Source organism: Marinomonas sp. 63XJN7_9_ISO-PGPR-S23-217 (assembly GCF_056173515.1).
Genome location: NZ_CM149678.1, coordinates 2466757 through 2697442, shown reverse-complemented (window position 1 = coordinate 2697442; position 230686 = coordinate 2466757). Strand labels below are relative to the sequence as shown.

The following is a 230686-nucleotide window of genomic DNA, read 5'->3' as shown; positions in this document are numbered from 1 at the left end:
CGTCATAGTGTTAATAACCCCCGCTATTAGGACAGATCTTCAACCTACCAAGGATTTTATTGGTTAACCTTGGAGGCTACTTAAACGAACCCGCGAAATTTATAGCAATAATGCGACAAAAACCAGTCAACATAAGAAAAACGATGTCTTACTTTTGCAATGAAGGCATCGTTTTTCCATTTATCTAAGTAGGTATTTGTTATTTTTGGAGACACTACCTATGCTTTCGATCACCAAAAATATCACTGAGTTCGTTTCCAAATAGACTTGTTTTTTCAAGTCTGCTGTTCGCTTTTTGTGGACATTACGTCTCGTTGTTCAAGACACCATAAAAAGCATAAAAATTCTTGCTAGCAAGCCATGTAATGAGTGACATTTTTCTCTCAAACACGGCCGCTGATCCGAGAAACCGTCTTAGCGATAAAACGATTTCGAGGCTCTGATTTTCTATAAACACTGCAAAATCAACCGTTAGGTTAACACTGAATGCCAAAATAGCCTAGAGTGTAGCGAGCATATCGGCATCGGATACCCCATAAAAATGCATAATTCAACAAACCTAAATCAATACTTACGTGTAAAAAAACAAGCTCAGACCTTTAAAATCAACATATTTATCGTTAACATTCACGCAAGACATCATAGCCATAAATTTTATGAATCTCGGGGCTAATTGCTTATTTTTTATACTTAAATCCCCCTTTCAATGGAGATTTAAACAGTGTAGAGATGGAGGTATGGTCATCTTCATGAACTAAACTGCGTGTTAAACAGACTGTTGCAAGCTTTAAACAATTGCTTATAAGGCGTTTTAATAAGCCTTAGTTTTAATAAGCCTTAGAAGGCCCCTTAGATGGGAGACAATGCTATATACTCCTTACTTATAAATTATTCAACAATAAATACCAACTATAACGGCACATAAGACCTGTATAATTACCATCATGACGTGCCTTTATGATGGCGCTACAATGACAAGTTTTCATCAAAGTTTTTATTTAAGGAAACAATATGACACCCTTTACAGCGGATTTGAAAGAGCACATTCAATCCAGCGTTGCTTTCTCTCTAAAAGAAGATATAGGGTCAGGTGACATCACCGCCCAGCTCATTCCTGATGATCAGGAAATTACTGCTTCCGTTATTTCAAGAGACCCCGCTGTTTTGTGTGGACAAGCTTGGGTTGAAGAAGTATTTCGTCAGCTAGGAAAACATGTATCATTAACCTGGCACAATAATGAAGGGGATTTTTTAGAACCTAATCAGCCCTTTCTGACATTAAAGGGACATGCTAGAAGCATCCTAACAGGTGAACGTGTTGCCTTGAATTATCTGCAAACCTTATCCTACACAGCCACAATTTCTCGACAATATTCACAAGATGTTTCTGCAACCAACTTAACCATTTTAGACACACGTAAAACCTTACCTGGTCTTCGTTTAGCGCAAAAACATGCCGTAAGAGTTGGTGGTAGTAGCAATCATCGTATCGGTTTATACGACGCTTTTTTAATCAAAGAAAATCACATCATGGCTGCTGGTTCGATTGCAAACGCCGTTGCAATGGCAAAAAAAATTGCTCCTGGTAAAACCATTGAAGTTGAAACAGAAAATTTAGATGAAGTCGCAATGGCAGTAGAGTCAGGTGCAGACATAATCATGCTAGATAACTTCTCTTATGAAGATATGGCAACTGCTGTCGAGCAGCACAAAGGCAAAGTCAAATTTGAAGCATCCGGCAATATGGATCAAGAGAAATTGATTATGGTCGCCAAAACGGGAGTTGACTATGTCTCCATTGGTGCCATCACCAAGCATGTACAAGCAATCGACCTTTCTTTACGAGTACACCAGGAGTAACAATGGCAGACAGCATCTTAGTAATTAATTGTGGCAGCTCTTCACTCAAGTTTGCCATTTTGTCAAATGCTGGACAAACATTAATAGTAGAAGGCATTGCCGAACGGTTAGGATCAGATAATAGTTCTATTAGCTTTAAATTTGAGGGGGAAAAAACGGTCATAGCGCTACAAGACAGCAGCCATAAACAAGCCGTCACCCAGATCAAACATTGGCTAGAAGAACACCCACACATCCAAAAAAACTTAGTGGGCATTGGGCATCGTGTGGTACATGGTGGTGAAACCTTTACCCACTCTGTTCTGATTGACCAAAACGTTATTCAGGGTATTGCTGATTGCTCGCAATTTGCACCGCTTCACACCGCCGCACATGTCATTGGTATTGAAGTTGCTATGCAAATTTTTCCTGGACTACCTCAAGTCGCGGTATTTGACACAGCATTCCATCAAACGCTTGAACCGGTGCAATACCTTTACCCTATTCCAATGGCAATGTATCGAGATCACCATTTCCGAAAATACGGTTTTCATGGAACAAGTTATCGATATATCAGTCAGCGTCTCGCAGAGCTGGATCCCAAAAGTCATCAGCAAGGTGTTCTTGCTGCCCATTTGGGTAATGGCGCCAGTACCTGCGCAATCAATAAAGGAAAGTCATCGGATACCAGCATGGGGATTACCCCTCTAGAAGGTCTCATGATGGGAACACGCTGTGGAAGCTTAGACCCAAGTTTAATTTCGTTTATTAGCAAGGCAGAGCACATATCATCCGATGAGGCGCTTGATATTTTAAATAAGAAAAGTGGCTTGTTAGGCATTTCGGAACTTTCTAATGATTGCCGAACTCTGGAAGAAGCCATGGTTTCTGGTGACAATCGAGCAAAGCTTGCCTTGGATATGTTTGCAGCACGTACCGCAAAGTATTTAGCAAGCGTTGCAACGACGTTAGAAAGTATTGATCACCTAGTTTTTACAGGAGGTATCGGTGAAAACTCATCCTATTTACGGCACGTTATTTGTCAGAACCTAAAAGCATTCAATATTTCCATTAACGAAGATAAAAACAATAATGCGCCTCGCGGTATGGCCAGTGAAATACATACAAGACATAGCAATACAAAGGTGTGGATCATCCCGACTAACGAAGAATTAGTGATCGCGCTTGATACCTTTAGTCTAATTAACAACTAACAATTAGTGCGTCTTACGCAGATACAGGAAGTGAAATTATGTCAACCAATGTCTTGATGACAGTACCAACGGGGCCGGGTGTTGGTTTAACATCCGTCTCTGTTGGACTCGTCAGAGCCTTAGAACAACAAGGCTTGAAAGCCAGTTTTTTTAAACCGATTGCCCAGCCTCATCCGGGTGACAGTGGGCCCGATAAATCCACTGCCATGGTCGCTCAAGGCTCCACTCTTAGTCCAGCCGAGCCTATCCCTCTTCATGAAGCTGAACGCTATTTGTACAATGATAATATCGAAGAGTTAATGGAAGAAGTGGTTGGCCGCTTCCAAGCCAGTGTAGAACCCGACTCCACGGTCATAGTAGAAGGTCTTGCTCAAATTCCTGGCCACCCTTATGCCACTCGCTTAAACAAAGCTATTGCACGGACCTTGGATGCTGGACTTGTTCTAGTAACAGCGCCAAATAATATGCGCGTTAATGAATTGGAGCACCATGTGGAAATCGCCGCTGGTTCTTACGGTGGTATTAAAGCGCCCGATGTGATTGGTTGTATTCTTAATAAGACGATTCCAGGCTCTTTGGGAGTAAAATCCTACGGTGACTTGTTTGCTCAACGGGCTATTTTTAAGCGCAACTTTAGTTTACTTGGTCAAATCCCTGTTTCAGATGAACTAACCTACCCTCGAGTAAAAGACGTTGCAGACTTTTTACAAGCCAAAATAGTCAATGCTGGAGATTTAGAAACGCGACGTGTTCAATCCTATACCTTATGTGCTCGTGGTGTTGAGAACATGTTAGAAGCGTTAAAGCCTGGCGTGTTGGTTTTCACCCCAGGTGATCGTACGGATATCATCATGGCAACAGCGATTGCCGCACTGAACGATACAAAAATTGCTGCCCTCGTGCTAACAGGTGGTTATCAGCCAAGTGAAGCCTTAATGACATTATGTGGTAAAGCCATGGCGAAAGGTTTGCCTGTTTTGTCCGTTGACTCCAACAGTTGGGAAACAGCCATCACTATGCAATCGTTCAATCAAGAGATACCGCTTGATGACAAGGAGCGTATTCTTACTGTAAAAGAGCACATTGCACGCTGCATTGACCATGATTGGATTAATTCGTTTGCCATGAATCAAGACGAACGCAAACTGTCCCCTCCAGCGTTCCGTTACCGTTTAATTGAACAAGCGCGCTCACTGAATAAACGTATCATCCTGCCTGAAGGCGAAGAAATTCGCACCATTCAAGCCGCTTCTATTTGTGCGGAACGGGGAATTGCCCGCTGTACTCTGCTTGGCAACGAAGCTGAAATTATACGCATTGCACAGAATAACGGTGTAGAACTTAGCCACGGCGTTGAAATTCTCGATCCGGCAAGTATCCGTGAACGCTATGTTGCTCCGATGGTTGAGCTTAGAAAACACCGGGGCTTAACAGATATTGTTGCCCGTGAGCAGTTAGAAGACAACGTTGTACTCGGCACTATGATGCTGCAAGCTAACGATGTAGATGGGTTGGTTTCTGGAGCGGTTCACACCACCGCCAATACAATTCGCCCTGCTCTCCAGCTGGTGAAAACCTCCCCCAATGCATCACTCGTTTCTTCTGTCTTTTTTATGTGTCTACCAGATCAAGTATTGGTCTATGGCGATTGCGCGATCAACCCTGATCCAACCGCAGAGCAATTAGCTGAAATTGCCATTCAAAGTGCTGACTCTGCCACAGCTTTTGGTATTGCTCCGAAAGTCGCGATGATCAGCTACAGTACAGGCGGATCAGGTAGTGGTAACGATGTAGACAAAGTACGTGAAGCTACAGCCATTGCCCAGAAGCGCCGCCCTGATCTATTGATTGACGGCCCTCTGCAATATGATGCAGCGATTATGGAAAAAGTCGCCAAACAAAAAGCGCCAGATAGCAAAGTCGCTGGCAAGGCAACCGTATTCATCTTCCCTGACCTAAATACGGGTAATACCACATACAAAGCCGTTCAACGAAGCGCTGACGTTGTTAGTATTGGTCCAATGCTTCAAGGTATTCGTAAGCCAGTTAACGACTTGTCTCGTGGCGCTTTGGTTGATGATATTGTTTATACAATTGCGATTACCGCGATTCAAGCTGGACAAGCTTCGGCCTTAGCCGCTAAAGCGGACAAACCGTAAGCTATACATAGTATCGGCAAACAATAAAAAGCAAGGCCATGATGCCTTGCTTTTTATTGGACATTTTTTGATCTATCTCGTATTCTAAAGACGTAATAAACTGGTACTTTTATAGGTCAACTCTCATGTCTGGCAGCCTTCCTCATGCCATTTCAAGTCATACCATGATGAACAATCCGTCATCAGGCTATTCTGCGTTTGACCAACGCCACGATGATACCAACGATCAAACTTCCCTCAATGCAGTAAATGCTAAAGCTTCCAGTGATTTTGTGATTCGCTTGTCCGAACAGGGCCAGGCTTTGTCTCAAAACAACAAAGAGCCTGCTCGTGTTAACGAAAAAACAAATGATGATAAAGAACAGCAAAAGCAACAAAAAGAAGGCTCTACCAAAAATGGGTTAAATCAGAGCAATGATTTAACCCCAGAGGAAGAAAAACAATTAGAGAGTCTCAAACGTCGAGACCAAGAAGTAAGAATTCACGAGCAAGCTCATGCTTCTGTTGGCGGAGCCAAAACGGGCTCCCCTTCCTATACTTACACCCAAGGCCCTGATGGTCAGCGCTACATTACAGATGGCGAAGTCTCCATCATTGTTAGTCCAACTTCACAAGATCCTGAAAAAACCATTGCTGATATGGAGCAGGTGTATCGTGCAGCTTTGGCTCCTGCCGAACCTTCAGGTGCCGATAGAAAAGCCGCAGCCGAAGCACAGGCTATCATCCAGCAAGCAAGACAAAAGCTGGCTAAGCAACAGCAAGAAAAACTTGCGACTCAAAATAGCCGTCTAACGGATTCAAATGTCAACGACACTCGCAACCAGTCAGACACCTCAGAGGTCTCAGCCCCCAACGTCACTTCACCTCAAACTGATATCACCTCCGGCATGCAAAATAGCAGATTCAACGTATATAAAGACGACACCAGCCGAAGGGGTGATTTTTTAAATCAGATCGTTTAAGGTATTTGGCCATCAAAAAAAGGTTAGCAGGATGCTAACTTCTGATTTACCAAAGACTTCAAGGAGCGAAGCATGGCCACGTCCCCAACTAAACAACAGGGTTTTACCCTACTAGAGCTAATGGTGGTTATTGCCATCATTTCGATTTTAGCGGCATTCAGCGCCCCCACTTTTGTTCGTCAAATCACCAAGGCAAAATTGGTTGAAGCCCAAAACCTAGCCACACAAAATCAGTCTTTAGTGGAAGAATACATTCTTCTAAACGGTAAATTTCCAGCAGAACAAGCCTTTAAAAAACTTGTCCAGCCCCTACCTGATGATTCAATTGCCAAAAGCATTGCAGTGACAGATCCAAGCGAAGCAACGGGAAATATCGTCATCACACTCAATGAAAATACGGGGATAAAGGCGGGGCAAACTATTACTTATACCCGTGATGAAAATCGTCAATGGCATTGTGAATCCGATTTAAATGCATCGGTACTACCCCCTAAGTGTACCAGCATTGCAACAACTTCGGAGGGCAATTAAATGACCCTTGAAGAGATTCTTCTTAATGCCATTCAATCTAATGCGACAGACATACATATTGAACAAACCAAAGAACATATTCAGGTTTCTCTGCGCCACCTAGGACAAGTATCGCCGCTGACCAAGCTAGATGCGTCCAACACACTTATCAACCGAGTAAAAATGCGTTCTAACTTAGACTTATCTGAAACACGACGCACGCAAGAAGGCCAATTTACCTTCTCTCATCAGCAGCTCGATACCTTCGTTCGAGTGAGCATCATTGCTACCGTAAAAGGCGAAAAAGTGGCACTGAGGCTGTTACCTGAAAAACGTCGCTTTGATCTTGGTAAAATTGGCATGCAGCCCTCATTACTTAAGAGCTTAAAGCACTCTCTCGATATGGGAAATGGCTTAATTTTAGCCTGTGGCGCAACTGGTGCAGGGAAAAGCACAACACTTTATTCTTGCCTAAACTACCTTAGTAAAAGGGGAAATAAAACGCTCTTTACTATAGAAGACCCCGTAGAGCACGAGATCCCGAATGTCTACCAATGCGAACCGAACCCAAACATTGGTCAATATCCAACGACTTTACTCAAATCGTTGTTACGACAAGATCCAGATGTCATTATGGTCGGCGAAATAAGAGATGCCGAAACGGCAAACCTTGCTTTAACAGCCGCTTTAACAGGTCACTTGGTCTTAGCAACATTGCATACCAACTCGGCGTTAGATGCGGTTTATAGATGTCATAACTGGAATGTAGATTTTTTCTCATTTGTTAGTTCTGTTCGTTTGATCATCCATCAAAACATGAGTTATCAAAAAGACAGTCAACACGCATTATTCACCGCCATTGCTCCAACATGGCGAGACACCTTGCCCCCAGATTATCAAACTTTAGTGTCCTCACCTAAATTCTGGTGTGTCTACAATAAATCCAATATACATAGTGATGGCGATGCCTTGGTATAAAATTCAGTATCAAAAAGAAGAAAAACAGTACCATTTTTTTGACTCAGAAAAAGACTTACAACTTTTTCTTATTAACCGTGGTACTTTGCGAGTTAAGTGGAGCGTTTGGCAGCCCCAAAAATTTAACTACAAGCGCTTATTAGCGTTCTATCAGGAGCTGCAAAGTGCACTGCAGTCAGGGTTTCAACTTAATCAAGCAATAGACAATCTATCGCAGATAACCAGTGACTCTCACCTATCCGAAAACTGTCAAGCCATTCTAGAGGAAATGAAAAAGGGCACCGACTTTAATCGAATCATTTCGAGTCTTAGTACTGCTCACGCCCAAGCTTATTGCAAACTGATCCGTCCTGACGGCTCTAGAGATGACTTGGAACAAGGGTTATCCGTGTCGATTTTGCAACTAGAAACGCTGTTAAACTGGTCAAATCGGCTACTGAAAAGCATTGCCTATCCTTTTTGTATTATTCAAATTTCTCTCATCATGAAAATACTCCACACGCTCTTCTTGAGCAAAGCGACAGATCATCATCTACTTGATATTACGTTGGCGGGCAGTATATATGCTCTCACCAGTCTGATACAGGCTGGTGTTGCCATTAGCCTAGGCAATGGCAATGCTTGCAACCTATTTGAAAGACTGAATCCACATTTTCGTCTTGCGAAATTATTTGCCCTTTTAGAGACCACGCGTAAAACAGGTTATCCTCTACAGCAAGCACTTTATTCAATGCCCCGTTACTTTGAACACAACGGTATAAAGCGTGATATTTTAATGGTCTATTACAAGTTAAAACTTGGACAAGACTACCAACAAAGCTTCCCAATGGGTTGGTTTCCCAATGAAGCAAATGTTGCATTGCAATCTACTTCACAAGGGGGCAGCATAGAGCGAGCGTTAAAGCTGGCAACACTCCAACACACCAAAAAATGGTCGAAAGCCGTATCTTTATATGAAAAAGTCATTCCTGCTTTATGTCTGATCATTGCAGGTGGCTTTGTTACCTCTTCTTTGTTATCACTTTATAGACCGTTATTAGAGATTCCCTAAATGCCTTTCACCCCAAGCCAAGTTGTTTCATTTGTTCTTATTATTCTTTGTATTGGCAGCTTTGCAGCTTTATTTACCATTCGCTGGCCACGCCTAAGTGAGTATTTGTGGCAAAAAGAAGCGCATGATACGTTAGGCATTCCTTTTGAATCCACAATGCCAAAAGGCATATCGGATGGACGTTCTCGGTGTGAGAGCTGCTATTCCCCTCTTCCTTGGAAAGACTTAATCCCCATTCTGAGCTATTGCTTGTTACAAGGACGCTGTCGTCATTGCCACATGAAGATTTCGCCACTCTATGTTTTGATAGAAAGTGCTTGTTTGTGCATTTGTTTGCCACTTTTATTAACATGCCATGATCTAATGACATTGGCACTTAATAGTCTCTTGATATGTTCCCTATTTACGGCAGCCATTATCGACTATCAGCATCAACTCATTCCTGATGAATGCTGCTTAATTGCTCTCTCTGCTGCCTTATTCCTAGGCATTCACTCTGATGCATTGGAAAATACAGTTCTTGGTATGATTGTGGGGTATAGTGCTCTTTACCTACTACGTTGGGGGTACTTAAAGCTTAGAAATATTGAAGCCATTGGGCTGGGAGATGTGAAACTTCTGGCGACGCTTGGAGCTTGGCTAGGAGTATTACATTTAACTACGCTGTTACTCTATGCTAGTTTAATGGGGATATTGTATATTTCACTATACCGCGAAAAAAACAAAGAACCGATTCCCTTTGGACCGTTTTTGTTTCTTTCAGGGATCATCCACTACTATTATTTGAATTTATGACTGTAGAAAAAAAAACACCTATTGTTGGCCTTGCTGGTGGCATAGGGTCTGGTAAATCCACTATTGCGGTTTTTTTTAACCGACTTGGAATACAAAGTGTTGATGCCGATGACGTTGCCCGTGATGTTGTCACTGTGGGATCCTATTGTCTCAATGAAATCCAGAAGCATTTTGGCAAAAAAATATTACAACAAGATGGCAGTTTGGATCGCAAAGCCCTTCGCGACATTATTTTCAAACAGCCTAAAGAGAAGCTTTGGCTTGAATCTTTAACCCACCCAATTATTCGCGATAGCCTTACAACGAAATTGGCTCATGCAACTTCGGCCTATGTATTATTGGTTCATCCACTTTTATTTGAGACGAAACAAAATACTATCTGCCAGTTGACGATTGCTGTAGACACTTCCGCGCAAACACAAAAGGAAAGAGTGTTAGCAAGGGATAGCGTATCCTCAGGACAGATAGATAGCATCCTAGCAAGCCAGTTGACTAACGAAGAGCGTTTAAAAAAAGCGGATCTCATCATTAATAATGATAGCAATGACATCAATGATTTGAGTAAAAAAGTCGAACAATTACATAATCGAATTTTAGAGCTATTATAAGAGAACGAGTATTAAAAATGACTATGATCGCATGCCCTACTTGCCGAAAAAAAATGGAATGGAGCACAGATAATGTTGATCGCCCATTTTGCAGTGCGAAGTGTAAATTAATTGATCTAGGAGAATGGGCCAGTGAGTCTTATGCTATCCCACAACAGACATCAGATGAAGAGGAGATATTTTCTGATACGCTAGAAGTAGACCCAAATAAATCATTTCTTTAACTCTTTAGACAAAACGGATCCTAGTATGGATAGTAGCGATTTTGCAAGTAAAAAAGCTTTGCTTATAGAAGATATGGCAGAAGCGCGCATCATGCAAAAGAAAATGCTAAGCGATTTTGGCTTTCGTCACATTGAAATAGCGATGAAAGCAGAAACCGCTATGGAGCTACTAAAAACACAATCTTTTGATGTTATTTTATCGGATTACAATCTTGGTAACGGTAAAGATGGTCAGCAGCTGTTAGAAGAAGTCCGACATTCCAACCTCATTCCTAATACCGCAACCTATCTTATGGTAACGGCGGAAACCTCTATCGAAATGGTAATGGGAGCCATTGAATTTCAACCTGATGGCTACATCACCAAGCCATTTTCGCAAGCGGTTTTGCAACGCCGCTTAAGCAAACTGTTAGAAATGAAAAACCGCCTCTATAAAGTCAATAGAGCCTTGGATCAGAAAGACTACGATAAAGCGATGGAAGAGGCTAAACAGGTTATGGAACAACACCCTTCTTTAGAGGGAAAATGTCAGCGAGTTATCGGTGATTGCCTGATAGAAAAAGAGCAGTACGAGCAAGCTCTAGCCTTGTTTAGTAACATCTTGAAGGACAGAAAAATGCCATGGGCTCTCTTTGGCGAAGCCAAGGCTTGCTTCTATATGGGGATGCTCGATAAATCCGAAAACAAATTTCGACAATTGATGCTTGATAATCGTTTTTTTGTTAGTGCTTATGATTGGTTAGCGAAAATAAAAACCGCACAAAAAAAATATCATGAGGCTCAATCCATTCTAATAGAGGCCCTGCAACGATCGCCAAAAAATTTATTGAGACAAATCCACCTTGGCGAGCTAAGCTTTACCATCGGTGATTATTTAACGGCTGAATCGGCTTTTCGACGCGCTGTGTTTCTAGCCAGGCACTCTTGCTACAATACATCGGATGTTTATCTTCGCCACATTGAATCTATCGTCAAGCTAGCAGAATCCACACCGTTACAAAGCAGACAAAAAGAGCAATTTAATATTACACTTAAGAAAATACACCGTTATTTTTTTGAAGAGTCAGATACCAGGGCAAAAACCTATTCTTATCAGCTAGAATTAGCGCTACTAGAGAAAGACTTTATAACAGCAAAGGGCTTTTTGAAACTTTGGCAACAGGAAGCAGAGTCTGGTGAGGCAACAGCACCAACCGATCAACAACTTACTCATTATCACGCCGCTTTTGGGGAAAAAAATGAAGAAAATGGACATTAGCACTATCTTAGCAAGCGCCATTCACGAGAGTAAAAATCAGGTTGGCACGCTTCTGTATCAGCTTCAAGGGCTCAAAGAGTCCATTCCTGAAAGTGATAGCAAAAATAAAAAAATTACGATAATCGAGGAATCTTTAAAAAAACTCAACGATGAGTGGGTGGAATACCTTTACTTATATAAACTGGCCTCGGATGGATATCAGCTTCATGTAGATACCTTTTCTATTGATGAATTTTTAGACGATCAAGTCTTTGCGTTACTCAGCTCTGCAAATGCGAAGAATCTCAAGCTAACATACGCATGCCCCGAAAACCTAATGGGTGTATTCGATGAAAGGTTGATGACTGCCGTCGTGGGAACCGCCGTCTATAATGCTCTGCGGTTTGCTCGCAGTACAATAGAAATCAATGCTAGCATAGAAGATGGCTACCTTATTATTGGCATTGATGACGACGGACATGGGTTTGATAACAGTGAAGAGGAAGATTTAGTCGAATCCAACACGGGACTTGGCCTCTATTTTGCGCAGCTCTCAGCCAATGCCCACATCAGTAAAGGTAAATCTGGCTTCTTGAAAAAAGAACGCTCACCAACCCTAAAAGGCGCCCGTTTGGCCATTTATCTACCTCAATAAACTGGGCCTCTAGCCACATAAGTAAAAACTTAGTGGCACGTGTGCTTAAGTCGTTAAAGGTCAAAGTAGGAAGGACTACCCATTAAAAAGCCACCTCAGGGAATAAAAATCTGGAAACGGCTTCCACCTAACTGACCATCATTATCCAACTTCACCCAGCCTTTTACTTTTTTGCTATGGTGCATATGCGCGATACTATGACAAAAATACCAAGCCAACATTTGATTCGTTAAATTGGCCAATTCTTTTTCGTTTATCACATTCGAAAAATCTTCTAAAACAAAATCAGGATACCCTTGACCATTATCTTCCACCGTAATAATGGCACCATTTTCAACAGGAGAAACCTTGATATAAATACGATTATTGGTATATCGAGCCGCGTTAACCAGGGCAATATCTAACACCTGAGAAAGCATTGCTGGATCACTATAAACGTATATTTGTTCATCGATGTCAAAGTCAACTTGTACGTTAAATCGTGATAAGAGTGCGGCATGAGAAATCATTCTTTCTTCAATCAACTCAAGTATATACACTTCCTTCAGCTGCAAACTCAATTTGTCATTTTCAAGCAAGTAAAGACTATAAAGCTGCTCGGTGCTATTTTGTAACCGAGTGACTTCGTAGTGCAATGTCTTTGCCTCTACCTCATCTAATGAAATCCCTTTATCGGCCGTTGGCATTTTTTCAAGCGTATGCTGTAGCAAATTTAGAGAGTTTTTCATATCTTGGATAGACGCATCCATCACATGATAAAACTCGTTTTTTCTTTCTACGTCGTTCATGCCCATAATCACTCACTTTTTGAAATTAGCTTTTTCAACTTAATATAACGAGAATACTGCTTATGAGTCGATGTGATATGACCCGCTCTCGTTAAGGCTTGTTTACATTCTGCTAATAAAAATCCATCCGTCGTTTTTTTTCCCATCTTTTTTAGAGCAGCTTGGATATAATTCATATTAAGCCCTGGATGATGGGGGGAAATTTTTATTGCCTCTTCAAATAGTTCAATGGCTTGATCAAAATCATTTTGCGCATAAGCGGCCAAGCCGCTGCCATTAATCGCTTTCGCCTTACCTCTTGCCCCTATTGGAATGGGCTCATCTAAGAAATCTGACATGGCTTTAGATTGATCGCTTGTTAGCGTATTATTGGCCGCTAATTCTTTCCATTCTTGTTTAGCTTCTTCTTCTCTTCCTGCTAAATAAAGCGATTTACCTAATTGAATGCGAACATCGATTGTATTTGCCTCGGGTGATTGTTCGATTAGTTTTTTTGCAGAAGCCAATGTGTCATCACGTAGTTTTGTTTGCCCTTGTCGAGCATAGATACGACTTTCAGACAGTGCCTTTTTGATACGAATTTCATGATCATTCGTATATTTTTTAGAAACCTTAGTGAGGGCCGCCAAGGCTTCTGCTGCCATTCTTTTTTTATCCGATCCGGTTAACTCTGTTGCCGCTTCTGATAAAATTTCAGCCAATTGAAAATACTGTTCAGGGGATTCATTAATAGTGTTTGTGACAAGCTTAAGCGTTTGTTGACTCGCTTTGACGGCACTTTGTGAGTCACCATTCTCCAAACTGATATCAACCATTTTTTGCTGACGTTCATGACGAAGCGGAGAGATTTTTAAGGCAGACTCTAACACCTCTTGTGCCTGAGTATGCATCCCTTTTTTTTCAAAGCTTAGTGCGAGTAGGTCATAAGCTTGAATGCACTGTGGAAACTTTTGAACCAAGGTCTGGGCTGATTTAATCGCTTTACTCCAATCTTCCTTGGCAACATGCATACGAACCAACCCCAGCAAAGCCCAGTCTATATCCCGCACAGCTAATGTTTCTTCACATAACTCTGTCAGCTTTTCCCATGACTTTAATTCTAAAAAGGCATCAATGAGGGTACGTTTGCACCAAGGAGAATAACGACCTTCGTGTTGAATATGCGCACTACAAAGCGTCACAACTGTTTCATACTGCTTATTCGAAATCGCCTTTTTTATGTCTTCTAACTCAACATTTTGGGCAAATAGGCGCTCTATTCGCTTACTTAGCACCCCCTCTGTAAAAGGCTTTCCAAGGTAATCATCTGGTGAAGACTCCAAAATGCCAAACACAATATCACGACTTGTTTCAGCAGAAATGATGACAAAAAAAGCGGATGGTTTGATCAAATCTAATTGTCGCAGCTCATCTAGAACTTGCAGACCGTTTTTACCTGTGCCCAAGCGAAAGTCACATAAAATCAGATCGTATTTTTTGGCTCGGCACGCATCAATCACACCTTTACCCGTTGCGGTTTGATCGATCTGACCGATACCGATCGTCGTTAACATTTGCTTAACCGATTTTCGAGAGTTTTCAAACTCATCAGCAACCAACGCTGAATAATTCGCGTAAGATGTAAAAGCTTGGGCGCTTGTCTTTTTAATAGCGTCTTTATTCACTTCATACCTATCAATCTATTGACTTTAAGAACCTTGTCAATTCCTCACCGGCTTCTTCAATGTGCTGTTTTAACAAAGAGAGCGCGGCAGACTTCTTTTTTAACCGAATCAATTCCAGTAGCTCATAATGATCTTGTTGGCTTTGACTTTTATACCCCATCGGCCCATATTGAAAGCCAATATAACGTGTCACTTGTTGATTAATGCTGGACACTGTCTTATGTATGCTTTGCTTATCGGCAGGCAGATATAAAATTTCATGAAAAAGCCAATTTAAATTTCCCTTCTCAATTAAGGTTAGCTCATCTTGTTCAAGGGCCGCTAAAATCTTATGTGCTTTTGTTACATCTTTTTGCCTAATAAAATCAAACGCAAATGACAAAAGAAGAACCTCTAATTGTGATCGCATTAAATACAGTTCTTCTGCTTCTTTCCAATGTAAATTAGGCACCATCAGGCCGGCTTTACCATGCGGAACAAGCCAGCCCTCTGCTTTTAATGCGAGTAACGAGTCTCGTATTGGTATTCTACTCACACCATAGCGTTTTGATAACTCAACCTGCCTCAGAGGCACTCCCTTAGGCAGTACATTGTTAAGAATATCGTCTTTTATTTTCTCTGAAAGCACAATCACACTCGCCTTGACTTATCATTTTTTGAAAACCTTAAATGCCAACAGAAAGACGGCTCCTAGAACAATCCCCCAAAAGGCTGAAGCGATCCCAAAGAAAGAGACACCAGATGCCGTGACCAAAAAGGTAACTAACGCTGGTTCTCTACATGTATCATCAGACATAGCACTCTTTAGATTCATCGCAATCGTTCCGAGTAATGCAATACCGGCTAATGCGGCAACCATTGTTTGAGGGAAAGCAGCAAAAAGAGCAACCACTGAGGTTCCAGCTAATCCAGCCGCTATATAAAAAACTCCAGCGGATAAACCAGCAATATAACGACGCTTAGGGTCTTTATGGCACTCATCCCCCGAACAAATGGCAGCAGTAATGGCTGCTAAGTTAAAGGCAAATCCTCCTAATGGAGCTAAGAGAATCGAAGTGAATCCTGTCCAACTAATCAGGGGAGAAACAGGTGTATCATAACGGTTGATTCTCATGACGGTCACACCAGGAATGTTTTGTGATGTCATAGTGACAATAAATAGTGGCACACCAACGCCGATTAAAGCACTAAGATTCCATTGCGGCCAAACCCAAACGAACTGCCCTATACCAAGAGGAACATTTGCCAATAAAGTGCCATGGGTTCTCACTAAAGCATAGACGGTACCGACGATTAACACCGCTAGCACAACATATCTAGGCAAAATCAATTTAACAAGCAAATAAGTGGCTATCATGATGGCAACCAAATAAGGATCGCTTTTAAGAGAGGTAAAGATGCCTAAACCAAACTCAAACAGCACACCAGCAAGCATCGCCGAAGCAATGGGGACAGGCACTAGCCGCATAAACTTTTCAAATACCCCGGAAACGCCTGTCAATAGAGTCAGTACGCCTGCAAAAACAAAAACACCAATAACATCCGCATAGCTGATACTTCCTAAACTGGTTGCTAATAAAGCCGCTCCAGGAGTTGACCAAGCAGTAATAACAGGCGCTTTATACCATAAAGAAAGCATAAAACAGGTAAAACCCATACCTAAACCTAGCGCCATAATCCAAGACACGATGACATGAGAGTCTGCACCTGCTGCTTTTGCTGCCTGAAAAACAATTGCAACAGAACTAGCAAAACCGATCAGAACCGCGACAAGTCCCGCTGTCACTGCACTAAAGCTAAAGTCTTTGAGTATAGACTGCATACCGATATCCCCAAACCGCATGATAGAAAAAGACAACCATATCTGAAAGAAGATAATTTTTGTATACATTTTTTATTTCAACCATAAAAAAAATCAAATTCAAATCGCCCATGTATCATTGGGTGACCCAAATTTGATTGATTTATTCGTCTGATAAGACTTGAATCAAGCTGATAAAAATATAATAAGTCTCAAATAGTTATTAAAAATTATTGACCTAAATAGGCATTCAAGAAGGCTTTTGTTCTCTCATGTTTAGGAGCGGTAAAAATTTCCTCAGGCTTGCCCTCTTCCACTATGGTGCCTTTATCAAAAAAACACACCCGATCACTAATCTCACGGGCAAAGTACATTTCATGCGTCACCAGTAGCATTGTAAAGCTGTCTTCTTTAACTAGATTACGAATCACATCAAGCACTTCATCTACCAACTCGGGATCAAGAGCAGAAGTGATTTCATCTAGCAACAAAATGGAAGGTTTCATTGCTAAGGCCCTAGCAATGCCAACCCGTTGTTTTTGTCCCCCAGATAAATCGTTGGGGTAGCTATCGGCTTTATCAGCTAATCCAACGAGATTAAGCAGCTTTTCTGCAGACTCTTCAGCTTCCTCACGTGACATTCCCTTAACACGCATAGGAGCCTCTGTAATATTTCTCTTCACACTCATATGGGGAAACAAATTAAAATGCTGAAACACCATTCCTAAGTGATTGCGCATTTTATGTAGATGTTTGCTGTTTGCTGGAACATACTGACCTTGCCAGTACATATGCCATAAAGACTCCCCTGCAACATTAATGTAACCACCATCAATTCCCTCAAGCGTCATTAAAATTCTCAGAAGTGTACTTTTGCCTGAACCGCTGGGTCCAATAATAGAGACAATTTCATTCTCTTCTACTGTAAAGTTAAAATCACTAAAAATGGTTGTGTCGCCAAAGCGTTTTTTTACGTTTTTAAATTCAATAATAGGCGTACTCATTTTAGGGTAAATCCTTCTTTTGGAAAGCGTTTTTCTATTTGATGAATACCGTAAGCCGCGACGATACTAAACACTAGGTATAAAATTCCAACTAAGGTGAATGGTTCCAAATAGCGGAAATTTTCAGAGCCAATAATTTTCGCGACCTGCAACATTTCTAATAATGTAATAGCCGATAACTGAGGCGTTTCTTTAAACATTGCAATAATGTAATTGCCTGTTGCGGGGATCATTGGACGAATAGCCTGAGGTAAAACGATATCTTTGTAAGTATCTATTGTTGTTAAATTCAACGCCCGAGCGGCTTCCCACTGACCTTTTTCAATTCCATCAATCCCGCTTCGAAATACTTCTGATAAATAGGTGCCATAGTGTAGGCCAAGGGCAAATACCCCTGTCATTAAAGGAGACATACTGATGCCAAACTCGGGCATCACATAATATAGAAAAAAGATTTGCACCAACAAAGGCGTACTTCGAATAAATTCCACTAACCAATATATACTATTGCGGAGAATTCGACTTGGGCTACGGCGTAACAGAGCAAACACAAGTCCCATGAAAATGGCAAAAATACTACCAAGCAAGGTTGCTAACAACGTCACTTTAGCGGCTGACAAAATCATAGGAAGCACTTCCCACGCAAATGCCCAATCCCAACTAAAACCATTCATCAATTAATACCTCCGCGCCCCAAACCTTTACTTAAGCGTTTTTCTAACAATTTAAATAGAAGTGCTAGTGCTTGAGACATGATGAAATATAAGAATAAAACAACACCGAAAATTTCCCCTACTTGCAACGTTGTGTCCGCGAGGGATTTCGCTTTAAAGGTTAAATCACCAATTGTGATTAAAGAAACCAATGATGTTGCTTTAACAAGTTCGATGGCTAAGTTCCCAAAAGGTGGAATCATATTAACAAAGGCTTGAGGTAAAATTATTCGCCAAACTCTTTGCCTTGCCGTAAAGTTTAATGCGATAGACGCTTCATATTGCCCCTTCGGTACGGATTGCACTGCGCCTCGCACGACTTCCGTTCCATAGGCGCCAATATTCAGCCCTAACGCCACCACCGCTGCTGTCATAGCATCAATCGTAATACCGAAAAATGGCAGTACAAAATAGATCCAATAAAGCTGAATTAACGCTGATGTTCCACGAAAAAACTCAATGTAGAAAATAGCAATCTGCTTAAATGGTGCGGGTGAATAGAGCCGTATCAAACCAAAAATAAAGGCCATTACTGCTGCGAGAGGCAATGCCATTGCCACGATTTTTATTGTGACAACAGCGCCCTGGAGTAAGACGGAGACTATTTCTCCAAATTCCATGAGTCTGATTCCTCTATATTATTGACATAGTTTTGCCGCCGTCATATTGCCAGGTAAGGTGTACTTACCAAAACCATATGGTTCAATCATAGCAAGGTGTGCTTTTGATCCAATAAAGCCCTTTAACTCTTTGTTAAAAGCATTACGTAGCGATTTATCTGATGGACGGAAACCAAAACCACCATAACCTTTAATCGATTTACCTTTGATCTTCAATGGCGTGAAAGGCTGTGCTAACTCAACATGGTTGTCCTTCTTGGCCAACGACGCCATAGTTAGGCTGGTACCTGCAAGCGCATCAATTCGGCCAGATTTAAGAGCAGCAACACCAGATGGGTAATCCGGTAGAACGACAATTTTGCTCAAACCTATGCCGAAGTCGCGAGCATAACCGTATTCGACAGAACCGGACATCACCCCTAACTTAACATCATCCTTTTTGACATCGCCGTATCCATGAAGATTGGCAGGGTTACCATTTTTAACCAGAAAACCTTCACCAATACTGTAGGTTGGGTTAGAAAACAGAATTTGTTTGCAACGTTTTGGTGTGATGTACATGCCTGCGGCAATCACATCAAAACGCCCTGCACGAAGCCCAGGAATGAGAGAACCAAATTCTGTTACCACCACTTTAACGTGCTTAACACCCAACTCATGCAAAACATGCACTGCAATCGTTGGCGCCTCACCTGCGGGCTTCCCTTCCGGTGTTGTGTAACCATAAGGAACCTCGTTTGCCACACCAATGGTTGCCGTTCCGCTTTGTTTGATTTTTGATAAGGTATCCGCAGAGGCTGATACAGCAAAAAAAGCCACCGCAAAAGTCATTAGAGATATAATATATTTTCTCGATATTCTTTTCATCTTACCCTCTTCCGTTTGTGATTTATCGCTGGAATTTCCAGTAAATTACTCTATAACACTAAATAAATTATAGAGAATGATCAAGAATTAATTAGTTCTGTAATGTTTTTAACTGATAGATTTTGACATTATGTCATGTATTTTAACGAGTTAAGATGTGGCTAAGAATGGCTGCCAAGGCGAAAGAAAGGACCAATAACGAGAATGGCTAACAAGAAATAATGTCATGCCCAAAAAACACAACTTTTTATGATATAGCCTTAGATGAACAGCATTGTGGGAAAGCACGACTTATTCGTACCTTCCCTGTTCAAGAAGCGGTATAATACGATACTACAAGATAGAAATACGGTATGACGCTTTTCAATAAGAAGCCCACTGTGTAGATCAAAAACTAACGACGTTAAGCCATCAGTTCAGGTTCCCCCAATGACACCAAATGAATTAGACAACATCATAAAATCGCTTTCTAACCCAGCCAGAAGAGATATCCTAAGCTGGTTAAAAACGCCTCATTTGGAGTTTCAAGGTCAATCCAGTTACCAGTTCGGTGTCTGTGTCGGTAAAATTTTTGAAAAATCTGGCTTGTCACAATCGACCGTGTCATCTCATTTAGCCAATCTTCAACGTGCCGGGCTCGTCTCATCAACCCGTCAAGGTCAATGGGTCTATTACCAGAGAAATGAAGCGGTTATTGAGGAGTTTGCCGAACTTCTGAAAAAAACACTATAAATTATGCATTTATGGCGCTAAATTCACTGAATACACCAAGGAGAAAATCTATATTTTGTCAATGTTGACAACAGCAAAGCGGTAGTTTTCATGTCACATTATGGCCTGTGGCATATCGTTAGATGATCGTAAGAGTAAAACTAAAAAGGCCATCACCTTTTAGATGATGGCCTTTAAAAGCACTATCAATAAAGCGAACAAATAGCTGTTATTTAATTTCTAGTGCTTGTTCTTCAATGCGAGCTTTCCACTCAGCTGGCCCTGTTACATGCACAGATGTGCCTTTAGAATCAACGGCAACAGTAACAGGCATATCGACCACGTCAAACTCGTAAATCGCTTCCATTCCCAATTCTGGGAAAGCAACTACATCCGCTTTTTTAATGGCTTTTGATACCAGATAAGCAGCGCCACCCACGGCCATTAAGTAGACAGCACCAAATTCTTTAATCGCTTCAATGGCAATTGGACCACGCTCTGCTTTACCAATCATACCAAGCAGACCTGTTTTCTCTAGGACAGTACGAGTGAACTTATCCATACGAGTAGAGGTAGTCGGACCAGCGGGACCAACTGCTTCATCACGAACTGGATCAACAGGACCCACGTAGTAAATAAAACGTCCTTTCAAGTCAACAGGCAGCTCTTCCACATTGGCCATCATTTCGACCATTTTCTTATGAGCCGCATCACGACCAGTTAGCATCTTACCGTTTAATAATATGGTTTCGCCCGGTTTCCAGCTTTGAACTTCTTCTGGCGTCACTTCGTTCAAGTTAACGCGACGTACACTTTCTCCGACTTCCCAAGTAATTTCCGGCCAATCATCCAAAGAAGGTGGCACTAAATCAGCAGGACCGGATCCATCCAATACAAAGTGTGCATGGCGAGTCGCCGCACAGTTTGGAATCATTGCCACAGGTAAAGAAGCGGCGTGGGTTGGATAATCCATGATTTTCACATCAAGAACCGTTGTTAAACCACCAAGACCTTGCGCTCCAATACCCAAGTTGTTGACTGCATCAAAGATGGCAAGACGAAGTTCTTCCACACGGTTTTGAGGGCCACGCTCTTTAAGCTCGTGAATATCAACAGGCTCCATCAGAGATTCTTTTGCCATGACCATGGCCTTCTCTGCGGTACCACCAATCCCAATCCCCAACATGCCTGGAGGACACCAGCCAGCCCCCATGGTAGGAACCGTCTTCTTGACCCATTCAACAATATCGTCAGAAGGGTTCAGCATTGCCAGTTTGGATTTGTTTTCTGAACCACCTCCTTTTGCGGCAACATGAACTTCTACCGTGTCACCGGGCACCACTTCCATATGTATTACCGCAGGGGTGTTGTCTTTCGTGTTTTTGCGCGCTCCAGCAGGGTCTGCCAAAATAGAGGCTCGCAGAACATTTTCAGGAAGTGTATACGCACGACGCACCCCTTCATTGATCATGTCGGAGACGCTCTTCGTTCCTTCCCATTGAACGTTCATACCAATTTTTATAAAAACAGTTACGATACCAGTGTCTTGGCAAATCGGACGCTTCCCTTCGGCGCACATACGAGAATTGATAAGAATTTGCGCCATTGCATCTTTCGCCGCAGTACTCTCTTCTCTTTCATAGGCTTCATGAACAGCTTTAACGAAATCTAACGGATGGTAATAGGAAATAAATTGCAGCGCGTCTGCTACGCTATCAATCAAATCACTCTCTTTGATAATGCTCATGCATCTCTCCTGCTGAGGATTACGAATCAATCGAAGGCAAAATGGTAAAAGATGCGCGAGCGCAAAGAAAGACCTAGAGTCTATTTAGACAAGATATACACTGCATTCATAAAATAAATATAGTGATAATACAGGATACCCTCGCGACATTGAGCAAAAAACAACCAGTCATTCTTCTAAACAGAAACGATAACCAACCCCTGCTTCGGTTTTTAAATATTTTGGATTAACAGGGTCATCCCCTAATTTCTGACGAAGATGACTGACAACAATACGCAGGTAATGCGTATCTTCAATATGGCTCGGCCCCCAAATCTCTTTGAGTAGTTGTGTTTGCGTAATAACACAATTAGGCGAACTCGCTAGAATCGCCAATACGCCATACTCTTTAGGGGTGAGAACAATTTGAGCATCATTAAGACGAACCTCGCGCCTTGATAAATCGATGTATAACTTACCATCATCGATAACAGCCAGTTGATCAGGCTTAATATTATCTCTTAAACACACCCGTATTCGAGCAAGCAACTCGATGACGCTAAAGGGTTTCGTGATGTAGTCCTGAGCACCGGAATCCAATGCTGCAACTTTTTCCTTATCATGATTTCGCACTGATAATACAATGGTCGGCACCGAACTCCATGAGCGCATTTCACGTAATACCTGATGCCCATCCATATCTGGCAAACCAAGATCAAGAATGACCACGTTAGGTTGATGACGAACAATGGCCATCAGCCCTGCTTCGCCATTCTCAGCTTCAATCACTTCATAACCTTCGCTCCCAAGAGCAACTCGTAACATGCGACGAATCTGAGACTCATCGTCAATCACTACTATTTTAATGTCCACAAACTACCGCTTTATTTGTTAAGAATTTGGTTCGCCATACTCTAAAGGCAATTCGACTATAAAACGAGTCCCCTTGCCTCCAGCCCCGTTACGGGCACAGACTGTTCCACCATGCGCACCAATCATGCCACGACAAATAGCCAAGCCCATACCTGTACTTTTACTTTTTTTGTCGCCATCTGAAACAATATAAAACATGTTAAAAATGTGCTCCTGCTCATCCTTTGGAATTCCTGGTCCTTTATCTTCTATGGTTATTCGACAGGTTTTAGCGTCCACAATAAGCTTCACAGTAATCGCTTCTTTTTCCGGAGAATAACGAACAGCATTTTCCAAAATATTAAACAAAGCCTGCTCAATCAGTGCTGCATGTACATACAACACTGGAGCGTCGTCCGTTACAGCCCAATTGACTTTTGCATGAGAAAAATAACGTTTTAATCGATTCAAAGCACTGCCAATAATATCATCAACCGAAACCCAATCTCGTTGGATTTTCAAGCCACCATAACCGAGTCGAGTCATATCTAGAAGATTCTGAATGTAACTGTCTAAGCGATGGCTTTCTTGTAAAATCGTATCGACCAATTCTTCCTTGTCACTAACACTCAATTGCTTATCCAACATTTTCAAACTTTCAGCCGCTCCCATCATAGCGGACAAGGGGGATTTAAGGTCATGGGAAACAGACGATAGCAAGGATGAGCGAATTTGTTCCACTTCTGTCTTAACACGAGCTGATTCTAAATCAGACACCAACCGCACTCGGCGCCAAGTACTGGCACCTTGCTGAAGCATAGATTCGACCAAATCCCTTTCAAAAGGAAGAAAATGTTCTTGCTCCGCGGACCAACGAATCAATAACCCACCAATCACTATATTTTCTTGTTTAACTGGCAAAACCGTAATACGGGACGCATTTAATGTTTGTGTGAATCGACCTGCTTGCTCGCCGTGTGTTAAAGACCAAGCTATTGCGGATTCTTCCACTTGAGATAAAGAAAAATTTACCTGTTTAACATGCGATTCATTGTCACTACCTTCGGGGTAGGCAAAAAAACATTTCGCACCAAGCAGAGAGGATGCTTTTTCACACAGTGAATCCCAAAGAGTCACTTCACTTTCAACAACGGACAGTCGTTGAGCCATGTCTTTTAACGCTTCGGTATAACGGTTTGACTCTTTCAGTAAAATAAATTGATTTCGAATGCGTGATGCCGCTGGACCACTCAACAAGCCTAATACCACTAAAAACACTAAGGTAGCAATATCGTCTTGTTGGTTAACCTTAAACGTATAAATCGGCTCTGTTAGAAAGAAATTGAAGCTTAAAAAAGCCCAAATCGCCGTCGCCAATGCAGGTCTGGTGCCATATTTAAGCCCCACCAACACAATCGAAATAACATACAATAAAACCAAGTTACCACTGCTTAAAAATTGCTGAAGAGGCCAAGCAATGAGTGTCGCGAGCGCCACACCTATAACACCATAAATATGCCCACGATAATCCCCAAACAAAGTATCACGACGCTGCCAGTTCGTCTTTTGCGATACGATATCAGGGGATCGGTACACACACACTTCAAGTGGTAAGTTGGATTCTATCAACTGTTGGTAAAGTCGTTTTTTCCAAAACCCCCAGCGATGTTTGGCTCCACTGCCTACCAACACGGTATTCACTCTTTGCTCTTCTAGATAAGGTAGGATGGCAGCATAGCAATTCTCACCTCTTAACGTATCTACTTGCGCTCCCAGATCTTTCGCAAGATTCATCACATTATTTAAGTGCTTCCGTTGTATGGCATTTTGGGTAATGCCTCTATCCACCCATACGACACACCAGGCTATCTGGCGTCTTTCAGCAATTTGTCGTCCAAGACGAACCAAATAACAATGATCGCTGCTGGCGCTGACCAAGACAATTAACTTATCTCTAATAGCGTATTTTTGAGCGCTGCTTCCTTGCATTAAGGCCGTCTCTAAATAGCTATCTACTTGATGCATGGCTCGTTTCATTGCAAGCTCACGTAACGCAGATAAATTGGAGAGAGAAAAAAAAGTATCTAACGCCACTCGCGCGTATTCAGGAAGGTAAACTTTTCCTTGCTTAAGCCGATCAATCAACGCAATGGGGGGCAAATCAATAAAGCGAATGTCATAGGCATCATCGATGACGTTATCCGGTACGCTCTCGTGAACTGTCACCCCTGTAATTTGAGCAACCACATCACGTAAACTCAAAATATGCTGAACATTCACCGTGGTATAGACATTGATTCCAGCCGCTAATAATTCAGCAATATCTTGATACCGCTTAGTATGGCGACTTCCAGGGACATTGGTGTGAGCAAGCTCATCCACTAAAATCAATTCTGGTTTTTGCTCAAGCGCTGCATCCAAGTCAAACTCAGTTAAAACAGTATCATGATAATGGACTTCCTTACGCGGTAAGACATTCAACCCCGCCATTATGTCTTGTGTCTCTTTACGCCCATGAGTTTCCAACAAGCCAACGAGCACCTCGACACCTTGCTGAACGCTTTCCTTTGCCGCGCTAATCATTGCGTAGGTCTTCCCCACACCAGGAGCTGCACCAATAAAAATAGTCAACTTACCCTGCGAAGATTGCTGTAACGCATTTAAAATGGCGTCTGCTTTTTGATCACGATGCTCTTCAATCATTTTCGCGCCCTATGTGGTAAGTGTCTCAACTAATCTTATCTAGTCATTATTTGGACTGAGTGTTATTAGTATCGGAGAGTGTATCTAGCGCTAAATTCAGCATCAAAACATTTACCCTTGCCTGACCAAAAATAGCCCATTGTGGGTGTTCAATGTGTTGATCAACTAATTTTTTTACCGCATTAACAGACAAATGCCGTTGCGCGGCCACCCTATCCACCTGCAACAAAGCTGCCGCTGGAGAAATATCTGGATCCACACCTGAACCGGATGCTGCCAATAAATCCACTGGAATTTGACTCGCAGTAACATGATCCGATGTCTGAATCGCCAAACTACGTTGCTCCACTTCTGCGCGCAATGTAGGGTTACTCGGCGCAAGGTTGCTACCGCCGGTAGACTTTGGGTCATAACCTACTGCACTAGGGCGCCCATGAAAATAATCTGCACTTTGAAATAATTGACCAATCAATTTCGAACCAACAGGTTTGCCATTATGGTCAATCACACTGCCCGTTGACTGAAAAGGAAACAGTGTTTGCGCTACCATAGTGACACTACCTGTATAAATAATACCGCAAAGCACCAGCATCACTAGTGACATTCTGACAGCCAAAGCGATTTGTTTGGATAAACCACCTTGATGCCATTGAATAACACCCTCATGTAAATCGTCTGTTACTTGTGCATTCATGATCGTGGCTCCTAAAAAAATGAACTGATAATAACATCAAGTATCTTTATGCTAATAAAAGGCAACAACACACCACCAAGCCCATAGGCCAGCATATTGTTTCTTAACAACTTCTCAGCCGTAATCGCTCTGACTTTAACCCCTTTCAATGCAAGCGGAATTAAAGCAGGAATAATCAAAGCATTAAAAATCAATGCCGCAATAACGGCCGATTGTGGGCTATGGAGATGCATCACATTGAGTGTTCCAATGGTTGGGATCGCGGTGACAAAAATCGCCGGCAAGATAACAAAATACTTTGCCACATCGTTTGCAAGAGAAAAGGTCGTTAAAGCGCCGCGTGTAATCAATAACTGCTTACCGATTTCAACAACGGACAGTAATTTCGCAGGGTCGGAATCCAAATCCACCATATTGCCAGCTTCTTTCGCCGCTTGTGTGCCTGAGTTCATGGCAAGCCCAATGTCTGCTTGTGCTAAAGCTGGCGCATCGTTTGTTCCATCCCCTACCATGGCAACTAAGCGCCCTTTGGCTTGTTCTTCTCGAATCAAAGCAAGCTTATCTTCTGGTTTGGCTTCGGCGATAAAATCATCCACGCCGGCTTGCGCCGCTATCACCCCAGCCGTCACGGGATTATCGCCAGTTACCATGACAGTGCGAACACCTAAGGCCCTTAGTTGGGCAAAACGCTCTGCAACGCCTGGTTTCACCACATCGGATAAGGCAATAACCCCCAAAACGGCTGTATTTGAAGCAACGACCAGAGGTGTGCCTCCCTGTTTAGCCACTTTGCGGACCAGACCATCCATATCATCAGGCCAGGATAATTGGTGATCTCGCGCCCACGTCTTCATGGAATCACTCGCTCCCTTCATCATCAAAGAACCGTCAACGAGCTGAGCACCAGAAATACGAGTTTTCGGCGAGAAGGGAATAAATTCCGCATCCGCAGGCGCTTCAGGTTTATCAATGCCCTTGTTTTCCGCGAGCAAAACCACAGATTTCCCTTCAGGGGTTGGATCATCAAGGGACGACCACACCGCCGCTTTAATCATCTCGATGCTATCCGCATCTTTGGAGACCAGAAACTCCGTAGCTTGTCGATCACCAAAAGTAATCGTGCCTGTTTTATCCAGTAGTAAGGTGTCAATATCACCAGCGACCTCAACCGCTTTCCCCGACTTTGCCACCACATTGGCTTTTAGCGCACGGTTCATGCCCGCAATACCAATGGCGGGTAACAAACCACCGATGGTCGTCGGAATAAGGCAAACCAGCAAAGCTATCAGCATGGTGTCATCCAAGCGGGCTCCCATAAAGTGCGCCATCGCAGGTAGAGTCATGACAATCAATAAAAACACAGCACTTAGCGAAGAAAGCAAAACAGTCAGCGCTGTTTCATTCGGTGTTTTTTGTCGCTGAGCACCCTCAACTAAACCAATCATACGATCCAAAAAACTGTTACCAGGGTCATTCGCTACTTCCAAAACTACTTCACCACTGAGCAATTTTGTGCCACCGATGACACTAGAGTGATCTGTGCCAGATTCTCTCAATACCGCTGCCGATTCGCCAGTCACCGCAGACTCATTCACTGTTGCCACTCCGACAATAATGTCACCATCAGCCGGAATATATTCTCCGGCCCTGACTTTGACTCGGTCGCCTTTTATCAGATCAGCAGCAGCCACCCAGCTTTCACTTTCACCTTTGATACGACACGCCTTGAGAGATTGTTTTGCAGAACGAAGACTAGAGGCTTGACCTCGGCTTTTTGCCTCAGCTACTGACTCGGCCAAGTTCGAAAACCAAACCGTTAAAAACAAAATGATGGTCGTAATCAGCGCCATAGCATAAGGCTTATCTTGCACGGCTTGATATAGCGTCATGGTTGCACTTAACAAGGTGCCCACCCAAACGATAAACATCACAGGGCTGGACGCCATTTTTAGTAAAGACAGTTTTTTTAATGAGTCCACGCTGGCTTGGCGCAACTCAGACATTGTCATGGTTTGAACTGTTTGATTTTTCATTGATTAATTCCCCACATGAACAGCAGACAATTGCAATGCTTCGCCGATAGGTCCAATGACTGCGGCAGGAAGAAAAGACAACACATTAATAACCAGGATGACGGCAATCAGCGTGACACAGAACGTTGGTGTTTCTAATGTCAAACCACCAGAACTGGCTGGAGTCACACGTTTTTTCGCCATGAGTCCAGCGATCATTAAGGGAATAACAAGAGGCAGGTATCGTCCTAACAGAATCACAAAAGCCGCACTGAGATTCCACCATGGCGTGTCATTTTTCAATCCTGCCATGCCAGAACCATTATTCGCAAACGCTGAGGCATACTCATAAAAAACCTGTGAGATTCCATGAAATCCTGGATTACTGTTCCCCGTAATACTTGGGAAAGACACGGCAATGGCAGTAAATCCCAGAATACACAAGGCAGGCAACACGATTAAGCTAGATAGCAGAGTCACTTCTTTAGTTTCAACTTTGCGTCCGAAAATTTCTGGCGTACGACCTATCATCAAACCAGATAAAAAGACCGGCAACCATACATAGACAATGAAGTTAACAAAGCCACACCCAACACCACCCCATATCGCATTAACCAGCATTCCTGAGCGCGCCATCAAACCACCGAGTGGATTGAAAGAATCCATCGAGGCATTCACTGAACCATTCGAAGTTTGTGTGGTTAATGCTCCCCATAAGGCGGAAAGTTCGGGGCCGAATCTCACCTCCTTGCCTTCCATGTTGGAACCCATTGCACTGGCTCCAACAAATGCGGCATTGGCTTGATTTTCACTGTAAATTGTCGCTGCTGTAAAAGACACACTGAGAATAGCCATAGCAGCAAAGGACATCCACGCAAATTTTTTGCGTCTTATCAGCCCCCCTGCCATAAAAACAACAGCAATAGGAATCAGGACAATGGCAATGGTCTCAATCACATCGCTCAAAGGCGTTGGATTTTCTAACGGGTCGGCACTATTTGATCCATACCAGCCCCCACCATTGGTTCCTAGTTGTTTAATCGCTACCATGGCAGAAACAGGGCCAACAGGAATCGTTTGCGATGACATGGATGACTGTGTATCCAGCGTCTGGACATGCTGCGCACCGGAAAAAGTACTCGGCACACCTTGCCAAGCAAGCAAGAGCGCAACAATAAGAGATAAAGGCAGAAAGACACGCACTACGCCACGAACCACATCAACATAATAATTACCAAGGTCCCGCTCTTCTCCTTCTTTGGCTGTCTTATTATTCTTACCACCTATCATGCCACGTAATACAGCCACGCAAATCGCCAACCCCATCGCCGGCGAAACAAATTGTAGCGTCACAATAAGAAAACCTTGGGAAAGATAAGAAAGCTGAGCTTGACCAGCATAATGCTGCTGATTGGTATTGGTAATAAATGATATAGCGGTATGCAATGCCACATCCCAGGAAAGGGGCCCAATATAATCTGGATTAAACGGCAGTACTTGCTGGAATTTAAGAAGCAAAAACGCCACGACACCTAAAATCAGATTGCTCATCAAAAATGCCATGCCGTAGGTACGCCACGTCATGGACTCATTTGGATTCACTCTCATCAGGCGATATAGAACTGATTCAATAGGAGAGAAAAAACCATCGGTTATGTGTTTTTCCCCAGAAAACACTCCTGTCATATACGATCCTAGTGGAATGGCCAACGCCACGGCAATTAGGCAGATCAGCACAATTTCAAACATAATCTTGCCCCCCTAAAACTTTTCTGGTGCAAACATTGCCACCATCAGATAAATAAAAAGCACAATGGATAGAACCAGCAGTAACCACGCCATCTTCTGTCTCCTCATGGATGTAGTAGATAAGGAGACAATAGAGATGAGCGGCGTAAAATATCTAGATAGATATATTGAGAAGGCGTAAAAAATCCATAAAGACTGACATAGCATCAAGCTTTATTGGCGCTGCATAGAGCGTTTATTGAAGAGGCTTATAGAACAAAATAGAAAACAAAAAAGCGCTTCTTAGGACAAGACCAACAAAAAGCGCTTTCACTGCAGTAAATATCGTAGAGAGCATCACGAACACCTTAATAGGTTTTCTTATTTTTGCTCTTATCAGACGATTTAGCTGGAGCTGGTGCCTGAACTGAATGTTGAACGTATTCTTCTAAAATACCAGCGGTAAAGGCTTCGCGCTCAGAAAGAGACGAAATACTCTCCGCCTCCCAGTTAATCAGACGGATGAATACCGAATACTTTTTGATGTATTCATAACCTATGTCTCGAACACTGATACCGTGGCTACCCATCAAATGTATCACTTGTTCTAGATTTTTTTGGGTTTCAAATTGCCCCCCTTCGTTTGCAGCAATCAACAACCGCTGAATGTGTTGAATGGGGTTTTCAGAAGCTTTAGATTCCTTTTTTACCGCGCTGGCGGTCAAAAATTTATCCAGCATTTCTTCGGTGTATAACTCTCGCTGATGAATGTCTTCGATTTGTGCTGTTTCTCGCTCCAGAAGACGAATAAACAGGCTTTTGTTTTTAATGTCGGAAAACTCTAAATCTTTTAAGGACAAGCCGTTGTCTTGCATAATATCGAGAACAGTCGCGTAGGATTCAGACGACTCAGGACTTGAAGAAACGGCTAACGCAAGATGCCGACGCAGCTCGTGCATTATTTTCGCCGCACGGTAATCTTCCTTACGCTGCAAATGCTGTTTAAAAGCCTCAACATGCTGATTAAGCGACTGCGTCAGCGACTCAAAACCATGCAATGCTTCTTGCTCATCCCGCAGGCTGGACAAGCGAATACGCGCTCGTTCTTGCTCCCATGCTTCATGCGCTTTGGCACGAGCTTGAAACGCTCGCTCCATAGCCTCTTCAAAACTTCGCTCAATGCGTGCGCGCTCAGCTCGTTCCAGTAACTCTTCTTGTTCTTGCTCTAACCGATAGCTCTTTTTGACCTGCAAATTCTCTTCTGCCAATTGCAGCTGCTGTTTAAGAGCGTCCATCTGAGACTGTACCTTGGCTTCATCAAAATCCGCCAAGCGCTCATAAATCTTAGACCAATACTTGTCATCGGAAAAAGGGATGGCTGGATCACTGGTTGAATATTGGGTTCTCAGGGTATCAGCGAATTCCTGTGCGTTAGGACGAAACGCTTGTGCAGCATTAATGACATTGTCAGATGACATGGTTCCAGACGTCACATTGACGCTTGATATAATCGATTCATTCGAATTAGACATAGGTTGTTCAGTATCCAGGTGAAGATTGTCCATCGGTTCCGCTACTTTTTCATTAGAGACTGTACTTTTATCATCAGTTTCATACTGCTGTACTGATTCATTTCGCTCAACTGCTTGGCTTTGTTCTACTGACTGAGCTTGGTTTGATTCTGTACTTGCAACAGGCGCCTCTTCATATGTCTCTTCACTGTTAGTCTCAGTATCAGCATTTGACACTTCGGGTTTAGAATCGTCTTCATCCAGACCCTTTTCCACTCCAGCTTGATTGCCATATGAGTGTTTAACGGCTTCAGAAAAAGGATCCTCAATCGATGAGTGAGCTTGCTCAACCAACCCTTCTTCGATGTCATCTAAAATTGTCCTGACCGATGCATAAGCTTTACTCGGATCCACCGTCTTTTCACTGAAACGACGTTGATAGACAGACTCCTGAAACACAGGTTTAGCTGGCACTTCTTTTGCGTGTCTTGGCGCCGCCCCTCCCCAACTAACACGGTACAACATACTGGTATCACACAATTGCAGAATAGGTAATTCACGCTGCAGTATAGAATATTGTCGAATTAAAGATTCCGCATGACGAAGCGCAACAACGGATTCACTAGAGTTTGTAGAAGTCGCTAAATTAAGCAACTTAACAACCTTACTAATGGCCTTCTTTCTTCTGCGTATATTCATACAAATTGCCTTTCCTATGTCTGCCAGTGTCGTCCGTTCGTTAATAATACAGTTCGGCATCGCCATCGGGTAGTTTCAAATCATCTGACAATAGCGATCTAACCTTTTGCAAAATACTCAACAACTCTTCTTGAGAATACGCAATGGCAGGCAGTTTCCCCCAAACTGGCTCCGGCCAACAGGCATCATTTTCAAATCTCACAATGTGGTGATAGTGAAGCTGTGTCACTTTGTTACCAATCGCTGCAATATTAAGTTTGTCTGCGGAAAAAGCATCGTGCAACGTTTCGCTTAACAGGCAGCTTTCTGCCATTAACATGCTGCGATCCTCTTCAACCAATTGATATATTTCACTAATACCATTGCGTTGCGGCACCAGTATAAACCAAGGATACTGACGATCATTGATAAGTCGCACCTGGCAAAGTGGCAAATAACCGATCAAGATAGAATCGCGTTCTAGAGTGGGATTTAACTCAAACATCTTATACATTCCTATTTACATCAAAGCCTTTCATAAGCACTATAGCACTCCTACATTAAAATCACCCAAAGACTTGGAGTCAGCATGACTGATATGCAATGTGTTTTGGACGTACAAGCCAAATTAGCAGAATGCCCACGTTGGGATGAACACACCCAAACGCTTTATTTTGTTGATATTGATGCTTTCAAATTACACGCATTTAACATTAATGCAAACACCTTAGAAACCCGTCAATTCGATGAAGAGATTGGTTGCTTCTCTCTTACTGAAAATGGGGGCTTCATTGCCGCCTTTCGATCTGGTGTATACCAATTTGATGATTTCAATGGGCCATTGAATACCTATTGGCTGGCGACCTATGATCAGAATACAACACGTTTTAATGATGGTCGATGTGATGCAAAAGGACGCTTTCTTGCCGGCACCATGTATAGCCCAAAAGATGCATTTAAGGGAGCATTGCATCAATTTACCAACGGCAAACAAACTGTTATTGATCAGGCTGCTTGGACATCTAATGGCCTAGCCTTCTCACCTGATAACAAAATCATGTATTATTCCGACACGCCGAATCATATCGTCTATCAATTTGATTATGACCTTGAGACTGGGCAAGCCACCAATAAACGAACCTTTATTGAGTTCCCCCGTGGCAATGGACGCCCTGATGGGGCTGCTGTCGATAGCGAAGGCAATTATTGGTCAGCCCTGTATCAAGGTCAACGAGTGGTAAAAATCAGCCCTGAAGGGAAGATTTTAAAAGAATATCCTGTTCCAGCCATTTATCCGACCATGGTCGCCTTTGGTGGCCCCGATATGAAAACGCTGTTTGTGAGCACCTGCCGAAGCGCACAGACCGACGAAGAGTTACAACAATTTCCACAGGCTGGCGGTATTTTTGCCATTGATGTGGACATTGCAGGCTTAACTGAGCCACGCTTTGCTGGCTAAGACATTAACTTTTATAAGACATAGACTCTATTATCATGCGCGCAAGCAACTATTTATTTTCTACATTACGTGACACTCCAACCGACGCTGTTGTTACCAGCCACCAATTGATGGTTCGTGCTGGCATGATCCGCCAAGTTTCTAAAGGTTTATATACTTGGCTACCAACTGGCGTGAAAGTTTTCCGCAAAGTGGAAAGCATCGTACGCGACGAAATGCAAAAAGCCGGTGCGCTTGAAGTAATTATGCCGGGAGTTCAACCCGCAGAGCTTTGGCAAGAATCTGGCCGTTGGCAAAAATATGGTCCTGAGTTACTTCGTCTTGTAGACCGCCATGGTCGTGATTACTGTTTGGGACCTACTCACGAAGAAGTCATTACGGAACTTGCTCGCAATGAACTCACCAGTTACAAACAATTGCCTGTTAACTTCTTCCAAATTCAAACCAAATTCCGTGATGAAGTCCGCCCTCGTTTTGGTGTTATGCGTTCACGCGAGTTCAGCATGAAAGACGCGTATTCATTCCATATCAGCCCAGAGTCGTTGCAAGAGACATACGATGTCATGCATAAAGCGTACTGCAACGTCTTTGATCGTATTGGTTTGGATTACCGCCCTGTTCGCGCAGACACTGGCAGTATTGGTGGTGCATACTCCCACGAATTCCACGTTTTAGCGGATTCCGGTGAAGACGACATAGCTTTCAGTGATGAGTCCGATTTTGCTGCGAATGTTGAACTTGCAGAAGCGGTAACACTAAAAGAAAAAGCCGATCCAGCCACCCAGGATATGACAGAAGTCTTTACGCCTGACTGCAAAACCATTCAGAAAGTGGCTGAGTTTCTAAAGCTGGATGTCACTCAAACAGTAAAAACCATGCTGGTTAAAGGCATCGACGAAAACGAAGTAAGTACCATCGTGGCCTTGGTTCTTCGTGGTGACCACAATATTAATGAACTGAAAGTTGAGAAACTAAAGGGCATTGTTGCTCCATTCGAATTTGCCAGCGAAGAAGACATTCTCAACAAAATTGGCTGTGCCCCCGGCTCTATCGGCCCACAAGGTTTAAAAGAGAAAGGGATTCGCATTATTGTCGACCGCTCAGCCGCCGTGATGTCCGATTTCTGTGCTGGTGCCAACAAAGACGACTACCACGTCACTGGCTTAAACTGGGAAAGAGATTGCTCTGATTTTGAAGTGGCTGACCTACGCAATGTCGTGGAAGGCGACCCTTCTCCTGATGGCAAAGGAAAAGTCGTTATTAAACGCGGCATTGAAGTGGGTCATATTTTCCAACTGGGTCAACAGTACGCTGAAGCCTTAAAAGCCACCGTGTTAGATGAAAATGGTAAAGCCCAAATCATGCACATGGGTTGTTATGGCATTGGTGTGTCTCGTATCGTGGCGGCAGCCATCGAACAAAACTTTGATGACAAAGGCATCCTTTGGCCAGAAAGCATCGCACCATTCAGTGTTGCCATTGTTGCAATGAACTATGATAAATCCGAAGCCGTACGTGAAGAGTGCGAGCGCTTATACACCGAACTGACGGCAAAAGGGATTGATGTCCTTCTGGATGACCGCAAAGAACGCCCTGGTGTTAAATTTGCCGACTGTGAGTTGCTCGGTATTCCACATCGCCTAGTAGTGGGCGACAAAGGCCTTGCAAATGGCACGCTAGAATACAAACATCGCTCTAAAGGCGATAACCAAGACATCGCGCAAGCTGATGCAGTGGACTTTATTGTTAAGCAACAAGCTTAACCCTTATAAGCCGCCTAGTGACAAGTTAGGCGGCTTATCTCTCCTAATATAGCACGACAAATAAAGGAAGCAGCATGACGACCATTTACCATAACCCTCGTTGTTCCAAATCCCGACAAACACTTGCTTTACTCGAAGAAAATGGCATTCAACCCGAAGTGCGATTATACCTACAAGATGTACCGAGCGTTGCCGAGATCAAAGAATTGATTAAACAGCTTGCTCTTTCCCCTATCGAGTTGATGCGTACAAAAGAAGCCTTGTACAAAGAACTTGGTTTATCCAAAGAATCGACGGACGAAGAGCGTATCCAAGCCATGCACAACAATCCAAGCCTAATCGAACGCCCTATCGTCATCCACAACGGCAAAGCAAAGATTGGACGCCCACCCGAGCAAGTGCTGGAATTATTCTAATGGGCACCCCCTATGTTTTAATTTTGTTTTACAGTAAGCATGGTTCAATTGCCGAAATGGCCAAACACATTGCCAGAGGCGTTAATAGTGTTGGTGGTATTGAAGCCAAAGTCCGTCAGGTTCCCAATGTGTCTGAGACCTGCGAAGCCACCGCACCCGAAATACCAGAAGAAGGCTCTCCCTATATTACATTAGACGAGTTGGCAGAGTGCTCTGGTCTCGCAATTGGCTCGCCTTCTTATTTTGGTGCCATCGCTGCGCCACTTAAACACTTTATCGATCAAACCTCCATGCTTTGGCTGACAGGCCGTTTGATCGATAAACCCGCCTGTGGGTTTACTAGTGCGAGCAGCATGCATGGTGGTCATGAGCAGTGCCTTCATTCCATGATGACCCCCCTTTTGCATCATGGCATGGTTTGGGCCGGTTTGCCTTACAGCAACAAAGCACTCCTTAGTACCACTGCAGGAGGAACGCCTTATGGTGCAAGCCACCTTGCTAGCAAGACGAACGAACATCAGCTGACAAATGATGAAAAGTCTTTATGTGAAGCACAAGGTAAACGCATTGCTGAGCTGGCTATAAAACTGGGCAAATAGTCCCTTTTATTCCTCATCTCAAAATCGCTCAATAAAAAGGCGAAGTGACATTGACTATCACTCCGCCTTTTTCCTTTTACTTGTCCCATCATTGCCTAGATATATTAGATGCTTAAAGCCTTGGCAACTCTATATGTTTAAAAAGTTGCTCAGCATCTTGTCGATTCGCGGCTTCCATTGCCGCAACAACGATATCTTTGGTTAAATGAGGCGCAAATGACTCAATAAATTTATACATATAGCCACGAATAAAGGTATTGCTACGAATGCCAATTTTTGTACAGCTGTCTTCAAAAAGATGTGAAGCGTCAAGGGCTACCAAATCAGAATCCTGCTCAGGATCAAAGGCCATAGACGCGACAATTCCGACTCCCAACCCTAAACGTACATAGGTCTTTATCACGTCCGAATCGGCCGCTGTAAAGACGACATTTGGATCTAAACCTGCCTCTTGGAACGCTTGGTCCAATTGAGAGCGTCCGGTAAAACCAAAAACATAAGTCACAATGGGATGCGCTGCTAATGCCTCTAAAGTCAATTTGCTCGATTGGGCCAGCGGATGCCCTTTGGGTACAACAACGCAACGATTCCACATATAACAAGGCAGCATGACTAGATTGCCGAACAATTCTAGCGCCTCGGTCGCGATAGCAAAATCCACTACACCATCATTTGCCATCTCGGCAATTTGCATGGGTGTCCCTTGATGCATGTGCAGCGTCACATCCGGATAACTGTCAATGTATTCATGAATCACTTTTGGCAAAGCATAGCGCGCTTGAGTATGCGTTGTAGCAATATCCATGGCGCCTTTGCGTTCATCGCTAAACTCATTGGCTACACGTTTAATGTTTTGCGTTTGATTCAAGATCTCACCCGCTAAGGCAATAATCTTTTCGCCCGCTGGGGTAATGTGTGTTAAATGCTTGCCGCTTCTTGCAAAGACCTCAATACCTAACTCATCTTCGAGCAAACGGATCTGCTTACTTACGCCTGGTTGTGAAGTATAAAGGCTTTGCGCGGTGGCCGAGACGTTCAAATCATGACGCGCTACTTCCCATATATATCTTAGCTGCTGTAACTTCATCGGACACCTTATTCTAAAAAGAGTTAAAAACATAATAAAATATTACTTTATAGAATAGTAAAAAACCTCTAGTGTTTCCAGCTCGAATCGCCATAAAGACAGAGTACGATGGATTTTATTTGGTATATTTTAGCAGGCTCCGTTGTGGGGCTTGCCATTGGCATCACGGGAGTGGGCGGTGGATCACTTATGACGCCACTTTTACTACTCTTTGGTTTTCCTCCCCATATTGCCATTGGCACGGATCTTATGTATGCAGGGATTGCCAAAAGCACCGGCGTCTACTTACATGCCAAAAAGGGCAATGTGAATTGGCGTATTGTTGGCGCTATGGCAGCAGGCAGTTTACCAGCCTCACTTGTCACTATATGGTTACTGTCCCAGTTTGACAAGCCAGATAACTATCAACACATCTTAACCACAACCTTAGGGTTAATGCTGTTAATAACAGCTCTTGTCATTATTTTTCGCAGTAAGTTACTAAGCCGCTTTGATTTGCGCTTACCGGAAAGAACCAGCTTGAAACTGATTTTTGTTTGCGGCATTGCACTAGGGGTATTAGTAACGCTGACTTCGGTTGGAGCTGGCGCACTAGGGACAGCGATTATGATGATTCTCTTTCCCGTCATGCGAGCCAAGAACATCGTTGGTACCGATCTCGCTCACGCTGTGCCACTTACATTGATTGGGGGAATTGGGCACCTACTGCTTGGCAATGTGGACTATACCCTACTGGTCGGCCTTTTAATTGGCTCCATCCCAGCCATTTACCTTGGCACCTATGCTTCCAGCTATCTTCCCAACAAAGTATTACAACCCCTTTTAGCCACAGCATTAATGGCATTTGGCCTAAAATACCTCTTCTTTTAAAAAAAGATCCTAAAAATGGGGGGTAATAAGGTTCATAAAAGATGTAAAACACGATAATGTTCCAACACGTAAAAAAATAGTAACTAGGAATCCCTTGTAATGAGTAATCGACATCTTGAGGACTTAAATATTGCCTCATTCTCTCCTTTAGTCACTCCAACAGAACTAAAGGCTGAACTACCTATTAGCGAGTCCGTAAGCAAAGCGATTGCGCGATCTCGTGAAACAATAAAAAACATCATGGATGGTAAAGACCACCGCCTTGCCATTGTTATAGGTCCCTGCTCTATTCATGATCCAGAAGCCGCCCTTGACTATGCAAGACGCTTGAAAGCATTGGCTGAAAAAGTAGATGACTCGATTTATATCATCATGCGCGCCTATTTTGAAAAACCAAGAACCACGGTAGGCTGGAAAGGCCTTATTAACGATCCCAACCTTGATGGTACCTTTGATATTAATAAAGGCTTGCGTATCGGCCGTAAGTTATTAATTGATCTTGCGGAACTTGGTTTGCCATTGGCCACCGAAGCCCTTGACCCCATTTCCCCCCAGTATATCCAAGACTTGATCAGCTGGTCTGCCATCGGGGCTCGTACAACCGAATCACAAACGCATCGAGAAATGGCGTCTGGCCTATCTGGCCCTGTAGGCTTTAAAAATGGTACAGATGGCTCAATGACAGTAGCAATAAATGCGATGCAATCTGTTTCACATCCGCACTCTTTTTTGGGAATTAATGAAGCAGGCCAAGTCACGGTTGTTAACACCAAGGGCAATGACTATGGGCATGTTGTCTTGCGCGGTGGTGGGGGTAAACCCAACTACGAAGCGCAATTTGTCATTGAAGCAGAAGAAGCGCTTGCCAAAGCCAACCTGAAAGCGAACATCATGGTGGACACATCCCATGAAAACTCCAGTAAAAAACCAGAACGCCAGGTCATTGTCGCCGAAGACGTTACTCAACAAATTCTCGATGGCAACCAATCCATTATGGGATTAATGATCGAAAGCAACATTGGATGGGGCAACCAAAAAGTCCCTGCAGATAAAAAAGACCTCACCTATGGTGTATCCATTACGGATGCCTGTATTGACTGGCAAACATCGGAGAAGACAATCACTGATATGGCCAATGCGTTAAAATCTGTTTTGCCCAAACGCAAGCGCTAATAATTCATACATTCTTCTTCAAGAAACGTAGTTAAAATGCAAAAAGGGACGATAGAAATATCGTCCCTTTTTGCATTTGACTGTCCTGCGCACTCATCCACAAACACTGACAGGATGAATTCAGTACAATAACAATGGTTACATAAAGGCATTGTCCGTGACAGTATGGTCAGTTGCATCTTTCACGGCGGTCAAACCAGCCACTTTTTCAATCAAGGTTTTTTCAACACCTTCTTTCAAAGTTAAGTCGACTGCACTACACCCCTGACAACCGCCACCAAAGCGAAGTACAGCAACTTGCCCATCAATCACTTCTACTAAGGTTACTTCCCCGCCATGGGCGGCAAGGCCTGGGTTAATATCTGAGTAAAGAATATAATTAATTTGATCTTCGATTGGACTATCCGCTGAAACTTTCGGCATTTTAGCGTTGGGCGCTTTAATGGTTAGCTGCCCTCCCATCTTTTCCGTCGCATAGTCTATATAAGCTTCATCCAAAAAGTTCACTGAATTTTTCTCAATGTAGACTTTCAGTTTAGGAAGATTCAAAATTTCGTCTGTCTCATTCACTTCATCAGGACGGCAGTAAGCAAGACAAGTCTCCGCATAAGGCGTACCTGGTTGTTGGATAAAAATACGCACAGCAATCCCCTCTACACCCTGTTTTTCCAGCAGTGAAGCAAGGTAGTCTTGAGCGCCATCAGTAATAGTAATATTCATAACAACCCTTCTAAATCAGTCATACATCTAATGAGTACATAGTAACTCAGATTGACAATAAAGCCAAAGACCAACTAAAAAAGTAGGGTATTTTTCCACTATTCATTTTTGCTTGAACCGTTGATTAGAGGAGTTAATTAATTGAATAAGGCTTATTAGAAAAACCGCTAAAGATATAGATAAATATTCATTTTTAGAATAAAGGAAATTTGCTAGAGTTACGCCATTAAAATTTATTAACCACGGCTTATTTCTCTATGTACCAATACGACGCAATTGACCAACAGCTTGTTAATGAGCGTGTAGCACAGTTTCGCGACCAGACACGCCGCTACTTAAATCAAGAACTAAGTGAACAAGAATTCTTACCACTGCGCCTACAAAATGGCCTCTATGTTCAGCGTTATGCGCCAATGTTGCGTATTGCCATTCCTTACGGCATGCTATCCAGTGATCAACTAAGAACTTTGGCAGGCATTACCCGCCGCTATGACAAAGGCTATGGACACTTCAGTACTCGTCAAAACCTACAACTGAATTGGCCAAAGCTTGAAGATGTGCCTGATATTTTGGCTGAGCTTGCTCAAGTACAAATGCACGCCACACAAACCAGTGGTAACTGTATTCGTAATACAACGACAGACCAATACGCTGGCGTTATTGCGGACGAAGTTGTTGACCCACGCCCTTACTGTGAACTGATTCGTCAATGGTCTACCTTCCACCCAGAATTCGCCTTCTTACCGCGTAAGTTTAAAATTGCGGTGAACGCCACAGAATCGTCTGATCGGGCTGCGGTTCAGGTGCATGACATTGGTCTACAAATTAAAAAAAATGACGCTGGCGAAATCGGCTTTAAAGTCATCGTTGGTGGCGGTTTAGGTCGCACTCCGATGGTTGGTTTAACCATCAATGAATTTGTGCCACGGGAAGATTTGCTAACCTATTTAGACGCCATCATTCGCGTCTACAACCAAAAAGGCCGTCGCGACAACAAATACAAAGCGCGTATTAAAATCCTAGTTAAAGCCATGGGAATTGATGAATTCCGCAAACTGGTCGATGCTGAATGGCGACATATACGCGGAAAAGAAAGCACCGTCCCAATGAGTGAGTTCACACGCCTGCAAAGCTTTTTTACCGAGCCGAACTATGAAGCGCTAACAGACAACCCTGAAACACTCACTGCTAAGTTAGCAGACAGTACAGGCTTTGCCCGCTGGTTTGAGCGCAACACCTTTGCCCACAAAAAGCCTGGCTATCGCATTGTCACTTTATCATTGAAAAAACCAGGTCAAGCTCCTGGTGATGCCACAGCAGAGCAAATGGAAAAAGGCGCAGACTTCGCTGATCAGTATAGCTTTGGCGAGTTACGAGTTAGCCATGAGCAAAACCTTGTGCTAGCAGATGTACGCCAAGACCAGTTAGTTGAATTATGGGAAGCCGCTAAAGAGGCTGGGTTCGCAACCCCTACTTTGGGTCTATTAACCGATATGATCTGCTGTCCAGGTGGTGATTTCTGTGCGTTGGCTAACGCAAAATCCATCCCTATCGCACAGCAAATCCAAGAAACCTTCAACGACTTGGATTATTTATACGATTTAGGAGACATCGACCTAAACATTTCCGGCTGTATGAATGCCTGTGGCCACCATCACGTTGGCAACATAGGCATTTTAGGTGTTGATAAAAAAGGCGAAGAGTTTTATCAAATTTCCATGGGGGGCTCCTCTGGCCATGATGCCAGTATTGGCAAAATTCTCGGCCCTTCATTTGCGCAAGAAGAAATCAGCAGCGTGATCCAAAAGCTGATGGATGTCTATGTGAGTCATCGTACAGATGAAGAACGTTTTATCGATACCTTCCGTCGTATTGGAATGGCACCATTTAAAGAGGCTGCATATGCTAAAGTTAATTAAAAATGGCAAGATTATCGACAATGAACAAATCTGGATTCAGGATAATGACACGCCAATAACCAGCAATGCTATCGTGCCTTTAGCAAGATGGCACGCTGAGCAAGAAGCCATTGGTAAGGTCGCTGGTATTTGGATAGACGCAGGAGAAGGCACAGAACAACTTGAAGGTGTAGACCTAACTCAATTCGCTGTCATCGGTATCAATTTCCCTGCCTTTACTGATGGCAGAGGTTTCAGCTACGCACGACTATTACGAGAGCGCTTTAACTATCAAGGCGAGATCCGAGCCTTAGGTTATTTCATTCCAGATCAGCAAGGTTATCTTTTACGTGTTGGTTTTAACGCTTTCCAATTCAATGCTGACGTTGACCTAGAAAAAGCATTACTACTGCACAAAAGCTTTTCTGTTGCCTATCAAGGGGATGCAAATGACCCTAGACCGATGTTTTTGCGTCGTTAAACATTAAATCTTTTGTCAACACTCCAATAAAAGGTCCATTCATGGGCCTTTTTCTATTGCGTATTTAGGTCTCGCTGATTATCGTAGGAAACGAGTCAAAGTGATTGATTGTTAAAGGGTCTTAACGTGTCTAAAAAAAATATAACTTGCCTTCTTGTAGGGTTATTACTATCAGCCGTTGCGCAAGCAACTACTGTCTACGTGTCTGACGTTCAATTTGTCGCGATTCGTCAAGGACAAGACAATAATTCGCCCGCCGTTGAGCGCGGTATAAAAAGCGGTACACCTTTACAAGTCTTGGAGAAAAGTAATGGCTACACCAAAGTAAAAACCCCTAGTGGGAATGTAGGCTGGGTGGCGGACTACTTCTTAAGCGACGATCAAGTCACACGAGAGCAAGTGATTCAGCTTCAAGAGCAGCTCACTAAACTATCGCAAAGCAAAGTCGACTTAAACAAGCAATATGACGAAAGCCAGCAAAATGTTGCTGCCCTTACAACACAAGTATCAAACCTTGAAAAGGACAAAGCCCAACTGACGCAGCAACTTGCCTCAATGAAGGCCCTGACCGACAAAGCAAAGACAATTGTTGAGAAAAACGACAATGTCGCTTATCAAATTGATACACTAAAACAACAGTTGGCTGCTGCTAAAGCCCAAGCCAAGGACAAAGGCGATAGCAATCAACAGAAATGGTTTGCCATTGGAGCAGGAACGCTTATTGGTGGCGTACTCATTGGTATTCTCATTCCGTTGACACGTCGCAAAAAAACCAGCTCGGGAACGTGGGTATAACACAAAGTATTATTATCTAAGGGAACCAAATGGAAGCATCCATCGTACACTCCTTCTTTTTGATTTTTGCAGGAGCGGCTGTTGTTGCTTCCATTGCTTTATATACAAGGCAACCCATGATTATTGCCTATATTGCTTTAGGGGCTTTGTTTGGTCGTTATGGGTTTTCTTTAATCACTGAACCAAAACTCATGGACCAAATGAGTCATATAGGGATTATTTTTCTACTCTTTCTTCTTGGCTTGGATATGCAACCTAGCCACCTTATCAACATGCTTAAAAAAGCCGCCTGGATAGCCCTATTAAGCTCCATTGTCTTTGCAGCCGTTGGCTACATGGTGGCCATTGCTTTTGGCTACACGAAAACAGAAAGCCTGATCATTGGCATTGCGATGATGTTCTCAAGTACCATTGTTTGTATCAAACTGCTGCCAACAACGGTGTTACACCACAAGCATACAGGGGAACTGGTTGTCGGATTATTACTCCTGCAAGATATGATTGCCATTGGCGTTTTACTGGAACTAAACAGTTTTGCCGCTGGTGCGGATAACTCAGCGGTGCAGTTTTTAAGACCTCTCATTGCCCTCCCCTTGCTTGTAGGCGGTGCTTTTCTATTCGTAAAGTATATTTTGATAAAATTAATCACTAAATTTGATCGATTCCACGAATATATCTTTTTAGTGTCCATTGGTTGGTGCCTCTCCATGGCCGTATTGGCTGAATCTTTAGGCTTGTCAGCTGAGATGGGGGCCTTCATCGCTGGCGTTGCCCTTGCAACCAGCCCCATATCCCAATACATTGCAACCCATTTAAAACCACTAAGAGACTTTTTCTTAATCCTATTTTTCTTTACCATAGGCGCCAGTTTTGATTTCAGCTTATTAGGAGTAGTGATTGTGCCAGCCTTAATACTGGCCATTAGCTCAATGCTGATCAAACCTGTTGTTTTTCGATTCTTATTGAAAGGCATCAAAGAAGACGCGAGTACGTCTTGGGAAGTGGGCTTTCGCCTAGGCCAAGTCAGTGAGTTTTCGCTGCTTATCGCCTACCTTGCGGCCAATATTGGTTTAATAGGCACAGCGGCCTCAAACGTGATTCAAGCAACGGCAATACTGAGCTTTGCTCTGTCTACTTATGTCGTGATATTGAATTACCCAAATCCCATCGCAATTTCAGATAAATTGCGTCGAGATTAGGCCAGATTTCCATGTCGATTGAAGATTTTCTACAATGCCAAACGCTTTTATTGAAAGGTTTGAAGCTTAGTCTTTCTTTAGTCACATAAAATATAATAGAATAGCGCGAAATACCTGACTGCTAACAAAAAAGTCTTGTATAATATCGCGCAAATTTCGTCCTCAATTATTTAGAGTAATGTAATGGCTGACTTATCAAAATACAGAAACATCGGTATTTTTGCTCACGTTGACGCGGGCAAAACTACTACTACTGAACGTATTCTTAAACTTACCGGTAAAATTCATAAAATCGGTGAAGTTCACGAGGGTGAATCTACTACTGACTTCATGGAACAAGAAGCTGAGCGCGGTATTACCATCCAATCTGCAGCTGTCACTTGTGAGTGGAAAGGTCACCGCCTAAACGTTATCGACACACCTGGACACGTTGACTTTACCGTTGAAGTATACCGTTCCCTTAAAGTACTCGATGGCGGTATCGGTGTGTTCTGCGGTTCTGGCGGTGTTGAGCCTCAATCAGAAACCAACTGGCGCTATGCGAACGAATCCGAAGTATCTCGTTTGATCTTCGTTAACAAACTAGACCGTCTAGGCGCTAGCTTCTACCGCGTTGTAGAACAAGTGAAAAAAGTACTTGGTGCTACTCCTTTGATCATGGTACTTCCAATCGGAACAGAAGATGAATTTTCTGGCGTTGTAGATCTTCTAACTCGTAAAGCTTACGTTTGGGATGAAACTGGACAACCAGAAAACTACGAAATCAAAGATGTTCCAGAAGACATGCTTGATCAAGTGGAAGAATATCGTGAAAAGTTAATCGAAACAGCGGTTGAGCAAGACGACGATCTAATGATGGCGTATATGGAAGGCGAAGAGCCTTCTGTTGAAGACCTTAAGCGCTGCATCCGTAAGGGTACTCGCGACCTTGCTTTCTTCCCAACTTTCTGTGGTTCTGCCTTCAAAAACAAAGGCATGCAACTTCTTCTTGACGCAGTTGTTGATTACCTACCAAGCCCAACTGAAGTTGATCCTCAGGATCTTACTGATGAAGAAGGTAACCCAACGGGTGCGAAAGCAATCGTTGATGCGCAAGAGCCTCTTAAAGCGCTTGCCTTCAAGATCATGGATGACCGTTTTGGTGCCCTAACGTTCGTACGTATCTACTCTGGTATGATCAATAAAGGCGACACTATTCTTAACAGCTTCACTGGTAAGACTGAGCGTGTTGGCCGTATGGTTGAAATGCAAGCAAACGACCGTAACGAGATATCTTCTGCACAAGCAGGTGACATCATTGCGATTGTTGGTATGAAAAACGTACAAACTGGTCACACGCTATGTGATCCTAAACACCCTTGTACTCTTGAAGCAATGGTATTCCCAGAGCCAGTAATCTCTATCTCTGTTACACCAAAAGATAAAGGTGGTAACGAGAAAATGGGTATCGCAATCGGTAAAATGGTTGCAGAAGACCCAACGTTCCGAGTTGAGACTGACCAAGATTCTGGTGAAACTATCCTTAAAGGAATGGGTGAGCTTCACCTAGATATCAAAGTAGATATCTTGAAACGTACTTACGGCGTGGATCTAATTGTTGGTCAACCTCAAGTTGCTTACCGTGAAACGATCACGAAAGAAGTTGAAGATACTTACACTCACAAGAAACAATCAGGTGGTTCTGGTCAGTTCGGTAAAATCGACTACCGCATCAAACCTGGTGAAGTGGGTTCTGGCTTCAAATTCTCTTCTTCTGTTGTGGGCGGTAACGTACCGAAGGAATTCTTCCCAGCAGTTGAGAAAGGCTTTAAGTCTATGATGGATGAAGGCGTCCTAGCAGGCTTCCCAGTTCTAGACGTTGAAGTTGAATTGTTCGACGGTGGCTACCACGCAGTTGACTCTTCTGCAATTGCCTTCGAAATCGCTGCAAAAGGCGCTTTCCGTCAGTCTATGCCTAAAGCTGGCCCACAACTGATCGAGCCTATCATGAAGGTCGACGTGTTCACTCCAGATGATAACGTTGGTGATGTCATTGGTGACTTGAACCGTCGTCGCGGCATGATCAAAGACCAAGAGAAAGGTTTGACTGGCGTTCGCATCAAAGCAGACGTTCCTCTAGCAGAAATGTTTGGTTACATCAGTACTCTACGTACGATGACATCTGGTCGTGGTCAGTTCTCTATGGAGTTCTCACACTACCTACCATGTCCTAACAACGTAGCTGAAACCGTTATCGCTGCTCAAAAAGAAAAGAAAGCTAAAAAAGACTAATCTTTAGCTTTTTGCTGAATTTAAAAAGCCGATGCACTTGCATCGGCTTTTTTATTGACGGCTATTTTTATATAGCATTGGAATTGCAATTACTAAAACACAAAAAAAAAGCCGATACGCTTCGGCATATCGGCTTTACTGATTCTCATATAAAGTAACTCAATCTCAGTATTTAGGCAGATGCTTAACTACTAGAAAGACTCTTGACTAGAAAGGCACTGGATACTCTTTTAGAACAGCCATAATGTCACTCAAGGCTTCTTCAGACAACACCATATCAAACGCCGCCATATCTTCTTTTAATTGCGCTAAAGACGTAGCACCAATGATAGTGGAAGTAACTCCGTCAACCTGATCACACCAAGCCAAAGCCAACTGAGCTGGGGTCATATTATGTTTTGCCGCCACTTCTAAGTATTGAGTAACCGCTTTTTCAACGAATGGTGTATCACGGAAAAGACCATTGCGTTGAGCATAGGTCCAACGACTTCCTTCAGGGCGAGCACCATTTAAATACTTGCCAGTCAATGCACCAGCCGCCAAAGGAGACCATGGTAAATACGCAACATCTTCATGCACACAATTTTCAACTAAATATGGCCAATCTTTTGTATGCAATAGGCTAAACTCATTCTGAATGGAAGCAACACGTGGCAAACTGTGCTTATCACTTAGTCGGATAAACTCATTAATCCCCCATGTGGTATCGTCAGATAAGCCAAAATGACGGATCTTACCAGCTTTAATGCAAGCCTCAAGACCCTGAAGAATGTCGAGCATTTGTATGGACTGCTCATCGCGATCTACATTGGTAAAAGAAATATCCCCTGGGAAATGTTTGGCAAAATGAGGTGTTGTACGATTTGGCCAATGCAGTTGATATAAATCGATATAATCTGTCTGTAAACGCTTTAGAGATGCGTCAACGGCTTCAATCACGGTTTTGCCAGAGATATTGCTCCCACCACGCACATAAGACATACCAGGCCCCGCTATTTTCGTCGCAAGAATAAAGTCTTGACGACGAGACGGGTGACGAGAAAGCCAATTACCGATGATGGTTTCAGTTTTCCCATAAGACTCTTTCGTTGGTGGCACAGAATACATTTCCGCCGTATCCATGAAGTTCACAGCATTATCTAGAGCGTACTCAATTTGCTCATCGGCATCCGCTTGAGTATTTTGCGTGCCCCATGTCATGGTTCCCAAACACACTCTTGACACTTCAAGCCCTGTACGACCAAGCGGTACATATTTCATTGCTTTCTTCCTTATATTTGGTTATACGCATGCAGAACATGCTGGATAAAAATCTCGTTAGCCAATGTAATAAAATTGATTGCTATGCGCCAGTTTCATAAATGAAAACAATAAGGAGCGCTCTACCTTATTACATAAATAAAACGCTCTCATGCAAAATCATCTATCCGCTAATTTTGCTCCGGCAACGTCACATTCAACTCTAACACCGAACAATCATCTGTGTTTTCGAGCTGAATTTGCACGTCTTCATTACCGATCTCAACATACTTACGAATGACATCAATAATTTCCTGCTGCATCTGAGGGAGATAATCAGGTTGATGACGCTTACTGCGTTCATGAGCCACAATGATCTGCAAACGATCCTTTGCAACCGAGGCGGAACTGGGTGTTTTCTTTGCTTTAAAATAATCAAAAATGCCCACATTAGCCCCCTAACAGCCGTTTAAAGAATCCTTTTTTCTGGACATCCAAGAAGCGCAAAGGACGCTCCTCTCCCATTAACCTATCAACCGCATCCGTATAAGCCAGTCCCGCTTCGGATTCTTGATCCAAAATAACAGGCGTACCTTGGTTAGAGGCCTTCAAAACCGCTTCAGACTCAGGGATAACGCCCAACAAAGGAATGGCAAGAATATCTTCCACATCGGTCACACTCAACATTTCCCCAATAGCAACGCGCTCTGGATGGTAACGAGTAAGCAATAAATGCTCTTCAATTGGCTCTTTGCCCTCTTCCGCGCGGCGAGACTTACTCTGTAAAATCCCCAGAATACGATCCGAGTCCCGTACAGAGGAGACTTCAGGGTTCGTTACAACAATCGCTGCATCAGCAAAATACAGGGCCATTTGCGCTCCTTTTTCGATACCTGCAGGCGAATCACAAATAATGTATTCAAACTCTTCAGACAGCTCATCTAATACAGCTTGAACACCTTCTATCGTCAAAGCATCTTTATCTCTAGTTTGAGAAGCAGGTAAAATAAATAAATCTTTAGTGCGTTTGTCTTTTATCAGCGCCTGAGAGAGGGTTGCTTCTTTATTGATCACATTCACAAAGTCATACACGACTCTGCGTTCGCACCCCATGATCAGATCTAGGTTACGTAAACCCACGTCAAAATCGATAATAACCGTTTTATGTCCTTTTAATGCAATGCCAGTCCCTATTGCTGCGCTGGAGGTGGTTTTACCCACTCCCCCCTTGCCTGAGGTGACCACGATGATCTTTGCCAATGCTGTATCCCCCGATCACTCACTCGTGAGTAGATCTAAATATAAATGAAAAATAGTTACTAAAGTGGTGTTATATCTAAGCTATCGTCGATTAATACAACTTGTGCAGGTTCTTTCCAAATAATTTTTCTCAATGCATCACTTAGCATGAAATTACCCGCAATAGAAACCAACTCTGCTTCTAAACTCTTACAAAAAATCCTAGCTTGAGTATCACCTTTTACCCCAGCCAATGCCCTGCCGCGCAGCGCACCATAAACATGAATATTGCCATCCGCTAATACTTCGGCGCCAGCGCTTACTTGGGTGAGAATAATTAAGTCCCCCTCCGCATACACTTGCTGACCAGAGCGAATTGGCTTGGTTATCACCTTGGTTGCTTGAGGCACGAGGCGTTCCTCAACAACGGTTTTAACGACCACATCAGGGCCCGTTTCTTTGGGCGTCGCTTCTGGTACCAAAATGGGACGCGCCTTACTTGCGGGCAACATAGGTATTTTAGCCTGAGAAAACCAGACTGGCTTATTTTCTTGATCACAACGCCAACCAATGACTCCCAGCCCCAGATCTGCTAACGAAATAATCAATGTATCAAAAGCATCAAGGGGTAAATCTTGCTTCAACTTGGAGAGATCAATAATAATAGGTGCCTGATGAAAAAAGTGTGGCACTTGTTCAATCTTTTCTCTTAATTGAGCCACAATACTTTCTAACGACAAGGTTTGAATTTCAAGTAAAATGGTCGTTACAACACTTCCTTTTAATTGGAAGCCTAAGTCTGTCATGCAAACTGTCCTTTTTTTGTGCCCTATAAACGCTCAACAAGATAAGTTTTGTGCTTAGAGACTAGATGAGTTTTTAAAACCCTTATTCTATCAAGCCTGTCGATTAAAGAAAGACATCAAAGATAAGTCTTTGATGTCCGTTAATCTTTATTACACGCTCTATAATAGTGCCTGATTACTCATGCTTTGTACAATAATGAATAGCCCAACAACCCATTGATTTTACTAAAAATTTAAAGCTTATTTACAAGGTTGTTCTAGTACATCTGGGGAAAACTTTTGCATCATAAAAACCCCTGTATCGATAACACTTATCCAGATAAGCAAAGTGATACAAACGCTAGCTCTGCGTATCCTGTATGGCAAATTCCGGCGCTAATCGACTGACCCCCAAACCACTTTGCTTGGTTAGGCGGATTTGCACAGGAATCCGCTCTTTGAGTGCAGAAATATGGCTAATAATGCCAATGGTTTTACCAGAAGACTGCAAGTTATCCAATGCATCCAAAGCAGACTCCAAGGTTTCATTGTCCAATGTGCCAAACCCTTCATCTAAAAACAATGAATCAATACTGGTTTTATGGGAAACCAAGTCAGACAGGGCTAACGCTAAAGCCAAACTCACCAAAAACGATTCACCACCAGATAGGGTTTTGGTATCTCGCGAGGCATTGGCCTGCCAAGTATCCACCACAGCAAGTGCTAACGCCTCTTCAGCTTTGCGCTCTAGCTGATAACGACGATGCAATATAGTAAGGTGCTGATTCGCCAAGTATACAAGGTGGTCCAGCGTTAAACCTTGGGCAAAGCGTCTAAACTTAGCCCCATCGGCCGAGCCGATTAAATAATTCAGCTTATCAAGATAAAGCATACCATCACGGCGCTCTTGCAACTCTTTCTCCGCCTCTTTGGCATCCTCCCGGCGCTGTAACTCCTCCTTGATCTGTTGCGAAACAACGCCCCATTGACGATATAGACGTTGCCGCTCTTGCTCTAACTCAGACACCTGATCAGCAAGTGTGGTTAAATCCACATCAGCTTTTTTCGCCTCTTCTGGCTGAGTGGCTTGCAGTTCTGTTAACTGTTTTTCAGCTCGATTCACCAACACGTCAGCTTTAGAGAGTGTCTCTTTAAGAGTTTGGTAAGTGGCTTTTAATGACGCTATTTCATCTTGCGTCAAACACGCTTCATGCCAAACCGCTTCAGTTTCAAATTCAGCTTGTCGTAAGGTAGCAGACCAATGCGTTTGAGCCGTATCAACCTCGGCTTTTAATATATCAAACGCTTTTGTCAGCGCTTCGACCCTTGCCCTATTCGACGTCAAGACTTGCTGCGCTGTTTGGCATTTCGCTACCAGTGTTTCATGCTGCTGCTTCGCCTCTTCAAACTGAGCCTGAACACTGGTTTTCCACTCATTCAGCTCTTTGCCATCTAGAATTTCCGCAATGTCTTGTTTTATGGATGTGAGTTGCTGATCCAGCACCATGAACTCCTGCTCAACGCTTGCTAACTGTTGAGCCAATTCAGCTTTGCCGTCATTGAGCGTTTTAATCTCAAAGCTTAGCTGTTCCAGTTGCTGATGCTGTTGGTCGTAATGACTTTTCGCAGAGCGCCAATCCTGCATGGCGTGCTGCAGGGCTTCGATACGCTCAGAAACTGGCATTGCCATGAAGGCTTCTGGCAAGTCAACTGCGCGCATCGATTGCTGCAACGCCATATCTCCTTGCTGAAGCGATTCACTCAGCTTAGCAATGTTGTCATTTAACCCTTTAATAGACTGTGCCAATAATAGCCTTTGTGACTCATGCTTAGAGACTTGTTCACGCTCTGCTTGCAACTGCTGATTCAACGTTTGCCATTGAGATTCCAATTGCGTTTTTTCTTGCAACAAAGGTTGTAGCTCAGCAGCAATTTGCTGTTTCGCTTGCCAATCCGCTTGTAACGACGATACAAAAGCACTCACTGCATCATGACTAAATACATCCAAAGCCGCATTCGACGATAACGTCTGACCAAGGGCAATTAACTCGCTTTCTTGCTGGGCTAATTGCTCTGCCAGTTGCGATTGCTGGGCAGTCAGCATATCCAACTCACGCTTAGCGACCTCGTTATCCGTCTTACATTGCTGGCCTTCCTTGGTAAGCATATCGATCTCTTTACGAAGTGCCTCTAATTCTTCCTGGCTCCCTGAGTCCGTCTGATAATGCGCATTTTCAAGCTGATGATGAACTGAACCGCATAAAGGACAAGGATCGTGCTCACCCAATTCGTCACGCAAACGTGTCAAGGCCGTAATCTGACGTTCGGCTTCAACCAGTTTTTCTAGGCTCTTTTGATGACGCATTTTGTCTTTGTAAAAGACTCGCTGCTGCTCCAATTGCTGATGTTGTTCGATTAGATTGCTATTTAACATTGCAAGCTTGCGCTTGAGCTCTTCTTGGGAATAGCGATTGTTCGCAACGGTTTTATGAAGCTGTAAAAAGTAGATAGAATCTTGCTGGCGTAATTGTGCTTGCTGATATGCCTCTTGCCACTGAGCGAGCTCAGTTTGCTCAGTTAACCCCATTATCTGAGCCTGCAACTGCTCTAATCGCTGAGTGATTTGCGTATACTGAGTTTTCTTCTGCTCAAAACTTTGATTGGCTTCAGCAAAAGCCTGCTGCGCCACTTGATGTTTGTTAGTTTTCTCTGCCAGCTCATTTTGCAATTGCACCAACTGCTCTTGAGTATTAGAAAGCGACTGGAGTTGATGGTGCCAGCCAGTCAATTCTGCCTCAATTTTTTCCCCATTGGGCCACTGGTTCAGCTTAGCTAACGCCTCTTCACTGGCTCTGGTTAACGTTTCGAACGCCGTCTGTTTTTGTTGGCTGAGCGTTTCTTGCTGGCGAAGCTTATCTTTATGCTGTTGTACACGCGTTTGTACCGTTTTGTGCTGCTCTGTAAGGCTTTCTTCTTTGGAAAGCAACGGCTGAATTTGGTTAGCAATAATCTCTTTCAACGATTCCCATTGGACGGATTTTTCTTCAAAAACGACTTTGGATTCGCTCTGCTGCTGTTCAAGCGTTTGAAACTGACTTTCGCTCTGGGTTAGCGCCTCTTTTGCTTCTTGCCACTCAACTTCTTGGCTTGTTAAACGCGAGACTAACGCTTGTTTTTTTTCAAATTCAGCCGTTAAGGCATTGGCCTTTTCTGCTAGTTCGAGCTTGTCTAATTCTGGCTGAAAGGCGTCTAATGCTTGTTTGGCTTCAGCATGCCTGTCTTGATAACTTTTAAGTTCCGATGCCGTTTGTTGGAACTTTTGATACCAATCCAGCAGCATTTTTTTCTGCTTATAGAGCGTTTCAGATTGTTGGTCTCTGGCTTTAAAGCCATGTTCCTGATCTTTTAGCGCTGTAAAGGCTTCATCACTTAATAGCTTTCTTTGCGCATTGGCCGACTCCAGCGCTGCAATGGCTTGTTTTTCCTGTTTATGTTTTTCAAACACCCATTTGGAAATATCGCCGTAAATTTCCGTGCCAGTCAGTTCCTCAAGCAATTCTGCTCTGTCGTTGGCTGTAGCATTTAAGAAAGCAGAAAAACCGCCTTGAGCAAGGAGCATGGACTTGGTAAATCGCCCAAAATCTAACCCTGTCAGCTCAGCCACCTTGGCAATTTTTTCATTGATTTTGCTGGTAATAATGGTGCCATCGCGCTCACTTAATTCACAAACAATAGGTTGTAAATTACCATCGCTTAAACCACGGGAACGACGTTGGCTCCAAAAGGCACGATAGCCTTTGCCCTTGATTTCAAATTCCACTTCTGCCAAGCATTCCGCTGTATGACGCGTCATTAACTCATTTTGTGTAGGCGAGACTTTTAAGCGCGGCGTTTCATGATAAAGCGCTAAGCAAATGGCATCCAGCAAGGTCGATTTACCGGATCCGGTGGGACCGACAATGGCAAACACGCCGGCGTCATCGAACGGCGCTTTGGTAAAATCAATCTCCCATTCGCCTTTTAGAGAGTTTAGGTTTTTAAGACGGAGTTTACAAATCTTCATACATCGCTCTCTTTACTTTCTTCCATCTCAACCAAACAGGATTCAAATAATGAGGTAAGCTGCTTCGTCTCTTCCTCATCTAGTGTCATGGCACTGGTTAGGCTTTGTTGAAACACATCCGCCACCGTCAATTCTGACAAGGTTTGGCGCTGTTCAAATGTCGATGAAGCTGACACATCGCTCCGCTTACGCATCACTCTTAACAGTTCGATTGGCCTCTCTTCGATCGCTTCCATCAAACGCTTTTGTACATCACTTAAGTAATCATCTGCCACCACAGTGACTTCCAGCCAAAGGGTTTTGTCTGCTTGAACCTCGATTTCAGAAACCGACTTCAGCACCTCATCCAAACTGCCTTTTAGACTCAACATAGGCTGAAAATTGGGAATGGTCACCAAACGAACAGGGTCCACTGGCTCAGCAAAAAGATCGTCGACAAAACCGTCTTCAGATAATAACTCGCTGTCGATGATGACAAGCGATTTATCTCGACCTAACTCATCAAAGCTCAAAGGAATAGGTGATCCGCTATATCGATAACGACCACTGCTATTGATGGCTTGAGCACGATGAATGTGTCCCAGCGCCAAATAGTCAAAGGCAGGAAACACAGAGGTGGGTAGCGCTTCTAACGTACCCACATATAAATCACGAACCGACTCACTTACTTGCCCGCCCATGGTTGTTAAATGGCCTGTACCAATAATCGGAACAGGCTGCCCCAAGGCTTGATTCTTTTTCTCCGCAAGAGCAAACACATCTTGGTAAAAGTCTGCAATCTGCTGCATCAAACTTTGCTTTTTCTCTTGTTCAGATTGCCCTTGAATACTGGTCATAACATCTCTTGGGCGTAAATACGGCACGGCACATATCCAAGTAGCGATTTCACCCTGTTCATCGAATAAAGGTACAACATGGGAATCAAGAGCATCTGGCGAGGCACTTGCCAAGACGTGAGTGCCAAGATAGGACAGCAAGCTTTTCGATTCATTAAGCATGCTCACTGAATCATGATTCCCCCCCACAATCACCAACTGGCAATTCAATGCTTTTAAATCAAGTACTAGCTGATGGTACATTTCTCGCGCATAGCTCGGTGGTGCACCGGTATCAAATACATCCCCCGCGATAATCATTGCGCCTATGGACTCTTGCTTTATCAAGGCAAGTAGCCACTTAATAAAAGCCTCATGTTCATCTCGACGAGACTTACCCATAAAATGCTGGCCTAAGTGCCAGTCGGACGTGTGTAGTATTTTCATTTAAAAATGGTCCATGATCTTATTCAGTGTGGCAAACGCACGATATGGATTTGATTAGGCCGGATATAAAAGGCACTCAGCAACCGATTCCATTCTTCTTGGGTCAAACCAGCGGCTTGTATAATGATCTCGATACTTGAGGTATTAATGGCATTGAACGCTATAGCCAACTCTTCTTGAAAAAGCGGACTGTTTTCTGACAGAGAATTGTTGGCTGTGAACACAGATCGCCCTAAAAAATTCGCTCCCACTGAGCCCAAAGCCGTTTCCCAATAGGGTGAAAAGCGCTCCGTGGCAGAGTCACAAATCAACCAAACAGATCGGTCAACCAAATCAAGCTCGGTTAATAAACGCCCTTTTCGCTCACCGAGCCGCGTTCTAACAACAAAAGAGTTGGTTTCAGAATTCGTAATAAGTGCCCATTGTGAGGCGTTCACATCGCGCTTTGAGAGTAATAACACCAGTGGTTCGCCAGCAGAGTTTAACGCCATGCATTCTATGGTAGTTTTATTCGCATCTGAAAGTTGCAACTCAACAAAATCCCCAAATGTATCATCGCTGGGCCCAAGCAGTACCAACTCCACCGATGTCTCGTCAAGGAAACGACGCTCTAATACTCGAAATGAATCCTCTTTACTAGGTAAGCGTTTTCTTAATATCAGCGGCTCTGAAACGCTAGACTGACAGGATAAAATCGTCCTATTCGACGTTTCATCATAAAGTGCGCAAGCCCCGCAAACACCCGCCCTACAGCTAAAATTCATATCAACATGATGAGATAAACAGGAGGTTAATAGGTTATCACCCACCTCAGCTTGAAAAGATTGATCATCCACCTGAATGGTGACCGAAGAAGCATCCATAGACATTACCCAACAATGGTTTCAATCTATTATGCCACAGCCAGACAAGCCTGTGATGTCCATAGAGCGAGAAAGGAAAACACCCAATCAAAAAAATGGCCACCTTAAAAGATGACCATTTCTCTAAAAATTCGATAAATCTAGCGATACTAGGTTACCTGTAATGCTCAAACGCCCAACTTACGACAATACGTGTTTAACTTAATCAACCCAGACTCAAGCTCAAATTTTTGAACATTGGGGCTTTTAAACTTGAATGCATTGGATATATGCGCCTTAATCATCGCCGCCATACCTTCAAAACCTTCTGGCACCGATGCCATCATACCGTCCATCATAGAAACAAGAGACTCTTGCTTTTCTTCGATTAGCGACGGATCTTCGTGCACGTCCCGAAGCAACTGAACAAACGTTGAGAAATTGACCTCTTCCATAACTTGCTATCCTTAAGCCTACATAAAACCACATACCCTATGAGTTTTCAGACTTATCAGCAAGCTTAATCTATTTAAGAAATTACTTGTAGAAGTTTTGAGGGATACCTTTAAAACTCAAGAGTCTAAAAATCAAAGCTCAACCACTTCGGTTCCATCAAAAAAACCATCAGGAGCATCTTCTAACTTAACAATTGGCATACTAGAAACATACTTAAAAGAGTTCGTCTTATATGAGATCAACATATTATCATGAGAATTTTCTAATAATATTGCTATTTCATTGCAATCAATAAATTTTTCCATACCTTCTTTCGTTTTTCTAGTAAATACTTTTATCGATTTAATACTCTCACCGATCATACCCATCCATTTATTTTTTTCAGAATACACTGGATGATCATATCCTAATTCTTCACTACCTCTAGCTAAATATATATTTTCTTTAACACCATTATACATATCAAACCAAGTAACAATAGATTCTTTTACATCATCGATAACAAAGCCAATAATATTTTTATTTTCAAGATGGAGGAAAACTTTTCTCCCTGTATAAGAGAACAAATCCTCATTTCTCACATCCTGTCTCTTTTGATATCTAAACATCCCAAATTCATTATATGGCTTAGTAATATTAACAATTCGATTATTTTTTAAATTTTCAACTATCAACTCATTTAAAGTTATTCCAGTCAAAAAGCTTTCCATAATTACCACCTAACTATCAATAATACCTTTAATGTTTTGAAATTCATCAGCTATGATATCCAAACTATCATTAACATCAGGATTTATATTTCCATCAGAACTTTTTAAATTTATTGAAACATTCTGTGGATCTGAAATTTTTGGAAGACCATCTTTACCATACATAAATTGAAGATATTTAATTGATATTCCTTTTTCCTCAAAGGCATCATAGATCTTTTCTAATTCATCTAAGGTGTTTTGGGAGACAATATTTTTCACTTCCTCAGTCTTGATATTTCTTCCTATATCACGTCCATTAAATAACATCCTTTCTTGTATGCCACCTTGAATAATTTCTCCTTCAGGGGTCGAGACTTAACCAAATTCAGTAATCGGGACAACGGGCAAGCCTAGCTCTTTAACTTTGTCTAAGTCACTTGCCTCTTTCTTAATATCTGCAAAGGTCGCAGGATTCATGCTAGTAGAATCACGTTTTGGGATTAAGAAGACCTGTTTGTCATCTATTGCTAATGCTTCTTTATAACCACCTGCTCCCAATTTATTATCTAAAACACTGGATGGAAGCTGTCTAAACTGAATGGGCTCAACCTCAGTTGCGGCTGCAGTACCAAGTAGTTTCTCTTCAAGCTCACTGCTAACCCCTGTATTATTGCTTAAAGAGGCACTATTACTCTCTTTACATAACCCCATCGGATCGACCCAATTCACTGGATTGGGGGCGTACTGGTAGTGGTTGATGCGTAAGCGTTCATTCTACGCCGTTATTTCATCCCATCTTTTTGCACTCTAAACTGGACTCCGTTTTCATCTCATCACCGATAACGGAGTCCAACCCATGACCAAACCCTATACCCGTCGTTCTTCTTCTGAATGGCAACAAATCATTGACGATCAAGCCGAGTCTGGCTTATCCGCCCCTCAATACTGCGAACAGCATCAGGTGAGTTACGCCAGTTTTAGTAAATGGCGTCAGCATTTTTCGGGAACTAAAGCCTCGCCAGATTCTAGTCACTCAGACTTTATCGATCTCAGTCAGGTGCCCACTCTCTCAGGTACTGGACGTTGGAACATTACCTTGTGTTTAGGTGATGGTGTTGAGCTTCGATTGAGTCGTGACTGATGTTCCTGCCCGATCCCAATGCTAAAATTTGGTTGCATACCCAACCCACAGATATGCGTAAATCCTATCGTGGCTTATTAGGGCTGATCAAACAACACCTCAAAGAAAACCCACTCATCGGGTATTTTGTCTTCATTAACCGGCGCAAAACCCAGATGAAAATCCTCTATTTTGACACCTCTGGTTATTGCATTTGGTGTAAACGACTGTCGCAGGGGCAGTTCAATTATGCGTCATCAGAAAACGCTAAACACGCCCTAAGTGTGATTGAATTGCAGCACCTCTTAGCGGGCATAAAAGTCGAAAAATATCGTCAATTTAAACGCTACAAGCGAGCATCATGACAAGTTGGATGGTATAATCCAACCCCATGAATGACGCCACTTACCGACCTATTTTACCCTTCAAAAACATCGACTTGCTTCACACGAATGAGGTCGAAAAACTGCGTGCTGAAAACGAAGCTATGTCTTCAAGAATCCGCCAATACGAAGCGGAAGTGCACATGCTAAAGCGTGAGTTATTTGGGCCGAAAAGCGAACGTCGTACCTTACTCACACCAGATCAACAAGCCCTCGCTGATATCGTGGGTCCGATGTCAGCCGAACCAACCCGCGTAGAAGAAGAGTCTATCGTTGAGAAGGACAAACCTGAGTCTGCCAATGTTCGTGGCAAAGCGCCCAAGTTTCGTAAAGGCAATGAAATTAACATCACCGGATTGCGTTTTGATGAGTCTATACCGGTTCGTGAAAAGGTTATCTTAGCGGACGAATTACAAGGCCCCAATGCGCACGAATACGAAGAAGTCGGCTTCAAAGACGTCAGCCGCATCGTACAAAAAACCAGTGCCTATGAAGTCGTCATCACCAAACGTCAGGTGGTGAAGCACAAAACCAGTAAACAGCTCATTACCGCGCCACAGCCGGATCTGATTTTTGACAGTTCCCTCGCGGATGTGAGTTTTATCGTTGGCTTACTGGTTAATAAGTTCTTGTATCACTTACCCCTTTATCGTCAACACCAACAGCTTAGCGCTTCCGGCATCACCCTCAGTCGTGCAACGCTCACAAACCTCACCAAACGCGGGATCGAACTGTTACGACCCATTGTGGTAGAGCAACTGATTAGTGTGCTGGACAGCAAGGTACTGGCCATGGATGAGACACCGATAAAAGCCACCCGCCAGCCTGGGGTAGGCAACCAACCCGGCAAAATGAAGCAAGCGTATTTTTGGCCCATCTATGGCGAGCAGGACGAAGTGGTGTTTACCTTCTCCCAAAGCCGTGGCATGAAACACATCCAAGACTTACTGGATCATGTTTGGCAGGGTACCTTACTGACCGATGGTTATGCCGCTTACAGTCGTTACGAAGCCACCTCACCGGAGGTCACTCATGCTCAGTGTTGGGTGCACATGCGTCGTCAGCTACTGAAAGCCGAAATGGAAGAAACCGAGGCCGTCACCCACGCGCTGAACCTGATTGCCGCCTTGTACCAGTACGAAAGCCATATCAAACAGAAAGGTTGGTCAGATGAGAAAAAACAAGATTACCGAGTGCAACACAGTAAGCCCTTAGTGGATCAATTTTTTGCCTTCTGCGAAGAACAAACCCAACGGGCTGACCTATTACCAGACGATACCTGGATGAAAGCGTTGAACTACACCTTAAAGCGCAAACGCCAACTGATGGTCTTTTTGGAAAATCCAAACGTTGCCATGGACACCAACCACCTAGAGCGAGAGATAAGACCCATCCCAATGGGTAAGAAGAATTGGCTCTTCTGTTGGACAGAACTGGGCGCCGAACATGTCGGCATCATCCAAAGCTTGATCAGCACCTGCAAGCTGCACGACATCGACCCGAACGTCTACCTAACGGATGTCTTGCAACGAGTCACAAAAGACGTGGCCGACTTAACTCCAAGGCGCTGGAAGCACCTGTTCGCAGACAAGCCGTTGAAATCGCCATTGCTCTGAGTCAGTGGCTGTCAATGACTCCCTAGAATGAACGCTTACGTTGGGCGCCTTGTGTTTGTTGGCTGCTGTGCAGTCGGTTGCCCCGATCAAAGGTTTGTTTTAAGGTGACCTCAGGGTTATGCGCACGAACAAGGTTGCCATTCACGTCGTATTGATAGCGGTTGGTATTGTTGACGATCTGTTGATGAGATTCGCCACAATGCTTTGTCTATGCTTAAGCGCTCTATTAGATGCACTGTATAGATGCACTGTGGTCGTGATCCCAAGCACCACCTTAGCCACAAAAGCGTTAGCTAACCAAGCGAGTTCATGAGGAGGACGACCTGTCCGATACGAAAAGGTTGAACCAATTCTTCGATACGAGACCATGCCAAGATATGAATCAGTTTTTCAAGTTTTGGGTTCAATAAGCCTATTTCTTGGTGTAAGACAGGAATCAATTGGCCTTAAATGATTTGCCCGCGTTGCATTATTTATTGGGGCGTCGTAGCATTCATAAAGTGGGTAAGGTGATGTTGTGTGAGAACTCTATCATCGCCAGAAACATTAGACCACGTCTCTTCTTTTTTTTTCGTTTTCTATGAATAATTTTTACTTATATCGACAGTTTTGCAATTACCTCCATTAGCTCGACTTTATCGTCTACCCCTAATATTCCGCTACTTTTAAACAATATTCACCTGCTTCGTTTTCATCAGCATATAAATTATCATCATATTTGAAAGTTGATGGTTCTGTATCTACCAATCTATGCTCACGCCAGTAAACATGGTTGGCATCTTTTGAAAAACGATCTGAAATGATTGTAAAGCTCTCTGGATCTGCTCCATTCATAGCCGTGCCGTGGTAAAAGACTTGATTAGATATACGGACAAATGCACTCTCACTTCGATCGAGCACAATAACATCTTCAGGCTTAACATTTTCTAGCTTTTTGTTTCTCCCATAAACTTCGTTGTTATAAACATAAAAATCATTAGTGATTTTTTCAATATCATCGCTTGGGACCAGTATTACCGTTGTAGCATCTAGATGAAGTGAATCCCATTTCCACATCTTTTCTAGTTCATCAGCGTCAGAACGACTTACTTCAGATGGTTTTTTATTTTCAACGACATTCCCTCTGTAGTAGAGGTTTCTTTGATCCTTTGAAATAGTATCATTTAATACTTTAAAGGTGTTTGGATCACTTTTAAGAATAGGTGTATTAAAGTAGTAAGCTTGATTTTTATCTTTTCTGTAGTATGGGGATATAATAGTAAAACCATCAGGGACCATCTCTTCAACAATCTCACCATAGGAATAAATATGGAATGTGTCTGTTGAATATTCATCACTGATAATTTTAAAACTGTTGGCTTCGTTACTAATGACTTGACCTTGATAAATCACCTGCTCCTTATGTCTAATATAGTGCTCGTTGGCATTTGAAATTGCTGCAGGGGTCGATTTAAGGGGAATTTTTATATCAATATAATAATATAAATAATCTTTATCCATGGAGTATAAACCATGAAGGTAAACGAAAGTGGTTGGTTCAGCCCCTTCAATAACATCACCATAACAGAACACTTTATCGTTACTAATGAGGTAACCAGAGTTAGCACTGTTTGCGTTAAGTTCTGATTTAACAAATTTTACTGAGCTAGGACTGGCTCCTACAACCGACTTACCATTGAAATAGACATTATTGATGTCTTTAGCATAGGACTGATCTATCACTTCAAAGGTATCTGAATCCGCTCCTTCGATTTCTTTCCCTCCGATTTGAAAGAAATTGCCATTCCTGACAAAAACAACTTTACCATCCTGCCTGTAATATTGATTACTCACTCTACGATTATAAGCGGTAGCATTATACATACTTGGACTACTAACGTAAAATGAAAAAGCAGCGGCAACTATTACACAAATAATAAAGATGAATAATAATACAATACCAATCCACATTAAAATCCCCATTCAACTACTCCCTAATTTAGGAATTATATTCTCGTATAAAACAACACACTTATAAAAAGAATAGCATTGCCATGGCTTTAGTGCTTTTTTACTGTTTAAAATTATATGCAAATAACCTTGTACAATTCCTGATACTAGGGAATATGCAAAAAATCTATCTCATAAGATAATCGCTTTTTAAGGCTTTGAGCCTCAAGCAGGCCACCCATTAAATTGTATTAATACGGAGAAATGGCATTTTTCAAGGTAGTTGTCGCCTAAAATAAAAAAATCACTTATAAAGATGACAACTCTAATATAAAAACAATGCAAGCTGAACAGTTTGAGTAAAAATCAACCCCCCAACTTACGACAATACGTGTTTAACTTAATCAACCCAGACTCAAGCTCAAATTTTTGAACATTGGGGCTTTTAAACTTGAATGCATTGGATATATGCGTCTTAATCATCGCCGCCATGCCCTCAAAACCTTCTGGCACCGATGCCATCATACCGTCCATCATAGAAACAAGAGACTCTTGCTTTTCTTCCATTAGCGACGGATCTTCGTACACATCCCGAAGCAACTGAACAAAAACAGAAAAATTGACCTCTTCCATAACTTGCTATCCTTAAACCTACCTAAAACCACATACCCTATGAGTTTTCAGACTTATCAGCAAGCTTAATCTATTTAAGAAATTACTTGTAGAAGTTTTGAGGGATACCTTTAAAACTCAAGAGTCTAAAAATTAAAGCTCAATCACTTCAGTGCCATCAAAAAATCTATCAGGAACATCTTCCAACTTCACAATTGGCATAGAAGAAGGATATTTAAAGGCATTACTACCATACGAAATTAGCATATTATCTTTAGAATTCTCTAATAAAATTGCTATTTCGTTACTATCAATAAAGTTTTTCACACCCTCTTCTGTTTTTCTAGTAAATACTTTTATCGATTTAATGCTCTCATTAATCATACCTTGCCAGTGACTTTTGTTTGCATATATCGGATGATCATAGCCTAACTCATCTCCATTTCTAGCTAAATATACATTCCCCTTGACCCCATTATATACATCAAACCATGTAACAATAGACTCTTTTACATCATTAGCAGCAAAACCAATCACATTTCCGTTTTCAAGATGAAAAAAAATCACCTTTCCAGAATAAGAGAACAAGTCTAAATTTTTTACACCTCTTCTTTTTTGATATCTGAACATCCCAAATTCATTGTATGGTTTAGTAATATTAATAATTCGATTTTTTTTCAAATTATCAACTATCAAATCGTTTAAAGTTATTCCTGTCAGGAAACTATCCATCTTCACACCTAACTGTTAATAATATCTCTAATTTTTTTATATTCGTCAGCTATTTCATCTAAACTTTCGTCAGCTTCTTTATCAATCAAATTTACTCTGACACTTTGAGGGTCTGCAATTTTTGGAAGACCATCTTTACCATACATAAATTGAAGGTCTTTAATTGCTATTCCTTTTTCCTCAAAGGTATCATAGATCTTTTCTAATTCATCTAAGGTGTTTTGGGAGACAATATTTTTCACTTCCTCAGTCTTGATATTTCTTCCTATATCACGTCCATTAAATAACATCCTTTCTTGTATGCCACCTTGAATAATTTCTCCTTCAGGGGTCGCGACTTCACCAAATTCAGTAATCGGGACAACGGGCAAGCCTAGCTCTTTAACTTTGTCTAAGTCACTTGCCTCTTTTTTAATGTCTGCAAAGGTAGCAGGATTCATGCTAGTAGAATCACGTTTTGGGATTAAGAAGACCTGTTTATCATCAATTGCTAATGCTTCTTTATAACCACCTGCTCCCAATTTATTATCTAAAACACTGGATGGAAGCTGTCTAAACTGAATGGGATCAACCTCAGTTGCGGTTGCAGTACCGAGTAGCTTCTCTTCAAGCTCACTGCTAACCCCTGTATTATTGCTTAAAGAGGCAGTATTACTCTCTTTACATAACCCCATCGGATCGACCCAATTCACTGGATTGGGAGCGTATTGGTAGTGGTTGATGCCACCCACTATACCAATTGGGTCTTGGTGGATAAAGCGTTGTTGTTTTGGGCAGTAGTAGCGGTAACGGTTGTAGTGGAAGCCGCTTTCTTGATCGAAGTACTGTCCTTGGAAACGTATCGGCTGATAGAAGTCTTTGCTTTTGCCTTCTCGTTCAGCATGTTGCTCGCTATCTTCGTAACCATAGGCGTTGGCGGTGTTTTCCCACACCACTTCTGCTACTTGGTTGGTGACAAAGCGCGGTGTATTAAGTTGGTCAAGGTGGTAGTAATACACCTCATCTTGTTTGATCAAGGCAACCGGATGGAATTCATTGGGGCGGTTGATGTACCAGGTGTACTGGCCGTTTAGGTATTCCCCTAGCAGTTGGTTACCATCCCAGATAAAGTCAATTTTGCCTTGCTCAGTATGTTTGGCAATACGACGGCCCAGTGGGTCGTAGTCGTATTGGGTGAGGACTCCGTCTTTTGCAAAGCTGGTGAGTTGGTTAAAGGCGTTAAACGAACGCTGCGTTTTAACACCCACACCCAGTTCGCTGATTTGGTTACCGCAATCATCATAGTCGAAGTCGATGTCGGCAAATTTGAGTAACCGATCCCCTTCGGTGACCGCTTGGATAGATGGATCAATCTCTGCAAATGCGACAACGCTTTCTTCGCTCTCTGCTATGCTTAGGTCGCCTTTGCTCTCTTCTTTCTCATTAGGATGACTTTTTGCTTTATCGTTCTCAATCACGGTGCGTTGGGCAATGGGGTTGCCCACACTGTCCCACTCAAATTCGGTGTGTTTGCGCTGTGAACTGTGTGATTGACGGCCTTGCGAATAAGAAGCCACGCTTTCTTTAATCAGTTGCCCAAGAGCATTGTATTCAAAGGCTTCTTGCTTCGCTTGTGCGAAGCCACCCTCTTCTTGCTGCGATGTTTGCGTTTGGCTTTGTCGGCCGATCAGTTGATCGATACCATCGTATTGGTAAGCACACTGATCGTAAAGTCGTTGCTCTGGATGCGTGAGCGTTTGCTGTGTTAAACGATGGAACACATCAAAAGTTTGCTCTAACGCAATGTGGTTACCAAAGGTTTGTTGGATAAGACGGTTTTGTTTGTCGTATTGGAAGACGGCTAACGTTTGCGAAGTATCTCCTTCGCTTAATTCAATGGCCGTCAGTTGGCTATGTTGGTTGTAACGATAGTGAAGCGTTTTACCATCGGGTAATGCTAAACGTTTTCGACGGCCAAATTCATCGTATTGATAATGGAGCGTATGTTGTTGGGCGCCTTGTGTTTGTTGACTGCTGAGCAGTCTATTACCACGGTCGAAGGTCTGTTTTAAGGTGACCTCGGGATTATGCGCACGAACAAGGTTTCCATTCACGTCGTATTGATAGCGGTTGGTATTGTTGACGATCTGTTGATGAGATTCGCTACGACCTTGTTGGACACTGGCTTGTTGTGCGATGACACGGCCCATGACATCTCGCTGGATGTGGACAACACGCTTGTCGCTTTCTTTGAGCGAGATTAACCGATTGTTGCCGTCGTATTGGTAGTGCTGCTGTTTGCCATCGAAACCGGTGATCTGGATGGGGTTTTCGTTGGCATCGTAGGCAATTCTGTAGTGAGCGTCGTCGTCCCGACGAATGCCCGTTAGGTTACGCTCTTGGTCGTAGGTCAGGTGTAAGGCGCTGCCATCAGGCTGGATGATGGTGCTCGGTTGGCTCAAACCTTCAAAGGTTTGTCGGGTGATCTCGCCTTTGTTGTTTTTACTGGCGATAAGACGACCAGCCTCATCGTATTCAAAGTAGGTGTGTTGTTTGTCGTCAGGCGCGTTTTCATCAAAGGCGACGGTTTCAATCAGTTGCCCTCGTTCATTACGTTTGTACTGAACCAGTAATCCACTGTCCGATAAGGTGGCGTTAATACGCCCTAAGCTGTCGTAACTGTAGCGGGTTAAACGGTCGTTTTCTTGTTTTGCTAGCAGTTCGCCCTGTTCGTTCCAACGGTATTTGGTGACTTGACCGTCAAAGCTGATGTGCTGAGCCAAGTGGCCTTGGGGGTCGTAGCTATATAACGCAACACGTCCATCGGGATGGGTTTCACTGAGCAGTAAACCAGACACATTGTACTGGCGAGCAATGGTGGTTTTATCTGGTAGGACAGTGAGAATGCGCTGACCCAGCTGATTGTAAGCAAAGGTGGTTTTATTGCCATCGGGGGTGGTGACAGATTCCAGCTGACCATATGGTGTATAGGTCAGGTCAGTTGTGTTGCCCTGAGGATCGATTTCGCGGATTTTTTGTCCATTTTGGTTATATACATAACGACGTATATTGCCATTGGGGTCCGTGTGTTCGGTGAGTTTGCCTTGCTCGTTGTGAACAAAGTGCTCCCGATTGCCGCGTGAGTCAATACTGGTGGTTGTGCCTTTTTCAGGACCGTATTCGAATTGGTAGCAGTAGGTGTCATTATCGCCCCATTGTTTGATGCATTTTGCATCATGGGCATAGCTATCCCATTCGAAATAATGGCTAAAGCCACTGGCGCGAGTTCGTTTGGTAATGAGGTTGGCGGCGTTATAGGCGTACTGTTCTTTTTCCCCCGCTTGATTCACTGCCGCAATGAGATTGCCCGTTTCATCATAGTCATAGTGGGCTAATGGTGTTTTAGAAGTGACAAACTGCTCTTTCTCATTGACATGATACGCTTTGACATCGACCAGCCATCCTCTCGCATTATAATTGAGTAAACAGCCACGGGCTTTGTTGACTTCAATGCGAGCTAAACGCTCCTTGGCATCGTAATAAAAACGTGTGCTTTGGCCTGTTTCGTTGATGATTTTTTCAAGCAACCAGGCGGATTCGCCTGCTTTAAAGGTCAAGTGTTCATCATTAGGGGTTACTAAGACTTGCTTACCATTGGTTTGGTAATGCAAGGCTAACTTGCTACTTAGCTGATAACTGGATTGACCAGGCTTGACCTTTTCGAAACGATGGGAAGCACCGTGTTCATCATGGTATTCGAGCCAATAGGTGCCCTTTTGCTTTGGACCCACTTTCGGAGGGGGGAGATAGTGCTCCGTCAAGCGCACCATAAAATCATGTCGCCAGCCATTGCCCAAGGCCGTTTGCTGGTTTGAGTGAGAAGAACGATACAAACGACGCCATACTAAGGGGCGGCTAGCAGTCAAAGTAAAGTCAATGAGAGGGAGAATTTCTTCTCCTGTCAGCATTGAGAACAGGGTCTGAGCGGCATTCTTGGTCGGTAATCGGCGTTTCACTAGGATCATTGTTCGCAATGGCACCAGTGCTGTTGACACTGGCTTCCGTGGCTTTTTTACCGACGACTTTTTCCGATCCCTTTTTCTTTTTACTCTGAGTACTACTATCGCCACTAGCGGATAAGGTGTGTTGCACATTTTGATGATAGCAGGCAATCAAGCCCTTCATGAAAGCCGACTTCAACGCTCTTGCTGTTGCCGCTCCTGTCGCGTCACTTGGACAATCTATACCCACGGCTTGCAAGAGCTGAATGACATTAAGGCGCTCGGAAGGGTCGGAAACCAATGTTGGCCCAATTTCTGCTATTTGATTGTTAGCTGCATCAGGGGTGTCCGTGGCCACCTGATGGTATCCAGAAGGTACACGACCATCTTCACCGATCAGGCAAATGGGGTAGCGACTTCCCTTTAGTACAACTGAATAACGATCCATTAACTGTGTGCTTCCTCATTTGTCCATACATATGATCCAACAGCTTGATGAACAGATTGCTCTTGAGAAATCATTAATGCATGCTGTGAATCACGGTAACAAGGGTTATTTATGAGTGAATAAAGGTTAATAACCCCACTCATTGCTCCAATTTTTCCCAACAAGTAGGCAGGAAAAACATAATCAATATTCTCACTTAAATGTGGAGAGAGCAGCTGCAAGCTATGCAACCAAGTATCTCCATCCTGAGTAACCCCATTTCCTGGTGAAAAAATTATATCAATTGGTACAATTAAGCCTTCTGACATGTCCTGAAATAATGCCTTAAACGCATCGTGCTGTACAAAATCAACGGTGGTTTCGTAATGAAAAAAGCGTTGTGACCAGCCCTCTTTTACCCTTTCAAATTTAGCAATCAAACCACCTACACCGTAATAACAATACTTCGCGCTTGAATTTGGTAAGTAGACACCATCAATTGCAATAATATTTGCCGCATCGATACTTTGATCAATCATCATTTGTATCGCCGCATCCATACCGCTAGAACCAAGACAAAATACCAGTTCAGGCGTTGTTGAGAAAAGTTGGTTGAAACTTTCAACCACAATCTCCTTTTGCTGATACTGAAACGCCCAAGCAGGCAACAACCAAATGGTAGGCAAACTGGCATTTTGCAATAACGGATATAAAGTTTTTGCCTTTATGATACAGTCGTAAGTAAAGGCCTGCCATGTTGCCTCTCCAGGCAAAGCGTCGCACTCTAAAAGATTCCCTGTCAGAACATCATCGACAGATAAAGCATGAGGCAACGAAATATCCGCAATTGATACTGAAAAAGCCGTCATATTTATGCCGCTCCAAGCGCTTCCTCAGCAGGCTGCAGGGATTGATATGCCGTCAACAAATCGATCAATAAGAGATTTGAAACACTAACAGCACACCTACTTCCTTCATTAAATGTAGAAGACAAAGGATAGCCACTTATCATTCTCTGACTAGCAAATTCATCTTCATACTTAGGCCAGCTCAATGCAAACTCCTGCTGAAAACGTTTGATAGCACTTTGCTCTCCTTGCCAAGCAGCCAACTGAGTATCAAACTCAACCAAGCTATCAAGAGAACTGCCTAATAAATCACGCAACGCTTGGAGTAGTTTGGATGATGCGTCAGAGTGAGCAAGAACAGAGTTAATGAGAGGTGCATGTTTCACCATACCACCTCGCCCTAGTAAACACAGAGCCTCATCCGCTGATAAAACATTGCTCGCAACATTGCCAATAACATTTAGTTGACCTGGACTTAACACAAGCAAGAACAATGACATGACCTTCGTATTCAGTAAGCCCTCTTCCACTAGATCTGTAAACATACGCAAAACGGCATCACTAGAGAGCGGCTCTGATGTATTTAACCAAGGAAAGCAGTCATAAAGCTCATGTATTGCTTCTTCATTATTTGTCATGCCCATCAGCTTACTAAGCAACAATTCTTTATCTGACACAGCGTCACTTAATAGATGATATGAATCCGTGATATCAACAATGCCCTTGAATAAGCCCTGCAGTTTTTCAGAAAAATACAGGGCATTGATGTATTCTGCTTTTTGTTCATCGCCCATTTCGTCTATAAAAAAAGCAACAGCATCTGTCAGAATGCTCTCATCCAATTCAGACGACAACAACTCAGATACCTCAGCAAAATCCAAAGCATTCGCGCTATCTGCCCCGTTATGTCGATTAAACAACCAATATTCTTTTGTGAGTTGTTTTTTACACTGAGCATAATAGCCATATGAAGAAAAAGGGCTTATTCTTGCCCCATTCAATGCTTGTAATTGATGATAAAAGCGATCAACAAAAATAGATAACAAATCAGCCACCTATCAAAACAGTAGGGTTTCCTACTACTATTTTTCCACCATGGGAAGTCGCATCCCCAAGCCTAGCTGCTGGCTTACCATTAATGGTCACAGAACCTGAACCGGCATTAATGCTATCCGGTGGTCCGACACAGACTGCCATGTCCCCTTTCCTTGCTGCTGGCATGCCGCCGATGAGCACGTTAGGAGATCCTACAGCGACCGGACCACCAACATGCGGAACCGTCCCCGTTGTTTTAGGGCATACATGCATACTACCAATTGTTGCTGCAGGTTTTCCCATATTGACGCTCCTTATCCTGTGATAACTTTTATCTATTGTTCATAGAGAGGAATAACCAAGAGCTTTCCTGAAGCAACGAAATAAGCAAGCTCATCGATTAGCCCTTCCAACGTTAAATCTGAAACAGAGGCATTAGAAGCCGTCACATGCAGATATAGAGTTGAAATAATATTGGTACGATTCAATCTCGGGTGTAAGGTAGAAAAAAATTGCACAGCGAAATACCCATTGCTCACTTTTAAGTGAGTCAAAGCCGGACTTAGAAGAGGATCATCAGGTCGATTGATCGGCAAACAAACCAAATGAGGAAGACCATATCGACAATAAACGATAAAACCAGCATTGAGATCAGACTTCATCGCCAATTGAGTAGAGCTGTCTATAATTTCCATATTACATACTTCAATTTAGTTAAGTTTAATCGTTCCAGCCGATAGACTAATAGCGCTTCCGTTAACTTTTACATTGCTTCCCTTAATATTTATATTGCTGCCTTCGATGGTAATATCACCACTACTAGACATTTTTATTTGAGCAGAGCCTGTTTTAATAACAATCTCTTTTCCTGCTTCAATATTTAAAACCTTACCAACCTTTAAGGTGTCATTCTCCCCAATATCGGAAGAACGATTCATTTTAACCTTAAGGGTTTCGTTATTCCCTATCTCGGTCTTAACATCATTATCAACTTTATCATTACGATTATTTTTCACATAAAGTTGCTGGTCTTTCTCAGCCTGCAAATAGACAAGCTCGCTGCCTTTTTTATCTTCAAAACGCAACTCATTAAAATTATCTGCACCACCCTCTTTCGTTGAACGAGTTTTAATGCCGCTCTGCGTTTTTTGTGCAGGTAGATCATATGGTGGCATAAGATCGGCGTTATAAACAGCACCGCTAATAATAGGCTGATCTGGGTCGCCATTTATGAAATCGACCAATACCTCTTGGCCAACACGAGGAAAAAAGAAAGCACCCCATTTTTTTCCGGCCCAGTTCTGCGCAACACGAATCCAGCAAGAACTCTGCGAATCTTTTTTCCCTTCTCTATCCCAATCAAACTGAACTTTGACACGGCCATATTTATCAACCATGATTTCATCCGCACTATCCCCTGTGACAATGGCGGTTTGAATGCCTTGAATGGTTGGTTTTCTTTTTACAGCCTGAGGGCGATATGGTACGTCTTTAGGGACACACTCAAAATGATTGCTGTACACTTCATTAATAGACGAAGTGGATGCGCCAGACTGGTTTGGTACAGAAACGGTAGTAAGCATTGAGGTAATGACAAAACTCTTACCTTCTAAGCGGGGGTCTTCATGCTTTTTAAAACTAAATAATTTACCGACACTAAAGCTACGGCAATCACTTTTACCGCTACACAGTTTCATATCACGCTGCAGTGACTCTAGCTGAATCGATGCTAAATTTGCGGCACGAGCATTGCTTTCGTCTTCCCCTGTGTACTCAAAGACTTCAGCAGAAGATTGCGTGGGTAATGTTGATTTCTTTTGCTCACCATCTGGATAACGGGCAGGCTGCTTAAAATCATAACCAATGCGTTTGAAAGATCCTGGGGCGAGGCTTAATCCGCCCTGCCAACTTGATACGTGAGGATCACTCAAGTGCCCTGTTGAATAAGCAACTTTAGATTCATCACACTCTTTATAGGCGGTTACATCATCGGATAAGATAAGAGTATGATTACTTTTAGTATGTTCGAAAAAGTAGAAAATACCTTCTTCTTGTAATAAACGCTGAATAAAGTCAAAGTCCGTTTCTTGGTACTGAACACAATATTCATACTTAGGGTAGGTTTTAGTTGTCTGATCTTTAAAAGTGACATTATGCTGACCAAACAAATCTGAAAAAATCTCTTTGATCGTCTTCTTCTGGTAAATGCGGCTATTCTTACGATTGCGCATTGAAGAGGCATAAGGAACAATGATGACCTGATAGTCAATAAAGTTCTTCTGCTCATTTGTATCGGCGACTCTAGACCCTTTTGAAATCAGATCGCTTACAATTCCGTGGAAATAACGCTCACCATCATTTTTTGAATTTTTAACCAATATACTAACGGGTTTACCCAATAGGTCTTCGTGAGCGATTTGACGACCTAAAGCATAAACAGAAGCTGAAATGACAAATAAATCCGACATTGCTTCTTGAGCAACAATTCTAGATAAATACAACGCATCTTTACCTAGAGGGGTGTTGATCTGTATGACGTTATTTTTTTGCGTTTCGTTTTGCATTCCTTGCCTTACCCATCAAAAAAAACAAAAAAGCTCTGAGCTAATACCCAGAGCCCCTTTAGAAGACAACAAATTACATTTGTTGGCCTTTGCTACCGCTGTAACCATAAACAAGAGGTGCAGAAATAGCATTCTTGTCATCTGTTGGGGTAACAGTCATCATCATTTCAGTATAACTGATAGTGATGGTTTCATAAGGACGATCATTTTGAACAGATACTGAGTAGCTAGAAATCATAGCGTCAGTCAATTCGATTTTCATGATCTCTTCCACTTTATCACCTTGCTTAGTGATGTGGAAAACAGCAGGCTGACCTTTACCGATAGTCGCTTCTTTAAACAGATCTGGAGAAGCTTTATCTTGAAGTTTAGTGATTGTCACATCACCAAGACGAGTTGCACTTGACTCACGATCCATTGATGTACCAGTATGGGAAGTGATCTCACGGCTTACGTTCCAATCCATAGAAAGCACTGTAATCATATCCTTGAAAGATTCAGCCGTCGCTTCGCCTTTGATTGAACCGTATTTTAGATAAGTATTAGCTTGCATTTGATAACGCTCCTTTATTTAATTTTCGCATCCTAAAACTGGATACTCATAACTTTGGTTTCCCAAATTCCCTTGAAATCATTATCTTTTATATTGCAATGAAAGGAGTACTCTTAATCCCCTTCCCTGGTTAAGACAATGTCTCAAAATGTCCTTCTTATGAATTAAGACATGGGAATTATAAGGTCGAGCTTAGGAAGAAACAACCCTATATTCCTGTCTTTTTTATATCCACATTATTTGCAAAATTCAACTATTCGCTTACAAAAACTGAAAAGTCATTGTCAACCAGTGACAAGCAGACTTTATCAATTTTTTTGTTTTCAACCATGCTACTTAATAATACTTCAGACAACAAAGGTAGTACTTTGTTTTGTAATATTGCATGAATATTACGGGCACCTGAACCAGTATTTTGGCAATTATCAACAATATGACCCAATATTTCATCATCATAATCAAAGGCACAATCATAGTTTGATTGAATTCTGTTTTTAATTTTTACCAACTGGAAATTAGCAATTTCTGAAATAATATCATTACTTAACGGTATATATGGAATAACATTGATTCTACCTAGAAAAGCGGGTTTAAAAACAGCTAATAAATCGTCTTGCAAAGCATTTTGTAGACCTTTAATACTAGGCAAAGCTTCCTCATCTTCAAAAAGCCCCATGGTAGTATCTGTCCCCACATTAGACGTCATAATAATAATTGTGTTTTTAAAGTCTATATCGCGACCTTCACCATCTTTTATCATCCCCTTGTCGAAGACTTGATAAAAAATATCATGAACACCTGGGTGAGCTTTTTCCATCTCATCCAATAGAATGACGCTGTATGGTTTTCTTCTAACAGCCTCTGTTAAAATACCACCTTCACCATACCCGACATAACCCGGAGGAGAACCCAATAACAAAGACACTTTATGCTCTTCTTTAAACTCCGACATATTGATAATGGTAATATTGTCTTCGCTACCATACACTTCTTGGGCAAGAGTAAGCGCCGTTTCTGTCTTACCAACACCACTTGGCCCAGTCAGCATAAAGATGCCATTTGGTCTATTTTCATCGGCCAATTGAGCTCTTGAAGTTTGCACAACCTTAGCGATAAGATCGAGAGCATGATCTTGACCAACCACGCGCTGCTTCATCGTTTCTGCCAAGTTCAGAACACCAAGAATTTCATCCTGCTGCATTTTACCCACGGGAATACCCGTCCAGTCTGAAATTACTTGCGCGATCACTTCTTCATCGACCTGCCAATGAACCATATTACTGGCAAAGGCAGAGAGCTCCAGCTTGCCATTTTTGAGTGATTCTAAAACGTCTGCATCAGGGGTATCATCATGACTTATCTTATGAAAGGCATCTGATAATTTGGAAACAACCGCCTTCTCTTTTTCTAGCTGCTCTTGTAAAGGCAACAGTGACGTTTGCAAATTTGCTGACTCTTCATTCAATGCTGCAATTTTAGTGCTATGATCTAGACCAGACTTTTCTTCTCTCAACAACATGTCAATTTGCGAATCAATATCCGCGATTTTATTTTCAAGCTGCTCAATGACATTAGGAACAGAGGCCTGACTCATTGCGACTCGCGCACAGGCCGTATCAAGCAAACCTACCGCTTTATCGGGTAATTGTCTGCCAGTGATATACCGATGAGATAAGTTGACCGCACTCTCAAGTGCCTGCTCCGAAATAAAGACTCCATGATGTTTTTCCATCACAGGAACCAAACCTCGGAGCATCGAAATCGCTTTTGCTGGCTCGGGCTCTTCAACCTTAACCACTTGAAAACGACGAGAAAGAGCGGCATCTTTTTCAAAGTATTTTTTATACTCAGCCCATGTGGTTGCCGCAATGGTTCTTAGCTCTCCTCTGGCTAACGCAGGTTTAAGCAAGTTTGCCGCATCATTTTGCCCTGCCTGACCACCACTCCCTATCATGGTATGGGCTTCATCAATAAAAATGACAATGGGGTTAACTGAGTTTTTAACCTCTGTTATTAAGGTTTTTAGACGATTTTCAAACTCACCTTTCATGCCCGCTCCTGCCTGTAGCAAAGCAAGATCCAGACTGTGGATTCGAACATTTTTCAACACATCAGGAACAGATTGCTGCGCGATTCTGAGCGCCAGGCCTTCAACTACCGCCGTTTTTCCTACACCTGCCTCACCGGTTAATATCGGGTTATTTTGCCTACGCCGAGTTAAAATATCGATCATCTGCCTGATTTCAAAATCTCGACCTAAAATAGGGTCGATCTTTCCATTTTCAGCCTGCGCAGTTAAATCAATCGTAAACTGATCCAAACTGGGCGTCTTACTCATGGATCCCGTTGGTTTTTCTGCCGTGTCTGAAACGAAATTCGACTCTTGAGATTGAGAAACAATTTCCGGCCAAGCGTGCAACAATTGACCTGGATCGATTTTATTAAAATGCTTACTGCATCGAGTAAGTATGCTCGACAAAGTATCATCTTTTATTAACGTGTAAATAACATAAGCACTTCTGATTTGCGTATCGGTAAATTCAATACTTGTACTCAACCACGATTGTCGCAATAAAGTAGTCACATGGAGTGATAAACTAGGTGAAGAATCGCTCCCTGTCTTAAATGACTCTAAAGAGCGATTTAGATCATTTTTGACCGCATCAGCATCCACATCAAATGCACTTAAGATCAATCTAACATCGTCAAGCTGATGCTCTAGCATAGCAAACAACCAATGCTCTAACTCCACAACAAAATGGCTACGGCTATTACAAATAGCAACCGCCTTCTCCAAGCTCTGTTTGCATTCCGGGCTAAGTTTTTCAACCAGTTTATTCAATGTCATAGAAGACATATATTCTTCCTTATTAAAGTGAATTATCCTTTACGAGAAAGACGCAAGTGTTTTTTAGCATTCAATCGACTAAAAGCTAAAATACTATTTCCCCCTAGGGCCACATCTTTCTTATTCAATCTAGCAATATCAGAGTTATCAAAATCAGACTCAACAAGAATCCGGAACTGAACACTATTTCCGACATAATCTCTAATGATTTTGCAGGCAAATTTATACGATTCTCCATTGGGAAATAAATTTTTAAGCTGGTGTGAATTGTGTGGAAAAATATGAATATTGATAAGTGTTGAAATATCCCACATACGACTACCGATGAAAGCGTTCACACCAAGCCTAGCATACTGTCCCTCGAATAAAGTTTGGCTCGCCAACCTTGTCTGTTCAGAGGGTTTTAAATGCTGCCACTTCCCAACTAACTGTTCAATTCTAACCTCACACCCCAAGTAAGAGGTTAAAATATTTTTTAGATCAGAGACATTTTTTATTTTTCTAAAAAACAATCCGGAAAAAAATAAATTATGGTTAGAGTTACCACCACTCAATAATGATAGAATCTTAGTGTGAGCATCTTGATGACTAACATTATTGGATAAATTGAGCGAGTGTTTATACTTTTTCCAAGAACGATAATACAGAGATATTAAACGGTGATTGAACATGTCATAAAAATCACGCATCGCGGTATCTTTGTACTTCATCCTTAATAGAACCAGTTCACTATAAAATTGTGGCATTACACCAGAGGAACCAGTTAATCCCATAAAAGAAATATCAACGTTCACTCTTTCAAACCCATTGGGATCACCCACTGGTTCGATTCGACTAATAGATGTTCCAGGAAAACCAAATTTCTGAGTGGAAGAAAACCGCACAAGCTCGTTTTTGGGGTCACAATCATAACCCACTTTTCGATAAGCCATTTGTCCTTTATCTAACTGTTTTTCTATCAGATAAATCGCTTTATAAAAATCCAGCTGTGATGCATTCGCCGACAATTGCTTCATCATAATAACACCTGCCCACCCACTCGAGCTGGCCACTGATGATAGACTTGTTCTTGCTCCTTCAGTTTCAAGCACACTCTGGTAAAACTGTTAATAGCCGCAAATTGCGCGAAAAAATGTTCAAGAACAGAAGCAAAAAAGAATACACCACTGCCCGAAAAATCATCATTGGCAAAAGTGATTTCAATATCACTGCCACTTGCGAAACACACCCGTCCGCGCTGAACCACACGAGCAGTTGATGGCTCTATAACCACTTTATAAATATTATTAATTAATGCCTTACTCTGTGGTGATACCTTAAAGTCATATAATCTCAATACTTCTTTTAATCGCTCACTAGCATCTGGTCCTGTAAAGTAGTCAAGATTTAAATGATTAATGAGCTGCCACCGTGTGGCGTCACCAAGTACCGGCCTAACGGCGTGAGTCGGTGGAACCAAGCAGCGTATTTTTTTAATAATATCGCCTTTTTCTGGCATCATTAGACCAAGCTCATCATCTCCAAAGGGTAAGCTGGCAGGCAGATTTCGGTTGCTACATTTCGCTCGAACCGTGATAACCGTCTTATCTATGTCTTCATCCAAATGCGCATTACCAAAAGAAGCATCGACAAGAGAGAGGTACGTTTCAGTTCCTGCTTCCACGTATCCGCCAGCCCACATGGCCGTTTCTCTCCGAATGTGCCAAAATAAATCTTTGCTGCCTTGATACTTAGGGTGGGTTTGTCCATAGAAAGGGGCAGCAACTTGCTTATTACCCTTTGAATCAAAAACAACCACCTCCTCAATGCTGATGACTTCTGATATTTCGGCATCCATATATCGAGGAGACAGCTTGTATTCGTATTCACTAAGTTGTGGTCTGATAGGCTCAATTTCTTGTTCAAAGAGATTGATAATCGGAGTACAGCCCAGCAAAAAGCTCTCGCTATCAATTTGCTTCTCTAACTCCGAGGAATCGGTATCAATATAGAAAAATATACTGGTAGTGCCGGATTTCTTAGGCAACATGGCTCTAATGTCTTTCAACTCAAAGAACCGAAATTTTTCAGGAAATACAAAATTCTCAACCAGCATTCTAAAACCTGAGGAAGCATGGTGAGAATATGGAACAACCGTTTCAGTATCTTTAAACCCAACCGAATGAAGCTGCTCCTTGGATAGGTATCGGACCCCCTCTTGACCGTTGTCGAAGGCAATACCAATACAATTTTTAAACAATAACTCGTATATCTTTAAGGTATGATGCCATTGACCATTAAGATAAAATCTTAAATTATTTAAGTCTGTTTCATACAATGAAACACCTTCATATTCACAAACCACATCCAACTTGAAAATTGACTTAACCGGTTTTTCCCATTTTGATTTAGGCGCAACAAATGGCGCGTTTTCAAACTTTGCAGCTTGGATCTCGACTGGCCACAAGTTTGTTTCAAAACACGTTTTAAACTTGCACTGCTTCATCCCCTCGACATTCGATTCAACTTCTGCACCAATAGGTATCACTACCCCAGTTGTCGAAAGGTTCTCGGCTTCAAGTTTAATAATAGACATAGAAGGTAGCGTTGCTTGGTAATCCGGAAACATTTGACCAAGCAAGGCGTCTGTTAATTCTGGAAAACTATCTTCAAGTTTTTGCCTAATATTAGCCGTCAAAAAAGCAAATGACTCGACGAGACGAGAAACATGAGGATCCTCAATCGTATCGCCATTAAGTTTTAACCTACCGGCTACTTTAGGGTATTTTTCTGAGAACTCCCTACCCATTTTTCGAATAAAAGACAACTCTCGATTATAATATTTTAATAGTTCATCATTCATAAAGAAGCCTCAATTATTTTCATCCCTAAATTTATAGGCTCAACTTCTGAGTTAAAACTGATAAATTCAGGCTCCGGATCCGCGTAAAGCAAGGCATTTATTCGCAAGTTTAATATTCTATTAAGGGGCAGATCCTCATCAGTAAAAACTTCGACCTCAATAAATCTTGGCTCAAACTTTTCAATTGTCTTTTTGACGATATCACATAATAAATCACGACCATCACTGGAGCTAACGGACATACTCGAAAAATCGGGTAATCCATAAGAAAGAATCGATGTTGATAGCTCTTCGTATTGTTCCGGCCAAGTATGCCACTGAATTCTAGCATTAAGTAACGCTTCAATATCTCGACGAATATTTCTTCGTAAATCCGAGACACTTATCCCCTCGGTTCTAGAGGGCGAGTCTTGAACATCTGGATCATCATCAATCAGGCGATCCAGAATAGAGGCTTGAAGCTGCTGCTTACTTTCTATCATGATTAATCTATAGCAACCTCTTTGACCTTAGAAATACTCAAATCAGAAATTAGCGTTGCTTCGTCATTGATAAAAAGCATCTTCATACCTCGCCCTAAAGTCACGTTATCAGAAAGGTCATTCCATTCTGTTATTTGACCTAGCTTTTCAATATCACTGGTTGATTGGGCGTATACCAAAGGCAAGTGAGCAGTTCCCGTTGGTCCATCTTTTATGGTCATTTCAACTCTAAGCCAGATGTTTTCCAATACAGAATCAACTGGTTCAACCTTAAGGGTTTCAATCTCGCTAAAACGCGCTAAATAAAATTCGCCATTTGTTCCCAATACTTCTAAATAAGGATTGAGCATGTCATCCAAATCTCGAATCAAACTCTGAGGCTCATCGTCATTGAGAGACTCAAGACGTAATGATTCAAGTTTTGCGCTCATTGCATCCAACGATTGTGAGTCACCTTCTAACTTTGCAAGATGCATATCAAGAAATAACGTATCTAATTCGTCAGCCTGATGAAACAATTTTGGAATACTTTTCCCATCATAGAAATCCATTCTGGATTGCTCAGCACGTATGAGATGCCTTAGATTAACCGCCCCCACAGCAAACTCAGGTTTTTTCTTTACCATAAAGTCAAACTGCTTATCTGCACGATCTAGTTCACCATCAATACATAGCAACTCAACATAAGCGCTTCTAATATCAAAATTTAAAGGCTCATCTTTTAGTAACTCAGTACAATAATCAATCGCTTCAGATAACTTACCATTCTTAATGAACTCGAATATTTTTTTCATGTCTTATTCCTTAATTTGATGGTGTGGGCTTAGCTCTGTAATCAGCCGAATACTAGACACCATTTGATCCAATTGAAAATGAGGCTGAAGCTGAAGAAGAGAGAAAAAATGCCCCGGCCTTGACTTATTTTCACTCACTTTGACTTTGGCATTACTAAGCGGATATTTACTCCTCACGTGCTCAGATGCAGAGTCCGAAGCAGTGGTATAATTATTTATCCAAGCCTGTAAATCTCTCTCACAAGCCTGTGCCGTGGTATAGCTACCAATACGGTCACGAGCCAGAACTTTTAAGTAATGGGCAAACCTAGACACACATAGAATATACTGAAGCATAGATGACAGGCGTGCATTAACATTGGCAACATTACTATCGTAGTTTTTTGCTAATTGAGCAGACGCATTACTATAAAAAACAAGATGCTCTGTATTAGTAACAGAAGATACAGGGATAAAACCCAATTCAGATAATTCTTTTTCAAGCTTTGTTGTGACAATTAGATCGACAGGCGGCTTTCCTTCTTTTTGATAAGAATCGTTCTTAAAGTAATCTTTAGCAATACCAGTCACCATTCCCTTTGAGATTTTACCAGGATCCATTCCTCGTATATGACCAAACCAACCACTAGAACAATAAGCTCGAATCAGCGTTGAAACAAAAGGAAAAGCGGCGTTCCCCCATAGCATATCTTTATCTGAATCACGAATATTCTCGACAAAATAAAAGCTCTCGGAACGCTTTCCATTATTTAAATAAGGAGATCTAACTAACACTCTCGGCAAAGTCAAACCAACAAAGCGAGATTCTTCCATGCTACGAAAACTTCGCCAGTTAATATACTCAGGCTGTTCAAACTGTGAAAATAAGTCATACGCATGACCTAGTTCAGAAAAAGCATCCACGCCAAATAGACTTGAATCACCTGCACACACAAAAGGTGAAAAAGCGGCCGCAGCAGTTTTAGAAATTTCTTTTAATGTGGCAATATCATTATATAAAGAGCCATTTGATTGGGTGTTCGTTATTTCATAATTACCAATAACAACACCAAAAGGTTCACCACCTGGATGATCAAATTCACTTTGATAGACTAATTTAAAAAATGCGCTCTGATCGAAATCAATTGCCTTACTAACGTCTCGAGACAATGTCATCCAATTACAATTTAAAAGTTTGATTTTAACTTTTCTTTCATTATCCATTTGTTCGGCTTGAGATAAAAGCCAAAACAGGCTACGCCACCCAGATTCTAATTTTTTAAATTTTTCTTCATGAATAATGATATTGATCTGTTGACAAAGCTTTGCATCAATATCAGTAATCACTTGTTGTATATAGGAACTGATGGATTCCTTATCCCAAAGTAAAGGTGAGTCTGAAGAGCTTTCAAGCCAAAGCAAAAGCGCTTTATTGAGATCTTTTTCATTAAGAAACCGATCCAACAGGGAGTCGCTGTCACTTATTCTATACTCAGTTTGTCTTCCAAAAGCTGAGTTTTGACTTATAAACGAAAACTCTTCAACACTCATTTACTACATCATCCTTAATTTTAACGCTTAAATCGCTGCTTTTAATTAACCCACTTCAGGTATTTTAGCGACCAAACGTAACGAGGACGTTAACTCTTCCATTTGCAACCAAGGCTTAAGCCAGGCAACAGCGTTATAAGCCCCTGGCTGACCAGGAATCTCTTTAACCCTAACTTTAGCGTCAGCTAATGGATAACGAGCACGAATGTCCTGACCACCACCTTCTGTTGCATTCACATACGACAAAATCCAGCGATTAAGCCAAGCTTCAACATCTTCCGCTTCCATAAAGCTACCGATTTTGTCTCGCGCCATCACTTTTAAGTAATGCGCAAACCGAGATGTCGCCATCAAATAGGGCAACCTAGCTGAAATAGCTGCATTAGCCGTTGCATCTGGAGTATCGTATACTTTTGGTTTCTGACAGCTCTGACCACCAAAGAAAACCGCATAATCAGTATTCTTATAGTGACACAAAGGCAAAAAGCCCAATTTACTTAATTCCGCCTCACGACGATCAGTAATGCCAATTTCAGTTGGGCATTTCAAATCAGGATCGCCATCGTCACTGGTAAATATATGAGTAGGCAAGCCTTCTACCTTACCCCCTCCTTCTGCACCACGAATAGCGGTACAGAAACCATACTGAGAGTATGCCTTGGTCATATTGGTTGCCATCGCGTAGGCAGCATTACTCCAGCAATAATCACCATTAGCAGTACTCACAGAACGGCCAGCTTTAGGCTCTACCTCAAACTCTTCAAAGTTAAATTCTTCAACAGGTTTCGAAGCTGCCCCATATGGTAGACGAGATAAGAATCTAGGCATGGTCAAAGTAACGAAGCGTGAATCATCGCTTTCTCTAAATGAACGCCATTTAGTGTACTCTAATGACTCAAATACTTTTTCCAGATCTCGTGGCTTAGTCAACTCTTCCCAGCTGTCAAACCCAAACAAAGAAGGAGAAGAAGCTGAAACAAACGGACAAAAACCAGCCGCAGCTACGTTGGACATCAGGCTAAGCGTTTCAATATCTTCAGGGTGATTGGTGAATTCATAATCCCCAACTATCGTGCCGTAAGGCTCACCACCGGGTGTACCAAACTCTGATTCATAAATTTTCTTGAATGTTTGGCTTTGGTCGAATTCAACCGCTTTGCTCAGGTCTTTATGAAGCTCTTTTTTCTTCATATTCAACACTCGAATTTTCAGTGTTGAATTGGTCTCAGAGTTCATTACCAAATGATGAAGACCTCTCCAAGTCCCCTCCAGTTTCTGGAACTGATCGGTATGCATAATAGCGCTAAGTTGTTTTGATATTTTACTATCAATCAAGTCAATCGCTTCATTAAATGTCACCGTCATATTCTTATTCCACTGAACCGTGCCTTTTAAGGCTTCCTGCGTCAGTGTTTTTAACAATTCTTCTGCTCGGCTGGATTCGGTCTGTTTGGTCGCACCAATGGCCTGCTCTAAAAGAGAGACACTTTGCTCAACAACCGTGTCCGTGCTGCTTAAAGCTTCTTCCGTGCTCATTTGTCTTCCTCCTCAATGCTCAATTCCTTCGCCATTGCTTCAAGGCTCGCTGTATTACTTAACACCTCTTCCAAAACATTTTCCAACTCTTCAGATCGGTCTATTTTGGTCATGAGATCACGCAATTTATTACGTGTTTCCATCAATTTACGTAGAGGCTCAACTTGATTCACAACAGCCGCTGGCTCAAAGTCACTCATTGTTTTAAAGTTTAATTCAACCGAAAACTGACTATCATGATCCGTTAGCACATTATCAACTTTCATTGAAAGGCTTGGACTCATACGCTTCAAAACATCATCGAAACTGTCACGATCAATCTGGATGAATCGTCTGTCCTTCAATGGCTTCAATGCATCTGTATTATCACCAGAGAAATCCCCCATTACACCTACCACAAAAGGGAGCTCTTTTTTTACAACAGCCCCTTCCGTTTCTACGTCATAAGTAATATGAACGCGAGGCTTTCGAACCCGCTTTAGTTTGTCATGAATGCTCATTAGAACTCCTTTTACTATGTTTCAGTTTCGCTGACTCGAATACCAGACAGCTTAAAATAGCCTGTTCTAGCATCATTGTCTGTAATTAATTCATCCAACAATTCAGGAAGAGATAGTTTGCTCCAACGTATCACTTGCTCAATAGTATAAGACATTGGTGAGTGCGGCTCGGTCTCTCTAAAATAAGCCGCAATTTCTGACAGTTTTTTAATGGCACTGGCCCTTGAGTCAATTTTTCCATTATCCAAGCGTTGCTCAGATACGTTAGCTTGTCCCTCTTCTTTTAACTCTTCTGATAACACTTCTGGTTCAGAAACAGCCGATTCAGCGGCTTCTTCTAATTTTTCTTTACCAATATGTTCAATGGCCGTCATGCTCAAATCGAGCGCACGTTTAATATTAGAAGTCGGCTGAGGACTGCCTGTTACCTTATCCATGACATCACTAAGAATGGAAAAATGTTCTATTGATTTTTCAATATCTTTTTTTAGATTAATAAAAAAGTCAACGCTTGTTTCGCGAGCACTTTTTTCAACCTCTTCATAATCAACTGCGCCTTGAGCTATTTTCTTTTCACGCTTATCATCAGGCATTCTAGAAATATCATAGGCTTGCTGATATTCCCAATAAGTAAAGGGCCCATAGTTAATCCCATCTGTAATAGGGATATTCTTTATCGGCATAACAAGTGCACCCTCTTGGGCAATACCATTTAGACCAACTAGGGCAGATAGTTTTTCGGATAATTCTTCACCCTCTTCAAGGGTAGGAAAAAGATCTAAAAAGTGTTGTTCAATCAGCGTATGGGCAATTTCAAAACCTAGCGCAAGACCCTTGAAACCTTCTAGGCGACATAACGATTCAATAAGCCAAGCAATATATTCAATATCCTTGCTCTCAGTTTTTATTGCTTCCTTACATTGCTCAAAAAGAGGCAACCATTCCCTTGTTAACAAAGAAAATCCGTCTTCATCAACCAAAGCATTCCGCTCTGCTGCTCTTAGTTGATTACGTAAATCTTTTAGGGTGTAGTAGGTAGAATTCGGAGAAATATCGGCACGTGGATCAGAGCCTGCAAACTGATCCTCTGAAATCGGAGAAATACATTCTTCTAGTGTTAACATTCCGTCGTCCTGCTCTAGTAGCATAAAATTATCGATTGGAATTTTACTAGCCCCTTACCTTCTTTACAAGGCAAGGGAAAGTAAAGCTTTTGCGAAATGCAAGCGATTTAAAAAAAGTCAAGTTTAACAAAGAATTAATCGTCAACAAAAAAACGAAATAGCACTATTTTCTCAATTTTCATGGACCACTTTACAAAAAACGAAATAAAAAACAGCGGCGTGTGCCTGCTAATTTTTAAGTACCTACCTGAGAATGCCCACAAACATTAAGACATACGGTTTGATGAGCGACCAAATAAAGGCACTGTCTTTTCATCAGGTGAGTCAAATTCATCATCTATAACAGGCTTATCAACTCCGTTATAAACAATAACAATACAAGTAACGTTATCTTTAGCTCCTCTCACTAATGATGAGTGCATAAGAGCAAGCCCAGTATCAATAACGCTCTGTGAATCTAGCATAGAACAAATTTCTTGATCTGATAATTCTCCAGTGAGGCCATCAGAACACAACAGAAACATATCTTCGCTACACACTTCACGTTTTATCACATCAATATTAATATCATCTGCGACACCAACCGCTCGAGTAATAACATTTGACAGAGGATGTGAACTCATTTCGCTTTTGCTAATCACACCTTGAGCAACCAATTCATTCACTTGACTGTGATCACTCGATATTTGAGTAAAATCACCATTTCGAAGTAAATATGCACGACTGTCGCCAGCCCAGACAACAAAGAACTCATCATCTTTAATAAACAACACAACAACTGTACTGCCAGCTATTTTTCCGCCTAAGTGAAAATGGCTATATTGCTTTAAATCATGGTTTGCTTTCTTGACTGCCGCAATAATATGGTCAACGGTTAACTCTTCATAAGTGTAATGCAACACTTTTGATCGTATTGCATCCACAACTAACTGACTGGCATAATCACCCGCTTCATGCCCTCCCATACCATCAGCGACCACCCATAAATTATGACTAGAAATTTCCGCAAATGAGTCTTCATTAAGCTGTCTTACCACCCCTCTATGAGAGATCGCGTAACTGGTGTTAGTTCTTATCATTATCCCTAACCTGCACGTGATTCCATTGCCATTGCTGCCACCTACCATCAAACATAGCTGCAGCCTGATTAACAGAAGGTAACCCTGAAGTAATAATAACGGAAGGACTCAAGAGACATGAGCCATGAGTCCACCAAATACTATAACTGCCATATTTCTTATATAAGAGAGCATGCAACACATCTTTCATTACCCCCCCACCAAGCTCCGTCCCTGCAAACTCAAACACTTGCGCGGTTTTATTTTCATCTGGTGAAGAAAAATACTTGTAACGCTTTGTAGGATCGGCGGATGGTTTAACGACTTGCTCAACCTCTTTTCTCCAACTAAACAGATCAACCGAGTCTTCTAGGACCGCCAAAACCGCATCTTCATATTCAAGCGACAATGCATTGGATTCCATAACTTCAACGGGCAAATTATCTGTATCCGCCACAAGCGTAAAAGGGTATGGTCTTCCTACCACATCCATGCTTGGCATCACCGTTCCCATTTTTGCACTGTCTCCTGCTATGCCCGGTGACATGCCAAAATGCCATACTGGGCCCGTTAAGAATTTATCCTTCCAAGAGTCTCCCATTCTTTCCTTACTCACAGAAAGAACTGCCTGCAACCAGCGGTCCCACACCTCCTGAAAGCCAGTATCAACATTATCTTGAAGAAAGTCCCCTACACTAGGCAACTTTCCAAGATAACCAAAACTTACAACTTGCTCGGACATGTAAAACTCTCTAATGAATCATTCCAAAAAGGATTTCTTACGGAATTCGGTAATAACTTGATCACAGCATGATTACCTTCAACATCAAAATGCATGTTTAAATCCTTGGCAGTTTTCGAACGTTTACTTTGTAGGGCATCCAGCATCCTGAAAAATGACCACTCGCCATCGTAGCTTTGACTGATTAAACGGCCACCTCCGATCAAACTAAACTCAACCTTTGTTCCGGCAAGGGGTTGAGGACCGGGCCAAGACATACTGATAACTCGCTGTGGTCCATGACGATAGACTAGAGATTGCCCATTAATATCTAATTTAATACTTGAAACACTGCGATCAAGCACTTCTGGTTTCAAGCCAAAGCCAACACCCAAAGCACCACTGCTGTTATCAAAAAACACCTTACGTATTCTATAAGCTTCATGAAACATCGTCAGAGAAGAAAGACTCATACCAATATCCCTCTTAAATGACCATCTATCACTCCCCATATTCACACTAGGTGCAACGTAGGCTGTGAAAAACTTATCCAGCGTACCTCCTGGACCAAAGAAATGGGTAAAGTCCTTTAAACTGATTTCTTGCTTGCTGTTTTTAGAGATAGGGTATCGACCCGCGATGGCTGCTCTGTACTCAGGCAGCACATCATTACGCCACATTTTGTTAATCACTCGATCTGCATTGATTTTAACAATATCTGACGTGTCACCGGCAACACCTTTAAGCCAATCAGAGAAAGGAGCAACAATATCACTAGACGATAATTGACTAATAAAATCAGGCTCACCCTTACCACTTAACTGCTCTTTAATGGAAGCGGTCATATCATCACTTTGGCTAATTTTGTTAAGATAAACATTAAGTGCCTTGAGGTCTGACTGAACCTTATCAAGCTTTGCTGGATCCAGACTCAAAATCCCTTGAAATGCCTCCTCCACTTCATGACCAGGAAGTAGCTGTTTCGCCGGTACTGATTCAGGTAGGAACTTGTTGATTCGTTCTGCTTTTTCAGCAATGGCAGCATTTGCTCCCCCCGCTAAATCAGCCGCTTTTTTTAGCGCCCCATTCGCTTGGCTTTCAGGAGCATTTGTCAAAGCAACATTTCTTTGAACCACTGAAATAATGTTTTTAATCGGTGCTTCTGGTCCAGATAAAGCATCAGTTACCTTAATACCTTCAGAAACTGAATTAAAATCTTTAACTTTCAAATTATCCAAAAAGGTTTTCCAATAATAGATGTAGTCTTGAAAATAGCGTCTTTCAAGCTCCTTCTCTACCTGTTGCTTTGATACATCATATGTACCAGCAGCCTCTTTGCCATATACCCAATTACTGGAAGTTAAAGTGCCTAGCATCTTGCTTTTTTCAACATTGAAAATGCCGTAAAAGCCATTATAGGTATATAAACCTGGAATGGTATTAGACGCTTCAGAAGGATCCTTCAACTCAAACGACTCAGCTGTTTTCGCACTAATAATGTCTGTCAACCTAAACGGAGGAATACTACTATTCATATAATCCGCTCTTAAGCGTTGATAAGCTCTTTCTGCTACAGGAAGCTTGGTTAGAGCCAGCCGAGCATCGTGCACTGCATCACTGTCCATTTGGGTTTGGCCTAGCTTAATAGACAACAAGGCTGCTAAATGATGATGTAAGTCCGCTCTAATTTGAATATTTTTATCTCCTGGTAACTTACGATCAAAGTAAGCATCAAACCAGGCCTCAACATCACTCGCATCAAAGTGTTCGGGCATATAAAGCATTAAATAGGTTCTAAGCGTTTCATAAAGATAACTTAAATGCTCCGAATTATTTTTCATCTCAGACAAAAGCACTTTAACCATATAAGGCTCAAGGTAGGCTTTAAGCGAGCGCTCGTAGGCACTCATCGACGTCTGTTTTAGATTGGACATTTTGTCTAAACCAACACCGACTAGAGAACCTTGATCTTTTGCATCAGGATTAATCGCTGGTAGATCACGCAAAGCATTGAGGCGATCATTCAATACAACTAAATTATTAGTATCAAAGACCCCTGAGTCCACTTTCTTATACTGTGTCACCAACTGATCAGTTTGTTCTATTAATTTGGAATTCGATAAATAGCTTCCATACGCGAGAAAGCCAAAACCCAACAATCCAAAGCAGCCAATAGAAACGGCCGAGATTCTAAGCCATTTATTTTGTTTGTCGTGATATTTATTAGTACTAGCCAAGTTTTGCTCAGGAAAAACAACACTCTCTAACACTTTTTTAATAAAGAAGCTTCTAGATTTATTAATATGACTGCTATTGGCTACTTTTTTATCACTCAAAAAGCTAGAAGGCGCCCCTTCTTGAGTCGCACTTGTTAAATAAACACCACGGAATACAGGGGGCTGCTCATAAGTATTGGGGGTAAAAATTTCTTTCAAAAAAGAATATGAAACTTCTTGCAAAAATCTAAGTTGATGGGGAAATTCAAAGACTTTAGCTCTTACTGATTCATCTCGCTCATTAATCAGCCTGCGATTTAGCATACCCGTCAAGTTAGCAATCAGACCATGGAATTCTTTATTAAACTGCTCAATTTGGGTGCCATTTTTTGAATCCATGGGAAAGGTGATACCCCAAATTTGATCACTCTCTTCTTCTGTTAACTCATTAAAAAAATCACGGAAGCCATCAATAAGATCCGCTTTTGAGAGGATAACATAAACAGGAAAAGTCATACCTAGTTGGTTTTGCAGCTCCTGTAAGCGCTGCTTTATTGCTCTCGCATGTAGGTTTCGCTCCGTTTTCGTCTGCCCCATCAGCTCGGAAATACCCATGCTAATGACAACACCGTTAATCGGTCTTAATGGACGATATTTTCTAAGAAGTCCAAGGAAGCCTTGCCAAGCTTTCGAATCGTGCTTAGCGTGACTATCTTGGGTGGTATAACGGCCTGCCGTATCAATCAAAACCGCTTTATTTGTGAACCACCAATCACAATTACGTGTCCCACCAACACCTTTAATTAAATCAACACCTAACTTATCTTTTAATGGATAATCTAACCCAGAGTTATTGATAATAGTGGTTTTACCTGCCCCTGGTGGACCAATCATAATGTACCAAGGCAACTGATATATATTTCTACCTTTAAACAGTTTAACGTCTTTTAGAAGCGCGATGGCATCCGACATACGATTTTTTAGCGTATTGATTTCTTCGTTTATGTCGTCATTGTCAACACTGTCATCTATCAGCTCTTCTGCCATGTTTGTATTACGCTTACTTTGCTTGGATAGCTGGTAGATCTTAGTCACAGCGACAGCAAGAATAATGCATAGTATTAGAATGACACGCGCTAATATACTTTTAAGTGGAACAAAACCAGCAATAGCGATAAGAGGACCACCAAACCAAATCAAAAGAAACAAACATAAAAACCCAATAACAAGCATCGCTGTTCTCGAGGTTAATATGTAAGAGAGTTTCTTACATCTTTTTATAAAACTCATTTCAACTCCATTTAGAAAAGTAAGTCAATTTCTACTCTGCGATTCATTGCTCGGGATTTACTGTCAGTATTCGGAACAATAGGATCAGCGGCGCCCCTTCCTTCAGGCCATAGGCGACCACTTAAATTTGTATTTTTCGCCATCGCATTGGCCACCTCGTTAGCCCTAGCAAGAGACAATAACCAATTCGAAGGGTATTCAGCTGTCTTTATTGGCGTATCATCAGTGTAACCAGTAATAAGAATACGTCCTTGGGTACCTTCTAAGCTTAAGGCTAGTTTTTGCAAAATAGGCACTACAGATGGCAGCAAGGTCGCTTCACCAGGCTTAAACAAATCTCTGTTGTTGATCGTTAAACGAATTCGATCACTCTTTTTCTGAATGCTAATAATGCCCTTTTGGATTTCCGTTTGCAGTAACTGCTCAAGCACCAAAAGCTGCTTATCTTTTTTATCGACTGTTTTCTGTAGATCAATGGGGTGTATTGAAGCCAAAGAGGTATCCACTTTCGAGAGCTGATCATTAAGCTGCATATTCAGAAAAAGATACAAGGCTAAACCAAGCGCCCCAAGAATAGAAAAAACCACCCAAAGTGGCGTTTTTTGTCTCAATTCTCCCCCATTAGCCACTTTCCGCTCCCAATCAGGTGACAGAACGTTCTTTATGGGGCCATCTAATTGATTTAGGATGTTATAAGCTCGATTCCGATAATCTTCCACACCACCATTTTGATTGTTACTCACTCTAAATTTACCTTTAAAGCCAAGATTCAAACAGTGGTACTGGAGCTCTAGGAAATCTCGATTATGTTCAGGATAATGAAGAGAATCATCGATTAAGGTATAAAAATACTCGCCACCAAATGTCTCTTTATGAAAAATGGATAGCAAACTCTCTTTTGCCCACTCCATCGAGCTCCAACGAGAATTAAGCACACTCTCATCAAGCAATGCACAGAGGCAATAGCGTGCATTAAAAATCGTCTTATCTGGTATACCTGCCTCACGAGCCTCAAATTCGAAAGACTTAATAGCATCTATGCATCGGTGCTTAAAACCCGATAAATCAGGCAAGCTTTCAGCCTGATTAACAAAGATTGCCAGTGACAAACAATCTGATGCAGCCTCTAAAAGACCATTTTTGAAAATCGAAACTTTCGGTCCGTTTTGTTTTTGCAAAGGAATTGCATTTGATGATATTTGTGTTTTATCAGAGCTATCATCTGCAGAGCCACTGTTTTCAGCATCTCGACCAAGGCGACCAGGTCTAGGCTTTATTTTAGTCTCATCCACTGAAACACACTCCTACTAATAATTAAGTTCTTACTGCCCAAAGCGTAATTTGTAAATCAGGATAATTACCTGAAATATGCAAAGCGATACCACCACTGCTAGACAAGCTGTTCCATTGATCACCCTGCTTATTCAACTCAAAATAATGATAGCCAGCATGATAAGGTACTTGTCGTGGCGCGGTCGGTAATGTACTAATCGATATGCCTGGCAACTGATTATTAACAAGGTTTCTGATCGTCTCCACACTACCTATTTTGATTTGAGAAGGTAGAGAACGTCTTAGTTCTTCGTGAGGGACACTGGCTTTTACCGCGAGAATAAACTGACCACTTTTTAGAACTTCTTTGTCTTTTAGTGCGCCAAAAGAGATACCATATTTACTCTTCTCTAACTTAATTTCTGTTGCAGTTTGCTCTATCACTTGACTTAAAGATTGATATAAGAAATTAGTTACTTCCGAAAAAATCAGCATCAGATTGAGGTGATCATATTTAGGTAATTTAGGTACTAACTTATTCGCAGAGCTGAATGTTGCTAACTCACCTGACAGCTCAATTAATCTGGAGTACAGGTTATAAGGGTGAACATTTTCCACTGCTAACAAACTATTAAAAACAGCATCATATTTATTCAAGGTTTGCAGCATGATAAAATCTGAGACAGAGGTACTACCAGCATAGCCTTGAGACAACCGACCAGCAATATTCTCAGCCCGCTGCTTAATCAAAGCTGAAATCTCTCTTACAATACTAAAAACTGGCTTACAGTGGCCAATATTTAAATGTGGCGGAATGTACTTACTGTCTAAACGAATTGCCCCCTCATTACTAACCTCTACAATACGAGCAACAGGCAACACAACATAACCAGACACATCGTCAGAACTCAACATTAAGCGACAATTCAGCTTAGAGATTTGGATAATCTCATCTGAATCACGACCTAAACAATCATCAGAGACCGTTAGGTCTTCCAATTTAAAGCGCGTCACCTGAGTATCATCAACAGAAGACACATTAACACTATTATTTTTATAAGAGGGAATCGCTAGATAAACAAGTTGATCAACTACGTCTTTGCCAACAATTAATGGATCTGGAATAAGGGCATTGTCTAAGAAGCTCACTGGAGTTAGATCTGGCATAATGCCCTTAAAGCCATCTAAACAAAACTGCCCTGTATTGAGCAAGCTTGCATCAATGCTTTGATCTACCATCCCCCACGAATAATTAATATTCATAGCAAGCAGATCTTTCATCGTGTTGGCTAAATGTTTATCAGACTGTTGAAAGTGTTGCGGCCTCAAAAACATGCCTTCAGTCCAGGCAACGGGAGAAAAATTATTCATATAAATCCTTTTATTCCTCTTTCAAATAGGTTGCGATAGACTCAACATTGACCCGTACATCATCATAGCCAGTTGGATCCGCTTTAACGACAGCTCGCCATTTTGCTTTATCTATGTCTCTATACGCGACGATGATACCTATAAAGCGTGTGTTTTGATTTAATTTCATTTTGTAATCAAGTTTCTGACCTGGCTGTAACTCGATTTCATCTTTCTTAAGCAAGTCTGGACCAAGCGCCTTTTCAGCATTGCCGTAAAGACTAAAGAAATCCTGTGTATCAAAAACCGCTCTAGAACTCAGTTCGAATACTCTAATCACCACAGGTGAAGGCCTACCATTTATGTCAGGGTTAACATCTTTCGCAACATTAATCTCTAAATCAGTTGACGGTGGCACAATGTAATTAACAGTCGAACAGCCCGTTAAGAACAAAAACAGAACCGCTAAAAACATGTTTGACAACTTGATCATTTTCACTGGAGGAAATCCTTTTTTAATTTTGTTTATTAACGTAATTATCGTATGCATTTAAAAATTCATCTGAAAGCGCCAAGACGCCTTTTTTATTTACTTCTTTAGAATATTCTTCAAACAACTCCTGATACAGCTTCCAACTTGTCGCCCCAGAGCTTTTCGGCATAAACTTTAGCAAGGAGTTATTTTCATCTGCTTTTTTGCTGATAACATCAGGAGATAAAAGCTTCAATAAAGCTTCTAGAGAACCCGATGCGGCAGCCAATATGGCTCCTTCATGTGTATGTAAATCTTCGAAACTTTCCTTTATCGATGCGGTTGACCCAAGAAAACTTCCACTTTTTCGCGTATAGAGATTCTGGATTGCATCGTCAATGGTGGCAGAAAACTTCAACGGATTATTTTGCTCTACCTGAAACATCGTCCGGTTTATCTTCATCTGATTCTTCATATTAGCGCGCTGTCTTAACGAATTTATTACTCCCATCAACAGTGCATTCAAACCAACACCCATTTCGAACCACTGCTTTTCCGTTTCGAGTTCAGCTCGAACCGCAGAAGAAATACCTAATCCTTCTAGAAAAGCCTGCATAAGCGCTTGCTGGTTATTATGTTGAGGCATTTCACGCCTAGTGGGAGCTGATTGCCGCCCTTGCTCAAGCTCTTTAAGCTTCACCTCTGAAGGTTGCGTCTCTACCTGCTGAGTTACCGGAGGTGTAACGCTTTCCTTAGGAGGAGTAAACGACGGTTGTGGTTGTGGTTGTGGTTGTGGTTGTGGTTGTGGTTGTGGTTGTGGTTGTGGTTGTGGTTGTGGTTGTGGTTGTGGTGCCATTTGATGATCATTAGCAAACGGATCCAAGCCATCATTACCAGAAAAAGAAAATACATCCCAATCCTCGGGGATAAAATCGACATGAGAGGATGCATTATCGACAGAGCTTGCCTTATCGGCCGGGGCCATCTTTGGTGGAATCATCGATTCATCAAGAGCGTTATCATTAGCATAAGCGGGGGTCGATTCAAAAGAAGGCACCGCGTCGAAAGAGGAAACAGGATTTACACTAGACTCAGGCTGCACTTGGCTTGATGCAGATAAATTAGACTGATCTGCCTCAGGCAAATCTTGTTGAACACCTTGCAACGAGGTTTCAATCTGAAAGTCACCGACATTAAATGTATCGCCATCCACTAGCTTATGTTTATTTCCCTTTCCTAAGGGCGACACACTGTGATTAATGAATAGTCCGTTGGTCGAATAATCGTAGACATAGAATAGCCCCCCTTCATTAACAACCTCTCCATGTTTGTTAGAAATCACTTTTTCTGGGTCGGGCAGATGCCAATCGCATTCGCGAGAGCGCCCAAAGGTTAACGAATCTTTAGTAGACTTTGTCGCCTCAATTTCTGGGGAAAGACGATGATAACTAGTAATTTTTAATAAAACTTCCATTCTAATAGTTTCCTTGTATCTACATCCTGAAAATCATAAATGACTTTGCGGTTTACCTCAACAAGAAAGAAAACCGTCAGACGATCAGACCATGAGGTAACCTTTGCCTCTAATCACCAGCCATCAAGGTCTCAAAGCAAATTCCCATGCAATGATGCCTCAGTATTTTTTTACCCATTTGTTCAGTTTTTACCCACTCTCCTCTCCGCTTCACATGCAATCTGCTCAGCATACATTGGTCACCATCAGAAAAAAGTCTTCAAATCCCGCTAAGAATAACGCTGAACAGCACTAAAAAAAATCTCTTTTATCTGTAAAAAATGCATAATAAATGGCTCCAATTGCAACAAACGTAAAGATTTTCACTATTTGTGCTGACAATCGAGTGCATTGCTAAAACTCTTTTTTTTTGTAAAAATGCCTTCCCTATGTAATGGATCCAAAGGCAGCCTTTGTCCTGGAGCAATACGAATCTATAGATAATGTGTTTGTTGTAACAAAAGGACGTCAGGATGAGCATTAATGATGATAAAACGCAGATAGTATCGGTTATCTCATCAAAAAAAAACATTAGTCATTTCAACCATCAAGACTTTATTGGCAAACTCCTGTCTAACCGATATCTAATCGTCGAGCTTATTGGACAAGGCGGCATGAGCTATATCTATCGCGCCAGAGATACGTTTTTAGAGCGTAATTCGTCTTCCGATTACCCGATTGTTATCAAAATTCTAAGGGCAGAATTTTCTCAATCACCAGAAGCAATAAGATTACTAAAAGAGGAAGCCGCTCAGACACAGCCTCTTTCTCATCCCAATATCATTAAGGTGTTTACCACTGGCACAGAAAACAATATTCATTATATTGTAATGGAGTGGGTGAATGGAGAAACATTAGAGCAGCTTATCAAGCGTAATAAACCAACAGGGATTAAATTTAAAACAGCCTATCCCATTATAAAGCAACTTATCAGTGCCTTAGATTACGCCCATAAGCACGGTGTGATACATAACGACCTCAAGCCATCGAACATTATCATTACTGGCTCTGGGGAATTAAAAATATTGGATTTTGGCATCGCCAAGCAACTTACTAATAATGATGCTTATGCTTTTATAAAGAAGAACGATCATGAAGTCATTGGTGGCTACACCCCTTCTTACGCCAGCCCTGAACAACTTGACGGCTATTCTGCCGATGTAAAAGACGATTTTTTCTCGCTAGGCTGCATTATTTATGAAGTTCTAAGCAGTCGACACCCTTATGATAGAAAAGCATCAAACACACTAGAGGACAACACTAGACCTAAGAAACCTAAAAATAGCCCACTTTTTTATTGGCCAGTCTTAAAATCAGCCATTTCATTGAAAGCTGATAAGCGTCTAAATATGCTTGAACACTTAAGTCGTCTGCCTTTTCAAGGTTTAAAAGCAATAATGGCTACTGTTCTTATTGTACCGATTATTTTTCTTTCGGGTTATTATGTTTATCAAAACATTCATGCAGCGAATTCACAGCTCATCGCAGAAAAAAACAATGCTGTTGCTATGAACCATCAAATAAATGAATGGATGTCATGGGATGCACAAAGAACACTAAACTATTTCAACCAAATCCCGCCTCAATTTAACACAATAAAACAAGGGCTTTTAAAAATACATCAACAAGAGATTATACAAATATTCGATGATAGAATTGCAAATGTTAAAAATATTGAAGGGAAAATAAAGAACTATCCTGCTATCTCTGATATTTATCAGCAAGCCTTAACCTATTACCCTGATTCAAGAGTGTTGCATACTCAATACAATAACATGCAAGTTGAGCGTCAATCCATTAGTATGGATATCATGACACGCATAAACAATATGCTCAATCAAAAACGTTACTTTGAAAAAGATCAAAACAATATTTTAGATTTACTTCATAAACTAAGTATTATTGATGGTAAAAATACGTTTAGTCCGACACAACAACAAACTAAAACATTCAAAGCTGCCCTCAAGAAGGCTCAAGCGTCTAACAATAAAGCTCAGACAAAAATACTTATGAACATTGATAAAGCACTGTTTGACACTACCTCATAGGGCAAGTCAGGCTAAGCGTATAGATTAGCCTGACTTCTGACTTATTCAGATTTATTTAACAGACTCCAATAGGGCTACTAACAGTCGCCAAAAATCGCTTACTGAAGCAATTTCCATACGCTCTGCTGGTGAGTGAGCGCCACGAATATTAGGCCCGAAAGAGACCATTTCCATGCCTGAATATTTCGCCCCAATAACGCCACACTCCAGTCCAGCATGAATGACTTTCACATTAGCCTCTTTCCCTGTGACCTCTTTATGCACTTCGAGAAAGTGTTTTAGCAAGCCGGATTGAGGATCAGGATGCCAGCCAGGATAACCATTGTCTAACGCTACATCAGCGCCAATTAGACTAAATACCGACTTTACGGTTTGAGCATGATGTTCAACAGCAGAATCCAGAAGAGAACGAACAAGTAGGCAAGCATCGAAACACTTGTTCCCATCAGCATCATTCTTAAGATTAATGACCCCAAAGTTACAAGATGTTTCCGTCACACCCGGCAGGTCTGAACTCATACGATAAACGCCATTGGGAGCACAGTTTAGCGCATTAATGAGTGCAACCTGATCATCGAATAACAACTCATTCTCTACCTTCGCCGAACTAACAAAGACCTCTAATTTTGGCTCAGTTGTGGCAAATTCGATTTTCATCTCATTTGATATTTTGCTAATAAGACACTGAATAGCGACCTGTTCACTTGGTTGGTAATTGATAGTAAAAGAGGCATCGCGAGAAATAGCATTGCGCAATGTTCCTCCTGTAAAGTGAGTCAATCCAAAGTGATTAACCTCTTTAAGGGCATTTAATAATCGCGCAGCCAGTACATTGGCATTCGCTCGCCCTTTATGGATATCCAAACCTGAATGCCCACCTCGTAGGCCAGTGATGGATATCGTCATGGCTTTTGCATCCACATGGGCCGTTTGTGTCATATATCGTTTAGAAACATTGATATCCACACCGCCAGCGCAGCCTATATAAACATCCCCACTGTCTTCTGAATCTAAATTTAGAAGAATCTTACCATTTAAAATACTCTCTTCTAATTCCAATGCACCACGTAGGCTGGTTTCCTCTTCTATTGTAAATAGCGCTTCAAGAGGACCATGTTTAATATCAGACGATTCCAATACAGCCAGCGCGGCAGCAACACCAATACCATTATCGGCACCAAGGGTCGTACCAGTAGCATGTAACCAGCCATCCATCACACGAGCAACAATAGGATCTTTTGTAAAATCGTGTTCGACATCGGCACTTTTTTGCGCCACCATATCAAGATGCCCTTGAAGAACCACGGTCTCAGCGCTTTCCATTCCTTCGGTCGCAGCCTTACGAATAAGCAAGTTCCCTGCCGTATCAACATAAGTAATTAGACCAATGCCATGTGCCCACTCAATAAGATGCTCGCGGATAGCGGCTTCATGGTAAGAAGGTCTTGGAATGTTACATAGAGTCTGAAAATGCCTCCAAATCGCTTTTGGTTCGAGTGTGGTTAGAATCTCGTTCATGATCTCTCTTATCTTGTTAAGTCGTTAGCTTTATAGGGGGTTAAGGAAATGAGATGAGTGCCTCCAGACATAGCTGTTTATGCCCAAAACTCATCCTTGAGCACAGCAATATAAAGGGAACATCGGGAGTGAAACGGCACATTTCCTCAGTTACAATATTAAAAGCTCAACAATCAAGCAATCGAAATAAAGATAACCGTTATAGAGAAAATGCATGCACTATCCTGCCTCCACTGAGCTGAGCGAACTAGAGAGGCAGAATGTCCTGCGACTTAAGCGTCTTTCGATAAATAAACTTGCGCTTCATGCTGTCCCATATACTTCGCAAGTGTTGATAAAGGAACGCTTTTAATATCGACAACGATTAGCCCATCCAAGCAATCATGAAAGGCTGGATCGACGTTAAAACATACAAGTTTACCATTCATTTTAAGGTACTGACGTAATAGAACAGGTACACCTTTTCCTTGATCAAGTCGAGAGACCACTTTTGATAAAAGCGACACACTGGTCAAAGAAGACAACAAATTTGGCTGCCAAAATGCATTGCCACTTTTTCTCATAGGTGAAAGCGGTGATACCAAATTGGCTTTTTCTTGATCGTAATAATGAATAGACAGGGTTTCGGCAAGAAGCTGCCGAGAAATCAGACTATAATCATTACTGATACTCACCGGACCGAATAAATGAGTATAACTAGGGTTGAGAGACACAAAACGAGCAATCCCCTTCCATAACAGCAATAGAGAATTAAGGCTTTTTTGATAAGGGAGTGCGACCACAGAGCGCCCTATTTCTAAACTCTTATCAAGAGACTCAATAAAGGCTTGGTCATAATTAAACAGACTTCGTGAATAAAGACCATCTAATCCTTTTGTTTCAATCAATTTATCGACTTGACCCAAACGATAGGCCCCAACAATTTGTTTGTCGTGTTTATGCCATACGAACAACTGATGGTAGTAAGCATCATAATCATCAATATCACAAGACTGCCCACTGCCTTCACCCACCGCTCGAAAACATACCTCTCGGATTCGTCCAATCTCTTGCATTAAGTTCGGAATATTTTGAGTGTATGAGCAATACACCTCATAGTCACCTTGACTCAACAGCAAATCGGTATCAGGTAGCTGTGCGATTTCCTTTTCTAGTACCCCAGTATCTAATGCATCAATGATCGGAAGATCGTGAGCCTGCGTAGATGTTTTTGGTGCCTCTTTATGCTGAGACCCCATCAAATAGGTATTCAGCCGAAAATAGTTCACCATGTCTTTGTCATTTGCAAACTCATTGACTTCGGAAAATGCAATAGGACTACCAATGGAAATTGAAATACGGCTTAATTTTTTATTAAGCAGTTCACGCCCCAGCAAAGCCGTTCTTAACAATGGGTGAATACGTCCCGCTCCATAAAACAAAGCACTGTTTTTACCATTAATAAAAATCGGAACCGTGGTCGCTTTACTGTACTTGACAAACTTAGCAACCGAATTACGCCATTCGATGTCCAATAATTGCTTGGACCCTTTCGCATAAGAAGAAACTTCTCCTGCAGGAAAAATAATCAGCAGTCCTCCTTCGGCAAGATGCTTATTGGCATCAACAATAGCACGGCTGTTGGTTTTTTTCGCCTTAGCCCCTCCAAACACATTCACACCAATGAACAACTCTCGAATTTCAGGGAGTCGTTTGAGCATTTCATTTGCTAACACCTTGACATCAGGACGAATCGAACCAATCAACTCAGCCAAAATCACCCCTTCAATAGCACCAAGAGGGTGATTTGCCACAATTACAACTGGCCCTTCTTTTGGAATATTATCAATAGAGCCTAACGACACCTCATACTCAATATTGAGTGCCGACAAGGTATAACGCATAAACTCAAAACATGATAACCCTTGAGGCCGTTGCTGATAAAGACGATCTAACTTGGCTAATCCCGTAGCCCATTCAACTATGGATTCACCCACACCAAATGGTGTGATGTGAGGCAAACGAAAAGGACTGCAACTCATTTTTTTCCCTTATTCTGCATGAGCAATACTAAAAAAAACAATTTGGTCAGGTTACATCTAGCATAATAAAGACACAACCAAACAAAACGCCGCATTGCCCACTCATTATATTCTACAAATGTTTTGAGCAATTAAAAAAGTGCACACGCGGCACACTTTTTTCATATTCAGCAGTATTGAGTGAGAAAATGATCACTTGCGAGGCTTTAACGCTCCTTCTGAGAAAGTCACAAACTCTTCCGCACTTGTTGGGTGCACACCAACCGTCGCATCAAAATCTGCTTTAGTCGCGCCAGCTTTCAACGCCACCCCCAAGCCTTGAATGATTTCGCCTGAGTAATCCCCTACCATATGTACACCAATGACCTTATCGTCCGAATTACTGACCAGCAACTTCATCAAAGCCCGTTCAGTACTGCCGCTAAGCGTATGCTTCATCGGACGAAAGTCCGTTTGATAGACTCGAAAATCCAAGCCTCGGGATTCAGCATCTTGCTCCGTTAAACCAACCGTACCAATGGATGGCTGACTAAAAACAGCAGTAGGAATATTATCATAGTCAAAATCGATCTCTTTACCATCAAACCAGTAATCAATCAGTGCCATCGCTTCTTTGATCGCGACAGGTGTCAACTGAATATTATCGGTGACATCACCAAGAGCGAAAATATTTGGTACACTGGTAGTGAAGTTATGGTCAACCTTGATTGCTCCATTATTTGATGTTTCTAAGGCAACGTTCTCTAGCGCTAAACCACCCACATTTGGTACACGTCCAGTGGCGTATAATACCAACCCAAACTCTTCATGGCTGCCATCTTTAAAATGCACAACTCGGTGACTCGACTCATTCGCAGGATCCACTAATTCAATGCGCTCAACATCAGTATTTAAGCGCACATCAATACCTGATTTTCTATATTCTTCACAAGCAAAATCACGTACATCTTGATCAAACCCTCGAAGCAACTGTTCGCCACGATAAATTAACGTGGTGTCAACATTCAAGCCATTAAGAATGCCTGCAAATTCCACGGCAATGTAGCCGCCGCCAACAACCAGTGCTTTTTCAGGAAGTTCGTCTAGATAGAACATTTCATTAGAGCTCACCACCCACTGTTTTCCATCAAATTCAGGAATAAAGGGCTTTGCACCAACTGCTATAAGAATTTTCTCAGCCGTATAATGAACCCCATTCACAGACACTGTATGATCATCAACAAAAGAGGCAAAACCATTTATTATCTCAACACCTGCTTTATCAAGCATCATTTGATATATGCCGTTTAAACGCGCAATTTCATTGGTTTTGTTGTCTCTTAAAGTTGACCAGTCAAAGCGAACACCATCATACTTCCAACCATAACCAGCGGCCTGCTCCACACCATGACCAAATTCCGAGCCATAGACGAACAGTTTTTTAGGAACACAACCAATATTGACACAAGTACCACCTAGCGAACTCCCTTCCGCCACCGCCACTTTATAACCTTTTGATGCAGCGACACGGGATGCACGAACCCCACCAGAACCAGCCCCAATAACAAATAAATCATACTGATAAGACATTCAGAGTCTCCAAATCATTCACGATGTAACATAACAACAGTTTAACAGTCCTACTCTCTAAGAAGAAGCTAAGAAAAAGACACGTAGTCACCCCTTCCTTACTTCGGGCAAAATGACAAAAAAAGCTAAAGAGCCATATTTTGATGTGATCTCTAAATGCACTGAACAATGGCTATATTAAATATATGCATAACTATTTTTTGTATAATCTATGACACCACAAACCGTTCAGTATAAAAAACCGATAGAAATAGGCTTTATAACAATTTTAAACTACTATTAAGAGTTTACCTTGTCGAACGCGAGTGTCATAACCATCTCACCTTGAATGGAAAACTGACAATTTAGTATTTTATTGACCCCAGACTTTTCACTTAAAAAAGGCGACAAAGCAAAATATAAAATTTGCCCCTCACGATCAACTTTTACCAAGTTAGCTTCTTCAAAACCAAAGTATTCGCCAACAAAAGAATACAAGGCTTTAAATACACTCTCTTTTGCTGAAAAAATAACAGTCAAAGCGACCTCATTACTAAACCCTACTTCTCTCATTCGTTGCATTTCATGAAAAGTAGCAATAGAGTTCTCAATCTCACGAAACGTTTCGGTTGTTAATATCTTTTCAACATCAACCCCCAGATAAAACTGAGCACTTGGCAATTGAGCGATAACACAGACCACAAAATTTTGGCTATGTGTAATGGATCCCAGTACACCATTGGGCCAAATAGGACAACGGTTATGCCCTACTCCGACATTGACATCCTCTAAAGGTTTACTAACTCTTTTGCGTATCATCTTTTTAGCCAAATGACGACCCACTAAAAACTCCGCACGACGTGACACGACAGCGCTTTCTAACGATACAGGAAAATGAATGCCTAGCTTAAAGAAGAGAGAGTCACGGTAGAGCGAAGGGTTAAACTGGCAAGACGAGAGACCAATATGGCCTAAATCAAAATATTGCTCCTTGTAAATAAAGTCATCACCACAAGTATTTGACCGATCAGAGCAAATCGGTAGAAAACAATTTTCTGGCAATCTAAAATCCACTGGCTAATTCCTTGTATCAACCGTTACCACCGCAGACAGTCCACTATCTAGATGAACTGGTTTATTAAACACAATTCTAATAGGAACACGCTGCACTACTTTAGTAAAGTTGCCTGTGGCATTAGTAGCTTGCACAGCGCAAAAAAAGTCGATGTGGTCGCAGGACAATGTTCTCGAATGCTTAAGTTGCTCTCGCTGTAGACCAGCGAACTTTGGGCCAATAGACACTAAAAACGATCATAACCACTGTTAATGGCCAAGAAAAAAGGAAGACAAAGTCATTTGATAAACTTGATTGGGTTTTATAAATAAACACAATAACAGCCGCTTTTAAGGCGTAAATAAGTATCCAGACCAAAGAAATCTCTTGCCACACTCGGCTATATTTTGATGTTCCATAATAAGATAACTGAGTTAAATTAGGCATAGCATTTTCCGCCTGAGTTCGAATAACAGGACGACCTATCAATGAATAAAAACCAAATACTAAAACGACAGAGATAGCACTTCCAACTGATAGAAAAACGCCCTCTTGATTAATTCCAAAGAAAGAATAACCATTAAGATAAAGATAATGAATCATGCCGGAGACAAGAATAATTAAAATAATAGACAATGATCTAGGCCGTTTGCTAAAAAGCTCTAACAAACCTGAGTAACATGCAGTCAAAATAACGGCTATTCCTGCACCAAATTCCCAAAATACAACATTATAAATAAGAATCGGAATAATAATAGTCAGTCTTGCTTCTGATGACATTAAGTAAGCTATAATGTCAGACTGCTTTTTATCAGTCATTATTCATTTTCCTTTTTTAAATAGACCTGCGAAGAACCGTCTTGACGGATAAATTGCCAATAAACCTTAGGCTATTGAATCGATCGATAGAGCAAGGTCGAATCCAGCGAAGGGGAAGTTGAACTCACATAAAAAATCTTGTGCAATGAAAAATGGTTCGTCAACCGACCACGCATCTGGGTAGCCGTGACATCTGCTTATACTTGCTCAACCATCATCGCACTTAAAGCACTTCTTCCTTGCCTATCAATAACAATATTACTCATCTATCTGTTAAATACCTGACCAAAATTGCTCAGTCACGATTCTACTGAAAGCAGAACCGACTTCAGCTTTTCGGCTAATGAGCATATATAGGGTGGATTCATGATCGACAGCTGATCTCTTCACGCGGAAACCGTCGTTATTTCTTGCTCACTACAGGCTTGCCATCCGCCAGAAAGCATCCTTTATGCTTGTCCGATAAAGACGTTCTTATAAACGCCTAGCATTGCCATCAAAATAATTTAACAAACCAACCTATTCCACAGGCAAACTTCTTTATGACCATTCAACAACTCGGTATCATTAAATAAATTCGCCAAACAAGGAATCACCGTGAAATTTGTCTCATTTAATATCAATGGCTTACGAGCACGACCTCATCAGATACAAGCGCTGGTGGAAAAACACGCGCCAGATGTCATTGGCTTACAAGAAATCAAAGTAGACGATGCCGCCTTCCCCCATGATATCCCTAAGTCCGTTGGCTACCATGCTTATTACTATGGGCAAAAGTCTCACTACGGCGTGGCCATTTTCAGTAAACAACCCGCCTTAAATGTGGAATATGGGTTTCCAGGGGACGATGCAGACGCACAGCGTCGCATGATTATCGCCACTTTCGAAACCTCTGAAGGGCCAGTTAAAGTCCTCAATGGCTACTTCCCTCAAGGCGAAAACCGTGACCACGAAACCAAGTTTCCTGCCAAACGTAAGTTTTACGCGGATCTAATGGCTTATCTGGCCGCCCACTCCCCTGACGAAAAAATCATAGTGATGGGTGACATTAATATTTCCCCTACGGATTTAGACATTGGCATCGGCGATGCTAACGCCAAGCGTTGGTTAAAAACCGGAAAATGCAGCTTCTTACCAGAAGAAAGAGAATGGTTTAAAACATTAACCGACTGGGGCTTTGATGATACTTATCGCCAACTCAACCCAAATACAAACGATCGCTTTAGTTGGTTTGATTACCGCTCCAAAGGGTTTGATGATGAACCTAAGCGTGGTCTGCGTATTGATGTGATTTTATCATCAAAAGGACTCACGCCCTATTTAGCGGATTCCGACGTGGATTATGAGCTACGCGCCTTAGAAAAACCATCTGATCATGCTCCGATTTGGAGCACTTTTAACGTCAACTCATAGAAAAAAAATAGGGCGACTACTGGTCAAAAAACACACAAATCCAGTAAGGGCCGCCCTGTCTGGCAAGGATGCTTATTACCTCATTCTACCCCCAGATTTATCCACAGTCTTTGTGGATGCTTTTCATAAATTCGCAACACTCCAATAAATTAGCCTTCTACCCCCCAAAAAAAGCTTTGATTTTTTGGCAAAGCCAGAGAGGTTGTTCTAGAGTCACCATATGGCCACAGTGGCTTGCTATATACACCTCAACCCTTTTATTCTCCTGTGTTGATGTTTTGCATTCTTCTAAAGCGCGTCGGTTTTGTGGAGAAATCAACGAATCTTCTTCCCCTAAACAAAAGCATAAAGGCATACCCAAGGTCAGTAAGTTGAACAGAATATCAGGTCGCTCCAAGCTACTAGACAATTGTTGTATAAGCACCTTCTCTCCTAACGATGCATCCATCTCTTTGATCAACTCGATAAGGTACTCATGGTGCCTATTACGCTGTGCCAACATAGACATGGCTTTCTTAGGGGGAATCCCTTTATAACCATTCTTGGCCACCCAATTCAGCGCAAGCTTGCGTTGGGCCATTTCACTTTCTTGTAACCCCTGAGCCGTATTGGAAACAACCATCAACTTAGCCACTCGCTCAGGGTATTTAAGCGTAAACGCACTGGCAATATAGCCTCCCATGGAGAAGCCTAAGAGAAAAATCGGTGAGCTTGGCAAACTTGCCGCCAAGGAATCAACAATCGCCTCAATACTCTCTTCTTGCGGCAACGAGACATGCTTAAGGGTGATACCAACCAGTACCTTGTCAATAAATTGCCAGAGGCGTTCATCACACATCGTGCCAGGCAAACAATAGATCACTTTTTCTGAGGTATTAGTTAACGCCATTATTAAAAGTCTCTTATGGATGACAACATCATCTCTATGGAATTCATACCATTAAAAACTCATATTATTAAAAGTAGGAGGAAATACTCATAATACCTTACTTAGAGGGCAACGATGAGATTTCTTTGATAGATGACGACTTGGTAACAGGCTGCTCTTTGGCAGGATAGCGAACCCGCATAAAACTGGCAAAGCGAGGAATGCCGCGCTTGGTAAAACCATGGTATTGATAAGTAATCACATCGCCAATATGAGGTGGATTGGCACGATCTTCATCCGTAAACCCCGTCCCTATTTTAAATTGAGTACCAGAAGGCATTTCAACGATTAACGCTCCCAGCATGCCCTTGTACTTGCCTTGCCCTGGTGTCTTACCGATGACGGTTGCTTCATCGTCCATATAAGGCTTGAGCTTCAACAGGTTACCAGTGCGACCACTTTGAAACATCGCCGCTTTACGGTGTAACACTAACCCTTCAGCCCCTTTTTTCACATACTCGTCCAGTACATGACTTAATGTTTGGTTGTCTGGTACGGTAAATTGTTTGATGGCTTTAACAAAAGGAGCATGAATCGTCTCCACAATATGCGCGTAACGCTGACTGCGCTCAGCAAAATTGTGCTTATAATCTGGTGCATCAAACACCATGTAATAAATCTTACGCCACTGAGAATCGATGGGCTCATCTTTAGTGACAGCGGAGGCAACGAACTGAAAATCATGATGTTTGGACCACAGCTCTCCATCAAGCCAAACCCCTTTGGGCAATGCCTGAATAAACCAAGCAGGCGCATGAATCGGCTTTCCTTGACGACTCAATAACTCAGTGCCCGTCCAAATCCCACGAATTCCATCATACTTCTCACTCACCAGATAATCCGTAACAGGGTAAGCTCCCTTTTCATCACCGTAACGCTTTGCTAACTGCACATCCATTTGTGCGTTTGAGAAGGATGAAAACAACACTCCTACACTGACGACTACCCCTAGCAACACCTTGCTCAACATCGTTCACTCCTTTGAACTATTTAATATGACATGAAAAACATCACGCTAAACAAAATTATCTTACTTTGCAAACCAGCCTTATTCTTTGACCCAGACCCTGGCGTCACAACAAGGCAACAAAAAGCCCCTGCTCATCACGGAGCAAGGGCTTTAATTGGTGTATCGATTTTAATTTAGCTAATGCTCATAGGCTGCCAAAAATAAAACCTAAACCGAAGAATCTAAAGCGTAAATTCAATAGACTATTTACTTAATTGAACGATCAGTTTGTTCATGCGGCTAACAAACGTTGCAGGATCATCCAGCTGACCACCTTCAGACAAAGTGGCTTGCTCGAACAGCAACCACGCCATATCCGCAAAGCGATCTTCGTCTGTCTCGGCATCCATTTTCGCCACAATTGGGTGATCAGGGTTCACCTCAAGGCTAGGTTTGGACTCAGGCAATTTTTGACCTGCTTGCTCAAGCAAACGACGCATTTGCAGACCCATATCATACTCACCAACGACCAAGCAGGCCGGTGAATTAGTCAGACGGTCAGTGCTATTTACGGCAGTGACTTTTGACTCAAGAACCGCTTTCATGCGATCCAAAAGCGGCTTAATTTGCTCTGCTTTTTCTTCTTTCTCTTTCTTCTCTTCTTCGTTTTCAGAATCGGCTAAATCCAATTTACCTTTGGTAACATCTTGGAAATGCTTACCTTCAAACTCTTGCAGAGAAGACATCATCCATTCGTCGATACGGTCACTCAACAACAAGACCTCAAAGCCCTTCTTACGAAGAATCTCTAAGTGTGGGCTGTTTTTCGCTGTATTGTGGTTCTCGGCATAAATGTAGTAGATTTTATCTTGCCCCTCAGCCATGCGAGCAATGTAGTCGGCAAGAGAGACTGTCTGTTCTGGTGCATCGGTATGAGTCGTACTAAAGCGTAGTAGAGCAGCAATCTTATCTTTATTGCCCATATCATCTGCTGGGCCTTCTTTGATCACGTTACCAAACTCATCCCAGAATTTCTGGTAGGTTTCTGGCTCATTTTTCGCCATTTTACCCAGCATATCCAATACACGTTTTGTTAGAGCAGAACGCATGGAATCGACGGCATGGTCATTTTGCAAAATTTCACGAGATACGTTCAAAGACAAATCGTTTGAATCCACTACCCCTTTTACAAAACGCATGTAAGGAGGTAAGAACGCCTCTGCTTCATCCATAATAAAGACACGCTGAACATACAATTTCAGACCGCGCTGCATGTCGCGATTCCAGAGGTCGTAAGGCGCTTTAGAAGGAATGTACAACAGACTGGTGTATTCAAGCTTACCTTCTACCTTGTTATGCGACCATTTAAGAGGCTCTTGGTAGTCATGAGAAATATGCTTGTAAAACTCTTTGTATTCTTCGTCGGAAACATCGTTGCGCGAACGAGTCCAAAGGGCTTTCGCTGAGTTAACAGCTTCGAATTCCGGTGCTTTGTTTTCGTCAACTGGCTTAGGATTACCCTCTTCATCCATTTCTGGATAAACCACTTTTTCCATTTCAACAGGAATAGAAATATGGTCAGAGTATTTTGTTACTAAAGAGCGTAGGCGGTAGTTATCGGCAAACTCTTTCTCGTCGGCTTTAAGGTGCAAGGTGATGCGAGTACCGCGAGTCTCTTTTTCAATGTTTTCAACAGTAAACTCGCCAGTACCGTCTGATACCCAACGTACCGCTTCGTCTTTAGCTGCGCCAGCACGACGAGTTTCAACCGTTACCTTATCCGCAACGATAAAGGCAGAGTAGAAGCCCACACCGAATTGACCGATCAACTGACTGTCTTTCTTCTGATCACCGCTTAATTGCTCAAGAAACGCTGACGTGCCAGATTTGGCAATGGTACCCAAGTTGGCAATCGCCTCTTCGCGGGACATACCCACACCATTATCATCGATAATGACCGTATTGGCCTCTTTATCAAACTCAACACGAACGCGTAAATTGGGGTCTTCTGCAAGAAGGTCTGCATTAGCGACAGACTCAAAACGAAGCTTATCAACGGCGTCAGACGCGTTGGAAATCAGCTCACGTAGGAAAATCTCTTTGTTAGAATACAAAGAGTGGATCATCAAATGAAGTAACTGCTTTACTTCCGTTTGAAACCCTAACGTTTCTTTTTGAGTATCAGTTGCCATCTTTAAACTTGCTCCTATTTTAATGAACCTCTGGCAAGCCGCCAAAGGGGGATTTCGTTTCACTGGTGAAACATAAATAAAGCCTCTTGAAGTGATTTCAAGAGGCTTATCTTAAAAAAGCAGGAGAAAGTCTTTAAAAAGAGAGATTTAGAGCGAAAACAAGAGAAGCATCAGCAGGCGACTCTCAATGCTTACGTACTAACGTTAGGCCATCACCGATGGGAATCAACGACAAATCCACCGTATGATCGGCATGAATCGTCTTATTCAACGCCCGTACAATGTTGGTATCTTTATCAATAAAAGCGTCATCCGCCACATTGCCCCACCAAAGGGTGTTATCAATCAGCAAACACCCACCAGGGCGTAATAATTGCTTCGCCCGCTCATAGTAAGTAAGCAAGTTTTTCTTGTCCGCATCAATAAAGATAAAATCAAAACTGCCACTGTCTGTCTCAAGAAGCGACGTCATAACGGGTAAGGCTTTATCGCAGTAGGTCGTCACCCGATCCATCACCCCCGCCTCTTCAAGGTAGCGTGTCGCAATGTCTAACCACATCTGCTTTTTCTCAATAGCAATTAACGACGCGTCTTTAGACATCGCCATGGCCATAGACAAGGTGCTATAGCCAGTAAACACACCAATTTCGAGAATTTTCTTAGGAGACTGCAATTTAACCAACAATGCCAGCAACTGCCCGACTTCCGGAGACAACTGCATACGTGCCATATGATATTGCGCGGTTTCTCGGCGCAATGCCTTCAATAAATCATTCTCGCGAACCGAGACATCCACCAAATACTGATAAAGCCGATCGTCCATCTTGACCGTGCGATTTGTAGGACGGTCATCTTCTGGTAACGGTTTTGGGAAATTAGGAAGCATGAGATTTAATAACCAACCCTCGACTCAGCGTTTTAAACGTTTTTGAACGAAATTCACGGCGATACAACACCCCTACCACCAAAATACTGGCAACCATGCAAAAATACGGACCAATAAACCACGCACTAAAGGCCATCGCAAAATAATAAGCTCGCAAACCATAATTAAATTGATTGGCTGCCAGACTACAGACTTTCGCCATGTGCATCGCATACAACTCGCGCTCGCTTTCCTCTATCCCCCGCTCTGTGGCCAGAGGAGCACTCCCCACCAGTACGGAGCAAAAATTATACTGACGAACCGACCAAGTGAAGGTAAAAAAGGCGTAGGCAAAAATCAGCACGAGAATAATAATTTTTATCTCCCATTCCTGCCGACTACTAGGTGCCATCAAATAAATATCAGACAGCACTTCTAACGCTTCTTTAGAATACTTAAAACCAGCAAAGAGCCCCGCAATAATAATCAATGAACTCGAGGCAAAAAATAAACTACTGCGTTCAAGATTCGCGATCACAGAAGAATCAGCGATGCGATTATCCCGTCGCAACAAACGCGACATCCACGCCAGGCGAAATTGATGTAACACGCTCACTAAGCAGGACTTACGCTTCGAATTATACAAAGCATAAAATGCATAGCCCCACCAACAGGTGATAAAAACAAAAAAAGTCGCTAAATCTAGCGGATCCATCAGGGTCGAAACCGAACTGCTTTCCATCGAGTCACTCAGCTAAAACAAACAGATTTGAAGAGGCGGTATTAAAGCATTTTTCCTTACTAATGTCCTCGTTTGAGACTAGGAAAAAACCTTTCATCACCGCTAAAAATAGCCCCCAAAAGCCAATAAAAAAGCTTGCATCATAAACAAATATCGGTATGATTCTCGCCGTTATCACGACATGCGGATGTGGTGGAATTGGTAGACACGCTGGATTTAGGTTCCAGTGCTTCACGGCGTGAGAGTTCGAGTCTCTCCATCCGCACCATCTTTATACAACATGTGATAAATCAAATTCTAAGTACTGCGGATGTGGTGGAATTGGTAGACACGCTAGCTTCAGGTGCTAGTGGCCTTACGGTCGTGGGGGTTCAAGTCCCCCCATCCGCACCAAAAAACAAGTGTTATATCCCTCGAAAATTTTCAGGAATGCTTCTCATTTTCAGACAATAGATGCTCACGTCTTATCGCTTCCCCTGTGATGATGCATCGTGTGAGGCGAGGATGATGTTGCCAAGGCCTCTTATGGTGGATTTGTTTCACCACGCTCATTTCCCTATATTGCTTCTCGGCAACACCTATTACTATTTATCTTGCGTGGGCTCGCATTTCGATCGGTCTAAGGATCAAATAAGACACGCTAGCAAATACCAGCCCCATTTCGAAGCCTATGTCCATGCCGTAAGGAGGATTAAATAAACCTGCAATTGGTCCAACGAACAATAATTGTGCCGCCCCTAAGTATACGCCAAATAAGCCAATAGCCATGGATATAACAGCCGCCCAACCCACTGGCAGGTGGCGCGCCTCGTTCCAATCATCGAGGTTGTATTTACCACGGCGCATGACAAAATGCTCTAGAATCAGTATAACGGTCCAAGGACTCAGCCAGTAGGCCACCATCAGCAGAAAGTTTTCCAATGTAGAATTAAAATGCGCTGCCGCAACGATAGCTATGAGGATATAAATCACCGCACCGATAAAAGTCCACACCGCTCGGTTGACCTTATGAAATGCTTTTCCAAGCACCTGAATAGACAAGCCCAGGCTGTAGTCGTTAGGGATATTATTAGCAATAACCGACAAGGCCAAAAAAAGCATCAGTACATTTCCAAACCCACCCAGTGGATGCAGCGCTACCGCTAACAAAGCACCACCGCCCTCGCTGGCCGCTTTGCTGAACGCCCCTACTGTCGTCAAACCTAGACCCAGCGACTCCAGCAAGATACAGGGAATGGTCACACCAAAAAAGGTCAGCCAGAAGATTTTAGCGGCCGGTGTATGCTCAGGCTGATTCACACTGTAATCGGCCGCATAGGAGCTCCAACCCGTAGCGAAACCATAGATGGCACCACCGAAGGAAACCAGTGATGCAATGTGTGCCATGTTCCAAGCTGGTGTCGGCACAACGCTCATTTGACCATGGGTGCTCACCGCAACAATACAGAAGATAATCGCCATAGGAACCCAAGCATAACGCTCGTAACGATGCACATAACGGTAGCCGTACACACTTACGGCCGTCGTCAGCGCGGCAATCGCCAAAATCGATGCCCATACAGGTACCACACCACTACTCAAGTCAGTAATAATCTGCGAACCAACGATGACGTTTACCGCCGACCAGCCAATACAGGCAGCGACATTAAACAGCGCCATGATCTTGGCCCCATTCCAGCCAAAAGAAAACCGTGCGATGGTCATCTGACGCAGACCAAGGCGCGGCCCTAGAGTGGAGAAATACGCCACAGGCAGCACACCGAGTATATTGAACAGTACGATAATGGACAGGCTGTCCCAGAAACCAAGCTGAAAAATAGGAATAGCCAGAGCGCCAAGCGCTACGGTGGAGATAACCAGGTTGGCTGACAGCCACATGGTAAAATTATCAATAACACTAACGTGAGTACGTTCGTGGGGCATAACACGTTCAATACCACGAGCCTCAATTCCGCTATCCTGCAGAGGAGCCGTGGCAATAGATTGATCAGTGATGGACATAGGATATGTCTCCGTTTGTTGGAGTTGTTGTTACGGCACCTTGCCGCCCCCTTGAGGGTTCATCCTGAGATAATGTGCGTGCTTGAGTGGGTACTCCCGCTCCCATAATGCATTGATCGGCGAATCTTTCGTCCGAAGGGTTCCATATCGCAAAAACAGCAATTTTCATACCACCCACAGTATTCTAAGAGACGGCACCTAAAGCAAGAACACAAACAAGATAATGCACAAAAAAACAACATCCTAATACTGCGCGCACCAAGTTGGCGCCAAACCAGATCATCCTATAATGAGTGGGATCAATGAGTTAGAGAGGCAATAAGACAAATCAGTGTCAAACTCTTTTCTTAGATAAGATAGGCCAGCTTGATCGTGCTCACGTAAGCGAGGTGTTTTATCTCCCTACCAAACTTTTGGTAACGCTTCCCATTGGGTTGTATAAGCGGGCGATAGATGCTCACGTTTCATGGCCCACTGTGGTGATACGCCTTGTGAGGCGAAAAAGATGTTGCCCTGACCGCTACGGTTGATTTGGTCCACTACGCTCATTAAGGCTTGTGAGTTGGCTTTCATACCGTCCGCTCGAAAAAAATCGTACTGATAAGCGCTATGTTCATAGAAATCCGCCAGCATCACGCCGCCTTTCATATAACGAAATCCGTCACGCCATAGACGACAAAACAACACCTCGGTGACATCCAGTAAGTCCCGTGTATCGTCTGTGGGATTGGGTAACTCAACAGACAAAGCGTTCCGATAGTGCTTCTCATCATGAGCATGCGGACTGGTACGAATAAACACATTCACGACACGACAAAGGCGCTTTTCCTTGCGTAGCTTCTCTGCAGCACGAGTCGTATATTTGGCGATGGCTTCCCGCAGCTCCTGTTTTTCCGTAATACGATGGCCGAATGATCGGCTGCAAATAATTTGCTGTTTTGTTGGGCGCACCAATTCAAGATTTAGACAAGACACCCCGTTCAACTCTTGCACAGTCCGCTCCAATACCACGGAAAACTCGCTTCGAATGGCCCTAGGGTTCGCATTCGCCAAGTCCAATGCCGTGCGAATTCCCCTAGCACGCAACCGCTCGGTGATTCGCCGACCTACGCCCCACACGTCACTCACATCAACCAACGACAATAAACGCTTTTGTCGGTCAGGATTCATCAAATCCACTACGGATCCCGTTGCTGGGTATCGCTTCGCCGCCTCATTCGCCAGCTTAGCCAGTGTCTTGGTTGGCGCAATCCCCACACCTACTGTGATCCCTGTCCATTTATCTACTTTGGCTTTTAGCCGTTTACCAAACGTCAGTAAATCCATGGCATATTCCACGCCCGTTAGATCGAGGAACGCTTCATCGATAGAATAGACCTCAAGCCGTGGCGCTTCCTCCTCTAAGATTGCCATCACTCGATTTGACAAATCCGCATACAGAGCATAATTCGACGAAAAACACACAATGCTATGCTGCCTTATCGCCGCCTGAGCCTGAAACAATGGCATTCCCATTTTCACACCCAGAGCTTTAGCTTCTTTGGAACGCGCCACAATACAGCCATCGTTATTCGATAGCACAACAACGGGCATGTGCTTTAAATCTGGCCGGAATAATTTCTCACAACTGGCGTAAAAATTATTGCAATCGACCAATGCGAAAGCTGTATTATTAGCCCCGTTCATACTTACGAACCACTCCCGTTACCACTCCAAATATTTCCAGTTCTGACTCTTCGGTAATATGAATGGCCTTATAAGCTTTGTTTTTCGGACGCAACAACACATTGGGATTTAGCTCCAACGTTTTCACTGTCATCTCGCCATGAAGGCAAGCAATCACGATGTCCCCATGACGTGCCGTTAACGAACGGTCGACCACTAACACATCCCCTGAATGAATGCCCGCCTCAATCATCGAATCCCCCTGAGCACGCACAAAAAACGTCGCCATGGGCCGAGGAATGCATAATTCATTAAGATCAAGTGTCTTCTCAATAAAATCCTGAGCGGGCGACGGAAAACCCGCCGACACAGACTCAACATAAAGAGGAACCTGAATACGATGATCCGCGATAAAGGAAGCAGAGTTTGAAGATCCAAGATAAGTCACACGCATAGTTAACACCCAATACTGTATATGTATACAGTATAATTTCAAACAATGCTCATGACCAAGTGATTTTTTGTAAGAGATGGGATTTAAAGATAGCGAATGCCGCTTACCGCGCCACTAGTTAAAATCCATCTCCGCTGCCGTTGGGTTAAAAATAGCGTTCTCCACAATGATTTTTTCCAAACGTCGTGTGGCTTCGTTTGCTTTTGGCGACACAAATAACGACACTTCCATATCCGGCAAAGCAGGCAAATCACGATAAATCACTAAGTCATCGTCTAACGTTTGATAAGGCACAATGGCAACCCCCACCCCGGCTCGAACGGCCGCCAATATACCCGACCGACTCTGACTAGTAAAAGCGACCCGATAGGGAATGCCCTCAGCGTCTAGTGCTTGGCATGCATACTGACGATGTTGGCAGCCTTCCGCAAACACCACTAAAGGCAAAACAGCTTGCATATGGACAAAATGCCCTTTAGCGCCAACCCACACTAATTCATCACGGCGTAAGCGAACACCCCCTGCTGTATCCGCCAACATCTCAACCAAGGCAATGTCCAACTTGCCTTTATTCAGCAATTCCACCAAATAATCGGGGCGATAATCACAGAAAGCCTCTAGCTGAGCTTCGGGATAGCTCAATATAAAGTCTTGCAAAATCGGCGCAAGGGTTCGACTGGTGTATTGGTCATGGGTACCAAGACGCACTACCCCATCAATGTCCATATTTTGAAAGGAGCCGACTATTTGATCGTGCAGATTAAGCAGCTGTTGAGCATGGTTTTTTAATTGAATGCCTACCGCAGTCAAACGCACGCCATGTTGCCCCCGCACCATCAACGGATTGGCAATCAAATCTTCGAGACGATTGAGCTGCATGCTCACCGTCGAGGGCGCTTTATGCAGCTGTCTGGAGGCTTCCGTCAAGTTCAAAGTCTCCGCCACCACCATAAAGGTACGTAGTAAATTAATCGGTAAATCGCGCATATTTCAGCTTTCAATAAAATTGAACGTAGAATTGAATATTCATCGATTTACCGAATAAATGCAAGGCCCTACTATACGCGAATTCGCTGAGTGTTTTTTACACACTCATATCATTAGGCACTAGAGCAAGGAGAATTGTGATGCGGCTCGCAATAACATTCGGTTTCAATCAGGTGATCAGCCACGGCTTTGGCGTGTTTCTATTTGCGGCCTTGGTACCTATGATGCAGCATACAATTAATATCAACAGTTGGTACCTTGCACTGGCAGGCGCATTAACACAGATTTCCTATCTTGCTGGCGCCATGCTCTTAGGTGTCGTTGGTCATCGCCTAGATTCAGGTCGTACTTTGCTTGTCACAGGCTCACTGACCTCTTCTTTACTGTTCATCATGGGGTGGCTCAATGATCCTATCATCATGATGTGTTTATTGACCATTATGGCCTCCAGTGCTGCCATGAGCTGGGGTTCTATTGTGGAATTGGTGACACGACATGGGCGTGCTGATCGCACCGCAACAAACCTTTCTATTGCTTCCAGCGGTACTGCGTGGGGTTACAGTGTCAACGGGCTGATTATCTTGTTAATCGTACCATTACTGGGCTGGCGCAGCAGTTGGATGGTGGCATCGGTTTTAGGTCTGGTTGTTGTCTTCACTACCTTCTCTCTGCTGAAAAGCATGCGTAATCAAGCACAGAGCCAAGACATTGATGTCAACTTTGCCGTTGCCATGGGTACCAAACAGCTGTTTAAAACTGTTTTCCGTGAACGGACCGCATTTTTATCATGTTTGATTCTATTGTTGGTCGGTGCTTCTACCATAACGTTCACCACTTGGTTAAACACCTACTTAGCAGAATTGTCCTTACCACCCGCATTAGGGGGTTATACATGGAGCATGATTGGTTTGACTGGCATGATCGCAGGCTTCTTTGTGGGCAAATTGGCAGACAAAAAAGGCCACGGCGTAACACTGTTGAGCATCTTTGGCATCTTTGCCTTGGGCTTGGTGGCGTTTTCTTTTCATCCAGCTCACTTCGTCCTGCTCGCAGGATTTGGCTATGGCATGATGTACTTCCCTATTTGGGGCATTGTCGCAGGCTGGGTGAGCAAACAATACTCATCTAAAGCCACCATGCAAATAAACGGCATTGGCATGGTGGCGTTTGGCCTAGGAGGCTCATTAGGGAACCTGCTGGCTGGTATGATTCACGAGGCAACAGGCAGCTTGCAAAACATTTACTGGTTGATCTGCGCTCTTGGTATTGTGCTGTTTATATTGGCGACCTATATTTTCTTGCAGGAGCGCCAATCAAAAACGCAAATGGTGGGCGATATCTCACCAGCGGCCTAGCCTTAGGTAATTCAACAATCTAGCCCAAGCCATAAAAGTGGCAGAAGGCGTCTCGCTAAAGTATGCGGCTTTGCCTCCATACTTTAGCGTTTTTTACATCGGGCCTTGCAAAGCAAATTGCTTGGGCCAATCTCGGTGATTAAACACTTGTCCTTGATTGCGAATGCGGGCGATTTCAGCCAAATCCAGGGTAGCAAATACCCAACCAGCATCATCATTATGCCCTTGCACCAAAATCCCATTATCTGGAAAGCCATAATCGACTGGAGTATAGACGCTCGCTCGTCCCATATTCACATCCACCGCTTCTGACCAAGACGCATTGCCAATGGTAGGCGACTGTACCACATAACATTGATTCTCCAAGGCGCGAGCTTGGCAACCAATGCGCACCCGATGAAAACCCGCTTGCGTATCCGTACAGCTTGGCACCAACAATAAGTCAGCTCCCGCCGCCACTTGCTGACTGGCAATCATGGGAAATTCTGAGTCATAGCAAATATGAATACCTAAGCGCCCTAAGTCCGTATCAATCACCTTAATCTGATTACCACTACTAATATGCCATTGCTCGTTTTCAAAGCGTGTCATCATCAGCTTGTCTTGGAAATCGATTACCCCCTCAGGGCCAAACAAATTGGCGCGATTAACAAAACAGTTACCGCCTTGCAGAGTTGGAAAGGAACTGGCGAGAATCATCACATTATGACATTTGGCCAGTGCCGCATGCAGATCGTGCCACTTAGGTAACAGCGTTTGCATCGCATGAATCTGGCGCTGCAAATCACTGTAAACCTCCTCGCCAAATAAAGACGCCAGCTCCATACTGCCATATTCGGGAAAAACCAATAACTCTGCTCCCTGTTGCGCCGCCTCCGCGACCCAATTGGTGAGCTTATCAGCAAAGTCTTCCCATGCAGAAAAAAAACCTATGTCGTATTGTGCCGTTGCCAGTTTAAATGTACTCATCGCTTAAAAGTACTCATAAAGAGATTTCATCCAAAACATCATAGGCTTACGGGTTTCCACCTCATCACCGATATCCTTCCAGCTGAAAGAGGTGATCAGTTCCGGACGCTTTTCATAGCCACGATGCTGCCAAAAGGTATCCAGAGGTTGATAATCCGCAGGACGAGCGGGGTGACCCTCAGGACGCTGCACGCCACAAAAACACGAGTATTTGATCCCCGCCAAGGCTTTCCCATGGGCTTCCCTATATTCAAAGAACGCCACCCCCGCCCCTTGTCCTCGATATTCAGGCAACAAGACAGATTCACCACAATAGAAAATCTCGTCAATATTAAAACCAGCGTCGACAAAAGGCTGTTTTACTTCTGCTGTCTCATGTCTAAGCGGCACACCTGTTGACGCCCCCACTACTTTATCGCTATCAAAGGCCAGCACAATGACACTGTTTGGCGCTTCAATATAGGTCTTTAGGTAACGCGCTTCATAAGCCAAATCCCCATCATAAAGGTAAGGAAAGTCACGAAATACACGCATGCGCAGCTCAGCAAGTTGAGGAATATATTGGGTCAATTGCGAGCCAGAGAGAGATTGAAAAGTCAGCATAATGTCATTCCGCTTTAAGCAGATACTTGGGCAATCCAGTCTTCAAGATTATAGTAGTTGGTCACGCGGGCCACTTTTCCATCACGAATATCAAAGAAAGCCCCTGCTGGCAACTTATAGGTCTGGCCGTTTGCGTCTGGCAACCCGTCATCGGTCGCCAAGTACTCACCTAGCACAGTAAACTCCACCGCCGCACGGTCACCCGCTGGATTCGACATCACCACGATATCGACAATGGTTTCTTTATAGTTGCGATTCATACGCGCCATAAAGGCCGCAAAGGCGTCTTTACCCACTTCACGATCACCTTGGTTAATGTCATGGATCACATCGTCCGTTAGTAAAGACAAAAAGGTATCCATATCTTGGGCGTTAAATGCGTCGTAATATTGTTGCAGTAATTCAACCGTGGCTTGACTCATGGGCAAGGCTCCAAACAAAAAATCAAAGCCCGAATGGTAATAATTTAGCGTTGCACGAGAAAGGCTTTTTTAACACGAGTGGCCTAATCAGACAAAAAACTGTCGAGGCTTGAACAACCTATAAAAAATCGAACCCTTTTCTGAGTTCGATTTTTATAAAGCCAATATAAAGATTTAATCTTTCAACTTCCAAGCCACTGCTTTACCAGCAAAGAAAGGAACAATGGGCTCGCCGTTTGGTAGAGTAATGCTATTTGGCACTTCCCATGATTCACGGATCAAGGTAACTGTTTGCGTGTTGCGCGGAAGTCCATAAAAATCCGCACCATGTAAACTGGCAAAACCTTCTAGCTTATCTAACGCGTCCAGCTCATCAAATACTTGCGCATACAGCTCAAGGGCCGACCAAGCACTGTAGCAGCCCGCACAACCACAGTCGGATTCTTTGCGATGTTTAGCATGGGGCGCCGAATCGGTACCTAAAAAGAATTTCGGCGAGCCGGATTGGACAGCTGCACGTAAGGCTTCTTGGTGAGTACTGCGTTTGAGTACTGGCAAGCAATAGTTATGGGGGCGAATACCACCATCCAACATATCATTTCGGTTTAGTAGCAGGTGTTGTGGTGTAATGGTGGCGGCCACGCCTTCGCGGGCATTAAGCACAAAGTCAGCGGCATCTTTTGTGGTGATGTGCTCAAATACCACTTTTAAATGTGGCACCCGCTCAACAATATTCACCATATGCTGATCGATAAAGGCTTTTTCACGATCAAAAATATCAATGTGTTTTTGTGTCACTTCACCATGAATCAACAACAACATGTCATTGTCTGCTAGCGCCTCAAACACAGGGTAAAGCGACTCAAGGGAATTCACGCCAGAATCAGAATTGGTTGTCGCCCCTGCCGGATACATTTTCGCCGCAAGAACCCCCGCTTTTTTCGCCTCTTGAATATCTTGAACGCTGGTTTTATCAGTCAAATAAATCGTCATCAGAGGCGTAAAGGAACTCCCCTCAGGTCGAGCGGCCATAATGCGCTCTTTATAATTCAATGCTAGTTCGGCATTGATGACTGGCGGAACAAGGTTGGGCATAACGACGGCTCTTGCAAAACAGCGTGCCGTGGCGGGCACCGTTTCGAGCAACATATCCCCGTCGCGAAAATGTAAGTGCCAATCATCCGGTTTAATAATAGTAATTTCGTTCATTACAGGCCTTATGTGGTAAAGAAAGGAAAGCCTTTGCATGTTAACAGGCGTTTGGATTTTAGCAGAATAAAAACAAAGTCGCAGCGCCCATCGATCGACTAGGACTACCCCTCCTCATCACGGGCACAAAAAAACCGAACAAATTGCTCTGCTCGGCCTTTGAATATCTTCTTACAACTTATCGTTTATCGCAAACGATAAGTTGATCAAAATGATTAGCTGTCTTTACGTGGCGCTCTTGGGCGACGATCACCGCGACTGTTATCACGATCACGACTACTAGAAGCACGACGACGTTCGCCAGATGCGTTAGAAGGACGACGATCGCCAGAAGGACGCTTGCGAGCAGAAGGCGCCGCAGCACGCTTGTTCAACGCATCCGCATCTTCTAGTTTGGCAATATCAGAGCGTTGACCACAGATACGTGTCTTACCCAACTTACCTAATGTTTCGCCCGTTAAGTTAGAAGGCAAGTCCACCGTTGCGAAATCTTCATAAATTTCGATATGACCAATGTAACGACTTTCAATGTCAGCTTCGTTAGCAATAGCACCAACAATATTGCCAGGCTTAACGCCATCGCTATAACCCACTTGAACCACGTAGCGTGTCATCGCCGTATCTGGATCGTCTTTCAACGGCATCGCTTCCGCCGTCACTGGACGCTGTTTACGAGGAGCACGTTCTGGACGATCACTACGCGGACCACGATCTGCTCGATCTGGACGGTCGCCACGATCCGAACGCTCACGACGCTCTTGACGCACTTCCATTTCAGACAACAATAAAGAGGTTTTGCCTTGAGCCATATGAGCCAACGCCGCTGCCATTTTTAATGGATCAACTTCGTTCTCTTTTTGGTACTCTTGAACAAGCTCTAAGAAGAAATCGAGATCTTCGTTGTCCATGGTTTCGGTGATGCGCTGTTTAAAGCGACTAACACGCTGCTGATTGATGTCAGAAGCGGTAGGCAACTGCATTTTTTCAATAGGCTGGCGAGTTGCACGCTCAATTGCTTGCAACATACGACGCTCACGGTTGGCAACGAACAAAATTGCGGTACCCGAACGACCAGCACGGCCAGTACGACCGATACGATGAACGTAAGACTCTGTATCGTATGGAATGTCGTAGTTTACTACGTGACTAACACGCTCTACGTCCAATCCACGCGCCACTACGTCAGTAGCAACAAGAATATCGATCTGACCATTTTTGATACGGTCAACCGTACGCTCACGCAAATTCTGGCTGATATCGCCGTTAAGGGCTTCACAGGCATGGCCGCGAGCCGTTAGCTTTTCAGCTAACTCAACCGTTGCCGCTTTGGTACGAACAAAGATGATCATGCCATCGTGTTCGTTCATTTCAAGAATACGGGTCAAAGCGTCCAGTTTATGCAGGCCGCTTACTTGCCAGTATTTTTGCGTAATCGTCATCGCGGTCGATGTTTTCGTTACGATTTTCACTTCTTTTGGATTATTCAAATGGCGGTTGGCCACTTGGCGAATCACAGAAGGCATGGTCGCAGAAAACAGTGCGATTTGGCGCGTAGGTGGCGTTTGCTCTAGGATCCATTCGACATCGTCGATGAAGCCCATACGTAACATTTCGTCTGCTTCATCCAAAACCAACGCTTTAAGCGTATCCAGTTTTAGGGTTTTACGACGAATATGGTCCATAACACGACCAGGCGTACCCACAACCACTTGTACACCACGTCTTAGTTGGCGAAGTTGAGTGTCGTATGACATGCCGCCGTAAATGGGTAAAACATGAAAATCTGGAATATTACGGGCGTAACTTTGAAATGCTTCAGAAACCTGAATAGCAAGTTCACGAGTTGGAGCCAATACAAGTAGTTGTGTCGTTTTATCTGTAACATCAATGCGAGACAGCAGCGGAAGCGCAAACGCCGCCGTCTTACCAGTACCCGTCTGCGCTTGCCCAAGAAGATCGCGACCTTCTAATAGATATGGAATACTTTGCGCTTGGATAGCTGAGGGTTGCTCATAACCGAGATCGGCAACCGCTTTAAGAACAGGGGCTATTAGACCCAACGAATCAAATGTAGGCTGAATATCAGCGTCAGACATGTAAATGTGTACCTTTTTTTGGTGGGAGTAAGGCGTGCAATCATTTTACATGCCTTAACAAAATTCTCTGGAATTTTCTGAGGAAAACCTAGCTGGCTATTATAGCTAAATAATTAAAACTTAGCTAGGGGGCTTTTATCAAACCACATAACTTAATGCTGTTTATTTGTTTCTACACTAAAAAACGCGCCAAAAAAACTATTTAAAGGAAACCTTTGCACGATGTCACGAGCGACGCCAAAACGCGGCAAAAACAGACGAGAAAGCGGAGTTTATAGTTATAAATGAGCATTTTGAGTCTGTTTTTTAACAAAGTATTGGCAAGCGCAGTAGTCGTGCAAAAGTCTCTAAAGGGGCGTTTGACGATAAAACAAACATAATAAACGATAGACATTCGGCATGGTATGAATCATCGCCTCCGGTGCCTCAAAGAAAGTTTCACTGCAAACAGCAAAAAATTCCGCTGGACTGGTCAATGCGTACACATCAATGGGCAAAGCCATATGGTGTTCTACATTTCGTTCTAAACGCCCCCAGGCTGACATGAACACATCATGCCACTCTCCCGCGTCCATTCCAGGATGCATCGGCGGCGCTCCATTGGCCCCATCACGCAGCATGTCTAACTTGTGCGCAAACTCATGAATCACCACGTTGCTCGCTTTACCATGACGCGCTTGAGGGCCAGATTCTAAAATCGATTGCCACGACAAGATAACTGGCCCACGCAACCAAGCTTCGCCGCTTAACCCTGGGCCTCTTTCATGCACCACGCCATCTGCTGTTCGATAGGTTCGTGGCGGAAGAAAATCTCCTTCATAAACCACAATGCTGTGCACATGATCGTACCAGTTCAATCCCAAATGTAAGATGGGTACACAAGCCATGGTGGCCAGTTTCATATATATGGATTCAGTAAGCTCAAAGTCGCCACCCGCCGAAAAGCTTTTACGAACCAAAAAACGAAAGGTCAATGCTCTAAGCTCATCTCGCTCCGCCCCGTGAAAGCGTGCTGCCACGGGCCAATCGGCAATGGAAGCCTCCCACATTTCTGAGGTAAAGCCAGCCTCTTTAATTCGTCTACTTTCTAACCACTCACGAACATGCTCGAACATAGTGTTACTCACTTATAGGTATTATCGTCAGCCAATACGCCAACGCCCTTTCATCGAAAACGTCCTATCTGCGACAGCATTCGTTGCAAACAACACCCTAGCACAGGCTAAAAATAACAGTATTCATCAAAAAACACAGGCACCCAATGAGCAACCTGTGTTTTAACATGACTTTTCTATTCAATAACAAACGATGTTAGGCATTTACTGAAAGAATTAAATAGGATTTAAGCGAAGATCACCCCTTTTTTCAATAAAAAGCACCCATAACCCCGCGCCTCACCCGTCACAACAATCGCAAAAGCTTGTTTAGCAGCCTCATAAAAAGCAAAACGCTCTAATGATCCCATCTCAGCACTCTTGCTATCCGCCGCTTTTAAAACCGCGTCAAATTCTTGCTGAACCTCCGGCATATAGGCTTGATCTTCCCCTACTACCTGCATTCTTTGCACAGGGTGATCCACAAACGTATCCAAAGGCAATACGGATAGAATGGCGCTCGCGGCTTCAGTGACGGACACGCCGTCCAAGCGAATAACGGGCTTACCATTGGCGACAGATACTGCGGGAAAATTACGATCCACCAATACGATGTCGTCTCCGTGTCCCATGCTACGTAACACATTTAATAACTCGCCGTTAAGTAGTGGGTGGATATTTTTTAGCATTTTAAGCTCCTAAATTGCCGCCTACGACGCGACAAAAATTGTACGATAATAATAGTTATTGTTGCTGCACAATGGCTGCTTTACTTTACAAGTGACTGCCTCTGTTTGTTCGATATAGGATAGAAAGCAAAGAAACAAGTCTTGCGCTTATATTACATCATTATGAAAATAATGAACGAGTAAGCGCAACACGGAACAGGCAAGCGATAAACACGTCACGCTATAAGAAAAAACCTAAGAGGCCCAAACTTGATCAGCTACCCGATTGAGTAAACGAATTTTGTTCCATTGATCATCAATAGCCAGCTTATTACCCTCAGCGGTCGAGGCAAAACCACACTGGGGACTAATACATAAATTCTCTAAAGGAACATAGTCCGATGCTTCTTTAATACGTGCTTTAATCAACTCGGGATCTTCAAGCTCAGGAAATTTAGAGGTCACTAAGCCCAGCACAATACGCGCCTCTTTTCCTTCGCAATAACGCAATGGAGCAAAGTCCCCTGCTCGGTCATTATCGTACTCAAGGAAAAAACCATCGTAGTGGGTTGCAAACAAGGCCTTAGCGACTGGTTCATAACCACCGGAAAACAACCAAGAAGACGCATGATTACCACGACAAATATGGGTTGTGATCACCAGATCATCCGGTTTGCCAGCTAAGGATTGATTGATAATTTGCGTACAAATATCACTGATTTTATCGGGATCAATGCCGCGTGCTACCAAGCCATCACGCTTATCTGCATCCACAAGAAACGCCCAGTTTGTATCGTCAAACTGCAAATAGCGACAGCCGTGAGCATAATAGGCCTGAATCGCATCACGATAGGTTTGCGCTAAGTCGTGATAAAATCCATTCACATCAGAATAAATCTCATCCAAACGAGATGAACCATCATTGGCTAAGATTTCTTGACGTAAAATCATCGTGGGACTTGGAATCGTCGCCTTGGCAATACTCCCATCACCCGTTTCAGCAGCCTTTTTAAGAAAGTCAAAATGCGCTAAGAAGGGATGGTTAGGATTAAATGAGACTTTGCCAGAAACACGAATATTATAAGAAGGCGCATCCTTTCCTTTAAACTGTTGATTGTAGCCTGCCTCGGGTACATAGCCTTCCACACCATTAAGGTTTTCTAGGAAATCAATATGCCACCAACTACGACGAAATTCGCCATCAGTAATCACCTTTAACCCTGCCACTTTTTGCTGCTCAACTAGCTCTAAAATGGCGCGATCTTCCACTGCAGTTAGCGCAGCTCGATCAATAACACCTTCTTTGAAATCACGGCGAGCTTGGTGAAGATACTCAGGACGCAGATAGCTACCAACAACATCGGAGCGCGAAGGAAAACGAACATCCATGGAAAACACCTCTTTCAAATCATTTAAGTGACCATCATCGTAAAGACTCCACCCTCACACGTGAACCAAATTCTCTTCATAGAAAACCTGCATAAAATTCACTTTATTAAAATGCTCATTGAATTCGCTCAAAAATTTTAGTGTAACGACCTGTAATAGGAGGGGGTAATAGAAACTGCTATAACACCTTTTCGGAATTATCGAACCCAAGATAGGCCCGCTTCTAACGCTCTATTTAAGGAAATAAGTACAATGAAACATAATCATACAACACATATTTCATGTTCATGCTGCAATCCACTTTGGAAGTCCTTCCTACCAAAAGACTTTTCTCACGACTTAAACACCAAAGACACATTTCAGCTATCTGTTTCACCCCAAGAACACAACATTGCCCAAATCATTCGAGTTGAGCGTTACTCAGAACTAGCAGAGAAAGCATCGGGCACCATCATCACCATGAAGGATGGACAAAATGAAAAAGTAGAAGCCATTGGTATGGTTGGCGAAAAAGTCCTTGCGACAGGAAACTACGAAGACGTCCAAAACGCCATTGAAGCATCACAAGCAAGCGAAACAATAGAACGAGTACTAACGGGGTCAGAAACCCTAATACCAGGCATGATAGATCCCCATATACATATTGTATCGACAGCCGTCATGAACATATGTACCGATGTAGGGCCTTTTGATGGCCAATATTTACGTAAGGACTACAATCGAACCTTTGTCATTCAAACATTGGCTGAATTAGCAGATTCAATTGAAGCGACAATGAAAGATGAAGATGCTGAACAGCATTGGGTGCTTGGCCGTAATGTCGACCCTTCTCTATTTAGCGGAAAAGATCGTGAATTTAACGCCGACACCCTTGATGAAATATCCACCAAACTACCTGTGTACATAATGAATTCATCAGGCCATCTAGCCTACATCAATTCGGTCGCCATCAAATTGCTACGAGAAGCCAAAGTTCCGTTACCAGAAAATGATAATGGCATTTTAGCGGAACTCGACGAAATGCTCCCTGTTGTTCAATACATTTTGAGTCAGCAGGATGCTAAGGTATTAGGCGCAAAGATAGACCTATATGTAGACAGTTTACTTGCAGAAACAAGCAAGCGTGGTCTGACCACAGTATTGGACGCGGCGGTGGACCCATGGGATCAAACAAGTAAATTTAATCAACCAGAATACCTGAAACAAAAAGCCCATAGTGCAAACTGCCCCGTTAGAATAGCGGGGGCTTTGGTCGTACTTTCGCCTAATGACTTTGAAACGAAAATTGACCCTAGTTATCTCCCCATGCAAGGGGATGATAAATTCTTCTTACCCTTTATTAAAGTCATCTCTGATGGTTCAAACCAAGGTCTGACGGGCTATCAATACAAAACTTATTGCTGTGATGAAGATTATCAAGCATACAATGATGAAAACCGTTATCAAAATACCAACCATGGCATCTTCAACTTTAGCTATCCTGATGAGTTTCAAGTGACATTTAATAAATCGGTTACTAGAGGCTGGCCCATCATGGTCCATGCTAATGGCGACCAAGCCATCAAACGCACTATTGATACATTTAGAAATACCGGAATAGATGCAAGCTCCATAGAAGTAAGGCGAGACCGTATTGAGCATGCCTCACTGATTACCAACCAGAGCTTCGAAAGCATGCGTGATCTAGGTATTTCCCCCAGCTTTCTTATTGGTCATGTTGGTTATTGGGGATGGGCTTTCCAGCAAACCATCCTTGGTGAGGAAAGAGCAAGCTTACTGGATCGCTGCAACTCCGCCTTACAATATGGCATCAAATTCACTCTTCACAGTGACAATGGCGTATCGCCTCTTGGGCCGCTGCGTATGATGGAACAATCCATTTCTCGTTTTATGGAAGGCGCACCTAGCAGTGCAAGCAATAAGGTTCTCACAAAAGACGAATGCATCACACCATTTGAAGCACTGCGAGCGGTCACAATTGATGCCGCCTGGCAATGTCACGCTGATAATATGGTTGGTTCATTAGAAGCGGGTAAATACGCCGATTTTGTCATTCTTCAGCAGTCGCCATTAACTTATTTATCAACCCATCCAGAAAACAAAGCCGCTAATATGCGCGATATTCCAGTATTAGAAACATGGAAAGGCGCCCAATGCGTCTACCACTGGAAAGACTAATCGAAGTCCTCTACGCTTCAGTCTCTAAGTACTAAAAACGCTGTTCGACTCCCTCGAATAGCGTTTGTTAATCAGTCCATGCTGCTATGAAGATAGCACCGTACCATGGGGAACGATTTCCCCTTCAAAAACACAGTCACCTCATAATCTTTAAGGTGTTAGACCCCTTAAACAGCTAACCAACAGTGTTAAGACACTCCTCGCCATACCTACTACCAAATCAGCCACTCTCTTCTTCAGACTCTTTTTTAATGAAAGACAGATTTTTTCCAAAAAAATTCATTTCAGTGTAAGAAATCCAAACCTCGTCTCGACTAAGAAATAGAACATCAATAATCACCTTCGTTTTATTAGAAAAAGAAGGTGAAAAACATTCAGAGTTCGAGGTGTGTTTGATAAACCATTTTTTACAAGAGATTAGTGCTGGTCACCACGCGTACTGGTTTTTGATAGTAGGCATTATTTTGTTGTCTTACTTACTAGAAGACCTTGCCATTGTTACCGCAGCCTCTTTAGCCGCCCAAGATCAGCTGCCTATATCATTAGCCATGGTAGCAATCGCATTTGGCATTATTACCGGGGATTTTGGACTGTACTATCTAGGTCTACTCACACGAAAAGTTCGCTGGCTACGTTATAAAACGCTAACGAATAAATATTTTAAAGTAGTACAAAATAGACTGAGTAAAAATGCATTTTTAAATATCTTCGTAATCCGATTTACGCCAGGGTTACGGGCAATTGGTTTCACCTTAAGCGGTTTCTTTCTTATTCCCTTGCCTATTTTTTTGAGCGCCGTGACCTTTGCTACCACACTTTGGACAGGCGTTGTATTTGGTGTTGTTTATTACTTAGGAACCCGAGCTTGGCTACAAGCAACACAATATCAATGGTTATTAATCCCCGTTGGTGTTGTGGCTTTATTAATGATTAATCGCATTATTCGTCGTTCTATTTCAAGAGAGTCATTATGAGTCCAACTATGAATATTCAATCTATTCAAGAGAATAGAATTAATGCAGGAATGCCAAGCCTAGAGATGGATTCTCATCGCGTGGTATCGCCTTTTGAATTCTATCCAACTTGGTTTTTTTATACGCCTGTTGTTTTACAAAGTTTGTGGTTAGGACTGCGCTATGGAGATTTACGCTTACCCTTGATTGCTAACCCTAGCATCAAACTGAGCGGCATGGTTGGCGAATCTAAACATGATATTTTGCAATTAGCAGGACCGGTTGCCAAACAGTGGATTTCTCCCTACGTCACCATAACTAAAACAGAGGAATCGGTTGATAAGCAGATGCAGCAGGCATTGCAAGTATTAAGCTCGCAAAACCTAACTTTCCCTCTGGTCGCAAAACCGGATGTAGGATGCCGCGGGGTAGGAGTTAAATTAGTCAATAATAATCAGCAATTAACAGAATACATTGAGTCTTTTCCAAACAAGGCCCGCTTTTTATTACAACAAAAAGCCCCTTACCAAGCGGAAGCTGGCGTTTTTTATGTTCGCTACCCTGGTGAAAAGACAGGAAAGATCATTTCCATGACATTGAAATACTCTCCAAGTGTTATAGGTGATGATATTCATACGCTTAAAGAGCTCATTGAACGCTGCCCTCGTGCCGGACAATTAAGCCATCTTTATTTACCTCGCCACCAAGAAAAATTGGATTGGGTATTACCTGCCGGAGAAGAGTACCAATTGGCATTTGCTGGGAGTCATAGTCGCGGTTCCATTTTTAGAAATGGTAATCCATTTATTACCGATGCATTAAGCAAAAAGTTAGATGAGATATTAAAAGACGTCAACGAGTATTACTACGGACGCCTTGATATCAAATTTCAAAATATAAACCTATTTATGCAAGGTAAAAGCTTTACCATTCTCGAAATAAATGGCGCCAGCAGCGAGGCAACACATATTTGGGATAGAAATACCAATCTAAAAGAGATCTTCTCAACACTTTTAGCTCAATATCGCATTTTATTTGAAATTGGTGCCAAGCAAAAAGCCAGAGGGTTTCGTCCTGATTCGATTATGTCGTTACTGACAGCATGGAAGAAAGAACGTGACTTAACCAAACATTACCCTACGACAGATTAACCTTGTGCCTTGTGAGGGCTTTATGCAAACGAACTTAATAACTTTATCACCTGTTCAAAACAGAACGCGCACTTCTATTATTGATGGTTGTATCGAAACCTTACAACAAGGGCAACAATTTCTATCATCGATCAGCAATAAAGAATACCAATTAGCGGCGCCGCCTTATGTAACCAGTTCGATAGGTAAACATTTTCGTCATTTGTTGGATCTGTTTTATGCCATTTATAGCAAAAAAGACGTTATTGATTACAACCTACGCCGTCGTGACAGTGTGGTAGAGACATCACGAATTGTGGCATTAGAAGAAATCAAGGCATTGATAGCATGGTTAGACAATCTAGATGAACGTCAATTAGGCCGTAAAGTGTTGGTCTCCACTGAAGTCTGCTTGAACAGCACGCAAGTGTGTGTTGTGTCTTCTACCTTTGAGCGCGAACTGAGTTTTGTTGCACTTCATGCAACCCATCACTACGCGATGGCTAACGTCATTGTACGTTCATTGAAGATCAACATAAGGGCGAACGACACATTTGGCTACGCCCCAACAACCGTATCCTATTTAAGAGGACAATAAATCATGTGCTCTGTGACCTGGCAATTAGAGGAAGAAGGCTATCAAGTCTTTTTTAATCGGGATGAACAAAAGCATCGAGCTTTAGGCCTACCACCTAGACAAATAAGACTAGATGATGTCAGCGTGCTGATGCCCATTGATCCCGTCGGTCAGGGTAGCTGGATAAGTGTGAATGAATTCGGCTTAACCTTATGCTTGCTCAACAACTATCAAGGGTTATGCCCCAAAGGCACCTTGATTAGTCGCGGACAGCTACTAAAGAGCCTCTCCTCGAAAACGAGCACAGTGGACATTGAAAAGGCTTTTAACGTTATTGATCCAATGGCGTATGCCCCCTTCTTATTGGTTGCGTTTGATCCTGCCTTAACCAAACACAAAATGGACGTCATGGTGTTCGAATGGAATGGACAAGACACTGAGATCTACCCAAGGTCTGGGCCATTATTTTCTTCCAGTGTGGATTTAGAGCGCGTGGTGGCACACAGGAAGAAAACCTATGAGGATTTTGTTGCAACGGGAAGACAGGATTTCAGTCAACTGCATGCCAGTCATCATGATGAGCACTTACATACGTCATTTTGTATGCATAGAAACGATGCACACACCGTGAGTTTTACACAGGTAGTTGTAACGCCAAATAGCCAAAAAATGAGTTATGTGGCGGGTCCACCTTGCACACACTTAAATGAAAAAAATCTTATAAAACATAGCGTTTACTTGCCATCGAAAAACGCAATGGCGTCCTAATAATTTTATTAATAAAGGGGTTCAATATGAAAAAGTATGTATTGGTTTTAATGATGTTGCTGAGCGGCTTTGTCTACGCTAAAGACCCTATTTATACCAGTTTCTTTAGTAACAAAGCGTTAGATGGCTACGATACCGTTGCCTATTTTACTGACCATAAAGCAGTCGAAGGCAGCAAACAATACACCACCAAATACAAAGGTGCGGATTGGTATTTCTCATCGGCTAAGCATTTAGCGATGTTTAAGAAGACCCCTGAGAAATACGCGCCACAATATGGCGGTTACTGCGCATGGGCGATTGCCGCTAAAAATGATTTTGCCTCCGCCGACCCTCACCAATGGGCCATTGTGGATGGCAAGCTGTACTTAAACTATGACTCAGACATTAAAGCAAAGTGGGATAAAGACCCAAAAGGCTTTATTAAAATGGGCGACCGCAACTGGCCTAACTTAATCAATAAATAAGGCGCATACAATGAAAACAAAATTAGTGAAATATATCCCTACTGTATTGATTGCATTTATCTTTGTGCAATCGCTGTTTTTTAAATTTTCTGGCTCTTATGAGACCCAGTATATTTTTTCCACCTTGGGAGCATGGTCTGGTTTCATTTGGTTTGGCCATTATGGTGCCTACCTTATAGGGACATTTGAATTGATTGCTAGCATCCTGCTGTTTACCCGATGGCATGGCTTAGGCGCCTTGCTAAGCATGGGAATTATGACGGGGGCGATTTTCTTCCATCTGTTCACACCACTTGGAACAAAAATGCCAGAGTATGATGCCATGGGGAACGTTGTTGGCAATGATGGTGGAGAACTCTTTATCCTAGCGTGTCTTGTCTGGCTTTCGAGTGGTTTCTTAGCCATTCGGGACACACTTTCTGTGGATGGAATCCTAAACAAAATGCATCACAAAAATAAGCATGTCTTATGACAAGAAGACTTTAGTTTGAAAGGTGTGTCAGCTAGATTCCTAGCTGACACAAATCGATAACAATCAGCTCATGTCTGGCTCAAATAAACCACGTTTCATATAAAACTTGACCCAAACCGCAGCAATAAGGCTAATTACCAGCAATATCCCACCAGTAATGCTATAAACCAGTTTCGTCATTTCCGGGGAAGGCGAATTGTTTAAAGCAATATAAACCATAGCCACAATCCCAAGAATCTGAGGAATTGGAAAGAATGGTGTTTTATAAGGACGATGATGGTCAGGAAGACGACGACGCAACACCATGACATCAATGTGCGCAACAATGTAGGCCAATAACCAACTTGTTGTCGCAGCAATAACAAGGGTGATTAGTGAATTAATGGAAAAAGACAAAAATGGAATAGCAATTAATACTGCCATTAGCACAATGCCTACCCATGGTGCACCAAAACGGTTAGACGCTTTCAATTGTGGGAAAGCCTGTTTTTGATGGGCCATACCATGCAACATTCTAGGAATAGAAGCCAGAACGGTATTCATCGTACTGCAAGTTGCCGTTAGGGCCATAACAGTCGCAATGATCATGCCGCCTTTACCAAACACAGCGTCAACATAGTTCAGGTATGGAATAGGTGCTGTCGTTAACGTTTCCACATTGACATAAAAACTTGCGCCATACACAAAGAGTAGAAAAATAGTAAAGATGAAAAATAATGACCCATGCATCGCTCTTGGAATATTTTTTGATGGATTCTCGACTTCATTGATCATGGGACAGATAAATTCAACCCCAACCATTAGCCACATAGCTAGTGCGACAAAACCAATAAAACTGCCGTTTATAACCCCAGCAAAACTCCAATCAACATGAGTGCCTGATAGTATCGGATGTGGTTGGCTAATGCCCGTCGCCGCAGACAAACCGACCGCAATCAATGCAAAAACCAAAACAAAAGCCAGTAAGTTTTGTACCTTCGCAAAGATGTCAGCACCCACTAGATTCGTCACACATAGAACCACCAAAATAATCATAGGTACGACTTTAGGTGGAAATACTCCGGGGAAAACCTGATCTAACACACCATCGACCAGAAACATTTCAACTGGAACAGCCAAAAAAGCCACAACGACGTAACCTGCAAATACAGACACAATAGCAGGGAAATGACCAATCGCCTTTTGCGTGTAAGTTGCCAATGTTCCTTCCTGTGGAAACATAAGCGACAGCTCAGAGAAACTCATGGCATTAAACTGCGCAATAATCAATGCGGTGACCATCGCCGCAATAAATGCCATACCACCTAAACCAATTCCTTGTGTTGAAGAAATCATTGCTCCTTGAACAATCACAAGCCCAATACAAATTGCCATCATCGTTGGCAAATTCATCTTTTTAATGGGCTTTATGTTGCTTGTTGCGTTCACTTTCGTGTGTGCTGTATCGCTCATCTTATTATTCCTATCTTTTTTATTAGAAACGACCAAATCGGTAAGGACTTAGATCGACAATGGGTAATTAGAGATCAGATGCTCTCCAGCAATAACTACATTCGGGCTATTTAACAAAGACAAAACCAGACTGAATAATCTCACTGAATAGTAGAATGTCTTTCTTAGAGTGGATTCCGAAAGTCTAGAACCAGTACACTTGTCTATTTTTTGGGGTCATTCTATATAGGAAGCAAAATATGAAAATGTCCCTTTAGTGACATTTTTCTTTTGAGATAAGATGCTCTTAGAAAAATAAAAAAGCGCCTTAGAGGCTAAGGCGCTTATAAACAAACATAATAATGGGAGACGGACGTTAGTTTGTCTCGATCACCCTAAAGACGACTATTGCCGTACACAAACGAGCCATTTTCAACAGAGGCTTGCGGGCCAGGAACCGCCTCTCCCGTTTGTGGTGAGATAGGAAAAATAGCATTGATCTGCCCCGTACCAGAGCTACCAAAGTATGGGGTCACCACTTCTACTTTTTGATCATAATCCGACCAACCTAATGCGCCCAATAACATGGCGGTATCATGCATAAACCCTTCACCGTGTCCTTTTGCGGCGTATTCAGGCAGCATCTCACAGAATGTTTTCCACTCTGCGTTTTCCCACATTTCAACGACGCGATGATCCAAAGTTTCTAAGAATGGACTCCACACTTTGGTGGAAAAATCTGGAGCTTGCCCATTTTGCGCAAAACGGTGAGAAAGCGAACCACTGGCAAGTATGGCCACGGTTCCGTCATAGTGCTTTTCGATCGCTTCACGAATCGCCCACCCCAAACGAGCCGAGTCATTGAGATAATGCACCGTTAATAACGCCGATACAGAGACGGCTTTAAAGTGACGATCTTCATTCATGTATCGCATTGGCACTAACGTTCCGTACTCAGGTGCCAAGGTGGTTGCATCATGGGCTAAGGTTTCCACACCTTGCTCATTACATACCTGAGCAATGATACGACCTAATTCCGGATTACCATCCAACGCATACGGCATATTATTGATAAAGTGAGGCAATTCATTACTTGTGTATACGCCTTCCCAGTGTGGAGCACAGTTAATGTGATAATTGGCATTAACCAACCAGTGCGTATCAAACACGACAATGGTATCAACACCCAGTTCTCGACAACGCTTTGAGATCTCGTAATGCCCGTCAATAGCGGCCTGACGAAATCCTTTTTTAGGACCATCAAGCTCTGAAAGATACATAGAGGGAACATGCGTTATTTTTGCAGCAAGGGCTAATTTACCCATACATTTTCTCCGCTTTTTATCATAATTATCGATACAAAATTTCAGGTAGTACAAGCGCGATGGAACTGACAAACACGATCAACCCCAAGCGAACCATGTCTGCACACCAAAAGGGCGTTATACCTTTAAAAATTGTCCCTGCTTTTACATTGTCTAGCACGGCACTGAGAACAAATACATTCATGCCCACAGGGGGTGTGATCAAACTAATTTCCGTTACCACCACCACAACAATGCCAAACCAAACTAAGTCAAAACCTAAGCTTTGTACTAGGGGGTAAAAAATAGGCACTGTTAATAAAATCATTGAAAGGCTTTCGAAGACCATGCCTAAAACGAGATAAATACCGACTATAATCAGAATTACGCCCATTGGCGGTAAATGAAGACTTTTCACAAACGCTAAAAGCTCATCCGGTAACCCAGCCATGGTAATGAAGTCGGAAAAGATCAACGCGCCAATTAGCACGGTGAATAGCATAGCGGTTGTTCTTCCCGTATCAATTAACGCATGGAAAAGGGCTGACCAGCTAAGGGAACGACGCATAACAGCAATCAAGAATGCCCCGCCCGCACCAATCCCGGCAGCTTCGGTCGGTGTAAACACCCCAAGATAGATGCCTCCCATCACGATACAGAACAACAAAAGGACGCCCCAGACATTTCGCATGGCGGCAATGCGCTCAGAGAAATTGGCTTTTTCTGCACTAGGGCCATATTCAGGGTGCCTCCAGACAACATAACGAACCGCGGCAAGATAGAGCAAAATGCCTAACAAACCAGGAAGAAAACCCGCCGCAAACAGCTCACGGATACTGGTTTCCGTTAATAAGCCGTAGATCAATAAAATCACGCTTGGTGGAATCAAGATACCTAACGTAGACCCCGCCGCGATTGAAGCGCTCGCCAAACCGTCTTGGTAGCCGTATTTTCTCATTGAGGGCATCGCTACTTTTGCCATGGTGGCCGAGGTTGCTAAACTGGAACCACAGATAGCGGAAAAACCGCCACAAGCAACAATCGTTGCCATCGACAGACCGCCCTTTCGATGTCCTAGAAAAGCATTCGAAGCGCGATAAAGTTCACCAGATAAATTTGCCTTGGTAACGAAATTCCCCATCAGGATAAATAAGGGAATCACAGACAAACTGTACTCTTGGGAAGTGTCGATAATTCGGTTGGCGGCCAATGCAATCGGACCTGTCCAACGAAAATCAAATACATTATCCCACCCCAGTCCTTGTAGGTGAGCAAACCCTGTGATTCCCACTAATCCCATCGCAAAAGCAATTGGTACCCTAAAGACGAGAATTAATAGAAGAAGAATGGAAAAACCGACTAAAGAATCCAGCATTACGCAGCCTCCTTCTTACGGCAAAATAAGCTTGTGATTGCTTTATAGATCAATATTGCTGCGGTTAAATACATCATGATGGCAATAAATTGCACGAAGTAAGAGACAGGAATAAGAAGAAATTCTGTTACCACGCCGCGACGCAACGAACGTAATGCTTGGAACCAAATACGATCCGCCACAAAAATACAACCAACACCAATACATAGATTCACGATGAAAGAGCAAGCATTGGCAAACCACTCGGGCAAAACGCGATCTAGAATATCTACCACCACATGCGCCCCCGTCAAAGTGACGACGGGGATTTGACAGAAAACAATGATACCCAAGGCCAACTCCGTTAACTCTGTTGTGCCATTAATAGAGTTATTGAATACATAGCGCCCTGTCACATCGCTGCATGTCAACACCATAAGCGCAAATAAGATCACGGCAGACACGGCTTCAAGGAGAAAGGCCAGCCATTTGGCCAACCCTAAACCTCCATGATGCAGATTCACTGCTGTAGTGAGCCATTCATAAGGAGATCGAGACATCGATTACTCCTTATGTTTTGCAGCATATTGCATGGCGGTTTCACGCAAATAAGATAAAGCAGCATCGCCATTAAAGCCCTTCTTATCCACGCCTTTAACCCACTCAGCCGCAACATTATCGATGCGCTGATTCACTTCTTTAGCCAGCGTTGAGTTCGGCTTCACAACATGAATATTCACCCCCGCCTCACGTGCGCTTTGTAAACCCGCAACATCGCCTGCATCCCATGCTTTACCGGCTAAAACAGACAAGACTTCACCTGAAGCTTTGTTAATCGCCTCTTGATCTTGTTGACTCAAATCATCAAAAACATCAGGATTCATGAACATAGAAAAACTGCCCATGTACAAACCATTAGGGAACAGAGTGAGGTCCTTCGTCACCTCTGCCAATCGTAAAGTTTTCATTTCACCGACCGGTAAAAACGCACCATCAATCACGCCCTGCTGCATCATTTCATAGACTTTAGGGGCTGGCGCGCCTACCGGCGTGATATGAAATCGCTCAGCGAGCTGACTTTGTACACCACCACCGATACGGATTTTCTTGTTTTCTAAATCTTTAATATCGTTGATCGGAAAATTTGAGTAAATCTGTCCTGGTCCATGAGTGAAAAGCGCCAATAATTTAAGCCCATCAAATTCATGGGATTTAGCAAAGTATTTTTGATAGGTTTTCCAAAGGGCATAAGAAGCCGCTTCTGCATTCGTTCCAAGCCCTGGTTGTTCAACCACTTGAGGCAATTCAAATCGTCCTGGCACATAGCCATGATAGCTATAACTGGCGTCTACAATGCCATCCTCAACTAGGTTCCACATTGTTTTTGGATGCCCCATACCATAAACAATTTCAACCTTAAGCCGCCCATTCGTCGCTTTGCTAATTGCTTTGCCCCATTCTGGGATAACAACAGCATTCATTGGGTTTGTTGGAGGAAGCCAGCTCGCAACCCGAATGGTCTGAGCAAAAAGATTTGTCGCAAAAAGAAGGGTAACGCAAGTCGTTAATAGGTGTTTCAATTTCATCACAATCTTCCTTTTTTATATTTATGAGTGTCTCGAGTGTGTTTTTGATGACATTACTTAAAAAGCGGATGTATATTGTTTTTATTGAATTTAAGCACGGGGTCCAATTCCGTTAATTCAAACGATATTTGGCAATAGCTGGTATCAGTAATAGGTGCCATAAAGTCGCACAAAATCTTAAAAACATTTTCTGCCACCTCTTGCTTGAGCTCCTGACTTCGACCGTGACCTATTTTGAGATTTAGATTTAACAGGGAGAATTCCTCTCGACCATCTGCTACTCGGAAATGGTCAAGTCGAATCGCACGACTTCTCACCCCGCCAATAGGAAATTGCCCCGTTGATATCACATAATCGTGAAACGCTTTGAACATGGGTTGAAAGTCAATTTTCTCTTCAAGATTGGCTGAGTATTCAATAATAAAATGCGGCATAACGTTTCTCTCTAAACGAAAAAAAAGCAGAGAGAACCTCGCCTCTCTGCATGGTAATCATTTCCTAGACACCCCATTTTGGAATGTGGTGATTGCCCATACTGATACAGACGTTTTTAGGTTCACAGAAGACTTCGAAACTATAATCTCCCCCTTCTCGCCCTGTGCCAGATGCTTTCATACCACCAAATGGGGTTCGAAGATCTCGCACGTTTTGGCTGTTGACAAACATCATGCCCGCTTCGATTTGACGCGCAATGCGATGTACTTTGCTGACATCTTGAGTCCATAAGTAAGAAGCCAGTCCGTAATCATTGTCATTGGCCATCTTCACAACGTCTGCTTCATCTTTGAATGGGATGATCACAGCAACGGGGCCAAAGATTTCTTCGCGAGCAATTCGCATGGTATTGGTAACATCACGGAAGGCGGTTGGACGTACAAAGTGGCCGCCTTTAAGATGCTCTGGAAGCTCATCAAGGGGTTTATCAGGTCCCCCTGCAATGAGCTTGGCGCCCTCTTCAATGCCCAACTTGATATAGCCAGTGACTTTTTCCCAGTGCGCTTTAGAGATCAATGAGCCCACTTGAGTTTGCATATCATTTGGATCACCGACTTTGATTTTGGCGGCACGAGCGGCAAAATCATCACAGAATTTGTCGTAAATAGTTTCTTGAACAAATAGACGGGAACCGGCTGTACAGCGTTCACCGTTGATGGAGAAAATGCCGAATACAGCAGCATCGAGGGCACGCTCATAGTCGCAATCATCAAAAATCATCACGGGAGATTTACCACCCAATTCCATGGAGAATTTCTTCAGGCCAGCATTCGCAATGATGTGTTTACCCGTTGCCGTGCCGCCGGTAAACGAAATGGCATTGACGCTTGGGTCCGTAATCAAGGCGTTTCCGGTTGTCCCACCAAAACCATGAACCACATTAAATACGCCCGCAGGAACACCCGCTTCAAGGGCAATCTTACCTAAAAAATCCGTTGTCAAAGGGGATAATTCGGACTGCTTTATGACCGCCGTATTCCCCAATGCAAGACAAGGTGCTGTTTTCCAGGTTCCGGTCATAAAAGGAACGTTCCATGGCGAAATCAAAGCACACACACCAGTTGGCTGGTACAAACTGTAGTTCAGCATTTGGTCATCCATTGGATAGGTATGACCGTTCATTTGACGAGACTTCTCGGCAAAGAAATAGAAATTGTTAGACGCTCGAGGCACAAGTGCGTTGCGAGTTTGATAGAGAGGCAAACCTGTATCAGCGGTTTCTAAAGCAGACAATTCATCGACATTCTGAGCAATCAAATCCCCCATTTTTTCAATGATTTTAGAACGCTTAGCAACGGGCATGTTGGCCCAAGCTGGAAACGCGGCTTTTGCAGCGGCAACCGCTTCTGCGACTTGTGTATCGGACGCATGGGCTACTTCGGCAAGCACTTCTCCCGTCGCAGGGTTAAAGGTTTGAAACGTCTCCTTGCTTTCAACCCATTTCCCGTTTATCAAATTCTTAATCATTTTTATTCTTCTCCAAGTAAGAAATCGAGTATTTTTTGACTCAACTTAATTAACATGTTAAATAAATTAAACGTAATGACCTTGGAGTGTCAAGTAACTGCGTCAAGGAAAGCCAAATAAAGTGCAATAATTTTCAAAATGGCTTTCAGTGAACCAGAGATGAAATTTTGACCTTTGAATAAGACGGATTTATCAAAAGAGGTCCCCTAACAAGAACTTATAATAAGGGCATGAAAAAATGGTAACTTTAAGCTTATACCAATCATTACCGAGCCTGATAGAAAGCATTGGTCAAGAACACTTCTATGACCAAGTTGCCCATTCTATCCAAACCCTTGATGTCATTGATGAGATTAAAATTGTCAGTTACTCGAAAGCGGACAAGCCCGTTCTTCTTGGCGAGTGTCCCATGTCCAAACTGGACAAGATCTATTGCGAATCGGCGTATCTGTTGGACCCCGTTTACGACTTGGTTTGCCAAAAAAAACACAAAGAGATGGTCACTCTCGACAGCCTAGTAACACAGGAGTTTTATCAATCAGCCTACTATGACAGTTTTTACCAACAACTCGGCTGGCAGAATGAGACGAATATCGTGATTGGCACTCAAGATGGTAGAAGCATATGCATTGCGTATTCCACAAATGATAACCACCGAGCACAAAAAATGGCTTATGACGAGCTAACCCTCACCCTAAACCCAATAAAAACGGCGATTCAAACGCACGAGCGTATTCGCTCAAGCAAGGTCACGGACAAAAAATTAACACTGTCTAAGCCTCAACCTGACTCAAATTTATCCAATTTAACCAAGAGAGAAAAAGAAATCGTTGGGTTTATCTTAGATGGTTTATCTTCCAGCAAGATTGCCAGTAAATGTTTTGTCTCTGAAGGAACCGTCAAGAATCATAGGAAAAATATATACCGCAAGCTCGGTATCAAATCCCAAGCAGAACTCTTCCATCATTTTATCGCTTAAAGTGACCCTCGATGAAGTCAATCCAAAAAATGATCAATAATCGGATTTTGTTCGAAGCAAAGCGCTTGTTCACATACACAAATAAAAACCTGAAAGAAACTTTTTATACTCTGGGTAACGCTAGTGACTGAATTTGATTCAGAGATTGCTGTAAGTCAACGTTAGTTTCATTTTATAAGAAAGCAGATTGAAGACGCGTTAAAAACATCATTTATTTAACATGTTAATAAAAATAATATTGTTAGGAGATTTTATGGGAAAGTTAAGCATCGCAGCCAAAGTAACTCACGTTCCAACCATGTTGCTCTCTGAGCAGCCTGGGCGATTAGAGGGATGCCGACAAGAAGCCATCAATGGCCACAAAGAGATAGCACGTAGAGCGAAGGAAGCCGGTGTCGATACTATTGTTGTCCTTGACACTCATTGGCTCGTCAATGCAGGACATCATATTAATGCAAATCGCCATTATGAGGGTGTCTACACCAGCCATGAATTCCCTCATTTCATTCAAGATCTTGCCTATTCCTATGATGGCAACCCAGAATTGGGCGATCTGATTGCCAATACCGCAACAGAGAAAGGCGTCCATATGATCTCACATCAAGTAGAAACCTTGGATCTCGAATACGGCACCTTGGTTCCTATGCGCTACATGAACGAGGACAAACATTTCAAAGTTCTTTCGATCGCGGCGTGGTGCACAGTACATTCCTTAGAAGAATCGCGCCTCATTGGAGAAGCCATTCGTGAGGCAATCGAAAACAGTGACAATAACGTCATGCTGATTGCTTCTGGCTCTTTATCCCATCAAATATGGGAAAACCATCTTTATGAGCAAAACAATGGCACGTTTACCATTTCGCGGGAATTCCATCGCCAAGTGGATTTGCGAGTATTGGATCTTTGGCAATCCGGCGAAACACAAACCTTTCTAGATATGCTGCCCGAATACGCTAAATTTTGCAGCGGCGAAGGCGGCATGCATGATACGGCAATGCTCTTTGGCGCCTTAGGCTGGAAAGATTATCAAGGTAAAGCTGAAATTATCACTAACTACTTTCCAAGTTCTGGTACCGGACAAGTAAATGTCCTTTTCCCAATCGAGTGAGACTATGCAACATAAAACAATCATCAAACACACATTAAGCACAACAGCAGCACTACAACTTTGTAGTGTTGCCGTCCAGCATGCAGAAACACTGGGCATTGATATCTGCATAACGGTTGTCTGCCCTTCTGGTAATGTGTTAGCAAGCGCTGCCATGAACCATGCGCCAAGTATTTCCTACGACGTTTCCCGCAAAAAAGCCATAACCGCAGCCTCCTTTAAGATCCCAACAAAGGACTGGCAAACCCGCCTAGCCGATAAAAACAACACGCTTTTCGCACTGCAAAGTGAACCGAATTTCACGTTTTTAGGTGGCGGGTTGCCGATTACGATCGAGGGCAATCTAGTCGGAGCCATTGGCATTTCAGGCGGCAGCGAATTGCAAGATATTGATTGTGCGACCAGCGCCATAAACAGCCTTTTCTAAGCGTCTTTATTGGCAGAGATATCGGCATCGAATAGTGCTGATCTTTAGGAGACGCCGCTATTCTAGGCATAATACAAATAAAAGCGCCTGATGATCACATCAGGCGCTTTCAGTCGATTACTCAGAATTCGGATACGTTGTGTTATTTAGAACGGTTTACCACTTTACGTAGCGTATTCTCGAGTAAACCTTCCATACCAAACTCTACGCCAATACCGGATCCTTTGTTTCCACCAAATGGCACATGAGGCAACACTTCTGCATGATTATTTACCCACACAGTCCCCGAATCCAGCTGATTCACAACCCATTCCAGCTCAGGAGATGCTTCTCCCCATACCGATCCACCTAAAGCAAACTCTTTATGAATAGCGTGTTTCATCACTTCTTCAAGATCATCATAAGGAATAACCGGAAGAACGGGGCCAAACTGCTCATCGCATACCACATCAATATCATGGCGCGATGTTTTGATAATCGTCGGTGCGATGAAATAGCCGTTCAAACCTGGTGGAAGCTCTGTCGCAATTACTTCTGCACCAGAAGCTTGTGCGCTTGCAATCATGGCTTTCACTTTCTCGTACTGTGTTTGATTCTGAACTGGGCCGAACGTCACGCCTTCTTTCATGCCCTCACCCACGACTTGGCTAGCAGCAATCTTAGTTAGCGCATCACACAATGCATCGTATTTAGAGCGATGAACATACAGACGTTTCAAACAAGCACAAGTCTGACCCATATTGATAAAAGAAGACATAAAGATCTTCTCGGCCAATTTATCGATATCGGCGTTTTCCAACACAATACCAGCGTCATTACCACCAAGCTCTAAAGTTACCTTTTTAAGGTCGTTCGCTACCAAAGAGGCAATACGCTTACCGACTGGAGTCGAGCCAGTAAATACGATTTTTTTCACATCTGGGTGAGTAACTAAAGGTTCACCCATGCCACCTTCTCCCACAAACGCTTGCACCAAGTTTGGTACAGTATGTTCATTGATGATTTCTGCTAAGCGAATGGTGTTGATAGGCGTTAATGACGAAGGCTTAATGACAACGCTATTCCCTGCTTTGATGGCAGGAATAACATGCCAAATGGCAATCATTAAAGGCCAGTTCCATGGTGTGATAGAAGCCACAACACCAATCGGTGTACGATGCACCTCTACACGTCTAACTTCACTGTCTTCAATGACTTCTGGGGCTAAATTCAGGTCAGCATTGTAACGAGTCCAAGCCACCGCACCACCTACTTCAAATTGCGCTAATGAAAGCGGCTTACCTTGTTCTGAGGTAATGATTTCAGCAAGTTCTGCACTGTTTTCTTCAAGCGCCGCCGCGACTTTATGTAGCGCAGCAGAGCGCTCCTCATGAGTTTTTTGGCTCCAAACTGAAAATGCAGTCTTTGACTTTTCAATGATGCCATCTAGCTCTTCGACGCTGGAAGCTTCAACACTTTTATAGATTTGTTTTGTGGCTGGGTTAATAACATCAAGGCTCATGAAAACTCCGCTTATTTTTATATTAAGGTTAAAAAAACTAAATGAATACAAGCCCACAAACCATGTCCCCAAAGGGATATTTTATGTCTATTTAAGGCAATAGGATTTCATGAACTAAGTAAATTCACTATCGTCCTCTCTTATTTTAAAAAGTAACGTTTGGTATTTTTCAGGAATCAAAAACAAGACATTCTAGAAAAGTCCTAAGTTTTGCTCAAAAATAACATTCATAAAAATGTGCCTTCGCCTAATACTGACTCCTATCAGAACAAAAACAAGACAAGGCCAAACTTATGAAACGTGCGAACCCTTTATTAAAAGACCTTCAAGCAGTTCTTCCAGAAATTGCCAAAAATGCGATTAAAACAGAAGAGCTAAGAAAAGTGCCCGCTGAAAATATCGAACTTTTGAAAAAGATTGGTTTACATAAAGCTTTTCTACCTAAAGCTTATGGCGGTTACGAAATTTCCTTACCTGAATTTGGCGATTGCATTGCCGCTCTTGCTGGCGCCTGTTGCAGCACCGCTTGGGCATTCAGCTTACTTTGCACCCACAACCATCAACTAGCCATGTTTCCAAAACAACTTCAAGACGAAGTCTGGAAAAACACACCTGATGCCGTTGCCTGCAGCAGTATCGCGCCATTTGGTCACTATGAAGAAGCCGATGGTGGCATCATTTTTAATGGTGACATGAAGTGGAGTAGCGGTTGTGACCACGCACAATGGGCCATTGTGGGCTTTTTAAGAGATAATGCTGAAGGCACAAAAGACTATTGTTTTGCGGTTATTCCAGAATCAGATTACGCCATTGATGACGATTGGCACTCCATGGCAATGAAAGGGTCTGGTACGAAAACACTACAGATCAAAGACGCCTTTGTACCCGAACACCGTATTCAAAAAGCCAAAGACATGATGGAAGGTAAATCCGCTGGATATGGCTTATATCCTGACAGTAACATCTTCTACGCACCATACCGCCCTTACTTCGCCTCAGGTTTTGCTGCAATGGCGCTTGGCACAGCAGAAAGAATGTTAGAAGTTTATAAAGAAGTGACGGCTAACCGAGTACGCGCTTATACCGGCGCTAAAGTGAATGCCGCGATCCCAGCCATCCTTCGCACAGGAGAATCAACTCATCAAATTCTAGCGGCTCGCGCCTTCTTAGAAAAAACTTGGGAAGAACATGCCGAGCATGCCGAAGCACATAGCTATCCAGACCGTCAAACATTAGCGCACTGGAGAACAAACCAGGCCTATGCGGTTAAAATGTGTATCGAAGCCGTTGATCGCATGTTTAGTGCAATCGGTGCCAACAACTGGTTACTAGACAAAGAAGCACAGCGAATATTCCGTGATTGTCATATGTGTGGCGCTCATGCTTATACCGATTACGATGTTTGTGCGCAAATTATTGGTCGTGAGGTTATGGGGTTAGAGCCAGATCCAACTCTACTTTAATAACTATCTACTTTAGTAATTAGGCACACAATATCGAGATACAAGTGTTTAGCCATGATGACTCATGGCTAAACAGAATAGGTATAAATAAGAATAAGAGAGAATTCTATGAACTTCGACCCTAAAGAATTCCGTCGCTGCCTTGGTAATTTTGCCACAGGTGTTACGGTCATTACCGCAAAATCTCCTGACGGTACGAAAGTTGGTGTAACCGCTAACAGCTTTAACTCCGTGTCTCTTGATCCACCATTGGTATTGTGGAGTATCGTTAAAACATCAAGCAGCTATGCCGTATTTGAAAAATCCGATCATTTTACTGTCAATATTTTAGCCGCAGATCAAATTGATTTATCCAACAATTTTGCGAAACCAAGCGATGATAAATTTGCCAATGTTGAGACGCATCCTGGTGTTGGTGGTGCCCCACTACTCACTAATACGGCGGCCAATTTTCAATGTGAAAAATACCAAGTCGTCGATGGCGGTGATCACTGGATTATGATTGGTAAAGTCGTTGCGTTTGAAAACCATGGTCGTGCGCCATTACTTTATGTTCAGGGTAGCTATGCTGGCGCAATTCCTTTTACCGGCGCCAAAACACCTGCTCTGAATGTGGCATCGGATAAAACATTGGCTCGTTTGCACGACAGTGCTATCTATCTTATGCATAAAGTGCTGCAGAAGGTTCAAGAGAACTATCTACCAAAGCAGTCTGCAACAGGCCTCAGTACCAGCGAAGCTCGATTGCTCCTTGTCTTAAGTGATACCACAGGCGTCACCTTAGATGACTTAAGCAACCTGGTGACTATTCCATCCGTGGATGTGACTGATGGTGTTGAAAGCCTAAAAGGTTTTGGCTTGATTAACCGTGATTTATCACTGACTGAAAAAGGTCAGGAAATGTCTGAGCGATTATGGGCCATCTCCAATCAGCAACAAGCAGACATCTTTGCAAACTTTAAAGAAGATGAATTAGCCGGTTTTAAACAGCAACTACAACATTTGCTAAAACAATTGGCTTAATTAACTTCGATTCGTAGTTTTTAAGGTCAAAGATAAAAAATCCCCTCGTGGGATTTTTTTATGCATGTATAATAACTTTTATTTAACACGTTAAGTTATTAGTTGTCTCAATGATTCCCATCCCCTATTTCATTTTGTTGGCGATGTGCAGCCCTATTGCACTTAATGCCATTTTACCTGCTTTACCAGACATTGCTCAGCAACTGGGCATTGACTCATCAACGGTACAATTGAATTACTCCCTCTATCTCGCCGCTCTTGCCCTAGGTCAGCTGTCAGTAGGGGCTGTGATTGCCAGGCTCGGAAACCGATCTACCATACTTTTAGGCATATCTTTCTTTGTTGTCGGTGGGTTAATCGCATTGGTAACCGAGCATTTATTTTTTATGCTATTAGGTCGGATTCTGCAAGGCATTGGCGGCGCGTTTACCCTCTCGATGTCAAGAGCATTACTGGTTGCCAGTTCAGGAGGAAAACTCGCTTCGCAGAAAATGGGCTATGTGGTCATGGCCATCGCGTTATCACAAGGCATTGGCCCATTAATTGGTAGCTCATTAAATACCCATATAGGCTGGCAAGCTATTTTTGCCTTTTCAGCCATTCAAGGGGCTATTTTACTCTTGCTTAGCCTCAAACTGATCAAGCCAGAACCCCAAAGGCCTCCAAAGCTACCATTGAAAATGATGCTCAGTCATTATATGAGCCTCATTCGTCAACCCGCTTTTAACCGTTACGCCATGGCGAACACACTTATCGCACTTTGTTTTTATCTGTTCATCAGTGCCTCACCCTATCTAACCAAAGACTTAAGCAAAAACAGCTTAGCGTATGGCTATTGGTTTATGCTGGTATCTGGAGCCTTTATGCTAGGCGGATACCTAAGTACATTATTAAATAGACGACTTTCATTGGATAAATCAATTCTCGTTGGAAATAGCTTCTGCATTCTCGGAGCCGTCGCCTTATTAGTACTGCAAATAAGCTTACCAATGAGTTTTGCAACACTCTTTTTGCCCATGTCTATCATTACGCTGGGGCGAGGCATAAGCCAACCCAGTTACCAAAGTGCCGCAATAGGAACGGCCAATAAATTATCAGGCATGGCGGCAGGATTACTTGGGTTTCTGCAATTAAGTTTCGGGGCGATCTTTGCTCAAATTGTTCCTTTAATGATTGACCTGCACCCCCATACGATTGCCTTTGCCATCTTAGCTTGTACACTTTTAGCAACCGCTACCCACAGAAACCTCCAAACAATGAAGTAACAACGTCTTTGTGCACTAACATTTATTTATAAGGCGCATTGTATATTATCAAAATCATATTTTAGGAATTATCGAGATTACATGAAAAGATTAGAAGACTCCCTGACACTGCAATTATTAAGAGCACGTGAATCATCCATGACCTTTTTTAGACCAGTATTGCAAAAGGCAGGTTTTACAGAACAGCAATGGCGAGTCTTACGCGTTTTAAATGATCATGAAGAGTTAGAAGTCAAACAACTGGCACAACTATGCTGTATTCTTAGCCCAAGTTTGACACGCATTATTACTCGCTTTGAAGAGGATGGCTTCTTGATACGCAAAAAATCGCCGACTGATCAGCGAATTTCCCTGCTGTCACTAACACCTATGGCCAATAAGGTCGTCAAAGAGTTCCGTCCAGAAGTAGATGCAGCATATCAGCGTGTCATCGAAAAGCTAGGTGAAGACAAACTAAAAGAACTTAGCCGACTGTTGAGCGATATTATTGCTTTGGAAAGCTGAGCAGCCTTGATAATAGGCAGTTCTCAGACAAGATTCTGCCTTTTTTGTTGTCTGGTTAAATGAGGAGACTCATTAAAATACTGCTTATAGGCTCGACTAAAATGTGAAGAGTGATTAAATCCCCACTTATAAGCGATATCGGTGATACTCAAATTATCCAAATTCAATATATCTTCACGGCTTTTATGCAACCTTGATTGCCAGACATACCGACTCATCGTCATACCATGAGCCGCGAACGCTCGAGCTATTTGACGACAAGACACAGATAATTGTTTGCTTATCATCTCAGAGTTCAAATCCGGTGAGGTTAAATGTTGTTCGATTAATGCTTTGCATTTGAAAAACAATAAATGTCGATTTTTCTGATTGAACTTCGCGCCATGTAATCCAGACAGTACTTGAATATGGTGCATCACCTCTTCTGCTTTTAATTGAAAAGCATGATGACTAACGGGGTTACTCTCTAATAATTTAAAAATGGCACTTGTTGACGAAGTACCACATTGCAAAGTGCGATCTACTTTTATAAGGCCATCGACAACCCCTAACTCCCGCTCCGCAATAGATCGAGGCACATCCAAAACATACATTCCCATATTCTCGGGAAATCCATGTCCATAAGGTTTTGCGGTGTCATAAATAACCATATCTCCTGGCATATGACTCGCGCAATTTATACCTTGATATGAATAACCATTCCCCTTTGTCATTAGACATACGAAAAAACCATCGCGACTATCCTCATCAATATCAATACGGCTGCGTTGCACAGAGTGCCTATTCGCCTCAATATAATTCACATTAATGATATCCCCGTGAGAATGTCGTAATTCCGCCTCCAATGGTGAATCTGAAGACACAGGGCAATCAATATGAATCACGTACTGGTTAACGGCTTTTTCCCAATAATGGTGTCGAGACATAAGATCTATATCTCGAGTAGATACTCGAACTTGTCCTGAAAATGACATAAATCCCTCAATGTAGTTTTTGTTTTTAAGGATGCATATCTAAAATGATGTCACTTGGATCATAACCCTAGCCAAATATTTAGTAAACATGTTAACTAAATTGACAGCTACGTGTCTTGGCAAAATGTCCTGCTGAGTCAAATCCCCCGTCCGATAAGATCAATTTTCCCTCTCAATAAAGCTCTATGCTCATCCATATCAACACTCAAACACAATAATAAGAGCAAGAGGTTTACTCATGAAGTCCATTGATTTCGTCGTCGTTGGCGGTGGCTCATCCGGTTGCACAGTGACACATAGACTTGTAAAAGCAGGCTTTAAGGTAGTCTTACTAGAAGACGGCCCAAAAGACGACTCTATGTTCGTGACAATGCCAGCCACATTCATTCGTGTTATTGGATCAAAGCGATCCGTGATTTATGAAAGCGAACCTCAGCCCGACGCAGGTGGTCGCAAAACCTACGTTCCACAAGGTCGCACTCTCGGTGGAGGTAGCTCAATCAATGCTATGATTTACATCCGTGGCCAGAAAGAAGATTACGAGGGATGGGAGCGCAACGGCTGCGATGGCTGGGGTTGGGAAAATGTCCTAGCAAGCTTTAAACGCTCAGAAAACCATATGCGCCTAAGCGAGCCATTTCACGGCACGAATGGCCCTTTGCGTGTAAGCGACACGCGTTTTAGACACCCTCTCAGCCAAGCTTTTTTAAAAGCCGCACAACAAACGGGCATCCCTTATAACGATGATTTTAACGGTGAAAAACAAGATGGCATTGGCTTCTATCACACCACGACTTTTGATGGTCGTCGTGGTAGTACCGCTGCAACCTACCTCAACGAGGTAGAGAACTCGCCAAACCTAGAAATCCGCACAGGATGTTACGTTAACAAGATCATCTTTGATGCTAATAACAACGCGACAGGTATTGAGTTGCGTAATGAATCCGGCAAAATAGAAGTACTCTCGGTGAAGAAAGAAGTCATCCTAGCCGCTGGCGCATTATCCACCCCCAAAATATTAATGCTGTCGGGGGTTGGTCCAAAAGAGCAATTATCTAAACACGGCATATCAACACTTTACGATTCTCCAGAAGTGGGCGAAAACTATCAGGATCACCTAGAAGTCAGTATCTATGGTCGAGCAAAACAGCCTATTAGCTTACTTGGCAGTGATAAAGGCCTCAAAGCACTGTCTTATGGTTTCCAGTGGACTTGTTTTAAAACAGGCTTATTGACTTCTAACGTTGTTGAGTCAGGTGGCTTTGTGGATACCAGCAACTGTGGTCGTCCTGATATTCAATTCCATGTACTGCCAACCTTGGTGGGTGACGTAGACCGCGAGCCCATTGAAGGTCATGGCATTTCCATCAACCCTTGTTTCTTACGTCCTAAATCCCGAGGTTTCGCCCGACTACGCAGTGCAAACCCAACAGATTCAATGATTTTCGAAAGCGGTGCGTTATCACATCGTGACGACGTTGATACGCTTATCCGTGGTGTTAAATTGGCCCGTAAGATTATACGTGCACCGGCCATGGCGGAACTGATCAGCGAAGAACTGCGCCCCTCCGCCAAAGAAGATATTTCAGATGCTGAAATCGAAGCCCACATTCGCAGCCATGCTAAAACCGTCTACCACCCTGTTGGCACTTGCCGCATGGGCTCTGATGAACAAGCTGTTGTCGACACTAAGCTCCGTGTTAATGGAGTCAAAGGGGTACGTATCTGCGATGCCTCTATTATGCCAACCATTATCTCGGGGAATACCAATGCTCCGACGATTATGATCGCAGAGCGTTGCGCTGAATTTATCCTCAACGAGGAATAACGAACAAGAGCCCTCATCATCAAAAACAGGCTGTTTTCTCAGCCTGTTTTTAACAAAGTATTGGCAAGCGCAGTAGTCGTGCAAAAGTCTCAGCTTATAAGTTCTTTGCTAACAAACGATAACTGTCTAAACGATCTGCTTGGCTATGTGTCACAGTAACGAGGGAAATCTCATCGGTTTTAAATGTCTCGGCAAGGGATTCCATTTCATTCCAACATTGTTCTGGTGTGCCAATCGTATAACTGGCTTCAATACGGTCAAACAAAGCTTGATGAGAGGCTGGCATCCCACGATATCTATCACGAACTTGGGCTGGCGTTAAAAAGTCCTCCCGCTCACCTATATGCGTGGCAAATTTACGATATACAGCGGTTCCTGCTCGGAGTTTCGCTTCCTCTTCTGTTTCCGCACAAATACAAGCAATCGCCAACATTCTTTGCAATGGACGCTCATGCCCAGCCTGTTGCCACGCTTTCTGATGCGCGTCAAAAATACGCGGATGACAATTTTCAGAATCAATAAATCGAGCCAAAGCCAAATGATAGCCCAGCTTTCCAGCCAACTCAGCACTGCCGCCACTTGACCCAAGCATCCATAAATCTGGTACATCGCGCACTTCAGGCATCACATGTATCGAGCTAAAAGGGTGAGCCTCTTTAAAAGAGCCATGAATAAAACTTTCTAGCAATGCCGCTTGTTCGGCATAAAACTGACCATTCAACGCTTTATTCGGAAAGGCTAAAGCAGAGGATGTCATAGCCGAACCACCGGGAGCACGACCAACACCAAGGTCAATACGCCCTGGAAAAAGTGATGCCAACATAGAAAAGCATTCCGCCACTTTTAATGGACTATAGTTAGATAGCATCACACCACCACTACCGACTTTGATACGCTTTGTTATACTGGCCAAATGAGCAACTAAGATTTCAGGGCAAGGGTTAGCAAAATGTACACTATCATGATGTTCTGCTACCCAATAACGATGGTAATTCCATTCATCACAATGTTTTGCTAACTCAACCGTTAACAAAGGAGCGTCTTTTTTATGATGCGAACCATGCACTGGGGTTTGATCAACAACCGATAATCTTATATTCATAGGGTATTCTCTTTATCAAAGTAAATTAGTTAACATGTTAACCTATTTACTTTGATTGATGAAGATTTGATAATAGCAATGTGATTAGTACAAGAATAACTTACTTAGAGATCGTTTCATCATGTCGCAAGCGAAGCCAAGACGAGACAAACCTATTGGTTTGCACAGCGACCGTGCAAAGATCTCACTTTATTTAATTACCAAATATATAGGTGATACTCATGTTAAAGGATATGTCCCTTCTTAAGTCTCGTTGTTTAGTCAATGGCGAGTGGGTTGAAGCAAAAGCAAAAACCACCCACCCTGTTACCAACCCAGCGACAGGTGAAACCATTGTCGAGATTCCTCACCTTTCTCCTGAAGAAATCCCTGCGGTGATCGAAGCCTCTAAAATCGCCCAAAAGAAATGGGCCGCTTTACCAGCTAAAGAACGTTCGGCGGTTTTGCGCCGTTGGTTTACGTTAATCATTGAAAACACCGACGACTTAGCGTTGCTGATGACATCTGAACAAGGCAAGCCTCTAGCGGAAGCCAAAGGTGAAATTGCCTATGCGGCCTCCTTCATTGAATGGTTCGCAGAAGAAGCCAAACGCCTCTATGGCGACACCATTCCGGCACCACGAGCGGATCAACGAATTACGATTATTCGTCAGCCGATTGGTGTCACGGCGGCCATTACGCCTTGGAACTTTCCAGCGGCCATGATCACACGTAAAGCCGCTCCAGCTTTGGCTGCAGGTTGTTCGATGATTGTTCGCCCTGCTGATTTAACCCCACTTACTGCGTTAGCGCTAGCGGAATTGGCGCAACGTGCTGGTATCCCAGCGGGTGTATTCCAAGTTGTCACAGGCTCTGCAAGCAAAATTGGTAAAGTATTAACCGACAGCCATGTTGTTAGCAAACTGTCTTTTACTGGCTCTACCGAAGTTGGTCGTTTATTAATGGCGCAATGTGCAGACACCATAAAAAAAGTGTCTCTTGAATTAGGCGGCAACGCCCCCTTCATCGTTTTTGACGATGCCGACTTGGATAAAGCCGTTGAAGGCGCAATGGCCTCTAAATATCGTAATGCGGGTCAAACTTGTGTGTGTGCAAACCGTATTCTGGTTCAACGAAGTGTGTATGATGCCTTTGCAGCCAAACTGACTAAAAAGGTAAAAGCCCTAAAAGTGGGTAATGGCACCGAAGCAGGGACAGAGATTGGCCCGATGATTGAAGAAAAAGCCATTTTAAAAGTCGAAGAGCACATCAAAGACGCCGTTAGCAAAGGGGCAACCTTGGTCCATGGTGGGAAGCGTCTAGGTGGCTTATTTATTGAGCCTGCCATTCTGACAGGTGTAACACCTGACATGAATGTCGCTCAAGAAGAAACCTTTGGCCCTCTTGCCCCGCTTTTCCCATTTGATACAGAAGAAGAAGCCATTGCAATGGCCAATGACACTATCTTTGGCTTAGCAGCCTATTTCTACACACGAGACCATGCTCGTATGATTCGCGTATCCGAAGGGCTTGAGTATGGCATGGTTGGTCATAACACCGGCCTGATCTCCAATGAAGTCGCCCCTTTCGGTGGTGTGAAGCAATCAGGCTTAGGTCGAGAAGGTTCAAAATATGGTATCGAAGACTATTTAGAGATGAAATACATCTGCAGTTCGATTGCATAACAGTATTCCCGACTCTGTGAATCTTTGTCACTCCTCGGGCACTTTTAAGGAAGCACGCCCGAGGAGTTTATTAGGTAACCACGCACGAATCGTTATACTTTATTGAGAGTGCAATACAAACTTTAGAATAGCAAAACACTCCGATAGATCTTAAAATTTTACCAGCTGTTTTTAGCAAAAATAGATTAGCCGTTTTGCAACGATTATTCCTTAAAAGAATATATAATGTGATCCATTTTATGACGCAGAATAAACTCATTTAATTCGGTGATTGAAAGTTTTTCTTTTAGCAAAATGGGGGGATAATGCGCTTTCACGTTAAGCTCTTTCAGCCCCATTCCTGTCATAGACCGAATGCTTGATATAGCACTCATTTTATTAAGGCCAAACGAGGTATACCATAAATCAAACCCCTCTCCTTTCGGCATCCCCTCAGAAAGAGCAATATCAATGTACATCAACGGACTATATTCTACTGGCTGCAGCACGACTTGTTCAAAACCTTCCGGTACAGCACGTTTCAACTTATCATCATTCATATCAATCTCAACTTCGAGTAATCACACTATATTAGGAAAAACATGACGAACAAAGATAGAGTACCCTTGCCCAAGGTTCAACGTAATTAGAAACCAATGTATGCACATCCTTCCACCAAGCTACCTCATTCGTTCCGGCATTTTCTAATGCCAGTTGTATTACTACTTGCTAATAAAAATCCAGAAAAACTACTCGCCAAAAAGGCATTAACTCAGCTTTTACGATCATTAAAAAAGAATCGAGAAGAATTCAGATTCTTCTTTAACATCTACGATCTACGGACCATATTTATATACCGTATATTATGATCTCGTCAGTACAGATATAACGACACATTTCACAGCATTTCTTGTTTGATTACACTTATATCAAGCGTTTATTTTCTTTCGGGCATAAGTGACGAATGGTGTGTGGTTATCAACCATTTAGAACCATTCCAGCGATAAGTGAAGGTATAACGTGCTTTGACACTGTCGCCAGTCTTCGCAAAATTAAAAGTGTAAAGACCGGAGTCAACTGCCGTGTTGCAACCAATTTCAATAAAACGAAAATCAATTTTTCCAGAAGGATGATCTTCTAGAAAATGATGAAAGTAATCTTCCTTCTCAAAAGGCGTGAGACGTGGTTTATTGGAAAGCGTAGGTAAGAGAAGTGACCGTTTTGCGTAATTGGCTACAACTTTATCCACATCATCAGTTTGCAGCGAGCGATTCCAACGGTCAAACAACGCGGCAATTTCAGCTTTAGATACTTTCTTACAGACTTGTGTATACGTGCCTTGTGCACTTGCTGCTTTCTGATCTACCGCTTTTGATGCACACCCGGTAAGGGCCGTTGCTACAAAAAATATCAATAGCACTTTCGTTTTCATATAACACTCCAATAAATAAAGACAGTTACGTTACAGAATCAGGTTAACCATAACACCTAAAACCAGTGTCATACTTGTTATCTGAAATTAAGAAATACTCTACAGTATCGAACCTTAGCAGCCAGATTAATACTTTGATCAAGGCACGTAAATTACACCTTGTTACACGAAAAAAACAACAGTAGGGAGAAATAGATATACACTAAAGAGATATTATTATTTTGAGTCCAGTCGCCTGATAATAGACTAAGAAGAAATCATATCAATTCATATCTTTTTGTGGTTTTTGGGCACATGTTTTCTGAGTACGAATTTAGATTGGGGCTGAAAATTTAGCAGGAAATACTTACCATAGAAACTAAGATTCAATTAATTCCGATAAACAGTATACAAATGTCAGTTCATTCGCTGGTAAGAATGCCTAGTCTAAAATAGAGGAGGTAGGCTTTATTGTCTGAATATGGGCTTATATAACGTAGAGAGGACAGATATTTATGTATTCATGGAGAATATCAAAATTATAGTGTTGATTGAAGCATAAGGTGACAAATCGAGTAACGAAAAATCAATAAGTTACACAAATTTTTGCACCATAAAGTGACAAATAAATAAACCATAAGGTGACAAATTTTCGTGATTTCAAATTCTCTTAGATTTTTCATGTAGTAATTTTATTACATGTAGATACTACATTATATCATTCAGCTTCAACTAAAATTTTATTGTCGGAAACTGCAATTTTTAATCCTGAAGTTTAAATGGGTCTTTGGTATCTATCTTGTGATAGCCACGATGGCATTTTCTTGATCCACAATGGTTACCGTTTTGTTCTCACGACTGAAGCGTGTTCCACTTTCATTAACAATGTGAAAGCTAAGTATCTTACCTGTTAGCCCTGCTAGTTTATCCAGATCGTTCCTGTTAGAAAGCTTCACTTGAAACATGGTGTAAAAGCCTTTAGTACTTTCGTACCCTTCTATTTGGAATACATTCATACCAACCTCAGAATCAATTTGAATGTAACTCTCAAACTTAATCGCTATTTCTTTTCCGATCGACTCTGCTGTTTGTACTTTTCTGCAATGACTATCAGGCTTATCTCTATCAGCGACTACAAACTCATCTGAATTAAGAATAACCAAATCATAGAAAATATTTGCGAACACTAAGCTGCGGCTTTCAAAAGATCTTAGGTCGTATTCAACCTTTATATCTTTACTCAGAATTACTGCTGTAGTTGGCGACAAGGCCATAAAAAACACAACAGCCTTTTCAAATGGCTTTATATTTTCATTGAAAAGCTTCTTGGGAATCCACTTGGCCAATTCATCAAGCCTTACTTCATGTCGTACAACCGGATTGTCGGATGTAATGAAAGGTATCTTGGTGTAGTTTTCGATAAAAATAACCTTAGTGTCATCTTGCATCAATTCTTTTGACCACATTAAAGATAGCTTTTCTAAGTCCTTAAACTGGGCTTTGTAGTTTTCACAAGATCCGCTACCATTAAAAGAGTCAAGCGTTTCGGCAATGCCAGTGTAAAACTCCTTTAGATTGCTTTGGCTTCTTTTCGTCCTGAAGTATTGAGCTGAAATGAAATGCAATAAATTAGATTTGTCAGCATGAAGCAATAGTTCGCCATGAAGAGCCTTAGTTGCTGAAATGTTGTATCTACCTTCAAGGTCACGTAGTACATTGACCTCAATATGCAGCTCGTTCTGGAGCTTTTGAGAGTTGTAAAAGTAGGACGACTTAAAGGTTCCATGATCAACTGATCGCATGACCCATCGATCTGGAGAGTTTGCTTTTCTGACATACACTCCAAGTTCTGCCTTTGGTTCGCTTCTTAAGTGCGCGGGCAGCTCTTCCGCAATAAACTTTTCTAAGTATGTTCTGGGTACAATGTGTTGATTTTTGTGCTCTGCCATTTGAACTCCTTTTGCTAGTAATTTAATAGTAAAGCACTTTTATCAAAAGAGTGATCAACCGGCACCTCAGACGAATCAAATCAGCTATCGATGTGAATAAGCTTTCTTTTAGCATCATTTGCTGACTGAATCTAACAGCCTTGACTAGACCGTTTTTTACTTATAGCTCTCTAGTTTTTCGTAAACCAGTGGTGCCATATTAGCAGCATGTCTGTGCTTGCGTGTTCCGCTGTGAAACAACTGCGCTCAATTAGACAAACACCTTGGATCAAATACGACACAAAAGATAAGCACCATTTAAAGTACCAAAGTACTTTTTAAAATGGCTATTTCTTATATTTGGTCATAAGTTTAGACGGGATAAAGTACAGGTTGCCTTTGGCTCTAGTACATGCCACATAAAGTTTTTTATGTGTAAGCGGTGCCAGGTTAGACAAATCACCAGATTCGTACCCCTTTTCAGTAGGAGCGTTAATGACCACACAAACGTCCTGAAAGTCATCTAATCCCTTAGTATTACCCCAGTTATCAGTCCAGCCAATATATTTATAACTTTCTTTATCAAATAGCTTAATGATTGAATTATCAGTAACCAGCTCATGCACCCTGCACGCGTCGGTAACAAGCTCTATATTCACTTCGTCAACTCTATGAGACTCCATTGGAATTGCCAGAATGTCATTTACGAACTTACAAATTGTGGGGCTACACCTATGGCTAGCTGAAAGCGATACTAAGTCAACTTCAAACCCCATCTTTTTAAACTCGCTAAGATACTTAGCGTAGTTCTGATGAAGGTTTTTCCTTATAATTCCATCCCTGCTGGTGTCAAAGGTATGCTGATAGAAATCACCAACCAAAAGTACCTCGATATTTAACGGTGCCAGCTCACAAAGTAAGTTGAAGTCATTTGCCGCGAAGTCTTGAACCTCATCAATACACAAGAAGTCATAGTATTTCTCAATCCGTTTTATAACGTCTTTTACCATATCTTCACTAACGATTAATTTAGCAATTCGGCTGTGGTAAAGGCGCCTCCTCGGAGTCATGTAGTGACTAGGATTGTCTTTTTTTGCAAACCTAGGCGGATTATCAAAACTAGTTCCTTTGATTCTCCACTTGTGACCAACTATTGGACGTACGCAAAACCTCATCAGAAATGAGAAGTACGTATAAACACGAATTCCACTGGGAATGAATCCGAATTTATCTATGATTCGCCGCTTTATATTAGATGTATTATTTATAGTATAGGTAACGATCAGGGTCCGACTGTCCAGCTCAAGCTTATCTATGATTGTTTTCGTCTTCCCTGATCCAGCTACAGCAAGAACTACTCGTTTAGCCATTCAATCGCCTCTTGGATATACGCTGGTACAACTAACGTAGCATCATCTTCCAATAGCAGCTTAAGAGCTGATTCCGTCTTGTTTTTTAGCATGTAATCTTGAGGCTGAAGTTGTATTCGCCCTCTGCTGAAAACATCATCGCATAGATCTTTGTTGTCTCTATACATACACACTTCAAATGTATAGCGATCTATATCTGAGTCCGCATAAACTTTGACATTATCAGAAACGTAATCGGTGTAATTGTCTAAGCAGTTCTTAGTGTAATCACCATCATTGTCACGAATAACTGCCGTTCGGATGTTCAGAATTTTGGATACTTCCATGTAGCGTTTAAAGCTTGTTCCGCCGATAGAGACAATGTGAGCGCCATCATCAGTTGGAAGTCGCCCAGTCACATTCTGATACAAGCGCTCCATAAGGATATATTCTGCATCACCTTCAACTAAGATCACCTTGTCTGACAGCACAAGCTCTAAAATGTTGTGGTTCGGGGCCTTTTCAAAAAACTTTGCCGTCTCTGAAGTCAGGTCTTTTAACATGGCCGGAACATTAGCATTACTATTAAGTAGAATGGATTTCCTTAGGTCTAACCTTGAGCAAATTAAACTGCTGTGAGTGGCAATGATCACTTGGTTTCTATGAGCGTTCTCCACTTGGCTGATCAGTTTATACATGCTCGTATGGCTGAGATGGTTCTCAGGCTCTTCTAGAAGTAGGACATCTATTTTTTTGTCTTCGTCTCGCTCTCTAAGTGCAAAAGCGGTCTTAATGAAACACTGCTTACCTTTTCCTCGTTGCTCAATCGGTATGCCCTCTTCCGTAAGCGTTAGATCGGTTTCCAAGTTAAATTTCGAACCTGATTTTATGGAGAAGTCATAGTCAGAAACCTGATCATTGACTACCTTTAGCGCAACATCTCTGAAATCGTTCTTCTGCTTCCTATATTCGTTCTTTAACCGGTAACGCTCTGGCTGTTCAGCAGTCGCTTCATACATAGCCTTAACGTATTGGTTGGTGGCGTATTCGCTGTTTATTTGCGTGCTGTCAAGAGCTATGTAACGCACAAATTTTCTATAGCCAGAATACGCATCTCCACTAAAAGTGGTGAATTTTGCCACATAGAATTCGAATGGAAAGTTTTCTCCAGGTGCTGCAAGAACGCCTGATATTTCCTTGGTCAGATCTTCATTTGGTTCAATGGATAATTGAAGACCATTAAAGTCTTTACCTTCTGTATTGTTTCGCCCATCCAGGTCTTCGTTATCGACATCACCAAGATAGAGTTCTACTAGAAGAGTTGGTAGGTCTTTAACCGATTTATTCCCCGCCAAGAACTCGGTCACAACCTCAGCATTAAGCAAGACCTCAACACCCAAAGCTTCGATGCTAGACCTACTCCCACCTAATACCAATTCAATTGCAGTTAGGATTGTGCTTTTCCCAGCTTCATTGTCACCAACTAGGATATTTCGTTGTGGATCGAAGTTGATCTCAAGGTCTCTGAAGCGTTTAAAGTTCATAAGCTTCGCTTTAACAATATGTGCCACTGCATAACCTCCCTTGCATTAGAAAAAATATAAAATGATTAAGAATGTTGGTTGTAAAGCACTCTAACCATTGCCTCCTCATGGCCTTTGATATTTTCAAGACCATTTCCATCAGGCCCCCATTCATCATAAGTCATCATTATCGCTTGCTTTAGGCTCTCTGCACGATTTTGTTCCTGGTAGAATTTTTTCTTATCCGCAGGAGAATAGTTGCTAAGTTTTGAATTATTACTCGGCGATATAAGACAGAGATTACCGAAGCGGTCTACGTCCTTCATTTTCACCTTCCCGTAAGGGTCAGTTTGCGGGAAATAATGCTCCACAGAGGTTCTATACGAAAATTGAAACTCATCGAAGTGTTTCCCTAAGTGTTCAGCCCCGATGCCATCAAATTTCTCTCTGGTTGAAAGGCGTTTCCAAAGCAGATAATCGAGTCGATTAAAGATAAAGTTTTGCACCGCTGTGCCTTGATGCAAAGCATCCTCGCTAGGGTTGGCTTCATCAAAATATTGGTCGCTTAATTGCTCGAGCTTTTCGAGATAAGCTTGAGCGTCGATATGAAGTAACCCACCTTGCTCAGACAGCTCATTTAAAGTGCTCAACGCACTGTTTAACCAACGTTTATAAACCTGTGCCGGGTTCGAGACATGAAACATAGATAAGAGCATAACCAGAGTCTGATTAAGCCCAAGATCATCCTCTGTGCCAAACGAGTTCACGTAACTAAAGCTATCGTGGTACTTATTAAGAGTCAGTAGACTCCATTTTTCTTCAGCATCTCGTTTGATGATAAAGCGGTCAAACAGCACACGATATTTCAAAAGATTAAACGCAAATTCATCAGGCTTTGCTTTAAGCTGATTATCCGAATCATAAAAAGCATCCAATAGCTTTTTATCATCCAGAGTCACACTGTCATCTTGTGTGAGTTTTAACACGTGAAGTAAGAAGTTTGAAAAGTCGATGACTGAGCCAAAACGCTCATTTTGTTCTCGTCCCGAGTCATCGTCTAAATCTAAATGTCTTTTTCGGCCTGCGATAATTTGGCTGAGTGTCAGTGAAGCATCGCTTGGTTCATCTTGTGGCGATGTTTCGAGGGTAGACTTGATAGCATTAAAATCGCTTGGTAGAGTGCGCCAGTTTTTGTCGAACAATGCTTCACGAAGGTTAGCACTAAAGCCCAATTGCACATAGCGATGCATATTGGCACAGGCATCCCATATCATTGAGAAACTGTCACGACTGATTTGGTCGCTACCAAACTCAGACATAAATCGAGCCTTGAGTACTTCATGCTTTTCGAGTTGTTCACCCCTGTTGTTCATGATTTCAAAATAATGGTTGAGATCGGTATCGTGGGGGACGGTGACACGTAAAATGGTTACCTTGTCCAACAAATATGAACAGAACAAATCGATATTAAGAGGCTGCCCGTCGATCCGTTTTGTTTGGAAATATTTATCAATCACCTTGTAGGCCGACAGAATCGAAGGTTCTTCCAGCGTTCCTTTGTGACCTAGATAGAGATCATCTAGAGCTCTATCTGATTTCGGGCGACTATCAAAACCTAAGTTTAAACCAATCTGATCAAGACCATATTGTTCACTGAGCCCCACATTTTTCAAATACGCTAGCAGAATGGATAAAGTCGTGTGGCGTTGTTGCCCATCAATGGTTTCAAAGGTCTGGATATTGCTGGGTGCTGAGTTTGAACGGACGTACACAACTAGGCTCCCTAGAAAATATTGTTCCGTTTCCATATCACCTTTAGCTGCATCGCAAATATCTTGGATCAATTGTTCTATCTCAGGCGCACCCCAAGCATAATTACGCTGATAAATGGGAATGATATAGCATGATGATGGATCAAAAAGTTGTCTAATAGTTAACGGTGTTACGTCTTGATTACTTGTCATTTAAGCCTCCACTGATCATTGCTTGAATAGAGTCTTGAATCACTTTTGCCTTCGCGTAGCGCACCGTTTCAGAGTGGGGTGGCTGGAAGCTTAAAACTTGTTGTGGGTGAATGGCTTTGGCTATCACTCGAAACACGCTTTTGTAATCTCTTGCATGGTTGTCGATGGAGCTCATACCGATACTTTGCAGCTGCACGCGAAGGTAGTAGCTCCAACGGAAACAAATCTTCGCCGCGTTAAGCAGCCCATGTTCACCAAACTTATCGTAGTAATGCATCACCGCACATTTAAATAGGTTATTGACGTATTGATCGCCGCTTCTTTTGTTATGGCCAGGGTATCGCAAGTACTTTTCTGTGAAGTTTTCAAGAAGCCCTTTGTCTTTGTCGAACAGGACTTTATGAATGCCGAGGTAATGCTGAATGTATTCAAAAAAGCGTTTGCCATTAATCATCACTTGATCTACTTGGAATGGGTACGCTTTATAATGTTTATCCCACTTTCGCATTGGGTCGCCGTTATATTGCTGGATCGCATAATCTAGTGCCAGCATGGTTTCAGCATAAGCATAATGCGTGTTTTCAAGGTTAATACCCTTGAAGACATCAATGTTATGACGGCTAAATTGAATACCGTAACCACCATCGATCCAACGACGCATACGGAATAAAAAATCGCCCATAATCTGATGTAAATTAGTGCCGCTGTTTTCTGGGTTAACCCCTTCCTCCCACAGTCGAACATGATGAAGTCGCTCACTTTGTTCTGTGAACTCCATCATTTCACGAAGGTGGTAGGCTTTGAGCAAATCATAAGGCTCAAGCGCTTTACCCCGGGCGTTTTGCGAGTCAAAAAACTGGAACGCCTCGCTTAAATTGTCCAGCGTGACGACCACTAGCTCACATTTTTCTAGCACAAACGTGAGTAGCTCTTCTTTCTCCAGATTATTTAAACCCGCGAAGCGCTGAAAAATAAGCTGTGCATTATGTTGTAAATTGTCAATGGACGCTTTTGAGGAAAATGAGTGTTCCAAGAGCGTTGGCGAAAATTGTTTATGCTCATTATTTAAAGCAGAGCAAATGAGCGTCAAAGTTAATAAGCGCTGTTGGCCATCTACGATATCAAAGCTATGCTGATGTGAGTCGTTGCTGTTAAATAGCACGACTGTACCGAGTCGGTAGCGTGATTTTTCTCGATGTTGGAAAATGTCATCAACCAGTTGATTGACTTGCTTTAGTTTCCATTTATAAGGGCGCTGGTAATTAGGAATTACTAACGGCTTTTCGAGAAGATAAGCAACTTTTTCTATACATGGGGGAAATTGAATAGCCATCGTCACCCTCTCACTAAAGCTTTTAACTTTACACAATTCAAAGTTTTTGAAAGAAGTTTACTCTGCCTAAAAGACATCAATCCTTTACTCATTAAGTATCCTTATAAAGTGCGACACTGCTAATCAGGTGTAGAAGAAGCTAACTGCTGAAGTTGGTATGATTCTTCAGAACTTGTGAAGTGCCCCAGACTTAGTACACCCGTTACGATTGAAGGTGCATCTTAAAAAGGTGCATTGTCTAGCGCTCTACTCATCAGTCCCCTTTTCCATTAATGCTATGTAATGATAAGGCGAATTATCTGTATCGATATTAACACCAATAACTAAGCAAAATTTTGTATGTTCAGGCTCGAGTGAATTTAAATATGCATTCTTAATGTACTCATACCGCCTATCCCAGTTTGGATCCTTCCACAGCACAATAGCCAACGCATATTCCGAACTCATAGGTGGCCTGTAGATCAACGAGTTTGTATGCCCTTCAGTTTTCCACTCTCGATGTACAATTTTCGAAAGCACCCTAACTTGCTTGGATATATGAAGCTGGTCATCTGGCGGGAAGTGATTCAGGACTGTACCTATCTCAGTCCAGCGTGGCGATGCGCGCCTCTCAAGTTCGTTGAATATATCTTTGAACCAAGAGGAGATAGCAGGCTGCGGTTTTACTACATCGATACCAGCATCTTTGGACATATAGTATAGATCTAGAGGTTCAGACATGTCTGTAATCACAACCCTCAAAGATGAATCTTCTATTAATGCTCCTGGATTGAAAAGAGTCTTAAGATAGAATCCCATATAATCCAACTCATCCCCCGCGAACTGATCCAATCTCTGAAGTTCAGACCGCCTTGAAAGGTAATGGATAATCTGTACAGGATGTTCTAAAAAGTCAAATAAAGTTTCGAAATCAGCTAGGTTCATCGAGGGGCATGCCACAAAGTCATTTGGTATCCATCCAGTATCTTTGAACATTTGTAAATTCGACTGTAACGTGGCAAAATCCTCTAAAGACACAGACACTCTAAGGACTTTATTAATATCATTTAAGTCTACTGGCAATTTATCCATGAAGTCGCTAGCGTCTCCTTTATTTTTTCTCAAATCCTCAAGTTTTTTCTCTAGACGATGTGATTGCAAACCAGGCTCAACCAAAATTTCTTTCAAATGTCTCTTTATACGGCTAGGTGCTCCTCTTAATGCTTGCTTCGATATTCTATGTGATTTAGCTTCAATTATAATTGCGTGGGAGTCAATAAAAGCAATTAAATCAGTTTCATATAACTTCTCTCCTTGTTGCCACTTAAGCCCAGAAACAACCTGAGATTTTGGAAATCTACGCTTCACTATTTCTTCAATTTTTTTCTCTAAATAGACAGCTCTTGTTTGGTGCAATCCATCTTTGTCAAACTGCTCAATCAAATCATCTAAAGTAGCCATCGAAAAGCTAAAAAATAGTTGAGGAAGTATGCAATAATATCCACTAACAGTACTCATTATTGGTTTACCCCAAACGGGGTTATCTAAAAATAAATAATTATTTTCTACTTCACTTAACTCACCATTCTTAAATGAATATTGATTAACGATAGCGTTAACTACTTTCGAATCTATCCCAACTATCTCAGCAACCTCTTCGAAATTAATAAGAAAAATATCCGACATCCTCAGATCATAATGGGCCATGCACATTGCAAAAACCTGTTCATTTGACATTCCTGATATATCTATTTTTCTTAGAAACTCATCGGCTTTCTCTTGGCCTTGCCCTAGCATTTCATGATATTTAAAAACTAGGTTACGCTTATTTTTTGTTTGCTTCAATGCAGATAAGGTGTCAAATCGAGCGGACATTTTTTGCTCTGTTATTTGAATAAGAGCATCGAAGACATCAATAACATTAGTGGGACTAAAACCCATCTCTTTAGATATCATAGTATCGAAATTTGAATAAATCTCTTTGCAAATGGTTTTAATTTGAGAATGGAATCCCCAATTTCGGACCATTTGAGTATGCCCTCTTAATTTTTCTTGGATCATATAAATTGCTATTTCTGCATCTGATCTTTCAGATTGACTTTCTGCTATTCTGCTAAGAGCAAAATCTGAACTTAGATCTTTCAGTAAATCAATTACTTCTTGCACGGCTTGTGGAGTTACTGGATGCCAACCAAGATCATTACTAGGGATTTTTAATATAATAGCCTGCAATAACTCAACGTGAGCCTGTTGCAGCCCACCTATTGAATCACGAGAGGATATACCGTTATCACTTACACCAACAACAAGTCCATAGCCAGCAACAATAGAAACCAACGTTGTTGTGTCAAATTCTCTGCACATTCCCTCTAGTGACTTAAAAGCTTGAGTTACTTTGTCTCTGCTTTCTTGTCCAATTGTAATTATCAGCTCTTTACGTTGGTCAGCTGTAATGCCTTCAAAGGGATCTCTCATAATATGAAAGCCATTGACTGATTGGCTTTGATTTTTTTTGGTTTTTTCTATTTTTTTATTTTGTCTTTCTATAATCTTTTTTTTCTTTTGATCTCTGCGCTGTTTACTACTTTTGCTCACAATTTATACCTTATTTTTTAGAAAACAACGAACTGGACTTCCCAGAGTTTACTAGACGCTATCTATTATGGAGAATAGCCAAAGACGTCCCATCAAAAAAAAGTGATGAGTTACTCTTCTAATATGCCAATTATATGCAATTATATTTATTCATATAATTGCCCCCCCGTTAGAGGAGTTGAAGAAATCACGCCTCTTTGCTTTTTAAGAACCACTTATAGCATTGATTTTTTTGGTAATTTTCTCATAGCAAACTGCATTAGAGCACTCTCCCTTCTACGCTTTGACCATAAAACTATTTAAGCTCGAACAACTGGTCTTAGCAAGTTAGAAAACTCTGATAAAGTCCACTTTCGACTTCAGCCAGCATCGCAGACAGCTCTCAGCTATACTACATACAAGCAACCGGCGTTATTTTAAGGTGATAGACAATGGCTTCAATCAAGTTTTCAAGCATTTTTGAAGTGGTGGCAGCCAGCAACGAGGAAGCACTGAGTCTAAAGGCTCAAGCAGAAATAATTGGTGTAATCCGTGATATGGCGGCTAAAAATGGTTGGTCACATATCGAGGTCTGTGCCGAGGGAAACAGAATTATGATTAAACAGGCGAAAAGCCAAGTAAATGAAAATCGACTAAGTGAAGCAGAACTACTTGAAGGGCTAGATTCTTACACTGCTCACGCAGATGAACTGTTTCTAAATGTTGATAACGAGCTCGCTGAAGCTTTAATAGACCAGCTCAATGAATTAGAACTACCTTTTATTGTTCGATCTCGTAAAGGCGCCTAAGAAACACACAGAAAATGGAGTAAACCGTTCCTGGCAAAAGCGGCCCCCGACTTTATGACAGACCGAAAAGATATCGTTGAGGACGTTGGGCGGTTTGATCCAGATTGATTGAGCGGTTGTCTAGTCAATAGCTAGAACTAAATATCAACCCAGCTTCAATTAATCCTAGCAACCATAGGAAAATATAATGTTAGTTACAAATGAAATAACGCAAATGGCCAAAGCTATACTAACCCAGTTACCAATTCTGAATGGTATAGCGAACTCTGATGAGCACCAACAAGCCCTTATACTCTTAGAAGACTTATTAGAGAACTATGACGAAAATCTGATCATTATTGAAGCCTTAAGCAATGTCATTGCACGGTATGAGGATGATGCAGCAGAGTTTGATGATTTCAATAAACGACAGACAGCTATCAATCTAACGACGGCAACACTAACAGTCTTGATAGATCTGGGTCTAAACAATACAAATCAGGTCTGAGTTCGTTACAAGCAAAAAAATCCAACGTGTAATTATGTGAAGTTTATCTGATCGCTACACAACTGATTTAAACAACAACCCCGTGGCTAATCTGCCCTAAAAGATCTCTTACTCTATTTATTCCTTCTTTAGTAACCATAATCGACTCTGTTGACTTACCACCTAATGCCAGTGCAGGTGTTTTAATCCATGATTTCCATTTGTCTTCGTCACCAAATAGCTCTAGACCCAATTGATGACCCCTTTCATTCAGCGTTCTCATTTCAGATGCTTCAACTGCTTCTAAAATAGCGGCATAGGTGTCAGCGGGAACACATTAAAATACGGGGTTACCGTCCTTCATTACAGCAACTGGGCCGCCTTTTGATTCATTCATAACAAGATCAAGACTGCTCTCAATATCATGAATATCAATCCATTTTTCGGCATAATTTTTTCGTTTAGTGCTCATATCTCTCCCCTAACATTACTGATAAGTACAATGATGATCAACAATTTAAAGTCAAATGAGGCTAAGGTGATTTTTATAACAACACTCTACTTTGAAAATAATTTCTTACCTTGAGGAAATCGTCAAGTGAAGGGTTCTCTAACATAAACTCTCTAGCTGATTTGCCATTAAATGTCGGATGATTTATTGGCTTTTTGAAAAAATCATACTTAAATCCAGTTGGTGAACTTAGGTGAATCATCTTGTATATACTTACCAGCATCGCCAGTGTATCAATAGTTTCTTGGTCTACTTGAAGACTGTCATTAATCCGTGCGGTCTCTTTCCATTGATTCCAAGTTGAAACCGTAATACCACCTAGAAGAACACACATCTGTTCATCACATAAGTCCCAACGCTCCTGTGGACATTGTTCATCTAACCATAATACAACCGTTGCAATTATCTTGTCTGCTGGCACATTACTGGCATTTTCTTTAGTAGTTTTATCACTCATGAAACACCTCTCAATCAATCATTATAGTTTGAATTTTTTAACTAAAAGTCCATTTTTAATTTCTACACTCTGAATCAAAAAACTTTTGGCAGTTCATCCCACCTGCTCGTGTAGGCTGGCGATAGGTGTTCTCGTTTCATTGACCATTGAGGTGACACGCCTTGCGAGGCGAAGAAGACGTTGCCGAGGCCGCTGTGGTTGATTTTGTCTACGACGCTCATTAAGGCTTTTGAGTTGATTTTTGTATTATCGGCTCGGAATAAATCTTGTTGAAAAGCGCCATGTTCGTAGAAGTCTGCCAGCATCACACCGCCTTTCATATAACGAAATCCAGCACGCCAGATGCGACGGAACAACACCTCGGTGACTTCCAATAAATCTCGCGTGTCGTCAGTGGGGTTAGGCAATTCAACAGACAAAGAATTCGCATAATGCGGCTCGTCTTTAGCGTGTGGGCTGGTGCGAATGAACACATTCACCACACGGCAAAGGCGTTTTTCCCCGCGTAGTTTCTCGGCCGCACGGGTCGTGTATTTGGCGATGGCTTCCCGCAATTCCTGCTTTTCCGTAATACGATGACCAAACGACCGACGGCAAATGATCTGCTGTTTCGTGGGTCGCACACACTCAAGATCAAGGCAAGACACCCCGTTCAACTCCTGCACGGTCCGTTCCAACACCACGGAAAATTCACTTCGAATGGCTTTAGGGTTCGCATTAGCTAAATCCAACGCCGTATTAATCCCCCTCGCCTTTAACTTCGCAGAGATACGACGGCCAACGCCCCACACATCACTGACATCGGCCAATGCCAGCAAACGCTTTTGTCTGTCTGGGTCCATCAAATCTACCACCGACCCCGTCGCTGGATACTTCTTCGCCGCATGATTGGCCAACTTCGCCAGCGTCTTCGTTGGTGCGATGCCCACACCTACCGTAATGCCCGTCCATTGATCGACCTTTGCCTTGACCCGCTTGCCAAACGCCAACAAATCCACCACATGATCAACGCCCGTTAAATCCATAAAGGCCTCATCGATGGAATACACTTCCAGCCGAGGCGCCTCCTCTTCTAAGATCGTCATCACCCGATTCGACAGATCCGCGTACAGCGCATAATTCGACGAAAAGCACACAATGCCATGCTGCCTTATCGCATCCTGAACCTGAAACAATGGCACGCCCATTTTCAGCCCTAGCGCCTTTGCCTCCTTCGAGCGCGCCACCACACAGCCATCGTTATTCGACAACACCACCACAGGCGTGTGTTTTAAATCCGGCCGGAACAACTTCTCGCAACTGGCGTAAAAGTTATTGCAATCGACCAAAGCAAAGACCGTCTTCATCAGCCGCGCTCATACTTGCGAACCACGCCCGTCACCACACCGAAGATTTCCAGCTCAGACTCTTCCGTAATCTGGATCGCCTTATAGGCTTTATTCTTCGGACGAAGCAACACATTGGGCTGCAACTCCAACGTTTTTACCGTCATTTCCCCATGAATGCAGGCGATCACAATATCCCCATGACGCGCCGTTAATGAACGATCGACCACCAACACATCACCAGAATGAATGCCCACATCGATCATCGAATCACCTTGAGCACGCACATAAAACGTCGCATTAGGATGAGCGACACAGAACTCATTTAAGTCCAAGGATTTTTCAACAAAGTCCTGAGCAGGCGAAGGAAACCCCGCCGACACAGAATCCACATACAAAGGGATTCGCACACTGTTGGCCGCGATAAACGCCGCCGACTCAGACACACCAAGATAAGTCACACGCATGATCAACACCAAAATACTGTATGGATATACAGTATAGTTTTAAGCAGCGAGAATGACCAAGTGAATTTTTGTAACGGGGAGAGCTTCCGATTTTTCGACAAAAAATGGGGCGGGGTTCAGGAATGATGAACTCAAGGGTAAAGTAGCGAGATCAACCACTTATCCACGAAAAACGCTATGCTCAATAAAACCAAGAACACAATAAAGAAAGCAGCCAAAGGCCATATAAAAAAGGATTATTAGCCTTTTAACTGGAAAAAGAATATGTGACAAAAAAAGGCCAGTGATGACGAGTCAACTGGCCTTATCATTTTAGTAAATTCACTTAACTGCTCTATTTTCCTGAAGATTTACTTGGTTTTAAGTCTGGGGTATTACCAGGAGTTTTTTTATTATCCCGGCGACGCTGATCTGTTTTTCCTGTTGATTTAGCTTTGGGTTTCGGACCTGGTTTAAGAGCCATGATGATTTTCCTTTTAAGATAATTGAGTGTTTGTAAGTAATTAGTACAAATTCATTTGCACTAATTACAAACTATACATGATCATTATGATGATGTAAATAGATCATTATGGTGATATATTTGTACCAATAAAACCATGAGAGGTATGAATTATGAATCGATTAGATCAGTTACCCAAAAATGTATATGATCGATTGGAGTATTTGGAGTTTATGTTGAGATTTCGAGGCTGGATCTCTAGGTCTGACCTAACTGACCGCTTTGGACTAGGTGAGTAAGCGTTCATTCTACGCCGTTATTTCATCCCATCTTTTTGCACTCTAAACTGGACTCCGTTTTCATCTCATCACCGATAACGGAGTCCAACCCATGACCAAACCCTATACCCGTCGTTCTTCTTCTGAATGGCAACAAATCATTGACGATCAAGCCGAGTCTGGCTTATCCGCCCCTCAATACTGCGAACAGCATCAGGTGAGTTACGCCAGTTTTAGTAAATGGCGTCAGCATTTTTCGGGAACTAAAGCCTCGCCAGATTCTAGTCACTCAGACTTTATCGATCTCAGTCAGGTGCCCACTCTCTCAGGTACTGGACGTTGGAACATTACCTTGTGTTTAGGTGATGGTGTTGAGCTTCGATTGAGTCGTGACTGATGTTCCTGCCCGATCCCAATGCTAAAATTTGGTTGCATACCCAACCCACAGATATGCGTAAATCCTATCGTGGCTTATTAGGGCTGATCAAACAACACCTCAAAGAAAACCCACTCATCGGGTATTTTGTCTTCATTAACCGGCGCAAAACCCAGATGAAAATCCTCTATTTTGACACCTCTGGTTATTGCATTTGGTGTAAACGACTGTCGCAGGGGCAGTTCAATTATGCGTCATCAGAAAACGCTAAACACGCCCTAAGTGTGATTGAATTGCAGCACCTCTTAGCGGGCATAAAAGTCGAAAAATATCGTCAATTTAAACGCTACAAGCGAGCATCATGACAAGTTGGATGGTATAATCCAACCCCATGAATGACGCCACTTACCGACCTATTTTACCCTTCAAAAACATCGACTTGCTTCACACGAATGAGGTCGAAAAACTGCGTGCTGAAAACGAAGCTATGTCTTCAAGAATCCGCCAATACGAAGCGGAAGTGCACATGCTAAAGCGTGAGTTATTTGGGCCGAAAAGCGAACGTCGTACCTTACTCACACCAGATCAACAAGCCCTCGCTGATATCGTGGGTCCGATGTCAGCCGAACCAACCCGCGTAGAAGAAGAGTCTATCGTTGAGAAGGACAAACCTGAGTCTGCCAATGTTCGTGGCAAAGCGCCCAAGTTTCGTAAAGGCAATGAAATTAACATCACCGGATTGCGTTTTGATGAGTCTATACCGGTTCGTGAAAAGGTTATCTTAGCGGACGAATTACAAGGCCCCAATGCGCACGAATACGAAGAAGTCGGCTTCAAAGACGTCAGCCGCATCGTACAAAAAACCAGTGCCTATGAAGTCGTCATCACCAAACGTCAGGTGGTGAAGCACAAAACCAGTAAACAGCTCATTACCGCGCCACAGCCGGATCTGATTTTTGACAGTTCCCTCGCGGATGTGAGTTTTATCGTTGGCTTACTGGTTAATAAGTTCTTGTATCACTTACCCCTTTATCGTCAACACCAACAGCTTAGCGCTTCCGGCATCACCCTCAGTCGTGCAACGCTCACAAACCTCACCAAACGCGGGATCGAACTGTTACGACCCATTGTGGTAGAGCAACTGATTAGTGTGCTGGACAGCAAGGTACTGGCCATGGATGAGACACCGATAAAAGCCACCCGCCAGCCTGGGGTAGGCAACCAACCCGGCAAAATGAAGCAAGCGTATTTTTGGCCCATCTATGGCGAGCAGGACGAAGTGGTGTTTACCTTCTCCCAAAGCCGTGGCATGAAACACATCCAAGACTTACTGGATCATGTTTGGCAGGGTACCTTACTGACCGATGGTTATGCCGCTTACAGTCGTTACGAAGCCACCTCACCGGAGGTCACTCATGCTCAGTGTTGGGTGCACATGCGTCGTCAGCTACTGAAAGCCGAAATGGAAGAAACCGAGGCCGTCACCCACGCGCTGAACCTGATTGCCGCCTTGTACCAGTACGAAAGCCATATCAAACAGAAAGGTTGGTCAGATGAGAAAAAACAAGATTACCGAGTGCAACACAGTAAGCCCTTAGTGGATCAATTTTTTGCCTTCTGCGAAGAACAAACCCAACGGGCTGACCTATTACCAGACGATACCTGGATGAAAGCGTTGAACTACACCTTAAAGCGCAAACGCCAACTGATGGTCTTTTTGGAAAATCCAAACGTTGCCATGGACACCAACCACCTAGAGCGAGAGATAAGACCCATCCCAATGGGTAAGAAGAATTGGCTCTTCTGTTGGACAGAACTGGGCGCCGAACATGTCGGCATCATCCAAAGCTTGATCAGCACCTGCAAGCTGCACGACATCGACCCCAACGTCTACCTGACGGATGTCCTACAACGAGTCAGCCAGCATCCAGCCAAAGACATCGCGGACTTAACACCAATACGATGGAAGCAACTGTTCGCAGACAACCCGTTGAAATCGCCCTTACTCTGAGTCAGTGGCTATCAATGATAGCCCTAGAATGAACGCTTACGCTTTAACAGGCGAACTTCCGCTTCATATTGGCGGATAGTGACAGACATGGCCTCGACTTCGGCACGTAACTTATCGACCTCATTCGTGTGAAGCAAGTCGATGTTTTTAAACGGTAAAATAGGTCGATAAGAGGCATCATTCATAGGGTTGGATTATACCATCCAACTTGTCATGATGCTCGCTTGTAGCGTTTAAATTGACGATATTTTTCGACTTTTATACCCGCCAACAGATGCTGTAATTCCAGTGTACTGAGGGCGTATTTATCGTTCGCTGATTCTTGGTAATGGAACTGACCTTGAGCCAAGCGTTTGCACCAAATGCAGTAACCCGAGGTGTCAAAATAGAGAATTTTCATCTGCGTTTTGCGTCGATTAATGAACACAAAATACCCGATGAGTGGGTTCTCTTTGAGGTGTTGTTTGATCAGCCCTAATAAGCCACGATAGGATTTACGCATATCAGTGGGTTGGGTATGCAACCAAATTTTAGCATTGGGATCGGGCAGGAACATCAGTCACGACTCAATCGAAGCTCAACACCATCGCCTAAACACAAGGTAATGTTCCAACGTCCAGTACCTGAGAGAGTGGGCACCTGACTGAGATCGATAAAGTCTGAGTGACTAGAATCTGGCGATGCTTTAGTTCCCGAAAAATGCTGACGCCATTTACTAAAACTGGCGTAACTCACCTGATGCTGTTCGCAGTATTGAGGGGCGGATAAGCCAGACTTGGTTTGATCATTAATGATTTGTTGCCATTCAGAGGAAGAGCGGCGGATATAAGGCTTGGTCATGGGTTGGACTCCGTTATCGGTGATGAGATGAAAACGGAGTCCAGTTTAGAGTGCGAAAAGATGGGATGAAATAACGGCGTAGAATGAACGCTTACCTAGGTGAAGCTGCCGCTACGCGCGATATTCGTTTATATAAAGAGTTATCACCAGATAATTTAAAACTAAACCAAAGCTCGAAAAAGTATGAAATATTGGATGATGGCTTCCACCCTATATTCGCCCTTCCAGTCCAATCTGCGCTTTCAAAATTACGCAAACGCAATATTTGTGATGCGCTTGGCATAAGTGGTTCTAACGGCTCTTTCAGCCCTGTAAGATTAGTTCTTCCTGATGTGGATCTATTGGCGACGATTACTCGAGCCATTTCTGTGGGTGCCCAACTTAGGACTGTTTATCGCTCTGTAAAGAATGGGCGGTCAGTAAAAAATTTGGTTCCTCACGCATTATTTGATAACGGTATTCATTGGTACATGAGGGCTTTTGATCTCGATAAAAATAGTTTTAGATCCTATGCTTTAACACGAATCTGCAACGCTCATATTGATCGGCAAGTTAACGAGCACCCCGATTTAAAGCTAAAGGATTTTCAATGGAGTCGGATGGTTTCGGTAGAGTTGACACCACATCCTGATAGAAAGAATGTTCCTCACCCTGAAACTATAGAATATGATTTCGATATGAAGGATGGCGCACTCAAACTCATGGTAAGAGCTGCGGTAGTGGGCTATTGGCTACATTACTGGAATGTAGACTGCACGGAAGATCATAGCTTAAAGGGGTATAATTACCAGCTATGGTTGCGTAATCATCAGACTTTGTATGATGTTGAGAGTCGCGGCATTGCACCTGGTCTATCAACTTACGATCAAGATTAGCATTTTTTAAATAAACGTCAGTGCATGCTACATATTAGGGAGGGGCAACTTAATTTTAAGCAATATTGGGATTAATATCTCACATTATATGAATACCCTATCGATGCTTCATTCTATTAAAACCCATTATCAAATAATGATGTATAATTTCACTTACTGCTATTCCTTATCATTTAACAATGTTTCTTACATAAATTATAAACAATAGAAATTGCCCATCCGTGGGCACTATCTACCTTTTCGGTAGGTTTATGTTCATCGTTGCGGAATCTTACTTCCAGTCCTAATCTCAGCTGCCTATGCGGCAGGACACAAATGTACCTACTGAATCATTCTGTGCAACGATTTACCAGCTGCCTATGCGGCAGGACACATAACGAGCAACTAGCTTTGCTACCGTATACATTTACCAGCTGCCTATGCGGCAGGACACTACAGCTATTTCAAAGAATAACTTTAACTTACAATAATGTAGAACAATTTTATAAAAAATACCAAAATTCTCGGGTTGTTTCTAGACGTTTGATTTTTATGTACTTTATTTCTACCAAATTAAATTGGTAACAGTGCTTGATGCTGCGAGTTAGTTGAAAGTCCATATGAACACACTCCAAAACAGGTATCATTAGCCTGCGTCAGAGCTACATCATACCGTTGAACTTTTAGCATATAAGTCCTACCAGATTGTGAACTATCCATTGGTATTGAATGGTAAAAATCAATTTCCTTGGGTTGAGCATCAACAGGATTAAACTCTTCGCCTCTCTCTAACGCTCTTATCTTTGCTCTACGAAGCCTTCTAGCCTTGGCTGCTGGCGTAAGCTTGTCTATTGACTGATTTCGCACGTATTTAACCCATGAGTTTGACTGTTCAAGAACAATAGGATCGCTTATTTCAAAAAGCCTATTCTCTGTCATCATTTGATAATACGGCTGCTGAATCAGCGTATTAAGTTGATCAACTAAAGGCGAGACAAACATCAGCTGGTTACCAACACTAATTTGAGACCATTTAGGGAAAGATACGGCAATATTTGAGATGCTATGCCTGCTCATAAAACCATGCAACACCTTAATACAGCGCCCAGCCAATAAAGCATGATCACAGTTCTTTGGTAGATACGTAACCACAACACCATACAACATCAACTTTTGGCTCCTTGAAACATTCCCCCTTTCACGAGTACTGACGCAATGAAGTGGATATCAGGATTTATACTCGCGGTAGAACTTGAAGCAGACAATTCTTTTAAATAGGACGGTAGTTTTTGTAGCAATTGGTAAAAATCGCGCTTTGTCTGAGGGTGACGTCTAGCAATTAAATTTGCCTGATCAGCAGCATATTCACTTACTCTTAAGGGGAAATCGCAATGTTCATCCCACCAGTCATCGATAATTTGTATTCCCGCTCCTACCTTATCGGCATTAAAACAAGCAGTCATAACGCCGTCTATGTCCGTTGTTAAAAGCATTTTACTCGCGACACTTTTATCGCCGTTATCTAGGAAACACTGGCTTGGAAATACCTCAGCACAGAAAGGCATCTTAACCTCAGCCCAAACATCACAATGCCAAACGTAACGAGTATTGGTCAGTGCTAAAGCTAACTCAGAAGCAAGCTTGTCTAGTTCGTTATGTTGATTATCTGGCCATTCAGAGTTCCAATACAAGCGGTGAGCATTAACAAAACTAAAATCACTTCCTTCACTTGTTTTTACAAATACGTTAAAAGCATTACCTTCCTTGTTACGCCACAGCCAGGTTCCAATAGCAATATTTTTCGCGTAACGCCTAGCTAATTCGATATAGCCTCCTTTGTCAGCATAGGCACTAACAAAATCAGAAATATTGCTCTTAACTGACTGATCTGAACAACGGTCTGGCACTAATGAGTTTGCACAAACTCGAATAGAGAAACGGCAAACGAGACATTCTGCTACTGGCGGCAAATAGCAGGTATCGACAGTATGCGGGTTACCCATAGAAAGGTTATGTAATGTGGCAGATTCCTTAATACCTTTGGATGTATGAGCTTCGCTGAAACCACTTTTACTACCTCGAATTTTAATACGCTCAATTGGAAGAGGTAAAAGCTGCCCATCTCGGCGATAGTAAAAAATCGCCTTACTAGGGTTAATTGATCGCTTGTAGCTAAGTTGATTGGGAAGTTGCATTTGATTCTCCACAAACTGGGCCTACTTGTAATGTAGTACAGCTTTGAGAGATAGGCAGATATTGCCAAAAAATTTGCTTTTCAATATTACTTGCTGCTCTTATCACGTCTATGCTGCGCTCACGATTACACAGGCTTATAAGCGGCTCACAGAATGCATGAATACCAGAATCTACCTTACGAGATCTTATAGGCTCTAAAAGCCTATAACCCACTAGGCAAAGCGCCAATTTAGCTCTCTCCTTTAACAGCTCCAAATTCTGGGATAGGTCAAAACCAATGCCTCTAACCGGTGCCAGCCAATTTCCATCAAAGAGATGTAGCGCTATGTAATGCTTCAAACTGTTTGAACCATGAACCAACTCGGCCCATTCAGTTTGTTCATATAAAAATGGCGGATGAAGAGAGCCTCCCCACAATCGCTCAGGTAAAACTTGCTTAAACAGTTCTACGTCAAGCTTATCTGTAAAGCCAGAGTGTTTATGAAGCTTAACCACTATAGAAAACTTACCATCAAAACTGCACTCTGGAAGAATGCCGCTGCGCCTAATACCCATGTCCTTTTCTGGAATACTATAGGCAGGCAACTTATTTTTGTTAATTACTTGATATTGGTTACAGTGCAGTGCAAAGCTTTCAACACTCACTTCTGGGTAACATTCTGTTAATTGTCTCTCGAAACGATGCAAGAAGCCATATAACCCAATCATGGATGGCATCCCTGCCACGTATGGATTATTTAAACCGTTAGCCTCAGTGAGTCGGAGATTTTTTAAAACGAGATACAATTCTTCTTCATTGTCAGATGTAACCTTAGCGCTTATAGAAAACGCCCTTTCAAGAATACTTACTAAACGCTTCTGAGTTACCCCTAACAATCGCTGATGGTAGCTATAGCCTCGAGTATATTTATTGTACTCAAGTACACCATGAAATTTCCGATTCAAATAGCGTGAGAAGTCCTGTAAGTCTGTATCTTTTGACCGAAGAAAATAATGTTCTTCATCGCTTAGCTTGTTTGTTTCAGCAACATCTTTACCAATGAGCTTTAGGCGTATAAAGGGTGCGATCCATTGACTTAAAACATCATCTAATTGCTTCAATACCAAAAGACGAGTGCGTCTTTTAAGCCTTAGCGAAGAATAGGTATTAACATCTATGATCTCACGATAAAGACTGACAGCTTGCTTGCAAGTAACTGGATAGACATTAAAAACGCCTTGCTGCTCAGCATAGGACAATGTAGTCAAAGACCTACGCAACAAAGGGGACTGTTTTATAAAGCGCATATGGCCGCCCATACAACCACACAGAACACCTAGCGCACTGGGGTGAGGAAAACTCAATGTCTGAATAGGAACACCTGAAATACTCTGAATGAGCAACTGATCAACATGAGACGCCACAGGGGTAACAGTTAAGTAATGATTATCTTTATATGGAAACAACAATTCATGGGTATGCTGATCAATCTCTTCAGGAAAATGGCTACCTGAGAATAGCTCTTGGAGCTCTTGCTTTATTGAATACAAAGATGACTTGTTTATCCCTAGCTTGTACGCAGCTTTACGCCAAGTCACGTCATCATCAAGCCATACTGAGACTAAAGAATGCTTACGGCTTCGCCATAGAAAAGTACTGGTGAGCATTCGACCAATTCGATAGTCACTGCTATTCCCCGCCCAACCAAACTCGGGTAACTCTCCGTTTTGAGGAATAACTCGTATTTGGTGTTTTAGGCTAACACGCGAATCTGGCCATTTAAGGTTGTGCGTATGTAGTTGCGAGGCGACTTTGCGAAACTTAGTCCAAAAAAGAGCGCTATTTAAAGTCGTTTTAGCATTTTGAATATTATCCAACCGACATTCGGCTTTACTGGTTAAGTTGACCAAGATAGCTAGACACAGCAGTTCTTGATCAGTCACATCAACCAAGACCGAATTCAACTCAAATAGCTTTTTAGCGATATCGTTAAAGTCTTTAAGGCTAAGTGAGTTTTCTGATGAAAGCAGTGCTTGAAGTGAATCCATAAAAACCACTACCACGCTGATTGGCTAAACTGACATTTAGAATAGGACAATGCTAAAGAAGCAACATCTCTTAGCCGAAATACTGGGTTGTGAGACTCCAGTTTACCTTCATTTCGTAGCCGCCTCCCGACAACTAAAATCCCTGACTCATAAAGTCGATATATATCATCAAGTTCTGAACCGATTATAACGGCAGCCTCTCTAGCGGACACAAGGGTATCGCCAATATTGGCAATCGTTGAACGTGCTTCGTTGATCGCTAAAGTGATAACAACACCGGCAATAAACTCTTTGATTTTTAATGGTAAGCAGCTAATTGCAGAGATATCATCTAGAAAATCATTGGATATTTGAGCAAACGACAATCTATTTGGCTTCTCCGTTGCCAGCAGTAAATTTTGCTCGATTAAACCATTTAGGTACTCATCAATATGACGACGTGGATCAACAATGAAGTCTTCATAAGCTAACAAAGGAAAAAACTTATCTGAAAATACGAGCACTGCTAATTTTTCGGAAAGAGAGCAAGAACCAATTACTTCATATACTGAATCGTCACGCCAGCTATCAAAGCCAACCTCTCTATGTGAGTTTTCTAACAAATTCTGACCACAGATGCATCGTCCAGAGTCTTCAGAGTTCATGTAGTTCAAAGGGATATGACATGAAGGGCAATTTCTTAGCAATTTAATGCCATGCTTCTCGCAGCACTCAACCTTGTTGATGTGCCAATCAAAACGAACATAATTCGATTCTATCAAGCATTCTGGACAAATAGGGATAATCGTCGAACAAAGAAACCCTCTGGGGATAATGATCTGTTTATAACGAACCTCGGCATACTGCCCAAGGTCTACAGCGTTGGTATGCTTGAAGCAGATATCCAGTAATGAAAAGCGTGACAGGCCGACCAATTGCTCAAGCAGTTGCATCGCCTGCACACGCTGGGCGCTGCTTTGCTTTGCGTGATAAATGTTTACAACATCAAGAGAAAGTGGAAATGCCCCAGCAATAGTGGGATGGTGCTCTTCCAACCAAGACTTCACCTCAATCGAAAGGTCACTGTAATTCTCAAAGTGATTTGTTCGTAAGCGTTCATTCTAGGGAGTCATTGACAGCCACTGACTCAGAGTAAGGGCGATTTCAACGGGTTGTCTGCGAACAGTTGCTTCCATCGTATTGGTGTTAAGTCCGCGATGTCTTTGGCTGGATGCTGGCTGACTCGTTGCAAGACATCCGTTAGGTAGACGTTCGGGTCGATGTCGTGCAGCTTGCAGGTGCTGATCAAGCTTTGGATGATGCCGACATGTTCGGCGCCCAGTTCTGTCCAACAGAAGAGCCAATTCTTCTTACCCATTGGGATGGGTCTTATCTCTCGCTCTAGGTGGTTGGTGTCCATGGCAACGTTTGGATTTTCCAAAAAGACCATCAGTTGGCGTTTGCGCTTTAAGGTGTAGTTCAACGCTTTCATCCAGGTATCGTCTGGTAATAGGTCAGCCCGTTGGGTTTGTTCTTCGCAGAAGGCAAAAAATTGATCCACTAAGGGCTTACTGTGTTGCACTCGGTAATCTTGTTTTTTCTCATCTGACCAACCTTTCTGTTTGATATGGCTTTCGTACTGGTACAAGGCGGCAATCAGGTTCAGCGCGTGGGTGACGGCCTCGGTTTCTTCCATTTCGGCTTTCAGTAGCTGACGACGCATGTGCACCCAACACTGAGCATGAGTGACCTCCGGTGAGGTGGCTTCGTAACGACTGTAAGCGGCATAACCATCGGTCAGTAAGGTACCCTGCCAAACATGATCCAGTAAGTCTTGGATGTGTTTCATGCCACGGCTTTGGGAGAAGGTAAACACCACTTCGTCCTGCTCGCCATAGATGGGCCAAAAATACGCTTGCTTCATTTTGCCGGGTTGGTTGCCTACCCCAGGCTGGCGGGTGGCTTTTATCGGTGTCTCATCCATGGCCAGTACCTTGCTGTCCAGCACACTAATCAGTTGCTCTACCACAATGGGTCGTAACAGTTCGATCCCGCGTTTGGTGAGGTTTGTGAGCGTTGCACGACTGAGGGTGATGCCGGAAGCGCTAAGCTGTTGGTGTTGACGATAAAGGGGTAAGTGATACAAGAACTTATTAACCAGTAAGCCAACGATAAAACTCACATCCGCGAGGGAACTGTCAAAAATCAGATCCGGCTGTGGCGCGGTAATGAGCTGTTTACTGGTTTTGTGCTTCACCACCTGACGTTTGGTGATGACGACTTCATAGGCACTGGTTTTTTGTACGATGCGGCTGACGTCTTTGAAGCCGACTTCTTCGTATTCGTGCGCATTGGGGCCTTGTAATTCGTCCGCTAAGATAACCTTTTCACGAACCGGTATAGACTCATCAAAACGCAATCCGGTGATGTTAATTTCATTGCCTTTACGAAACTTGGGCGCTTTGCCACGAACATTGGCAGACTCAGGTTTGTCCTTCTCAACGATAGACTCTTCTTCTACGCGGGTTGGTTCGGCTGACATCGGACCCACGATATCAGCGAGGGCTTGTTGATCTGGTGTGAGTAAGGTACGACGTTCGCTTTTCGGCCCAAATAACTCACGCTTTAGCATGTGCACTTCCGCTTCGTATTGGCGGATTCTTGAAGACATAGCTTCGTTTTCAGCACGCAGTTTTTCGACCTCATTCGTGTGAAGCAAGTCGATGTTTTTGAAGGGTAAAATAGGTCGGTAAGTGGCGTCATTCATGGGGTTGGATTATACCATCCAACTTGTCATGATGCTCGCTTGTAGCGTTTAAATTGACGATATTTTTCGACTTTTATGCCCGCTAAGAGGTGCTGCAATTCAATCACACTTAGGGCGTGTTTAGCGTTTTCTGATGACGCATAATTGAACTGCCCCTGCGACAGTCGTTTACACCAAATGCAATAACCAGAGGTGTCAAAATAGAGGATTTTCATCTGGGTTTTGCGCCGGTTAATGAAGACAAAATACCCGATGAGTGGGTTTTCTTTGAGGTGTTGTTTGATCAGCCCTAATAAGCCACGATAGGATTTACGCATATCTGTGGGTTGGGTATGCAACCAAATTTTAGCATTGGGATCGGGCAGGAACATCAGTCACGACTCAATCGAAGCTCAACACCATCACCTAAACACAAGGTAATGTTCCAACGTCCAGTACCTGAGAGAGTGGGCACCTGACTGAGATCGATAAAGTCTGAGTGACTAGAATCTGGCGAGGCTTTAGTTCCCGAAAAATGCTGACGCCATTTACTAAAACTGGCGTAACTCACCTGATGCTGTTCGCAGTATTGAGGGGCGGATAAGCCAGACTCGGCTTGATCGTCAATGATTTGTTGCCATTCAGAAGAAGAACGACGGGTATAGGGTTTGGTCATGGGTTGGACTCCGTTATCGGTGATGAGATGAAAACGGAGTCCAGTGCATATACCGGAGCAATCCGGACACCCATTCCGATATAACTCGGACACCCATTCCGTTTTTATCCGGACACCTATTACGCTCTAAACCGGACACTTTTTGGCTTTCCCCGGAATCCCTGTCCGGATTAGCGTAAACCCTGTCCGGATTCACCGGAATCCCTTCGTTTTCTCTTTTAAATCAATCGCTCACTACACTTGGTTACACCTAATACGTTGCCAGGAAGTGATCATGACCAGAAAGAGAACCTCAATGACCAATATTAAAGAGATTTTGCGTCTCAAACATGAGTGCCATTTATCCACGCGGCAGATTGCTTCTTGTTTGAATGTCGGCCGCTCTACCGTGTCCGATGTCCTGACTCGTTTCAAACAAAGTGACTATTATTGGCCCCTTGCCAGTGACGTTTCCGATACCGATCTGTCTAAAGCGCTGTATCAAGAAAAACCGGCTAATCGCCTGAAAGTGATGCCGGACTTTGCGTACTTTTTTATCGAACTCAAGCGCAAAGGGGCGACGAAGCAATTGTTGTGGGAAGAATATGTTGCCGAGCACCAAGAGCGCACTTATGGCTACAGCCAGTTCTGCGAGTACTTCCGTCGTTGGCTCGCCACACAAAAACGCAGTATGCGTCAACTCCATACCGCAGGTGACAAGTTATTCATTGATTATTGCGGACCGACTATCCCGATCGTCAATCCGGAAACGGGCGACGTTCGCCACTCACAAGTGTTTGTCGCCACACTGGGAGCGTCTAACTACACCTACGTTGAAGCCAGCGAAAGTCAAAAGCTGGAGCATTGGCTACAGTGTCACGCCAATGCGTTTGAACACTTCGGTGGCGTTCCCGCTTTATTGGTGCCAGACAACTTAAAAGCTGCCGTGACAAAAACAGATCGTTATGAGCCGAAACTCAACGACAGTTATCGTCAGTTAGCGCATCACTATCAAACCGCCATTATGCCGGCTCGTCCCTATAAACCCAAAGACAAAGCCAAGGCCGAAAATGCGGTTCTGATTGTCGAACGCTGGATCATGATGCGCCTTCGTCATCGCACCTTCCATACCCTAAGAGAGCTGAATAATGCGGTTCGAGAGCTGATGAACGCTCTGAACCAACGGCCGATGCAAAAGATTGGCGTGAGTCGCCAAGCCCTTTTTGACACCCTCGATAAACCCGCGTTGAAACCGTTACCGATGCAGAAGTATGTCTACACAGAACATAAACGCGCCAAAGTGGGACCGGATTACCACATTGAGTACGCAAAGCATTATTACTCGGTACCGCATCAGCTTGTGGGTCAATATGTGACGCTGGAAGCGACGTCGCAGATCATACAAATCTTCCATCAAGGTCAGCCCGTCTCGTCTCACCCAATCAGCCGAAAAGACTATGGTCTGAGCACCCACATGGAACATATGCCGAGCCATCATCAACATCAAAAATGGTCACCAGAACGCTTAATCGGATGGAGCAAGCAGATTGGTGTCGCCACCGAAAACGTCATCAAACAACAGATCCTGTCCAAAGCCCATCCAGCCCAAGCCACTCGTCGCTGTCTTGGCATACTGAGTCTCGCGCGCAAACATGGGGATGTCCGCCTAGAGCAAGCCTGTCAGGATGCCTTACTGGTCAACAAACCTTCTCTGCGCTTTATCCGAAATCTGCTCGATCATCATCGGGAAGGCACACTGTCTCTTCCTTCTGACTCGACACCCGACACCCCGCACAGCAATGTTCGCGGGCCACACTGCTACCACTAGGAGAACAACATGAATCACCTGACTGAACAACTCAAAATGCTGCGACTGAGTCATGCCGTTACCGCGTTAGAACAACAACGAGAACAGTTAACCACCTATGGAGAACTGGACTTCGAGCAACGTCTCACACTGCTCCTTGACAGTGAGCTGCTAGGCAGAAATCATGGCAAAATCGAACGGCTCAAACGACAAGCAAAACTGCGCGTAGAAGCCAGCGCCAGCCAACTACTCTACAAAGAAGGGCGTGGACTAAAGCGCATCCAACTAGGAGAACTGTTGACAGGAGGTTACCTGCAAAAGCATCAAAATATCCTCATCACAGGCCCAACGGGCGCGGGCAAAACCTATGTTGCCTGCGCCCTTGCCTCACAGGCGTGCGAGCAACTTTATAGCGTTCGCTATCTGCGCCTGAGTCGACTGCTGGATGACCTCAGCCTTGGCCGCTTAGACGGCACCTATCAAAAACAACTTGCCGCCCTCGCCAAAAAGCAGCTGCTGATACTCGATGACTGGGGGATGGAAAAACTCAGTGCCGATCATGCAGGCCATTTATTAGAGCTTTTAGAAGATCGTTACCAAACCAGCAGCACGATCATGATCAGTCAACTGCCAGTGAAAGAGTGGTACAACATGATAGGCAATGCCACGGTTGCGGACGCTTTACTGGACCGTTTAATCCACAACAGTCACCGCATAGAACTAGGAGGAGAATCGATGAGAAAACTGGCGCAATCCGGACACATGGAGTAAAACTAGAGACTGAGAAAATGAAGAGAAAAAGGTGTCCGGATTAAAACGGTACCGGTGTCCGGAATCAGCGGAATATGCATCCAGTTTAGAGTGCAAAAAGATGGGATGAAATAACGGCGTAGAATGAACGCTTACATTTGTTCGGCATAGTCGGAGCAAAGCACTTTCGAGAGTCTCATCTTCATATAGATCGATTGGGTTAGGTAAGAAGCTCATTGGCACACCTATTTTCTAAGATATACTTAGAAAATAGTATGTTTTGTGAATTTTGCAAGATGGTACATAGATTTACATATACTTCATTCTTCGATTGTCGAATGCAGGCATCGTACCTTCAAGCACATTTACTACTTTGTTATTAATTATGTTGCACTCAATAGCACCAGGTGTATATGTGATGTTGTGCCCGTTTGTTCGATCAAATTCACAGTGAATTATCTGCTCTGCATCACATACAACGGCAAGATTTGGGTTGTGTGTAACCATAATAATCTGTCGCTTTTGTTTTGCTTCAGTTAACACTGGCACAAGTAAACTAACAATTGTTTCATTGTCTAAGTTTTCTTCAGGTTGATCTAAAATAATGGGGGTATTACCCTTATCCACAAGTAAGTAGAAGATTAAAAGTAGCGCACCTCTTTGACCTGGTGAAAGCTGTCCAATGTGCGCACCTTGGAACATTAATGTATATCTCGGTTCAAGGTAACTTAGGCCAAATATGAGATCATAAACTTCATTTGATGTACGATCTATACGCAACAATGTAGCTATGCCTGCTGGGGCTTTAGAAGCATTTTCCAACTTTTGGTGTAACTCTTGAATAAAGGCGATAAGCGAATCTTCGTTATCAAGATCATTTCTATCCATAAGCTCTTTGATTACTGAAAGGCTCTCGGACTCGCCTCTAAACTCTCCAGATGCTTGCTTTACAATGGAAAATAGTTTGTTAGCAATTTGCTCCGTTGTAGTATTCAGTTCAGCCTTAAACTGCAATTTATATTCGTCCCGGATCAAAGTGTTGCTTTGGATGAGAGATTGAACTGGCTCAAAAAGAGATTCTCTATTAGCTTTTTGTTCATCAAGAGCCCTGAATATTTGACGGGCTAGAACTAACCGCTGCTCAAGTAGATCTTGTCTTCGATTTGGAAGTTGATCTAGTTGAGACTTTCTATGCTTTACACCCTCAAGAGTATCTGGCTCATCTTTGGATCCCAATAATGCGACTCTCTTTTCTTCCCAAACTTTAAGCTGCTCTTTGTATTGCTGAAATGCTTGCTGAGGTGCATTTAGTTGCGCACTTAATGGAGTTTTCTTATCAGTAAGGGATTGCTTATCAGTATCAAAAGATAATTGAGATTCCTTTAATTCGTTATCTCGATTAGTACAGTCCGCTTCTAAATCTGAAATTATTTTTTCATCAATTTTTAACTTAACTAAATTTTCGATATCCAAACCCAGAAGTTGGACATCAGAGCTAAATTCAGAAGTAAATTGACCTACAGCGCGTTTGACAATTTCAAAGCCTGCCCTGATGTTCTTACATGCTTTTTTCTTTGCAGCTAGCTTAGTAAGCTCTTCACGATTTTGTTCATGTTGTAGTTTTATTTTTTCAAGTTCATGACTAATCGTTAGAAGTTGCTCAGCAACATTTTGCTGTTCAGCTGTTAGCTCACTCGTTGGCTCTAGAACTTCTTCGGGCTTAAGTTTTATTAGCTCATCCATTAGTCTCTGTTTTTGAGATAATAACTCTTCGAGTATTTTCCGCGCTTCCACGGTCATCTGACTCTCGATGAATGCTATTTGTTCATTTACCTTGTGCAATTCGCTGCGGTAGCTTTCGACTTTACTTCGAAGTGAACTTTCTTGCTGTTCAATAAGTCCTTCAAAGTCATAAGAACCCAAACGAATAGAGTCATCAGCATGTGAGAAAATCACAGATCTCAATTCTTTCTCGAATGCATCGGACTGGCCAGATACATGTGCATTACATAGCTCTTCAAAATGTCCTTGGGGGATATATTTTACTAGTTCAACATTTTCAGATGCTGGGTTTTCATTTAGATTTTTATCCAGCTCTTTACCATCACCCCATGTTACTTTTGCATTGAAGTAACTTGCTGGCTCACCTGTTTTCCCCCTGAATCGCTTCTCTTTTAAGAAAGAAAAATGGTGGCTTTGTTTGGAATTGCCAAGTAGTGCCGCAATATCTGCTAATGCGCTTTTACCACTCCCCTTATTACCAATGATTGCTATTAGATCATGGTTTAGATGCACTTCAGTTTGATCAAGCCAGGTATCTGAAAGTGGTGCACCGCTAGATTTACTGACTTCTAACTTTTCGATGAAACGACTTCTATTTTCACTTACAAGTTGTAGCTTTGGAGGAGTAGCTCCAATAAATGATCGTTTTGCTGGTTCCTTTATCGCTTGCTTTAACCCTTCAAATGTTGGGTTCGCTTTTATCCATGTCGCTTTTCCTGACGGGTAGTCGCCATATCCTCGGCGATCATTATTTCCAGGTTCACCAGTAAACCTGTGAGCATCACTGCCTGAAACGGCAAGCCTTGGTACATTACCTAATGCGCGTTGGAAATCACTAATCCAATTTCTATTTGTATCTGTCTCTACCGCAGCAAAAGCAGCCCAAAGGTCGGGGGTTCTAGTTTCAAATATCGGTGATGTGTCAAATAAACCTAGAACGTAGGCATAATGTTCTTGCCACTTAACGTCAGCCAAACCATCGTTTGTGTTGAATGGCATAAAACCAAGAGCCATCTGGTTAGGAACATTTAGTATTGCCTGCTTATAACTTTCACAAGAAATTTCCGCAATTGTTGAGCCAGCTTTTAAAGCAGTATCATCAATACTATCAACATTTTCTTTGCTAAAACCTTTTTGCCTAAGTAAATCTTCACCGACATGGCGCGCTAAGCATTTTAAAGAGTAATCGGATAGAGGGCGGTTGATAAGAGCAACATTAAGTGCAGTTCGAAAATCATGCAGAACTTGATCATCTATTTCATTAGAGAACAAAACATGAGCATTTAGTCGTCCATCCATTGGAGCGACTAATCGTAATTCAATTCCTGGAAAAACCGTCTTTTCAAGTTTTGGAGCCTCAGGTTGTGCCAAGCGCTTTTTTAACGCGAACCAGCCATCAAACGTCCAATAATCCATTATTGCGAAGACAGCAGGCTCAGCTGCGTTCAAGGCATGGATCATTTCATCGATAAGCCGAGTATTGTCAGGCGAGTTTGGATCTGAATTAAACTTTTGGCCATCCCAATGAAAGGATGCAGGTGTGTGAATATGTAGGTCCCATTTACGCCATTCAGAACCACGAGGATAGTCGCTTTTCTTCATTACAGAATCCTTGTATAAAATAATCCTCTGAGTCCAAAAAACTTCTAAAGTTAACTGGCTATTTTCGAATATCAGAGCATAAATTGTTTATTATCAAATTAAAATTAGACGTTAAAATGAAGGAGAAAACTAGACTAAAACTCATTAGCTATTAGTGAAAGAAGTTGATCCATCTCACTTTCACTGAGCTTTGATGATGCAATTATTAACTCAGACAATTTATCATCATCACAGTACAAATAAGCTACTGGAACCCCCAACGCATCTGCCATTTTCTTCGCCATAGCAAAATCTGGGGCATGCTTGCCTGTCTCGTATTGGCTAATACGAGCAGTGCCATGAGATCGATCATCAAACCCTAGTTTATTACTGAGTTTTTCCTGTGTGAGCTTGGCCAACTTGCGAGCACTCTTTAGTCTTTGAGGTAATGGGCTTTGCATAATCCTAGCTACTTAAAAACGTAATCTAAGATTTTCTTAGCATAGAGACCAAAAGTATATTAAGGAATCCTTAGAAAATGAAGTGCTGGAGTTAATTAAGACCATTTATTGAACAGCGTGACTATCTCTTCGATAGAATCTGAGTCAATGTCATAACTTCGGAAAGCCTTCTAGGCTCTATTGAAGCGCGATGAGAGCTATCTCCACGAATGTACTGAGAATGCATTTCTACTTCACGGATTTTGATTTTTTCTTTTGGCAGATCAAAAGGATTTTCATTGCCAGGATAGAGGTTTTTAAATGCATCACTTAGAGATTGCTTAGTAAGAGGCTTACTACTGATAAAACATAGTTTAATTGCCTCCGTCAGCAGTGCTTTGAGCTGACGAATCTCACCACATGAAGCAGCAAAAAGAGAAAGGCTAATTTCAAACTCCGTTAAGCTATTTTCAACTTCGATTGGAATTGATTGCTCTAATAGCTTTAGAAGCTCATTGTATTCTTTTGGCCGCTTTGACAAACTCAAATAGTTCAACGTGTGCCTTCTGGTTGCAAGTCGAGAGGCCCACTGAGAGTCATTAAGTATTTCATCAATCCAAGGCATACCTGCAAGAACTATCGGCACACCAGCCTCTTCACTTATAAGCTTTAAACGATTCCCTATGGCCTGACGATCACGAGCGCCTTTAAACTCAATCAGCTCTTGGAACTCATTAATTATAATCAACTTTGTATTCTTAACTCTTAAAGCATCAAGCAGCCTGTTTGTAAGATGAGCATCACTTTGGGTTGTTTTATGTCTGTGGGAGCTTGAACCAAATACACCTAGGTCACATAAAAGCTGCCTCGTTGTATCTTCGACAGTCAGTTTACTTGGTACACGCGATAGTAAAATGGGAAGGCTTTCTGATTGATTTTGATTTTTTGTTTCGCTGAAGTAACGAATGATGGCTGATTTACCCGTTCCAGTATCACCGCATAGAAGCATTGAAAGCTGATCCCCACCAATTTCGGCACTTTGATAAAGCGACTCTAAATCAGCTAACACTTCACGAACGGGGGCATAAAGACAAAAAGAGTCTTTAAACTCTCGAATCTTGGACATATTTGCATCGGTAAGGCTCAAGGGAGTCAATCCTTATTAAACGACTGCCATAAGGCCTCTAACTCAGAAACATCGTCACTAGAGTCTGGATCTTTAGCCTCATGAGTAGGTGATACTATATCGACATTACCTGCATTCCTGACTGTCTCGCTACTGTATCCTTTATGCTGGGCTACTTTTTTACTGGTTGATGTTTTAGTTGATGACTTAACCTTATCATCATGCCCAGCAATAATATTTCGTATTTCCTCTCTACAAACGGCCAAATCCTTATCTGATTTTCCATATAGACGGTTTTTTGCTCTCGTTAACGACTTGTTTATCAAGTGCTGATCTAAACTCAAATTGTAAGTGTATACATTATCTACACAAGGTACGGTTAAATATTGATTTAACTCGGATAGATAAACATAGATTTTGCTCACATCATCTATATCAACTTTAATTATGACTTTTTTCCGCTGGTCAGATTCAGGTGGCCAGTAACTCTTGCGGTAATCGGATAAAGCTTTTGAATCATAACGCAAAAGTTCATGGGTAATTCCGGAAGATTGTAAAGTTTTAGATTTTTTCAGTCCGGCAATTTTTGGCAGGTCTGCAATATCTTGCTCATTTAATTCTGCAGGAGGCAACTTATCAAAACCTTTTTGCCAAAGAAGCGATGGCACCCTCAACCCTCGACTATCTGAAGAGCAATTGTAGACTTCAGCCATCCACTTCTCAAAACCGTGAACAAAATTACTAAATTTAATTGTTGCCTCTTTAACAGAATCATATTCATCACGCACTTCCAAACTACGAAAGGTTTTTCCCTCTTGCTCATCCAGTAGCAGATCGTTAATCGACCTAAAGTTACGTTCAATAAATGGTTTAAGCCATGGTTTACGTACAGGATTATATTGAATGTTTATACCCAGTTCGAAACACATTTGCTCAAGTGATTTAGACCAAAATTCCGCGCCATTATCGACAACCAGGACTTCAATTTTTCCATAACAAGGCCATTCAATACCCCATAATTCTTGAGACTGATTTTTAGGTAATAAAGTATGGCATATGGCCTTTGCCACAGAAGCAAAACTTGGCGCTTTGAATGTTAAATGATAGCCAACTATGCAACCACTGAAGATATCTTTAAGGAGTGTTAGAAACGGCTTACCAATAGGCTTGCCTGTAATATCGTCAAGCAAAATCAAATCCAATGGCGTATGGTCTATTTCTACTCGTTGCATGACTCTTTCAGGTTTAATTGTGCCTCCCTTATAGCCAAAAATCATATCCGCTTTGTACTTTCCATAGCGTTTTAACATAATTTCATAGGAATTGTATTTATCTATCCTGTCGTAAAACGCCCTTTGCGACATCGGACGAATGCTTTCACCACCATTTTGATCAGCAAGGAGACACTGGTCTTTGTAAAATCGATAGGCACTGGCTACACTAGGACGCTTTGCATCTAAAAAAAGATCAATTGCTGCTTTTATAAAGCGTTCATGACCTAAGTGTAGTTTCTTATTTCGATTTCCCTTGCAATTGTGTCTATCGGTTAGAGCAACCAAAGCATCGCACTGCTCTAACAATTTATTATGCCACCTTACCGCAGTACGCCAGCTTGGCATTGTTATGAGCCTATTTTGTGAAAAATACTCCTCAAATAAAGGCTCAATATTTTTCTGAGTCCACCCCCCAGTCAGTCGACTACGGAGAAATAGTACTAATTCATATCTTGCGGTGGCTTTTTGGCTAATATCTTCAGGGAATGAACCTAGGTCAGAGCCAAACGAGAAACGATCACTGGTATGAGGTTGCTGATCTGAGGAGTCTTCATAGATAATTTGATCTTCAAACTCATCATCAAACATATCTTAAGCCTCATTTAACAAAGAGTGCTCACATAGAAGCTCGACCTCTAGGTCTACTTTTATCATGCCTATTCCGATAAGCGTTGCGCAAGCTGCGAAACAGTCTCCAACAAGAACGTCAAGCTTATTAGCCAGCTGTCTAATAGAAAGGCTTTTCGCGTTTTTTATGTGATGTAATACAAGTTTGTGAAGCTCAGACAAAACAGAGCTTGAGTATCGATGAAGCACTTTAAGATTAGCTAGCAGGTTTTCGTTACGTATTTGTTTTTCAGACACCAGAATTAATTTGTATCCCAGAGCATTGTAAGCAGCCCTTTTACAATCAAACTCTTCGCGAAACTTCTGAGTAGAGTGAATCTTTTCAGGTTTTATCTCAATGTATTCAACCTCACCTGTATCCTTCACGATCTTGAAGTCCGGTGTATAACGGCGAACTTTATTGTCTGCTTGATACTCTATGCCAGTCGGCTGGGATTCAAATGAAGCAATGGAGGGAGAAAATTCAAGATGAAAACAAGCGTCAAACTCTAAACCGCTCTCACACATAATAGTTGAACGATTTTTTCTACTGACGAATTTGTAGATGTTTTTATTTGGGCTTGGCTTGCGGAGGTTGCGATTGTACATAACCATACCTGTAAGTTGTAACTAAATAACAACTTAAAAATAGACTATGACATCATATAGTTCAAATTTGACAGCTTATGCTTCCAATTTGTCAGCTTATGCTTCAATTAATAATATAGAAAATTAGGTGGCATCTCCACCAGCCGCACCTCGGCACACAAGTCCACCGCTGTGGCTGCTTCCTTCCGGACCTGACCAGATTAACGGTTTATTGTTGCGAGGGGACCAGCAGAGACACCATAAAGGAGGCCTGTTGACCTTGGGGCGAGATTATACGCATCTAATCTGAGATATCAACACGCTTTTTTAACTTTTTCAAACGCTTAGGCTTTCCTTTCATCAAATAGATGTTTTGGTCCACTCACCCTTCTCTGCTCCCTACTAACTTCACTCAGCACCCTGCTAACGAAGAAAAGTCACTTAAAGGGTAAAATGCACTTTCTATCCATGCTCTTAGAGGACTTGTCTATAGTCGCAAACTCACTGTTTACGGTATTATTTGCGTATTTGCTGTAATATATGCGCCATTATGAATAAAGGAGTGGCTACTTGAAGCTATTTGTTAACAACCTGACTCAGGTCGATCTATCCTATTTTGATGCCCAACGTGGCCTTTTAGGTGAAAGCTGGCAAACAGACGTCGTGCTAACAGGTAAATTAAACGACGAGAGCATGATTTGCGATTTCAGCATCGTTAAAAAGCAAATTAAAAAATGGTTGGACGAGCATATCGACCATATGCTGGCGATTCCTGTGAATCATCCCAACGCTCATATTACGGATATGACTCAAGGCCGTGTGTCCTTTCAATTTGATCACGACGATGGAAGCCGTTTTCGCTGCGATGCTCCTGCACAAGCCATTTGCGCCCTCCCCATGGAGAGTATCACGCCACAAACCGCCGCCAGTTGGGTAGAATCACAGATTCTGGATTTGTTACCTGCTGAATTAGAAGCGGTCAGTATTCGCTTTACACCAGAGAATATCGAGGGTGCACAGTATCAATACAGCCATGGTTTGAAAAAACACGCAGGCAATTGTCAGCGCATCGCCCACGGTCATCGTTCCACCATTAAGATCTATAGCGATGGTCAGCAAGATAGTGAGTTGGAAAAACAATGGGCAGCGCGTTGGCATGATATTTATCTCGGTACCGAAGACGATTTACTGGGTATCATTGAAGAGCATGGTCATCACTATCACCATTTCGGTTATGTCAGTCAGCAAGGCTTTTTCGAGCTGACCATTAACAGTCAGCAAGTTTATATGCTGACTTGCGACACCACCGTTGAATCCTTGTCTGCCCATATCGCAGAGACACTAGCGGAAGAAAATCCCGGCAAACACATCGAAGTGCATGCCTTTGAAGGGATTGGCAAAGGGGCGATTTCTGAAAAAATATTCCTTAAGGACGTCGGCGCATGAGCTTAAAAGACTACGAACACCTAAAAAAAGGTGAAACCTTCTCCCTAGACACTCTCTTTGCGAATTTAAAGACGGACAAAGACGGTCTCGTCGCGGCCATTGCCCAGCAACATGATACTGGCGAAGTCTTGATGCTCGCTTATATGAATGAAAAGTCCATTCGTGAAACCCTAGCAACGGGTCAAGTGTGCTATTGGTCACGCTCTCGTCAAACCTACTGGCGCAAAGGTGAAAGCTCTGGTCATCGCCAATCTTTAGTGTCTATGTCTTTTGATTGTGACGGCGATGCCATTTTATTGCAGGTTGATCAAACGGGACCGGCTTGCCATACCAACAGGCGGGATTGCTTCTTCTTTAAAGTAGACGGTGATCATATCGTTGTTGACTCGGCACCAATTGACAAATAAGACAAGCCAGAAAACTCAAGCTTGCTCCTAATAACTTCTTGTTCTTAGGGCAAGTTTGGCGCTCTTCTTTTGCCTGTTTGCTGTGCTTGTCGTGTTATTCTGCTTCTCCATTTTTGACTTCATCACTCTATTTTTATCCCTTCGATTAAGACAAAAGCGTCTTTAAGCCATTTTTTAATAGACAATATTATTTGTAAAGTATTAGACTGATTGTGTCTTAAAGGTGTAAGTTCATGTAAATATGTGAATTTTACACGGAAGTAAGAATGATGCCTCATGACAATAACATAACAATAACAAGCCCCCTCTCTTAATGAATATATAAATGACCTTCCCATAACTAACCAAGATTCCGAAAGGTGTTATTGTGAAAAATATTTCAGTTCGCACCAAGATATTATCAATTATTGCGCTCTTTACCCTAGTCATCATTGGAACCAATCTCAACTCTGCCATTTCTAGCCGTCAGGTATCGTCTGATTTGCAAACCTTATCAAGTCAAAGCTTAGATCTGCTCCGTAATCTCGAAAAAAGTAGGCAGTTATTGCTTCAACAATCCGTGGAGTTTGAACGCGGGTACTTCCAAGTATTAATAGCGAAATCCATGGGTAACTATGGCAAGGATAGAATCCAAAAGTCTGAGAGCAAATTTAAAAGTTATACAAGCCAACTTTTTGATAGCATCCAGAAAGTAAAAGACACCTTGGCAAACATGCCAAAAAATCAGCTAAAGACGGATCTAGTAACGCAAATCAACGATCTAGAACAGCTCCAAAACAACTTTTTAAAGGCTTCCCTAGAAACCTATTCATGGTGGATCAAACTCAACACAATGAAAGCGAACAATCCTAGAAAAGTAGCCGCCGCGACCTTGCAAAAGATCAATGCAACGATGGAGGTTATTCTCCCAGCGATTGATCAATACGAAGAAAGCCTCGCCACTGATAAAAAGAAAGAACTTAATCAAAACATTTATACTGGCTCAGGCATTGCCGGAGCATTGATTATCATAGGTATTATTATCAGCTGGTTTATTATTAATGGCATCTGTACACCGCTAAAGCAGGCAGTCAAACGGGCGGAAGAAATTGCCTCAGGCGAATTAATCAACACCAGCAATAAGCAAAGCAAGCCTCGAAAAGATGAAATAGGGGCGCTTGAAAATGCCATGAACAAGCTGGTGGAGCAATTAAGCGGCATTCTCCACGAGGTCGCCGAATCCAGTAACAAACTAACTAGCGCGGCCCACCACCTTAATAGCATTACCGACGACTCCTCCAAAATGGTAGAACAGCAACATCGGGAGACTTCCCAAATATCGCATGCGGTACAAGAAATTCAATCTACCGCCACCCATGTGTCTGAATCTACATTTGATGCCCGTGAAGCTGCACTAGTTGCCGAAGAAGCAGCCACGAGTGGTACTAAAATTGTCAATGACACCATAGGTAGTATTACTCAACTGGCGCAAGAACTTGAAAGCTCAGTCAACAGTATTAACGAACTACACGAAAACACTCATGAAATCAGTAATATTCTAAATGTGATTCTGGACATTGCGGAACGAACGAATTTACTGGCCCTCAATGCGGCCATTGAAGCGGCAAGAGCTGGCGAGCAAGGTCGAGGGTTTGCAGTGGTGGCCGATGAGGTACGCCAGCTTTCCCATAATACTCACGGCGCTACTCAACAAATTGAGCAAATGATCAACCGACTACAAAGCGGCGCTGCCAGTGCCGTTGAATCCATGAACATCAGCCACGGACGCTCGCTTCAAGCTGTCGAACATGTCAAAAACGAAGAAGCTTCTCTTGCAAATATTCATCAGTCAGTATCCAAGATCCGCGACATGAACGATCGCATTTCCACCACAGCGGAGGAACAAGCACAGGTCACCAAAGAAGTAAGTCAGAACGTGATGAACATTACCGACATCGCCACGAAAACAACCGATTCCATTCACTCCATCAGTGAATCAGCAGAACAATTAGCCGACCTAGCCAGTCAACTTTCCACAAAAATTCGCTATTTTAATGTATAAAATCCTATACAATAATCTAATCACTATATAAGGAAGGTATTTCACCTTCCTATTTTATTTTGGAGATAAGCATAAATGTGTCGCTGGATGGCATATCAAGGTGACCCAGTCTACCTTGAGTCCCTACTATTTGAACCGGACCACTCTCTTATTCATCAAAGCTTAAGTGCCCGAAAATCCGAAGTCACTGTCAACGCAGACGGCTTTGGCCTAGGCTGGTATGACGAACGAGAAGAGCCAGGTCTCTACCATGAGATTTTACCTGCCTGGAGTGATTGCAATCTAAAAAGTCTTGCACGTCATATCAAAAGCGGGTTGTTTTTTGCCCATGTCCGCGCATCAACAGGTACAGCTACCAACCGTTCAAACTGCCACCCTTTTGGCTATAAAAACTGGCTGTTTATGCATAATGGCCAAATTGGCGACTACGAAGCATTACGCTGGCATTTAGATCGCTTAATACCCGAGTATTTGTATAACGAACGAAGAGGCGCAACCGATTCAGAGGTCATTTTTCTTTTGATGGTTGCCAATGGCCTTGAGACGGATCCAGAAAACGCGATCTCTAAGACCATTGAGCAAATTCTGGTATTGATGGGCAGTAAAAACATTACCGAACCGTTTCGTTTTACTGCCGTATTGTCTAACGGAAAAGAGCTGTTTGCTGTGCGTTTTTCCAGTGATGAACATTCTCCCAGCCTATATTGCAAAGCCTTCGATAAACACATTGTAATTGGCTCTGAACCTTTGGAACTATCTGGAGAGGGCTGGACATTAATACCAGAGGGACACATGGCTAGGGTCGCCAGTCAACAGTACATTACCCAACCACTGCCCTATTTTCTGACCGAGTTGGCCTCTCGCCCCCAACAATAACCCAAGCGGTTTTGATAAAGAGATTACATGCAACGCATAACCATAATATCATATTGTGGTTATGCTAACCTGAGAATGATCCTCCGCCTCTATTGCACCGCCTAAACGAGCTAATTCCTTGCTTTATGTAATAAAATGACCGCAAACAACTTTATTGGAATGATTATTCAGTCTAAAATTATCATTCAAGGCTATATAACAGAGACCAGACTATGTCGAAAGTGGATGATAAACGATTATTGGTAAAAATTGCGACGCTGTATTATCAAGATGGCCTAAAGCAGGCGCAAATCGCCGACAAACTGCGTTTATCACAATCTCAGGTCTCTCGCTCCATTACCCGATGTTTGAAGGAAGGCATCGTTAAAATCAATGTTGTGCAGCCCCCCAATGTTTTTATTGCATTAGAACATACCATCCAACAGACATTTAGTGTCCCCAATGTTATTGTCGTTGATGTTGAGGATAACCCAACTGACCATACCATTAAGCGCGCTATCGGCTCTGCAGCTGCCTACTATTTAGAAAACTCCTTGAAAAAAAGTGATCTCATTGGTATTTCATCTTGGAGCGATACCATTCGATCAATGGTTGACTCTTTAACACCGGGTAAAATTCAAGCTAAAGGCGTGATCCAATTATTAGGTGGTGTCGGCCACAATGGCAATATTCAAGCAACGATTTTAACGCAAACCATGGCAGACATTTTATCTTGTCCGGCCCATATGTTACCAGCCCAGAGTATCGAGCAATCAGTGGATGAGAAAGAGAAGCTTCTCAACACCAGCGGAGTCTCCGAAGTGGTGGCCATGTTTGATGACGTTAACATCGCAATCGTTGGTATTGGCTTGCTCGAACCGTCCAACCTACTTCGTAATTCTGGTAATTACTACGATAAAACAACATTAAAAATGCTAGCAGATAGAGGAGCAGTCGGTGATATTAGCTTGCATTATTACAATGCTAGCGGTGTGGATGTACTAGAACCGTCTGAAAATCCTGTCATTGGCATGACATTAAATCAATTACAGCATTGTGAACACGTCGTTGGTGTGGCTGGAGGCATTGATAAAGTTGAGGCCATCAAGGGGGCCCTTAGAGGTGGTTATATTGATGTTCTGATTACGGATCGAGTCACGGCGGAAGCCATTATTCGTCGCTAGCACTTAGTGAAGAACCCATCTAATAGGCGATACAACACTAAGCGCTTTCCATTCACTTCACAGTGTTTAGGCGACACTTTTCGACCGCTAACTTCCAGCCACCATAACGGGTTTGCCAAAAATCGTACTGATCTTTATTTGGCTCAAACAGTGTTACGGACATTTCTAATAACGCACATAACCCATGCTTGTCCCACCAACCGATGGCTAAACCCGCTAAATAGGCGGCTCCTATAGCAGACACTTCAGCCGTATCACCGCGTCTGATTTGCACGCCAAGCAAATCTGCTTGGGCCTGCATTAGCCAATCATTACTCGTCGGCCCACCATCAACACATAAGCATTCTATGGCTTCACCAAGCTCTTGCCTAATTACATGAAACACATCGGCTACTTGAAAGATCACCGACTCAAAAGCAGATTGAGCGATATCAGCACGATGTGTGGAGCTTTTTAAGCCACTAAAAATCCCAGTCGCCTCCAGATCCCAATGGGGAGCTCCGAGTCCTGATAACGCAGGGACAAAAAACACCGTATGGTTTTTATGGGCCTGAGACGCCAATGTACACATCTCCTCCATCGACTGAACGCCTAAAATATTGCGCGTCCATTCGATGGCAGATCCGGTGTGCGTAATATTGCCCTCTAAGCCATAAAAAGTCTCAGAGTCATTCCAAGCAATCGTCGTACTGACCTCGTTACGTATCGTAGGCAAGCTTGGCATCGCCGCCATAATAGAACTACCTGTACCATACGTTGCTTTGACTACCCCTTTTTCATAACCACCATGCCCATATAGGGCAGCATGGGAATCGCCAATCTGCGCCGCAATAGGAATACCAGCAGGCAGCAAACCAAATGGTTTGGTTCTGGCAACCACTTTTGCAGAAGGTTCCACTCTGGGCAGCACCTTTTCTGGAATACCTAACTGATCTAAAATCACCCTATCCCATACACACTCACGAATATTAAACAACTGTGTACGTGATGCATTAGAGACATCGGTTACAAACATCTGATTGCTCATATTCCAGATCATCCAGGTATTAATCGTCCCAACACAGATCTCTCCTTTTCCCGCACGGGCATGCCCATCAGGAATATCATGCAAAGACATGGCAATTTTGGTGGCGGGAAACATAGGATCAAGCGTTAAGCCTGTGCTGTGTTGCACATACTCGCTGAATTGAGTGTCTTTTCTAAGGCTATTACAGTATGACTCTGAACGACGACACTGCCAACTCATCACATTCGTCAGTGGCTTACCAGACTGTCGATCCCACACCAAGACAGACTCCCGTTGGTTACTAATCGCGACCGCCTCAATCTCCACAGGCTCATTAGTAGAGTTTAATACTAAATCAATGGACGCTTTTACCTTCTCTATTAACTCATAAGGATCTTGTTCAACCACCCCCTCAGATGGGTAATGGATGGATAAAGGTACTGAGCTTTTCGCTATCACTTTGCCAGCCCTATTGAGAAGGAGGGATTTAACATTTGTCGTCCCCTCGTCAATTGTCAAAATAGCACTAGGCATGGTTGACCTCGTTCTGTCCTAAGTTAAGACAAACCTCAACAAGGCTAGCACTATCGATAGACAGCTGTTCACGTGTGAACTGTCGACTACCTGCCGCCGCATAGTATCCATCTTGAACCCCAAGTCGTAGTAAACTGGCCGGAATAGCCTTCTCCGCCATCACTTCAGACACAATACTGCCCAACCCTCCGTTTATATTATGTTCTTCTACGGTCACCACATGAGGTGCCCCCTGTAACATTGCCGTAAGCGCTTGTCGATTAAGAGGTCGTATGGAAGAGACATTAACCACGGAGACGGCAATGCCTTTTTCCGCCAGTCGATTAGCAGCCTCAACCGCTTCATGTACCACAGACCCTAAAGCACAAATAACCACGTCCTTACCTTGATGTAATAAAGTTGGCTCACCAGGCACAAATTGATGATGTGCATCATGCAGTACGGGTAAGGGTTTACCATCCATACGAATGTAAACGGGTCCTTGATAACGAATGGCGTAATCGATGATTTGTTTGCATTCTATAGGGCAACTGGGAGCAAATATTTGGATATTACCAAAGCCTCGCATGATGCTAATGTCGTCAATAGCATGGTGCGTGCTCGCTAATGGGCCGTAACTTGCTCCTGAATTTAGTCCAAACAATTTCACATTCGTATTGTTATAACAAATGTCCACTTTTACCTGTTCATTCGCACGTGAAATAAGAAATGGTGCTGCGTTACAGGTGGCAGCCACTTTACCAGCCAAGGCTAAGCCCGCCGCAGTACTGACCATAACTTGCTCAGCAATCCCAACGTTTACCAAGCGCTCAGGAAAAGCGTCAACAAAAGGTTGGATTTTAGAGGTGGATGTGGAGTCCGCCACGACCGGAATAAGATCAACGCCCTGGTTAACGGCCTCAATAAAGCACTGCACCATAATATTGGCAAAATGTTCAGCATTAGACATCACTTAACTCCTCTAGTGCTCGGGTAACTTCATCGCCTTTGGGTACTCGATGGTGCCACTCAGAACGTCCAGCAATAAATGAGACGCCTGCGCCTTTCGTTGTATTCGCAATAATGACATTTGGCCGACCATCATAAGTGAGGTTTTCTAGGGTGTTAACAACCGAATCAATGTTATTCCCATCACATTGAGACACCTTAAAACCAAACGCTTGCCATTTTTCATCTAAAGGATCCGTTTTCATAATGACATCTGTTTCACCCGCTAACTGCAGTTTATTTTTATCATTAATAACAATCAGGTTATCCAACTTGTAATGAGTTGCGACGAGAGCTGCTTCCCAATTACTGCCTTCTGCTAGCTCGCCATCCCCTGTTACGACGTATACTTTTCGACTACTGCCATCACGCTTCGCAGCTAGAGCAACACCGACAGCAACTGGCAAGCCATGCCCCAAAGCCCCTGTATTTAATTCAACACCAGGGGTCTTTTGTCTAACCGGATGTCCTGGTAAATGGGAGTCATTGTGTTGATAATCAGACAACCATTCTTCAGGAAAGTAGCCTGCCTCTGCCAATACACAATAGTAGCCGCCAGCCGCATGCCCCTTTGACTGGATATACACATCTCGTGTTGGATCATCCAGTCTATCGGGCGCGCAGTTGAGTATTCTAAAATAAAGAGAGGTCACAATTTCGACTTGAGACAAATCCGCCCCAGTATGCCCACCTGCAGGACTGCTAGCATTCATTTTGATAATTCTGCGTCGAATGGATCGTGCCCGACTTTCAAGCGCTTTGGTTTCTAATCCGAAGGGATTCATAGATCCTCCTTTGAATTTTTTTTCTTTTATGAATATTTATGCTAAAGGGTAAAAAAAATTACGCCACTACCAGCAAACAAAGCCCCCATCGACAAGTAAATCCACGCCGGTACAAAAAGACGACGCATCGGAGGCTAAGAAAATAGCAGGCCCCGCCATTTCCTCGACTTTAGCCATGCGTCCCATTGGGGTCTGCTCTTCAAACTGCTGAGTTTGATGGACCATCTCTGGACGTGTATTCATAGGTGTCGCGGTATAGCCAGGGCTAATCGAATTGACTCGAATATTTTTAGTAACCCATTCCATGGCCAAACTCTTCGATAAATGAATAACGCCCGCTTTAGAGGTATTATAATGAGCTTGCTCAAGACCCCGATTCACGATAATGCCAGACATAGACGCAATGTTGACAATAGAACCACCGCCATTTTTTTCCATTAAAGACGCTTCCGCTTTACAAGAATTCCAAACACCTGTCAGGTTAATATCGATAACGCGCTGCCATTGGTCTCTCTGCATGTCAGAAGCCGGATTGGCATTCGCGATCCCCGCTGCATTCACGGCTATATCAAGACGCTTAAAGATTTTTTCTGTGAAGCTAATCGCGTCTTTTAGAACTTGTTCGCGACACACATCGCCAACAAATAAAGCGGCTTGCCCTCCCATTTGAATGATATCCTCAACCGTTTTATTTAAACCATCTTCATGTAAATCAAAACACACCACCTTGGCACCCGCACTGGCTAGTCCCTTAGCAATACATTGACCAATACCGCTCCCCGCACCCGTTACGAAAGCAACACGACCGGTTAAACAGAATAAATTTTGAGCAAAATCTTTTGTTATCATTTTATTGCAAGCTCCATTACTGATAATTGATTAGCCTCTTCGCAAGAAAGGGTTCCTTGCTGCTCACCGTGGGCTAACACCATGACACGGTTGGACAAACCTAACACTTCGTCTAAGTCTGAACTCACCACGATAACGGCCATCCCTTCTTTTGCTAACCCTGAGATGACCTCATATATAGAGGCTCTAGCACCAACATCGATACCACGAGTCGGTTCATCTAAAATAAACAATTTAGGTTTTCGAGCGATCCATTTGGCAATAAGCACTTTTTGTTGATTACCTCCAGACAGGCTCGCTGTGGCATTTTCGACTTGCCCCTTTGTGCCCATCACATCAATGGCAGACTTAGAGAAACGCTCAATCGCAGAGGGAAATGCCCAACCGCCACTATTAAGCATGTCAAAATTGCCATACATGACGTTATCACCAATTTTATGTTCGACCACCAATCCCTGTTGTTTGCGATCTTCCGGCACAAGCACAATACCTTTGTCCATGGCAGCACGCGGATTGGGCAGGTCTATTTTTTCCCCTTCCAGAAAAATATCTCCGGAGTCAATCTTATCGGCACCAAAAATAGCACGAACCAACTCCGTTCTCCCTGCACCGACGATGCCCGAAATCCCAAGTATTTCACAGGCACACACCTGAAAAGAAATGTTTTTAAATTTATCCGAGCATAATTTTTCTACCCGTAATATTTCTTTTTTTGTGGGCGTTGATAAAGGTGGGAACATACGATCTACATTGCGCCCTACCATTTCCGTCACAATCTCTTTGACTGGTATATTGCCCGTTTTATGCACCGCAACTAAATTGCCATCGCGAACCACTGCAATACGGTCGGCGATGCGTTTAATTTCCTCCATGCGGTGCGAAATATAGATAAATCCCACCCCCTCTTTTTTTAATCGCTCAACTTGTTCAAACAGCCGATCTACCTCTTTGCCACCTAAAGCTGCCGTGGGTTCATCTAGAATCAAAAGCTCCGCTTTGTGGGCCAAGGCTTTAGCTATTTCTACCTGCTGCTGAGCCGCGACTCGAAGATCCCGTACTTTAGTGTCTGGTGAGACATCCAACCCCAGTCTGTCCAGTTGCACCCTTGTCTCAAGGAACATTTTTTCACGGTCTATACAACCGCCCTTCATCGGTTGCCGACCAATAAAGATATTTTCAGCAATGCTGAGATCGGGAAGCAAACGAATCTCTTGGTGAATCAAGCGAATACCGTAACTTAAACCTTCTCTGGGCGTTTTAGGAGCATATGCAGAGCCTTTCCATGTCATTGAGCCTTCTGTTGGCACAATGACACCGCAAATAATGTTGGAAAGGGTCGATTTACCCGCACCATTTTCCCCTAATAATGCGACCACTTCACCGGGATAAATATCTAACGTAATATCATTTAACACACGCGTATTGCCGAATTTTTTTCCAATTCCTTTAATCGAAAGGCTCGGTTGTGAGCCTTTCTCAGCAATAGAAATTGGCCCAGTATCTGTCTGTAAAACGGACATATACATCACCTCTTTTTCCATCTGCTACGGATGATTCGCAATAAATTTTTTCACGTTCGCCTTGGTGGTTAATGTGCCTTTTAGCAGCTGTTCTTTAGGAACGGGCTCTCCTTTAATCAGCTTAACCGCTGAGGTCACTGCCAAACGCCCCATGCGCTGAGTTTGTTGTGTCATTGTGGCAGCAAGCACACCGTTTTCTACGGCTTGAAGACCAGCATAATCGCCATCAAACCCGACAATAATCAGCTTCTCACCAGCTACTTTGGCTGCCTGAGCTGCCCCTAAAGCGAGCGCATCAGCCTGCCCGAAAATGACATTAATAGTTGGGTTGCGCTGTAACATATCTTGGCCGATCTTAAACCCTTCATCCTGAGCCCATTGATTACTGGCCTGTCTTTCCACCACTTTCATCTTCGGATACTGATTGATTGCCTCCATAAACCCTTTAGAGCGCTCAATTTGCGGAGTCGTCCCTATTTGTCCCTGAATAATACCGATATTGGCTTTATCATGGGTCAGTTTTGCCACATAGTTCCCCAGCGCACGCGCTGCGGCGACGGAGTCGGTCGCAATAAAGGTGTCTCCAGGTGCACCCGCTGGATTACGGTCTACGGTGACAACGGGGATACCTGCTGCTTTAGCAGCTTTAACAGGAACAGAAGCGGCGGTAGCACCTGCAGGAATATAGATAATGGCGTTGACCTGTCGTGTAATCAAATCTTGGATTTGGTTTACTTGGGTAGCACTGTCCCCTCGCGCATCGACAGTGATGATTTTGCAACCCACTACCTTGCCCTCATCCTGCGCTGATAGTTTTATTTGGTTGAAAAAGTCTGCCTGTAGGTTGGCGACAGCTAAACCAATCGTACACTTATTCGATGCATAAGCATTACCTGTGAAGGCGGCGAAGGTAAGCAAGCTCACACCAGCAATTTTTGATAATTTAGAATACATATTTTATCTCCAGTATTATTATTTTTTTATATCGGAAAGCAGAAAAGTATTGCTAACGAGACTTTCTGCGCATCGTATCAAAGGACACCGCCACCGCGATTACCACTCCAATGATGACCATTTGGAAAAATGGGGACACACCTAACAGGTTTAACCCATTCCTCAAAATACCAATAATCAAGACACCAACAATGGTTCCAGCAATGCTGCCTACGCCACCATTTAAACTGGCACCACCGATGACAACAGCCGCAATGGTATCCAGCTCTAAGCCCACCCCAGCGCTTGGTTGAGATGAGTCCAACCGTGCCATTAGCGTCATCGCAGCAATCCCAGCCAATAGGCCTGAAACGCCATAGACAATTAAGGTTATTTTGTTTACTGCAATACCTGATAAACGAGCGACCTCTGTGCTACCACCAATCGCATAAAGATTACGTCCATTGGCGCGAAAGCGAAGGTACAGCCCCGCTAACACGGCAAGCACCACAAACAACAACATGGTAATAGAGACAAAACCGAACAGACGCACCGTTGCGAAGTTGGTAAACCAGTCAGGATAGCCAACCACTTGTCTGCCATCAGTCAGTAAATTGGCGATTCCCCGCGCAACGGACATCATGGCAAGTGTTGCGATAAAAGCGGGTAATTTGGCCCAAATAATGAGCAAACCGGAGCACAGACCACACAACGCGCCAGTCATAATGCCCAGAAAAATAGACACTTCTAAAGGCAGCCCAACAATGCGCTCTAGCCAACCGGCCATCATCATGGCTAACGCTAAAGACGACCCGACGGATAGATCGATACCCCCAATGATGATGACTGCCGTCATGCCGATAGAAACAATGCCTAGGACTGTGATTTGATCGAGAATATTGAGCCAATTTCGAAGCGTGAAAAAATATTCAGAAGAAAGAGAGAACCCCACACACAGTAAAATTAACCCTATTAATGGTCCTTGAACTGATTTTAGCGTCTCAAGAACCAAGTGGCTTTGATAGGACGTTTTATCAGGTTTCGAACCGGAGCCGGTCATAACAGTCTTCATTGCTCACTCCTAATTTTTATTTTTTATAGCATTATGAATATTTATTCATTTTTGTATTTTTATTCTATTTAGCTTGTTATGAAAGTTAATGTTTGTCAATAAGTTCATTTGAAAAATTCAAACAAATTTTCAATTTTTTATTTTTCTATTAAAAATCAATAAGTTAAAAAATAATAAAAGATACAATATATAAAATTTGACTTTTATAGGTTTTTTATTCTATTTTGAATTTTTATTCATATTCGTATAAAGAGGCGCTCAATGGACAATAACAATAAAAAAATGGTCATTTGTGGTGGTAACAAAGGCATTGGTCTTGGCATTACCAAACGGTTTTTAGCGGACGGTTATGATGTTGTCGTTGGCACTATTGATGATGACTACACAGACACACTGAGCATGCTTAATAACCTTTACAACCATCAGATCATTCAGTTTCTTCATTGTGATGTTAGCGAAGTCAAGTCAATTAGCCATTTTTACCAACAGGCTCACCACATACTGGGCCGATTTGATGTTGCCATTAATAATGCTGGTGTAATTCGTATATCTAAGTTAGAAGACCTAACTGAACAAGACTGGGACATCACGTTAGATGTGAACACTAAGGGAATGATGTTTTCATGCAAAGAAGTGATCCAGTATATGAGGGAGGATAAGAAAGGTGGACGGATTATAAACACCGCATCGGGTCAGGCTCGCGATGGCTTCATTTACACACCTCACTATGCCGCTAGCAAATTCGGTGTAATGGGTATGACACAAAGTCTAGCAAAAGAAGTCGCGCAAGATGGCATTACCGTTAATGCTATCTGTCCGGGCATCATTCACACAGATATGTGGGACTATAACGACAGAGTATGGGGTAAACTAATGGGGAATTACCAACCTGGTGAACTCATGGCGACTTGGATAGAAAACATTCCCATGAAACGAGCTGGCAAGGTAGAAGAAGTCGCCGGTTTAGTGGCCTTTCTAGCAGGACCTGATGCCGCTTATATAACCGGTCAAGCCATCAATATTGATGGCGGACTCATTATGTCTTAACCCCGTCACTTAGCCCTCTATTTTAGGGGGCTTTTTGCTTAAGGTTTTCGGTTTTTTTTCCCAACGCAGTTTGATGTCCACTTGTTGGCGATCATCTCCATCTGACGCACTGACTTTTAAGTACAGTAGCCCTTGAGGGCCTAGAGATAAGGTACCTTTATCGTCCGAGAATTCTAATTTACCTTTTCCCAACCCCTTGGAGATGGCTTTTAGTACATCCTGAATATCCTCAGGATCAAGCAAAGCTTCGTGTTTAAATTCGGTTTTTGACTTCATGGTTTATCCATAAATGGCACTTAATTCAGTGGGTTTGAGAACTTTCGCGGTAGGGTAATCACAACTTATGCCTATTAATCCCTGCTTTTTATTGATCAAGGTCGCGCCTATCCCGAAGCCTAAGAGTCCTTCTCGCTGGCGAGAGTGTTCATCAAGGGTAATATCGGCTTCAATATGAATCAGGCCTTTTTTGATGGCAATTCGTTGGCCTTCCTGGCGATTGACATGCCCTTGTACCACAAAGTGAATCCCCGCTTTGTGAATAGCATTCACGCCTCGGTCGGTCAAAGGCAGATCCGCGTCACGATATTTGGTTCTGAACGTATTAGCAATGGAGCTATAGTAAAAACCAAAAAGATCCATATGTTTTAAATTGCGATGGAACGCCTTATTAGCATAGGAAGTGCCATTTTTTAGCAGCAACTCGCCCATGGCATCATCTAATCCTGCGTGTAGAAACAAGAAGGAACCACGCTTTTCCACCAAGCGCATTTTACGGAAAAACCAGTTAAACTCGCCTTTTTTATGCAAAAAAAGCTTTTGACACTGTAGTGCAGCAGCATAAACATGTCTTAACGATAACCCCACCGTATGACAGTGTTGTTCAAAGCTGTTGGCCTTGTTGTGCATCTTATGCACTTCTCGCTCAACCCCTTCCGCCGTTAAAATCCCTGCGGCATGGTAAGGAAACTCTTTAAACCACTTATCATCGGGGAACAGGATTTTACGACAGGTATCCTCATCAGGAATTTTCTTATCCCACTTGGTGCCTTCTAAATACTCTTCGAACACTTCTTTAAATAAGGGAACGACCTTTTTACCCATACGAACAAAAAAATGTTGATTACCAATATTATGCTTTGAGCTTTTTAGCGCCAATAACCCCATCAACAAGCGCAAATCATGGTTCCCTGCCAATAAGGTGACACGCGCACCCAATTTGTATAAATGCTTAACACTGCGCAAAAGAGATAAGTTGCTTGGCCCTTTATCCAGACAATCGCCACCGATAATGATCTCCGTTTTGCGCCCTGCTTTTGTGAGTTTTAAATGCCGTAGACCTGCTTTTTTTTGCTGCACCACACCAGAGGCGATCAAAGAAGCTTCAAAGGCTGTCGCATCCGCATGGGGATCCGAAATAAACACCACAGGACGCTTTGGCCATTTCAATTTACGTTTACGAAATCTATCTGGCATTTTGCTCGGCTTTCTAGCAATCGAATTACAAGAACTTTTATCTTGCGGCCAAGTAGACCATTCTGTAGGCAATCTGGAAATGATGTCACGGTGCTCGTGACGCTCTGAAATGATGGGCAATAAAGATTTTTTCGATTTTTTCGTTGTGGTGTTCTCTTCTACAGTTTGCATGTTAGGTTCTCAGTTCGGGGCTATCAATCAGGTACATCTTGAATCTGGCGCTGTTTCCACTCTCCATAAAGTCGGTTTGGCGCTTGATTATCGGCGAATTCCATGACAATCGGATGGCCGTAATGCATGCTAAATCGTTTAATATCGCAAAAATTTATGACATTAAGATGACAAGCGCCATGGCGAAACGCTGCACCATGACCAATAAACAATTTAATGCCAGCTTCGGCTTTTGCATACCAAGAGCAAATGTGATCCGCCACTCGTTTACCCGCTTGGTTTAATGACTCGGCACCGTCAAAGGGTAAACAATATTCACTGTTAGACTTCCAGTTTTCCGGGGGCAAGTCAAACCTTGGATCCAGTGCCAAAATCCGCTCAATCTCTTTGATCGTCAAATTAGCAACGGCGCCAACACTACGCTCGCACAAGCTAAATGTACTGTGAATACGAGGTTCGCCCAGAAAAAAGGGCCGCAGTTCTTCTATATAAAGCCCTCCTGTCTGGAAGGCTCTTAACAAGGTTGAAGTGTCGACTACAGGATTCAGTCTTTGATTCGTCTGGGTTAACCATTGAGCAAAGGCCCGTGCTTGACGACGTACCTCTTCTTCCCCTTCCGCTGTCAGTGGAAAGGGCTGTAAGGCACTGGGCACATCGGTCAGTTGCTGGTAAGCACCGTGACGAATCAATGCAAATCTTGCTGTCATACTGAATCCATGGAGTCCATAAGAGCAAAGGCTTTATCAAAATCTATTGCCCCTGTTAAACGAAATACTTGTACGCTTTTCAGCGTATCACAGTATGTCTTCACGGAATCACAGGCATATAAATCCGCAAATGCCCCTGATTCGTCCTGATAAAAGGGGCCAGGACGTTTACGCAATCCTTCAATGCTATCCGGCGATCTGTTTAAATCCACACGCTCTAACTGCGTTGGCTGGGTTGACTCTAAAGACCAATCCAACATCACCAAGTTGCTTAACTTGCCAGTTAGCTCAACACGGTTCGGACCGTATTTATCTTCAATTTGCACATCATATTTTTCTTCCAACTGCCATAAATCCTGCTTCGTCATGGTCAACAGTTCTTCCTGTCTGTTAGTTGGTAAGATGGGCTTAAGGCGTTCTGAATTCAGTAACGTACCAGGATTCACCCGTGGTAACTTGGCAACTCCTACTGCTTCGACCCCTTCATCCGATGAGCGCATCAAAATACGGTCATTGGTCAAAAACTGACGATTGGCTTTTTCTAAACAACGTAACATCAGGGTAGATTTTCCGCCCCCTGAACCCGCTGCAATGGCCGTGATGTTGCCGTTCACGCTAAACCCCGCCGCATGTCCCAATAAAAAGCCATTGCGAAGGTGAAGGTTTAAAAATTGATTGTTAATAAAGTTAATAACCTGCGCTAAATTTGCCTGACAAGGCCCAACCACCACCGGGTTTTCAAGTCGCTGTAGCATAAGCATGCCGGTCTTAAACTTTTTAATCCAACGCCCTCCAAACGCACCTTGTTCAGAGAGGTGGTCTAAATAGCCTTCTTTGCGGCCGCGTTTTCCCACTTCTCTTGGCACATCTTGCCAATCCACAGCGGTGGCCACTGCCTCGTGGTCGACCACATACACATCTATGGCGTGGGCGCCCAGTTTTCCTGCACGATAACTTTTATAATACTCGTTGAGTTCCGTTAAAACAGCACGGTTATTACCATGAACTCTTACTGTTAACACGCCAAATATCAGAGTAAGCTGATGCTGACAATTGTCCATCATTGTCTTTAATGTAAGATTATCCAGAGGTCCTTGAGTCATTCTTAACTCCCCTTTTGACTGTCTATAGAGCTTAGCACATAGTTGGCATAGGCCTCAGCAGCATCTAAGTGACAGCCATCTAATGCGCCTTTAAAGCCACCAAAAGCCGAGACCTCGAACACCACAGGCCCCTCGTCTGTCAATGCAATATCTACAGTGGTAAAACTCAAATCAAAGCAGGCTTGGGAGCGACGACCCAATTCAATCAACTCGGCATCTGGTTCGAACGGTTCATAACGTCCACCACTGTTGATAGTGGTATTCCAAGCATCAGCATTCCCCACCCGAGCATAGGTACAAAAATACTCGCCACCAATAAACACCATACCCAGATCACGCCCATGCAGATTAAGCGCCTGTTGGATATACAGCAAGGGTTGTGTCTGTTGATACTCTGTTAGCTGAGCACGCACGGTATCATCACTGTCTTCTTCTCGCAGATAGACCATACCTCTTGCTTTCGTCGAGTATAAGGGCTTCAAAATAGCGGAACCAAATTCACGCACTATCTCAAAGGCCGCCTCAACGGACTCGGTAATGCGTGTCTTCGGCATCGGAATGCCCCCTTGCTCCAATGCCAACGTACCGCTTAATCGATTGATTAACTTGCCCATGCTCTGGGTTGGGCTGAACACTGGTACACCAAGCGATTCAAGATGAGAACAAAATATGAATTCTGTCTTCCGTGGTTGGGGAATAAACTTGGCTGATTTTTTTGATAATCACACCATCCAGTTCCGTCAAATCCAGTCCTTTGCAAAAAACTTTATTCGTATCCAAGTGCAAGGCAATATCTCTTACATCCATAACAGCTCGAAAGCCAGTTTTTGCCTCAAGACGATCTGCTAATACCTCAGTAGACCATTTTCCTGGAATACCAATCACACCAACCTTTAAGTTGCTCAGTTGCTCTGACTTATTCAACATACAATTCCTTAATGGGAAGTTTGAAATTCAGTTCTTGTTCCGTTGTGATTTGCGCCAAATGCTCAAGTAAATAGCGAGCCCGTAAATGCATGCGCGAGGCAAGTTTCTTATCAAAAATAAAACGCGTTGAAGTGGCAAATGAACGAGCTAAGCCCGCCGCTAACCTCAACTCAAAATAGTCATCGTTTTGGCGCTTGGCAAAGCGACGGCCAAAATGGTAAATCTGCATAGCACTTTGCATCATAAGTTCACGGGTGGAGCCACTCAGCACCTGCAAGCGATAGATGGACACCATTAAAACAGACAAATCTTGCACATAATCAAAATACGCCGATCGATGAAGATCAATAAAATAAATGCGCTTTTCAACGGAATCGTAAATCACATTATCAACATTGAAATCCCCATGAATCAGCACCGAAAAGTTCACTCGCCAATGGACCTCCTTCTCTTCCACCTCTCGCATTAATGCGGTAAAGCTGGGACGAACTTGCCCGCAGATACGATGTTCTGGGGTAAAAAAATCTGGATGAACCCGAATACTGTCATCAATTCGTTTGGCCAATTGTTGCATAAAGCGAGCTTGGCAATGTTCTGGTGTATAGGTCGCTTTCCAGATTCGATTGAGGGTTTTAAACAACACAGAAAGCGCGGTGTTCACCGTCTCTTTACGTTCTTCAAAGGCTTTATCGCTGTCTTTGTAGTGATCAATAAGCAAGGCTTCTAAGGTTTTACCAGGCAAATGTTCGATTAGCAGAGATGAAGAACGACCATTAGAAGTGGTATGTGCCAATACATCGGGAGCAAGCTGAGGATCCACATTGCGCCAGTGCTTCATGCCTTCGACTTCTTCGGCGAGTTTATTGTGATCCCCCTCTTTGTAAACCGCCAGAATGTCTTTACCCGATTCATCTTTATGGGAAATCGCGGCAATAGCACTACCGGATCGAGTTAACGCTAAACGGCGCACTTTTAAGTCATTCAGACTGTAGTTAAGAGAAGAAACAGAATCACGAAGATGGTCGTAGTTCTGTAAACTGACCACTTGACCCAAATCTGCTTTGATCAAGGATTCACCCACAACGGCTAATTGTTGAATGGCACACTTAAGGGCGTAATTACTCAAAATAGCGGATTTTAATTGTGTGTCGGTCAAGCGATCTTTAGCCGCTAACGTGACATCTTGAATCTCATCGTACATCGCCAATAATCCCTGAGTGCTGCGTCCTAGTTTGATACCAATACGACGCTGGGATTTATCCAAACCGACTTTTACTAGATTAAGAGAGCGATCCATTCGTCGCAGTAATTTACTGCAAGTAAGGGCAGCTGGATGTTCATAATGATCTTCTAATGTCCCTTCCTGAACACAATCCAGATAATGCTGGGCAACCCCCTCAAGAGCAGCGGCAAGGGAACGAACAGCCTCAACTCGAATCGCATAGGCTGTTCCAGGCTTACGCCGTTTGGTCAATTCAGAACATTTTATTTCGATTTTCTCGCGCAGGGTTTGCATATAACCACGACGTGCGTAAATACGGGGAAGCACATCCAGAGACTGGGTTTTAAAAAACTGATCGACGAGGAAATAATGTTTTTCGACTTCATTTAGCAAAAAATAGAGATTCTCTTGGATCACCAAGGGATGAGATGGCATAGCGTCCTACCGTTACAATGTGAAATTAATTATAGCACTAAACTCAAGCCTACAAAGTTACCTTTATATGACAACCTCCTGTTCTCCATAAAGTTATTGATTAGGTTGCCCGCTTCCCCCTCGCTATTCATGCTTTTACGCCATACAGTCTACAACACAGCATATGACAGAACGACGTTGTCAAAATCAGTTTTTTTCTCGATAGGCATAGGTGGCATCAAATCGCGATTGTATCCAATCACCGCTTAAAATTGGCGCATACTTAGCGGGTTTATCAGCAGAAAAGCAGCTAGGCACACACGCCACATTGGTTTCATAATCCGGCTCTACAAAGAAGGGAAACGAATAGCGATCCACACCAGACAAAGGCGATACCACGCGATGGGAGGTGGAAACATACTCATCATTCGTCCAGCGCTGCATCAAGTCCCCAATGTTCACGACCAAGGCGTTTTCGACTGGTGTCGCATCCACCCATTCGCCACGACGATTTTTCACCTGCAATCCACCAATCATGTCTTGTAATAACAAGGTGATACAACCGTAATCCGTATGGGCACCGGCGCCGTTATGATGATCGTCCGCAGGACGGGGTGGGTAATGAATCATGCGTAAAACCGTCACATGATCGGTAAAACACTGGGTAAAAAAGTCGGCTTTAAGTTTCAGTGCTTGCGCCATGGCCGTCAGTACCTTTTGAGCCACTTCAAAGGCCGCCACGTAATACTCTTGCAAAACCTCAACCACCAGCGGATCGCTCGGATTCTGATTTGGTCCATACATGGTTGGGTATTTGCCCACTAGCGGATGATCTTTTGGTAAATCCAACGCCATATCAAAAGTCTCTTTCCAATCCGCATGGGACACTTCGTCTAACTGTTCTTCACCAATGCCGCCATAGCCCCGATGATTGGGACTATTTTTGATATCAATCGCTCGTTTTACCTCGTCAGGCTGTGCAAAAAAACGTTGAGCAGCGCCCATTAATTTTTTCATTAGGGCAGGAGAAAGGCTGGAGTTAACCAAATAAAAAAAGCCAATGTCACGACAGGCGGAGTCCAACGCCTGTATTTCGGCCTGACTCACAGTTTGGTTTGAACTCGTTAATTTTTCAAAATCAATCAATGGGATAGACATGGTTTCTCCAACAATCTAATAACGACAATATATATGTTTGTGATACGAAAGATCTATGAGCGAGAGGACAACTTCACCAGCTGAGTTTGTCGAGGGTTGAATCGTTTCAAGCCTTGCTCACCAAAATCCACAAAAATCATTCGCTTACCGTCTTGCTCCTGGCGCACCACGACGCCCTGACCAAATCGATCATGTCGAACTTTATCCCCGGCTTTTAAGCTTTGGGTCTGGTCACTTAGCTGGTGGCGAAAAATCAATCTCGGTGCCGAATCAACACGACTCAAATAACGCTGAAACACCGTGCCTTTTGCTGTATCAATGGGCTCATCATTGCTATCTTCGTGCCAACGCTGACAAATGTGACTAACAGCGTAAGGCTGAGCTTCAAATACAAAACGCGACAGTGCCATGTTTTTCAACGCTGCCCGAGGGATATCTCCCCGCTTCATCCGCTTATTTTCATCTGCTGTAGGCGTTTCTAAAATCACCAATTGCTGCTTAGCCCGAGTAATCGCCACATAAAATAATCGACGTTCAGACTGCATTTGACTGGCGGCCTGTTGGTCAATACGGCTTAAGTCCTCATCGTAATAGGGAAAACGCCCTTCTTGCAGGCCAGACAATAACACTAAGTCGAACTCCAACCCCTTGGATTTATGAATGGTCATTAGATGAACACCGTTCGTATCATCGGTGTGTCGTTCATTCAACGCTGCCAACTGAGTTAAAATATTCTGTGCCTGCCCACCAACACCGCGCACATAGGCGATAAAAGCATCGCAAGTGGCAATCTTCTCTTGGGTCTGAATATCTTTATTACTGGTGCTTTCAAAGTATCGATAGATCCCCAATTTTTCTAACGTGTAGGCTAACCCTTGTGCAGGGTCAGAGCGATACATTGTCAAACTACGCAACCAATCGGCTCGTTCGTAGAGCTTTTTGGCCCGCCAGCCATCGGCCTGATCCGCCATGGTATCGATCATCTGTGGCAGCAAGTGTGGCGATTGTTTTGCCTGTTGAATCAAGGTTTTTCGCTGTGCCATAGAACCGCCTAAGCTGGGTACACTCAGTAGAAATTCCACATCATCGCGACGAAAAAACAACTCGGAATTCTCTAAGCCACCAGCAATTACACCAAGATACGCCACCAGCATTCGAATCTGGCGGTTTTCCATTAAAGGGGAATCACCATGTAATTGGTAAGGGACAGCCTTGTGCATCAAAGCCAACTGGATAGGCACCATGTCACTGTACAAACGCACCAAAACAGCACTTTCACTCAATGCTCGCCCCTCTTCGACCCAAGTTTTGAGTTCCCTCAATAGCGCTTTGCCTGTTTTTGGTGCGCGGGCAAACGATACCCGCGTACGATCCCCTTCGCCGATGACCAAGGCATCCGGATCGTTTTCACTGATCACGCTCGATGCCATCAATCCCACGGAATGCCCAAAACGAAAGCTGGTACTGAGTGGGTAAGTTTGCACAGACTGAAAGTCCCTATCAAACTGGGTCGCCATAATATCAGGGCTTGCACCACGCCATTCGTAGATACACTGCTGAACGTCTCCGACAATCATCCATTGACAAGGCGCGGGATAAAGCATTTTTAGCAACTCGTACTGACAAGGGTTAATATCTTGAAACTCATCAATCAGCAAATAACGAAAAGCGGGCACAAAACCTTGTATTTGGTGACGCTGTTCTTCACCCAATGTGAATAAAAGCTCGTAGGGATCAGACAATAAATCGGAGAAGAAACGTATATTATGACGTTTGCGAAGGGTTTCTAATTCATTATAGAGCGCCGGAAAAAACTGACGTTCTTTCGACCAACCGAGACGATTAAATACCTCTTGGGCGGGCTCAGCAGAGGCTTTCACTTGGTCGATAAACAGCAACACATCTTCAAGCCAATCTTTTTCATCTTGAAGCGTCACCTTCTCGCCTTTGCGAACTAAGAGACTCATGGCCTCTCGTAACATTTTTACCAAACTAAAATCATCGGTGACTAACTTTGCATTGGGTAACCAAGCTTGCTGCTCCATCCGACGACACAGTTTTAATCCAAAACCATGAAACGTCATCACGCTGGGTGAACGCATAAAACCATTTAATGACAAGTGCTGACTTAAGCGCTCGGAAAATTCTTCTTGGGCACTTTTGTTAAACATGAACACGCCAATCTGTGAGGCATCCACCCCTTGCATCAACAAATACTCAATGCGCGAAATCAGTGTGGTGGTTTTACCCGCCCCCGCCACGGCAATGACCTTAGCTGGCGTGGTTAAATCGTGTTGCACAACACACTGTTGTTCTTGGGTGAGCTGTCGTGTCTGGCTGGCTTGTTCTGTCACTCAATACTCTCAATACTAAAATACAATCGTTGTCATCTCTTTGGCCGCTTAAGCCAATCCGCTACTTCGACATCAGTCCTCAAACAAACGACCAATTTCACGATAAGCAAGATGCTCTCGCCCCGCTATTTTCGCCACGGATTCCCCACACATGACTAATCGGCGCTGGTAACGGGCAAACAATACACCATTCGTACGTGCCACTAATGGGTAGCGCGAGGTTGTCACATCATCTTCCATTAAATTGACCACTTCACCAATAACTTCTCCAGCTTCCACCTCGTCGCCAATTTGTTTGTTATAGCAGACAATACCCGCACAAGGTGCTTTCACCAGATCCATAGCATCTAACGGATAGTAAACAACCGCTGAATCGTCTCTCTTTGAGCTATCACCTTGAGTAACCTCACCTTGAGTGACATCTTCGTGAACGACACCACGCAGCACCAGATACTCAAGCAGCGCTTTGGCATCGTGTTCGGCCACCTCATCGGAAATATCATTCTCCCCCCGCAGTTCAATGGTCATCGAACGGCACCCCCACGGGATAAGATGGGCATAGTGCCCTTTCAGCTCACGCCAAACACTTACATTGGTCTCGTCAAATGAGGCCGCGCCCGTTTCTAACTCTGACAAACCAACTTTTGCCCCAAGTAATCCTAACAATGGCTTAAAATAGTCTTCAAATTCCTGTGGCAAATAACCATGGAGCATCGCCTCACCGGAACAATGCAAATCCAGCACTTCATCGGCGTCCATAGAGAGTGCTAAGAGCGTCTTCTTCATGCCTTGCAGCTCAGTCATATCCGGCAATTGCTTCAACTCTTCTCGAATGGCTTCACGCACCAGTACTTTATTTTCTTCAACATCTCCTGTAATGGAGGATTGAATACGCTTGGCGACCTGTTGACCGATTTGCGGCCAGTTACGATTAAAGTTGCCGCCCCCATCGGAAAAAGCAAACCGACCGGGGACATAACCATGGAAGTTTTGTGCTAAACCAATTGGGTTCGCCACGGGGACAATCACAATTTCTCCTTGAATCAACCCTGCTTCATCGGCTTTTTTTAAATACTTAAGTAACGTATTCAGCAGCAAAAAACCGGGCCATTCGTCCGCATGCAACCCAGCTTGTAAATAGACTTTTGGTCGAGAACCTTGCTCACCAAAATGATGGGCTTTAATAATACGCTGGGTGCCCAGCGAAGCACTGGGTAATACGTGAGAGAAAATCTGATATGACATAAAACCTCATCCTTTAAACACGTCGACCATGGAAAATCGTCATTATTTTACGCTAAATGATTGAACTTATGGATATAAATTGCATCCAACCACTAAACTTACTACTTTATATTTACCTTAATCATCGCAATAAACCAGATACATTAGCTGAGCTTGATTAATCAGCCCCTATAACGCAGGAACCTTTCTACCATGACGTTTATGAAGACTATAAAGATGGCCAGCTTTTTGTCTGCCAGCCTAATGGCCTTATCACTTTCAAGCAACCTGATGGCACAAAGCTGGTCAGACACCTTAAAAGAAGCCAAAGGTGAAACGGTCTATTTCAATGCCTGGGGCGGGGCGGATAATATTAACGATTATATTCAATGGGCAGCCAATCAAGTCAAAAAGAAATACGACATCACCTTAAAACAGGTCAAACTGAGTGATACCGCAGACGCCGTCAATCGTATTTTGGCCGAAAAAGCAGCGGGGAAAAACACACACGGCTCTGTGGATCTAATCTGGATCAATGGCGAAAACTTTCGAGCAATGAAAGACCATCACCTGTTATACGGTCCTTTTAGTCATAATTTGCCCAATTATAAAAAATACGTCGATCCAAACACGCGGGAAAGTTTAACAAAGGATTTCGGCACCCCCGTCGATGGTATGGAATCCCCTTGGGGCATGGCGCAAGTCGTTTTTATGTATGACACCGCCACCCTAAAAAATCCACCTAAATCCATGAAAGCTTTGCTTGCTTACGCCCAAGCCCATCCAGGCCGAGTAACTTATCCTGCGCCACCACAATTCTTAGGGGTTACCTTTTTAAAACAAGCCCTATACGAATTAACAAATGATCGTGCCGCACTGCTTAAACCCGTCAATCAAGCGACCTTTCAAAAGGTGACTGCACCTCTTTGGGCGTACCTTGATAAACTCAATAAGGTTGCTTGGCGCGATGGAAAGACCTTCCCAAAAGATTCTCAGGCAATGATGCGTTTATTAAACGATCAAGAAATCGATATTGCGTTTAGTTTCGATGTCTCCGCCGCATCCGTACAAATCGCCAAGGGGAATTTGCCAGACAGCGTTCGCTCTTACGTATTCACCAATGGCACCATTGGCAACACACACTTCTTAGCCATTCCTTACAACAGTAGCGCCAAAGCCGCTGCACAGGTGGTGGCCAACTTTATGCTTTCGCCAGAAGCGCAAATAGAGAAACAAAAACCAACTGTATGGGGGGATTTAAGTGTCTTGTCTTATGCCAAGCTCCCGCCAGCCGATCAAGCGAAATTTGATGCCATTCCAAAAGGCATCGCCACTCTCAGTATCAAGCAACTAGGCAAAACACTCCCAGAACCTAATAGCACTTGGGTGAATGCCTTAGAAAAAGAATGGCGCAAACGTTATGCCCAATAAAACGAGACAAGCCATTGATAGAAGTAAAAACATGAGCAAACCTTTTCCATGCCGTTGAAACACCCAAAGCAGGTTGCAAGTTTGCTGGTTTTTCTACTAGCCATGCCCATTGCCGTGGGGCTAGTCGGCACCGTGTTACCTGCTTTTCAGTATTTTCCGCCCTTAGGTAGCCATCAATTTTCACTCGCCCCTTGGCTCACCCTCTTTCATTCTGAAGAGTTCTACTCAAGCCTTAAACTCACCCTGATTTCTGGCATTGGCGCTCCATTATTAGCAGTTTGGCTGGCTTTATCCTTGCTTGCTTGGGGGTATGAAAAGCCGCTTTTCCGTCGTATTGAAGCCATGCTTGCGCCCATTTTGGCCATACCCCATGCCGCCATCGCCATTGGCTTGTTGTTTTTACTTAGCCCATCGGGTTGGTTACTTCGCCTCTTTAGCCCTTGGTTAACAGGCTTTGAGCGCCCGCCTAATTGGATCACCACCCAAGACCCCTATGCTCTTTCACTGATCTTCGCTCTCGTTATCAAAGAGATGCCTTATTTGTTGTTTGTGATGTTGGCCAGTTTGCAAACCATGCAAGCCAGACAGAGTTTACAAGTGTGTCGGACGCTCGGTTATAGCCGGTTAACCACATGGCGTAAGGTCCTGATTCCGCAGCTCTACCCCATTGTGAGACTGCCTATCTTTATCGTCATTGCCTTTAGTCTCACGGTGGTCGATTTGGCTATGATTATCGGACCCAATACCCCCTCCACACTGTCCGTCACACTGCTACGTTGGTTTAACGCTCCTGACCTTTCTATGCGCTATATCGCCAGTGCGGGTGCGGTGGTATTAATGATCGTCATTGCCATCGTCTTGGCGGCTTGGGAGTTTGGTCACCGTGTCTTACAACAACTGACGACGCCAGAACGCAGTAACGGCAAACGCCAAGGGGCAACAGATTATCTCGTTCAACTCGGGGCAATGCTCGGCGTCTTATCATTAATCACGGCCTTTTTAGCCCTTTTGGTATTGCCAATGTGGTCGCTAACACGCCGTTGGCGCTTTCCTGATGCCCTGCCCAGTCAATGGACATGGGACAACATCCACAGTGCCATCCCTTTATTAATTCAATTATCCAGCAATACATTACTCATTGCCTTAGCTGCGACGGGTATCGCCTGTTTAATGAGCTTGCTCATGCTGGAAAGCAAACGCGCTTCTTACACTAAAGAGACGCCGCCAAAACACCATCCCTTTGATTGGCTGATCTACGTACCGATTCTTTTACCTCAAGTTGGCTTTCTGTTTGGGGTCTCCGTCCTCATGCTACAAACCAATCTCAATGGCTCCTTTCTGGCCATTATCGCCATGCATTTGTTGTATGTATTGCCTTATGTCTATTTGACCTTAAAAGGCCCCTATTTGGCTTATCAAGAAGAGTATCTGTATCAGGCAAACCGCTTACGCTACCAACCTTGGCGCAACTATCTGTTCATTAAACTTGCTATGCTAAAACCCGCCCTCTTTACCGCCTTTGCCATTGGCTTTTCCGTTAGTGTCGCGCAATATTTACCTACCCTGATCGCAGGCGAAGGTCGCCATAGCACACTGACCACGGAAGCCGTGGCAAGAGCCGCTTCAGGCGACCGAAAACAAGTCGGTAGTATGGCCTTATTACAAGCCTTCTTCCCTGTTTTTGTTTTTTGGCTGTCACAACAGCTTCCGCGCCATTGGACACAATGGCGATTGGCGTTAAAAACGTCATTTAGTATGAGGAAAAAATCCTCTATCGATAAAAAGTAACTGTGTATAGAGACCTTTGAACGATGTCACGAGCGACGCCAAGACGCGGCAAAAACAGACGAGAAAGCGGAGTTTATACCTATAAATGAGCATTTTGAGCCTGTTTTTAACAAACTATTGGCAAGCGCAGTAGTCGAGCAAAAGTCTCATACAGATAAAAAAAGCCAGCAGAAGGACGATAATGTGCTCAGTGTAAACGCGTTTTCCTTGTCATTAGACGGTAAACGACTGATTGACAATTTAAGCTTCAAGATTGAAAGCGGACAAGTTCTCTCCATTATGGGGCCAAGCGGCATTGGCAAATCCAGCTTACTCAACTTTTTGAGTGGCTCACTCACGCCTCATCTTAGCGCCTCAGGTGAGATCTACCTCAAGGATCAAGCCTTGCACTTATTACCCACTCAAGAGCGCCAAGTTGGCTTGCTACAGCAAATGCCTTTGCTCTTTCCACATATGAGCATCATAGAAAATTTACTTTTCGCCACTCCCTCTCGAGTCAAAAAAAGTGAGCGTCAAGTACTTGCTATCAAGGCCCTCGCTCGACTCGATATCGAAAACAAAGCCAACGCCCTACCCAAAGAACTCTCCGGCGGCCAACAAGCTCGTGTCGCCCTGCTGCGTACTCTACTGGCTGAACCGAAATACCTGCTCCTAGACGAACCCTTTAGCAAACTCGACCCAGCCCTAAGACGCGACGTAAGAGCCTTTGTGCTGGACGAAATACGCCAAGCCAACATACCCGCACTGCTTGTCACCCATGACCCTGAGGACGCGAAAGCCATGGAAGGAGAATGTTTGGAATTGAAGAACGTAACAAGTGTTAGCGCGGTGGAATCATAAAAATATTAGACTAATGCAATGTGAAGCTGATATACATTTATGGAAACTAAATGTCAAAAGAGCCATAAAGCAAAGTGAACGGAAGAAGCCCATATGATAAGACGAGCTGAAAAAAGCGATTGCTTAAACTTAGCAGCACTTTCACTACAAGTCTGGCTGAATACTTACGCCACCGAAGGGATTCGAAAAAAGATATCCGAATATGCTTTATCAACATTTACTGAAAGTCATTTTCTTAAGCTACTTGATCAGGCATCGTGCAATATTCTTGTGTATGAAGAGGAAGATCACCTTGTGGGTTTTGTCCTTGTTGACGTTGAGTCTAGGTTCAATGAAAGCTCAAGCGCAGGGTATGAAGTGGTCACACTGTATGTCTCCACACATTTCCAAGGACAAGGCATCGGTAAAAAGCTGTTAAAGAAAATAGAATCTTTGTATGGCTCCCCTTTTTGGCTATCGACTTGGATAAACAATCACGGAGCCATCGCATTTTATAAAAAGCTGGGATTTCAAATCATTGGAGAACTCAATTTTAATCTTGAAGGCGAACTCCATAGTAATCATGTACTGTCCTACACAGGAACATAAGTAACGTTAGAATAATCGTCTTTCGTAGCAATTATATTGTTACCTATAAAGAGCCAAGGTTACCCTCAACCTGAAAATCAATATTCAAGGAGCAAAATCTAATGTCTAATTTGCAAGATGAAAAAGCCATCGCGGAAGGCTTCTTAAAAGAAATGCTGAAAGCAGACGAGACTGGTGACTATGAGCTGTTCATAAAACATTATGAAGAAAAAGATCTGGTCGATTTTTCTCGAGCGCGTTTTGAAGATGATATAAAACACATGAACGCGAGAAATGGTAAGAACCTAAGTTACGAGTATTTTGGTTCGTTACAAGGCTACCGTGATGACGATCACGACGGATGCTACCGTTTTGTATGGAAAGGCATTTACGAAAAACGCGAAGGACTTATTGTCATTGGCATTCACCGGAAAAATGATACTTGGTTTGTGAACACATCAACTCTTACGTGTTAAACATAATTTGAATAGCTGCCTTTGGTACAAATACACGACGACACCAAGTAGAACCGCATATTGACTTTTCTGCCGCGACATAACAATGTTCTTATATGGATCTAGATTCAATACCATCACATTCAAAGGGAGAACGTTGTGTCGACATTGAATAGAACAAGCTCACTCATTCTGGGAGTCTGTATTATTATTGGCCTGTCTTCTCTGGGCTATCTGCTTGGTCATGCCGCCATCCAATACAAGGAATTAGAGCGAACGGTGACAGTAAAAGGACTATCCGAACGGGAATACAAAGCCGACATTGTTATTTGGCCCATTCAGTTTAATATCGCCGGCAACGACCTTGAAAAAGTATACGACGAGATTGATAACAACACCGCAAAAATCAAAGCCTTTCTGGAAAAATCAGGCATTGGAGCGAATGAAATCTCTTTCTCTTCTCCCTCAATCATTGATAAATCTGCCCAACAATACGGCAATGATAGCCAAGCTAAATTCAGATATACCGCCACCCAAACCGTCACTGTCTATTCCAAAAATATAGACCTTGTGCGCCGTGTTATGGAGAATATGTCAGACTTAGGGAAACAAGGCATCGTCTTTACTGGCAACAATTATCAGGCGCAAACAGAATACCTTTTCACTCGCCTAAACGAAGTAAAACCCAAAATGATTGAAGAGGCGACCCAAAACGCGCGTGAAGTCGCCGAGAAATTTGCTTCCGACTCAAAAAGCACATTGGGTAAAATTAAAACCGCTTCGCAAGGTCAATTTAGCATTAGCGAAAGAGACAAGAACAACCCTCAAATCAAAAAAGTTAGAGTTGTTTCAACCGTGACTTACTATCTCTCAGACTAGCGTTATCCCATATAACGAGAAAGCTCGCTCTCTGGAATTGAGGACGGTAAAGTGACAATTAATCGCAATATTAAACAGCCAAATTACGCTATTCATGATGACATGTATGTTCAGGCGAAAAACGCAGGTTGGGCGGGCTGGGGTGGCAACGAGCGACTGGCTAATTCAGAACAGGTAACACGATTTTTTGCTATCGATGCCCCAATGCCAAAAGGCAAATTATTAGAACTAGGCTGTGGCGAAGGCCATTTATGTCGTGCGTTTGCCCAACACGGCTACGACGTAACTGGAGTAGACATATCCCCTACTGCCATTGAGTGGGCAAAAGAAAAAGCCCTGTCCAGTGGCATTAATAGTAGGTTTTTCGTGGCTGATCTCACCGATGAATCTGTCCATTTACCAGAACGCTATCAGGTAATAATCGATGGCAACGGCTTGCACTGCATTATTGGTGACGATAGACGAACCTTTCTAAAAAAAGTACATGACTATTTGGTAGACCCGCGCGAGGGCTCTTTAGCAGACCCGCATGAAGGCGCTTTACAAGAAGCGAGCGTCTTTTTTGTCAGTAGCCTATGTTCAAAAGGCGATAGCTATCAGCTTTTTAAAGATGGTATCGTTTATCGTCATATTAGCTCCGCTGAAGATCTCGTTGCTGAGCTAGAACAATCAGGCTTTAGTATAGAACGAGAAACAAACGATCACATAACGATTCATGCCGTTAAAAGCGGCTAGGGACAATTTATGGAATCCTTGCCCTATCTAAAAGAAATTGAGCTGAAAAGGAAAACCATCGATTCATTCGATGTCTACCCCTTCTCAATCCCGGCGGTCAAAGAGCTGGATTTTTTAGAATTTGACAAAGAAGTCACCATATTTGTTGGTGAAAATGGCAGTGGTAAATCAACTCTGCTCGAAGCCATTGCGGTGGGTCTAGGATTCAACGCCGAAGGCGGCTCGAAAAACTTTCATTTTGGGACTCGTAGTACCCACTCTGAACTACATCGTTACTTGCGATTTTCAAAGTCTTTTAAGCGCTATAAAGATGGTTTTTTTCTTCGGGCAGAAAGCTTCTATAACGTCGCTACCAATATTGACGAGTTAGACGAGGCTGCTTTTCCCTATATTAATCCACCTGCAATTAAAGACAGTTATGGTGGGAAATCGCTACACCATCAATCCCACGGAGAATCCTTTCTATCACTTATGATAAAGCGCTTCTCTGGCGATGGACTTTATCTGCTTGACGAACCGGAAGCGGCTCTTTCACCGACTCGACAACTAGCTATTTTAAGCAGAATGCATCAACTCGTGACACAGCGGTCGCAGTTCATTATGGCAACCCATTCCCCCATTCTAATGGCTTACCCCGGCGCCAAAATTTATCAAATCGACAAGTCGGGACTGTATCCAATAAAATACCAAGATACCGAACATTATGAGGTCACTAAAGCATTTTTAAACAACCCTGAGCCAATGCTAAAGGAGCTCTTTTCTGAGGAATAGCTCCATTAAATTGAATGTTGAACGACTGGTGCGTGAGTAGACCCACAGTGTTTTTACAATACGCATTATCACAATAATACTGTCATCTTCTCCACTTGCATGAGGAAATAAATATGCTCTCTTTACTTAGTATCGGTCTCGCTTTCTTTGTGATTGCGGTATCACCTGGACCTGCCACGGTTTCTAATGCCACCGTGGCCATGCGTTTAGGAAGAAAAACCAGCTTAATCTATGGAGCGGGACTATCCACGGGGTTGGTATTTTGGGGCGTTATTGCCGCAAGCGGCCTAGGTGTGGTTCTGCAAAGTTCTGTTTATTTACTTATGGCGCTTAAAGTGTTCGCAGGTCTCTATCTCATCTGGCTAGCTTTTTTATCCGCTAAATCCGCGATACATCCCGATAACAACATGGGCCAAGTTGAAATAGGCACAAGATCCCTTATGAGCTGGTTTATTAAAGGCGTCTTCCTCAATGTATCGAACCCTAAAACAGTAATCGCTTGGATGGCCGCGCTGTCCGTAGGCCTAGGAGCTAACGATAGCACGGCGTTTCTTGTACTAGGCGTTTTTGTGTGCGTACTCGTTGGCTTTTTCACGAATGCCCTCTACTCCATTGTGTTTTCTTTGAACGGTGTCATGAATGGCTATAAGAAAGCGAGTCGCTGGATTGATGCCTCTGTTTCTGGGCTTTTTGCATTAGCGGGTATTGGCCTGATTCGCTCTGCCTTTATAAAACAAGTTTGACTCGTCGTGACACTGGCATTAGCATACTTTTTCTTTTTATATTAAGTGCCCTACACCATGAATAAACTCAGTTTTGATCAACTTTCCGCGCTTAGCGATGACGCTCGACTATCACCCCGTCTGCGAATGAATCACAATATTCATAGTGATTTATCAGACCCCGTTCAACGCTTAGCCATCGCGATGGAGCCAGACACCTACATTCGCCCTCATCGTCATATGGAAACATGGGAGCTACTCACAGCATTGCGTGGTCGATTCATCGTCCTGACTTTTGACGATGAGGGCGTAGTGATCAACCGTGCCGTCTTAGGAGAAGAAGACTCCGTTATTGAAACGCCTGTAGCAGGCTGGCACGCCGTACTCTCACTGGACACCGATGCGGTCATCTTTGAAGTAAAACAAGGCCCTTATAAAGCCTTCAAAGAAGAGGATTTTGCGCCATGGTCACCAGCGGCTGACGATGATAATCATAAAGTGTTAATGCATTGGTACCGCGAGGCCCAAGTAGGACAATGCTGGTCTGGCAGCTAGACTCAAGCTATAAATCGAGACTTATTCATTGCGCAGTTGGAATTGATATGACAGCAGGTAAAATCACCGTTGCTATTGTTTTTGGTGGGCGTTCGGCGGAACATGAAGTTTCCTTACAGTCGGCTCAGAATGTGATTCGTTCTCTTGATCCTGAGCGCTTCACGCCGGTTCTCATTGGCATAGACCGTGATGGACGCTGGTTCCTAAACGAAGAGTCCATAAAGTTATTTCATGCGGATAACCCAAAAGACATTGCTCTTAATGTGTCCTCCCCCCAAGTGGGCCTGATACCAAATGGCCCAGAAAGACAACTGGTGCGTATGGACAATAAAGAGGCTCTTGGGCAAATCGATGTGTTATTTCCCGTCCTGCATGGACCTTATGGCGAAGATGGTGCGGTTCAAGGGCTGGCTAAAATGGCGAATTTGCCTTGTGTCGGTGCCGATGTTACCGCCAGTGCGGTCGGTATGGATAAAGACATCATGAAACGCCTACTACGGGATGCTGGCATCCATAACGCGGCGTTTACAACACTCTATCATTGGCAAAAGGAATGGCCGATCGATGAGATTGAAGCCCAATATGGCTACCCGGTGTTTGTTAAACCGTCAAACATGGGGTCTTCCATTGGTGTCAGCCGAGCAAGCGATAAAGAAACCCTGATCCAAGCCATAACTCATGCTTTCCAATTCGATCAAAAAGTACTGGTCGAACAAGCCGTAGACGGACGTGAACTGGAAGTCGCCATTCTTGGCAACGATCAGGTAATGGCCTCCAGCGTCGGCGAGATCCTTACCCGTGACAAATTTTATAGCTATGAAAGCAAATATCTGGATGCCGATGCCACCGAACTGAACATTCCCGCCGACATTAGCGCAAGCCAAACGGATAGAATTCAAGCCACGGCCATTCAGGTCTATCAGCTACTGGGCTGTTCTGGACTCGCACGGGTAGACATGTTTTTAACACCAGATGATGAGATTTTCATTAATGAGATCAATACATTACCTGGTTTTACCAACATTAGCATGTACCCAAAACTGTGGGAACATTCTGGTCTATCACAGCAGTCACTCGTTACCCAGCTGATAGAGCTTGCCATCGAGCGGTTTCAGCAAAAACACAACCTTAAAGTCACCCGATAATAAGACGCACTGATCATTCAGCGCTCAGATGAATTAGAACCTGCCAATGCTTCTCAGCCGGATATAATCCGGCTGATTCAACAGTGTATAAACACCAATCGCCAAGCCGTCCGATTTATTCAACGCTTTAACGGTGCTTCAGTCGGTGTTTTTGAGCAAGTGTTTTTGTTTCTTCTGTCACCTCTTTACTGCCCGATAAAGGGTAAATATGCCCCTCTTCGCGATAAAATCCCAAGTCCTTTAAGAAATGATTATCTAGGTGACGAAAGGCTCGTTTTGTCCAACGCGTTTCTAGATATTCTTTCGCTAAGTTAAAAAGGGCGATAATACTCATTAGAAATCTCCATAACTGCTTATTGGTATTGAATGCCTCATGTATTGAAGCAAGCATAAAACCTCAGGTTAACTTGAGGTCAATAGCAAATACTGGTTTTCTTTCGTTTTAATCAGCACAGTAAAAATGACGCTATTGCTACAGCCAGAATAAGTGGTGACTACTTAAAGAAGTGACGAATAAAGACAGGCTTTCCTTTAGATCACAGTCGAAGCACTGGCAAGAAAATAACGCTTGCGATATTGACTGGGCGTGCAGGCAAACAAGCTCTTAAAGGCAAAAATATAGGCTGAATCAGACTGGTAACCCAAATCCAAGGCCACTTCATGAACAGCTCGCTTTTTTTCAAGTCGCTCTAGCGATAGCACCAATCTAATATTTTGCCGCCATAATGAAAAAGATTGATTGAATTCCCTTGCGCAAAGTCGCGAGAGTGTTCGCTGGGAGGCTCCCACTCTCTGGGCCCATTCTGCTAGGGTGAACGACAGGTCTGGCTGTTGATTTAACTCATTAAAAATAGACAGTAGCCTTCTATCCCTAGGAATCAGCAAAGGAATTTCATAGCGTTCAGCAAGGGCTATTTGATCCCACAATACACGCAGTAAATTGGTCGTCATTTGCTGCAAATGGTCGTCCACCCCCTGTTTCACTAATAATACGATGAGTTCTTTTAAAAACGGTGTGACTAAACAGGATTTCGGTTCATTTCCGTAATGCACATGACACTTCGGGTTGAGATAAACCGCTAAAAACTGTGTTCTTGTGACAGAAATGGACTTATGAATGGTGTGTGCTGGCACAAAGAGTATCCCATTATGCGGAACAATCACGCTTTTATTATTAATAGTTGACTGCAATAGCCCTGAAATAGGAAAGATGATTTGATGCCAAGGATGCTCATGGGGTTGCTCGACAAAATGCGGTGGCATATCCATGGACAACGAAATGACTTGGTGATCGGCAAATTTTTGAATCAATTCGTTCGATTTCATACTTGGCAACTTATCTAGGTTTTATGTCTTATAGTGTAAATTAAGCCACCCTCTTTTCCTATAGCATGATCTCTCCTTAGCAATCTTATCAGTTGCCTTTCTCAATAAACCTAAAGGGAGAAGCCCCATGAGCATGCAAGTCTGGTTAGTGTATTTAATGACAGTCCTCGCTTTTATGTGCATACCGGGACCAAGCCATATTCTTATGCTTTCGAACAGTTTAACTAACGGCTTTCAGAGATCAACGGCGACAGCCGTGGGAGATCTGTCAGCCAATTTCTTGCAAATGCTTGCCGCAGCGGTTGGATTAGCAAGCCTTCTTCAGTCATCACAAAATTACTTTGTCGCGATCAAATGGGCGGGGGTCGCCTATCTCACCTATGCGGGTATTCGACTATTTTTTGCCAAACATTCTCCGATTAAATCGGCCTCTCAGCGCTCAGCCCCTTCTTTATATTGGCAGGGATTTATCACCTCAGCAGCCAACCCAAAGGCGATCATCTTTTTCGCTGCCTTATTTCCTCAGTTTTTATCTCAATCCCAACCTTTGGCGGCGCAGTTTTTCGTTCTAAGCATCACTTATCTTGCGATTGATGGATTGTTCTTATGTAGTTATGGCAGGTTTGCTGATTTTCTAGCCTCCAAGTACCGATCTCATCTAGGTCACTATTTCAATCAAATGTCAGGAAGTTTATTTGTCTTAGCCGCCTTTCTGCTCGCCATCAAAAACGTTGCAAGCAAATGATCCGCTCACAGAAAAAGACAAGTGAATGATAAACCGCACAAGAGACAGATGGGAGAAAGCAAATGCAACTTATGTCACTGAACGTATCGCAACCGAAAATGGTTGAACATAATGGGACAAGCGTGCTGACAGGAATCTTTAAACAGCCCTGTATGGGTAAACAGCTCGTCAGAAAAAATAACATAGAAGGAGATGGACAAGGGGACATGGTAAGACATGGCGGCGTTCACAAAGCGGTCTATGCTTTTTCCTATCATCACTACGATTACTGGCGTCATACTCTCAATAACCAGAAATTAACGCCCGGTGCCTTTGGCGAAAATCTCACGATATCGTGTCTAGATGAGTCCGATATCTTTATTGGCGACCGTTTCCGTTTAGGTGAGTGTCTCTTGGAAGTCAGTCAGCCAAGAATGCCATGTTTTAAACTTGGCATTGCGTTAAATAACGTCCATGCCATAAAACTCTTTATCGACCATTACTGTACTGGTGTGTATTTTAGAGTGATAGAAGAAGGCTTTATTGAACAAGGTGACGAGCTGATAAAAGTCGGCCAATTAGCCGAATCAGTGAGTGTCAAAACCCTCTTTCAATCCTTCATGGATAAACAATATAAGAATGCCCATCACGTTTTTTCACAGGCTCTTCTTATTAAAGAGTTAGGACCTCAATGGCAAAAGGCTCTAGCCAGCCGAGTTTAAGACCGACTGGCCGATTAAGACACTATAGTGTGTTTATGTTTTCTATTAGTGCCCTATAGTGTTTTAACACCGTCTCCCTTTGATACTCATTCACCTGTGGTACCGTGACTTTCTCATTAACAAGTTGCACAATGCGATCCACTGCTGCACTGGCCTCCTTTGCGATATCATTTAAATGACTATC

The 230686-nt window shown here is 42.9% G+C and carries 212 protein-coding genes, 2 tRNA genes, 1 other RNA gene and 1 pseudogene (2 of these 216 running past the window's edge); 75 read left to right on the top strand and 141 right to left on the bottom strand.

Translation table 11 applies throughout. The features are described from left to right. A protein-coding gene (gene aceE, locus AC0VYI_RS12570; protein ID WP_475449740.1) for a pyruvate dehydrogenase (acetyl-transferring), homodimeric type crosses the window boundary here: on the bottom strand, positions 1-6 show its 5' end (the start). Its footprint begins 2661 nt before the window's first position; only the first 6 of its 2667 coding nucleotides appear in the window; it begins with the start codon at positions 4-6; its stop codon lies off the left edge, out of view. Between the two features lie 1005 nt (positions 7-1011). Between aceE and nadC the strand changes: the two genes are divergently transcribed. From nadC to AC0VYI_RS12510, 12 genes are all read left to right on the top strand, one after another. Beyond that, positions 1012-1860: a carboxylating nicotinate-nucleotide diphosphorylase gene (nadC, locus tag AC0VYI_RS12565; protein ID WP_475449738.1), complete on the top strand. Its 849-nt coding sequence runs from the start codon at positions 1012-1014 to the stop codon at positions 1858-1860. A 2-nt stretch (positions 1861-1862) separates the two neighbouring features. Then, positions 1863-3053: an acetate/propionate family kinase gene (locus AC0VYI_RS12560; RefSeq protein WP_199476390.1), complete on the top strand. Its 1191-nt coding sequence runs from the start codon at positions 1863-1865 to the stop codon at positions 3051-3053. A gap of 38 nt (positions 3054-3091) precedes the next feature. Next, a complete protein-coding gene (gene pta, locus AC0VYI_RS12555) occupies positions 3092-5212 on the top strand; it encodes a phosphate acetyltransferase (RefSeq protein ID WP_475449736.1) in 2121 nt (706 codons plus the stop codon). Between the two features lie 125 nt (positions 5213-5337). Then, positions 5338-6174 (top strand): putative metalloprotease CJM1_0395 family protein, encoded by an 837-nt coding sequence (locus AC0VYI_RS12550; RefSeq protein WP_475449734.1) that lies wholly within the window; start codon positions 5338-5340, stop codon positions 6172-6174. 72 nt (positions 6175-6246) lie between these two features. Next, positions 6247-6705, top strand: coding sequence for a pilin (locus AC0VYI_RS12545; protein ID WP_475449733.1), 459 nt, complete (start codon positions 6247-6249; stop codon positions 6703-6705). Further along, positions 6706-7662 carry a GspE/PulE family protein gene (locus tag AC0VYI_RS12540; RefSeq protein WP_475449731.1) on the top strand — a complete coding sequence of 319 codons (957 nt, stop codon included), beginning with the start codon at positions 6706-6708 and terminating at the stop codon, positions 7660-7662. Further along, positions 7649-8713, top strand: a complete 1065-nt coding sequence (locus tag AC0VYI_RS12535; RefSeq protein ID WP_475449729.1) for a type II secretion system F family protein — start codon at positions 7649-7651, stop codon at positions 8711-8713. Before AC0VYI_RS12540 ends, AC0VYI_RS12535 begins: the two co-directional genes overlap by 14 nt. Beyond that, positions 8714-9508 (top strand): prepilin peptidase, encoded by a 795-nt coding sequence (locus AC0VYI_RS12530; protein ID WP_475449727.1) that lies wholly within the window; start codon positions 8714-8716, stop codon positions 9506-9508. It begins immediately after the preceding gene. Next, on the top strand, positions 9505-10116 hold the full coding sequence (gene coaE, locus AC0VYI_RS12525; protein WP_475449725.1) for a dephospho-CoA kinase: 612 nt from the start codon (positions 9505-9507) through the stop codon (positions 10114-10116). The genes AC0VYI_RS12530 and coaE overlap by 4 nt, the downstream gene beginning before the upstream one ends. A 17-nt stretch (positions 10117-10133) precedes the next feature. Further along, positions 10134-10340, top strand: coding sequence for a DNA gyrase inhibitor YacG (locus AC0VYI_RS12520; RefSeq protein WP_475449723.1), 207 nt, complete (start codon positions 10134-10136; stop codon positions 10338-10340). Positions 10341-10365: 25 nt separating this feature from the next. Continuing rightward, a complete protein-coding gene (locus AC0VYI_RS12515; protein ID WP_475449721.1) occupies positions 10366-11598 on the top strand; it encodes a response regulator in 1233 nt (410 codons plus the stop codon). Beyond that, positions 11579-12232: a sensor histidine kinase gene (locus tag AC0VYI_RS12510; RefSeq protein WP_475449719.1), complete on the top strand. Its 654-nt coding sequence runs from the start codon at positions 11579-11581 to the stop codon at positions 12230-12232. Before AC0VYI_RS12515 ends, AC0VYI_RS12510 begins: the two co-directional genes overlap by 20 nt. 95 nt (positions 12233-12327) lie before the next feature. On the opposite strand, the gene AC0VYI_RS12505 is transcribed toward AC0VYI_RS12510, so the two are convergent. The 8 genes from AC0VYI_RS12505 to ehuB all read right to left on the bottom strand — a co-directional run bounded on the left by AC0VYI_RS12505 (position 12328) and on the right by ehuB (position 19689). Further along, the gene (locus tag AC0VYI_RS12505) at positions 12328-13020 is read right to left on the bottom strand and encodes a sensor histidine kinase (protein ID WP_475449718.1); all 693 of its coding nucleotides are present in this window, start codon (positions 13018-13020) and stop codon (positions 12328-12330) included. Between the two features lie 8 nt (positions 13021-13028). Beyond that, the gene (locus AC0VYI_RS12500; RefSeq protein WP_475449716.1) at positions 13029-14684 is read right to left on the bottom strand and encodes a tetratricopeptide repeat protein; all 1656 of its coding nucleotides are present in this window, start codon (positions 14682-14684) and stop codon (positions 13029-13031) included. A 10-nt stretch (positions 14685-14694) separates the two neighbouring features. Continuing rightward, positions 14695-15312, bottom strand: a complete 618-nt coding sequence (locus AC0VYI_RS12495) for a GntR family transcriptional regulator (RefSeq protein ID WP_475449714.1) — start codon at positions 15310-15312, stop codon at positions 14695-14697. A 21-nt stretch (positions 15313-15333) separates the two neighbouring features. Then, positions 15334-16506, bottom strand: a complete 1173-nt coding sequence (locus AC0VYI_RS12490; protein ID WP_475449712.1) for a benzoate/H(+) symporter BenE family transporter — start codon at positions 16504-16506, stop codon at positions 15334-15336. A 209-nt stretch (positions 16507-16715) separates the two neighbouring features. Continuing rightward, the gene (gene ehuA / locus AC0VYI_RS12485) at positions 16716-17489 is read right to left on the bottom strand and encodes an ectoine/hydroxyectoine ABC transporter ATP-binding protein EhuA (RefSeq protein ID WP_233407750.1); all 774 of its coding nucleotides are present in this window, start codon (positions 17487-17489) and stop codon (positions 16716-16718) included. Continuing rightward, positions 17486-18163: an ectoine/hydroxyectoine ABC transporter permease subunit EhuD gene (gene ehuD, locus AC0VYI_RS12480; RefSeq protein ID WP_475449710.1), complete on the bottom strand. Its 678-nt coding sequence runs from the start codon at positions 18161-18163 to the stop codon at positions 17486-17488. Before ehuD ends, ehuA begins: the two co-directional genes overlap by 4 nt. Next, positions 18163-18822, bottom strand: coding sequence for an ectoine/hydroxyectoine ABC transporter permease subunit EhuC (ehuC, locus tag AC0VYI_RS12475; protein WP_199476405.1), 660 nt, complete (start codon positions 18820-18822; stop codon positions 18163-18165). The genes ehuD and ehuC overlap by 1 nt, the downstream gene beginning before the upstream one ends. A gap of 18 nt (positions 18823-18840) precedes the next feature. Further along, positions 18841-19689 carry an ectoine/hydroxyectoine ABC transporter substrate-binding protein EhuB gene (ehuB, locus tag AC0VYI_RS12470; RefSeq protein WP_199476406.1) on the bottom strand — a complete coding sequence of 283 codons (849 nt, stop codon included), beginning with the start codon at positions 19687-19689 and terminating at the stop codon, positions 18841-18843. A 429-nt stretch (positions 19690-20118) separates the two neighbouring features. Here ehuB and AC0VYI_RS12465 point away from each other — a divergent pair, with 429 nt between their 5' ends. Further along, positions 20119-20421, top strand: coding sequence for an ArsR/SmtB family transcription factor (locus AC0VYI_RS12465; protein ID WP_475449707.1), 303 nt, complete (start codon positions 20119-20121; stop codon positions 20419-20421). A 208-nt stretch (positions 20422-20629) separates the two neighbouring features. Here the strand turns inward: AC0VYI_RS12465 and AC0VYI_RS12460 are convergent, their stop codons facing one another. The 9 genes from AC0VYI_RS12460 to AC0VYI_RS12420 all read right to left on the bottom strand — a co-directional run bounded on the left by AC0VYI_RS12460 (position 20630) and on the right by AC0VYI_RS12420 (position 32809). After that, positions 20630-22147 (bottom strand): fumarate hydratase, encoded by a 1518-nt coding sequence (locus AC0VYI_RS12460; protein WP_475449705.1) that lies wholly within the window; start codon positions 22145-22147, stop codon positions 20630-20632. Positions 22148-22315: 168 nt separating this feature from the next. Further along, the gene (locus tag AC0VYI_RS12455; RefSeq protein ID WP_475449703.1) at positions 22316-22999 is read right to left on the bottom strand and encodes a response regulator; all 684 of its coding nucleotides are present in this window, start codon (positions 22997-22999) and stop codon (positions 22316-22318) included. An 18-nt stretch (positions 23000-23017) separates the two neighbouring features. Further along, positions 23018-25681 carry an ATP-binding protein gene (locus tag AC0VYI_RS12450; RefSeq protein ID WP_475449701.1) on the bottom strand — a complete coding sequence of 888 codons (2664 nt, stop codon included), beginning with the start codon at positions 25679-25681 and terminating at the stop codon, positions 23018-23020. Positions 25682-25727: 46 nt separating this feature from the next. Next, complete coding sequence (gene kdpC, locus AC0VYI_RS12445) at positions 25728-26375, bottom strand: potassium-transporting ATPase subunit KdpC (RefSeq protein ID WP_475449699.1); 648 nt, start codon at positions 26373-26375, stop codon at positions 25728-25730. Positions 26376-26386: 11 nt separating this feature from the next. Next, positions 26387-28408, bottom strand: a complete 2022-nt coding sequence (kdpB, locus tag AC0VYI_RS12440; protein WP_475449697.1) for a potassium-transporting ATPase subunit KdpB — start codon at positions 28406-28408, stop codon at positions 26387-26389. Between the two features lie 3 nt (positions 28409-28411). Then, positions 28412-30136, bottom strand: coding sequence for a potassium-transporting ATPase subunit KdpA (kdpA, locus tag AC0VYI_RS12435; protein ID WP_475449695.1), 1725 nt, complete (start codon positions 30134-30136; stop codon positions 28412-28414). Positions 30137-30148: 12 nt separating this feature from the next. Continuing rightward, positions 30149-30229 (bottom strand): K(+)-transporting ATPase subunit F, encoded by an 81-nt coding sequence (gene kdpF / locus AC0VYI_RS12430; RefSeq protein WP_067018052.1) that lies wholly within the window; start codon positions 30227-30229, stop codon positions 30149-30151. A gap of 254 nt (positions 30230-30483) precedes the next feature. Further along, positions 30484-32325: a DUF2786 domain-containing protein gene (locus AC0VYI_RS12425; protein ID WP_475449693.1), complete on the bottom strand. Its 1842-nt coding sequence runs from the start codon at positions 32323-32325 to the stop codon at positions 30484-30486. A 40-nt stretch (positions 32326-32365) separates the two neighbouring features. Continuing rightward, complete coding sequence (locus tag AC0VYI_RS12420) at positions 32366-32809, bottom strand: HIT domain-containing protein (protein ID WP_475449691.1); 444 nt, start codon at positions 32807-32809, stop codon at positions 32366-32368. Positions 32810-32893: 84 nt separating this feature from the next. Here AC0VYI_RS12420 and AC0VYI_RS12415 point away from each other — a divergent pair, with 84 nt between their 5' ends. From AC0VYI_RS12415 to wrbA, 4 genes are all read left to right on the top strand, one after another. After that, positions 32894-33763, top strand: a complete 870-nt coding sequence (locus AC0VYI_RS12415; RefSeq protein ID WP_199476416.1) for an SMP-30/gluconolactonase/LRE family protein — start codon at positions 32894-32896, stop codon at positions 33761-33763. Between the two features lie 35 nt (positions 33764-33798). Further along, positions 33799-35526 (top strand): proline--tRNA ligase, encoded by a 1728-nt coding sequence (locus tag AC0VYI_RS12410; protein ID WP_475449689.1) that lies wholly within the window; start codon positions 33799-33801, stop codon positions 35524-35526. A 74-nt stretch (positions 35527-35600) separates the two neighbouring features. Next, positions 35601-35942 (top strand): arsenate reductase (glutaredoxin), encoded by a 342-nt coding sequence (arsC, locus tag AC0VYI_RS12405; RefSeq protein WP_475449687.1) that lies wholly within the window; start codon positions 35601-35603, stop codon positions 35940-35942. Beyond that, positions 35942-36541, top strand: a complete 600-nt coding sequence (wrbA, locus tag AC0VYI_RS12400) for an NAD(P)H:quinone oxidoreductase (RefSeq protein ID WP_475449685.1) — start codon at positions 35942-35944, stop codon at positions 36539-36541. The genes arsC and wrbA overlap by 1 nt, the downstream gene beginning before the upstream one ends. A 112-nt stretch (positions 36542-36653) precedes the next feature. Here wrbA and cysB read toward each other — a convergent pair whose 3' ends face one another. Next, positions 36654-37628 (bottom strand): HTH-type transcriptional regulator CysB, encoded by a 975-nt coding sequence (cysB, locus tag AC0VYI_RS12395; RefSeq protein WP_475449683.1) that lies wholly within the window; start codon positions 37626-37628, stop codon positions 36654-36656. A gap of 108 nt (positions 37629-37736) precedes the next feature. On the opposite strand from cysB, the gene AC0VYI_RS12390 reads away from it, so the two are divergent. Continuing rightward, positions 37737-38498, top strand: a complete 762-nt coding sequence (locus AC0VYI_RS12390) for a sulfite exporter TauE/SafE family protein (RefSeq protein WP_475449681.1) — start codon at positions 37737-37739, stop codon at positions 38496-38498. 99 nt (positions 38499-38597) lie between these two features. Beyond that, positions 38598-39671, top strand: a complete 1074-nt coding sequence (locus AC0VYI_RS12385; RefSeq protein WP_475449679.1) for a 3-deoxy-7-phosphoheptulonate synthase — start codon at positions 38598-38600, stop codon at positions 39669-39671. Positions 39672-39809: 138 nt separating this feature from the next. Here AC0VYI_RS12385 and nfuA read toward each other — a convergent pair whose 3' ends face one another. Beyond that, complete coding sequence (gene nfuA / locus AC0VYI_RS12380; RefSeq protein ID WP_199476423.1) at positions 39810-40391, bottom strand: Fe-S biogenesis protein NfuA; 582 nt, start codon at positions 40389-40391, stop codon at positions 39810-39812. A 257-nt stretch (positions 40392-40648) separates the two neighbouring features. Between nfuA and AC0VYI_RS12375 the strand changes: the two genes are divergently transcribed. From AC0VYI_RS12375 to fusA, 5 genes are all read left to right on the top strand, one after another. After that, the gene (locus tag AC0VYI_RS12375; protein WP_475449677.1) at positions 40649-42310 is read left to right on the top strand and encodes a nitrite/sulfite reductase; all 1662 of its coding nucleotides are present in this window, start codon (positions 40649-40651) and stop codon (positions 42308-42310) included. Continuing rightward, on the top strand, positions 42294-42770 hold the full coding sequence (locus AC0VYI_RS12370) for a DUF934 domain-containing protein (RefSeq protein WP_199476425.1): 477 nt from the start codon (positions 42294-42296) through the stop codon (positions 42768-42770). Before AC0VYI_RS12375 ends, AC0VYI_RS12370 begins: the two co-directional genes overlap by 17 nt. A 126-nt stretch (positions 42771-42896) precedes the next feature. Next, positions 42897-43565 (top strand): TIGR04211 family SH3 domain-containing protein, encoded by a 669-nt coding sequence (locus AC0VYI_RS12365; RefSeq protein WP_475449675.1) that lies wholly within the window; start codon positions 42897-42899, stop codon positions 43563-43565. 29 nt (positions 43566-43594) lie between these two features. Then, positions 43595-44764 carry a cation:proton antiporter domain-containing protein gene (locus AC0VYI_RS12360; RefSeq protein ID WP_199476427.1) on the top strand — a complete coding sequence of 390 codons (1170 nt, stop codon included), beginning with the start codon at positions 43595-43597 and terminating at the stop codon, positions 44762-44764. Positions 44765-44947: 183 nt separating this feature from the next. Further along, on the top strand, positions 44948-47035 hold the full coding sequence (fusA, locus tag AC0VYI_RS12355; RefSeq protein ID WP_199476428.1) for an elongation factor G: 2088 nt from the start codon (positions 44948-44950) through the stop codon (positions 47033-47035). A 207-nt stretch (positions 47036-47242) separates the two neighbouring features. Here fusA and AC0VYI_RS12350 read toward each other — a convergent pair whose 3' ends face one another. From AC0VYI_RS12350 to AC0VYI_RS12300, 11 genes are all read right to left on the bottom strand, one after another. Beyond that, positions 47243-48295, bottom strand: a complete 1053-nt coding sequence (locus AC0VYI_RS12350; RefSeq protein ID WP_475449673.1) for an aldo/keto reductase — start codon at positions 48293-48295, stop codon at positions 47243-47245. Between the two features lie 170 nt (positions 48296-48465). Further along, on the bottom strand, positions 48466-48723 hold the full coding sequence (minE, locus tag AC0VYI_RS12345; RefSeq protein WP_199476430.1) for a cell division topological specificity factor MinE: 258 nt from the start codon (positions 48721-48723) through the stop codon (positions 48466-48468). Between the two features lies 1 nt (position 48724). Next, entirely contained in the window at positions 48725-49534 is an 810-nt protein-coding gene (minD, locus tag AC0VYI_RS12340; protein WP_199476431.1) for a septum site-determining protein MinD, read from the bottom strand. 59 nt (positions 49535-49593) lie between these two features. After that, a complete protein-coding gene (minC, locus tag AC0VYI_RS12335; protein WP_475449671.1) occupies positions 49594-50319 on the bottom strand; it encodes a septum site-determining protein MinC in 726 nt (241 codons plus the stop codon). A 340-nt stretch (positions 50320-50659) separates the two neighbouring features. After that, the gene (locus AC0VYI_RS12330; protein ID WP_475449669.1) at positions 50660-54361 is read right to left on the bottom strand and encodes an AAA family ATPase; all 3702 of its coding nucleotides are present in this window, start codon (positions 54359-54361) and stop codon (positions 50660-50662) included. After that, positions 54358-55623, bottom strand: a complete 1266-nt coding sequence (sbcD, locus tag AC0VYI_RS12325) for an exonuclease subunit SbcD (RefSeq protein ID WP_475449667.1) — start codon at positions 55621-55623, stop codon at positions 54358-54360. Before sbcD ends, AC0VYI_RS12330 begins: the two co-directional genes overlap by 4 nt. Before the next feature lie 23 nt (positions 55624-55646). Then, the gene (locus AC0VYI_RS12320) at positions 55647-56486 is read right to left on the bottom strand and encodes a 2Fe-2S iron-sulfur cluster-binding protein (RefSeq protein ID WP_475449666.1); all 840 of its coding nucleotides are present in this window, start codon (positions 56484-56486) and stop codon (positions 55647-55649) included. Positions 56487-56653: 167 nt separating this feature from the next. Beyond that, entirely contained in the window at positions 56654-56920 is a 267-nt protein-coding gene (locus AC0VYI_RS12315; protein ID WP_475449664.1) for a hypothetical protein, read from the bottom strand. A gap of 132 nt (positions 56921-57052) precedes the next feature. Further along, complete coding sequence (locus tag AC0VYI_RS12310; protein ID WP_475449662.1) at positions 57053-57631, bottom strand: hypothetical protein; 579 nt, start codon at positions 57629-57631, stop codon at positions 57053-57055. A gap of 9 nt (positions 57632-57640) precedes the next feature. Next, positions 57641-57940, bottom strand: a complete 300-nt coding sequence (locus tag AC0VYI_RS12305) for a hypothetical protein (protein WP_475449660.1) — start codon at positions 57938-57940, stop codon at positions 57641-57643. A 48-nt stretch (positions 57941-57988) separates the two neighbouring features. After that, positions 57989-58324: a hypothetical protein gene (locus tag AC0VYI_RS12300; RefSeq protein ID WP_475449658.1), complete on the bottom strand. Its 336-nt coding sequence runs from the start codon at positions 58322-58324 to the stop codon at positions 57989-57991. 145 nt (positions 58325-58469) lie between these two features. Here AC0VYI_RS12300 and tnpA (AC0VYI_RS12295) point away from each other — a divergent pair, with 145 nt between their 5' ends. Genes tnpA (AC0VYI_RS12295) through tnpC (AC0VYI_RS12285) form a run of 3 tightly spaced genes read left to right on the top strand, consistent with a single transcriptional unit; the run spans position 58470 to position 60732 of the window. Continuing rightward, on the top strand, positions 58470-58754 hold the full coding sequence (gene tnpA, locus AC0VYI_RS12295; protein WP_475443557.1) for an IS66 family insertion sequence element accessory protein TnpA: 285 nt from the start codon (positions 58470-58472) through the stop codon (positions 58752-58754). Continuing rightward, positions 58754-59098, top strand: a complete 345-nt coding sequence (gene tnpB / locus AC0VYI_RS12290; protein WP_067021190.1) for an IS66 family insertion sequence element accessory protein TnpB — start codon at positions 58754-58756, stop codon at positions 59096-59098. Before tnpA (AC0VYI_RS12295) ends, tnpB (AC0VYI_RS12290) begins: the two co-directional genes overlap by 1 nt. Positions 59099-59124: 26 nt before the next feature. Further along, positions 59125-60732, top strand: a complete 1608-nt coding sequence (gene tnpC, locus AC0VYI_RS12285) for an IS66 family transposase (RefSeq protein ID WP_475449656.1) — start codon at positions 59125-59127, stop codon at positions 60730-60732. A 188-nt stretch (positions 60733-60920) separates the two neighbouring features. Here tnpC (AC0VYI_RS12285) and AC0VYI_RS12280 read toward each other — a convergent pair. The 28 genes and pseudogenes from AC0VYI_RS12280 to tagH form a co-directional block, all read right to left on the bottom strand. Beyond that, positions 60921-61172 (bottom strand): annotated as a pseudogene (locus tag AC0VYI_RS12280) (transposase); the annotation flags it as partial. 208 nt (positions 61173-61380) lie between these two features. Beyond that, positions 61381-62694: a DKNYY domain-containing protein gene (locus tag AC0VYI_RS12275; protein ID WP_475449654.1), complete on the bottom strand. Its 1314-nt coding sequence runs from the start codon at positions 62692-62694 to the stop codon at positions 61381-61383. 333 nt (positions 62695-63027) lie between these two features. After that, complete coding sequence (locus AC0VYI_RS12270; protein ID WP_475449652.1) at positions 63028-63294, bottom strand: hypothetical protein; 267 nt, start codon at positions 63292-63294, stop codon at positions 63028-63030. Positions 63295-63426: 132 nt separating this feature from the next. Beyond that, positions 63427-64005 carry a hypothetical protein gene (locus AC0VYI_RS12265; RefSeq protein WP_475449651.1) on the bottom strand — a complete coding sequence of 193 codons (579 nt, stop codon included), beginning with the start codon at positions 64003-64005 and terminating at the stop codon, positions 63427-63429. Positions 64006-64013: 8 nt separating this feature from the next. Further along, positions 64014-68009 carry an RHS repeat-associated core domain-containing protein gene (locus tag AC0VYI_RS12260; protein WP_475449649.1) on the bottom strand — a complete coding sequence of 1332 codons (3996 nt, stop codon included), beginning with the start codon at positions 68007-68009 and terminating at the stop codon, positions 64014-64016. After that, positions 67918-68433: a hypothetical protein gene (locus AC0VYI_RS12255; protein ID WP_475449647.1), complete on the bottom strand. Its 516-nt coding sequence runs from the start codon at positions 68431-68433 to the stop codon at positions 67918-67920. The genes AC0VYI_RS12260 and AC0VYI_RS12255 overlap by 92 nt, the downstream gene beginning before the upstream one ends. Further along, entirely contained in the window at positions 68433-69281 is an 849-nt protein-coding gene (locus tag AC0VYI_RS12250; RefSeq protein WP_475449645.1) for a hypothetical protein, read from the bottom strand. Before AC0VYI_RS12250 ends, AC0VYI_RS12255 begins: the two co-directional genes overlap by 1 nt. Positions 69282-69283: 2 nt before the next feature. Then, positions 69284-70306, bottom strand: coding sequence for a hypothetical protein (locus AC0VYI_RS12245; protein WP_475449643.1), 1023 nt, complete (start codon positions 70304-70306; stop codon positions 69284-69286). A gap of 1 nt (position 70307) precedes the next feature. Then, complete coding sequence (locus AC0VYI_RS12240; protein ID WP_199476447.1) at positions 70308-70598, bottom strand: PAAR domain-containing protein; 291 nt, start codon at positions 70596-70598, stop codon at positions 70308-70310. A gap of 32 nt (positions 70599-70630) precedes the next feature. Further along, positions 70631-70990: a hypothetical protein gene (locus tag AC0VYI_RS12235; RefSeq protein ID WP_199476448.1), complete on the bottom strand. Its 360-nt coding sequence runs from the start codon at positions 70988-70990 to the stop codon at positions 70631-70633. Positions 70991-71005: 15 nt separating this feature from the next. Next, complete coding sequence (gene tssI, locus AC0VYI_RS12230; protein ID WP_475449641.1) at positions 71006-72859, bottom strand: type VI secretion system tip protein TssI/VgrG; 1854 nt, start codon at positions 72857-72859, stop codon at positions 71006-71008. Positions 72860-72932: 73 nt separating this feature from the next. Next, positions 72933-73412, bottom strand: coding sequence for an Hcp family type VI secretion system effector (locus AC0VYI_RS12225; protein ID WP_199476450.1), 480 nt, complete (start codon positions 73410-73412; stop codon positions 72933-72935). Between the two features lie 253 nt (positions 73413-73665). Continuing rightward, entirely contained in the window at positions 73666-76269 is a 2604-nt protein-coding gene (gene tssH, locus AC0VYI_RS12220; protein ID WP_475449639.1) for a type VI secretion system ATPase TssH, read from the bottom strand. Positions 76270-76292: 23 nt separating this feature from the next. Beyond that, positions 76293-77279 carry a type VI secretion system baseplate subunit TssG gene (gene tssG / locus AC0VYI_RS12215; protein WP_475449637.1) on the bottom strand — a complete coding sequence of 329 codons (987 nt, stop codon included), beginning with the start codon at positions 77277-77279 and terminating at the stop codon, positions 76293-76295. Continuing rightward, entirely contained in the window at positions 77276-79102 is a 1827-nt protein-coding gene (gene tssF / locus AC0VYI_RS12210; RefSeq protein WP_475449635.1) for a type VI secretion system baseplate subunit TssF, read from the bottom strand. The genes tssG and tssF overlap by 4 nt, the downstream gene beginning before the upstream one ends. After that, positions 79099-79584 (bottom strand): type VI secretion system baseplate subunit TssE, encoded by a 486-nt coding sequence (tssE, locus tag AC0VYI_RS12205; RefSeq protein ID WP_199476454.1) that lies wholly within the window; start codon positions 79582-79584, stop codon positions 79099-79101. Before tssE ends, tssF begins: the two co-directional genes overlap by 4 nt. 2 nt (positions 79585-79586) lie before the next feature. Then, the gene (locus AC0VYI_RS12200) at positions 79587-80378 is read right to left on the bottom strand and encodes a type VI secretion system accessory protein TagJ (protein ID WP_475449633.1); all 792 of its coding nucleotides are present in this window, start codon (positions 80376-80378) and stop codon (positions 79587-79589) included. Positions 80379-80381: 3 nt separating this feature from the next. Continuing rightward, positions 80382-81908: a type VI secretion system contractile sheath large subunit gene (gene tssC, locus AC0VYI_RS12195; RefSeq protein WP_199476456.1), complete on the bottom strand. Its 1527-nt coding sequence runs from the start codon at positions 81906-81908 to the stop codon at positions 80382-80384. Between the two features lie 45 nt (positions 81909-81953). Then, on the bottom strand, positions 81954-83444 hold the full coding sequence (gene tssC / locus AC0VYI_RS12190) for a type VI secretion system contractile sheath large subunit (protein WP_199476457.1): 1491 nt from the start codon (positions 83442-83444) through the stop codon (positions 81954-81956). Beyond that, complete coding sequence (gene tssB / locus AC0VYI_RS12185; RefSeq protein WP_475449630.1) at positions 83441-83944, bottom strand: type VI secretion system contractile sheath small subunit; 504 nt, start codon at positions 83942-83944, stop codon at positions 83441-83443. Before tssB ends, tssC (AC0VYI_RS12190) begins: the two co-directional genes overlap by 4 nt. 14 nt (positions 83945-83958) lie before the next feature. After that, positions 83959-85068 (bottom strand): type VI secretion system protein TssA, encoded by a 1110-nt coding sequence (tssA, locus tag AC0VYI_RS12180; protein ID WP_475449629.1) that lies wholly within the window; start codon positions 85066-85068, stop codon positions 83959-83961. Positions 85069-85334: 266 nt separating this feature from the next. Further along, positions 85335-86147 (bottom strand): PP2C family protein-serine/threonine phosphatase, encoded by an 813-nt coding sequence (locus tag AC0VYI_RS12175; RefSeq protein WP_475449627.1) that lies wholly within the window; start codon positions 86145-86147, stop codon positions 85335-85337. Beyond that, positions 86134-86868 carry a type VI secretion system-associated protein TagF gene (gene tagF, locus AC0VYI_RS12170; RefSeq protein WP_475449625.1) on the bottom strand — a complete coding sequence of 245 codons (735 nt, stop codon included), beginning with the start codon at positions 86866-86868 and terminating at the stop codon, positions 86134-86136. The genes AC0VYI_RS12175 and tagF overlap by 14 nt, the downstream gene beginning before the upstream one ends. Then, positions 86850-90296, bottom strand: coding sequence for a type VI secretion system membrane subunit TssM (gene tssM / locus AC0VYI_RS12165; protein ID WP_475449623.1), 3447 nt, complete (start codon positions 90294-90296; stop codon positions 86850-86852). The genes tagF and tssM overlap by 19 nt, the downstream gene beginning before the upstream one ends. Before the next feature lie 68 nt (positions 90297-90364). Next, positions 90365-91645 carry a type VI secretion system protein TssL, long form gene (tssL, locus tag AC0VYI_RS12160; protein ID WP_199476463.1) on the bottom strand — a complete coding sequence of 427 codons (1281 nt, stop codon included), beginning with the start codon at positions 91643-91645 and terminating at the stop codon, positions 90365-90367. Between the two features lie 22 nt (positions 91646-91667). After that, entirely contained in the window at positions 91668-92996 is a 1329-nt protein-coding gene (gene tssK, locus AC0VYI_RS12155; protein ID WP_475449621.1) for a type VI secretion system baseplate subunit TssK, read from the bottom strand. A 10-nt stretch (positions 92997-93006) separates the two neighbouring features. Next, complete coding sequence (gene tssJ, locus AC0VYI_RS12150) at positions 93007-93525, bottom strand: type VI secretion system lipoprotein TssJ (RefSeq protein ID WP_475449619.1); 519 nt, start codon at positions 93523-93525, stop codon at positions 93007-93009. Then, positions 93491-94921, bottom strand: coding sequence for a type VI secretion system-associated FHA domain protein TagH (gene tagH, locus AC0VYI_RS12145; protein WP_475449617.1), 1431 nt, complete (start codon positions 94919-94921; stop codon positions 93491-93493). The genes tssJ and tagH overlap by 35 nt, the downstream gene beginning before the upstream one ends. Positions 94922-95433: 512 nt before the next feature. Here tagH and AC0VYI_RS12140 point away from each other — a divergent pair. Beyond that, positions 95434-97008 (top strand): serine/threonine-protein kinase, encoded by a 1575-nt coding sequence (locus AC0VYI_RS12140; RefSeq protein ID WP_475449615.1) that lies wholly within the window; start codon positions 95434-95436, stop codon positions 97006-97008. A gap of 51 nt (positions 97009-97059) precedes the next feature. Here the strand turns inward: AC0VYI_RS12140 and AC0VYI_RS12135 are convergent, their stop codons facing one another. The 5 genes from AC0VYI_RS12135 to AC0VYI_RS12115 form a co-directional block, all read right to left on the bottom strand. Continuing rightward, complete coding sequence (locus AC0VYI_RS12135; protein ID WP_475449613.1) at positions 97060-98526, bottom strand: aminoacyl-histidine dipeptidase; 1467 nt, start codon at positions 98524-98526, stop codon at positions 97060-97062. Positions 98527-98798: 272 nt separating this feature from the next. Next, on the bottom strand, positions 98799-100547 hold the full coding sequence (locus AC0VYI_RS12130; RefSeq protein WP_199476469.1) for a lysophospholipid acyltransferase family protein: 1749 nt from the start codon (positions 100545-100547) through the stop codon (positions 98799-98801). A gap of 192 nt (positions 100548-100739) precedes the next feature. After that, positions 100740-102116, bottom strand: a complete 1377-nt coding sequence (gene gorA, locus AC0VYI_RS12125; RefSeq protein WP_475449611.1) for a glutathione-disulfide reductase — start codon at positions 102114-102116, stop codon at positions 100740-100742. A gap of 279 nt (positions 102117-102395) precedes the next feature. After that, a complete protein-coding gene (locus AC0VYI_RS12120) occupies positions 102396-103169 on the bottom strand; it encodes a 4'-phosphopantetheinyl transferase family protein (protein ID WP_475449609.1) in 774 nt (257 codons plus the stop codon). A 181-nt stretch (positions 103170-103350) separates the two neighbouring features. Further along, the gene (locus AC0VYI_RS12115) at positions 103351-103968 is read right to left on the bottom strand and encodes a hypothetical protein (RefSeq protein ID WP_475449607.1); all 618 of its coding nucleotides are present in this window, start codon (positions 103966-103968) and stop codon (positions 103351-103353) included. A gap of 597 nt (positions 103969-104565) precedes the next feature. Here AC0VYI_RS12115 and xthA point away from each other — a divergent pair. Further along, a complete protein-coding gene (gene xthA, locus AC0VYI_RS12110; protein WP_475449605.1) occupies positions 104566-105381 on the top strand; it encodes an exodeoxyribonuclease III in 816 nt (271 codons plus the stop codon). A 157-nt stretch (positions 105382-105538) separates the two neighbouring features. Here xthA and AC0VYI_RS12105 read toward each other — a convergent pair whose 3' ends face one another. The 5 genes from AC0VYI_RS12105 to AC0VYI_RS12085 form a co-directional block, all read right to left on the bottom strand. After that, positions 105539-106270, bottom strand: coding sequence for an alpha/beta fold hydrolase (locus tag AC0VYI_RS12105; protein WP_475449603.1), 732 nt, complete (start codon positions 106268-106270; stop codon positions 105539-105541). A gap of 97 nt (positions 106271-106367) precedes the next feature. Further along, a complete protein-coding gene (locus AC0VYI_RS12100) occupies positions 106368-107279 on the bottom strand; it encodes a DNA ligase (protein WP_475449601.1) in 912 nt (303 codons plus the stop codon). A 242-nt stretch (positions 107280-107521) separates the two neighbouring features. After that, complete coding sequence (htpG, locus tag AC0VYI_RS12095) at positions 107522-109450, bottom strand: molecular chaperone HtpG (RefSeq protein WP_475449599.1); 1929 nt, start codon at positions 109448-109450, stop codon at positions 107522-107524. 184 nt (positions 109451-109634) lie between these two features. Next, on the bottom strand, positions 109635-110336 hold the full coding sequence (locus AC0VYI_RS12090) for an O-methyltransferase (RefSeq protein WP_475449597.1): 702 nt from the start codon (positions 110334-110336) through the stop codon (positions 109635-109637). After that, a complete protein-coding gene (locus AC0VYI_RS12085) occupies positions 110326-111057 on the bottom strand; it encodes a DUF599 domain-containing protein (protein ID WP_199478198.1) in 732 nt (243 codons plus the stop codon). Before AC0VYI_RS12085 ends, AC0VYI_RS12090 begins: the two co-directional genes overlap by 11 nt. A 183-nt stretch (positions 111058-111240) precedes the next feature. Here AC0VYI_RS12085 and AC0VYI_RS12080 point away from each other — a divergent pair. Then, positions 111241-111325 (top strand) — tRNA-Leu (locus AC0VYI_RS12080). Between the two features lie 38 nt (positions 111326-111363). Then, positions 111364-111450 (top strand) — tRNA-Leu (locus AC0VYI_RS12075). A 195-nt stretch (positions 111451-111645) separates the two neighbouring features. On the opposite strand, the gene AC0VYI_RS12070 is transcribed toward AC0VYI_RS12075, so the two are convergent. From AC0VYI_RS12070 to AC0VYI_RS12055, 4 genes are all read right to left on the bottom strand, one after another. Further along, on the bottom strand, positions 111646-113058 hold the full coding sequence (locus tag AC0VYI_RS12070; RefSeq protein WP_199478171.1) for a purine-cytosine permease family protein: 1413 nt from the start codon (positions 113056-113058) through the stop codon (positions 111646-111648). Between the two features lie 402 nt (positions 113059-113460). Further along, positions 113461-114744, bottom strand: coding sequence for a translesion error-prone DNA polymerase V subunit UmuC (umuC, locus tag AC0VYI_RS12065; protein WP_475449595.1), 1284 nt, complete (start codon positions 114742-114744; stop codon positions 113461-113463). Continuing rightward, positions 114731-115177 (bottom strand): translesion error-prone DNA polymerase V autoproteolytic subunit, encoded by a 447-nt coding sequence (gene umuD / locus AC0VYI_RS12060; RefSeq protein WP_475449593.1) that lies wholly within the window; start codon positions 115175-115177, stop codon positions 114731-114733. The genes umuC (AC0VYI_RS12065) and umuD (AC0VYI_RS12060) overlap by 14 nt, the downstream gene beginning before the upstream one ends. 114 nt (positions 115178-115291) lie before the next feature. Next, positions 115292-116164, bottom strand: coding sequence for a LysR substrate-binding domain-containing protein (locus AC0VYI_RS12055; RefSeq protein WP_475449591.1), 873 nt, complete (start codon positions 116162-116164; stop codon positions 115292-115294). 140 nt (positions 116165-116304) lie between these two features. Here AC0VYI_RS12055 and AC0VYI_RS12050 point away from each other — a divergent pair, with 140 nt between their 5' ends. Next, complete coding sequence (locus tag AC0VYI_RS12050; RefSeq protein ID WP_475449589.1) at positions 116305-117519, top strand: MFS transporter; 1215 nt, start codon at positions 116305-116307, stop codon at positions 117517-117519. 93 nt (positions 117520-117612) lie between these two features. On the opposite strand, the gene AC0VYI_RS12045 is transcribed toward AC0VYI_RS12050, so the two are convergent. The 8 genes from AC0VYI_RS12045 to AC0VYI_RS12010 form a co-directional block, all read right to left on the bottom strand. Beyond that, entirely contained in the window at positions 117613-118488 is an 876-nt protein-coding gene (locus AC0VYI_RS12045; protein WP_475449588.1) for a carbon-nitrogen hydrolase family protein, read from the bottom strand. Positions 118489-118491: 3 nt separating this feature from the next. Next, positions 118492-119091, bottom strand: a complete 600-nt coding sequence (locus tag AC0VYI_RS12040; RefSeq protein WP_475449587.1) for a GNAT family N-acetyltransferase — start codon at positions 119089-119091, stop codon at positions 118492-118494. A 14-nt stretch (positions 119092-119105) separates the two neighbouring features. Then, complete coding sequence (locus tag AC0VYI_RS12035) at positions 119106-119513, bottom strand: ketosteroid isomerase-related protein (RefSeq protein WP_475449585.1); 408 nt, start codon at positions 119511-119513, stop codon at positions 119106-119108. Positions 119514-119687: 174 nt separating this feature from the next. Beyond that, positions 119688-120722 carry a dihydroorotase gene (gene pyrC, locus AC0VYI_RS12030; protein ID WP_475449583.1) on the bottom strand — a complete coding sequence of 345 codons (1035 nt, stop codon included), beginning with the start codon at positions 120720-120722 and terminating at the stop codon, positions 119688-119690. Between the two features lie 215 nt (positions 120723-120937). Next, positions 120938-122818, bottom strand: a complete 1881-nt coding sequence (locus tag AC0VYI_RS12025; RefSeq protein ID WP_475449582.1) for a DEAD/DEAH box helicase — start codon at positions 122816-122818, stop codon at positions 120938-120940. A gap of 347 nt (positions 122819-123165) precedes the next feature. Then, positions 123166-123933: a M90 family metallopeptidase gene (locus AC0VYI_RS12020; protein ID WP_475449580.1), complete on the bottom strand. Its 768-nt coding sequence runs from the start codon at positions 123931-123933 to the stop codon at positions 123166-123168. 227 nt (positions 123934-124160) lie between these two features. After that, positions 124161-124601, bottom strand: a complete 441-nt coding sequence (locus AC0VYI_RS12015) for an RbsD/FucU family protein (RefSeq protein WP_475449578.1) — start codon at positions 124599-124601, stop codon at positions 124161-124163. Between the two features lie 234 nt (positions 124602-124835). Next, on the bottom strand, positions 124836-125969 hold the full coding sequence (locus AC0VYI_RS12010; RefSeq protein WP_475449576.1) for a 5-methyltetrahydropteroyltriglutamate--homocysteine S-methyltransferase: 1134 nt from the start codon (positions 125967-125969) through the stop codon (positions 124836-124838). Positions 125970-126221: 252 nt separating this feature from the next. Here AC0VYI_RS12010 and AC0VYI_RS12005 point away from each other — a divergent pair, with 252 nt between their 5' ends. From AC0VYI_RS12005 to AC0VYI_RS11975, 7 genes are all read left to right on the top strand, one after another. Continuing rightward, the gene (locus tag AC0VYI_RS12005) at positions 126222-128147 is read left to right on the top strand and encodes an amidohydrolase (RefSeq protein ID WP_475449575.1); all 1926 of its coding nucleotides are present in this window, start codon (positions 126222-126224) and stop codon (positions 128145-128147) included. A gap of 392 nt (positions 128148-128539) precedes the next feature. Next, positions 128540-129121, top strand: coding sequence for a DedA family protein (locus AC0VYI_RS12000; protein WP_199478156.1), 582 nt, complete (start codon positions 128540-128542; stop codon positions 129119-129121). Continuing rightward, positions 129118-130251 (top strand): D-alanine--D-alanine ligase, encoded by a 1134-nt coding sequence (locus tag AC0VYI_RS11995; RefSeq protein ID WP_475449573.1) that lies wholly within the window; start codon positions 129118-129120, stop codon positions 130249-130251. Before AC0VYI_RS12000 ends, AC0VYI_RS11995 begins: the two co-directional genes overlap by 4 nt. A gap of 22 nt (positions 130252-130273) precedes the next feature. After that, complete coding sequence (locus AC0VYI_RS11990) at positions 130274-130828, top strand: hypothetical protein (protein ID WP_475449572.1); 555 nt, start codon at positions 130274-130276, stop codon at positions 130826-130828. 3 nt (positions 130829-130831) lie between these two features. Further along, positions 130832-131575, top strand: coding sequence for an NRDE family protein (locus AC0VYI_RS11985; protein ID WP_475449570.1), 744 nt, complete (start codon positions 130832-130834; stop codon positions 131573-131575). A gap of 26 nt (positions 131576-131601) precedes the next feature. Next, on the top strand, positions 131602-132042 hold the full coding sequence (locus AC0VYI_RS11980) for a YHS domain-containing (seleno)protein (RefSeq protein ID WP_475449569.1): 441 nt from the start codon (positions 131602-131604) through the stop codon (positions 132040-132042). A gap of 10 nt (positions 132043-132052) precedes the next feature. Then, positions 132053-132514: a hypothetical protein gene (locus tag AC0VYI_RS11975; RefSeq protein ID WP_475449567.1), complete on the top strand. Its 462-nt coding sequence runs from the start codon at positions 132053-132055 to the stop codon at positions 132512-132514. Positions 132515-132577: 63 nt separating this feature from the next. Here the strand turns inward: AC0VYI_RS11975 and AC0VYI_RS11970 are convergent, their stop codons facing one another. The 7 genes from AC0VYI_RS11970 to hpaE form a co-directional block, all read right to left on the bottom strand. Then, the gene (locus AC0VYI_RS11970; protein WP_475449566.1) at positions 132578-133966 is read right to left on the bottom strand and encodes an APC family permease; all 1389 of its coding nucleotides are present in this window, start codon (positions 133964-133966) and stop codon (positions 132578-132580) included. 374 nt (positions 133967-134340) lie between these two features. Continuing rightward, on the bottom strand, positions 134341-135270 hold the full coding sequence (gene hpaD / locus AC0VYI_RS11965; RefSeq protein ID WP_475449564.1) for a 3,4-dihydroxyphenylacetate 2,3-dioxygenase: 930 nt from the start codon (positions 135268-135270) through the stop codon (positions 134341-134343). A gap of 25 nt (positions 135271-135295) precedes the next feature. Continuing rightward, positions 135296-136624 carry a TRAP transporter large permease gene (locus AC0VYI_RS11960; RefSeq protein WP_475449563.1) on the bottom strand — a complete coding sequence of 443 codons (1329 nt, stop codon included), beginning with the start codon at positions 136622-136624 and terminating at the stop codon, positions 135296-135298. Further along, entirely contained in the window at positions 136624-137163 is a 540-nt protein-coding gene (locus AC0VYI_RS11955; RefSeq protein WP_475449561.1) for a TRAP transporter small permease, read from the bottom strand. The genes AC0VYI_RS11960 and AC0VYI_RS11955 overlap by 1 nt, the downstream gene beginning before the upstream one ends. Before the next feature lie 3 nt (positions 137164-137166). Further along, positions 137167-138189, bottom strand: coding sequence for a TRAP transporter substrate-binding protein (locus AC0VYI_RS11950; RefSeq protein ID WP_475449559.1), 1023 nt, complete (start codon positions 138187-138189; stop codon positions 137167-137169). Between the two features lie 53 nt (positions 138190-138242). Next, complete coding sequence (locus AC0VYI_RS11945; protein ID WP_067021183.1) at positions 138243-138623, bottom strand: 5-carboxymethyl-2-hydroxymuconate Delta-isomerase; 381 nt, start codon at positions 138621-138623, stop codon at positions 138243-138245. Between the two features lie 64 nt (positions 138624-138687). Next, on the bottom strand, positions 138688-140151 hold the full coding sequence (hpaE, locus tag AC0VYI_RS11940) for a 5-carboxymethyl-2-hydroxymuconate semialdehyde dehydrogenase (RefSeq protein ID WP_475449557.1): 1464 nt from the start codon (positions 140149-140151) through the stop codon (positions 138688-138690). Between the two features lie 238 nt (positions 140152-140389). Here hpaE and AC0VYI_RS11935 point away from each other — a divergent pair, with 238 nt between their 5' ends. The 3 genes from AC0VYI_RS11935 (at position 140390) to AC0VYI_RS11925 (ending at position 142665) form a co-directional block, all read left to right on the top strand. Further along, positions 140390-141130, top strand: coding sequence for a helix-turn-helix domain-containing protein (locus AC0VYI_RS11935; protein ID WP_475449555.1), 741 nt, complete (start codon positions 140390-140392; stop codon positions 141128-141130). Between the two features lie 253 nt (positions 141131-141383). Further along, positions 141384-142238: a 3,4-dihydroxyphenylacetate 2,3-dioxygenase gene (gene hpaD / locus AC0VYI_RS11930; protein ID WP_475449553.1), complete on the top strand. Its 855-nt coding sequence runs from the start codon at positions 141384-141386 to the stop codon at positions 142236-142238. 4 nt (positions 142239-142242) lie between these two features. Beyond that, complete coding sequence (locus AC0VYI_RS11925) at positions 142243-142665, top strand: GlcG/HbpS family heme-binding protein (RefSeq protein WP_475449551.1); 423 nt, start codon at positions 142243-142245, stop codon at positions 142663-142665. Positions 142666-142807: 142 nt separating this feature from the next. Here AC0VYI_RS11925 and AC0VYI_RS11920 read toward each other — a convergent pair whose 3' ends face one another. Further along, positions 142808-144166, bottom strand: coding sequence for an aldehyde dehydrogenase family protein (locus tag AC0VYI_RS11920; RefSeq protein ID WP_475449550.1), 1359 nt, complete (start codon positions 144164-144166; stop codon positions 142808-142810). Positions 144167-144459: 293 nt separating this feature from the next. On the opposite strand from AC0VYI_RS11920, the gene AC0VYI_RS11915 reads away from it, so the two are divergent. From AC0VYI_RS11915 to hpaR, 4 genes are all read left to right on the top strand, one after another. Next, positions 144460-145629, top strand: coding sequence for a p-hydroxyphenylacetate 3-hydroxylase oxygenase component (locus AC0VYI_RS11915; RefSeq protein WP_475449548.1), 1170 nt, complete (start codon positions 144460-144462; stop codon positions 145627-145629). 108 nt (positions 145630-145737) lie between these two features. Continuing rightward, complete coding sequence (locus tag AC0VYI_RS11910; protein ID WP_475449546.1) at positions 145738-146652, top strand: p-hydroxyphenylacetate 3-hydroxylase reductase component; 915 nt, start codon at positions 145738-145740, stop codon at positions 146650-146652. Positions 146653-146762: 110 nt separating this feature from the next. Next, entirely contained in the window at positions 146763-147917 is a 1155-nt protein-coding gene (locus tag AC0VYI_RS11905) for an MFS transporter (RefSeq protein WP_475449544.1), read from the top strand. An 81-nt stretch (positions 147918-147998) separates the two neighbouring features. Then, positions 147999-148421, top strand: coding sequence for a homoprotocatechuate degradation operon regulator HpaR (gene hpaR, locus AC0VYI_RS11900; RefSeq protein WP_199478672.1), 423 nt, complete (start codon positions 147999-148001; stop codon positions 148419-148421). 23 nt (positions 148422-148444) lie between these two features. On the opposite strand, the gene AC0VYI_RS11895 is transcribed toward hpaR, so the two are convergent. Further along, positions 148445-149395 (bottom strand): helix-turn-helix domain-containing protein, encoded by a 951-nt coding sequence (locus AC0VYI_RS11895; RefSeq protein ID WP_475449542.1) that lies wholly within the window; start codon positions 149393-149395, stop codon positions 148445-148447. Between the two features lie 238 nt (positions 149396-149633). On the opposite strand from AC0VYI_RS11895, the gene AC0VYI_RS11890 reads away from it, so the two are divergent. Next, the gene (locus tag AC0VYI_RS11890; protein ID WP_475449540.1) at positions 149634-151223 is read left to right on the top strand and encodes a GMC family oxidoreductase; all 1590 of its coding nucleotides are present in this window, start codon (positions 149634-149636) and stop codon (positions 151221-151223) included. Positions 151224-151317: 94 nt separating this feature from the next. Here AC0VYI_RS11890 and AC0VYI_RS11885 read toward each other — a convergent pair whose 3' ends face one another. Then, a complete protein-coding gene (locus AC0VYI_RS11885; RefSeq protein WP_475449538.1) occupies positions 151318-152325 on the bottom strand; it encodes an MsnO8 family LLM class oxidoreductase in 1008 nt (335 codons plus the stop codon). Positions 152326-152546: 221 nt separating this feature from the next. On the opposite strand from AC0VYI_RS11885, the gene AC0VYI_RS11880 reads away from it, so the two are divergent. Next, the gene (locus AC0VYI_RS11880; RefSeq protein ID WP_475449536.1) at positions 152547-153989 is read left to right on the top strand and encodes an NAD-dependent succinate-semialdehyde dehydrogenase; all 1443 of its coding nucleotides are present in this window, start codon (positions 152547-152549) and stop codon (positions 153987-153989) included. Positions 153990-154192: 203 nt separating this feature from the next. Here the strand turns inward: AC0VYI_RS11880 and AC0VYI_RS11875 are convergent, their stop codons facing one another. The 8 genes from AC0VYI_RS11875 to AC0VYI_RS11840 all read right to left on the bottom strand — a co-directional run bounded on the left by AC0VYI_RS11875 (position 154193) and on the right by AC0VYI_RS11840 (position 166050). Then, on the bottom strand, positions 154193-154528 hold the full coding sequence (locus tag AC0VYI_RS11875) for a ribosomal protein L7/L12 (protein ID WP_199478667.1): 336 nt from the start codon (positions 154526-154528) through the stop codon (positions 154193-154195). 377 nt (positions 154529-154905) lie between these two features. Beyond that, positions 154906-155400, bottom strand: a complete 495-nt coding sequence (locus tag AC0VYI_RS11870) for a hypothetical protein (protein WP_475449534.1) — start codon at positions 155398-155400, stop codon at positions 154906-154908. 773 nt (positions 155401-156173) lie between these two features. Next, on the bottom strand, positions 156174-157328 hold the full coding sequence (locus tag AC0VYI_RS11865; RefSeq protein WP_475449532.1) for a DUF4238 domain-containing protein: 1155 nt from the start codon (positions 157326-157328) through the stop codon (positions 156174-156176). Between the two features lie 326 nt (positions 157329-157654). Next, positions 157655-158677, bottom strand: a complete 1023-nt coding sequence (locus AC0VYI_RS11860) for a hypothetical protein (RefSeq protein WP_475449530.1) — start codon at positions 158675-158677, stop codon at positions 157655-157657. Further along, on the bottom strand, positions 158662-160227 hold the full coding sequence (locus AC0VYI_RS11855; RefSeq protein ID WP_475449529.1) for an ATP-dependent nuclease: 1566 nt from the start codon (positions 160225-160227) through the stop codon (positions 158662-158664). The genes AC0VYI_RS11860 and AC0VYI_RS11855 overlap by 16 nt, the downstream gene beginning before the upstream one ends. Before the next feature lie 38 nt (positions 160228-160265). Further along, positions 160266-162143, bottom strand: a complete 1878-nt coding sequence (locus AC0VYI_RS11850; RefSeq protein WP_475449527.1) for a DUF262 domain-containing protein — start codon at positions 162141-162143, stop codon at positions 160266-160268. Continuing rightward, positions 162133-163476 (bottom strand): DUF262 domain-containing protein, encoded by a 1344-nt coding sequence (locus AC0VYI_RS11845; protein WP_475449526.1) that lies wholly within the window; start codon positions 163474-163476, stop codon positions 162133-162135. The genes AC0VYI_RS11850 and AC0VYI_RS11845 overlap by 11 nt, the downstream gene beginning before the upstream one ends. A gap of 246 nt (positions 163477-163722) precedes the next feature. Further along, entirely contained in the window at positions 163723-166050 is a 2328-nt protein-coding gene (locus AC0VYI_RS11840) for a hypothetical protein (RefSeq protein WP_475449524.1), read from the bottom strand. Between the two features lie 431 nt (positions 166051-166481). Between AC0VYI_RS11840 and AC0VYI_RS11835 the strand changes: the two genes are divergently transcribed. Next, positions 166482-166838 (top strand): hypothetical protein, encoded by a 357-nt coding sequence (locus AC0VYI_RS11835; RefSeq protein WP_475449522.1) that lies wholly within the window; start codon positions 166482-166484, stop codon positions 166836-166838. A 187-nt stretch (positions 166839-167025) separates the two neighbouring features. Further along, on the top strand, positions 167026-167325 hold the full coding sequence (locus tag AC0VYI_RS11830; protein WP_475449520.1) for a hypothetical protein: 300 nt from the start codon (positions 167026-167028) through the stop codon (positions 167323-167325). A gap of 67 nt (positions 167326-167392) precedes the next feature. Here the strand turns inward: AC0VYI_RS11830 and AC0VYI_RS11825 are convergent, their stop codons facing one another. From AC0VYI_RS11825 to AC0VYI_RS11800, 6 genes are all read right to left on the bottom strand, one after another. Beyond that, entirely contained in the window at positions 167393-167557 is a 165-nt protein-coding gene (locus AC0VYI_RS11825) for an antitoxin Xre/MbcA/ParS toxin-binding domain-containing protein (RefSeq protein WP_475449518.1), read from the bottom strand. 84 nt (positions 167558-167641) lie between these two features. Next, positions 167642-167776, bottom strand: a complete 135-nt coding sequence (locus AC0VYI_RS11820) for a hypothetical protein (protein ID WP_475449516.1) — start codon at positions 167774-167776, stop codon at positions 167642-167644. Positions 167777-167849: 73 nt separating this feature from the next. After that, positions 167850-168272, bottom strand: coding sequence for a hypothetical protein (locus AC0VYI_RS11815; protein ID WP_475449514.1), 423 nt, complete (start codon positions 168270-168272; stop codon positions 167850-167852). 74 nt (positions 168273-168346) lie between these two features. Continuing rightward, positions 168347-169618, bottom strand: a complete 1272-nt coding sequence (gene umuC, locus AC0VYI_RS11810) for a translesion error-prone DNA polymerase V subunit UmuC (protein WP_475449512.1) — start codon at positions 169616-169618, stop codon at positions 168347-168349. After that, positions 169618-170064 (bottom strand): translesion error-prone DNA polymerase V autoproteolytic subunit, encoded by a 447-nt coding sequence (gene umuD / locus AC0VYI_RS11805; RefSeq protein ID WP_475449510.1) that lies wholly within the window; start codon positions 170062-170064, stop codon positions 169618-169620. Before umuD (AC0VYI_RS11805) ends, umuC (AC0VYI_RS11810) begins: the two co-directional genes overlap by 1 nt. A 334-nt stretch (positions 170065-170398) precedes the next feature. Further along, positions 170399-170527, bottom strand: a complete 129-nt coding sequence (locus AC0VYI_RS11800) for a hypothetical protein (RefSeq protein ID WP_261599301.1) — start codon at positions 170525-170527, stop codon at positions 170399-170401. 369 nt (positions 170528-170896) lie between these two features. Here AC0VYI_RS11800 and tnpA (AC0VYI_RS11795) point away from each other — a divergent pair, with 369 nt between their 5' ends. Genes tnpA (AC0VYI_RS11795) through tnpC (AC0VYI_RS11785) form a run of 3 tightly spaced genes read left to right on the top strand, consistent with a single transcriptional unit; the run spans position 170897 to position 173171 of the window. After that, positions 170897-171181 (top strand): IS66 family insertion sequence element accessory protein TnpA, encoded by a 285-nt coding sequence (gene tnpA, locus AC0VYI_RS11795; RefSeq protein WP_475443557.1) that lies wholly within the window; start codon positions 170897-170899, stop codon positions 171179-171181. Continuing rightward, entirely contained in the window at positions 171181-171525 is a 345-nt protein-coding gene (gene tnpB / locus AC0VYI_RS11790; protein WP_067021190.1) for an IS66 family insertion sequence element accessory protein TnpB, read from the top strand. The genes tnpA (AC0VYI_RS11795) and tnpB (AC0VYI_RS11790) overlap by 1 nt, the downstream gene beginning before the upstream one ends. 26 nt (positions 171526-171551) lie before the next feature. Beyond that, positions 171552-173171, top strand: coding sequence for an IS66 family transposase (gene tnpC, locus AC0VYI_RS11785; protein WP_475443559.1), 1620 nt, complete (start codon positions 171552-171554; stop codon positions 173169-173171). Between the two features lie 23 nt (positions 173172-173194). On the opposite strand, the gene AC0VYI_RS11780 is transcribed toward tnpC (AC0VYI_RS11785), so the two are convergent. The 3 genes from AC0VYI_RS11780 to tnpA (AC0VYI_RS11770) are packed head-to-tail and all read right to left on the bottom strand — an operon-like array spanning position 173195 to position 174011. Continuing rightward, positions 173195-173356: a hypothetical protein gene (locus AC0VYI_RS11780; protein ID WP_475443561.1), complete on the bottom strand. Its 162-nt coding sequence runs from the start codon at positions 173354-173356 to the stop codon at positions 173195-173197. Positions 173357-173382: 26 nt separating this feature from the next. Then, complete coding sequence (gene tnpB, locus AC0VYI_RS11775; protein ID WP_475444461.1) at positions 173383-173727, bottom strand: IS66 family insertion sequence element accessory protein TnpB; 345 nt, start codon at positions 173725-173727, stop codon at positions 173383-173385. Then, complete coding sequence (gene tnpA, locus AC0VYI_RS11770) at positions 173727-174011, bottom strand: IS66 family insertion sequence element accessory protein TnpA (RefSeq protein WP_475443565.1); 285 nt, start codon at positions 174009-174011, stop codon at positions 173727-173729. The genes tnpB (AC0VYI_RS11775) and tnpA (AC0VYI_RS11770) overlap by 1 nt, the downstream gene beginning before the upstream one ends. 83 nt (positions 174012-174094) lie before the next feature. Between tnpA (AC0VYI_RS11770) and AC0VYI_RS11765 the strand changes: the two genes are divergently transcribed. Then, complete coding sequence (locus AC0VYI_RS11765; protein ID WP_475449508.1) at positions 174095-174886, top strand: WYL domain-containing protein; 792 nt, start codon at positions 174095-174097, stop codon at positions 174884-174886. Between the two features lie 552 nt (positions 174887-175438). On the opposite strand, the gene cas6f is transcribed toward AC0VYI_RS11765, so the two are convergent. The 7 genes from cas6f to tnpA (AC0VYI_RS11730) all read right to left on the bottom strand — a co-directional run bounded on the left by cas6f (position 175439) and on the right by tnpA (AC0VYI_RS11730) (position 182490). Beyond that, entirely contained in the window at positions 175439-176032 is a 594-nt protein-coding gene (gene cas6f, locus AC0VYI_RS11760) for a type I-F CRISPR-associated endoribonuclease Cas6/Csy4 (RefSeq protein ID WP_475449816.1), read from the bottom strand. After that, entirely contained in the window at positions 176032-177060 is a 1029-nt protein-coding gene (gene csy3 / locus AC0VYI_RS11755) for a type I-F CRISPR-associated protein Csy3 (RefSeq protein ID WP_475449506.1), read from the bottom strand. Before csy3 ends, cas6f begins: the two co-directional genes overlap by 1 nt. Then, positions 177038-179089, bottom strand: coding sequence for a type I-F CRISPR-associated protein Csy2 (locus AC0VYI_RS11750; protein WP_475449504.1), 2052 nt, complete (start codon positions 179087-179089; stop codon positions 177038-177040). Before AC0VYI_RS11750 ends, csy3 begins: the two co-directional genes overlap by 23 nt. Positions 179090-179097: 8 nt before the next feature. Beyond that, positions 179098-180123, bottom strand: coding sequence for a TniQ family protein (locus tag AC0VYI_RS11745; protein WP_475449502.1), 1026 nt, complete (start codon positions 180121-180123; stop codon positions 179098-179100). A gap of 92 nt (positions 180124-180215) precedes the next feature. Beyond that, positions 180216-181835 (bottom strand): IS66 family transposase, encoded by a 1620-nt coding sequence (tnpC, locus tag AC0VYI_RS11740; protein WP_475443559.1) that lies wholly within the window; start codon positions 181833-181835, stop codon positions 180216-180218. A gap of 26 nt (positions 181836-181861) precedes the next feature. Next, a complete protein-coding gene (gene tnpB / locus AC0VYI_RS11735; RefSeq protein WP_067021190.1) occupies positions 181862-182206 on the bottom strand; it encodes an IS66 family insertion sequence element accessory protein TnpB in 345 nt (114 codons plus the stop codon). Beyond that, on the bottom strand, positions 182206-182490 hold the full coding sequence (gene tnpA, locus AC0VYI_RS11730) for an IS66 family insertion sequence element accessory protein TnpA (protein ID WP_475443557.1): 285 nt from the start codon (positions 182488-182490) through the stop codon (positions 182206-182208). The genes tnpB (AC0VYI_RS11735) and tnpA (AC0VYI_RS11730) overlap by 1 nt, the downstream gene beginning before the upstream one ends. Before the next feature lie 274 nt (positions 182491-182764). Between tnpA (AC0VYI_RS11730) and istA the strand changes: the two genes are divergently transcribed. After that, positions 182765-184297, top strand: coding sequence for an IS21 family transposase (istA, locus tag AC0VYI_RS11725; RefSeq protein ID WP_475443430.1), 1533 nt, complete (start codon positions 182765-182767; stop codon positions 184295-184297). A 9-nt stretch (positions 184298-184306) separates the two neighbouring features. Continuing rightward, entirely contained in the window at positions 184307-185047 is a 741-nt protein-coding gene (gene istB / locus AC0VYI_RS11720) for an IS21-like element helper ATPase IstB (protein WP_475443432.1), read from the top strand. A gap of 288 nt (positions 185048-185335) precedes the next feature. On the opposite strand, the gene AC0VYI_RS11715 is transcribed toward istB, so the two are convergent. The 6 genes from AC0VYI_RS11715 to ffs all read right to left on the bottom strand — a co-directional run bounded on the left by AC0VYI_RS11715 (position 185336) and on the right by ffs (position 192675). Beyond that, positions 185336-188410, bottom strand: a complete 3075-nt coding sequence (locus tag AC0VYI_RS11715; protein ID WP_475449500.1) for a TrlF family AAA-like ATPase — start codon at positions 188408-188410, stop codon at positions 185336-185338. 134 nt (positions 188411-188544) lie between these two features. Beyond that, positions 188545-188850, bottom strand: a complete 306-nt coding sequence (locus AC0VYI_RS11710; RefSeq protein ID WP_475449498.1) for a helix-turn-helix domain-containing protein — start codon at positions 188848-188850, stop codon at positions 188545-188547. 121 nt (positions 188851-188971) lie between these two features. Then, on the bottom strand, positions 188972-189976 hold the full coding sequence (locus tag AC0VYI_RS11705; protein ID WP_475449496.1) for a TniB family NTP-binding protein: 1005 nt from the start codon (positions 189974-189976) through the stop codon (positions 188972-188974). 5 nt (positions 189977-189981) lie between these two features. Continuing rightward, positions 189982-191817 (bottom strand): Mu transposase C-terminal domain-containing protein, encoded by a 1836-nt coding sequence (locus AC0VYI_RS11700; RefSeq protein WP_475449494.1) that lies wholly within the window; start codon positions 191815-191817, stop codon positions 189982-189984. A 3-nt stretch (positions 191818-191820) separates the two neighbouring features. After that, positions 191821-192444, bottom strand: coding sequence for a TnsA endonuclease N-terminal domain-containing protein (locus tag AC0VYI_RS11695; RefSeq protein WP_475449492.1), 624 nt, complete (start codon positions 192442-192444; stop codon positions 191821-191823). A 134-nt stretch (positions 192445-192578) separates the two neighbouring features. After that, positions 192579-192675: signal recognition particle sRNA small type (ffs, locus tag AC0VYI_RS11690), an RNA gene on the bottom strand. Positions 192676-192993: 318 nt separating this feature from the next. On the opposite strand from ffs, the gene AC0VYI_RS11685 reads away from it, so the two are divergent. The 5 genes from AC0VYI_RS11685 (at position 192994) to AC0VYI_RS11665 (ending at position 198356) form a co-directional block, all read left to right on the top strand. Continuing rightward, positions 192994-193869, top strand: a complete 876-nt coding sequence (locus AC0VYI_RS11685) for a hypothetical protein (RefSeq protein WP_475449490.1) — start codon at positions 192994-192996, stop codon at positions 193867-193869. Next, complete coding sequence (gene hisI / locus AC0VYI_RS11680) at positions 193866-194276, top strand: phosphoribosyl-AMP cyclohydrolase (RefSeq protein WP_475432293.1); 411 nt, start codon at positions 193866-193868, stop codon at positions 194274-194276. The genes AC0VYI_RS11685 and hisI overlap by 4 nt, the downstream gene beginning before the upstream one ends. Before the next feature lie 367 nt (positions 194277-194643). Further along, positions 194644-196317, top strand: coding sequence for a methyl-accepting chemotaxis protein (locus AC0VYI_RS11675; RefSeq protein ID WP_199478663.1), 1674 nt, complete (start codon positions 194644-194646; stop codon positions 196315-196317). 75 nt (positions 196318-196392) lie between these two features. Then, positions 196393-197193 (top strand): class II glutamine amidotransferase, encoded by an 801-nt coding sequence (locus AC0VYI_RS11670; RefSeq protein WP_199478662.1) that lies wholly within the window; start codon positions 196393-196395, stop codon positions 197191-197193. Between the two features lie 212 nt (positions 197194-197405). After that, positions 197406-198356 carry a sugar-binding transcriptional regulator gene (locus tag AC0VYI_RS11665; protein WP_199478661.1) on the top strand — a complete coding sequence of 317 codons (951 nt, stop codon included), beginning with the start codon at positions 197406-197408 and terminating at the stop codon, positions 198354-198356. A 52-nt stretch (positions 198357-198408) separates the two neighbouring features. Here AC0VYI_RS11665 and AC0VYI_RS11660 read toward each other — a convergent pair whose 3' ends face one another. The 7 genes from AC0VYI_RS11660 to AC0VYI_RS11630 all read right to left on the bottom strand — a co-directional run bounded on the left by AC0VYI_RS11660 (position 198409) and on the right by AC0VYI_RS11630 (position 206042). Further along, positions 198409-199896, bottom strand: a complete 1488-nt coding sequence (locus AC0VYI_RS11660; protein ID WP_199478660.1) for an FGGY family carbohydrate kinase — start codon at positions 199894-199896, stop codon at positions 198409-198411. Further along, on the bottom strand, positions 199889-200845 hold the full coding sequence (locus AC0VYI_RS11655; protein ID WP_475449487.1) for a transketolase family protein: 957 nt from the start codon (positions 200843-200845) through the stop codon (positions 199889-199891). Before AC0VYI_RS11655 ends, AC0VYI_RS11660 begins: the two co-directional genes overlap by 8 nt. Then, positions 200838-201668, bottom strand: a complete 831-nt coding sequence (locus AC0VYI_RS11650; RefSeq protein ID WP_475449485.1) for a transketolase — start codon at positions 201666-201668, stop codon at positions 200838-200840. Before AC0VYI_RS11650 ends, AC0VYI_RS11655 begins: the two co-directional genes overlap by 8 nt. A 66-nt stretch (positions 201669-201734) precedes the next feature. Next, positions 201735-202517, bottom strand: coding sequence for an SDR family oxidoreductase (locus AC0VYI_RS11645; RefSeq protein ID WP_199478657.1), 783 nt, complete (start codon positions 202515-202517; stop codon positions 201735-201737). Next, a complete protein-coding gene (locus AC0VYI_RS11640) occupies positions 202514-204037 on the bottom strand; it encodes a sugar ABC transporter ATP-binding protein (protein ID WP_475449483.1) in 1524 nt (507 codons plus the stop codon). The genes AC0VYI_RS11645 and AC0VYI_RS11640 overlap by 4 nt, the downstream gene beginning before the upstream one ends. 24 nt (positions 204038-204061) lie before the next feature. Next, entirely contained in the window at positions 204062-204991 is a 930-nt protein-coding gene (locus AC0VYI_RS11635; RefSeq protein ID WP_475449481.1) for a substrate-binding domain-containing protein, read from the bottom strand. 52 nt (positions 204992-205043) lie between these two features. Beyond that, positions 205044-206042 (bottom strand): ABC transporter permease, encoded by a 999-nt coding sequence (locus AC0VYI_RS11630; protein ID WP_233407989.1) that lies wholly within the window; start codon positions 206040-206042, stop codon positions 205044-205046. Between the two features lie 261 nt (positions 206043-206303). On the opposite strand from AC0VYI_RS11630, the gene AC0VYI_RS11625 reads away from it, so the two are divergent. Then, positions 206304-207089, top strand: coding sequence for an SDR family oxidoreductase (locus AC0VYI_RS11625; RefSeq protein WP_475449479.1), 786 nt, complete (start codon positions 206304-206306; stop codon positions 207087-207089). Positions 207090-207098: 9 nt separating this feature from the next. Here AC0VYI_RS11625 and AC0VYI_RS11620 read toward each other — a convergent pair whose 3' ends face one another. From AC0VYI_RS11620 to AC0VYI_RS11575, 10 genes are all read right to left on the bottom strand, one after another. After that, entirely contained in the window at positions 207099-207365 is a 267-nt protein-coding gene (locus tag AC0VYI_RS11620; RefSeq protein WP_199476865.1) for an amphi-Trp domain-containing protein, read from the bottom strand. A 3-nt stretch (positions 207366-207368) separates the two neighbouring features. Then, entirely contained in the window at positions 207369-208733 is a 1365-nt protein-coding gene (locus tag AC0VYI_RS11615) for a metallophosphoesterase (RefSeq protein ID WP_475449477.1), read from the bottom strand. A 23-nt stretch (positions 208734-208756) separates the two neighbouring features. Further along, positions 208757-209440 (bottom strand): histidine phosphatase family protein, encoded by a 684-nt coding sequence (locus tag AC0VYI_RS11610; protein ID WP_475449475.1) that lies wholly within the window; start codon positions 209438-209440, stop codon positions 208757-208759. Continuing rightward, positions 209437-210543: an HprK-related kinase B gene (locus AC0VYI_RS11605; RefSeq protein WP_475449474.1), complete on the bottom strand. Its 1107-nt coding sequence runs from the start codon at positions 210541-210543 to the stop codon at positions 209437-209439. Before AC0VYI_RS11605 ends, AC0VYI_RS11610 begins: the two co-directional genes overlap by 4 nt. Positions 210544-210545: 2 nt before the next feature. Next, on the bottom strand, positions 210546-211178 hold the full coding sequence (locus AC0VYI_RS11600) for a GAK system ATP-grasp enzyme (protein WP_475449472.1): 633 nt from the start codon (positions 211176-211178) through the stop codon (positions 210546-210548). 16 nt (positions 211179-211194) lie between these two features. After that, positions 211195-211470: a hypothetical protein gene (locus tag AC0VYI_RS11595; RefSeq protein WP_475449470.1), complete on the bottom strand. Its 276-nt coding sequence runs from the start codon at positions 211468-211470 to the stop codon at positions 211195-211197. Then, entirely contained in the window at positions 211460-213127 is a 1668-nt protein-coding gene (locus tag AC0VYI_RS11590) for a phosphotransferase (RefSeq protein ID WP_475449469.1), read from the bottom strand. The genes AC0VYI_RS11595 and AC0VYI_RS11590 overlap by 11 nt, the downstream gene beginning before the upstream one ends. A 186-nt stretch (positions 213128-213313) precedes the next feature. Further along, positions 213314-214264 carry an isopenicillin N synthase family dioxygenase gene (locus tag AC0VYI_RS11585; RefSeq protein ID WP_475449468.1) on the bottom strand — a complete coding sequence of 317 codons (951 nt, stop codon included), beginning with the start codon at positions 214262-214264 and terminating at the stop codon, positions 213314-213316. 53 nt (positions 214265-214317) lie between these two features. Then, on the bottom strand, positions 214318-216618 hold the full coding sequence (locus AC0VYI_RS11580; protein WP_475449466.1) for an ATP-dependent helicase: 2301 nt from the start codon (positions 216616-216618) through the stop codon (positions 214318-214320). Positions 216619-216690: 72 nt separating this feature from the next. After that, positions 216691-217863 carry a M14 family zinc carboxypeptidase gene (locus AC0VYI_RS11575; protein WP_475449464.1) on the bottom strand — a complete coding sequence of 391 codons (1173 nt, stop codon included), beginning with the start codon at positions 217861-217863 and terminating at the stop codon, positions 216691-216693. Positions 217864-218055: 192 nt separating this feature from the next. Here AC0VYI_RS11575 and AC0VYI_RS11570 point away from each other — a divergent pair, with 192 nt between their 5' ends. From AC0VYI_RS11570 to ddlA, 11 genes are all read left to right on the top strand, one after another. Continuing rightward, the gene (locus AC0VYI_RS11570; protein ID WP_475449462.1) at positions 218056-219273 is read left to right on the top strand and encodes an ABC transporter substrate-binding protein; all 1218 of its coding nucleotides are present in this window, start codon (positions 218056-218058) and stop codon (positions 219271-219273) included. A 48-nt stretch (positions 219274-219321) separates the two neighbouring features. Then, positions 219322-221061, top strand: coding sequence for an ABC transporter permease (locus tag AC0VYI_RS11565; RefSeq protein ID WP_475449460.1), 1740 nt, complete (start codon positions 219322-219324; stop codon positions 221059-221061). 183 nt (positions 221062-221244) lie between these two features. Beyond that, entirely contained in the window at positions 221245-221901 is a 657-nt protein-coding gene (locus tag AC0VYI_RS11560; RefSeq protein ID WP_475449458.1) for an ATP-binding cassette domain-containing protein, read from the top strand. A gap of 93 nt (positions 221902-221994) precedes the next feature. Beyond that, entirely contained in the window at positions 221995-222489 is a 495-nt protein-coding gene (locus AC0VYI_RS11555; RefSeq protein WP_199476855.1) for a GNAT family N-acetyltransferase, read from the top strand. 101 nt (positions 222490-222590) lie between these two features. Then, the gene (locus AC0VYI_RS11550; RefSeq protein ID WP_199476854.1) at positions 222591-222944 is read left to right on the top strand and encodes a hypothetical protein; all 354 of its coding nucleotides are present in this window, start codon (positions 222591-222593) and stop codon (positions 222942-222944) included. 138 nt (positions 222945-223082) lie between these two features. Continuing rightward, positions 223083-223802 carry an SIMPL domain-containing protein gene (locus AC0VYI_RS11545; protein ID WP_067017466.1) on the top strand — a complete coding sequence of 240 codons (720 nt, stop codon included), beginning with the start codon at positions 223083-223085 and terminating at the stop codon, positions 223800-223802. A gap of 51 nt (positions 223803-223853) precedes the next feature. Next, on the top strand, positions 223854-224537 hold the full coding sequence (locus AC0VYI_RS11540; protein ID WP_475449456.1) for a class I SAM-dependent methyltransferase: 684 nt from the start codon (positions 223854-223856) through the stop codon (positions 224535-224537). A 9-nt stretch (positions 224538-224546) separates the two neighbouring features. Continuing rightward, a complete protein-coding gene (locus tag AC0VYI_RS11535) occupies positions 224547-225308 on the top strand; it encodes an AAA family ATPase (protein WP_475449455.1) in 762 nt (253 codons plus the stop codon). 113 nt (positions 225309-225421) lie between these two features. After that, entirely contained in the window at positions 225422-226051 is a 630-nt protein-coding gene (locus tag AC0VYI_RS11530; RefSeq protein WP_199476851.1) for a LysE family translocator, read from the top strand. Positions 226052-226108: 57 nt separating this feature from the next. After that, positions 226109-226585: a WbuC family cupin fold metalloprotein gene (locus AC0VYI_RS11525; protein WP_475449453.1), complete on the top strand. Its 477-nt coding sequence runs from the start codon at positions 226109-226111 to the stop codon at positions 226583-226585. Positions 226586-226632: 47 nt separating this feature from the next. Beyond that, positions 226633-227730 carry a D-alanine--D-alanine ligase gene (gene ddlA / locus AC0VYI_RS11520; protein WP_475449451.1) on the top strand — a complete coding sequence of 366 codons (1098 nt, stop codon included), beginning with the start codon at positions 226633-226635 and terminating at the stop codon, positions 227728-227730. Positions 227731-227857: 127 nt separating this feature from the next. Here the strand turns inward: ddlA and AC0VYI_RS11515 are convergent, their stop codons facing one another. Next, complete coding sequence (locus tag AC0VYI_RS11515; protein ID WP_475449450.1) at positions 227858-228064, bottom strand: hypothetical protein; 207 nt, start codon at positions 228062-228064, stop codon at positions 227858-227860. Positions 228065-228261: 197 nt separating this feature from the next. Then, on the bottom strand, positions 228262-229056 hold the full coding sequence (locus AC0VYI_RS11510) for a helix-turn-helix domain-containing protein (protein WP_475449447.1): 795 nt from the start codon (positions 229054-229056) through the stop codon (positions 228262-228264). A gap of 127 nt (positions 229057-229183) precedes the next feature. Here AC0VYI_RS11510 and AC0VYI_RS11505 point away from each other — a divergent pair, with 127 nt between their 5' ends. Both AC0VYI_RS11505 and AC0VYI_RS11500 read left to right on the top strand, forming a co-directional pair. Beyond that, complete coding sequence (locus AC0VYI_RS11505) at positions 229184-229801, top strand: LysE family translocator (protein ID WP_475449445.1); 618 nt, start codon at positions 229184-229186, stop codon at positions 229799-229801. 62 nt (positions 229802-229863) lie between these two features. Further along, positions 229864-230502, top strand: a complete 639-nt coding sequence (locus tag AC0VYI_RS11500; RefSeq protein ID WP_475449443.1) for an MOSC domain-containing protein — start codon at positions 229864-229866, stop codon at positions 230500-230502. A gap of 22 nt (positions 230503-230524) precedes the next feature. Here AC0VYI_RS11500 and AC0VYI_RS11495 read toward each other — a convergent pair whose 3' ends face one another. Beyond that, positions 230525-230686 carry the 3' end of a tRNA-queuosine alpha-mannosyltransferase domain-containing protein gene (locus AC0VYI_RS11495; protein WP_475449441.1) on the bottom strand. It continues 948 nt past the right edge of the window, so the window shows 162 of its 1110 coding nt (coding positions 949-1110); the start codon falls outside the window, past its right edge; the stop codon is at positions 230525-230527.

Coding starts and splice junctions, on each gene's coding strand:
- AC0VYI_RS12560 (WP_199476390.1), top strand. CDS start 1,863: ATGGCAGACAGCATCTTAGTAATTAATTGTGGCAGCTCTTCACTCAAG.
- AC0VYI_RS11935 (WP_475449555.1), top strand. CDS start 140,390: ATGGTAACTTTAAGCTTATACCAATCATTACCGAGCCTGATAGAAAGC.
- AC0VYI_RS11510 (WP_475449447.1), bottom strand. CDS start 229,056: ATGAAATCGAACGAATTGATTCAAAAATTTGCCGATCACCAAGTCATT.
- AC0VYI_RS12450 (WP_475449701.1), bottom strand. CDS start 25,681: ATGATTGAAGAGCATCGTGATCAAAAAGCAGACGCCATTTTAAATGCG.
- AC0VYI_RS11660 (WP_199478660.1), bottom strand. CDS start 199,896: ATGCCTAGTGCTATTTTGACAATTGACGAGGGGACGACAAATGTTAAA.
- AC0VYI_RS11895 (WP_475449542.1), bottom strand. CDS start 149,395: ATGTCATTTTCAGGACAAGTTCGAGTATCTACTCGAGATATAGATCTT.
- AC0VYI_RS11555 (WP_199476855.1), top strand. CDS start 221,995: ATGATAAGACGAGCTGAAAAAAGCGATTGCTTAAACTTAGCAGCACTT.
- AC0VYI_RS12035 (WP_475449585.1), bottom strand. CDS start 119,513: ATGAGTCAAGCCACGGTTGAATTACTGCAACAATATTACGACGCATTT.
- AC0VYI_RS12300 (WP_475449658.1), bottom strand. CDS start 58,324: ATGGGGTTATGTAAAGAGAGTAATAGTGCCTCTTTAAGCAATAATACA.
- ddlA (WP_475449451.1), top strand. CDS start 226,633: ATGACAGCAGGTAAAATCACCGTTGCTATTGTTTTTGGTGGGCGTTCG.
- tnpC (WP_475443559.1), bottom strand. CDS start 181,835: ATGAATGACGCCACTTACCGACCTATTTTACCCTTCAAAAACATCGAC.
- kdpF (WP_067018052.1), bottom strand. CDS start 30,229: ATGGCGTGGTTACTGCTGGTTCTATCCATTGTGCTTTTTATTTATCTG.
- AC0VYI_RS11830 (WP_475449520.1), top strand. CDS start 167,026: ATGTTAGTTACAAATGAAATAACGCAAATGGCCAAAGCTATACTAACC.
- tssB (WP_475449630.1), bottom strand. CDS start 83,944: ATGAGCATTCATGACAAACTAAAGCGGGTTCGAAAGCCTCGCGTTCAT.
- AC0VYI_RS11530 (WP_199476851.1), top strand. CDS start 225,422: ATGCTCTCTTTACTTAGTATCGGTCTCGCTTTCTTTGTGATTGCGGTA.
- AC0VYI_RS11535 (WP_475449455.1), top strand. CDS start 224,547: ATGGAATCCTTGCCCTATCTAAAAGAAATTGAGCTGAAAAGGAAAACC.
- AC0VYI_RS12135 (WP_475449613.1), bottom strand. CDS start 98,526: ATGAACGAGATTCTAACCACACTCGAACCAAAAGCGATTTGGAGGCAT.
- AC0VYI_RS11865 (WP_475449532.1), bottom strand. CDS start 157,328: ATGGCAGAGCACAAAAATCAACACATTGTACCCAGAACATACTTAGAA.
- AC0VYI_RS12330 (WP_475449669.1), bottom strand. CDS start 54,361: ATGAAGATTTGTAAACTCCGTCTTAAAAACCTAAACTCTCTAAAAGGC.
- hpaD (WP_475449564.1), bottom strand. CDS start 135,270: ATGGGTAAATTAGCCCTTGCTGCAAAAATAACGCATGTTCCCTCTATG.
- AC0VYI_RS12510 (WP_475449719.1), top strand. CDS start 11,579: ATGAAGAAAATGGACATTAGCACTATCTTAGCAAGCGCCATTCACGAG.
- AC0VYI_RS11615 (WP_475449477.1), bottom strand. CDS start 208,733: ATGCAAACTGTAGAAGAGAACACCACAACGAAAAAATCGAAAAAATCT.
- hpaD (WP_475449553.1), top strand. CDS start 141,384: ATGGGAAAGTTAAGCATCGCAGCCAAAGTAACTCACGTTCCAACCATG.
- kdpC (WP_475449699.1), bottom strand. CDS start 26,375: ATGAATGCACAAGTAACAGACGATTTACATGAGGGTGTTATTCAATGG.
- AC0VYI_RS11610 (WP_475449475.1), bottom strand. CDS start 209,440: ATGACAGCAAGATTTGCATTGATTCGTCACGGTGCTTACCAGCAACTG.
- htpG (WP_475449599.1), bottom strand. CDS start 109,450: ATGGCAACTGATACTCAAAAAGAAACGTTAGGGTTTCAAACGGAAGTA.
- AC0VYI_RS11700 (WP_475449494.1), bottom strand. CDS start 191,817: ATGTTTGATGATGAGTTTGAAGATCAAATTATCTATGAAGACTCCTCA.
- AC0VYI_RS12275 (WP_475449654.1), bottom strand. CDS start 62,694: ATGGGGATTTTAATGTGGATTGGTATTGTATTATTATTCATCTTTATT.
- arsC (WP_475449687.1), top strand. CDS start 35,601: ATGACGACCATTTACCATAACCCTCGTTGTTCCAAATCCCGACAAACA.
- pta (WP_475449736.1), top strand. CDS start 3,092: ATGTCAACCAATGTCTTGATGACAGTACCAACGGGGCCGGGTGTTGGT.
- AC0VYI_RS12225 (WP_199476450.1), bottom strand. CDS start 73,412: ATGCAAGCTAATACTTATCTAAAATACGGTTCAATCAAAGGCGAAGCG.
- AC0VYI_RS11765 (WP_475449508.1), top strand. CDS start 174,095: ATGAACGCTTACCTAGGTGAAGCTGCCGCTACGCGCGATATTCGTTTA.
- AC0VYI_RS11915 (WP_475449548.1), top strand. CDS start 144,460: ATGAAACGTGCGAACCCTTTATTAAAAGACCTTCAAGCAGTTCTTCCA.
- AC0VYI_RS11950 (WP_475449559.1), bottom strand. CDS start 138,189: ATGAAATTGAAACACCTATTAACGACTTGCGTTACCCTTCTTTTTGCG.
- tssH (WP_475449639.1), bottom strand. CDS start 76,269: ATGTCTTCTATGACATTGAATAAACTGGTTGAAAAACTTAGCCCGGAA.
- AC0VYI_RS12025 (WP_475449582.1), bottom strand. CDS start 122,818: ATGTCTGACGCTGATATTCAGCCTACATTTGATTCGTTGGGTCTAATA.
- AC0VYI_RS11620 (WP_199476865.1), bottom strand. CDS start 207,365: ATGAAGTCAAAAACCGAATTTAAACACGAAGCTTTGCTTGATCCTGAG.
- hpaE (WP_475449557.1), bottom strand. CDS start 140,151: ATGATTAAGAATTTGATAAACGGGAAATGGGTTGAAAGCAAGGAGACG.
- AC0VYI_RS12415 (WP_199476416.1), top strand. CDS start 32,894: ATGACTGATATGCAATGTGTTTTGGACGTACAAGCCAAATTAGCAGAA.
- tnpC (WP_475443559.1), top strand. CDS start 171,552: ATGAATGACGCCACTTACCGACCTATTTTACCCTTCAAAAACATCGAC.
- AC0VYI_RS12535 (WP_475449729.1), top strand. CDS start 7,649: ATGCCTTGGTATAAAATTCAGTATCAAAAAGAAGAAAAACAGTACCAT.
- AC0VYI_RS11985 (WP_475449570.1), top strand. CDS start 130,832: ATGTGCTCTGTGACCTGGCAATTAGAGGAAGAAGGCTATCAAGTCTTT.
- kdpA (WP_475449695.1), bottom strand. CDS start 30,136: ATGTTTGAAATTGTGCTGATCTGCCTAATTGCCGTGGCGTTGGCCATT.
- AC0VYI_RS11820 (WP_475449516.1), bottom strand. CDS start 167,776: ATGAGCACTAAACGAAAAAATTATGCCGAAAAATGGATTGATATTCAT.
- nadC (WP_475449738.1), top strand. CDS start 1,012: ATGACACCCTTTACAGCGGATTTGAAAGAGCACATTCAATCCAGCGTT.
- AC0VYI_RS12070 (WP_199478171.1), bottom strand. CDS start 113,058: ATGTCCATCACTGATCAATCTATTGCCACGGCTCCTCTGCAGGATAGC.
- AC0VYI_RS11945 (WP_067021183.1), bottom strand. CDS start 138,623: ATGCCGCATTTTATTATTGAATACTCAGCCAATCTTGAAGAGAAAATT.
- AC0VYI_RS11850 (WP_475449527.1), bottom strand. CDS start 162,143: ATGACAAGTAATCAAGACGTAACACCGTTAACTATTAGACAACTTTTT.
- AC0VYI_RS12520 (WP_475449723.1), top strand. CDS start 10,134: ATGACTATGATCGCATGCCCTACTTGCCGAAAAAAAATGGAATGGAGC.
- AC0VYI_RS11665 (WP_199478661.1), top strand. CDS start 197,406: ATGTCGAAAGTGGATGATAAACGATTATTGGTAAAAATTGCGACGCTG.
- hpaR (WP_199478672.1), top strand. CDS start 147,999: ATGAAAAGATTAGAAGACTCCCTGACACTGCAATTATTAAGAGCACGT.
- tnpB (WP_067021190.1), top strand. CDS start 58,754: ATGTTCCTGCCCGATCCCAATGCTAAAATTTGGTTGCATACCCAACCC.
- AC0VYI_RS12235 (WP_199476448.1), bottom strand. CDS start 70,990: ATGGAAATTATAGACAGCTCTACTCAATTGGCGATGAAGTCTGATCTC.
- AC0VYI_RS12240 (WP_199476447.1), bottom strand. CDS start 70,598: ATGGGAAAACCTGCAGCAACAATTGGTAGTATGCATGTATGCCCTAAA.
- umuC (WP_475449595.1), bottom strand. CDS start 114,744: ATGAACGGGGCTAATAATACAGCTTTCGCATTGGTCGATTGCAATAAT.
- AC0VYI_RS12260 (WP_475449649.1), bottom strand. CDS start 68,009: ATGATCCTAGTGAAACGCCGATTACCGACCAAGAATGCCGCTCAGACC.
- tssJ (WP_475449619.1), bottom strand. CDS start 93,525: ATGCATACGATAATTACGTTAATAAACAAAATTAAAAAAGGATTTCCT.
- AC0VYI_RS12540 (WP_475449731.1), top strand. CDS start 6,706: ATGACCCTTGAAGAGATTCTTCTTAATGCCATTCAATCTAATGCGACA.
- AC0VYI_RS12010 (WP_475449576.1), bottom strand. CDS start 125,969: ATGGATGTTCGTTTTCCTTCGCGCTCCGATGTTGTTGGTAGCTATCTG.
- AC0VYI_RS12270 (WP_475449652.1), bottom strand. CDS start 63,294: ATGGAAGAGGTCAATTTTTCTGTTTTTGTTCAGTTGCTTCGGGATGTG.
- AC0VYI_RS11800 (WP_261599301.1), bottom strand. CDS start 170,527: ATGGCTCTTAAACCAGGTCCGAAACCCAAAGCTAAATCAACAGGAAAA.
- AC0VYI_RS11645 (WP_199478657.1), bottom strand. CDS start 202,517: ATGATAACAAAAGATTTTGCTCAAAATTTATTCTGTTTAACCGGTCGT.
- tnpB (WP_475444461.1), bottom strand. CDS start 173,727: ATGTTCCTGCCCGATCCCAATGCTAAAATTTGGTTGCATACCCAACCC.
- umuD (WP_475449510.1), bottom strand. CDS start 170,064: ATGCGTGTGACTTATCTTGGTGTGTCTGAGTCGGCGGCGTTTATCGCG.
- AC0VYI_RS12375 (WP_475449677.1), top strand. CDS start 40,649: ATGTACCAATACGACGCAATTGACCAACAGCTTGTTAATGAGCGTGTA.
- AC0VYI_RS11880 (WP_475449536.1), top strand. CDS start 152,547: ATGTTAAAGGATATGTCCCTTCTTAAGTCTCGTTGTTTAGTCAATGGC.
- AC0VYI_RS12255 (WP_475449647.1), bottom strand. CDS start 68,433: ATGGATCGTTATTCAGTTGTACTAAAGGGAAGTCGCTACCCCATTTGC.
- AC0VYI_RS11960 (WP_475449563.1), bottom strand. CDS start 136,624: ATGCTGGATTCTTTAGTCGGTTTTTCCATTCTTCTTCTATTAATTCTC.
- AC0VYI_RS11910 (WP_475449546.1), top strand. CDS start 145,738: ATGAACTTCGACCCTAAAGAATTCCGTCGCTGCCTTGGTAATTTTGCC.
- tssF (WP_475449635.1), bottom strand. CDS start 79,102: ATGAATGATGAACTATTAAAATATTATAATCGAGAGTTGTCTTTTATT.
- AC0VYI_RS11505 (WP_475449445.1), top strand. CDS start 229,184: ATGAGCATGCAAGTCTGGTTAGTGTATTTAATGACAGTCCTCGCTTTT.
- AC0VYI_RS12105 (WP_475449603.1), bottom strand. CDS start 106,270: ATGGCGTTAACTAATACCTCAGAAAAAGTGATCTATTGTTTGCCTGGC.
- AC0VYI_RS11640 (WP_475449483.1), bottom strand. CDS start 204,037: ATGTCCGTTTTACAGACAGATACTGGGCCAATTTCTATTGCTGAGAAA.
- AC0VYI_RS11635 (WP_475449481.1), bottom strand. CDS start 204,991: ATGTATTCTAAATTATCAAAAATTGCTGGTGTGAGCTTGCTTACCTTC.
- AC0VYI_RS12020 (WP_475449580.1), bottom strand. CDS start 123,933: ATGTTCGAGCATGTTCGTGAGTGGTTAGAAAGTAGACGAATTAAAGAG.
- tnpA (WP_475443557.1), top strand. CDS start 170,897: ATGACCAAACCCTATACCCGTCGTTCTTCTTCTGAATGGCAACAAATC.
- istB (WP_475443432.1), top strand. CDS start 184,307: ATGAATCACCTGACTGAACAACTCAAAATGCTGCGACTGAGTCATGCC.
- tnpB (WP_067021190.1), top strand. CDS start 171,181: ATGTTCCTGCCCGATCCCAATGCTAAAATTTGGTTGCATACCCAACCC.
- tnpB (WP_067021190.1), bottom strand. CDS start 182,206: ATGTTCCTGCCCGATCCCAATGCTAAAATTTGGTTGCATACCCAACCC.
- tssM (WP_475449623.1), bottom strand. CDS start 90,296: ATGCTTGTTATTGGGTTTTTATGTTTGTTTCTTTTGATTTGGTTTGGT.
- AC0VYI_RS12040 (WP_475449587.1), bottom strand. CDS start 119,091: ATGCTGACTTTTCAATCTCTCTCTGGCTCGCAATTGACCCAATATATT.
- AC0VYI_RS11890 (WP_475449540.1), top strand. CDS start 149,634: ATGAAGTCCATTGATTTCGTCGTCGTTGGCGGTGGCTCATCCGGTTGC.
- tnpA (WP_475443565.1), bottom strand. CDS start 174,011: ATGACCAAGCCTTATATCCGCCGCTCTTCCTCTGAATGGCAACAAATC.
- AC0VYI_RS12050 (WP_475449589.1), top strand. CDS start 116,305: ATGCGGCTCGCAATAACATTCGGTTTCAATCAGGTGATCAGCCACGGC.
- tssG (WP_475449637.1), bottom strand. CDS start 77,279: ATGATGAAGCAATTGTCGGCGAATGCATCACAGCTGGATTTTTATAAA.
- AC0VYI_RS11885 (WP_475449538.1), bottom strand. CDS start 152,325: ATGAATATAAGATTATCGGTTGTTGATCAAACCCCAGTGCATGGTTCG.
- AC0VYI_RS12370 (WP_199476425.1), top strand. CDS start 42,294: ATGCTAAAGTTAATTAAAAATGGCAAGATTATCGACAATGAACAAATC.
- AC0VYI_RS11625 (WP_475449479.1), top strand. CDS start 206,304: ATGGACAATAACAATAAAAAAATGGTCATTTGTGGTGGTAACAAAGGC.
- tssI (WP_475449641.1), bottom strand. CDS start 72,859: ATGCAAAACGAAACGCAAAAAAATAACGTCATACAGATCAACACCCCT.
- AC0VYI_RS11715 (WP_475449500.1), bottom strand. CDS start 188,410: ATGAAGAAAAGCGACTATCCTCGTGGTTCTGAATGGCGTAAATGGGAC.
- AC0VYI_RS12385 (WP_475449679.1), top strand. CDS start 38,598: ATGAGTAATCGACATCTTGAGGACTTAAATATTGCCTCATTCTCTCCT.
- AC0VYI_RS12460 (WP_475449705.1), bottom strand. CDS start 22,147: ATGAGCATTATCAAAGAGAGTGATTTGATTGATAGCGTAGCAGACGCG.
- nfuA (WP_199476423.1), bottom strand. CDS start 40,391: ATGAATATTACTATTACTGATGGCGCTCAAGACTACCTTGCTTCACTG.
- tssK (WP_475449621.1), bottom strand. CDS start 92,996: ATGAATAATTTTTCTCCCGTTGCCTGGACTGAAGGCATGTTTTTGAGG.
- AC0VYI_RS11590 (WP_475449469.1), bottom strand. CDS start 213,127: ATGCCATCTCATCCCTTGGTGATCCAAGAGAATCTCTATTTTTTGCTA.
- AC0VYI_RS11970 (WP_475449566.1), bottom strand. CDS start 133,966: ATGAGCGATACAGCACACACGAAAGTGAACGCAACAAGCAACATAAAG.
- AC0VYI_RS12315 (WP_475449664.1), bottom strand. CDS start 56,920: ATGGAAGAGGTCAATTTCTCAACGTTTGTTCAGTTGCTTCGGGACGTG.
- AC0VYI_RS11695 (WP_475449492.1), bottom strand. CDS start 192,444: ATGTACAATCGCAACCTCCGCAAGCCAAGCCCAAATAAAAACATCTAC.
- tssC (WP_199476457.1), bottom strand. CDS start 83,444: ATGAGCACGGAAGAAGCTTTAAGCAGCACGGACACGGTTGTTGAGCAA.
- AC0VYI_RS11905 (WP_475449544.1), top strand. CDS start 146,763: ATGATTCCCATCCCCTATTTCATTTTGTTGGCGATGTGCAGCCCTATT.
- AC0VYI_RS12350 (WP_475449673.1), bottom strand. CDS start 48,295: ATGAAATATGTACCGCTTGGTCGTACAGGGCTTGAAGTGTCAAGAGTG.
- AC0VYI_RS11955 (WP_475449561.1), bottom strand. CDS start 137,163: ATGTCTCGATCTCCTTATGAATGGCTCACTACAGCAGTGAATCTGCAT.
- AC0VYI_RS12465 (WP_475449707.1), top strand. CDS start 20,119: ATGACACCAAATGAATTAGACAACATCATAAAATCGCTTTCTAACCCA.
- tssA (WP_475449629.1), bottom strand. CDS start 85,068: ATGTTAACACTAGAAGAATGTATTTCTCCGATTTCAGAGGATCAGTTT.
- AC0VYI_RS12200 (WP_475449633.1), bottom strand. CDS start 80,378: ATGAAAAAAATATTCGAGTTCATTAAGAATGGTAAGTTATCTGAAGCG.
- AC0VYI_RS12490 (WP_475449712.1), bottom strand. CDS start 16,506: ATGCAGTCTATACTCAAAGACTTTAGCTTTAGTGCAGTGACAGCGGGA.
- AC0VYI_RS11920 (WP_475449550.1), bottom strand. CDS start 144,166: ATGAGCCTTGATGTTATTAACCCAGCCACAAAACAAATCTATAAAAGT.
- AC0VYI_RS11875 (WP_199478667.1), bottom strand. CDS start 154,528: ATGAATGATGATAAGTTGAAACGTGCTGTACCGGAAGGTTTTGAACAA.
- AC0VYI_RS12130 (WP_199476469.1), bottom strand. CDS start 100,547: ATGAGTTGCAGTCCTTTTCGTTTGCCTCACATCACACCATTTGGTGTG.
- AC0VYI_RS11980 (WP_475449569.1), top strand. CDS start 131,602: ATGAAAAAGTATGTATTGGTTTTAATGATGTTGCTGAGCGGCTTTGTC.
- AC0VYI_RS12320 (WP_475449666.1), bottom strand. CDS start 56,486: ATGGATGCTTCTTCGGTCACCATTCAGGTGGATGATCAATCTTTTCAA.
- AC0VYI_RS12515 (WP_475449721.1), top strand. CDS start 10,366: ATGGATAGTAGCGATTTTGCAAGTAAAAAAGCTTTGCTTATAGAAGAT.
- AC0VYI_RS11565 (WP_475449460.1), top strand. CDS start 219,322: ATGCCGTTGAAACACCCAAAGCAGGTTGCAAGTTTGCTGGTTTTTCTA.
- tagH (WP_475449617.1), bottom strand. CDS start 94,921: ATGGAAGTTTTATTAAAAATTACTAGTTATCATCGTCTTTCCCCAGAA.
- AC0VYI_RS11655 (WP_475449487.1), bottom strand. CDS start 200,845: ATGTCTAATGCTGAACATTTTGCCAATATTATGGTGCAGTGCTTTATT.
- tnpA (WP_475443557.1), bottom strand. CDS start 182,490: ATGACCAAACCCTATACCCGTCGTTCTTCTTCTGAATGGCAACAAATC.
- AC0VYI_RS12545 (WP_475449733.1), top strand. CDS start 6,247: ATGGCCACGTCCCCAACTAAACAACAGGGTTTTACCCTACTAGAGCTA.
- AC0VYI_RS11575 (WP_475449464.1), bottom strand. CDS start 217,863: ATGTCATATCAGATTTTCTCTCACGTATTACCCAGTGCTTCGCTGGGC.
- AC0VYI_RS12390 (WP_475449681.1), top strand. CDS start 37,737: ATGGATTTTATTTGGTATATTTTAGCAGGCTCCGTTGTGGGGCTTGCC.
- AC0VYI_RS12410 (WP_475449689.1), top strand. CDS start 33,799: ATGCGCGCAAGCAACTATTTATTTTCTACATTACGTGACACTCCAACC.
- AC0VYI_RS12045 (WP_475449588.1), bottom strand. CDS start 118,488: ATGAGTACATTTAAACTGGCAACGGCACAATACGACATAGGTTTTTTT.
- AC0VYI_RS11870 (WP_475449534.1), bottom strand. CDS start 155,400: ATGAAAACGAAAGTGCTATTGATATTTTTTGTAGCAACGGCCCTTACC.
- AC0VYI_RS12055 (WP_475449591.1), bottom strand. CDS start 116,164: ATGCGCGATTTACCGATTAATTTACTACGTACCTTTATGGTGGTGGCG.
- istA (WP_475443430.1), top strand. CDS start 182,765: ATGACCAGAAAGAGAACCTCAATGACCAATATTAAAGAGATTTTGCGT.
- AC0VYI_RS11780 (WP_475443561.1), bottom strand. CDS start 173,356: ATGAATGATGCCTCTTATCGACCTATTTTACCGTTTAAAAACATCGAC.
- AC0VYI_RS11500 (WP_475449443.1), top strand. CDS start 229,864: ATGCAACTTATGTCACTGAACGTATCGCAACCGAAAATGGTTGAACAT.
- fusA (WP_199476428.1), top strand. CDS start 44,948: ATGGCTGACTTATCAAAATACAGAAACATCGGTATTTTTGCTCACGTT.
- AC0VYI_RS12005 (WP_475449575.1), top strand. CDS start 126,222: ATGAAACATAATCATACAACACATATTTCATGTTCATGCTGCAATCCA.
- AC0VYI_RS11550 (WP_199476854.1), top strand. CDS start 222,591: ATGTCTAATTTGCAAGATGAAAAAGCCATCGCGGAAGGCTTCTTAAAA.
- AC0VYI_RS12550 (WP_475449734.1), top strand. CDS start 5,338: ATGTCTGGCAGCCTTCCTCATGCCATTTCAAGTCATACCATGATGAAC.
- AC0VYI_RS11815 (WP_475449514.1), bottom strand. CDS start 168,272: ATGAGTGATAAAACTACTAAAGAAAATGCCAGTAATGTGCCAGCAGAC.
- tssE (WP_199476454.1), bottom strand. CDS start 79,584: ATGATAGAAAGTAAGCAGCAGCTTCAAGCCTCTATTCTGGATCGCCTG.
- cas6f (WP_475449816.1), bottom strand. CDS start 176,032: ATGTTGTATGGTGTTGTGGTTACGTATCTACCAAAGAACTGTGATCAT.
- AC0VYI_RS12090 (WP_475449597.1), bottom strand. CDS start 110,336: ATGCTTCCTAATTTCCCAAAACCGTTACCAGAAGATGACCGTCCTACA.
- ehuC (WP_199476405.1), bottom strand. CDS start 18,822: ATGGAATTTGGAGAAATAGTCTCCGTCTTACTCCAGGGCGCTGTTGTC.
- ehuB (WP_199476406.1), bottom strand. CDS start 19,689: ATGAAAAGAATATCGAGAAAATATATTATATCTCTAATGACTTTTGCG.
- minC (WP_475449671.1), bottom strand. CDS start 50,319: ATGACAGACTTAGGCTTCCAATTAAAAGGAAGTGTTGTAACGACCATT.
- AC0VYI_RS11525 (WP_475449453.1), top strand. CDS start 226,109: ATGAATAAACTCAGTTTTGATCAACTTTCCGCGCTTAGCGATGACGCT.
- AC0VYI_RS12310 (WP_475449662.1), bottom strand. CDS start 57,631: ATGGAAAGCTTTTTGACTGGAATAACTTTAAATGAGTTGATAGTTGAA.
- AC0VYI_RS11990 (WP_475449572.1), top strand. CDS start 130,274: ATGCAAACGAACTTAATAACTTTATCACCTGTTCAAAACAGAACGCGC.
- umuC (WP_475449512.1), bottom strand. CDS start 169,618: ATGAAGACGGTCTTTGCTTTGGTCGATTGCAATAACTTTTACGCCAGT.
- wrbA (WP_475449685.1), top strand. CDS start 35,942: ATGGGCACCCCCTATGTTTTAATTTTGTTTTACAGTAAGCATGGTTCA.
- AC0VYI_RS11515 (WP_475449450.1), bottom strand. CDS start 228,064: ATGAGTATTATCGCCCTTTTTAACTTAGCGAAAGAATATCTAGAAACG.
- sbcD (WP_475449667.1), bottom strand. CDS start 55,623: ATGAAAATACTACACACGTCCGACTGGCACTTAGGCCAGCATTTTATG.
- AC0VYI_RS12140 (WP_475449615.1), top strand. CDS start 95,434: ATGAGCATTAATGATGATAAAACGCAGATAGTATCGGTTATCTCATCA.
- tssC (WP_199476456.1), bottom strand. CDS start 81,908: ATGAGTGTTGAAGAGTTTTCGTTTATAAGTCAAAACTCAGCTTTTGGA.
- csy3 (WP_475449506.1), bottom strand. CDS start 177,060: ATGCAACTTCCCAATCAACTTAGCTACAAGCGATCAATTAACCCTAGT.
- hisI (WP_475432293.1), top strand. CDS start 193,866: ATGAGCTTAAAAGACTACGAACACCTAAAAAAAGGTGAAACCTTCTCC.
- AC0VYI_RS12425 (WP_475449693.1), bottom strand. CDS start 32,325: ATGAATATACGCAGAAGAAAGAAGGCCATTAGTAAGGTTGTTAAGTTG.
- umuD (WP_475449593.1), bottom strand. CDS start 115,177: ATGCGTGTGACTTATCTTGGATCTTCAAACTCTGCTTCCTTTATCGCG.
- AC0VYI_RS12530 (WP_475449727.1), top strand. CDS start 8,714: ATGCCTTTCACCCCAAGCCAAGTTGTTTCATTTGTTCTTATTATTCTT.
- AC0VYI_RS12305 (WP_475449660.1), bottom strand. CDS start 57,940: ATGTTATTTAATGGACGTGATATAGGAAGAAATATCAAGACTGAGGAA.
- ehuD (WP_475449710.1), bottom strand. CDS start 18,163: ATGAATGGTTTTAGTTGGGATTGGGCATTTGCGTGGGAAGTGCTTCCT.
- AC0VYI_RS11595 (WP_475449470.1), bottom strand. CDS start 211,470: ATGTTGAATAAGTCAGAGCAACTGAGCAACTTAAAGGTTGGTGTGATT.
- AC0VYI_RS11845 (WP_475449526.1), bottom strand. CDS start 163,476: ATGGCTATTCAATTTCCCCCATGTATAGAAAAAGTTGCTTATCTTCTC.
- AC0VYI_RS12085 (WP_199478198.1), bottom strand. CDS start 111,057: ATGGAAAGCAGTTCGGTTTCGACCCTGATGGATCCGCTAGATTTAGCG.
- AC0VYI_RS12505 (WP_475449718.1), bottom strand. CDS start 13,020: ATGAACGACGTAGAAAGAAAAAACGAGTTTTATCATGTGATGGATGCG.
- AC0VYI_RS12175 (WP_475449627.1), bottom strand. CDS start 86,147: ATGATAAGAACTAACACCAGTTACGCGATCTCTCATAGAGGGGTGGTA.
- AC0VYI_RS12100 (WP_475449601.1), bottom strand. CDS start 107,279: ATGTTGAGCAAGGTGTTGCTAGGGGTAGTCGTCAGTGTAGGAGTGTTG.
- AC0VYI_RS11925 (WP_475449551.1), top strand. CDS start 142,243: ATGCAACATAAAACAATCATCAAACACACATTAAGCACAACAGCAGCA.
- kdpB (WP_475449697.1), bottom strand. CDS start 28,408: ATGAAAAATCAAACAGTTCAAACCATGACAATGTCTGAGTTGCGCCAA.
- AC0VYI_RS12250 (WP_475449645.1), bottom strand. CDS start 69,281: ATGACGGCTTTTTCAGTATCAATTGCGGATATTTCGTTGCCTCATGCT.
- AC0VYI_RS11585 (WP_475449468.1), bottom strand. CDS start 214,264: ATGTCTATCCCATTGATTGATTTTGAAAAATTAACGAGTTCAAACCAA.
- AC0VYI_RS11650 (WP_475449485.1), bottom strand. CDS start 201,668: ATGAATCCCTTCGGATTAGAAACCAAAGCGCTTGAAAGTCGGGCACGA.
- AC0VYI_RS12115 (WP_475449607.1), bottom strand. CDS start 103,968: ATGACTGATAAAAAGCAGTCTGACATTATAGCTTACTTAATGTCATCA.
- AC0VYI_RS11835 (WP_475449522.1), top strand. CDS start 166,482: ATGGCTTCAATCAAGTTTTCAAGCATTTTTGAAGTGGTGGCAGCCAGC.
- AC0VYI_RS11860 (WP_475449530.1), bottom strand. CDS start 158,677: ATGGCTAAACGAGTAGTTCTTGCTGTAGCTGGATCAGGGAAGACGAAA.
- AC0VYI_RS12360 (WP_199476427.1), top strand. CDS start 43,595: ATGGAAGCATCCATCGTACACTCCTTCTTTTTGATTTTTGCAGGAGCG.
- tnpC (WP_475449656.1), top strand. CDS start 59,125: ATGAATGACGCCACTTACCGACCTATTTTACCCTTCAAAAACATCGAC.
- ehuA (WP_233407750.1), bottom strand. CDS start 17,489: ATGAGTACGCCTATTATTGAATTTAAAAACGTAAAAAAACGCTTTGGC.
- pyrC (WP_475449583.1), bottom strand. CDS start 120,722: ATGAACGAAATTACTATTATTAAACCGGATGATTGGCACTTACATTTT.
- AC0VYI_RS11750 (WP_475449504.1), bottom strand. CDS start 179,089: ATGGATTCACTTCAAGCACTGCTTTCATCAGAAAACTCACTTAGCCTT.
- AC0VYI_RS12015 (WP_475449578.1), bottom strand. CDS start 124,601: ATGCTAAAAAATATCCACCCACTACTTAACGGCGAGTTATTAAATGTG.
- tagF (WP_475449625.1), bottom strand. CDS start 86,868: ATGTCCGAGCAAGTTGTAAGTTTTGGTTATCTTGGAAAGTTGCCTAGT.
- AC0VYI_RS11975 (WP_475449567.1), top strand. CDS start 132,053: ATGAAAACAAAATTAGTGAAATATATCCCTACTGTATTGATTGCATTT.
- coaE (WP_475449725.1), top strand. CDS start 9,505: ATGACTGTAGAAAAAAAAACACCTATTGTTGGCCTTGCTGGTGGCATA.
- AC0VYI_RS11710 (WP_475449498.1), bottom strand. CDS start 188,850: ATGCAAAGCCCATTACCTCAAAGACTAAAGAGTGCTCGCAAGTTGGCC.
- gorA (WP_475449611.1), bottom strand. CDS start 102,116: ATGTCTTATCAGTATGATTTATTTGTTATTGGGGCTGGTTCTGGTGGG.
- AC0VYI_RS12420 (WP_475449691.1), bottom strand. CDS start 32,809: ATGTTTGAGTTAAATCCCACTCTAGAACGCGATTCTATCTTGATCGGT.
- AC0VYI_RS11995 (WP_475449573.1), top strand. CDS start 129,118: ATGAGTCCAACTATGAATATTCAATCTATTCAAGAGAATAGAATTAAT.
- tnpA (WP_475443557.1), top strand. CDS start 58,470: ATGACCAAACCCTATACCCGTCGTTCTTCTTCTGAATGGCAACAAATC.
- AC0VYI_RS12265 (WP_475449651.1), bottom strand. CDS start 64,005: ATGGATAGTTTCCTGACAGGAATAACTTTAAACGATTTGATAGTTGAT.
- AC0VYI_RS11570 (WP_475449462.1), top strand. CDS start 218,056: ATGACGTTTATGAAGACTATAAAGATGGCCAGCTTTTTGTCTGCCAGC.
- AC0VYI_RS11630 (WP_233407989.1), bottom strand. CDS start 206,042: ATGAAGACTGTTATGACCGGCTCCGGTTCGAAACCTGATAAAACGTCC.
- cysB (WP_475449683.1), bottom strand. CDS start 37,628: ATGAAGTTACAGCAGCTAAGATATATATGGGAAGTAGCGCGTCATGAT.
- AC0VYI_RS11670 (WP_199478662.1), top strand. CDS start 196,393: ATGTGTCGCTGGATGGCATATCAAGGTGACCCAGTCTACCTTGAGTCC.
- AC0VYI_RS11605 (WP_475449474.1), bottom strand. CDS start 210,543: ATGACTCAAGGACCTCTGGATAATCTTACATTAAAGACAATGATGGAC.